This is a genomic window from Methylonatrum kenyense (assembly GCF_023195885.1).
Lineage (GTDB): Bacteria > Pseudomonadota > Gammaproteobacteria > Nitrococcales > Aquisalimonadaceae > Methylonatrum > Methylonatrum kenyense.
Genome location: NZ_JALPKO010000006.1, coordinates 1 through 217033, shown reverse-complemented (window position 1 = coordinate 217033; position 217033 = coordinate 1). Strand labels below are relative to the sequence as shown.

At 62.6% G+C, this 217033-nt stretch carries 187 protein-coding genes, 3 tRNA genes, 3 pseudogenes and 1 riboswitch; of the genes and pseudogenes, 61 read left to right on the top strand and 132 right to left on the bottom strand.

Annotation, left to right across the window (positions count from 1 at the left end):
• Window positions 1-841: 841 nt before the first annotated feature.
• Complete coding sequence (locus M0534_RS09290; RefSeq protein ID WP_248568145.1) at window positions 842-2080, bottom strand: porin; 1239 nt, start codon at window positions 2078-2080, stop codon at window positions 842-844.
• A 99-nt stretch (window positions 2081-2179) separates the two neighbouring features.
• Window positions 2180-3880, bottom strand: a complete 1701-nt coding sequence (locus tag M0534_RS09285; RefSeq protein ID WP_248568144.1) for an alkaline phosphatase family protein — start codon at window positions 3878-3880, stop codon at window positions 2180-2182.
• 578 nt (window positions 3881-4458) lie between these two features.
• On the opposite strand from M0534_RS09285, the gene M0534_RS09280 reads away from it, so the two are divergent.
• From M0534_RS09280 to M0534_RS09270, 3 genes are all read left to right on the top strand, one after another.
• Window positions 4459-5148, top strand: coding sequence for a response regulator (locus tag M0534_RS09280; RefSeq protein ID WP_248568143.1), 690 nt, complete (start codon window positions 4459-4461; stop codon window positions 5146-5148).
• Window positions 5149-5151: 3 nt separating this feature from the next.
• Window positions 5152-6087: a phosphate/phosphite/phosphonate ABC transporter substrate-binding protein gene (locus tag M0534_RS09275; protein ID WP_248568142.1), complete on the top strand. Its 936-nt coding sequence runs from the start codon at window positions 5152-5154 to the stop codon at window positions 6085-6087.
• A 71-nt stretch (window positions 6088-6158) separates the two neighbouring features.
• Window positions 6159-8897 (top strand): ATP-binding protein, encoded by a 2739-nt coding sequence (locus M0534_RS09270; protein WP_248568141.1) that lies wholly within the window; start codon window positions 6159-6161, stop codon window positions 8895-8897.
• Between the two features lie 146 nt (window positions 8898-9043).
• On the opposite strand, the gene M0534_RS09265 is transcribed toward M0534_RS09270, so the two are convergent.
• A complete protein-coding gene (locus M0534_RS09265; protein WP_248568140.1) occupies window positions 9044-10459 on the bottom strand; it encodes an aminotransferase-like domain-containing protein in 1416 nt (471 codons plus the stop codon).
• Window positions 10460-10745: 286 nt separating this feature from the next.
• Between M0534_RS09265 and M0534_RS09260 the strand changes: the two genes are divergently transcribed.
• On the top strand, window positions 10746-10943 hold the full coding sequence (locus tag M0534_RS09260) for a DUF2970 domain-containing protein (RefSeq protein WP_248568139.1): 198 nt from the start codon (window positions 10746-10748) through the stop codon (window positions 10941-10943).
• A gap of 36 nt (window positions 10944-10979) precedes the next feature.
• Here M0534_RS09260 and M0534_RS09255 read toward each other — a convergent pair whose 3' ends face one another.
• The 5 genes from M0534_RS09255 to M0534_RS09235 all read right to left on the bottom strand — a co-directional run bounded on the left by M0534_RS09255 (window position 10980) and on the right by M0534_RS09235 (window position 17863).
• On the bottom strand, window positions 10980-12422 hold the full coding sequence (locus M0534_RS09255; RefSeq protein WP_248568138.1) for an efflux transporter outer membrane subunit: 1443 nt from the start codon (window positions 12420-12422) through the stop codon (window positions 10980-10982).
• Window positions 12412-15549: an efflux RND transporter permease subunit gene (locus M0534_RS09250; protein ID WP_248568137.1), complete on the bottom strand. Its 3138-nt coding sequence runs from the start codon at window positions 15547-15549 to the stop codon at window positions 12412-12414. The genes M0534_RS09255 and M0534_RS09250 overlap by 11 nt, the downstream gene beginning before the upstream one ends.
• Before the next feature lies 1 nt (window position 15550).
• Window positions 15551-16708 carry an efflux RND transporter periplasmic adaptor subunit gene (locus M0534_RS09245; RefSeq protein WP_248568136.1) on the bottom strand — a complete coding sequence of 386 codons (1158 nt, stop codon included), beginning with the start codon at window positions 16706-16708 and terminating at the stop codon, window positions 15551-15553.
• A 48-nt stretch (window positions 16709-16756) separates the two neighbouring features.
• The gene (locus M0534_RS09240) at window positions 16757-17380 is read right to left on the bottom strand and encodes a TetR/AcrR family transcriptional regulator (protein ID WP_248568135.1); all 624 of its coding nucleotides are present in this window, start codon (window positions 17378-17380) and stop codon (window positions 16757-16759) included.
• A gap of 108 nt (window positions 17381-17488) precedes the next feature.
• On the bottom strand, window positions 17489-17863 hold the full coding sequence (locus M0534_RS09235) for a hypothetical protein (RefSeq protein WP_248568134.1): 375 nt from the start codon (window positions 17861-17863) through the stop codon (window positions 17489-17491).
• Between the two features lie 224 nt (window positions 17864-18087).
• On the opposite strand from M0534_RS09235, the gene M0534_RS09230 reads away from it, so the two are divergent.
• Complete coding sequence (locus tag M0534_RS09230; RefSeq protein WP_248568133.1) at window positions 18088-18549, top strand: universal stress protein; 462 nt, start codon at window positions 18088-18090, stop codon at window positions 18547-18549.
• Window positions 18550-18638: 89 nt separating this feature from the next.
• Window positions 18639-19766 (top strand): aminotransferase class V-fold PLP-dependent enzyme, encoded by a 1128-nt coding sequence (locus M0534_RS09225; RefSeq protein ID WP_248568132.1) that lies wholly within the window; start codon window positions 18639-18641, stop codon window positions 19764-19766.
• Between the two features lie 533 nt (window positions 19767-20299).
• On the opposite strand, the gene M0534_RS09220 is transcribed toward M0534_RS09225, so the two are convergent.
• The 14 genes from M0534_RS09220 to M0534_RS09155 all read right to left on the bottom strand — a co-directional run bounded on the left by M0534_RS09220 (window position 20300) and on the right by M0534_RS09155 (window position 31431).
• Complete coding sequence (locus M0534_RS09220; protein WP_345894715.1) at window positions 20300-21082, bottom strand: TatD family hydrolase; 783 nt, start codon at window positions 21080-21082, stop codon at window positions 20300-20302.
• A gap of 65 nt (window positions 21083-21147) precedes the next feature.
• Window positions 21148-21516, bottom strand: coding sequence for a PilZ domain-containing protein (locus M0534_RS09215; protein WP_248568131.1), 369 nt, complete (start codon window positions 21514-21516; stop codon window positions 21148-21150).
• Between the two features lie 7 nt (window positions 21517-21523).
• Window positions 21524-22543: a DNA polymerase III subunit delta' gene (gene holB, locus M0534_RS09210; protein ID WP_248568130.1), complete on the bottom strand. Its 1020-nt coding sequence runs from the start codon at window positions 22541-22543 to the stop codon at window positions 21524-21526.
• Entirely contained in the window at window positions 22510-23160 is a 651-nt protein-coding gene (gene tmk / locus M0534_RS09205) for a dTMP kinase (protein WP_248568129.1), read from the bottom strand. Before tmk ends, holB begins: the two co-directional genes overlap by 34 nt.
• On the bottom strand, window positions 23160-24176 hold the full coding sequence (mltG, locus tag M0534_RS09200) for an endolytic transglycosylase MltG (RefSeq protein ID WP_248568128.1): 1017 nt from the start codon (window positions 24174-24176) through the stop codon (window positions 23160-23162). The genes tmk and mltG overlap by 1 nt, the downstream gene beginning before the upstream one ends.
• 6 nt (window positions 24177-24182) lie before the next feature.
• Window positions 24183-25028 (bottom strand): aminodeoxychorismate lyase, encoded by an 846-nt coding sequence (gene pabC, locus M0534_RS09195; RefSeq protein WP_248568127.1) that lies wholly within the window; start codon window positions 25026-25028, stop codon window positions 24183-24185.
• A gap of 25 nt (window positions 25029-25053) precedes the next feature.
• Window positions 25054-26295, bottom strand: coding sequence for a beta-ketoacyl-ACP synthase II (fabF, locus tag M0534_RS09190; protein WP_248568126.1), 1242 nt, complete (start codon window positions 26293-26295; stop codon window positions 25054-25056).
• Window positions 26296-26399: 104 nt separating this feature from the next.
• Window positions 26400-26639 carry an acyl carrier protein gene (gene acpP / locus M0534_RS09185; RefSeq protein WP_248568125.1) on the bottom strand — a complete coding sequence of 80 codons (240 nt, stop codon included), beginning with the start codon at window positions 26637-26639 and terminating at the stop codon, window positions 26400-26402.
• 124 nt (window positions 26640-26763) lie between these two features.
• On the bottom strand, window positions 26764-27510 hold the full coding sequence (gene fabG, locus M0534_RS09180; protein ID WP_248568124.1) for a 3-oxoacyl-ACP reductase FabG: 747 nt from the start codon (window positions 27508-27510) through the stop codon (window positions 26764-26766).
• Window positions 27503-28444: an ACP S-malonyltransferase gene (gene fabD, locus M0534_RS09175; RefSeq protein ID WP_248568123.1), complete on the bottom strand. Its 942-nt coding sequence runs from the start codon at window positions 28442-28444 to the stop codon at window positions 27503-27505. The genes fabG and fabD overlap by 8 nt, the downstream gene beginning before the upstream one ends.
• Window positions 28445-28464: 20 nt before the next feature.
• Window positions 28465-29436, bottom strand: coding sequence for a beta-ketoacyl-ACP synthase III (locus M0534_RS09170; RefSeq protein WP_345894714.1), 972 nt, complete (start codon window positions 29434-29436; stop codon window positions 28465-28467).
• Window positions 29433-30482, bottom strand: coding sequence for a phosphate acyltransferase PlsX (gene plsX / locus M0534_RS09165; protein WP_248568122.1), 1050 nt, complete (start codon window positions 30480-30482; stop codon window positions 29433-29435). Before plsX ends, M0534_RS09170 begins: the two co-directional genes overlap by 4 nt.
• Window positions 30483-30671: 189 nt before the next feature.
• Window positions 30672-30860: a 50S ribosomal protein L32 gene (gene rpmF / locus M0534_RS09160; RefSeq protein WP_248568121.1), complete on the bottom strand. Its 189-nt coding sequence runs from the start codon at window positions 30858-30860 to the stop codon at window positions 30672-30674.
• A gap of 37 nt (window positions 30861-30897) precedes the next feature.
• The gene (locus M0534_RS09155; protein WP_248568120.1) at window positions 30898-31431 is read right to left on the bottom strand and encodes a YceD family protein; all 534 of its coding nucleotides are present in this window, start codon (window positions 31429-31431) and stop codon (window positions 30898-30900) included.
• A gap of 97 nt (window positions 31432-31528) precedes the next feature.
• Here M0534_RS09155 and M0534_RS09150 point away from each other — a divergent pair, with 97 nt between their 5' ends.
• On the top strand, window positions 31529-32125 hold the full coding sequence (locus M0534_RS09150) for a Maf family protein (RefSeq protein WP_248568119.1): 597 nt from the start codon (window positions 31529-31531) through the stop codon (window positions 32123-32125).
• Here the strand turns inward: M0534_RS09150 and M0534_RS09145 are convergent, their stop codons facing one another.
• Window positions 32126-33070, bottom strand: coding sequence for a S49 family peptidase (locus M0534_RS09145; RefSeq protein WP_248568118.1), 945 nt, complete (start codon window positions 33068-33070; stop codon window positions 32126-32128). It abuts the gene before it with no gap.
• Window positions 33067-34083 carry an RluA family pseudouridine synthase gene (locus M0534_RS09140; RefSeq protein WP_248568117.1) on the bottom strand — a complete coding sequence of 339 codons (1017 nt, stop codon included), beginning with the start codon at window positions 34081-34083 and terminating at the stop codon, window positions 33067-33069. The genes M0534_RS09145 and M0534_RS09140 overlap by 4 nt, the downstream gene beginning before the upstream one ends.
• 537 nt (window positions 34084-34620) lie before the next feature.
• Between M0534_RS09140 and rne the strand changes: the two genes are divergently transcribed.
• On the top strand, window positions 34621-37566 hold the full coding sequence (rne, locus tag M0534_RS09135; RefSeq protein WP_248568116.1) for a ribonuclease E: 2946 nt from the start codon (window positions 34621-34623) through the stop codon (window positions 37564-37566).
• A 93-nt stretch (window positions 37567-37659) separates the two neighbouring features.
• On the opposite strand, the gene M0534_RS09130 is transcribed toward rne, so the two are convergent.
• The 6 genes from M0534_RS09130 to M0534_RS09105 all read right to left on the bottom strand — a co-directional run bounded on the left by M0534_RS09130 (window position 37660) and on the right by M0534_RS09105 (window position 43473).
• Window positions 37660-38115: a low molecular weight protein-tyrosine-phosphatase gene (locus M0534_RS09130; protein ID WP_248568153.1), complete on the bottom strand. Its 456-nt coding sequence runs from the start codon at window positions 38113-38115 to the stop codon at window positions 37660-37662.
• 169 nt (window positions 38116-38284) lie between these two features.
• Window positions 38285-39046 (bottom strand): 3-deoxy-manno-octulosonate cytidylyltransferase, encoded by a 762-nt coding sequence (kdsB, locus tag M0534_RS09125; RefSeq protein WP_248568115.1) that lies wholly within the window; start codon window positions 39044-39046, stop codon window positions 38285-38287.
• Entirely contained in the window at window positions 39043-40032 is a 990-nt protein-coding gene (lpxK, locus tag M0534_RS09120; RefSeq protein WP_248568114.1) for a tetraacyldisaccharide 4'-kinase, read from the bottom strand. Before lpxK ends, kdsB begins: the two co-directional genes overlap by 4 nt.
• 54 nt (window positions 40033-40086) lie before the next feature.
• Entirely contained in the window at window positions 40087-40509 is a 423-nt protein-coding gene (locus M0534_RS09115) for an ExbD/TolR family protein (protein ID WP_248568113.1), read from the bottom strand.
• Complete coding sequence (locus M0534_RS09110; protein WP_248568112.1) at window positions 40506-41138, bottom strand: MotA/TolQ/ExbB proton channel family protein; 633 nt, start codon at window positions 41136-41138, stop codon at window positions 40506-40508. The genes M0534_RS09115 and M0534_RS09110 overlap by 4 nt, the downstream gene beginning before the upstream one ends.
• A gap of 133 nt (window positions 41139-41271) precedes the next feature.
• The gene (locus tag M0534_RS09105) at window positions 41272-43473 is read right to left on the bottom strand and encodes a DNA internalization-related competence protein ComEC/Rec2 (protein WP_248568111.1); all 2202 of its coding nucleotides are present in this window, start codon (window positions 43471-43473) and stop codon (window positions 41272-41274) included.
• A 250-nt stretch (window positions 43474-43723) separates the two neighbouring features.
• Here M0534_RS09105 and M0534_RS09100 point away from each other — a divergent pair, with 250 nt between their 5' ends.
• Window positions 43724-44272: a DUF2062 domain-containing protein gene (locus M0534_RS09100; protein WP_248568110.1), complete on the top strand. Its 549-nt coding sequence runs from the start codon at window positions 43724-43726 to the stop codon at window positions 44270-44272.
• 5 nt (window positions 44273-44277) lie between these two features.
• On the opposite strand, the gene lolD is transcribed toward M0534_RS09100, so the two are convergent.
• The 22 genes from lolD to pncC all read right to left on the bottom strand — a co-directional run bounded on the left by lolD (window position 44278) and on the right by pncC (window position 65660).
• The gene (gene lolD, locus M0534_RS09095; RefSeq protein WP_248568109.1) at window positions 44278-44970 is read right to left on the bottom strand and encodes a lipoprotein-releasing ABC transporter ATP-binding protein LolD; all 693 of its coding nucleotides are present in this window, start codon (window positions 44968-44970) and stop codon (window positions 44278-44280) included.
• Entirely contained in the window at window positions 44963-46210 is a 1248-nt protein-coding gene (locus tag M0534_RS09090; protein WP_248568108.1) for a lipoprotein-releasing ABC transporter permease subunit, read from the bottom strand. The genes lolD and M0534_RS09090 overlap by 8 nt, the downstream gene beginning before the upstream one ends.
• 48 nt (window positions 46211-46258) lie before the next feature.
• Entirely contained in the window at window positions 46259-46972 is a 714-nt protein-coding gene (gene sfsA, locus M0534_RS09085; protein WP_248568152.1) for a DNA/RNA nuclease SfsA, read from the bottom strand.
• A 58-nt stretch (window positions 46973-47030) separates the two neighbouring features.
• Window positions 47031-48494, bottom strand: a complete 1464-nt coding sequence (locus M0534_RS09080) for a sigma-54 interaction domain-containing protein (RefSeq protein WP_248568107.1) — start codon at window positions 48492-48494, stop codon at window positions 47031-47033.
• A 295-nt stretch (window positions 48495-48789) separates the two neighbouring features.
• On the bottom strand, window positions 48790-49728 hold the full coding sequence (gene tal / locus M0534_RS09075; protein ID WP_248568106.1) for a transaldolase: 939 nt from the start codon (window positions 49726-49728) through the stop codon (window positions 48790-48792).
• A gap of 64 nt (window positions 49729-49792) precedes the next feature.
• Window positions 49793-50329, bottom strand: a complete 537-nt coding sequence (locus M0534_RS09070) for a 6-carboxytetrahydropterin synthase (RefSeq protein ID WP_248568105.1) — start codon at window positions 50327-50329, stop codon at window positions 49793-49795.
• Entirely contained in the window at window positions 50326-50946 is a 621-nt protein-coding gene (gene queE, locus M0534_RS09065; RefSeq protein ID WP_248568104.1) for a 7-carboxy-7-deazaguanine synthase, read from the bottom strand. The genes M0534_RS09070 and queE overlap by 4 nt, the downstream gene beginning before the upstream one ends.
• A complete protein-coding gene (gene queC / locus M0534_RS09060) occupies window positions 50943-51647 on the bottom strand; it encodes a 7-cyano-7-deazaguanine synthase QueC (protein ID WP_248568103.1) in 705 nt (234 codons plus the stop codon). The genes queE and queC overlap by 4 nt, the downstream gene beginning before the upstream one ends.
• Before the next feature lie 158 nt (window positions 51648-51805).
• Window positions 51806-52465, bottom strand: a complete 660-nt coding sequence (locus M0534_RS09055; RefSeq protein WP_248568102.1) for an alpha/beta hydrolase — start codon at window positions 52463-52465, stop codon at window positions 51806-51808.
• On the bottom strand, window positions 52465-53460 hold the full coding sequence (locus M0534_RS09050) for a zinc-dependent alcohol dehydrogenase family protein (protein WP_248568101.1): 996 nt from the start codon (window positions 53458-53460) through the stop codon (window positions 52465-52467). The genes M0534_RS09055 and M0534_RS09050 overlap by 1 nt, the downstream gene beginning before the upstream one ends.
• Before the next feature lie 246 nt (window positions 53461-53706).
• Window positions 53707-53856, bottom strand: coding sequence for a DUF2845 domain-containing protein (locus tag M0534_RS13805; RefSeq protein WP_428348633.1), 150 nt, complete (start codon window positions 53854-53856; stop codon window positions 53707-53709).
• Entirely contained in the window at window positions 53810-56458 is a 2649-nt protein-coding gene (locus M0534_RS09045; protein WP_248568100.1) for a bifunctional diguanylate cyclase/phosphodiesterase, read from the bottom strand. The genes M0534_RS13805 and M0534_RS09045 overlap by 47 nt, the downstream gene beginning before the upstream one ends.
• A gap of 144 nt (window positions 56459-56602) precedes the next feature.
• Window positions 56603-56690: riboswitch (cyclic di-GMP riboswitch) on the bottom strand.
• Between the two features lie 292 nt (window positions 56691-56982).
• Window positions 56983-57059: transfer RNA gene (locus M0534_RS09040), tRNA-Arg, on the bottom strand.
• 54 nt (window positions 57060-57113) lie between these two features.
• A complete protein-coding gene (locus M0534_RS09035) occupies window positions 57114-57980 on the bottom strand; it encodes a hypothetical protein (RefSeq protein ID WP_248568099.1) in 867 nt (288 codons plus the stop codon).
• A 519-nt stretch (window positions 57981-58499) separates the two neighbouring features.
• A tRNA-Ser gene (locus tag M0534_RS09030) sits at window positions 58500-58590 on the bottom strand.
• 72 nt (window positions 58591-58662) lie between these two features.
• Window positions 58663-58854, bottom strand: coding sequence for a carbon storage regulator CsrA (csrA, locus tag M0534_RS09025; protein WP_248568098.1), 192 nt, complete (start codon window positions 58852-58854; stop codon window positions 58663-58665).
• A 160-nt stretch (window positions 58855-59014) separates the two neighbouring features.
• A complete protein-coding gene (locus M0534_RS09020; RefSeq protein ID WP_248568097.1) occupies window positions 59015-60265 on the bottom strand; it encodes an aspartate kinase in 1251 nt (416 codons plus the stop codon).
• A 77-nt stretch (window positions 60266-60342) separates the two neighbouring features.
• Window positions 60343-62940, bottom strand: a complete 2598-nt coding sequence (gene alaS / locus M0534_RS09015) for an alanine--tRNA ligase (RefSeq protein ID WP_248568096.1) — start codon at window positions 62938-62940, stop codon at window positions 60343-60345.
• Window positions 62941-62969: 29 nt separating this feature from the next.
• Window positions 62970-63452, bottom strand: coding sequence for a regulatory protein RecX (locus tag M0534_RS09010; RefSeq protein WP_248568151.1), 483 nt, complete (start codon window positions 63450-63452; stop codon window positions 62970-62972).
• 2 nt (window positions 63453-63454) lie between these two features.
• Window positions 63455-64495 carry a recombinase RecA gene (recA, locus tag M0534_RS09005; protein ID WP_248568095.1) on the bottom strand — a complete coding sequence of 347 codons (1041 nt, stop codon included), beginning with the start codon at window positions 64493-64495 and terminating at the stop codon, window positions 63455-63457.
• A gap of 159 nt (window positions 64496-64654) precedes the next feature.
• Window positions 64655-65176: an RNA 2',3'-cyclic phosphodiesterase gene (thpR, locus tag M0534_RS09000; protein ID WP_248568094.1), complete on the bottom strand. Its 522-nt coding sequence runs from the start codon at window positions 65174-65176 to the stop codon at window positions 64655-64657.
• Window positions 65166-65660: a nicotinamide-nucleotide amidase gene (gene pncC, locus M0534_RS08995; protein WP_248568093.1), complete on the bottom strand. Its 495-nt coding sequence runs from the start codon at window positions 65658-65660 to the stop codon at window positions 65166-65168. The genes thpR and pncC overlap by 11 nt, the downstream gene beginning before the upstream one ends.
• Window positions 65661-65752: 92 nt before the next feature.
• On the opposite strand from pncC, the gene mutS reads away from it, so the two are divergent.
• On the top strand, window positions 65753-68329 hold the full coding sequence (gene mutS, locus M0534_RS08990; RefSeq protein WP_248568092.1) for a DNA mismatch repair protein MutS: 2577 nt from the start codon (window positions 65753-65755) through the stop codon (window positions 68327-68329).
• Between the two features lie 111 nt (window positions 68330-68440).
• Window positions 68441-68764 carry a ferredoxin FdxA gene (fdxA, locus tag M0534_RS08985; protein WP_248567430.1) on the top strand — a complete coding sequence of 108 codons (324 nt, stop codon included), beginning with the start codon at window positions 68441-68443 and terminating at the stop codon, window positions 68762-68764.
• Between the two features lie 75 nt (window positions 68765-68839).
• Here fdxA and M0534_RS08980 read toward each other — a convergent pair whose 3' ends face one another.
• The 3 genes from M0534_RS08980 to M0534_RS08970 are packed head-to-tail and all read right to left on the bottom strand — an operon-like array spanning window position 68840 to window position 71319.
• Complete coding sequence (locus M0534_RS08980; protein ID WP_248568091.1) at window positions 68840-69595, bottom strand: DsbC family protein; 756 nt, start codon at window positions 69593-69595, stop codon at window positions 68840-68842.
• 37 nt (window positions 69596-69632) lie between these two features.
• Window positions 69633-70568: a site-specific tyrosine recombinase XerD gene (gene xerD / locus M0534_RS08975; protein WP_248568090.1), complete on the bottom strand. Its 936-nt coding sequence runs from the start codon at window positions 70566-70568 to the stop codon at window positions 69633-69635.
• Window positions 70537-71319, bottom strand: a complete 783-nt coding sequence (locus tag M0534_RS08970; RefSeq protein WP_248568089.1) for a slipin family protein — start codon at window positions 71317-71319, stop codon at window positions 70537-70539. The genes xerD and M0534_RS08970 overlap by 32 nt, the downstream gene beginning before the upstream one ends.
• 96 nt (window positions 71320-71415) lie before the next feature.
• Here M0534_RS08970 and rlmM point away from each other — a divergent pair, with 96 nt between their 5' ends.
• Together rlmM and M0534_RS08960 are read left to right on the top strand one after the other, a co-directional pair.
• The gene (rlmM, locus tag M0534_RS08965) at window positions 71416-72510 is read left to right on the top strand and encodes a 23S rRNA (cytidine(2498)-2'-O)-methyltransferase RlmM (RefSeq protein WP_248568088.1); all 1095 of its coding nucleotides are present in this window, start codon (window positions 71416-71418) and stop codon (window positions 72508-72510) included.
• Between the two features lie 137 nt (window positions 72511-72647).
• Window positions 72648-72971, top strand: coding sequence for a VOC family protein (locus M0534_RS08960; protein ID WP_248568087.1), 324 nt, complete (start codon window positions 72648-72650; stop codon window positions 72969-72971).
• 107 nt (window positions 72972-73078) lie between these two features.
• Here the strand turns inward: M0534_RS08960 and M0534_RS08955 are convergent, their stop codons facing one another.
• Window positions 73079-74560: an RsmB/NOP family class I SAM-dependent RNA methyltransferase gene (locus tag M0534_RS08955; RefSeq protein ID WP_248568086.1), complete on the bottom strand. Its 1482-nt coding sequence runs from the start codon at window positions 74558-74560 to the stop codon at window positions 73079-73081.
• A 184-nt stretch (window positions 74561-74744) separates the two neighbouring features.
• On the opposite strand from M0534_RS08955, the gene M0534_RS08950 reads away from it, so the two are divergent.
• From M0534_RS08950 to mfd, 5 genes are all read left to right on the top strand, one after another.
• A complete protein-coding gene (locus tag M0534_RS08950; RefSeq protein WP_248568085.1) occupies window positions 74745-74969 on the top strand; it encodes a hypothetical protein in 225 nt (74 codons plus the stop codon).
• Window positions 74970-74972: 3 nt separating this feature from the next.
• The gene (locus tag M0534_RS08945) at window positions 74973-75992 is read left to right on the top strand and encodes an agmatine deiminase family protein (RefSeq protein WP_248568084.1); all 1020 of its coding nucleotides are present in this window, start codon (window positions 74973-74975) and stop codon (window positions 75990-75992) included.
• A gap of 102 nt (window positions 75993-76094) precedes the next feature.
• Window positions 76095-76988 (top strand): carbon-nitrogen hydrolase, encoded by an 894-nt coding sequence (locus M0534_RS08940; RefSeq protein WP_248568083.1) that lies wholly within the window; start codon window positions 76095-76097, stop codon window positions 76986-76988.
• A gap of 25 nt (window positions 76989-77013) precedes the next feature.
• A complete protein-coding gene (locus tag M0534_RS08935) occupies window positions 77014-78150 on the top strand; it encodes a 3-deoxy-7-phosphoheptulonate synthase (RefSeq protein WP_248568082.1) in 1137 nt (378 codons plus the stop codon).
• On the top strand, window positions 78150-81638 hold the full coding sequence (gene mfd / locus M0534_RS08930; protein ID WP_248568081.1) for a transcription-repair coupling factor: 3489 nt from the start codon (window positions 78150-78152) through the stop codon (window positions 81636-81638). Before M0534_RS08935 ends, mfd begins: the two co-directional genes overlap by 1 nt.
• A gap of 54 nt (window positions 81639-81692) precedes the next feature.
• Here the strand turns inward: mfd and M0534_RS08925 are convergent, their stop codons facing one another.
• Together M0534_RS08925 and M0534_RS08920 are read right to left on the bottom strand one after the other, a co-directional pair.
• Window positions 81693-82430 carry an S-methyl-5'-thioinosine phosphorylase gene (locus M0534_RS08925; RefSeq protein WP_248568080.1) on the bottom strand — a complete coding sequence of 246 codons (738 nt, stop codon included), beginning with the start codon at window positions 82428-82430 and terminating at the stop codon, window positions 81693-81695.
• Window positions 82427-82993, bottom strand: coding sequence for a hypoxanthine-guanine phosphoribosyltransferase (locus tag M0534_RS08920; RefSeq protein ID WP_248568079.1), 567 nt, complete (start codon window positions 82991-82993; stop codon window positions 82427-82429). Before M0534_RS08920 ends, M0534_RS08925 begins: the two co-directional genes overlap by 4 nt.
• 127 nt (window positions 82994-83120) lie before the next feature.
• Here M0534_RS08920 and M0534_RS08915 point away from each other — a divergent pair, with 127 nt between their 5' ends.
• From M0534_RS08915 to M0534_RS08905, 3 genes are read left to right on the top strand one after another with little or no spacing between them, the layout of a single operon-like run.
• Complete coding sequence (locus M0534_RS08915; RefSeq protein ID WP_248568078.1) at window positions 83121-84413, top strand: DEAD/DEAH box helicase; 1293 nt, start codon at window positions 83121-83123, stop codon at window positions 84411-84413.
• Between the two features lie 6 nt (window positions 84414-84419).
• Entirely contained in the window at window positions 84420-85037 is a 618-nt protein-coding gene (locus M0534_RS08910) for an acyl carrier protein phosphodiesterase (protein ID WP_248568077.1), read from the top strand.
• A 19-nt stretch (window positions 85038-85056) separates the two neighbouring features.
• The gene (locus tag M0534_RS08905) at window positions 85057-85464 is read left to right on the top strand and encodes a hypothetical protein (RefSeq protein WP_248568076.1); all 408 of its coding nucleotides are present in this window, start codon (window positions 85057-85059) and stop codon (window positions 85462-85464) included.
• Between the two features lie 269 nt (window positions 85465-85733).
• Here M0534_RS08905 and M0534_RS08900 read toward each other — a convergent pair whose 3' ends face one another.
• Together M0534_RS08900 and mazG are read right to left on the bottom strand one after the other, a co-directional pair.
• Window positions 85734-86318 carry a hypothetical protein gene (locus M0534_RS08900; protein ID WP_248568075.1) on the bottom strand — a complete coding sequence of 195 codons (585 nt, stop codon included), beginning with the start codon at window positions 86316-86318 and terminating at the stop codon, window positions 85734-85736.
• Window positions 86315-87145 carry a nucleoside triphosphate pyrophosphohydrolase gene (gene mazG, locus M0534_RS08895; protein ID WP_248568074.1) on the bottom strand — a complete coding sequence of 277 codons (831 nt, stop codon included), beginning with the start codon at window positions 87143-87145 and terminating at the stop codon, window positions 86315-86317. Before mazG ends, M0534_RS08900 begins: the two co-directional genes overlap by 4 nt.
• A gap of 219 nt (window positions 87146-87364) precedes the next feature.
• Here mazG and M0534_RS08890 point away from each other — a divergent pair, with 219 nt between their 5' ends.
• The gene (locus M0534_RS08890) at window positions 87365-87991 is read left to right on the top strand and encodes a TetR/AcrR family transcriptional regulator (protein ID WP_248568073.1); all 627 of its coding nucleotides are present in this window, start codon (window positions 87365-87367) and stop codon (window positions 87989-87991) included.
• On the opposite strand, the gene M0534_RS08885 is transcribed toward M0534_RS08890, so the two are convergent.
• Window positions 87988-88458, bottom strand: a complete 471-nt coding sequence (locus tag M0534_RS08885) for a tetratricopeptide repeat protein (protein ID WP_248568072.1) — start codon at window positions 88456-88458, stop codon at window positions 87988-87990. The two genes, M0534_RS08890 and M0534_RS08885, sit on opposite strands and share 4 nt — an antisense overlap.
• Before the next feature lie 118 nt (window positions 88459-88576).
• Here M0534_RS08885 and ispG point away from each other — a divergent pair, with 118 nt between their 5' ends.
• The gene (gene ispG, locus M0534_RS08880) at window positions 88577-89836 is read left to right on the top strand and encodes a flavodoxin-dependent (E)-4-hydroxy-3-methylbut-2-enyl-diphosphate synthase (RefSeq protein WP_248568071.1); all 1260 of its coding nucleotides are present in this window, start codon (window positions 88577-88579) and stop codon (window positions 89834-89836) included.
• Between the two features lie 30 nt (window positions 89837-89866).
• On the opposite strand, the gene thiD is transcribed toward ispG, so the two are convergent.
• Window positions 89867-90685, bottom strand: coding sequence for a bifunctional hydroxymethylpyrimidine kinase/phosphomethylpyrimidine kinase (thiD, locus tag M0534_RS08875; protein ID WP_248568070.1), 819 nt, complete (start codon window positions 90683-90685; stop codon window positions 89867-89869).
• Window positions 90682-92250, bottom strand: a complete 1569-nt coding sequence (locus tag M0534_RS08870; RefSeq protein ID WP_248568069.1) for a class I adenylate-forming enzyme family protein — start codon at window positions 92248-92250, stop codon at window positions 90682-90684. The genes thiD and M0534_RS08870 overlap by 4 nt, the downstream gene beginning before the upstream one ends.
• Before the next feature lie 164 nt (window positions 92251-92414).
• Between M0534_RS08870 and M0534_RS08865 the strand changes: the two genes are divergently transcribed.
• Window positions 92415-93263, top strand: coding sequence for a TatD family hydrolase (locus M0534_RS08865; protein ID WP_248568068.1), 849 nt, complete (start codon window positions 92415-92417; stop codon window positions 93261-93263).
• A 117-nt stretch (window positions 93264-93380) separates the two neighbouring features.
• Here M0534_RS08865 and dusA read toward each other — a convergent pair whose 3' ends face one another.
• Window positions 93381-94355 carry a tRNA dihydrouridine(20/20a) synthase DusA gene (gene dusA / locus M0534_RS08860; RefSeq protein WP_248568067.1) on the bottom strand — a complete coding sequence of 325 codons (975 nt, stop codon included), beginning with the start codon at window positions 94353-94355 and terminating at the stop codon, window positions 93381-93383.
• A gap of 396 nt (window positions 94356-94751) precedes the next feature.
• Between dusA and M0534_RS08855 the strand changes: the two genes are divergently transcribed.
• From M0534_RS08855 to M0534_RS08820, 8 genes and pseudogenes are all read left to right on the top strand, one after another.
• The gene (locus M0534_RS08855; RefSeq protein ID WP_248568066.1) at window positions 94752-95213 is read left to right on the top strand and encodes a DUF3617 domain-containing protein; all 462 of its coding nucleotides are present in this window, start codon (window positions 94752-94754) and stop codon (window positions 95211-95213) included.
• Between the two features lie 131 nt (window positions 95214-95344).
• Complete coding sequence (locus M0534_RS08850) at window positions 95345-95599, top strand: glutaredoxin family protein (protein ID WP_248568065.1); 255 nt, start codon at window positions 95345-95347, stop codon at window positions 95597-95599.
• Window positions 95599-96159, top strand: coding sequence for a L,D-transpeptidase (locus M0534_RS08845; protein ID WP_248568064.1), 561 nt, complete (start codon window positions 95599-95601; stop codon window positions 96157-96159). Before M0534_RS08850 ends, M0534_RS08845 begins: the two co-directional genes overlap by 1 nt.
• Before the next feature lie 177 nt (window positions 96160-96336).
• Window positions 96337-96618 carry an Lpp/OprI family alanine-zipper lipoprotein gene (locus M0534_RS08840; protein WP_248568063.1) on the top strand — a complete coding sequence of 94 codons (282 nt, stop codon included), beginning with the start codon at window positions 96337-96339 and terminating at the stop codon, window positions 96616-96618.
• A gap of 160 nt (window positions 96619-96778) precedes the next feature.
• A pseudogene (locus M0534_RS13800) lies at window positions 96779-97600 on the top strand (ISL3 family transposase).
• Between the two features lie 316 nt (window positions 97601-97916).
• On the top strand, window positions 97917-99020 hold the full coding sequence (locus M0534_RS08830; protein ID WP_248568061.1) for an aminomethyl transferase family protein: 1104 nt from the start codon (window positions 97917-97919) through the stop codon (window positions 99018-99020).
• Window positions 99021-99240: 220 nt separating this feature from the next.
• Window positions 99241-101451, top strand: coding sequence for an oxidoreductase (locus tag M0534_RS08825; RefSeq protein ID WP_248568060.1), 2211 nt, complete (start codon window positions 99241-99243; stop codon window positions 101449-101451).
• 75 nt (window positions 101452-101526) lie between these two features.
• Window positions 101527-101853, top strand: a pseudogene (locus tag M0534_RS08820) (transposase); the annotation flags it as partial.
• Between the two features lie 41 nt (window positions 101854-101894).
• Here M0534_RS08820 and M0534_RS08815 read toward each other — a convergent pair.
• The 4 genes from M0534_RS08815 to M0534_RS08800 form a co-directional block, all read right to left on the bottom strand.
• Window positions 101895-102995, bottom strand: coding sequence for a L,D-transpeptidase family protein (locus M0534_RS08815; RefSeq protein ID WP_248568059.1), 1101 nt, complete (start codon window positions 102993-102995; stop codon window positions 101895-101897).
• 363 nt (window positions 102996-103358) lie between these two features.
• Window positions 103359-103955: a CoA pyrophosphatase gene (locus M0534_RS08810; protein ID WP_248568058.1), complete on the bottom strand. Its 597-nt coding sequence runs from the start codon at window positions 103953-103955 to the stop codon at window positions 103359-103361.
• A 433-nt stretch (window positions 103956-104388) separates the two neighbouring features.
• Window positions 104389-104476, bottom strand: a tRNA-Ser gene (locus M0534_RS08805).
• A 180-nt stretch (window positions 104477-104656) separates the two neighbouring features.
• Window positions 104657-105730, bottom strand: coding sequence for a quinone-dependent dihydroorotate dehydrogenase (locus M0534_RS08800; RefSeq protein ID WP_248568057.1), 1074 nt, complete (start codon window positions 105728-105730; stop codon window positions 104657-104659).
• A 671-nt stretch (window positions 105731-106401) separates the two neighbouring features.
• Here M0534_RS08800 and M0534_RS08795 point away from each other — a divergent pair.
• From M0534_RS08795 to M0534_RS08775, 5 genes are all read left to right on the top strand, one after another.
• The gene (locus M0534_RS08795) at window positions 106402-107199 is read left to right on the top strand and encodes a ParA family protein (RefSeq protein ID WP_248568056.1); all 798 of its coding nucleotides are present in this window, start codon (window positions 106402-106404) and stop codon (window positions 107197-107199) included.
• A gap of 3 nt (window positions 107200-107202) precedes the next feature.
• Entirely contained in the window at window positions 107203-107691 is a 489-nt protein-coding gene (locus tag M0534_RS08790; RefSeq protein ID WP_248568055.1) for a DUF6231 family protein, read from the top strand.
• A gap of 177 nt (window positions 107692-107868) precedes the next feature.
• Window positions 107869-109518, top strand: coding sequence for a nitrite/sulfite reductase (locus M0534_RS08785; protein ID WP_248568054.1), 1650 nt, complete (start codon window positions 107869-107871; stop codon window positions 109516-109518).
• On the top strand, window positions 109511-109999 hold the full coding sequence (locus M0534_RS08780; protein WP_248568053.1) for a DUF934 domain-containing protein: 489 nt from the start codon (window positions 109511-109513) through the stop codon (window positions 109997-109999). The genes M0534_RS08785 and M0534_RS08780 overlap by 8 nt, the downstream gene beginning before the upstream one ends.
• 199 nt (window positions 110000-110198) lie before the next feature.
• Entirely contained in the window at window positions 110199-111518 is a 1320-nt protein-coding gene (locus M0534_RS08775) for an NAD(P)/FAD-dependent oxidoreductase (protein ID WP_248568052.1), read from the top strand.
• Window positions 111519-111531: 13 nt separating this feature from the next.
• Here the strand turns inward: M0534_RS08775 and M0534_RS08770 are convergent, their stop codons facing one another.
• Together M0534_RS08770 and M0534_RS08765 are read right to left on the bottom strand one after the other, a co-directional pair.
• Window positions 111532-112401: an alpha/beta hydrolase gene (locus tag M0534_RS08770; protein ID WP_248568051.1), complete on the bottom strand. Its 870-nt coding sequence runs from the start codon at window positions 112399-112401 to the stop codon at window positions 111532-111534.
• Between the two features lie 30 nt (window positions 112402-112431).
• Complete coding sequence (locus M0534_RS08765) at window positions 112432-112695, bottom strand: hypothetical protein (RefSeq protein WP_428348613.1); 264 nt, start codon at window positions 112693-112695, stop codon at window positions 112432-112434.
• A gap of 178 nt (window positions 112696-112873) precedes the next feature.
• Here M0534_RS08765 and pepN point away from each other — a divergent pair, with 178 nt between their 5' ends.
• Window positions 112874-115504, top strand: coding sequence for an aminopeptidase N (gene pepN, locus M0534_RS08760; RefSeq protein WP_248568050.1), 2631 nt, complete (start codon window positions 112874-112876; stop codon window positions 115502-115504).
• 132 nt (window positions 115505-115636) lie between these two features.
• A complete protein-coding gene (locus M0534_RS08755; RefSeq protein ID WP_248568049.1) occupies window positions 115637-117739 on the top strand; it encodes a carboxy terminal-processing peptidase in 2103 nt (700 codons plus the stop codon).
• A 51-nt stretch (window positions 117740-117790) separates the two neighbouring features.
• Here M0534_RS08755 and recJ read toward each other — a convergent pair whose 3' ends face one another.
• Genes recJ through M0534_RS08735 form a run of 4 tightly spaced genes read right to left on the bottom strand, consistent with a single transcriptional unit; the run spans window position 117791 to window position 123144 of the window.
• Window positions 117791-119545, bottom strand: coding sequence for a single-stranded-DNA-specific exonuclease RecJ (gene recJ, locus M0534_RS08750; protein WP_428348654.1), 1755 nt, complete (start codon window positions 119543-119545; stop codon window positions 117791-117793).
• On the bottom strand, window positions 119545-120591 hold the full coding sequence (locus M0534_RS08745) for a hypothetical protein (protein ID WP_248568048.1): 1047 nt from the start codon (window positions 120589-120591) through the stop codon (window positions 119545-119547). Before M0534_RS08745 ends, recJ begins: the two co-directional genes overlap by 1 nt.
• Before the next feature lie 55 nt (window positions 120592-120646).
• Window positions 120647-121789: a threonine synthase gene (thrC, locus tag M0534_RS08740; RefSeq protein WP_248568047.1), complete on the bottom strand. Its 1143-nt coding sequence runs from the start codon at window positions 121787-121789 to the stop codon at window positions 120647-120649.
• Between the two features lie 44 nt (window positions 121790-121833).
• The gene (locus tag M0534_RS08735) at window positions 121834-123144 is read right to left on the bottom strand and encodes a homoserine dehydrogenase (protein ID WP_248568046.1); all 1311 of its coding nucleotides are present in this window, start codon (window positions 123142-123144) and stop codon (window positions 121834-121836) included.
• Between the two features lie 271 nt (window positions 123145-123415).
• On the opposite strand from M0534_RS08735, the gene M0534_RS08730 reads away from it, so the two are divergent.
• Complete coding sequence (locus M0534_RS08730) at window positions 123416-123793, top strand: Mth938-like domain-containing protein (protein WP_248568045.1); 378 nt, start codon at window positions 123416-123418, stop codon at window positions 123791-123793.
• 59 nt (window positions 123794-123852) lie between these two features.
• Here the strand turns inward: M0534_RS08730 and rpoS are convergent, their stop codons facing one another.
• The 6 genes from rpoS to surE all read right to left on the bottom strand — a co-directional run bounded on the left by rpoS (window position 123853) and on the right by surE (window position 128413).
• Window positions 123853-124839: an RNA polymerase sigma factor RpoS gene (gene rpoS, locus M0534_RS08725; protein WP_428348652.1), complete on the bottom strand. Its 987-nt coding sequence runs from the start codon at window positions 124837-124839 to the stop codon at window positions 123853-123855.
• Window positions 124840-125032: 193 nt separating this feature from the next.
• The gene (locus M0534_RS08720; RefSeq protein WP_248568043.1) at window positions 125033-125371 is read right to left on the bottom strand and encodes a carboxymuconolactone decarboxylase family protein; all 339 of its coding nucleotides are present in this window, start codon (window positions 125369-125371) and stop codon (window positions 125033-125035) included.
• 202 nt (window positions 125372-125573) lie between these two features.
• Window positions 125574-126338 (bottom strand): peptidoglycan DD-metalloendopeptidase family protein, encoded by a 765-nt coding sequence (locus M0534_RS08715; protein ID WP_248568042.1) that lies wholly within the window; start codon window positions 126336-126338, stop codon window positions 125574-125576.
• 82 nt (window positions 126339-126420) lie between these two features.
• The gene (locus M0534_RS08710) at window positions 126421-127002 is read right to left on the bottom strand and encodes a YqaA family protein (protein WP_428348608.1); all 582 of its coding nucleotides are present in this window, start codon (window positions 127000-127002) and stop codon (window positions 126421-126423) included.
• Window positions 126999-127658 carry a protein-L-isoaspartate(D-aspartate) O-methyltransferase gene (locus M0534_RS08705; RefSeq protein WP_248568041.1) on the bottom strand — a complete coding sequence of 220 codons (660 nt, stop codon included), beginning with the start codon at window positions 127656-127658 and terminating at the stop codon, window positions 126999-127001. The genes M0534_RS08710 and M0534_RS08705 overlap by 4 nt, the downstream gene beginning before the upstream one ends.
• Window positions 127658-128413 (bottom strand): 5'/3'-nucleotidase SurE, encoded by a 756-nt coding sequence (gene surE / locus M0534_RS08700; protein WP_248568040.1) that lies wholly within the window; start codon window positions 128411-128413, stop codon window positions 127658-127660. The genes M0534_RS08705 and surE overlap by 1 nt, the downstream gene beginning before the upstream one ends.
• Window positions 128414-128590: 177 nt before the next feature.
• Between surE and M0534_RS08695 the strand changes: the two genes are divergently transcribed.
• Window positions 128591-129124 carry a Smr/MutS family protein gene (locus M0534_RS08695; protein WP_248568039.1) on the top strand — a complete coding sequence of 178 codons (534 nt, stop codon included), beginning with the start codon at window positions 128591-128593 and terminating at the stop codon, window positions 129122-129124.
• An 81-nt stretch (window positions 129125-129205) separates the two neighbouring features.
• Here the strand turns inward: M0534_RS08695 and truD are convergent, their stop codons facing one another.
• The 10 genes from truD to dnaE form a co-directional block, all read right to left on the bottom strand.
• Window positions 129206-130231 (bottom strand): tRNA pseudouridine(13) synthase TruD, encoded by a 1026-nt coding sequence (gene truD, locus M0534_RS08690; protein ID WP_248568038.1) that lies wholly within the window; start codon window positions 130229-130231, stop codon window positions 129206-129208.
• Window positions 130221-130706: a 2-C-methyl-D-erythritol 2,4-cyclodiphosphate synthase gene (ispF, locus tag M0534_RS08685; protein ID WP_248568037.1), complete on the bottom strand. Its 486-nt coding sequence runs from the start codon at window positions 130704-130706 to the stop codon at window positions 130221-130223. Before ispF ends, truD begins: the two co-directional genes overlap by 11 nt.
• A complete protein-coding gene (gene ispD / locus M0534_RS08680) occupies window positions 130707-131399 on the bottom strand; it encodes a 2-C-methyl-D-erythritol 4-phosphate cytidylyltransferase (protein ID WP_345894716.1) in 693 nt (230 codons plus the stop codon).
• A 23-nt stretch (window positions 131400-131422) separates the two neighbouring features.
• Window positions 131423-131695, bottom strand: coding sequence for a cell division protein FtsB (gene ftsB / locus M0534_RS08675; RefSeq protein ID WP_248568035.1), 273 nt, complete (start codon window positions 131693-131695; stop codon window positions 131423-131425).
• Between the two features lie 83 nt (window positions 131696-131778).
• Window positions 131779-133071: a phosphopyruvate hydratase gene (gene eno / locus M0534_RS08670; protein WP_248568034.1), complete on the bottom strand. Its 1293-nt coding sequence runs from the start codon at window positions 133069-133071 to the stop codon at window positions 131779-131781.
• A gap of 60 nt (window positions 133072-133131) precedes the next feature.
• Window positions 133132-133974 carry a 3-deoxy-8-phosphooctulonate synthase gene (gene kdsA / locus M0534_RS08665; RefSeq protein WP_248568148.1) on the bottom strand — a complete coding sequence of 281 codons (843 nt, stop codon included), beginning with the start codon at window positions 133972-133974 and terminating at the stop codon, window positions 133132-133134.
• A gap of 5 nt (window positions 133975-133979) precedes the next feature.
• A complete protein-coding gene (pyrG, locus tag M0534_RS08660) occupies window positions 133980-135632 on the bottom strand; it encodes a CTP synthase (protein ID WP_248568033.1) in 1653 nt (550 codons plus the stop codon).
• 114 nt (window positions 135633-135746) lie between these two features.
• Entirely contained in the window at window positions 135747-137045 is a 1299-nt protein-coding gene (gene tilS, locus M0534_RS08655; protein WP_248568032.1) for a tRNA lysidine(34) synthetase TilS, read from the bottom strand.
• A gap of 31 nt (window positions 137046-137076) precedes the next feature.
• Window positions 137077-138033, bottom strand: coding sequence for an acetyl-CoA carboxylase carboxyl transferase subunit alpha (gene accA, locus M0534_RS08650; protein ID WP_248568031.1), 957 nt, complete (start codon window positions 138031-138033; stop codon window positions 137077-137079).
• A 200-nt stretch (window positions 138034-138233) separates the two neighbouring features.
• Window positions 138234-141743 carry a DNA polymerase III subunit alpha gene (gene dnaE / locus M0534_RS08645; RefSeq protein ID WP_248568030.1) on the bottom strand — a complete coding sequence of 1170 codons (3510 nt, stop codon included), beginning with the start codon at window positions 141741-141743 and terminating at the stop codon, window positions 138234-138236.
• Between the two features lie 188 nt (window positions 141744-141931).
• Here dnaE and lpxA (M0534_RS08640) point away from each other — a divergent pair, with 188 nt between their 5' ends.
• The 3 genes from lpxA (M0534_RS08640) (at window position 141932) to M0534_RS08630 (ending at window position 145090) form a co-directional block, all read left to right on the top strand.
• Complete coding sequence (gene lpxA / locus M0534_RS08640; RefSeq protein WP_248568029.1) at window positions 141932-142711, top strand: acyl-ACP--UDP-N-acetylglucosamine O-acyltransferase; 780 nt, start codon at window positions 141932-141934, stop codon at window positions 142709-142711.
• The gene (locus M0534_RS08635; protein ID WP_248568028.1) at window positions 142708-143691 is read left to right on the top strand and encodes a Gfo/Idh/MocA family protein; all 984 of its coding nucleotides are present in this window, start codon (window positions 142708-142710) and stop codon (window positions 143689-143691) included. Before lpxA (M0534_RS08640) ends, M0534_RS08635 begins: the two co-directional genes overlap by 4 nt.
• Before the next feature lie 304 nt (window positions 143692-143995).
• On the top strand, window positions 143996-145090 hold the full coding sequence (locus M0534_RS08630) for a DegT/DnrJ/EryC1/StrS family aminotransferase (RefSeq protein ID WP_248568027.1): 1095 nt from the start codon (window positions 143996-143998) through the stop codon (window positions 145088-145090).
• Window positions 145091-145117: 27 nt separating this feature from the next.
• On the opposite strand, the gene rnhB is transcribed toward M0534_RS08630, so the two are convergent.
• The 18 genes from rnhB to rpsB form a co-directional block, all read right to left on the bottom strand.
• Window positions 145118-145741, bottom strand: coding sequence for a ribonuclease HII (rnhB, locus tag M0534_RS08625; protein ID WP_248568026.1), 624 nt, complete (start codon window positions 145739-145741; stop codon window positions 145118-145120).
• Window positions 145742-145927: 186 nt separating this feature from the next.
• A complete protein-coding gene (locus M0534_RS08620; RefSeq protein WP_248568025.1) occupies window positions 145928-146776 on the bottom strand; it encodes a glycine betaine ABC transporter substrate-binding protein in 849 nt (282 codons plus the stop codon).
• A 22-nt stretch (window positions 146777-146798) separates the two neighbouring features.
• Entirely contained in the window at window positions 146799-147647 is an 849-nt protein-coding gene (locus M0534_RS08615) for an ABC transporter permease (protein WP_248568024.1), read from the bottom strand.
• Between the two features lie 5 nt (window positions 147648-147652).
• The gene (locus M0534_RS08610) at window positions 147653-148948 is read right to left on the bottom strand and encodes a quaternary amine ABC transporter ATP-binding protein (protein WP_248568023.1); all 1296 of its coding nucleotides are present in this window, start codon (window positions 148946-148948) and stop codon (window positions 147653-147655) included.
• A 165-nt stretch (window positions 148949-149113) separates the two neighbouring features.
• On the bottom strand, window positions 149114-150304 hold the full coding sequence (gene lpxB, locus M0534_RS08605) for a lipid-A-disaccharide synthase (RefSeq protein WP_248568022.1): 1191 nt from the start codon (window positions 150302-150304) through the stop codon (window positions 149114-149116).
• Between the two features lie 10 nt (window positions 150305-150314).
• The gene (gene lpxA / locus M0534_RS08600) at window positions 150315-151085 is read right to left on the bottom strand and encodes an acyl-ACP--UDP-N-acetylglucosamine O-acyltransferase (RefSeq protein WP_248568021.1); all 771 of its coding nucleotides are present in this window, start codon (window positions 151083-151085) and stop codon (window positions 150315-150317) included.
• Complete coding sequence (fabZ, locus tag M0534_RS08595) at window positions 151082-151519, bottom strand: 3-hydroxyacyl-ACP dehydratase FabZ (RefSeq protein WP_248568020.1); 438 nt, start codon at window positions 151517-151519, stop codon at window positions 151082-151084. Before fabZ ends, lpxA (M0534_RS08600) begins: the two co-directional genes overlap by 4 nt.
• A 24-nt stretch (window positions 151520-151543) precedes the next feature.
• Window positions 151544-152596, bottom strand: a complete 1053-nt coding sequence (lpxD, locus tag M0534_RS08590; RefSeq protein WP_248568019.1) for a UDP-3-O-(3-hydroxymyristoyl)glucosamine N-acyltransferase — start codon at window positions 152594-152596, stop codon at window positions 151544-151546.
• Window positions 152597-152661: 65 nt separating this feature from the next.
• Entirely contained in the window at window positions 152662-153129 is a 468-nt protein-coding gene (locus tag M0534_RS08585; RefSeq protein ID WP_248568018.1) for an OmpH/Skp family outer membrane protein, read from the bottom strand.
• Window positions 153130-153259: 130 nt separating this feature from the next.
• Complete coding sequence (bamA, locus tag M0534_RS08580; protein ID WP_248568017.1) at window positions 153260-155557, bottom strand: outer membrane protein assembly factor BamA; 2298 nt, start codon at window positions 155555-155557, stop codon at window positions 153260-153262.
• A gap of 95 nt (window positions 155558-155652) precedes the next feature.
• Window positions 155653-157011 (bottom strand): RIP metalloprotease RseP, encoded by a 1359-nt coding sequence (gene rseP, locus M0534_RS08575; RefSeq protein ID WP_248568016.1) that lies wholly within the window; start codon window positions 157009-157011, stop codon window positions 155653-155655.
• Window positions 157008-158201: a 1-deoxy-D-xylulose-5-phosphate reductoisomerase gene (gene ispC, locus M0534_RS08570; RefSeq protein WP_248568147.1), complete on the bottom strand. Its 1194-nt coding sequence runs from the start codon at window positions 158199-158201 to the stop codon at window positions 157008-157010. Before ispC ends, rseP begins: the two co-directional genes overlap by 4 nt.
• Window positions 158201-159022 carry a phosphatidate cytidylyltransferase gene (locus tag M0534_RS08565; RefSeq protein WP_248568015.1) on the bottom strand — a complete coding sequence of 274 codons (822 nt, stop codon included), beginning with the start codon at window positions 159020-159022 and terminating at the stop codon, window positions 158201-158203. Before M0534_RS08565 ends, ispC begins: the two co-directional genes overlap by 1 nt.
• Window positions 159015-159776, bottom strand: coding sequence for an undecaprenyl pyrophosphate synthase (gene uppS, locus M0534_RS08560; RefSeq protein WP_248568014.1), 762 nt, complete (start codon window positions 159774-159776; stop codon window positions 159015-159017). The genes M0534_RS08565 and uppS overlap by 8 nt, the downstream gene beginning before the upstream one ends.
• A 47-nt stretch (window positions 159777-159823) precedes the next feature.
• Entirely contained in the window at window positions 159824-160381 is a 558-nt protein-coding gene (gene frr, locus M0534_RS08555; RefSeq protein ID WP_248568013.1) for a ribosome recycling factor, read from the bottom strand.
• Between the two features lie 4 nt (window positions 160382-160385).
• A complete protein-coding gene (gene pyrH, locus M0534_RS08550) occupies window positions 160386-161105 on the bottom strand; it encodes a UMP kinase (protein WP_248568012.1) in 720 nt (239 codons plus the stop codon).
• Window positions 161106-161138: 33 nt separating this feature from the next.
• Window positions 161139-162017: a translation elongation factor Ts gene (gene tsf, locus M0534_RS08545; RefSeq protein ID WP_248568011.1), complete on the bottom strand. Its 879-nt coding sequence runs from the start codon at window positions 162015-162017 to the stop codon at window positions 161139-161141.
• A gap of 95 nt (window positions 162018-162112) precedes the next feature.
• On the bottom strand, window positions 162113-162877 hold the full coding sequence (gene rpsB / locus M0534_RS08540) for a 30S ribosomal protein S2 (protein WP_248568010.1): 765 nt from the start codon (window positions 162875-162877) through the stop codon (window positions 162113-162115).
• A gap of 344 nt (window positions 162878-163221) precedes the next feature.
• Here rpsB and map point away from each other — a divergent pair, with 344 nt between their 5' ends.
• From map to M0534_RS08500, 8 genes are all read left to right on the top strand, one after another.
• Window positions 163222-164004, top strand: coding sequence for a type I methionyl aminopeptidase (gene map / locus M0534_RS08535; protein WP_248568009.1), 783 nt, complete (start codon window positions 163222-163224; stop codon window positions 164002-164004).
• Window positions 164005-164011: 7 nt separating this feature from the next.
• Window positions 164012-166711 (top strand): [protein-PII] uridylyltransferase, encoded by a 2700-nt coding sequence (gene glnD, locus M0534_RS08530; RefSeq protein ID WP_248568008.1) that lies wholly within the window; start codon window positions 164012-164014, stop codon window positions 166709-166711.
• A 79-nt stretch (window positions 166712-166790) separates the two neighbouring features.
• Window positions 166791-167708, top strand: a complete 918-nt coding sequence (locus M0534_RS08525; protein WP_248568007.1) for a hypothetical protein — start codon at window positions 166791-166793, stop codon at window positions 167706-167708.
• Entirely contained in the window at window positions 167705-168436 is a 732-nt protein-coding gene (locus tag M0534_RS08520; RefSeq protein WP_248568006.1) for a hypothetical protein, read from the top strand. The genes M0534_RS08525 and M0534_RS08520 overlap by 4 nt, the downstream gene beginning before the upstream one ends.
• Window positions 168437-168447: 11 nt before the next feature.
• On the top strand, window positions 168448-169215 hold the full coding sequence (locus tag M0534_RS08515) for a hypothetical protein (protein WP_248568005.1): 768 nt from the start codon (window positions 168448-168450) through the stop codon (window positions 169213-169215).
• 357 nt (window positions 169216-169572) lie between these two features.
• Window positions 169573-174948, top strand: coding sequence for a VWA domain-containing protein (locus M0534_RS08510; RefSeq protein ID WP_248568004.1), 5376 nt, complete (start codon window positions 169573-169575; stop codon window positions 174946-174948).
• Between the two features lie 16 nt (window positions 174949-174964).
• The gene (locus M0534_RS08505) at window positions 174965-177376 is read left to right on the top strand and encodes a hypothetical protein (protein ID WP_248568003.1); all 2412 of its coding nucleotides are present in this window, start codon (window positions 174965-174967) and stop codon (window positions 177374-177376) included.
• A 10-nt stretch (window positions 177377-177386) separates the two neighbouring features.
• Window positions 177387-178835: a hypothetical protein gene (locus M0534_RS08500; RefSeq protein ID WP_248568002.1), complete on the top strand. Its 1449-nt coding sequence runs from the start codon at window positions 177387-177389 to the stop codon at window positions 178833-178835.
• Here M0534_RS08500 and M0534_RS08495 read toward each other — a convergent pair.
• Complete coding sequence (locus M0534_RS08495; protein ID WP_248568001.1) at window positions 178819-179796, bottom strand: hypothetical protein; 978 nt, start codon at window positions 179794-179796, stop codon at window positions 178819-178821. The genes M0534_RS08500 and M0534_RS08495 overlap by 17 nt on opposite strands.
• Before the next feature lie 92 nt (window positions 179797-179888).
• Window positions 179889-180707 (bottom strand): DUF4412 domain-containing protein, encoded by an 819-nt coding sequence (locus M0534_RS08490; RefSeq protein ID WP_248568000.1) that lies wholly within the window; start codon window positions 180705-180707, stop codon window positions 179889-179891.
• A 293-nt stretch (window positions 180708-181000) separates the two neighbouring features.
• On the opposite strand from M0534_RS08490, the gene M0534_RS08485 reads away from it, so the two are divergent.
• On the top strand, window positions 181001-181927 hold the full coding sequence (locus M0534_RS08485) for a hypothetical protein (protein WP_248567999.1): 927 nt from the start codon (window positions 181001-181003) through the stop codon (window positions 181925-181927).
• Window positions 181928-182055: 128 nt separating this feature from the next.
• On the opposite strand, the gene M0534_RS08480 is transcribed toward M0534_RS08485, so the two are convergent.
• Both M0534_RS08480 and M0534_RS08475 read right to left on the bottom strand, forming a co-directional pair.
• Window positions 182056-182850 (bottom strand): hypothetical protein, encoded by a 795-nt coding sequence (locus tag M0534_RS08480; RefSeq protein ID WP_248567998.1) that lies wholly within the window; start codon window positions 182848-182850, stop codon window positions 182056-182058.
• A gap of 18 nt (window positions 182851-182868) precedes the next feature.
• Window positions 182869-183420: a hypothetical protein gene (locus M0534_RS08475; protein ID WP_248568146.1), complete on the bottom strand. Its 552-nt coding sequence runs from the start codon at window positions 183418-183420 to the stop codon at window positions 182869-182871.
• 338 nt (window positions 183421-183758) lie between these two features.
• Here M0534_RS08475 and M0534_RS08470 point away from each other — a divergent pair, with 338 nt between their 5' ends.
• The 3 genes from M0534_RS08470 to M0534_RS08460 all read left to right on the top strand — a co-directional run bounded on the left by M0534_RS08470 (window position 183759) and on the right by M0534_RS08460 (window position 187265).
• The gene (locus tag M0534_RS08470) at window positions 183759-184169 is read left to right on the top strand and encodes a hypothetical protein (protein ID WP_248567997.1); all 411 of its coding nucleotides are present in this window, start codon (window positions 183759-183761) and stop codon (window positions 184167-184169) included.
• A 240-nt stretch (window positions 184170-184409) separates the two neighbouring features.
• On the top strand, window positions 184410-186218 hold the full coding sequence (locus tag M0534_RS08465; protein ID WP_248567996.1) for a putative bifunctional diguanylate cyclase/phosphodiesterase: 1809 nt from the start codon (window positions 184410-184412) through the stop codon (window positions 186216-186218).
• Between the two features lie 93 nt (window positions 186219-186311).
• Window positions 186312-187265, top strand: a complete 954-nt coding sequence (locus M0534_RS08460) for a CHAD domain-containing protein (RefSeq protein WP_248567995.1) — start codon at window positions 186312-186314, stop codon at window positions 187263-187265.
• Here the strand turns inward: M0534_RS08460 and M0534_RS08455 are convergent.
• The 4 genes from M0534_RS08455 to M0534_RS08440 form a co-directional block, all read right to left on the bottom strand.
• Window positions 187253-187555 carry a Dabb family protein gene (locus M0534_RS08455; protein WP_248567994.1) on the bottom strand — a complete coding sequence of 101 codons (303 nt, stop codon included), beginning with the start codon at window positions 187553-187555 and terminating at the stop codon, window positions 187253-187255. The genes M0534_RS08460 and M0534_RS08455 overlap by 13 nt on opposite strands.
• Before the next feature lie 48 nt (window positions 187556-187603).
• Window positions 187604-188998, bottom strand: a complete 1395-nt coding sequence (locus M0534_RS08450; RefSeq protein WP_248567993.1) for a sensor domain-containing diguanylate cyclase — start codon at window positions 188996-188998, stop codon at window positions 187604-187606.
• A gap of 794 nt (window positions 188999-189792) precedes the next feature.
• Window positions 189793-190212, bottom strand: a complete 420-nt coding sequence (locus tag M0534_RS08445) for a CBS domain-containing protein (RefSeq protein WP_248567992.1) — start codon at window positions 190210-190212, stop codon at window positions 189793-189795.
• Window positions 190213-190348: 136 nt separating this feature from the next.
• A complete protein-coding gene (locus tag M0534_RS08440) occupies window positions 190349-191275 on the bottom strand; it encodes a cation diffusion facilitator family transporter (RefSeq protein ID WP_248567991.1) in 927 nt (308 codons plus the stop codon).
• 497 nt (window positions 191276-191772) lie between these two features.
• On the opposite strand from M0534_RS08440, the gene M0534_RS08435 reads away from it, so the two are divergent.
• On the top strand, window positions 191773-192591 hold the full coding sequence (locus M0534_RS08435) for a DUF2189 domain-containing protein (RefSeq protein WP_248567990.1): 819 nt from the start codon (window positions 191773-191775) through the stop codon (window positions 192589-192591).
• A gap of 33 nt (window positions 192592-192624) precedes the next feature.
• Here M0534_RS08435 and M0534_RS08430 read toward each other — a convergent pair whose 3' ends face one another.
• Window positions 192625-192837 carry a hypothetical protein gene (locus M0534_RS08430; RefSeq protein ID WP_248567989.1) on the bottom strand — a complete coding sequence of 71 codons (213 nt, stop codon included), beginning with the start codon at window positions 192835-192837 and terminating at the stop codon, window positions 192625-192627.
• Between the two features lie 109 nt (window positions 192838-192946).
• Window positions 192947-194071 carry a site-2 protease family protein gene (locus tag M0534_RS08425; protein WP_248567988.1) on the bottom strand — a complete coding sequence of 375 codons (1125 nt, stop codon included), beginning with the start codon at window positions 194069-194071 and terminating at the stop codon, window positions 192947-192949.
• 300 nt (window positions 194072-194371) lie between these two features.
• Here M0534_RS08425 and M0534_RS08420 point away from each other — a divergent pair, with 300 nt between their 5' ends.
• A complete protein-coding gene (locus M0534_RS08420) occupies window positions 194372-194716 on the top strand; it encodes a putative quinol monooxygenase (RefSeq protein WP_248567987.1) in 345 nt (114 codons plus the stop codon).
• Window positions 194717-194725: 9 nt separating this feature from the next.
• Here M0534_RS08420 and M0534_RS08415 read toward each other — a convergent pair whose 3' ends face one another.
• From M0534_RS08415 to M0534_RS08395, 5 genes are all read right to left on the bottom strand, one after another.
• Window positions 194726-195514 carry a TorD/DmsD family molecular chaperone gene (locus M0534_RS08415; RefSeq protein ID WP_248567986.1) on the bottom strand — a complete coding sequence of 263 codons (789 nt, stop codon included), beginning with the start codon at window positions 195512-195514 and terminating at the stop codon, window positions 194726-194728.
• A 3-nt stretch (window positions 195515-195517) separates the two neighbouring features.
• On the bottom strand, window positions 195518-196351 hold the full coding sequence (locus M0534_RS08410) for an ethylbenzene dehydrogenase-related protein (protein WP_248567985.1): 834 nt from the start codon (window positions 196349-196351) through the stop codon (window positions 195518-195520).
• Between the two features lie 15 nt (window positions 196352-196366).
• A complete protein-coding gene (locus M0534_RS08405) occupies window positions 196367-197494 on the bottom strand; it encodes a 4Fe-4S dicluster domain-containing protein (protein ID WP_248567984.1) in 1128 nt (375 codons plus the stop codon).
• A gap of 13 nt (window positions 197495-197507) precedes the next feature.
• Complete coding sequence (locus tag M0534_RS08400; protein ID WP_248567983.1) at window positions 197508-201008, bottom strand: molybdopterin-dependent oxidoreductase; 3501 nt, start codon at window positions 201006-201008, stop codon at window positions 197508-197510.
• A gap of 219 nt (window positions 201009-201227) precedes the next feature.
• A complete protein-coding gene (locus M0534_RS08395; protein ID WP_248567982.1) occupies window positions 201228-202370 on the bottom strand; it encodes a phage tail sheath family protein in 1143 nt (380 codons plus the stop codon).
• 137 nt (window positions 202371-202507) lie between these two features.
• Here M0534_RS08395 and M0534_RS08390 point away from each other — a divergent pair, with 137 nt between their 5' ends.
• Window positions 202508-203818 (top strand): acyltransferase family protein, encoded by a 1311-nt coding sequence (locus tag M0534_RS08390; RefSeq protein ID WP_248567981.1) that lies wholly within the window; start codon window positions 202508-202510, stop codon window positions 203816-203818.
• A gap of 16 nt (window positions 203819-203834) precedes the next feature.
• Here M0534_RS08390 and M0534_RS08385 read toward each other — a convergent pair whose 3' ends face one another.
• The 4 genes and pseudogenes from M0534_RS08385 to M0534_RS08370 all read right to left on the bottom strand — a co-directional run bounded on the left by M0534_RS08385 (window position 203835) and on the right by M0534_RS08370 (window position 208631).
• On the bottom strand, window positions 203835-205076 hold the full coding sequence (locus M0534_RS08385) for a hypothetical protein (protein ID WP_248567980.1): 1242 nt from the start codon (window positions 205074-205076) through the stop codon (window positions 203835-203837).
• A 147-nt stretch (window positions 205077-205223) separates the two neighbouring features.
• On the bottom strand, window positions 205224-205883 hold the full coding sequence (locus M0534_RS08380; protein WP_248567979.1) for a hypothetical protein: 660 nt from the start codon (window positions 205881-205883) through the stop codon (window positions 205224-205226).
• 44 nt (window positions 205884-205927) lie between these two features.
• Window positions 205928-206717, bottom strand: a pseudogene (locus tag M0534_RS08375) (aminoglycoside adenylyltransferase family protein).
• 18 nt (window positions 206718-206735) lie between these two features.
• The gene (locus M0534_RS08370) at window positions 206736-208631 is read right to left on the bottom strand and encodes an SLC13 family permease (RefSeq protein ID WP_248567978.1); all 1896 of its coding nucleotides are present in this window, start codon (window positions 208629-208631) and stop codon (window positions 206736-206738) included.
• Window positions 208632-209165: 534 nt separating this feature from the next.
• Here M0534_RS08370 and M0534_RS08365 point away from each other — a divergent pair.
• Both M0534_RS08365 and M0534_RS08360 read left to right on the top strand, forming a co-directional pair.
• A complete protein-coding gene (locus M0534_RS08365; RefSeq protein ID WP_248567977.1) occupies window positions 209166-210659 on the top strand; it encodes a SulP family inorganic anion transporter in 1494 nt (497 codons plus the stop codon).
• A gap of 37 nt (window positions 210660-210696) precedes the next feature.
• Entirely contained in the window at window positions 210697-211551 is an 855-nt protein-coding gene (locus tag M0534_RS08360) for a universal stress protein (RefSeq protein WP_248567976.1), read from the top strand.
• Here M0534_RS08360 and M0534_RS08355 read toward each other — a convergent pair.
• From M0534_RS08355 to M0534_RS08335, 5 genes are all read right to left on the bottom strand, one after another.
• Entirely contained in the window at window positions 211538-212212 is a 675-nt protein-coding gene (locus tag M0534_RS08355; RefSeq protein WP_248567975.1) for a DUF6064 family protein, read from the bottom strand. The genes M0534_RS08360 and M0534_RS08355 overlap by 14 nt on opposite strands.
• A complete protein-coding gene (locus M0534_RS08350; protein ID WP_248567974.1) occupies window positions 212209-213144 on the bottom strand; it encodes an aldo/keto reductase in 936 nt (311 codons plus the stop codon). Before M0534_RS08350 ends, M0534_RS08355 begins: the two co-directional genes overlap by 4 nt.
• A 704-nt stretch (window positions 213145-213848) precedes the next feature.
• Complete coding sequence (locus M0534_RS08345; protein ID WP_248567973.1) at window positions 213849-215075, bottom strand: ammonium transporter; 1227 nt, start codon at window positions 215073-215075, stop codon at window positions 213849-213851.
• Window positions 215076-215189: 114 nt separating this feature from the next.
• The gene (gene glnT / locus M0534_RS08340; protein ID WP_248567972.1) at window positions 215190-216557 is read right to left on the bottom strand and encodes a type III glutamate--ammonia ligase; all 1368 of its coding nucleotides are present in this window, start codon (window positions 216555-216557) and stop codon (window positions 215190-215192) included.
• Window positions 216558-216767: 210 nt separating this feature from the next.
• The coding region (locus M0534_RS08335) for a glutamate synthase-related protein (protein ID WP_248567971.1) at window positions 216768-217033 on the bottom strand (266 nt) is incomplete at its 5' end.

Here is a 217033-nt window from a genome sequence, read left to right as displayed (position 1 = left end):
GCCGCTGATCACCGTGGTCGACGACACCAGGTCGTCCACTATGCGGACACCGAACGGGTCCGCGGTGACGGTTACCGGTGACAGCACCAGTTGGCCGGATCGCTCATCCTGCTGGGCTTGCGCTCCGGTTGGAATCACCATTGAGAACCCAGCCGAAACAATTATAAGAGTCGGGAGTTTCATGAGCATTACCCTCTTCGCCCGTAGCGACTCGTCCGAGCCGCGCCGCTTCAACCGCGACATGAGGAAAATGGGACCTGTCAGGCGTGAATCCGTACGCCTGCCTTTCAGGACCTCGAGATGCCTTGTCTTAAATTCGGTATGCGGGAACGATCAGAGGGCGGGTGGCCCACGAAGCGGAGGGCGCAGAGAAATTGAGTGCGATGTGACCGGGGGACCACCAAAATGACGACAATTGCAGGCTGTCCGGGTATCGAATAGCAGTGGTGAACCTCCAATGCCATTGCAGGCGCCAGCCTTGTAACCAACAATCTGGCAGACGGGGCAATCGAGTGCGTCGTTTTGAATTTCATGATCGTGAACAACGGCACCGACCGAGTAGATGCCTAAGACACAGCCGATTAAGAGCGTGACACTCAACGCTCGGAATACCGCTTTCAATCCAGAGCTGCCGTTTCCGATCATGCGAGGTGCGTTCAACCCTTGGCTCATGTCGATTGGCCCCAATGACAACTGTGAAACCGATTGCGACTCTCGAGATGCAGTCATCGAGGTTAAATCGGAACAGGCCGTAATAAAGAAGGACGAGGGAGCCACAGTTGCCTGTCCTATGTGGAATCAGAGATTCCAGAATCCGGAAAATGTGCTCCCCCGCTCTCGTTCAAAACGTGATTTGAGCCTGAAGCCGAAACTCGGTGTCCTCGTCGCGAGTGACTTTATCCTCGAACTGCCCAATGTCGGCTTGCACCTTGAGCCCGTGACCGTCGTAAAACCAATTGAGACCGACGCGCCACTCCTGGGCATCGACTCCAGGGGCGTCGAAGTTGTCTTCGTCGACCTCGCTATAGCGGGCCACAACCTGCCATTCGGGAGTAAGGAATAAACCGGCTTGCGCCATCCAGCCGAGAATTTCGGCTTTGCGGTCACCAGTCCCATTTGGGTCGGCTTCCATATAGTGTAATTCCCCATGAAGAGAGAATTGCTGGATTTGAACGCCAAAGTCCGGGTTGATTGCCCAGATATCGACGTGTCTCAGGTCGCCCCGGACGAATCCCGGTTGCGCTTGAAGGGAGAGGAGCGCGGTTTCCTCAAAGCCGCTGAGGCTGCCTCTGTCGTCGATCAGGTTCAGATCGGTCCGAGAGATTGACCCCGCCACCCCAACGCGAAACCGCATATCGTCGATCGGAGCGTCGGGATATGAGAGACGCCGTGGGTGCATCGACCCGAAAGGCTCAAAATCGAGACGGCCAACGAGCCGGTGCCTGTTGTCGAAGTTGTTTTGGTTTCGCTCCCCCTGATTAAAAACTCCAACCTCGTACGTCAGGCCCGCAGCCTCCGGAATGTTGCCGTGCGCCGTAATCCCAATTGGAAAGGCATGATCGAATGTCGTTGTAAGCGATCGGTCAACGAAACTGAGCCGTCCGGAAGATGTGTATCGCTCGTATCCGTAAGGCGTCTTAGCTTGACCAACGCGAACCTGGAACTGGTCCGTAAACCGGTAGTTCATGGCAGCCACTAGCATCGTGAAGCTATTGGCGATGTCCGGAACAATTATATAGGTCAAGTCCGGAGTGTAGACGTGGCCGCTAACAGCCGGACGCAACCGACGCAGTCGAAAGTTGCTTACATCATCGCCATCATCGGCGTCTATGTAGTCATAACGAAGCTGCGCCCGATTACCAAATGAGAAGCTGAATCGCTCATCGGGTGAGGTGATTGTGAAGCCCCCCGTCTCACTAGCGCTGACTGATGTGGCGAAGGCATTGCCAGGTAGGGTCAATGCCGCTCCGATCAACAGCGAAAAACCGAGGATAGAAACTCCCTTCGATGCCGCACCGGAATTAATGGCACCGTCCATTGCCAACCGGTTATCATTCGATTTCAAGCTAATTTTTTTCATCTTCCTGTCCCCCTGGAGTACCCCATCGGTCGGAGGATCTGACCGGGCCTGTCGCCCGGTCAGATGCGACTTGCAGGATGCCCGAACAAACGTTGATCCTTACTGCCCGTTACCACTGGGCACGAGAGACCGGTTGCCCACTGGGCGATCCCGGAGCACTTGGGAAATCGGGCCAACATCCGTCCCCGACGGAGTACCCGCACCGAGATACTGCGTAATCGTGCGTGCGATCTGGTCCACGAAGACCGTGTCGTCCACAAGTTTTCCGCGCGGAATGTCCGGACCGGCGAAGAACGCAGGAACGACATAGTCGTAGGCATATGGAGAACCGTGCATCGTCGCGAACATGTCGGGGTCGAAGTACAGGTACCCGAACTGGGACTGGATGAAGATCACGTCTCCCGAACGTTCAGGATGGAATGCGCGTTCCACACCTGGCCACGGATGCACGTTCGGAACCCAGCCTTTTTCGATATGGGACCTGGCTACTGCGAACGCGATGCCCTCCTCATCCTCACGCATGTAGTCGGCGATGATGAGTTGCGCTTCCTCGCGGTCGATATCGTGACGTTCGAGCACCTCCGGATCGAAATAAAGCATCGGGTTCCAGAAGGCAAAGATCAGATCGTCATCGATACCGTAATGATCGCGGGCGCGCTGATTCGCACCGTCCATGAAATCATCGGGACGCAGGCGAACAGCATCGACTTCCAACACGTCGGCATAGTATTCCGGCGCATCGGGACTGCCGTGATCCGAGGTCAATACGATTAACGTCCTGTCCAATCCCACGGTCTCATCGACGTGGTCGAAGAAGTCGCCAAGCATTTGATCAACGCGACGGAAGTGATCCTCGTATTCCAGACTCCGAATCCCGTAGGCATGACCTATGTAGTCAAGGTTGGACAGGCCAAGAGCAAGCACGTCGGTGGTATTACGCTGCCCCAAGTTCTCGTTGTTGATGATTTCCTTTGCGAAATCGAGGGTCAGCTCATCGCCCGCCGGGTTGAAGCGAAGCCCGGCGTAATATCGACCATCTTCGGGCGGCTCGTAGCTCTTCGGGATGCCTGGCTCCCATCCATAGATGCCGAAGCCGTGCTCATGCGCTGGATCTACACTATAGGTCTTTGCTGGATGCAGCAGGTCCCACTGTTTATCCCGATAGCGATCCGCGTGCCCGGCGGCGTTCCACTCTTGCACCCAACCAGGCGTCTCGTCCATGTAATAGCTGGACGTAAAAAATGTTCCTTCACTGGTGTCATACCAGAAGGCCGCGTCTGCATAATTACCTGCGTGCAGAATGGTGCCCCGATCTTTTATCGAAACACCCCATACTTTCGGTTCACCACCGAAGGCCATCTTTATCTCATCCGACGCGGTCGTTGCCGTAAGATTTTTCGGTGAACGCGGATCTTGATCCGAATCCAGCGATTCCACGCTGTCGTCCTCCACGCAATAAACGCGCTCACCGGTTACACGGTCCGCCCAATCGTTCCCTGGAAGGCCGTGCAAGGCTGCCGGCGCGCCAGTTCCAATAACGGCATGACCAACGGCGGTAAAGGTGGTTGCATGCTTGTACTCCGTGTTTGGGAAATACATCCCTTCGTCAATTAAGTACCTCAACCCTCCGTCAAGATGTTCGTATTGCTGCATGGGCCATTCGCCACGCACCTGATCAAGTACAATCTTGATTACAAGATCGACATTCTTATTGCCAACAGCATTCGCATTCGATAGGGCGAACGGAGCTGCCAACATTAAACCAGCAATAGCGCAAACCTTGTGCGTACGATTTTTCATTGTGAGGCCTCCTTACGTTTCTCTGTCTGACTCCGTGCCGTCGTGTATGGGCCCGTTACTGAACGCTAGCCAAGACCCTTTCTATGTCATTGATGTCAATGTTGCCTTCATTTATGAAGGACAGGGAAATTATCGACCGAAGCAGTTATTCCGTACATACGGACTAAGCGATATATCCTTAGGAGCAGAAAACACAGACTTTAGAGATATGCCTAAATACGAGGTCGGCTATATCGAAAGATATATCGGCGATGGGTTAAAAGTATTGGTGGGTATCCGTTTTTTTATCCGGGGCCACGCAGGGAATATTAATTACTGAAATCGAGCCGTTCATCGACCTGATAAACATACTCTCGATCAAAACCGTTTGATGTCAAAAGGAAAGTAAAAACAACCGCGCCGTGGCTTGACGGGTTTCCAATTGCGGTTACTCTTAAAGTGCGGAGCCAAAAGCCATCTGCACAATTACGTTATACTGTTTCATGTATAAAAATTTTTTCTCGTTTCATCGAGAAGTTTATTATTTGGGTCATTGTAATAATTAGATATCTATTAATTTTTCAAATCCGTTGCGTCCAATGCAAAAAAAGTTTCGCATACTGATTGCCGATGACCACCCGTTATATCGAGGTGCTCTCGCCTCTGTTCTCGCGGAGCTGGAATCCGAAGTAGATATACTCGAGGCAGCTGATTTTAACGACACGATGGAGTTCATCGTGCACCGTGAAACTTCTCTCGATCTTATTCTTTTGGATCTCTTCATGTCCGGGGGAGACTGGCCTACAGTCATCGAAGAGATTCGCGGGTTGAGGCCGCACACGCCTCTAGTCGTGATTTCCAGTTCCGACTCACCTCGCGATGCCGAGCGTGCCATGGCTGCAGGATGCTGCGGCTTTATCCCCAAGGCCCTCGGCAAGGACGAAATACTCAATTCGCTTCGCCTGATTTTATCTTGTGGGGTAAACGTTACGCCGCGCGTGGGGGAAGCTAAGGACAAATCCGATGGTTCCGGTGTTAGATTGGGCATCGATGGAGTTCGGGAGCGTGTTTCCCAGCTCACCCCGCGACAGAATGACGTTCTTCAGGAATTGCGCGATGGAAAATCCAACAAACTGATCGCGCGAAAACTGAATATGACAGAAGGCACGGTGAAGCTTCATGTGGCAGCAATCCTCAGGCAGACGGGGGTTGCGAATCGGACCCAGGCGGCGATTCTTGCCCACAAGCTTGAAGAAGAAAACCATCCGAACGAAAAACGGGAAGGTTGAGACATGCGTGCATTTTCAGCAGCCCCTACATTTAAAATCTGGTTTTTCTTAACGCATTGCGCGATTCTACTCCTGATATTACCTCCACACCTGATTGCGCAGGACGATTTACCTGGTGAGGAAATTCCGGTTTACAAATTCGGCGTAACTTCGTGGCAGCATGGGCAAACCGTCGACAAGATACGAGGCCTTTACAGGCCAATGCTGGAATGGCTCGGGAATGAGGTCGGTGCCGAATTTGTTATCGTCGGTTCGAGGGGGTATAGCCAGATAACGGAAATGCTTGCTAACGAGTCTATACACTTGGCCAGTATTTCGCCTACTCCGTTCATTCTTGCCCAAATACGCAACCCTGACGTCAGAATGCTTGTTACGGAACTCAGTCCATCGCTCGATGGAGATAACCACAGTCCTTTCTATGAGGGCTATCTGGTAAAGCATGCGGATCGAGATGACATTGACTCACTAGACGCCATGGAGGGATTACGCCTTGGTATGGTCAAGAAGCCGGAGTCGACAAGCGGATACATCTACCCGGCTATGTATTTCGGTGATCGTGGCATTGAATATTCGGAACACTTTGAACGGGTCTATTTTCTCGGAAGTCACCCGCGCGTTACTGACGCGATTGTCGCTGGGAGCATTGACGTGGGAGTCACCTGGGATTTCAATCTCAAACAGGCCATTAAAAAACATGGAGATAAGTTTGAAATATTCAGTGTGATAGGAACGATTCCGAATTTAGGGATCGCAACTAACAGTTCTCTCCCGCAAGAAATGGCTGATCGCATTCAGGTAGCCCTTCTAGAAATAGACCATGAATTACTAGAGGGGATACCATCCTCCGGGTTTGTGATCGGTGATGATGAATTTTACGATGAGGTGCGCCGTGCAATAGAGAACTCCATGCCCATCGGAAATATTTTTCGGAGCGAATAACGTTTTTAGGGTGCTGGTCTGTGGTTTGGCATTAAATCCTGTTATAACGTAAGAAAATAGGCGCGTGGACCATGTTAAACGGCAGATTGCTCAGCGGGTTCATGAATTCAGCAACGCTGAGCCAAAAACTGCTCCTGCCAATGGTTATTCTAACCATTCTTAGCGCCGCACTGACCGCGCTGATCGTGGTTCACCAGCATCGTTCGTTTCATGCGCTGGTCGAGGAAAGAACCCAGGATACCGTCAGCAGCGTAAAAGGGCGCTACAGGGAGCTTCGGCAGGAAGTAGTTGACATTGCGGGCATCTTGGCGGAAAACCCGACGGTAGAAAATGGGTTGCTTATCAACGAGCAATTCGATGTGCTTAACGCGATTAGTCGTTTTATCGGATACACGAAGAGTGACTTGATCAGCGTTTATGATCTGGATGGATATGCGTTTGCTCGCGGTGTGAGGCATAGCCACTTTGGCGATCAAGACGAATTAAGCGGCCTCGTCCGTGAGCTGATCGCGGGGGCCCGGCGCAGCCGTGAGGACGATTCGCAGGTCGGCATTATCCGATACCAGGATAGACCAACACTCATTTCGGCTAGGGTTGTACACGGCATCAGCGGGCCCGCAGGTGTGGTCATTGTCGGTCGTGAGCTTACGGAGGACGTACTCGCCGGCCTGCTCGTCGAGGAGCGGGACGTCTTGGCTCTCATGGCTGGCGACTCAACCGTGGCCTCGACTCTTTCCGATGCCACGTCGGATAACCCTGTCGCGGCACACACGGTCAAAACCGTGCTGGCCGAGACACAGTTAAACGGCAAGGATCCGTTGAATCTTAACCTGTTCATTGACGAACAGGCGGCATTCGCATGGTTCTGGAAAACTCCGCTCGGCATCATCATGGTTATGGCGACTGCTGCCCTCGCCTCCGTAATAAGCACCGCATTCTACGTATTCCATTCGGTCGTGCGTCCGGTACGACACCTAACTAACGTTGCCGAAAGGCAGGTTTCTGGTGATCTGTCAGCAAAGACCACGCTTCAAACAGGGGATGAGCTGGGTCGGCTGGGGCAAATACTCAATGTTCTTACCGCCAACTTGCAGCGCATTCTTCAGCAACAACGGGATATGATCGAAGATCGCGAGGTCGCGAATCAGGCACTGGCCAAGGGGCAGGCCCAGCTTCGGGAATTGATCGCGAGTGTACCCTACCCCGTTGCAATAACGCGGAAATCAGATAGTGAGGTGTTACTGTCCAATGTCAGTTTTTCCTCGACACTTGGATTACAGGGGTCAGCCAACCGCCGGGTCTACTTCGACGCCTACTTCAAGGAAAAGCGGGAGCTAAACGAATTACTTGACTTAGTTAACCAATCGGGACATGTCAGAAATTTCGAGGCAACCCTACGGTTGTGGAAAGAGGAAGAAATACGCGTTCTTTTCTCGATGCGCTCGTTCGAATTTCAGGGGCAGCAAGCGATACTTAATGCGTTTGTTGACATAACGGAAAGAAAGAAAATCGAAATGGAAATTCGAAATCTCAATTTGGAACTGGAACAGCGGGTAGAACGACGTACCGAGCAACTCCAACGGGAACTCAATGAGCGCAAACGGACCCAAGAGGAACTGGTACGGGCAAAGGATCAGGCGGAGAGGGCGAATGCCTCAAAATCCCGTTTCCTGACTGCCGCGAGCCACGATCTTAGACAACCCGTTCATGCCATGAGTCTCATGGCTGAGAACTTGGCTCATAAAGTTCCGCCTGGCCATTTATCGGAGGACGTTGAAAAAATCGTGTTATGCCTTGATTCGCTCAGGGAGATGTTCGCGAAAATATTTGATATCGCGAAACTGGATGCTGGTGGGATTGTACCAGAGGTCACGGATGTTCCCGTCTCAAGCGTGCTGGAGAGAGTCGCCAGCGAATACGCTGCGGTCGCCTCTGATCTGGGGCTTGAACTGCGGGTGGCAAAATCCACGGCCGTCATTCGCAGTGATCCGTACCTGCTGTATCGGATTCTAACCAATCTTGTCTCTAATGCGCTTGAAAACACCAGGGAAGGCGGCGTGCTTATCGGCTGTCGCAGGCGTAAAGATGGTGTATCCATGCAAGTGTGGGACACCGGGATCGGCATTCGCGAGGGAGAAATAAAGCTTCTTTTCAAAGAGTTCTACCGGGCCAAGGGTAACAGAAATAAGGAAGGTGCCACGAAACTTGGGCCCGGTATAGGGCTTGGTCTGTCGATCGTCGAACACGTTTCGAATCTTCTTTCTCATCCGGTCGAGGTGGTATCAGACCGTGGACGGTTGACGATGTTTGGGGTGCAGCTCCCCTATGGAAACCCCGCCGCCGTCGCCACCCGAGAACAAGCCGACTCCGCTGCGATTGACGTAGCCCTGGAGAATTCAACCATATTCGTTGTCGACGACAACCCTCTCGCCCTACAGGCCGTTACCCAGACAATGAAAGTTTGGGGATGCAGAGTCGTTGCGGCCGATTCATTCGAAGCGGCAGTCCGGATGCTCGAGGACGGGACTGTCAATCCCGATGTCTGCGTCTTCGACTATCTTTTGGAGCGGGGCGAGACGGGCACGCACCTGATTCGAGTCGCCAATGGTTTGATCGGACGCAAGCTCCCGGCCGTTATTCTCTCAGGCATCTACAGCCAGCAAATGGAAAACGAAGCCCTCGTTAATGGAATTAACGTTCTTCACAAGCCCGTGCAGGCGAGTCAGTTGTACGCCGCCATATCGGAGAGTCTCCGGAAGCCCGCAACAGCACGGCGTACGCCAGAAAAAATCGAGGCGGAACATGATTGATGCTCCGATCGCTTGACCGTGGGCCGGAACACGATGTTGGTGGACTTTCTCCCTCTGCAGTGGAAACGCCGGCGCTCCAGCCCTCTCCTGCCCCGTCATTAATGCGTTCGCAGTGGTTCCGAGGTAAGTGTGAGCGGAAATCCTATTCAACCGTCATGGTCCGCGATGATGGCGCCGAGGGCCTGCATCGCCTCCTCTTTGCGCTGCGACCAGCCGTGACCGTAGTTCAGGCGCAGCCTGTTCCGGAACCCGCGATGCGCCGAGAACATGGGGCCTGGGCTCACGCTGATTCCCGCCTCCATGGCCCGCCGATGCACCTCGACGCTGTTGGTCTCGGTCGGCAATTCCAGCCAAAGGAAATAGCCGCCGTCCGGGCAGGTCACGCGGCAGCCGGACGGGAAATAGCGGTTGATCGCGGTCAACATGGCGTGTTGCTGGCTCGCCAGCGCATGCCGCAACCGCCGGAGATGCCGCTCGTATCCGCCCCGCTCCAGATACGTCACCAGCGCCGCCTGGGCGGGGATTGTTGCCGATAGCGTGGTTATCAGCTTGCGTTGCCGCACCTGCCGGGTATAGCGCCCGGGGGCGGCCCAACCGACTCGAAATCCTGGCGCCAGGCATTTTGAGAAGGAAGAGCAATGCAGTACCAGGTCCTCGGTGTCGAAGGCCTTGGCGGGCGGAGGACGTTCGCCGCGCAGGAAGAGCTCGCCATAGACATCGTCCTCGATCAGCGGCACCTGGCATCGATTCAATAATTCCACCAGGGCCCGCTTATTCTCTTCGGGCATGAGGCTGCCCAGGGGATTCTGGAAGTTGGTCATGAACCAGCAGGCACGGATGGGATGCCGTTTCAGCGCCTGTTCAAGGGCGTCGACCTTGACCCCGTACCTGGGGTCGGTGGGAATCTCCACGACGCGCAGGGAATGCGCCTCAATAGCCTGTAGGGCGCCGTAAAAGGTCGGGGACTCGACGGCGACGATATCGCCCGGGCTGGTAACCGCCTGCAGGCACAAGTTCAAGCCCTCGAGCGCGCCCGAAGTAATGACGATGCCCTCTTGGTTGATGGTACAGCCGCTGTCCAGGTAACGACGGGAGATCAGGCGGCGCAGTTGCCGGTTACCTGGCGGAAGATCCTCCACGGTTCGCCATGGATCCAGCGTCCGTATTGCCCGGCTCATGGCATGGGACAGCTGCCGAAGGGGGAACAGGAGCGGCGACGGAAATGCGGACCCGAATGGAACCACATGCCGGTCCTTGGCCGCCTCCAGAATGCGGAAGACAAGTTCGCTCACATCCACCGGTGTGGACAAGCTGCCCGGTTGGTAGGTTTCGGGCACCGGAAACAGTTCCTTCGCCTGGCTGGCGACGAAGTAACCGGACCGGGCGCGAGCCTCCACGATACCTTTGTCCTCCAGGACACCGTAGGCTTGGAGCACGGTCCCCGGACTGATCGAGCGGCTCCGGGCAAGCTGGCGGATTGACGGCAGGCGTTCGCCCGGCCTTAACACCTCGCTTTCGATAAGGCGGACCAGATCGTCAACCAATTTTTCGTAGAGCTTCATCAAGCGGGCTTCACAGCTGTTTGGTCAGTTTGGCAAGGGCATCTGTTACATAGTCTTAATGCAAGAACTGTATCTGTTACAAGCAGCGCTCCCACCGTAGAGTCCTGATACCGGCGTGGTGAATCGCCGCGCGACCGTCCCCTTGCAAGGCTCACTAGATATGGTCGCCTTGCCCGTCTTCATCCATTGGCTCTGGAAAAAGGGGCGGTAGGTTTCGCCACGATAATCGGGGGCGGACACGCTTGCAGATGGTTCCGCCCCGCGGAGCAAGCACCGGAGATCAGCGATGCAAGAGAAGCGACGCCCTACGTTCTGGCAGTACCTGCTAAGCATTCTGGCGGCTGCTTTCGGCGTACAGAGTCAGGCCGCCCGGGAGCGGGACTTTACTTACGGCAACCCCCGAGTATTCATCTTCGGGGGCATTCTTTTCACCCTGACATTCATCGGCATTCTTGCGCTGGTGGTGTTTCTGGTCGTGCCGTAATGCACCGGGGCGCCACAGCGATCAGGTGTTGAGTCCTTATTCCGGGCCATTCCGTTGTTCCGCTTGCCATCCCCCGCCCAACGCCTTGAACAAGGTGGCGGTTGCGGCCAGGCGGTCGCGGATCGCCTGATTGAGGCCTAGCTCTGCCTCCAGCAAGGTACGTTCGGCATCCAGCACGTCCAGCAGGCCGATCAAGCCTTCATCGTACTGCAGCCGTGCCAGATCCCGGGCTTCTCTGACGGCGGTAACCTGGGCCTCGATTGCCTGTACCCGTTCCTCGGCGGCGTCGTAGAGGACCAGTCCATCACGGACCTCGCGGAACGCCTGGTTGACGGTATTGCTGTAGCGGGTCTCCGCCTGATCGCGCAGTGATTCGGCGGTTGCAATCCTTGCCTGGCCACGACCGAAATCCAGCACCGGCCCGGCGACTGAGGCGCCGATGCCCCAGGTTTCCGCCGAGGTGCTGAATAGGTCGCTGGTCGTGGTCGCCGCCGTACCCAGAAAGCCCATCAGGTTGAGGCGTGGTAGGCGGTCTGCCTCAGCGACTCCGATGTCCGCGGTGGCTGCCATCAGCTCCGCCTCGGCAGCCCGGACGTCCGGTCTTCGCCGGAGGATCTCCGACGGCAACTCGGCTGGTATCGACTCGGGCAGCCGCAGGTCCGCCAGCGCGCCCTGCTCCAGCGCGATATCCGCAAGCAATTCGGCGGGCGATAGGCCTACCAGGTCACCGAGCACACTTTCCTGCAGGCGTAGCTGCTCGCGCAGGCCGGGAATCTGAGCGCGCGTGGTCTCGAGCTGGGCACGTGCCTGACGCACGGCGAGGGCATCGGCCTCTCCACCCGCATAGCGGATTTCCTCGAGTTCGAGGGCCCGTTCCCGAGAGGCAACGGTGCGCTCGGCGATGGCGAGTTGATCCTGCGCGCTGCGCAGATTGACGTAGCCGATAACGACATCGGCAATCACCGCCAGGCGCACGGCCTCGTGACCGAACAGGGATTGCTGCAGAAAGGCTTCGGCGGCCTCCTGTTGCCTGGAGAGCCGCCCCCACAAATCGACCTCGTAGCCAAGAACGCCGGTTATCGAAAAAAGATTCCGCGGATCGCTGAGCCCGAAGCCGTCATCATCGATGCCCAGTTCCGCCGCAGAGGGACGGCTGCGCATGGCCTCGGCCTGGGCGTCCAGCGTGGGCAGCCGGTTGGCGTCGGCGAGCCCGAGTCGGGCGCGGGATTCCTGCACCCGCTGGACTTGAAGTCGAATATCAAGATTGTCGTCCAGGGCCCTGGCAACCAGTGCATTCAGTGCCGGGTCCTCGTAGCGAGTCCACCAGTCCTGCCATTCTTCCTGTTCCGCCTCGCTGAGCAGCGTGTGCTCGGGCCAGTCGGACGGCAGATCCGCTTCCGGCGCCTCGTAGTCCGGGCCCACGGCACAGCCGGCCAGCAGACCGGTGACCAGGGCCAGGTTTATCCAGTTACGCGGCATCGCCCTGCTCCTTCCTTGCCTTGCGCTCGTTGCGCCATGTGGCGAGATCCTCGAACAGCTTGTAGAACAGCGGCACGAAGAGCAGTGCCAGCGTACTGGCGGCGAGCATGCCGCCGACTGCGGCGGTACCGATTTCCTGCCGGCTGGCGGCGCCGGCACCGGTGGCAAAGACCAGCGGCAGCGTGCCAATGATGAAGGTCATTGCGGTCATGATAATGGCCCGGAAACGCTGTCGGGCCGCCGCCATCGCGGCATCGGTGGAGCTCATTCCGGTGGCACGGTTCTGGGCCGCGAATTCGACGATCAGGATCGCGTTCTTGGCCGCCAGACCGATCAGCACCAGCAAGGCCACCTGGAAGTAGATGTCGTTCGGAAAGCCGCGGATCAGCGCGAGCATGGCCGCGCCGAACACACCAAACGGCACCGCGGTCGCGACCGCCAGCGGCAGGGTCAGGCGCTCATACTGGGCGGCCAGGATCAGGAACACCATCAGCAGGCCCAGGGCGAAGGCCGCGCCGCCGGCGCCGGCCGCCACATCCAGCTGATAGGCCTCGCCGATCCAGCCGAAGACCGTGTCCTGCTCGGTGTCCAGTTCGGCGACCACCGCTTCAAGTGCGGCCTTGGCCTCTGCCGAGGTATACCCGGGTGCCGGGTCACCGAGAATCTGAGCCGACTGATACAGGTTGAAACGGTCCAGCAGGTCCGCCCCGCTCTGCCGGTCCAGGCTGACCAGGGAACTCAATGGCACCATGTCGCCGCTGTCCGAGCGCACGAAGACATGGCGGATGTCTTCGGGCTGGCCGCGGAATTCCGCCTCGGACTGCATGTTCACGCGCCAGAGCCGCCCCTGATACGTGAAATCATTGACATAGAAGGCACCAAAGGTGCTCTGCATGGTTTCGAAGATGCGGTCGATCGGTACATCCAGCGCCTTCGCCTTTTCCCGGTCGACTTCAGCGTTGTAGCGCGGGATGCTGGCGTCCAATGATGTCTGCACATTGGTCAGCTCGGGGCGTGCATTGGCCCGTTCGACGACGTCGTTGGCGAGCGTACTGACTTCCTGAATCGTGGCATCCCCGCGCACCTGCAGGTAGCCCTCGACGCCACCGGTGAGCGACATGCCCTGAATCGGCGGCAGCAGGAAGGAAAAGATGTTGGCGCCACTGATCTCCGCACCGGCCGCCATGATGCGTCCGGTCAGCGCCTGGGCATGTTGCTCGGGCGCAGGTCGCTCCGACCAGTCCGTGAAATTGACGAACCCGACCAAGGAGTTGGTGCGTAGACTTGCGGCGATAATGTCGAAGCCGGCAAAGGCGGTGAACTCCTCCACCTCGTCGATCTCCAGCAATGCCTCGGTCAACTGTTGCCGCACGTCCTCGGTGCGCGGCAACGAGGACGTCGGCGGCAACTGGCCGGCAACCAGCGCCAGGCCCTGATCTTCCTGCGGCACCAGCCCGGAAGGCATGCGTTCCAGCAACAGCACGGTGCCGACGCAAAAGCCGAGGAACAGGGTCAGGCCGACGATCCAGCGTCGGATCAGGAATCCGACCGTGGCCACGAAACCGCGGGTCAGGTACTCGAAGCCGGCATTGAACCAGGCGAAGGGTTTCGACACGGTGTGCTTCTGCTTGTCCAGCAAAAGCGCGCACATGGCCGGGGTCAGGGTCAGGGCCACCACGCCGGAGACTACCACCGAGACGGCAATGGTCACCGCGAACTGTCGGTAGAGCTCACCACTGAGGCCGCCAAGGAAGGCGACCGGCGCGAACACTGCCACCAGAACCAGGGTTGAGGCCACCACCGCGCCGGCCACCTGTTGCATGGTTTCAACTGCGGCATCGCGCGCCTTGAGCCCCTTCTCCTTTATCAGGCGCTCGACGTTCTCCATCACGATAATCGCGTTGTCGACCACGATGCCGATTGCCAGCACCAGGCCGAACAGCGTCAGCAGATTGATCGAGAAGCCGAGTGCCTGCATGCCGGCAAACGTGCCGATCAACGACACCGGGATGGCCACCACCGGAATCAGCGTGGCGCGCAGATGTTGCAGGAACAGGAAGGTCACCAGCACCACCAGCCCGATCGCCACCAGCAGGGTAATGACCACCTCGCGAATGGAGATCTCGACAAACTCGGTGGTGTCGTAGGCGATGGTGTATTCCAGGCCTTCGGGAAATCGCTCGCTGATGCCCTTCAGCGCCTGACGGACCTCGTTGGCGGTGTCCAGCGCGTTGGCGCCCGGTTGCAGATAGATGCCGATGGGTACTGTGGGTTCGCCGTTGTATGTGGCGGAGAAGTTGTAATCCTGCGCACCGAGTTCGGCGCGGGCGACGTCGCCCAGGCGCAATGTGCCGCCGTCCTCGTCGGACCGCAGGATGATCCGTTCAAACTCCCCGGTGTCATCCAGTTGTCCCCGCGTGGTGACGGCGAAGGTAAATGCCTGACCCTCGCTGGAGGGCTCGGCGCCGATGCGGCCGGCGGCGAACTGGGCATTCTGCTCGCGCAGTGCCGCGGCAATATCGCTGGGTGTCAGATCGTACTGCGCCATCTTGTCCGGTCGCAGCCAGATACGCATGGCGTAGTCCTGGGCACCGAACAGCGCCGCATCACCAACGCCCGGCAGGCGGACCAGCTCGTCGAGGACATTCAGCAGCGCATAGTTGCCGATGAACAGCGAGTCGTAGCGGCCGTCCGGCGAGCTCAACACCGGGACCAGCAGGATGTTGGTGGAGCGCGCCTCGACCCGAACCCCCTGGTCACGGACCGCCTGCGGCAGGCGTGGCAGCGCGGCCTGGACCCGGTTGTTGACGTTGATCGTCGCCTGGTCCGGATCGGTGCCCAGCTCGAAGGAAACAGTGACGCGCAGCGAGCCGGCGTCGGTACTGGTCGACTCCATGTAGATCATGTCGTCGACGCCGTTAATCTCCTGCTCAAGCGGCGCGGCGACGGACTCTGCAATCACCTCGGAGCTGGCGCCAGGATAATTCGCCTCGACCACGATTTCCGGGGGCACCACATCGGGATACTGCTCAATGGGCAGGGTCTGCAGCGCCGCCCCGCCGGCGAGCAGGATGATGAACGAGATGACGGAGGCGAAGATCGGCCGGTCAATGAAGAAACGCAGCATCTCAGTCCGCCTCCCGGACCTGCACCGGGGCGCCGTCCGACAGGGCAACCTGGCCGTCGACCACCAGGCGATCGCCGTCACTCAATCCGCTGAGTACAAGCTGGCGGCCATCGATCAGCGAGCCCAGTTCGATATCGACCTGGCGGGCCTTGTCGTCGCCATCAACCAGGAAAACGGTGGGTCCGTTCGGTCCCTCTCCGACTGCCTCGGCTGGGATCAGGTAGACGTCTTCGAGTCGCTGCAGGATCAGGCGCACACGCACGAACTGACCGGGAATCAGGCCGCCATCCGCATTCGGCACCACGGCGCGGGACTGAACGCTGCCGGTGCGCGCATCGATGGTGCTGTCGGTGAAGTCCACGGTGCCGCGTTCGTCGTACCAACTGCCATCCGGCAGTCGCACACGGGCGCTGTATTCATGCTCGCCGGTGCCACTCATTGCACGACGAGCAACCCGCTGCACCGCGGCATCGTTTTCCGGCAGCGAAAAACGGATGTGTACCGGATCGTGCTGGGTCACACGGGTGAGCAGTGCGTTGCGATCAATCAGGCTGCCTTCCGGCACTGTTTCCAGATCAGTGGCACCGGTGACTGGAGCGACGACCTCGGTATACCGCAGGTTACGCTGGGCATCCGCCACCGCTGCCTCGCGAATCGCCAGTCGTGCGCGGGCCAGATCACGGTTGATCTCGGCCTCGTCCCGCTGTCGCTGGCTGACCGCATCCTGCTCGAACAGGCGTGAAATGCGCTGCCACTCGCGGTTGGCCAGTTCCAGGTTGGCCGCCGCGTCGTCACGTTCGGCACGGGCACCACGGAGCGCAATCTCGAACGGCTCCGGATCGATGCGAAACAGCGGATCACCCTTCTCCACGCGCTGGCCCTCCTGGTACAGGCGCTCCTCAAGGATGCCCTCGACCCGCGCACGGACTTCCACTTCCCTCGAGCCCCGAACGCGGCCGGCATAGTCGCTTTCCACCTCGACGGACTCGGAGGACAGTTTCATGACCGCAACGGAGACGCTGCGTTGTTCTGCCTGTGGGTCGGCGGCGGTTTCGTCATTGCCATTCATGCATGCGCTGAGAGCAACGACGGCCGTCAGCACCAGGCCAATAATGGCCGAGTACTGCGCGGTGGTCCTTTGGCGTGCCGGGTGTGTCATGATTTGCCCTGCTCCGTTCGTTAATTCTTGCCGGCGGGAGTTGCCCCGTCAGGTGCTGTCCTTCGGGGCGGCGCGAAGGATGCCGTGCAGCATGATGTCGAACAGCTCCTGAAAGCCGTCCTCCAGCGAGCCCGCGTTCGGCTCCGCGGTCCGGGACAGGATGAAGCCGTACAGCATGCGGCTGACAAGGCGATTGACGGCCTCGGCATCGTTTACCCGCAGCCGCCCTTCCTGCATCAACTGCCGCCACAAAGCCAGCCAATGGTCCCGGTGCTCATCCACGTAGAGGAAATACAGCGGCGTCTCCTGGTCGCGAAACTCTGCTCGCTCCTGAATGAACAATTCGATGGTCTGCGGATGCTGGTCGAAGTAAGCCAGGTAGGCGCGGGTTGCGGCACGAAAGCGTTGCATCGGTTCGGTCAGATGATCCGATGCGGTCCGGACTTCGTGCCGTAACAGGTCAAGGCAATGGCGGAGCGCCGCGCGAAACAAAGCTTCCTTGTTGACGAAGTAGCGATAGACCGTGCCCTTGCCGACACCAGCCGTGTCGGCAATCAACTGGACATCCACGCCCCGGTAGCCATGTGCCGCGAAGCAGCTTGCGGCCGCCTCCAGGATTTCCGATTCGCGCACCGCCGCCGGCTTGTGCACCCGTTTTGCCATCACACCCATCCCAAACCTCCAAAACGGACTGACCAGTCCGTCCGTGAGCGGGGAAGGCTAGACGCTAGCGAAGCGAAGGTCAAGTCAGGCCGACAGGCACCGGAAGGAACTGGGAGATCAGCTTGCCTGAAACGCCTGGGGCGGTAATTCGCGGATTATTTCACTCCCTTCCTCCCGCCTTAGCAGGAGCTGCGCATCCACCAGTTCGTCCAGCAGTGCATCCGCTTCCGACTCCGAGATTTCGAAGTAAGCCGGCATGTGTTCGCGCACCTGCTCAACACCGCCGCGGGCACCAGCCTGATAAATCGTCGCCTTCAGGTAGATCATCATGAAGGCGAGGGATGCCTTGCTGGAAACTCCGGACTCGAACAACACCCAGCCGCTGATACTTTTCGGCACCAGGGCCAGTGTCTGGCCGTCAATCAACTCCGCAAGCGGCGACTGGCTGCTGGAACCCGTCTCCGGTGGCTCGTTTGTCGATTCATGCCACATCCGATGCGCTCTCCTATGCTTCAATGTGAGTGAAAACGGCCGCCGGGACAGCAGTTGCCGGTCCCGGAAGGTGTTTTCTCGTAATTCGTGGCACGCATTATTCCCGATTGCCACCAGGCTGAGAAGGAAACCTGCCAGTCCCGCTGGCCAGGGAACGCTGAATTATTCGCACGCCTGCGTTTGGGAATAAATCAGTGTTTCCTTGAGAAAAAGGAGGTTCCGCAATGACGGATATACGCACCCTGATCATTGGTTGCGACGGCTCTGAACATGCCCTTGTCGCTGCCCGCTACGCGTCCACGCTGGCTCGCTCGACCGGGGCCTCAGTGAAGCTGGTCCACGTATTTCCCCGGACAGCGCTGGACCTGATCGGCATGCACGGTCCCTCGGCGGCGATGGTTGGCATCGACCCGTTCGATCAGGAGACCTTCACCCGGCTCAGTGATGACGCGGCGGCACAGGCGTTCGATCTGGCGGCCGAACAACTCGATCCGGCGCTCGATGTCGAGCGTGTGCGTCTGGCGGGTGACCCGTCGACGGAGCTCGTGCGTTATGCAAAGGAAGCGGAGAGTCCGCTCGTCCTGCTCGGACACCGTGGCCTTGGTCGGATCAGTGGTGCGCTAATGGGCAGCGTGTCGCAACGCGTCATTCATCATGCCCCCTGCCCCGTCATGGTCATTCCCTGACTCGTCCGGGATTATTGATGCAGGTCGGCGCGCTTCTGTTGCCGACTTGCGTCCCATCCAGTTTCTAGACCTGGAAAGCTGGAGGCCAATTGCATCCGGAATTTCCCCAAGACCCTGACCTGGTCTATCTGAACCACGCCGGTGTGGGACCATGGCCAAAGCGCACGCGAGACGCAGTTATCCGGTTCTCAGACGAGAACATTCATCGCGGCGCGGCCGATTATCCCCGCTGGCTGGAGACCGAGAACGCCCTTCGCGAGCGCCTGGCGCGGTTGATCGGTGCGCATGCGCCTCACGATATTGCACTGGTGAAAAACACGTCAGAGGGGCTGTCGGTTATCGCCCATGGTCTGGATTGGCAGGCCGGCGATGAAGTGATCATCAACACCGAGGAGTTTCCGTCCAACCGCATCGTCTGGGAGTCCCTGCACCCCCGTGGTGTGCGGATACGTGACGTGGACACCCGGGGGGCGGACGATCCCGAGCAACGATTGATCGCGGCCATGGGGTCTCGCACCCGTCTTCTCAGCGTCAGCTCGGTCCAGTATGGCTCCGGGCGCCGGATGGACCTCGCGCGACTGGCAAGCGCCTGCAGAGAGCACCAGATTCTGTTATGCGTCGACGCAATCCAGAGCCTTGGCGCGCTGCAGTTCGATCTGGCCAGCGTTGCTGCCGATTTCGTGGTGGCCGATGGTCACAAGTGGATGTTGGCACCCGAGGGACTCGGCCTGCTTTACGTTCGCCCCGAACTGCGGGAGCGGCTGACCCTGCATCAGTTCGGTTGGCACATGGTCGAGCATGCCGGAGATTACGACCGTAAGGATTGGCAGCCTGCCCAGACAGCTCGGCGCTTCGAGTGTGGCAGCCCCAACATGCTGGCCACGCATGCCCTGGAGGCAAGTCTGTCGTTGTTGCAGGACGAGGTCGGCATGGCGGCAGTGGAGAGCAGGGTTCTTGCAAATACGGGCCATCTCTGTGATCGACTGCGGCAGGAGCCGGCGCTGGAGCTGTTGTCGGACCCGTCACCGGCGCGCCGCTCGGGTATCGTGGTTTTTCGCTCCCCGGGGCTGGATTCCGCAGTTCTGCATCGGCAGTTGATGCAGGCTGGTGTCATCTGCGCCAGGCGTGGTGGCGGCGTACGATTCGCGCCCCATTTCTATAACACGCCGGAGCAACTGGACCGCGCTTTAGATACCGCGCTCGCCGCCCTGCCCTGAAACCGCGACGCCGGAAAACGCTGCCCTGCGCGGCGGAGGCGGGAATCAATCAACGCTCCGCTAGGCAAAGGCTGATTTATTCGAACGCCTGCGTCGGAATCCGCATTTTTTCCGAGGCAAGGCGCGCTGCGCCCGAAGCGTAGGGTGCATTAAGCGCAGCGAATGCACGCAGTGTGATCCGTCACGGGCTCAAGGTTAAAGGTTCAAGGCACAAGGTTTTTTAAGACGGGTTCTGGCGAAGACGCTAGGCTTCGTAGGGTGCATTAAGCGTAGCGAATGCACGCGGCGTGATCCGTCACGATCGTGGCAAAAAGGCGCTCCCTTACCGCCGCCGCCAGTGCGCACCCCGGCTCTGGTTTGTCCGAACACCTTCCTTGTCCGAAAACCGTTTTCTCCCGCCAATAGATCACACTGCGTGGGTCCGCTTCGCTTGACTCACCCTACTCCTGGCATCGCCAGCACGGTAGTCTCAACAACGAACCACCGATCAGCGTCCTAGGGCTTACCGGGGACAACCTCATGAGACTCCACATCTAGAGACCGACGCCGAACAATTGACGGAAATTCTCGCTGGTCCGTTCGGCCAGCTCGGGCAAGGGCACGTCCCGCACCTCGGCCAGGCATTCGGCGACTTCGCGTACGAAGGCCGGCTGATTCTGACCGCCGCGGTGCGGTACCGGTGCAAGATACGGAGCATCCGTTTCCACCATGATCCGGTCCATTGGCAGCTTGCGGCTGACCTTGCGCAGACCGTGCGATTTCGGAAACGTGATGATGCCGCTCAGCGAGATGTAGAAGCCAAGATCCATAAAGGCCTTGGCCGAAGTCCAGTTCTCGGTGAAACAGTGGATCACGCCGCCGACGGCATCCGCGCCTTCTTCACGCAGTATGCGGATCGTGTCCTCGGCCGCCCCGCGGGTATGGATGATCAACGGCTTGCCGGCCAGTTTCGCGGCGCGAATCTGATCGCGGAAACGCTGGTGGTGCCATTCCCGGTCAGAGTCTTCGGTGCACAGGTAATCCAGTCCGGTCTCGCCGATTGCGACCACATGATCCGGGGCCGCCATTGCGGCCAGGGTCTCCGGTGACTCCATCCGCAGCTGACGGCCGCAGGGATGTACACCCACCGAGGTTGAAACCTGTGGATAGCGCGCGGCCATGTCCAGCAAGCCGTCGACCGAATCCAGATCCACCGACACCGTCAGGAAATGTCCGATACCGCGCTCGCGGGCCGCGTTCAGATAGATATCCGGGTGCGATTTCCCGGATTCCAGCATGTGCAGATGACAATGGGAATCGACCAGCATGGGCTGCATGGTGCCAGCTCCTGTGCGATGCATGAGCGGTGTATTACGGCCACGGCGGCTGCCGCAGCCCGGCGTTACATGGTGTGGGTCGGGCGATCACCTTCCAGCGCGCCGGCAAGGTAGCTCTCGATCCGGGTGCGGGCCTGATCACCGGTCTTATCGCTGAACTGAATGCCGATGCCCGCCGAGCGGTTGGCCTGTGCGCGGCGGGGGGTAATCCAGACCACGTTGCCAACCACCGGCAGCTTTTCCGCGTCATCCATCAACGTCAGCAGAATGAAAACCTCGTCACCAAGCTTGTATTCGCTGCCCGTGGGGACGAACAGCCCGCCGTTGCGGATAAATGGCATATAGGCGGCATAAAGGGCCTGTTTGTCCTTGATTGTCAGGGACAGAATTCCCTGACGACCACCAGTTGCCGCCACCTGTTCAGGCTGTGTCATAAGGCTTTCAGCTCTCTTGTGCCCTGCTGACGGACCGGCCCGCCGGTGCTGCAATGCCTCGCCAGCGCAACAACAGATCCTCGACCAGTAACCGCGGCTGCAACGCGCGGTCATTCAGTGCCCGCGTCTGGTACAGATAGTCAAGATACCCATAGGCCGCGTCGGGATCCAGTTTTAACTCGGCCAGGGCCGACGGCAACGTGTCGCCACCGGGCGCTGCCGACTGACGCTGGATCTGCTGCACGGTGACGATGAGCAGGTCCAGCAACAGTGGCAGATCCGGTGCCTGCCAGCTGTCCGCACAGGACTTAACCGAAGCCTTGCCCCGGCTGAGCGTGAGCAGCTGCTGCATCAGGGACCGGCGTAATTCCGCGGCGCCTTTCTCGTGCAGCGCCTGCGCTGCCAGTGGCGCCTGGCCGCAGGCCGGCAGCAGTGCCGCGGCCTCCGGCGCCCCGGCCGCCTGCAGCCATTGTGTTCCGACAGCGATCTCCGGTGCTGCGAAGCGCAGTTGCTGGCAGCGGCTGCGAACGGTCGGTGGCAGCCGTGCGGACTGATCGGCGAGCAACACCAGTACCGCCCCGGCCGGCGGCTCCTCCAGTGTCTTCAGCAGGCTGTTCGCGGCGCTGCGTGTCATATGATCCGCCTGGTGGACCAGCGCCAGACGGTAACCGCCATACTGGCTGCTCAGGCGAGTGAACTCCAGCAGCGACCGGATCGCGTCGATGCCCAGTTGCCGCTTGCCCTCCTCGACACCGATACGGAACAGGTCCGGATGTGCCTCACCGTGCAGCAAGAGACAGCCGCGACAGTGGCCGCAGGGGGCGCTATCGGCATCGCCGGATTCACACAGCAGCAAGGCGGCGAGCCAGCGGGCGAAGTCACGTTTACCAAGGCCGGCGATGCCGCAAAGCAGGATTGCATGCGGTACCCGTCCTGCCATCCAGGCACGACGGAGCCGCTCCGCCTGTTCGCGTTGCCATGGATAAGGCGCGGTCATTGGCGACTTTTCGCCTGCTGTCCGATCCATTGCTGCATGGTTTCCTGCAAGGCGTGTCGGACCTCCTCCAGCGGCTGCGCCGCATCGATGCAGCGGTACCGTGTCGGCTCGGCCTGTACCCGATCCAGATAGGCCTGTCGGATGCGCTGGAAGAAGACCGCATTCTCCGATTCGAAACGATCCGCAGGCTGGCCGCGGCCGGCGGCACGATCCAGTCCGGTGTCCGGCGGCAGATCCAGCAGTACGGTCAGGTCCGGGCGCATCGAACCCTGAACCCAGTGTTCGAGGATCGAGATCGCCTCCGATCCCAGTTGCCGCCCGGCACCCTGGTAGGCATAGCTCGCATCGGTAAAACGGTCGCAGAGTACCCAGTCGCCGCGTTGCAGGGCGGGTTCGATGACCTTGTCCAGATGCTCGGCCCGGGCCGCGAACATCAGCAGGGCTTCGGTTTTCGGGCTCATTGCCTGCTCGCTTGGCTGCAGCAGCAGGTGCCGAACCGATTCCCCGAGCGCTGTGCCACCCGGCTCGCGGGTCTTGACCACGGTATGTCCCGCCTGTTCCAGACAGGCCTGGATGACACCCATGGCGGTGCTTTTTCCCGCACCCTCAATGCCTTCCAGCGTGATGAAACGTCCCCGGCCCGGCATCAATCGCGACCCAGGATATAGCGGCGCACCGCCCGGCGGTGCTCATCGTAAGTGTCGGAAAAATAATGCGTCCCATCGCCACGGGAGACGAAGAACAGGGAACTCCCTTCGGCGGGGTTCATGGCCGCTTCCAGCGAGGCACGACCGGGCATTGCGATGGGGGTCGGCGGCAGGCCGTGCCGGGTGTAGGTGTTGTACGGGGTGTCGGTCTCCAGATCACTGCGCCGGATCCTGCCCTCGTAGGCGGATCCCATGCCATAGATGACGGTCGGGTCGGTCTGCAGGCGCATGCCCCGGCGCAGCCGCCGGACGAAAACACCGGCCACCTCGTCGCGCTCGGCGGCCTGGCCTGTCTCGCGTTCGATGATCGAGGCGAGGATCAGCCCCTCGTACGGACTCTCCAGCGGAACCGACTCGTCCCGCTCCGCCCACAGTTCTTCCAGGGTGTCCTGCATGGTCCGCAACGCGCGCCGCAGAAGCTGCTCGTCGGTGGTCCCACGGGGGAAATGATAGGTGTCGGGGAAGAACCAGCCCTCCGGGTGCTGGTCTTCAGCGCCAAGGCGGGCCATCACCTCCTCGTCGGACAGATCGTCCAGCGTGTTAAGCACGTGCGGATTCGCATTAATTGCGGCACGCAACTGATTGAATGTCCAGCCTTCGATAATCGTCAAACTGTATTGAATGACGCGACCGCGGACAATCTGCTCCAGCAGTTCAGCCGGTGTGACGCCGGCGGGAATCCGGTACTCACCGGCGCGCAGGCGGCCGGCGAGTTCCCGTTCGCGGGCAAGAAACTCGAAATACCACGGCCGATCGGCAAGCAGGCCGGCCTCGTCGAACGTGTCCCGTACCTCGCGGAACGAGCTGCCGCGCGGAATGTCGACCTCAAGGCCATCCGCTTCCTCATGCACCGGCCCGGCCAGCCACTGCTGGTAGTCCAGATACACGGCGCCGGCGGCAACCAGCCCCAGCACCAGGCCGCCGCCAAGGACGGTCAGAAGAAGTCGACGAATCATTCCGCTTTACTCCAGTGCGCTGGCGGTCGGAATCGGCGCCAGCCCTTGTTCGATGATGCGATTCTGCAACTGCCGGGACAACGGGCCCGTGCGGAATTCCTGCGCGTCCACCTGGCGGACCGGCCAGATCCCGATCACGCTGTTGCTGAGGAACAGCTCGTCGGCCTGCAGCCAGGTTTCCAGCGGCGCCGTCTCGACCTGTGATTCCACTCCCAGATCGACAGCCAGCTCCAGGATGCACTCGCGCATGATGCCTGCGACGCCACATTGTTCCAGGGATGGGGTCAGCAGCTTTCCGCGGCGCACGGCGAAGACATTGCTCATCGTGCCTTCGATCAGGTTGCCATCGGTGTCGCACATCAGCCCTTCGCTGATTTCTGGCGACGTCCATTCGGCGCGGGCGAGTACCTGTTCCAGCCGGTTGCCATGCTTGAGCCCGGCGAGAGCGGGTTGGCGGGCCAGCTGCATCTGACAGCAGCGAACGGCAACCCCTTCAGTCCAGAGATCAGCGGAATAGTCCGGATAGGGATGCAGACTCAGGATGCGCTGGCAGTTCGGTGCATCGGGGCGGCGGTAACCGCGTCCCCCTACCCCGGCGGTCAGCAACACCTTGAGCACGCCACGGGAGGTTCCGGCGCAGAGCTGTTCGGCCTCGGCGCGTAGCAGGGCCTGCTTCGGCTGGGGCAGTTTCAGGCGGGTCAGACCGTCCGTCAGGCGCCACCAGTGACGTTCCCACAGCAGTGGGCGGCCTTGCCGGACGGCGATGGTCTCGAACACGGCATCGCCGTACTGGGTCGCCCTGTCCGCAGCCGGTAGCGTCGCGCCGACTTCACCATTGATCAGGCTGCTCATGGACGCTCCGACGCTGGTGACCGCTTCAATCCAGCTTTCTGAATACCACGGTGCCGTTGGTACCGCCGAAACCGAAGGAATTGGAGAGCGCAACGCGAATCGGCATCTCCCTCGCCTGATCCGGCACGTAGTCGAGATCGCAGTCCGGGTCCGGGTCGGTGATATTGATGGTCGGCGGCGCGACCTGGTCGCGAATTGCAAGCAGCGAGAACACGGCCTCGACGCCGCCGGCCGCCCCCAGCAGGTGTCCGGTCATGGACTTGGTGGAACTGACCGGGACCTTGTAGGCGGCATCACCGAACAGATTCTTGACCGCCATGGTCTCGGCCTTGTCGCCCACCGGCGTGGATGTGCCGTGAGCGTTGATGTAGTCCACCTCGCTGCGATCGAGTCCGGCATCGTTCAGCGCATTGCGCATGCAACGCGCCGCACCATCACCGCCTTCCGAAGGCTGCGTCATGTGGTAGGCATCGCCGCTCATGCCGTAGCCGGCGACCTCGGCATAGATGGGGGCACCGCGCTTTTTCGCGTGCTCGTACTCTTCAAGCACCAGCACGCCGGCGCCGTCGCTCAGCACGAAGCCGTCACGGCCCTTGTCCCAGGGACGGCTGGCGCCCTCCGGATCATCATTGCGGCTGGAAAGCGCTCTTGCTGCGGCAAAGCCGCCGAGGCCCGTGGGCGTGGTCGAGAACTCGGCGCCGCCGGCGATCATCACATCCGCATCACCATAGGCAATCATGCGCCCGGCCTCGCCAATGTTGTGCGTGCCGGTGGTGCAGGCCGTGACGATGGAAATGTTCGGCCCCTTGATTCCGTGAATGATCGACAGATGGCCGGAAATCATGTTGATGATCGCGCCGGGAATGAAAAACGGGGACAGCTTGCGAGGACCGCCCTTCAGATAGGATTCGTGACCCTGCTCGATCCAGTTGATGCCGCCGATTCCCGAACCGACCGCGACGCCCACCCGTGCCGCATTGGCATCGGTGATTTCCAGGCCTGAATCGGCAATAGCCTGGCTGGCCGCCGCAATGCCGTAGTGGATGAACGGATCCATTTTCCGCGCATCCTTCGGATTGACGTAATCCTTCGCGTCGAAATCGCTGATGGTGCCGCCGAATCGGGTGGAAAAGGCGGAACAGTCGAAACGCGTAATTGGACCAATGCCGCTGCGGCCCGCGAGAATCGACTCCCAGGCCTGGGCAATGGTATTGCCGACCGGAGAAATAATCCCCATTCCCGTAACTACAACACGCCGTTTGCTCAAAAGCCTGTCTCCGCGCTTTTCCAAATCCATCAAACCTGAAAAGGGCATGCGACAGTGTCGATGCCCTTTTCAAATCGAGCAGCAAAAAGCCGCCATCAGATCATTTACTGATCCAGATGGTTGTTGACGTAGTCGATGGCCTGCTGGACCGTGGTGATTTTTTCCGCTTCCTCGTCGGGAATCTCGCACTCGAATTCTTCTTCCAGCGCCATAACCAGCTCGACGGTGTCCAGCGAATCGGCGCCCAGATCGTCGACAAACGAAGCTTCAGCGGTTACTTCCTCTTCCTTGACGCCAAGCTGTTCGACGACGATTTTTTTGACCCGTTCTTCAATGCTGCTCATGAGTTCCTGTCTCCTGCTGTGTAAACCGGCTGTTCGTTAATGCCGGCGTATTCTAAGAAAACGCGTGAAGCGTTACCACACGGCGCAAAAATCATGCTGGCGCCGCTGAATGATTGGGCCCGAGTCAGGGCATGAACATGCCGCCATTGACATGCATTGTCTCGCCAGTGATGTACTCCGCTACATCGGACGCCAGGAACGCAACCGCCGCTGCGATGTGTTCGGGGCGCCCCAATCTGCCCAAGGGAATCTGCCGCGTCAAATCCTCGCGCTGGCTGTCGGGGAGCCCGCGCGTCATGTCGGTATCGATGAACCCCGGTGCTACCGCATTGACGGTCACGCCACGGCTGCCAACCTCCCGCGCCAGAGACTTGCTCATGCCAAGCAGGCCGGCCTTGGCGGCAGCATAGTTGGTCTGTCCGGCATTACCGGTTGAACCGACCACGGAAGCAATGTTGATGATGCGGCCCCAGCGCGCCTTCATCATGCCGCGCAAGCAAGCGCGTGACAGCCGAAACACGGCGCTGAGGTTGGTGGCAATGATGTCCTCCCATTCCTCGTCCTTCATGCGCATCATCAGGTTGTCACGCGTGATGCCAGCATTGTTGACCAATACCAGTGGGGCACCATGGCGTTCGGTTATCTGCCCCAGCACGGCCTTGAGCTGGTCGGCATCGGTTACATCCAGCGCCATGCCCTCGCCTTCGGCGCCGGCGGCGGACAGGTAATCGGTGATGGCTGCGGCACCGCTTTCCGAGGTGGCCGTACCGACCACCCGGAAGCCCGCACCCGCGAGCGCAAGCGCGATCGCCTGTCCAATACCTCGACTGGCGCCGGTAACCAGTGCCAGGCGCTTCTCCTGATCAGTCATTAGCAGCTCCTTGCAGTGCCTTCTCCAAGCTAGCCGAGTCAACGATCGGCAGGCTGTTAAGGGAGCGGTCGATGCGCTTGCCCAGGCCCGAGAGGACTTTTCCGGGCCCGCATTCAATCAGCGTCCCGATCTGGTTTTTCGCCAGGTTCTGCACCGTCTCCACCCAGCGGACCGGACAATGCAGCTGCCGCGCGAGCCGGTCGCGAATGGCATCGGGGTCCTTGGCGGTCGCTGCGTCAACGTTGTGAAGTACCGGGGTGACCGGCATTGCAATCTGCACCGAGGCCAGGCGTTCGGCCAGGCGTTCGGATGCCGGGCGCATCAGTTCACAGTGGCTGGGCACGCTGACCGGCAGCGTCACGGCGCGCTTCGCGCCGGCTTCCCTGGCCGCCGCCACGGCGCGTTCCACGGCTGCCGCGCCGCCGGCGATCACCACCTGGCCGGGGGCGTTGAAATTGACGGCGTCAACCACCTCGCCGTTGGCTGCTGCGGCACAGACTTGGCGCACGGTGTCGTCATCGAGCCCGAGGATGGCGGCCATGGCGCCCTCGCCTGTCGGCACCGCGTCCTGCATGAAACGGCCACGTTCCGCCACCAGTTTCACCGCATCGGCGAAGGACAGGGCCTCCGCACAGACCAGCGCGGTGTATTCGCCCAGTGAATGGCCGGCCATCCACAGTGGCGTCGCTCCCCCCTGGTCCTGCCAGACCCGCCAGACGGCAACGCCCGCAGTCAACATTGCGGGCTGGGTCAGGTCGGTCCGGTTCAGTTCATCTTCCGGACCGTCCTGGACCAGTGTCCAGAGGTCCAGTTCCAGTGCATCGGATGCCTCGGCAAAGGTGCGCTGCACCAGCGGGTGGGCAGCCGCCAGATCGGCGAGCATGCCCAGCGATTGCGAGCCCTGGCCGGGAAAGACAAACGCGGTTTTGCTCATAGTCTCAGCCCCTTCCGTGTTCAGTAGCGAATCAGGGCCGAGCCCCAGGTGAAGCCGCCACCAAATGCTTCCAGCAACAATAGATCGCCGGGGCGGATGCGTCCGTCCCGGACGGCGGTATCGAGGGCCAGCGGGATTGACGCGGCCGAGGTGTTGCCATGCTTCTGAACGGTCTGAACCACCCGCTCCATCGGCAACCCCAGTTTGCGGGCCGTGGCCTGGATGATTCGAATATTTGCCTGATGTGGCACCAGCCAGTCGACGTCGGCCTTGGCCAGGCCGTTCGCCGCCAGCGTCTCGTCGACAATCCGCCCCAGCGTGCGCACCGCAACCTTGAAGACCTCGTTTCCGCGCATGGAGACCGTTCCCGACGCCGCGTTAAGCCGGTCATAACCCTGACCCACGCCCCAGTCCACCTTGAGCAGATCCTCGTACTGGCCGTCGGCATGCAGATGCGTGGACAGGACGCCGGGCTGTTCCGACTGCTCGAGTACCACGGCACCGGCACCGTCACCGAATAGCACGCAGGTTGAACGGTCATCCCAGTCGATGATGCGGCTGAAGGTTTCGGCGCCGATGACAAGCGCGCGCCGCGCGCCACCGGTCAGCAAAAAGCGATTGGCGACATCCAGTGCATAGACGAAGCCGGAGCAGGCCGCCGACAGGTCGAATGCGATGCTGCCCTCGCGCATGCCAAGCCCGCGCTGGACCAGGCAGGCAGTACTCGGGAACACCCGGTCCGGCGTGCAGGTGCCGAGCACCAGCAGATCGATCTCGTCGGCCGTGAGGTCTGCCATCTCCAAAGCCCGGCGAGCGGCGGCGAGCGCGAGGTCCGAGCACAGTTCATGGTCGGCCGCAATGCGCCGCTCGGCGATTCCGGTCCGGTCCCGAATCCAGGTGTCGCTGGTTTCGACACGCGCCTCCAGTTCGGCGTTGGTCATGACTCTCGCGGGCAGATAGCTGCCGGTGCCGGTGATGCGCGAGTACTTCACGGCGCTTGCCTTTCCGAAAACATGTCGTCGATGGACTGATCGATCAGGGTCGGGACGCCCTTCTCGACCTCCAGGATTGCGGTTTCGATGGCCGTGGCGAAGGCGATCCGGTCGGCGCCCCCATGGCTTTTCACGACGATGCCGCGCAGCCCCAGAAGACTTGCGCCATTGTAACGCCTCGGATCCGTTCTCCGGCGCAGGCGCTTCAGCACCGGCATGGCGACCAGGCCGGCCAGTCGTGTCAGCAGATTCCGCTGGAACTCCTCACGCAGATAATGCGTGATCAGCGAGGCCACACCCTCCGAGCTCTTCAGCGCTACATTGCCGACAAAACCATCGCAGACAACCAGATCAACCGTTCCCTGAAAGACGTCGTCGCCTTCCACATAGCCCTGATAGTTCAAGTCGCTGGCCGCCAGTATCCGCGCCGCCTGCTTGACCTGATCATTTCCCTTGATTTCTTCCTCGCCGATGTTCAGCAGGCCAACCCGTGGCCTCGCGGTGCCGTCCAGCGCTTCGGCGAGTACCGCGCCCATCACTGCAAACTGGAACAGGTGCTCGGCAGAGCAATCGACGTTGGCCCCGAGGTCAAGCATCCGGGTATAGCCGCCGCGGCAGGGAATGGTGGTGATGATCGCCGGCCGATCGATACCCGGCAGCGTTTTCAGCACGTACCGCGCGGTGGCCATCAGCGCGCCCGTGTTGCCGGCGCTGACGCAGGCATCGGCGATGCCTTGCTTGACGCAATCGATCGCCACCCGCATCGACGAGTCCTTCTTTAGCCGTAGTGCCTGGGACGGTGATTCGTCCATGGCAATGGCCTGTGACGCATGGCGCACGATCAACCGCTCCGACTCGGGCCGACCGGCGGTTTCCAGCGCCTCGCGAATCCGGCTTTCATCACCGACAAGGATCAGCCTCAGGTTATCCGGATGACGCTGTAGACAGCGCAATGCGGCAGGAACCACCACGTCAACGCCGTGATCGCCGCCCATGGCATCAAGCGCGATGGTGACTGAATTTTCCTGCGGCACAGGCAAGGCCATGCATGCTCCTGAAGGTGGCGCGTCCCTGTCGTGATCACGTTCGGTACGACACGCCGGACGAGACAAACCGACAAGCCCGACAGCCTTGGATCCTGCGGTTCGGCGAGACATATGCTCGCGCGAAATCGGCGCCAGGTGCCCCGGCATCGGTATCAGCTGCACCGATGCCGCTGCGCCGGGAAAAGGGTCTTATTCGTCGTCGTTTTCGGCCGAGGCGATAACCTGCCGGCCACGGTAGAAACCGTCCGGGCTGATGTGGTGGCGCCGGTGCGTCTCCCCGGTCTTCTGTTCGACCGACAGTGTCGGACCGGTCAGGGCATCGTGGGCGCGACGCATACCGCGCTTGGAACGGGTCTTGCGATTTTGTTGAACAGCCATTGTGTCTGTACTCCGGGTAAAGGTAACTCGCTGGCGTCTATTGCTGTTTCTTCAGCGCCGCCAGAACATCGAAGGGTCGTTCGGTATCGGCCGCGCCGGATTCAGTCGCCCCCTCGCTCTTGAATTCCATCGTTCCGGGAACGCATTCCGTCGCATTCTCCGAATGCATTGGCACCACTGGAAGCGCCAGCAACAATTCGTCTTCGACCAGGTCCGACAGCCGATAACGGTCGTCACCGACGAGCAACGGTTCCAGTTCGTGCGGCAAGCGCTCTGCCTCGCTTTCCGAGCGAACGACGCCGAGCGATACCGGCACCAGCAGTTCCAGCTCGGCCGGTCGCAGGCACCGCTGGCAACGCATCCTTACCCGCGCTTCCACCTGCCCGACGACCTGGCCGTGGCAGTCCTGATGACGGTCGAATTGCAGTGCCACCCGGACTTCGCCACTCTGGTCCAGCAGTGCCTCACCGAGACGTCGCATAATCGCGAGCGGCAGGCGGCCATTCAGTCTCCCGCCTGCCGCGGCAAGCCGGAACGGATCGATGAATGCGGGCAGGCCACGGCCGGTCATAAGCCGCGCATACTAGCCCTGCGTCCGATGGCTGTCAAAATGGCGTCAATGGGCGAATAGCACACTGTTTCTCAGCGAAAAAACGGACTCGTTCTGCATGCCTCGGGAACTCACTCCGCCAGCCCTGGTGCTGGCCTCCGGTTCGCCCCATCGAAAGCTGCTGCTGCAGCGCTTCGGCCTGTCCTTCGAACAGGACTCCCCGAACATCGACGAACGCCAGCATGCCGGCGAGACCGCCATCGACTACGTCCGTCGGCTTGCGCTCGGCAAGGCCGAAGCCGTCGCCTGCCGTTACCCCGGCAGTGTCATCATTGGCTCCGACCAGACGGCCTGCCGCGGTCAGCGGCTTATCGGCAAGCCTGGAGGGCATGCGCAGGCCGTCGAGCAGCTGCTGGATGCCTCCGGCGCCACACTGCAATTCCACACCGCCGTTTGCGTTCTCGATGCGCGGCGACAGCAGCACAGTCTGGACGTGGTGACAGTCGCGGCAGAGTTCCGCACCATCGACCGGGACACGGCGGAACGTTATCTGGCGGCCGAGCCGGCCTACGATTGTGCGGGGAGCTTTCGTTCCGAAGGGCTTGGTATCAGTCTGCTCAGCGCCATGCGCGGCGACGACCCCACCGCGTTGGTCGGCCTGCCCCTGATTCGCCTGGGCGCGCGGTTGCGCGCCCTCGGCTATCCGGTTCCCTGATCAGCGCGGAGCCTGCTCCCGCAGCAGAATATTGCTGAAGCCCTCGGCGAGGCTCATGCCGATACGACCGGCGAAGCGCTCGAAGAAACTGGGCCGCGGCGTGAAATCCCGCAGGTTTTCGGTATCCAGCTCGTTGCGCGCGACGTCATGCACGGAACCGATCTCATCCGCCAGACCCAGACGAACCCCCTCCTCGCCGGTCCAGATGAGGCCCGAGAACAGCTTGTCGTCATCGCTCAGCTTGTCACCGCGACCGTCCCGCACCGCGTCAATGAACTGTTCGTGGATGTCATCCAGCAAGCCCTGGATCCACGCCACATCCTCGTCCCGTTCCTCGGAGAACGGGTCCAGCAGTCCCTTGTTGTCGCCAGCTGTGTACAAGCGCCGCTGGACACCGAGCTTGTCCATCGCGTCGGTGAAGCCGAAGCCGTTCATCAGCACGCCGATGGATCCGATCATGGTCGCCCGGTCGACAAAGATCTTGTCGGCGGATACCGCCAGGTAGTAGGCACCGGAGGTAAACATGTCCTCGCCGACGGCATACACCGGCGTGTCCGGATACTCGTCCTTCAGGCGACGAATTTCGTTGTTGATCTGGCTGGCCTGGACCGGACTGCCGCCGGGACTGTTGATCTGCAGGATCACGCCGGCGGTGGAACCGTCTTCGAAGGCCCGTCGCAGGCCCTGAATGACTGTCTCGGCCCGGGTTGTGCCGTCCGACATGATGACGCCGTTGATTTTCACCACTGCGGCGTGCGGTCCGACGTCCTCCCGGTCACTGCCTAGCCCCAGGTCCAGCCCGCGGAAAGCGAACAACAGCAGGAACAGGTAGATCAGAAAGGCCAGGCGGAAGAAGATGCTCCAGCGTCTCGCCCGACGCCGTTCGCGAATTCCTTCCTGTGCCACCTCGCGGAGTGCTTCGCGCTCCCAACGCTCGTCGTTCATCGCTCTTCGGCCTCCATATCGTTTCGCACACCGCCAGTGGCCGGATCAGTGCGTAAATTGTCCAGAATCTGCTGCAGGTCCGTCGGCAACGGAGCGCGGAACCCCGTCCATGCATCGGCATCCGGATCGAAAAAGCGCAACTCCGCCGCATGCAGAAAGAGCCGTTTCTGGCCGAGCCCCCTGAATTCGCGGTTGCGCTCCGGGTCGCCATACTGGACATCGCCGATGACCGGATGGCCGATATGTGCGGCATGCACCCGCACCTGATGGGTGCGCCCGGTCTCGATCTGCACGTCGGCCAAGGTGCAGTTGGCATGGCGAAAGACTTCCAGGCGCCGGAAAACCGAGCGCGAGGCCTTGCCGCTGGCGGCGACCTGCACCTGCCCGCCGAGCTTCTTGCCCGAGCGGTCGAGCGCGGCTTCCACCGGAACAGGACCGCGCGGCAGCGTGCCGGCAAGCAGCGCCCAATAGCGTTTCTCGACAGCATTGCCGCGCAGCAATGTGTGCAGGCGCCGCAATTCGCTGCGCTTCTTCGCGATCAGCAGGCAGCCACTGGTGTCGCGATCAAGCCGGTGGACCAGTTCGAGAAACCTGCAATCGCTCCGCCGTTGCCTCAAGGCCTCGATCAGACCGAAGCGCAGCCCGCTGCCACCATGCACCGCCAGCCCCGCCGGTTTGTTCAACACCATCAGGTGCTTGTCCTCATGCAGGATCGCCGCCTCGAGTTCATCCAGCAGGCCTTCGGGTGCCTTTCCGGGGCCGGGCCGGCTGTCCGCGACCTGGACCGGCGGAATGCGGACCGTATCGCCGGCGTTCAAGCGAAAACTCGGCTGCACCCGCCCCTTGTTGACGCGGACTTCGCCCTTGCGCAGCAGCCGATAGAGCCGCGTCCGTGGCAGGCCTTTCAACTCCCTGGCCAGGAAATTGTCGATGCGTTGCCCCGCCTGGTCGGCCGGGACATTGACATGCCGCACGGTCGTGGGCGCAGATGCTTGCGTGTTTGGCTTTTCCACGCGCCAGATCATACCAGCCCGAGCAGGCCTTGACCGCTTTTCGGGCAGGCCGTTTCTGCAGGCCAGGACAGCTTTTGCGCCCACTGCCAACACACCGCTGGGGCAATTGATGCACCACAATATCGTCGCTATAATCCTCGGGCCGCAGGTGCGGGGTACCTCAATCGCTTTTTGTTACCGGAATGGCGGTCCGCCGAATGTTCCGGATCAGGGTAGCCAAATTGTGCCGGCGGAAATTCGCGCCCCCGGACTCACGGATCGCGTGGCGCGCTAGACACGGTTTACGGGTCAGTCGCATGTGCGATTGACACTCTTTTTTGGAAATGCCGGCCCCTGGGTCGGCTACATTGGACGCTCCCATGTCCCCACTCCGGATGCTGCTCCTGCAACTGCTGATTTGGCGCGACGCACACACTGTGTCAGCGCCCGATGCGGTGGCTGGAGCCGTTCTAATGCCTGGGTCGGCGGTTTTCCCTACAGGGTCGCCGCTGGACGGATGCCGGCGTGGCAGGGTCGAGCGTCGGAGACAGGAATTTTATGAAAAGAATGCTGATAAACGCCACCCAGCCGGAAGAGCTGCGGGTGGCAATGGTCGACGGCCAGAAGCTCTATGATCTAGACATCGAAACCCCGTCCAGGGAGCAGAAAAAGTCCAATATCTACAAGGGCAAGATCACTCGGGTTGAACCGAGCCTTGAAGCGGCCTTTGTACAGTACGGCTCCGAACGGCACGGGTTCCTGCCTTTCAAGGAAATCGCCCGCAGCTATTACGCTGAAGGCAGCGGCAGCAACGGCAAGGCCAGCATCAAGGACGTGATCCGCGAGGGCCAGGAAGTCGTGGTGCAGGTGGACAAGGAAGAACGTGGCACCAAGGGCGCCGCGCTCACCACCTTCATCAGCCTGGCCGGCCGCTACCTGGTGCTGATGCCCAACAATCCGCGCGCCGGTGGTGTTTCACGCCGGATTGAGGGCGAGGAACGCGACGAGATCCGCGAAGCCCTGCGTCAGCTCGAGACGCCGGAGGGTGCGGGCCTCATCGTTCGCACTGCCGGTGTAGGCCGGAACATTGAAGAATTGCAGTGGGATCTGAACTACCTGTTGCAACTCTGGGAGATGATCAACAAGGCCGCCGAAGAGCGCAGTGCTCCCTTCCTGATCTACCAGGAGAGCAACGTCATCATCCGAGCCCTGCGGGACTACCTGCGGGCCGATACCGGCGAAATCCTGATCGACGACCCGGGCGTGTTCCAGCAGGCGCAGGACTTCGTGCGGCAGGTGATGCCGTACAACCTGAACAAACTGAAGCTGTATCAGGACACGGTACCGCTATTCACCCGCTACCAGATCGAAAGCCAGATCGAATCCGCCTTCGAGCGGACGGTGCAGCTGCCATCGGGCGGCGCGATCGTCATTGATCACACCGAGGCTCTGATTTCCATCGATATCAACTCGGCGCGAGCCACCAAGGGCAGCGATATCGAGGAAACCGCACTCAATACCAATCTGGAAGCGGCCGAGGAGATCGCCCGGCAACTCCGCCTGCGCGACCTTGGTGGCCTGATCGTGATTGATTTCATTGACATGGGGCCGAATCGCAACCAGCGCGACGTCGAGAACCGCCTGCGCGAGGCAGTGAAAATGGACCGCGCGCGGGTTCAACTCAGCCGCATTTCCCGCTTCGGGCTGCTGGAGATGTCGCGTCAGCGGCTACGTGCCTCTCTGGGTGAGGCTAGTCAGGAAGTCTGCCCGCGCTGCAGTGGCCAGGGCACGATCCGCAGTGTGGAATCCCTTGCCCTGTCGATTCTTCGCCTTGTCGAGGAAGAGGCGATGAAGGACAAGACGGCCAAGGTCATGGCGCAGCTGCCGGTCGATGTCGCCACGTTCCTGCTGAACGAAAAACGCGATGCGGTGACGGAAATCGAACAACGCCACCGCGTGCAGATCCTGCTTGTTCCGAACAAGACCATGGAGACACCGCATTACTCGGTGCAGCGGGTGCGCGGTGACGACGACTCCGCGGATGACAGTAGCTACCTGCTGGCAACCGACGAAGCCGGTGATACCAGCACCCTCGCCCAGGTCAGCGAGCGGCCGCGTGCCGAGGCACCGGCAGTGAGTGCCCTTTCGGTGAGTACGGAACCGGCGCCGACCATTGCCGAGCCCTCGGAGAAACCGGCTCCGACCAAGGCCGCAGCCGCCGCCACCAGCCCGGCGACCAGCGCCACGACGACGGATGGTGGCGTGCGTGGATTCTTCCGCTGGATGAGTTCCCTGTTCTCGCCCGACACCGCTGAAAGTGAGCGCCTCGCCGACACCGCCGGTGACAAGGATGGCGAATCGGAACAGTCTGGCAGCGATGGTGGGCAACGGCGTCGGCGCGCCGGCCAGCAGTCGGGCGCGGGTAACGGCCGCCGTTCCGGCGGACGCAGTCGCCGGCGCGGTGGGCGTGGCGCCAGTGCCTCGGATGAGGAAAGTCGCGCCACCGACGCGCGCAAGGGCGGGCCTGCGAAGACGGACAAGAAAGCCGATCCCGCAGCAGAAAAGACCGATACCGAAGGAAACGCCAAGCAGACGCAGGCTGCTGCCGGTGAACAGAAAAATGCCGAAGGCGCGCAGGGTGGCGGACGCAGCCGTCGGGGTCGTCGCGGTGGGCGTCGCCGGCGACGCGGCGGACAGAATGCCGAGGGCCAGTCCACGGAGGCGCGGAATCCGGAGCAGGATGCCACCGCCGAATCCAGCCAGGATTCCGGGTCCGATACCGCAGCGAAATCCGAGCAGGCCGGGTCCGCAAAACCTTCCGCGAAGGGAGCGAAATCAAAGCCAGCCGGCGGATCCGCAGACGATCAGCAGGCACAGCCCGAGGAGGCAAAGAAAACTGCGGCCGCCGAGGAACAGCAGGACCCTCGAATGCGCAGCGGTCGGCCGCGCATCCCGGCAGCGGACAAGGCGGAGGCGTCCAGCAAGGCATCCCGCACCGACTCTGAGAGTCCGGAACCGGAGCAAGCTGCCCCGCAGACATCCGCGGACGACACGCAGGCGAGCCCCAAGCCGAGGCGCAGACGTAGCCGTAAGGCCGCGGAATCGTCGGAGTCTGTCACTGAATCGTCCGCCGCGCAGACGCCGCAGAAGCCGGTTTCCGACTCCGCGGGTGCTGCCGTCGAGACGGTGGAAACGGCATCGACCGAGCAGCAGGCGAAATCGGCGGCCGAGAGCGGCGAGACCGAAACCACAGGCGGCGCAGAGGAGATATCCACCGCTGGCGCGGACGCCGCACCCAGGGCCTGGCAGCCGTTGCAGGAGGCAACTGCGGAGGAGGCGCGTGAAGAGGGCCTGGATTCGGTGGAGCCGGAAAAACCCTCGAAAGCCGGGACGGCCGGCGTGGCGGCAGAATCCGGTAAGGACGGGGATACCGGACCGGCCGCGACCGATGAATCGGAACAGCAAGCGCCGGACGAAAGGCATCGTGAGGGTAAATCGGGCTGATCAGGGTAATCGTCGAGATGGTGTTCCCCGCGGTGGCGACGGGGGCACCGCTTTCGGTGAGGCACCCCCGTACCGCGCTGATGTTACTGGCCGCTACCTCAAGCCATGTTGCCGACGTATCGTATCCAGCAGCCCCTCGGCAGCCGCATCGATCAAGTCGAAGACGTGAACGAATCCCCGTTCACCGCCGTAATACGGATCCGGCACTTCCTCTTCCGGAAGATCCGGCGCGAACTTGAGAAACAGGTGCAGCTTGTGCCGCTCGGCGTCAGGGGACTCCGATTCGAGGATCGACAGGTTCTCCCGATCCATCGCAAGAATCCAGTCGAAATAACTGAAATCACTTGCCTTTACCCGGCGGCTGCGTATGTCGCTGAGGTCAATCCCGCGGTTTCGTGCTTCCGCCTGCGAACGTTGGTCCGGTCCCTTTCCGATATGGTAGCCGTGTGTGCCGGCTGAATCGGTTTCGATTCGATCCGCCAGGCCGGCATTCCGGACCCTGTGGCGAAATACGCCCTCGGCCGTCGGCGAGCGGCAGATATTGCCCATGCAGACGAACAACACACGCACAAAATCCTGATCCGACACTTAGATTACTCCCGATAGCCTCGTCAAAGGTGCCGAGTCTACCAGTAAACGGCGGTGCCCAATCCGCTGTCGGCATTGCGGGAACGGGCCGATCCGGGCAGATCGTGGATCCGGGTGGCGGACGCCACACCTAGGTATCGGCAGTTGTCAGAAGAACCTGAGCCCGATGCAGGTCCTCGGGTGTGTCGATGCCCGGCCCGCCATCCTGGGCGACGGTCCCGGTGATTATACGGATGCCATGATCCAGCGCACGCAACTGTTCCAGCGATTCGAGACGCTCCAGTTCGGACACGGCCAGGTCCGGGTAACGCCGCAGAAATCCGGCTCGGTAGCCGTAGATACCGAGGTGCCGATGCCAGCTCGGCGTCGCGGGCTTGTCAGTTCCGGCGAGCTCCCGCGGCCAGGGAATCGGTGCCCTGCTGAAGTACAGGGCGTAGCCGCGGCGGTCGGTGACTGCCTTGACCGTGTTGGCGGAGGAGTTCGTTACCGGTCCCTGCATGGGCAGCAGCAAGGTGCTCATCTCGGCATCGTTGTGCTCCACCAGGAGATCCGCCACGCGACGGATGTGACCCGGCGGCATCAGTGGTTCATCACCCTGGAGGTTCACCACAATGGTCGAATCCGGCAGCGCCAGCCGCTCGACCACTTCCGCGAGACGGTCCGTGCCTGAACGGTGGTGGGCCGCTGTCCGCATGACGTCGGCGCCAAAGCTCTCACAGGCCGCCCTGATCCTGTCGTCATCGGTCGCAACCAGCACGCGACTGGCGCCACTGGCACGGGCCTTCTCCCAGACATGCTGCACCATCGGCTTTCCGGCCAGCACGGCGAGCGGTTTGCCGGGAAAACGCGAGGACTGATAGCGGGCGGGTATCACAGTCAGGAATTCGGTCATCGGCTGCTCAGGCAATGCTCGAGGCAGGCCTCGAGGGTCTGCCGGGTTGACGTGGAAAGCTCGGTCCGGGCAGGCACCACCCAGTAATGGGCCTTGGCGAACGGCTCGCATTTTACCGCGTCCTTCTCTGTCATCAGTACCGGATGCCCGTCGGCAAACTCCAGATCGGCCGAGCGGAACGGGTGATGGTCGGGAAACGCATGCGGAATGACCTTTATGCCGCTGGTACGGAGGGCGTCGAAGAATCGCTGGGGATTGCCGATTCCACTCACCGCATGCACCTCCTGTCCGGCGAAATCAGTCAGCGCACGGCCTGTTCCGCCGTCCACGAGCTGGCGGGCGCTATCCAGCCGCAGGCTGAAATGGTGCGCGGTCCACGCGGATGGTCCGCCATTGGACAACAGCAGGTTCACGGAGCGCAGTCTGGCAGGCGGCTCCCGCAGCGGCCCGGCCGGCATTAGGAAACCGTTTCCCAGACCGCGCTTGCCGTCAATCACCACGATTTCGAGATCACGCTGCAGCGCATAGTGCTGCAGGCCGTCGTCGGAAATCAGGCAATCACAGCCGTGGTGTTCGATCAGCGCCAGGCCCGAGCCGACCCGGTCCGGTCCGGCCATGACCGGACAACTGCTGCGGCGGGCCAGCAGTACGGGCTCGTCACCAACCTGCGCTGGGTCGCTCTGTGCCGTAACCGCTTGCGGCCAGCTGCTGGCGCTGCCGCCGTAACCGCGGGTCACGATGCCCGGCCGTCGACCGCGTGCGCGGAGCGTTTCCGCCAGCCAGAGCACCAGGGGTGTCTTGCCGGTGCCACCGACAAAGATGTTGCCGACCACGATCACGGGCACCGGAAGGCGTTGGGAACGGAACAGCCCTGACTGGAAGCCAAGGCGACGCAGGCCGACGACAGCCCGGAACAGCAGTGCCAGCGGCCACAGCAGGTAAGCCGCAAGCCCCCGTCTCAGCCAGAAATCCGGGATGCCCGTCATGCCGCACAATTTCCCTGGGCTGCGGCCACGGTCGCGCTTCTCCGCTTCGACAGCCTACTCGGAGCCATCGCCTTGCAGGGTTGCAAACGACAGGCGGGAGATCGACGCCAGACCCGCTGCCTCCATCGCACGGACAACGTTCTGGTGTGGCGTGCGGGCATCGGCACGGACGATCAGATGCCGCTCGGGATCTTCTTCCCTGGCCTGCTCTAGGGCGCGAACAATCGTCTCGCGGCTGCCGTCGGCAAGAATGCGTCCATCCAGGGCGTATTCACCGTCGGCGCTGATGCTGAGATGCATGGTCGTGGCCTCGCGGGGACCCGTTTCAATGCCGGCCTCGGGCAGTTGGATCGACAGATCGGCGTCATGCTGGAAGGTGGTGCTGACCATGAAGAAGATCAACATCAGAAAAACCACATCGATCAGTGGAGTCAGGTTGATTTCCGGTTCCCGGTTCCGGCGTCCCCGCAGGTTCACCGCGCCCCACCCTGCCCCGCTGCCGGGCGCTGGGCCTGCATTGCCTCCACCAGTTTCAGCGCATCCTGTTCCATGGCAACGACGTACTTGTCGACCAGGCCACTGAAGTAGCGATAGGCGATCAGCGACGGGATTGCCACGGTCAATCCGGCCGCGGTCGTTATCAGGGCTTCGGAGATGCCACCCGCCAGTGCCGGCGCGTTGCCCACGCCCTGTGTGGTGATGGCGCTAAAGACCTTGATCATGCCGATCACGGTGCCCAGCAGCCCGAGCAATGGCGTTACCGCGGCAATCGTACCGAGACTGTTCAGGAAACGTTCCAGGCCGTGAGCTTCGTGGCGGCCGGCGTCCTCGATGGCCTCCATCATCACTTCGCGGCTCTGGTGCATGTGCACCAGGCCTGCGGCGAGTACCCGTCCCAGCGGCGAGTCCTCGCGCAGGCGCAGGACCTCGTCGGAGTTCACCTTCCGGTCGCGAACGAGACTCCAGCTACGGGCTACCAGGTGCCTGGGGATGATGCGATGACTTTGCAGCGTCCAGAACCGTTCGCCGATGATGGCCATGGCGAACACCGAACAGATCAGGATTGGTACCATCAACCAGCCGCCTGCGGCGATCAGTTCCCACACAGAGGTCTCCTCGTCCCCGAATTGCCTGAGGCAGATGATACGCATCTTCGGAAAGGGAAACGCTGATGAGGTCACAGATCTGCGCGGGCCGTGGCGCATGCTGCGCGGAGCCCGCGGTCTTGGCAGGATCGGCTCACTCCGGTTGCCCTGACCGCGACCGCCACCAGGCGCGGTCCGCGTCGCGACTGGCGCGGACGGTCCGCCCGGATCCCAGCTGCAGCGTGATGGCGCCGCGCTCGCCGGTTGTCAGCAAGCGGGAGCCGCGGGCCTGCCAGTGTTCCCGAACTTCGGCGTGCGGTAGTCCGAACCGATTGCGCTTGTCCACGGGAACGATGGCAGCGATCGGTGACAGGCCGGTTTCCCCACCTTGCGGCAAACCCTGTCGATGACCGTGGGCCGGAAGCACCAGCCAGTCGATCCGGGGTGCAGCCAGGGAATGAACATGGCTCGTGATGGGTTGCTCTGTGCCGTGCGCCAGCAGCAGACGCTCCCCGCTTGCCGTGACCCGGAGCAGGCAATCATTCCCCGCGCCAGGGTCAAGAAAACGGAAATCCACGCCATCCCAGTGCCAGGCATCAACCTCGCCACAGGCCCGGTCGAAACCATGGCCGACGCCGGATTCCACCGGCAGGGTCAGCCGCTCGCGACCACCTTCGCTGCCGGCGCGCTGATTGCTGACGACCAGACGGTCCAGGGCGGAAATGCCCTGCTGCCGAAGCGCACTCCGCAGAATGACCGCCTGATGTCGATGCCCCGCATCGAAAAGCAATGCATGGCGACGTGTGCGGACAATGCTCGCGTGCGCATGTCCGAGATCCAGCACGGTAACGCGGGCTTGGCCCGATGGCGGCGCCGGTGCCTGCCAGCTGACAGGCACGGCCAGGATCAGCAGCAAGGCGAGACGGCGGACCAGCCCCAACGGCAGCAGCAGCGCGAGCGCAGTTGGCAATGCCAGCAGCAGCAACCATGCGGGCGGTCCAGGTCGCCGTTCCGCGGGCGACCAGCCCTGCAACATTGTTAGCGTGGACACCAGCAGTTCCAGCAGCCACGCGCCCCATTGCAGCAGAAAGGTGCCGCCGGCGTCCCAGATCAGGCCGAGCGCGGCGCCAAGCATCAACAACGGCACCACCAGGCCGCCCACAAGCGGCACGGCCACAAGGTTGGCGAGCGGCGACAGCCAGGCAATGCGCCCGAACCAGAACAGGGTCAGAGGCAGCAAGGCGAACAGGAGCGCGACCTGCACGCGCAGGAACTGTTGCCATGCCGTTGGCGGCAGCGGTCGGTCGGCAAGCAGCAGATAGAGGCTGAGTACCGCGCCGAAGGACAGCCAGAGGCCGGGGCTGAGTGGCGCGAGGGGGTCCAACAGTAGGACCAGACAGAATGCCGTCAAGAGGATCGCCCAGCTCGCGCGCAAACGGCGTGCGGCAAGCAGCAGCATGGCCAGGCAGAGCATGATCAGCGCGCGCTGCGTGGGCAGGGCAAAGCCTGCCAGGGCCGCATACCCGCCCGCAGCCAGCAGGGCCGGGGGAACACCTGCGAGGTGGCACGGGACCCTGCCCGGCAACACTGGCAGGAAGCGCCAGAGCGCGGCGGCCACGGCCCAGACCGCGGCTGCCACCAGGCCGACGTGCAGGCCGGAGATCGCGATCAGATGGGCAGTGCCGGTGACGATCAGGGTCTCACGCAGGTCAGGCGACAGGTGCTGGCGGTCACCGACCAGCAGGGCAACCGCCAGGGCGCTGCCGTCCGTCCGACTGATGCGGTGTCGCAGCGTTTCGCCGAGTTGCTGGCGCCAGGCGTGCAGCCCACGAGGTGGTGCCAATTGGCGGTTGTCGGAGTTGGTCTGTACCGAGCCGATGGCCGCCAACCGTTGTGAACGCCAGTAGCGCTCCATATCGACGCCGCCCGGATTCCGTGGCGCGGCGGTGGAACGCGTGCGCAGGTCCAGTTGCCAACGGGACCCTGCCGGGACATCGACGGAGGGGCGATACCAGCGGACAAGAATCCGCGCACGCTCCGGCGTCACTGCGGTGCGGTCCGGTCGAAACTGAAACTCCAGCGATTCGCCGCGCAGTCGTGGGATACTGACAACACTGCCACTGACAGCCGAACCGCCCCATTGCGAGGCGGGAATCTGCCAGGCCGCGACCTGTGGTTGCAGCACCAGGATGCCGGCAAAAAGTCCGGCCAACACCGCCATCGAAAGCCGAATCACCCGGTGATGCCGGAATGGCAGCAATGGTAACAGGCCTGCACCAATCCATGGCGATGGCAGCACCGGCAACAGGTGCACCAGGAGCAGGCCGGTAGCGAAGGCAAGCAGCAAGGCAGGCATGACCGTCCCTGGCCGTAGCCTGGCAGAATCGGGCCAGGTATCCGGGGGCAACGTTCATGTTGTCCCTCGAATCAGTGTAGAAAAGTTGCGCGCTGGAGTGGCGCTGGCAGGGATCTGCTGAGACAATCCCGCCGCCCCGGGGGTACGCTGACGCACGGCTGCAGGCGCGGGAATGCGACAGCGTTTTGCCGCTGAACACCCATGAGCCTGTTCCGGTCACCACGAGGGTCCGCCGGAGAGCGACTGGACGATGCCGAAACACCTGATCCGACGTTACCTGCCCAGTTCGCGAAAGCTGCGTGAGCACCAGTCCGTGCGCATGTTCGGCAACCGCCTGCAGGACTCCCGGCTCTGGCATCTGAACCGGCATCCGGTCGCCGGAGGCTTCGGCATCGGTGTGTTTCTCGCCTTTCAGCCCATGCCTTTCCAGATGCTGGCCGCCGCCTTCCTGGCAATCCTGCTACGGCTCAACCTTCCGGTATCGGTGCTGGCGGTGTGGATTTCCAATCCACTGACCATGGCACCGTTGCTGTTTTTCAATTACCGGATCGGTAGCTGGATGTTGGGCCGCGGCGATCGGGAGCGCGGCTTCGAGCCGACGCTGCACTGGTTCTGGACCGAGTTCCATGCCATCTGGCAGCCCCTGCTGCTGGGTAGCATTATCTGCGGCGCGATTGCTGCAATGGCCGCCTATGGTTTCGTGCATCTGGTCTGGCGGCTACATCTGCGCCAGCGGCTCAGACTTCGGCGACTGCGGCAGCGACGGAATGCCGAAAAAGAACAGCGCACCGGGAAGTAACCCGGTTAACCGGGTTTCAGATGCCCGTCCATCATCGTCAGCGTGCGGTCCATGCGCGCGGCGATGTTCCGGTCATGCGTCACCATCACCAGGCTGGTGCCCTCCTCCCGGTTCAGTTCCTGAAGCAGGTCGAACACATCCTCGGCCGTCTGGCTGTCCAGATTACCGGTCGGCTCGTCCGCGAGCACGCAGTCCGGGCGCGTGACAAGGGCCCGGGCAATGGCCGTACGCTGGCGCTCTCCGCCGGAGAGTTCGCCGGGTTTGTGCGTCAGGCGTTCGCCCAGACCAACCCGCTGCAGGATACGCTCGGCCGCGTTTCGCGCTTCGTTGACGGGCTGGCGTCGGATCAGCAGTGGCATGGCCACGTTCTCCAATGCCGTGAATTCCGGCAGCAGGTGATGGAACTGGTAGATGAACCCCAGGTGGCGATTGCGCATGGCGCTCAACTGACGACTGCCGAGCTTGCTGAGAGATCGCCCCATCAAGCGGACATCGCCTTCGGTGGGCCTGTCCAGACCACCGAGCAGATGCATCAGGGTGCTCTTGCCGGAACCGGAGCGGCCGACAATCGCCAACTGCTCCTGACGCGCCACGTCCAGGTTGACGTCCTGCAATACGTCCACCGACAGGCGACCGTCGCTGAAGCGACGGCTGACGTTGCGGCAGCTGAGAATGATGTTGTCGTCGGCGTTACTCATAGCGCAGGGCCTCCGCCGGTTCGGTGCGCGAGGCGCGCCATGCCGGATACAACGTCGCCAGCAATGACAGCACCAGCGCGACGCCGGAGATGCGGAATACGTCCGGCCAGCGCAGCTCACTGGGCAAATCGCTGATGTAGTACACGTCCGCCGCCAGGAACTCCTGATCCAGCAGGCTCTCAATGGCCGGCACGATGTTCTCGACATTGAGCGCCAGGGCAATCCCGCCGGCGGTGCCCAGCAGGGTGCCGAAGAAGCCGATGATGGCGCCCTGGATGACGAAGATCCGCAGGATCGCGCCCTGCTCGGCGCCGAGGGTTCTCAGAATGGCGATATCCGCCTTTTTCTCGTTTACCACCATGACCAGGGTGGAGACGATGTTGAACGCAGCCACCGCGATGATCAGCGTCAGGATCACGAACATCACGGTTTTCTCGGTCTGCACCGCACGGAAGAAGTTGGCATGTTCCTGGGTCCAGTCCCGGACCCGGTAATCTCCGTCGAGGGTCAGGCTCAATTCCCGCGACAGCCGCGGTGCGGCCATCATGTCGTCGAACTGCAGGCGCAGCCCGCTGATCTGGTCGCCCATGCGGAAGATGGTCGCCGCGTCGTCGATGTGAATCATCGCCAGACCGCGGTCGTATTCGTACATGCCGATGTGGAACGTACCGGCCACCTCGAAGCGCTTGATGCGGGGGACAATACCGGCAACCGTGGCGCGTGCCTCGGGCGTGACCAGGGTCACCATGTCACCGACCTCGACCCGCATCATCCGCGCCAGGGCGCTGCCCAGAATCACCCGGAAGGCACCGGACTCGAGGTCGTCGGCCGAACCCGTCACGATATGGTCCATCACCCGTGCGACATCGCCCTCCCGTTGCGGATCAATGCCGCGAATCATCGTGCCACTGACCTCGCTGCCACGGGTGATCATCACTTCGCCGTCGATAAAAGGCGCCGAGGCTTCCACGCGCGGGTGAGCCTCCACCTCGTCGGCCAGCCGGGGCCAGTCCCGCAGGCGTCCGCCGGCCTCGGTGACCGAGCCGTGCGCGACCATGCCGAGGATGCGTTCCCGCAATTCCTTTTCGAAACCGTTCATGACCGACAGCACGGTGATCAAGGCGGTAACCCCGAGCGCGATGCCGAGCATCGAACTGAGAGATATGAAGGAAACAAACTGGTTGCGTCGCTTGGCGCGGGTGTAGCGCAAGCCGATGAACACTTCCAGGGGTTTGAACATGCAGTCGGATCTCCGGCGGTCATGTGGCGCGAGCCCAACCGCCTGCGGTCAGGGGCAGACCACCGGCAGCGGCCTGCACAAACGAATTTCCTGCGGGCTGACCCGGGCACCGAGTGCCCCCACCATGACACCGGCGGCGATCGCCTGCCGCAGGGCCGCGCCATAGACAGGATCGATACTGTCCGCGGGACGCACCTCCTGCACATCCCCACGCTGGACGCAGAATACCAGCATCGCGCCATAACCTTCTTCACGCAGCTGCATCAACGCCTCCAGATGCCGCGTGCCCCGTTCGCTGACCGCGTCCGGAAACAGCGCGACCCCGTCGTTTACCGCGGCGGTGACGTTCTTGACTTCCAGGAAGCAGTCGGCGCGATCGTCCCGGAACGCGAGCCGAAAGTCGATGCGGCTGCGGCCACCGGGTTGGCGAGCCTCAGGCTTGATCTGATGCAGCCCGGCAACGGCTGGCAACGCGCCGTTTTCCAGTGCTTCCGCCACCAGGGCGTTGGCGCGACCGGTATGGATGCCGGTGAGCACGCCATTGTCCGCCTCCACCAGTTCCCAGGTGTGGGCGTACTTGCGCCGCGGATTGTCCGAGGTACTCAACCATATCCGCGCGCCCGGCGTCGCGCAGCCGAGCATGGATCCGGTGTTGGGACAATGACAGGTCAGCGTCGTGCCGTTGTCCAGCCTGACGTCTGCCAGGAATCGCTTGTATCGACGAATCAGGTGGCCGGCGAGCAGCGGTGTCTCGAAAAACATCATTGCGTCCTGGGGCTAACCGGGGACAACCTCATGAGACTCCACACCGAGGCAGGCTCTATGCCACGCTTTCGTCTTTTTCGCGGGAGATATCGTATTTGCGGAGTTTTTCTACCAGGGTCGTGCGCCGCAGGTTCAGCAGCTTGGCGGCATGGGCGACGACGCCGTTGGCTGCGCTGAGCGCCTCGCGGATCAGGCGGACTTCCATGTCGCCAAGCATCTGCTTGAGGTCGATACCGCCGTTGTCCCAGTCCACCGACGGCAGCGTCGCAGCGCCGGGCATGACTGCCAGGGAATCGTCATCCAGCGAGGCATCGAGATCCGCCATGATCTCTTCCAGGCTGGCGGTCTGGAACTGCGGCGGCAAATCTCTAGCGCACACGGAACTGGATTCGGCAACGATAACCAGCCGCTCCATCAGGTTGCTCAGTTCCCGGACGTTGCCGGGCCAGTCGTACTGCCCCAATGCGGCCAGCGCGCGCTGGCTGAGCTTGACCCGCCCGCGGCCGTCGGCATCCAGCCGCTGCAACAGATTTTCCGCCAGTTCCGGAATGTCGCTGGGGCGTTCACGCAGCGGCGGCATGTCGATCGGAAAAACGTTCAGGCGATAGAACAGGTCCTCGCGGAACTGCCCGTCTTCGATCTGCTTTTCCAGGTCCCGATGGGTCGCCGCCACAATACGTGCATCGGTCCGAATCGGCTTGTTGCCGCCAACGCGCTCAAAGGTGCGTTCCTGCAGTGCCCGCAGCAACTTGGCCTGCATGTGAAGGCTCATGTCGCCGATTTCATCCAGGAAAAGCGTACCGCCCTGAGCCATCTCGAAGCGGCCCTGGCGGGCCGTGAAGGCACCGCTGAAGGCGTCTTTCTCATGGCCGAATAGTTCGCTTTCCAACAGGTCCGCCGGGGTGGCGCCGCAGTTGATCGGCACGAACGGCTTGTGCTTTCGATCGGAACGCATGTGGATATTGCGCGCCACCACCTCTTTACCGGTGCCGGATTCCCCGCGAATCAGCACCGTGGCCTCGGTGGCAGCCACCTGTTGCACCAGCCGGCGGACCACCGCCATCGGCCGGCTGCTGCCAATCAGCCGCGGGAAACCCGGAGGTTCCGCGGCCCGGCGCTCGGTGGTCGCGTTGTTCCTTGACAGCCCGGCGATGGGGGCTTGGCGCAGTGCGCGCTCGATGGCACCGACGCACTGTTGCTGCTCGAGCGGGAAATCCAGCTGACCGAGACAGCCGTCATCGGCATAGCGCGCTGCAATGCCTGCGTTCTGTCCTGTGACGATAAAGAACGGTGACTGTGGGGAACTGTCCAGCATCACGGATACGGCAGCATCCAGGTCACCAGGGCTGCCATCGGCCCAGAGGAGTGTCATATCCGGGGCGCGTTCGCTGTCCTGCAAATGCTGGCATAGCGCATCCAGGCAGCTGAACGCTTCGCAATCATGCTGCAGAAAACAGAACACCGCATGCATCGCCGCCGCACGCTGCTCGGATCCCGCGAACGCCACCACCTTTGCCATCCGATCGACCCCGTGTACCCGCTTTCTGTTCAACACTTTCGCCAAAAGTGGTATTGCTTTTCGGTACTATTCCTGATCGCCATGGGGCCGTCAAATATCTGACTTCACTCCAGTGAAGGAACGTATCCGTTGTCGAATAGAGTCGCCCAGAAACATTGTTCTGACGCTAGCGGCGGAGAATCCCCAAGATGGCCTCAACCAACTGAAAGGGAGGTTTGGTGTTCGGACTTGCGGTGGGAAAGGCTGGACCGGGTCACCTAGGGGCACGGGGCGATAATCAATCGGATGGAGCGCCTCAATGCCTCCGCAGTTCGCCAAGCAGGGCCTCCAGTTTGCGTTGGTCCTCGGTGAACTTGCGGATGCCCTCTGCGAGCTTCTCGGTGGCCATGGCATCCTCGTTCAGAGCCCAGCGAAATTCTGCCTCGTCCTGGGGGGGCGGCGCCGCGTTGCCGGCCCGCCCGGGCGTCAGACGCCGCTCCAGCGTGCCGCGGGCCGCCGTCAGCTCGCCGAGCAGCGCCGGGGAGATCGTCAGCCGGTCGCAGCCGGCCAGCGCCAGTACTTCCCCGCTGTTGCGGAAACTGGCGCCCATGACGATGGTCTGGTAGCCGTTTGCCTTGAAATAGTCGTAGATGCGCCGGACCGACTGCACGCCCGGATCCCGGTCGCCGCTGAAGTCGGCCTCCGGATCTCGCGCCTTGTGCCAGTCGAGGATGCGTCCGACGAAGGGCGAGACCAGGGTCACGCCGGCGTCGGCGCAGGCGCGGGCCTGGGTGAAACTGAACAGCAATGTCAGATTCGCGTGAATGCCCTCGCGCTCCAGTTGGCTGGCCGCGCGAATCCCCTCCCAGGTAGCGGCCACTTTGATCAGGATGCGCTCGGGACCCACGCCGTGGCGATCATAACGTTCGATCAGCGAGCGCGCGCGGGCAATCGTGGCATCGGTATCAAAGGAATGCCGGGCGCTGACCTCGGTGGAGACGTAGCCTGGCACCAGGCCGGTGATCTCGCTGCCGACCTCCACGGCCACGGCATCCAGGGCATCGTCGATGTCGCTGGCCTGGCGCGCGATCTCGGCCAGCCGGGCACGTCGATCTTCACGCTGGGCCACCTGCAGTAGCAGTGACGGATTGGTGGTGGCGTCCTGCGGCGAGAAGCGGCGGATTGCCTCCAGGTCACCGGTGTCCGCCACCACGGTGGTCATCTGCTTGAGCTGTGACAGCAGGTCGTCCGTCATTGACCGTCCCTCGTTGATCCGCGTGAGTATTTTCCGGTTACCGTACAAGACGCATGGGTAATCATCACCCCGCAATGCCGTGTTCGGCCCAGCAATTGGGGGTTTCCCAGACCCGGATCCGTTCCAGCTCGGCGATACCGTCGCTGCGGACACGGACACGCTCTGCCAGCCGCCGGAACCAGTGGCTGGCCAGCCCCTCGGCAGTAGGCGGCTCGGCCATCACATACAAACGTGTCTGCAACCGGGTGTCGTGACACAAGAGAAAACCGTCCCGTTCCACACGGTCGCGCATGCCCCGAAGCCAGGTCGCGATATCCTCGTCCTCGGGGCAGAACATGCGCAGCAATTCCTCGTCTTCCACATGGGCGATGAAGCCGTGATCGCAGGCGGCATCGATCAGTGCCAGCATTTCCTCTTTCAGAAAGCCAAAATCCAGCACCATGCCCGCCTGTTCGCCGGCCTGGTGCAGGCGGCTGGCACGACACCAGGCCTCGATCTCATAGCGGTGGCCGTGCAGGTGCCGGCATTTGGAGCCATGGGAGGCGATGCGGTGGCCGGCGTCGATGGCGATGCGGCGGCTGATGCGGTAGACAGTGCTCATGGGATATCCAGAATCTTGTGGGTTTGCAGCGACAGACGCCAGCGGGGATGGGCCAGGCACCAGTCCAGGCACAGCCGGGTCGCGCCTTCGTGACCATCCATCGGCTGCAGCAGGAAATGCTCGAATGCCAGTTCTTCCAGCTCGGCCGGGTCGATCCCCTGCTGCGGCCAGACCAGTTTCAATTCATCGCCGGAACGCTGCACCAACTCGGCACCGGCCTTCGGCGAAACGCAAAGCCAGTCGACCCCCGGCGGCGCCGGCAGGGTGCCATTGGTTTCCACGGCAATGGTAAACCCGGCTTCATGCAGCGCTTCAGTCAGTTCGGCGTCCAGTTGCAGCAGCGGTTCGCCGCCGGTGCAGACAATATACGGCTTACCCGCATCGCTGACCGCCCTGTCCCAGACCGCGCGCGCCTCGGCTGCCAGGGCCTCCGCGATGGCATACTTGGCGCCGCCAACGAATTCGGTATCGCAGAACCGGCAGATGGCGGACGCTCGGTGCTCTTCCCGTCCGCTCCAGAGGTTGCAACCGGCGAAGCGCAGGAACACCGCCGAGCGACCGGTCATCACGCCCTCGCCCTGCAGGGTGTGGAACAGCGAATGCACCGTGTAGGTCACGCCAGTTCGTCCTGCCAGCGTTGCCAGCCCGCAGCACGCAACTCGCAGGCCGGGCAATTGCCGCAGCCATAGCCCCAGGGGTGGCGTTGCCGGCGTTCGCCCAGATAACAGCTATGGGTGTCCTCCAGCAGCAGTCCAATCAGTGCATCGCCGCCCAGGGCATGGGCGAGTTGCCAGGTGTGGGCCTTGTCCCGCCACATCAACGGCGTGTGGATCACGAAGCGCTCGTTCATGCCCAGATTCAGTGCGACCTGCATGGCCTTCACGGTGTCGTCCCGGCAGTCCGGATAGCCGGAAAAATCCGTCTCGCAGACACCGGCAACCAGGTGACGGCAGCCACGCTGCGATGCCAGTGCCGCGGCAGCGGTAAGGAACAGCAGGTTGCGGCCGGGCACGAAGGTATCGGGCAGGCCGTCCGGGCGCTCGCCGATGGCCGCCGCATCGGTCAGGCTGTTGCCGCCCAGCTCGCCCAGCAGGCCGAGGTCCAGCAGCCGGTCCTGCCCCAGGCGGGGCGCCCATTGCGGAAAGCCATCAGCCATGGCCCCGCGCACGCGCTTGCGGGCCTCAAGTTCCACATGGTGGCGCTGGCCGTAGCTGAAGCCCACGGTGTCGACGCGCTCGAACCGCTGCAACGCCCAGGCCAGGCAGGTGGCGGAGTCCTGTCCCCCGGAGAAAAGCAGCAGCGCGGCCTCGGAACCCATCAGGCAAACCGTCCTCAAAGCAAAATCAGGGAAATACGGATTGATCTCCGTCACGCCGTGCCAGATGAACGCAGCCGGGCTCGCACGCAGGCGGGGATCACTCAGTGAGGCCCCAGTTTATCAGGCCTGCTCGGCGGTATTGCATCCGCCGTCGCGAATTACAGCCGCTCCCGGTACTGCTGGAGCTGCTCGGCGGCCCGTCTGATGCTGCCCTCGCCGATATCGTGGCCGCCCTGCTCTTCCACATACAGGCTGGGGTTGCCGCCGGCATCAGCGAACCAGCGGAACAGGTTCTCGGCGAAGGCCAGCGGCACCACGTCATCCTCGGCGCCGTGGAACAGGGCCTGCTCCGTGTCGCTGACAGCGGCCGTATCCAGCGCCGCATCGGGAATCGGTTGACCGCTGAAACTCAGCAACTGGCCGTAGGGTGGTTCGCCGTCCTGCAGCAGGCCGGTCAACAGCACTGCGCCCTGGGAGAATCCGGCGACGATGGTGTTCTGCGGGCTCAGCCCGAACTGCTCCTGGAAACGTTGAATCAGCCCCGCTACCAGTTCCTGGCCCTCGGCCAGTCGCTGCTCGATGTTTTCCGGACCGATATCCTCTATCTCGTACCACTGGTAACCGCGCATGGTCGCAAGACAGGGCATCGGTGCACGGGGCGCGTAGAAAACGGCATCCGGCAAAACCGTCGCCCAGGCATCAAACGCTGCATCGAACTGCTCGGGTGCCGCACCGGCATCGTGAAAGGCAATAACGCCCAGCCGAACCGCCGCCGAGGGCTTTCGCAGCAGCGGCCTTCCCTGTCGCGCCACCGCCATCAGCTTACATCCACATCAAGGACGAGCTTGCCGAGGGCCTCACCCGCCTCTAGCCGGCGATGCGCCTCGGCGGCCTGTTCCAGGGTAAAGCGGGTTGGATCGAGCAATGGCTTGTAATGCCCCTGCTCCACAAGTGCCGACAGATTGCGCAGGATTTCACCATGCACTGCGCGCCCCTGGTTGTAGAGTACCGGGATGATCATGAACACCACGTGCAGGGTCAGGCCCCGCAGGTGCATCAGGGTCAGATCCGCCTGGTACTGCGAGACGATGGTCACCACCTGGCCGTTGAGCCGCGCCGCCTTGAACGAGGTCGGCAGGTCGCTGCCGCCGGTGGCGTCGAACACCAGGTCGAAGCCCTCTCCGCGGGTCAACCGCTCGACATAGTCTTCCACCGCTTCCTCGCGATAGAACACCACCTCGTCGGCACCCAGCTCGCGCACCAGGTCCGCTTTCTGTTGGCTCGACACCGTGGTCGTCACCCGGGCGCCATGGGCCTTGGCAATCTGGATCGCGGCATGACCGACACCGCCGGCGCCGCCATGAATCAGGATGTTCATCCCCGGCGTGATGCCGCCACGAATGACCAGCCCCTCCCAGGCGGTGATGCCGACCAGCGGCATGGCTGCCGCCTGCCGCATATCCAGCGCTTCGGGTTTGGGCGCCAGGCAGCGGGCGTCAGCCGCCGCGTATTCCGCGTAGGCGCCGCAGGTACCGCGCACGCCCCCGGGTGAACCGTAAACCTGATCCCCGACGGAGAGGTCATCGACACCGTCACCCACGGCCTCGATGGTGCCGGCGAAATCACAACCCAGCACACCCGGCAGTTCAGGTGCCATCGGCGGACCATTGCGCCGAATCTTGGTATCGATCGGGTTGACGCTGGCAGCGGCGATCCGCACCAGCACCTCGCCGGCCGCCGGCTTGGGCATCGGACGCTCGGCCCGGCTAAGAACGGACGGATCACCGAACTCGCGAATCTCGATTGCGCGCATGCGTACTCCATTGTTCTCTGCAGATGCAACAGCAGTCGCGGACGTGAGCAGGTCCGAGGTTTCCGTGTACACAGAAACCGAAACCACGGGTGCCAGTATACGTGAGTGACACACCTCGCTCAGTAATCGGGGGGGGGGGGTGAATCGGGCGGCAAACAGGTTTCGGCGCGGCCGCGCCGAAAGGGCCGTTCTCCGTGGAGACGGGGGTATAACCCGGCAATCCGAGAACCGCTTCTGGCAACCGGATTAGTTCTGGATGGAGGTCACCCGGCCGTTTTCTAGATAGACGTAGTTCGCGCGCCCAGGGCCGTAGCGATATATCCACTGCTCCCGGATGCCACTGCTCGAGTTAGTACGATTGGTCCTGGTGGGTGTGCCCCATGCCTCGCGAACCATGAGGATGCCTTCCACGTGACACCGGGGCGGATTGGGTCACAGGCAGGACATCCGGCAACCCAGCAAGCTCGCCTAAAGGCACTGGGCGGGAAAACAGATAACCCTGCAGCAGGTCACACTGCCGTCGCACCATATCGTTGCATTCCTCATCGGTTTCGATTCCCTCGGCGACAACGGCCATGTCCATGTGATGCGCCATGGTGATAACCCCCTGGACGATTGCCGACGTACGACGATCATCTAAGGCCTTCGCGACGAAACTCTGATCGAGCTTCACCTTGTGAGTGGGCAAGTCCCTCAGGTAGCTCAGGCTGGAGAAACCGGTTCCGAAGTCATCGATAGCGGCTTTCACCCCCATACGTCGAAGTGCGTTCATCAGGTCGATAACGGGCTCGGCCCCGTCGATCAGGACGCTCTCGGTAACTTCCAGTTCCAGCAAGCGAGGGGACAAGCCGGTCTCCTCAAGTGTTCGCTGCACATCCCCGAGGAAGCCCTCGCGACCAAATTGAAGTGAGGAGATGTTCACGGCCACCGGCAGCGTACGCCCGTGCCGGGAATTTAACGCCATCATGTCCCGGCAGGCCCGGTGTAGCACCCAGCGTCCCAGGGGGACAATTTGACCAGTGCGTTCCGCCAAGGGAATGAATACGCCAGGCGAAACCACGCCACGCTTTGGGTGATGCCACCGGACCAGTGCTTCCACGCTACGGATTCGGCCACTCAAGGCATCGACCACAGGTTGGTAGTGCAACTCGAACTGCTCTTCCCGCAGTGCGGCGTGCAGGTCGTGACGCATCGCTACGCTCTCGCGGATACCCTCTGAGCGGCTGCTCCGGTACCACTGCCAGGTATTGCGTCCCTGGCGTTTGGCTTGCTCCAGGGCGAGATCCGCACATTGCATCAGTTCATAGTCGTCACTCATGGAATGACGCGTACAAGCAATACCAATACTCGCACTCAGGTGAATCGGAGATCCCGCCACTTCAGTCGGCTCGCCCAAGGTTGCGAGAATTCGTTTGGCCAACCGGACAACGCGCTCCTGGTCAACGTCACTGACCAGAAGGATGGCGAACTCATCACCCACCAGACGGGCCACCAAGTCATCGGGTCCTGCCAAAGGCGCGAGCCGTTGTGCGACGGCCGCAAGCACCTCGTTGCCTATGTCGTGGCCGAGCTCGTCATTGATGGCTTTGAAACCATCCAGGTTGAGGGATAGAACCGCGGCCGCCCCGGCACCTTGGCGAAACCGCTCCATTGCCTCTTCCACACGGTCGTAGAACGCCGAGAAATTGGGCAATCCTGTCAGCAGATCATGAGTCGCCTGATAGGCAATATGGGCTTCCTGTTCCTTCTGCCGGGTGACGTCCTGCTGAATACCGATGAAGTGGGTGCATATTCCGTCGTCATCGAAAACAGGACTGATGGTCAAGTGATTCCAGAATGTCGTGCCGTCCTTCCGGTTGTTGAGCAGAACGACGCTGGCATCATGAAATGCCCGAATAGCACGACGAATCCCTTGAATAACGTCCGGGTCGCTATCCGGTCCCTGCAGAAAGCGACAGTTCCGGCCAAGAATTTCTTGCTGGGCGTAGCCCGTGATCTGTGTAAACGCAGGATTGGCGTAAACGATGGGCATATCTGGTTCGCGCGCATCAACAAGTAGCATGCCACTGGGACTCGTATCGATCCCGCGTTTCAGTATGCGCAGCTCTTCGTTGCGACGCATGCGTTCGGTCACGTCACGGCAGATTCCGGATACCCCGACCACCTTGTCTTCGATGGTGACGGGAAATTTGGTGACCTCCAGGATATAGCTGTGGCCGTCGGCATGCGTGCACTGCGTTTCATAGGTCGGCGCCTCTCCTCGACACACGGCATCGAAGCAGCGCTGGGTCATCTCCCGGTAGCGCGGATCAACAATCTCGTTGAAATATCGGCCGATTATTTCGATTTCCCGGTAGCCGGTGATTCGTTCCAATGCGGCATTGCATCGCTGAAAGCGCCCCTGCAGGTCGAGGTCATAAACGCCTTCCGGATGATTCACGAACAATGAGTGATGCCACTCGGTGGCCTCCTGGTGACGCTGACTGTCACGGTCGCGGACCAGGGCCAGACCAATCAGGGCGGAGGCCTGTTTCAGTCGCTTTTTTGCCGCACTTGTCGGCAAGGCCGGGCTTGCGTAATAGGCGCCAAAGGTCCCAAGCAATTCACCGTCCGGTGCGACAATCGGGTTCGACCAGCAGGACCGAAAGCCCTCAGCCATCGCACCTTCTCTAAATGGCAGCCAGCGCGGATCTGTTGCGATGTCATCCGTCACCACCAGGTGACGGTCATGGGCCGCGGCACCGAAGGAGGCTGACCGAAACGGTCCGACGGGCACCTGTTGAAGAAGTTGCGTGTAGGTTTGCGAGAACCGAGCGCTCGGAATCAAGCTCAGCGCGTGGGCGTCGGCATCGTAACGCATGAAGGCGACAGTGGCCTGCGGGAGCAGAATTCCGATCCAGTTTGCGATGCTGTCCAGCATCTGCGGAAGAGGTGTCCGTTCCGCAATCAGCTCATGGACGGTCTGTTGTGCTTCCAGCAACGAGGTTTCATCAGCCAATGCGCTACTCCCTGGCGGTCGGATCCGTGACCCAAGCTGAGAACGGTTGGGCCGACCCGAGAAACAGCGCCGAGAGCCAAACCAGGGCCTGTGAACTCGATACGGGAGATGGACTGACGGCAGGCCTTGTACGCCGCAACGCCTGTCGGCAATCCCGCTGCCGTAGAATCGAAGGTCTTTAGGCCGGTGATTTTGCGTGCCCGCCTTTCGGTCGGGGTCGCCCTTAACAGGCGCCAGTATCGCAAAATGGGAGCGTGTTATCACGATGTAACGGGCACGTGGTCTGTCGCGGATCAGGACGGAAGGGTTCTCAGCCTGAGCACCGTATTCGCAGGACAGCACGTGGGCGTTCGGGAGGTCGCTGACAGGATCTGGCGCGTCAGCTTCATGCAATATGACCTGGGATTCTTCGACGAGGACGCGGATCGCGTCGAACCCGCCGAGAATCCCTTCGGGCCAAAAGTGTTACCGATGTGCTCGGTATGATCTGTAACCCATGTGTCCGGTACAGACCTTCTTTCGTATGGCGCGCCCGGAAGGATTCGAACCTCCGACCGCCTGGTTCGTAGCCAGGTACTCTATCCAGCTGAGCTACGGGCGCGTTGTTTGAGGGCCGAGAGTATCCATAAATTGCCGGGGACAGTCAAACGACTCCTTACCAGTAGAACGGGTGGTAGTGTCCGTGCCAACCATGATGGAACCGCGAGTGACCGAAGCTGCGGCCGATGCCGAATCCGGTGGTCACGCCGCGGCGGTGGCGGAAACCGCGACCGACGTTGACGCCAACATAGGTGTGGGTTCGCAGGCGCGGTTGCCTTGGTTGCACGTACACCACCTGTGGCGCGGCCGCCTGCTGGGCGGCGCGCCGTTCGGCACGATCCACCGCTGCACGCTGATCGTCACTCAGGGCGCCGTAGTCGCAACGTCCGTCGTCCCGCAGACAGGCATTGAAATTGCGTTCCGCCAGCCGTCGATCCACCTCGTTCCGTTGTGACTCGGTCAGCACGCTTCGCTGACACTCCGGCGCACGCGCCACACAGTCCTGAAAATTGCGCTGGCGCACGGTGATCTCGACTTCAGCCTGCTGCCGGTCACTGAGCCGATCGGAATCACAGGGTCCCCCGACCATGCAGGATTCGAGGTTGCGTTTATCGGATCTCTCCTCGGCCTCCAGGTATTGCGCGCTGGAAAGCTGTTCCCAACGGCAGGCGGAGTCGCCGGCAAGGCAGAGGCTGTAATTGATGGAATACCGCTCTTCGTCGACCTCGTAGCGCTGAGACTCCGTCAGGCGATCACGACGGCAGGCATCAGTGCCTCGGATACAGGCCTGCACGTTGCGCCGCTGGGCCGCTTTCTCGACGGTCTCCCGCTGTGCTTCCGAGAGCAGACCGGGGTCGCACAGCGCTTCATCGCCTTCGCGACAGGCCAGGAAATTGTCACGGTCACCAATCAGGCCTGCCGCCTGCGCCTGCAGGGGCAGCAGCAGGATCAACAACAAGGCGTAGGGATGAAATCGGCGCATGGCGGCGGATCCGTGGCGGCGTCTCTGGCTTTGAAAGCGATGTTGGATGAAGGTTCTGCGAGTATAGGTGGGGCGATCGCAGGTGGATGTGGTTGCGATCAGGTTTTCGGGCAGGGTCTGATCGTTGCTCGACAGGTGCCATCCAGCCAGTAGTCAGGTGCCAACTGGGTTCCGTACGCTTCGCGTGCCCCTGGCAGCCGGGAAATACCCGGCAGGTGGCTTCGGCAGGGGTTTGCGGCAACCGATTGGGGAGGGGTGGTCGTCGCCTCTCCGCGGCGACGGGGGTTGCCTTCGCTTCGCTACGGCAATCGAACGTGGTCCATTAGGTACGGTGCTCTTCGATCCGAGCGTCACGGCAACCGGTTGGGTCGGGATTGTCGCAGTCGCTGCGCTCCTGCGACTTCCCTGCGCTTCGCTTCGGTAATCGAACCCGACTTTTTTATTATCTCGGGTTCGAATCTTCTTTTCGCATACAAATGAAAAGGGGGTGTCCATTCGGACACCCCCTTTTCATTTGTATGGCGGAGAGGGAGGGATTCGAACCCTCGATGGGCTTTTGACCCATACTCCCTTAGCAGGGGAGCGCCTTCAGCCGCTCGGCCACCTCTCCGGTATCTGGTACTCGCCGAAGCGAAGGCCGCAAGGATAGTGGATCGGGCCTGCAGCGTAAACCCTGGGAGGCTTAGTCCTTTTGCTCCGGATTGCCGCCGCCCTCTTCGCGGATACGGTCGTAGATTTCTTCGCGGTGCACGGAAACGTCGCGTGGGGCGTTAACGCCAATGCGCACCTGGTTTCCTTTCACACCAAGCACGGTGACGGTGATTTCGTCGCCGATCATCAGTGTCTCTCCCACGCGCCTGGTCAAAATCAGCATCGTTGCCTACTCCTCAATCCCGAGGTGTCCTTTCTAAGACCGCTAAACCGGCTCAAGTTCAGCGCCCCCCCTTCCTGGTACCAACGCGCGGCCTCAGTGAGACCCCGGAGCGGGAACCACTTCCCGCCCCAACTTCAACTCTGTCTCGCAGGACCTGCTGTCAGCTGCCCTGCCCTTCAACCTGAACCTGAGCGGATTCGTCGTCCAGGCCGAACGCCGAATGCAGTGCACGGACGCCAAGCTCCAGATATTTCTCTTCGATGACCACCGAGATCTTGATCTCGGAGGTGGAAATCATCTGGATGTTGATACCCTCATCGGCCAGCGCCTTGAACATCGTGCTGGCAACGCCCGCATGGGATCGCATCCCTACCCCGACAAGCGACAGCTTGACGATTTTCGTGTCTCCGTAGACCTCACGTGCGCCCAGATCGTTGCACGTCTTTTCAAGAATCTGCAGCGCCTTCTCGTAATCATTGCGGTGGATCGTGAACGTGAAGTCGGTGGCGCCCGACTGGCTGATGTTCTGAACGATCATGTCCACTTCGATATTGGCGTCCGACACCGGCCCCAGGATCGCGCCGGCAATCCCCGGACGATCCGGCACACCCAGCACTGTAAGCTTGGCCTCGTCGCGGTGGAACGCAATGCCAGAGATCAGCGGTTCTTCCATGGTTTCATCCTCAAACGTAATCAGGGTGCCAGGGCCGTCCTCGAAACTGGACAGCACGCGCAGCGGCACGTGGTACTTGCCGGCGAATTCGACGGCCCGGATCTGCAGGATCTTGGAGCCGAGACTGGCCATTTCCAGCATTTCCTCGAAGGTGATGCGCTTCAGCCGACGGGCCTTCGCCACCACCCGCGGATCCGTGGTGTAGACGCCATCCACATCAGTGTAAATCTGGCATTCATCGGCCTTCAGCGCCGCCGCAAGGGCGACAGCCGTGGTGTCGGAACCGCCGCGTCCCAACGTCGTGATGGCACCGGTCGGATCGACACCCTGGAAACCGGCTACAACCGCGACTCGACCGGCCTTCATGTCCTCGGTCAGCACCTTGGCATCGATTTCCTGGATTCGCGCCTTGCTGTGCGCGCTATCAGTGAGAATGCGGACCTGCGCACCGGTATAGCACCGGGTCGGGCAACCGCGATTCTCCAGCGCCATGCCGAGCAGGGAAATGGTTACCTGCTCGCCGGTGGAAACCAGCAGATCGGACAGCCGGGCCGGCGGCGACGGGTGCAGTGAACGCGCCAGTTCCAGCAGCCGATTGGTCTCACCGCTCATCGCCGAGACAACGACGATGACGTCGTGGCCGGCCTCTCGCGCGGTGATAACCCTTTCGGCAACCCGCTCGATGCGCTCGGGACTGCCGACCGAGGTACCACCGTATTTCTGAACAATCAGTGCCATGTGATTCCATTCATCGTGTTGTGGGGCCGGACGGGCAGCCGACCTGTCTGTCGATACGAATATGCGTCCACAGCGGCTCAGTCGCCGCGTGCGGCAATCCAGTCCGGCACGCTGGCAATGGCCGCCGCCAGGGCTTCGGGGGCGCTGCCACCGGCCTGCGCCATATCAGCACGACCACCGCCCTTGCCGCCGACCTGGCTCGCTACCGCATTGATCATTTCGCCGGCCTTGATCCGGTCGGTAAGATCATCGGTAACACCGGCCACCAGGCGAACCTTTCCGCCTTCCACGGTGCCCAGGACGATGGCGGCGCGAGTCAGCCGGGCCTTCAACTGGTCCACCATGTCGCGCAGGCGGCGGGCGTCACCACCATCAATCACCGTGGCAACCACCTTGATATCACCGACTTCCACCGCGCTGTCCGCCAGATCGCCGCCGGCCTGCGCTGCCAGTTTCTGCTGCAGGCGGTCCAGTTCGCGCTCGGTGCCGCGGCCGCGCTCGAGCAGCTGCGACACCCTTTCTTCGAGCATTTCGGGACGGGCCTTGAGCAGGCCGGCCAGCCGTTCCAGCGAAGCCACCTGCTGATCCACCCAGTCCAGCGCCGCATCGCCGGTCAGCGCCTCGATCCGGCGCACCCCGGCTGCAACGCCGGTTTCGGAAACCAGTTTGCACAGCCCGATCTCGCCGGTCCTCGCCACATGGGTGCCACCGCAGAGTTCGGTGGAATCCCCCATGCGCACAACGCGCACGACATCGCCGTATTTTTCGCCGAACAGGGCCATGGCGCCGGCGGCGATGGCCTCATCGTAAGCCATTTCCCGCACTTCGGTGACGTGGTTGGCGCGGATTTCCGCGTTTACCAGCCGATCCAGCTCACGCAGCTGCGCCGCGGTGACCGGTTGCGTGTGCGAGAAATCGAAACGCAGGCGATCTGGTGCAACCAGCGAACCTTTCTGCGTCACATGGGTGCCAAGCACCTGGCGCAAGGCCGCATGCAGCAGGTGTGTCGCCGAGTGGTTCAGGACCGTGGCCTGTCTGCGGGCCTGATCGACCTGAGCGTGCACGGTGTCACCCAGGCGCAGACTGCCCTTTTCGAGCACACCGAAATGGCCATGGGCATCACCCTGCTTGCGGGTGTCCTCGACGCGGAATGCGACATCGTTGGCCAGCAGCTGTCCGCTGTCACCCACCTGGCCGCCGGATTCCGCATAGAACGGTGTCTGGTCCAGCACCACCAGGCCGGACTGCCCGGCCTGGAGTGCGTCCACTTCGTTGCCGTCGGCAAACAGCGCAACGACCTTGCCGCGATCCTGCAGGCGGTCGTAGCCGGTGAACCGGGAACGTGCATCGATGACGGCGCCGCCGGCGTGATCGGCCTTGAACTGGCTGGCCGAGCGGGCCCGCTCGCGCTGCGCCTCCATGCAGGTCTCGAAACCCGCCATGTCCAGTTGCAGGCCGCGTTCCCGCGCGATGTCGTTGGTCAGGTCCACCGGGAAGCCGTAGGTGTCATACAGGCGGAAAACCGTCTCGCCGGGGATGGTGTCACCCTTCAGCGCGCGCAGGTCGCCCTCCAGCAGCCGAAGGCCCTGATCCAGGGTTTCACTGAAGCGCTCCTCTTCCTGGCGCAGTGCGGTGGCGACGTGCTCCTGCATCTCGGCCAGCTCGGGATAGGCATCACCCATCTCCTTAACAAGCGGCTCGACAAGCTTGTGGAAGAACGGTTTTTCCTGACCAAGCTTGTAGCCGTGCCGGACCGCGCGGCGGATGATGCGCCGCAGGACATAGCCGCGCCCCTCGTTCGATGGCAGCACGCCATCGACGATCAGGAAGGCACAGGCACGGATATGATCGGCGATCACCTTCAGCGAATTGCTCTCCAGGTCCCGGCAGCCGGTGGCATCGGCGGCGGCCTGGATCAGCTTGCGGAACAGATCGATCTCGAAATTGCTGTGCACGCCCTGCAGCACCGCGGCCAGTCGCTCCAGGCCCATGCCGGTATCCACGCAGGGGCTCGGCAGCGGGTTCAGGGTGCCGTCGGCGCTGCGGTCGTACTGCATGAACACCAGGTTCCAGATCTCGATGTAGCGGTCGCCATCCTCTTCCGGCGTGCCCGGAGGACCGCCGGCGACCTCGGGACCATGGTCGTAGAAAATCTCGGAACACGGACCGCAGGGCCCGGTATCACCCATGGCCCAGAAATTGTCCTTGGCGCCGATACGACTGACCCGGTCAGCCGGCACGCCGATCTCGTCGACCCAGATCGCCGCCGCCTCGTCGTCCTCCTCGAACACCGTGACCCAGAGCTTCTCCGCGGGCAGTTCGATGACCTCGGTCAGAAAGGTCCAGGCATAGCGGATCGCATCGCGCTTGAAGTAGTCGCCGAAACTGAAATTGCCCAGCATCTCGAAGAACGTGTGATGCCGGGCCGTGTAGCCGACGTTCTCCAGATCGTTGTGCTTGCCGCCTGCGCGCACACAGCGCTGCGACGAACAGGCGCGGCTGTAGTCGCGCTTTTCCCGACCGAGAAACACATCCTTGAATGGCACCATGCCCGCATTGGTGAACAGCAGCGTCGGGTCGTTGCCGGGCACCAGCGGACTGCTGGGCACAATGCGATGCCCGTTATCACGGAAATACTCCAGGAAGGCCCGTCGAAGCTCAGCACTACTCGTCATGTTGATCCCATACCAAACGCCGGGTGCGATCAGTCATCGCCCCGGCCGTCGCCGAGCACGCGCCTGACCTGCTCGGCAGAAAAACCGCGGCCGGCAAGGAATCGCCCCTGCCGGCCCCATTCCGTCCGATTCGCCGGCGGCGCCGTGCCGAAGCGCCGCTCCCGCACCACCGCTGCCTGCTGCTGCCAGTCCACCTCGGCCGCGTCGAGCAGCGCACGGATCATGCCGTCCTTGATTCCGCGCTCGCGAAGATCGGCGGTGATGCGCAGCGGTCCATGGCCCTTGCCGATGCGTTCGCGAATAAAGGCCTCGGCAAACCGCTGATTATCGAGATAGCCACGCTGTTCCAGCAATTCAAGGGTGTCGGCTATCAGACTTTCGGGGTACTGACGCTGGCGCAGCTTGCGTTGCAGTTCCTTGCGGGAGTGTTCCCGTCTTGCCAGAAGCCTGACTGCCTTGTCCTCGATCTCGGCCGGATCCGGCGCCTCCGGACCGGATTCGTCCGCCCTCACGATCAAGCCGTTTCGGACGGCTCATCCGCCTGATCCTGCGCTGCCGGCCGCCTGGCTGGCATTAGAATCTCTCGCAGCTTTTCGTTCAAAGTCTCTGTAATATCCGGGTGTTCCTTGAGGAACTGCCTGACATTATCCTTGCCCTGACCGATACGATCACCGTTGTAGCTGTACCAGGCACCCGCCTTCTCCACGAGGCCGTTCTTCACGCCCAGGTCGATCAGTTCGCCTTCCCGCGAGATTCCCTCGCCATACAGGATCTCGAACTCGGCCTGCTTGAACGGCGGCGCCATCTTGTTCTTCACCACCTTGACCCGGGTTTCATTGCCGACCACCTCGTCACCCTTCTTGATCGCGCCGATCCGGCGAATGTCCAGCCGCACCGAAGAATAGAATTTCAGGGCGTTACCGCCGGTGGTGGTCTCCGGGCTGCCGAACATCACGCCGATCTTCATCCGGATCTGGTTGATGAACACGACCATGGTGTTGGAGCGCTTGATATTGCCGGTCAGCTTGCGCAGCGCCTGGGACATCAGGCGGGCCTGCAGACCAACATGGGAATCCCCCATCTCACCCTCGATTTCCGCCTTCGGCGTCAGTGCCGCCACCGAGTCGACGATCACCACGTCCACGGCGCCGGAGCGGACCAGCATGTCGGCGATTTCCAGTGCCTGCTCACCGGTGTCCGGCTGCGACACCAGCAATTCATCGACATTGACGCCAAGCTTCTCGGCATAGTCCGGATCGAGCGCATGTTCGGCGTCGACGAAGGCCGCCGTGCCGCCCTTTTTCTGCGCCTCGGCAATGACCTGCAGCGTCAGCGTGGTCTTGCCCGAGGATTCCGGACCATAAATCTCGATCACGCGCCCCCGGGGCAAGCCGCCAATACCGAGTGCCAGATCGAGGCCCAGAGAACCGGTGGAGACCGCGTCCACATCCCTGACCGCGCGTGCATCGCCCATCCGCATGACCGCACCCTTGCCGAACTGCTTTTCGATCTGGCTGAGGGCAGCGCCAAGCGCCTTCTTGCGATTGTCATCCATTCTCTTGCATCTCCTGCTGTGGTTTCGGTCGGCATCGGCAACACACCATCCATGGCGCTCGCCGTGCGATCCGTCAGTATCCCATACCGGGGTGCCGAGCCGCACCCTTAGGGAAACACTGATTTATTCCCGCGTCAGTGTTTCCCTGGGGACTGCCGCTCAGTCTGCCGCCGGCCAGTACCGGAGGTGTTCGTAAACCGATCCCTGCGCTCCCGGCCGCGACAGGAACAGCCCGAAACCCGCCAGTCGAAGGCGCTGCGATGGCAATTCCGGCAGCCCGGTCGGGGCGTCCAGCTTGCGCAGCAATGTCAGGTGCGGCCGGAACGGCCGCCGGTCCGGTACAAAGCCGGCGTTCTCGAGTGCCTGCCGCAGATCCTGCTGCAGCCGGATCAGTTCATCGTCCAATGGCTCGGCGAGCAGCACTCCGGCACGGGGACCGCTCCAGTATTCGAGCTCAGTGGTACGAACCAATGTGACCGGCGACCTGATCGCCGACCCGACCCGCTCCGCCTGCTGCCTTTGCGAGTGGTCACAGCGTCCGAGGAAAAACAGCGTCAGGTGGATATTGTCAGCCGGGGTCGGCCGCCCGGCGCCGATAGCCGCCGCAGCGCGATGCAGGCTCGCGCGTACCTCCCGCTCCGGCTGCATGGCGAAGAACAGCCGCACCGCCTCATCCGACATCGAGCCATCCCCGCAGTCCGCGAAGTGCGAAGATGGCGGCCTCCAGGCGAACGGCCTCGCGGTCGCCGGAAAACCGCACTGATTCGGCCCGGACCTCGCCAGCGGCCCGGGCCCAGGCAAACCAGACCAGCCCCACAGGCTTCCCGGCACTACCCCCGGCCGGTCCGGCCACGCCACTGACGGCAATGCTGAGATCAGCGCCGGTCCGCTGCAATGCGCCAGCGGCCATCGCCCGCACCACCGACTCACTGACCGCACCATGGTGCTGCAGCAGTGCCGGATCAACGCCAAGCATGCTTTGCTTGCACTGGTTCGAATAGCTGATGAAGCCGCCTTCCACCCAGGCGGAACTACCGGCGATGTCGGTGAGCGCCTTGCCGATCCAGCCGCCTGTGCAGGACTCGGCGGTGACAACCCGCAGGCCGCGCAGCTGCAACAGCTGTCCGAGCTGTTCACTGCTTCGTTGCAGGCGGTCCTCGCTCATGCCCAATCCCTGTACGTGCGAATCGATGCGGCTTTCCCTACGATGACGGACCGTCGACAAACGTCAACCGCGCAAACCAACCCGGAACCCAGATGGCAGCACGCGAACAGGACCAGCACACGCCGATGATGCAGCAGTATCTGCGCATCAAGGCCGAACATCCAGGCATCCTGCTGTTCTACCGGATGGGCGACTTCTACGAGCTGTTCTTCGACGATGCCCGTCGCGCCGCCGAACTGCTGGACATCACCCTGACCGCCCGCGGCACCACGGCCGGCGAACCGATCCCGATGGCCGGCGTGCCCTACCACTCGGCCGACAACTATCTCGCCCGGCTGATCCGGCAGGGCGAATCGGTGGCGATCTGCGAGCAGATCGGCGATCCGGCCACCAGCAAGGGACCGGTGGACCGCCAGGTCACGCGCATCGTCACGCCCGGCACCCTGACCGAAGACAGCCTGCTGCCGGAACGCGGCAGTAATCGCGTGCTGTCGGTGGTCCGCCAGCAGGAGCAGTTCGGGCTTGCCGTGCTTGAGGTCTCCAGCGGCGAGTTCCTGGCGCAACAGGTTGATGACGAGGAAACCCTGCAGGCCGAGTTCGAACGCCTGAATCCGGCGGAAGTACTTCTGCGCGAGGGCGACCCGGCGCCGGACTGGCTGTCGCAACATAGTGGCCGAACGATCCGGCCACCGTGGCATTACGAGGAAGAAAGCTGCCGGCGGCTGCTGAACCGGCAGTTCGGCACACGGGACCTGTCGGGCTTCGGCTGCGAGCATTTGCCCGTCATCGTGCAGGCGGCGGGCAGCCTGCTCCAGTACGTCGCCGACACCCAGCGCAGCGCCCTGCCCCACGTCTGCGGACTGCAGCTGGAACAGCGTGATGATGCGGTCATCATTGACGCCGCCAGTCGGCGCAACCTGGAAATCGAGCAGAACCTGGCCGGCGGTACGGCGCATACGCTGGCCTCGGTACTCGACAGCACGCGCACCGCGATGGGCAGCCGCCTGCTTCGGCGCTGGCTGCAACGCCCCCTGCAGGACCAGGACACCGTCCGCGCACGGCATGAAGCGATCGACACCCTGCTGCAGAGCGGCAGCGAAACCCTACTGCGGGAGACACTGGCGGGACTTGGCGATGCAGAGCGCATCCTGGCCCGGATTGCACTGCGCTCAGCCCGGCCGCGGGATCTGGAGGCGCTTGGGCTCTGCCTGGCGCGACTACCGACGCTGCAGGAACAAACCGCCGAGCTTCCCGCCCCGCTGATCGATGCGCTGCGCGCGGACCTGTCCGAGCATCCGGAAACCACGGATCTACTGGCCCGGGCGATTGTCGACAACCCGCCGGTGCTGATTCGTGATGGCGGCATGATCGCGGAAGGCTACGACGCCGAACTCGATCGCCTGCGCAAGCTGAGCCGCGATGCCGACGAGTTCCTGCTGGATCTGGAAAACCGGGAGCGAGAGCAGACCGGCATCGCCAACCTGAAGGTGCGCTACAACCGTGTCCACGGCTACTACATCGAGGTCAGCCGCGGCCAGACCGCGCGGGTACCGGAGTACTACCAGCGTCGGCAAACACTGAAGGGTGCCGAACGCTATATCACGCCGGAACTGAAGGATTTCGAGGACCAGGTACTCAGTGCGCGGGAACGGGCGCTGGCGCGGGAGAAGTCCCTGTACGCCGAGCTGCTGGAGACGCTGAACGAGGGGCTGGACCGGCTGCAGGCCAGCGCCCGGGCACTGGCCGCACTGGACGTGCTCTGCAGCCTGGCCGAACGCGCCCGCAGTCTGGATTACTGCCGGCCCCGCCTCAGCGACCGCCCCGGAGTGGTGATCCGGGACGGACGCCATCCGGTGGTCGAACAGGTGCTGGATGGCCCGTTCGTGCCCAACGACACCCGGCTGGATCGAAAGCAGCGGATGCTGGTGATTACCGGCCCCAACATGGGCGGCAAATCCACCTACATGCGGCAGGTCGCGTTGACGGTGCTGCTGGCCTGCGTTGGCAGCTTCGTGCCGGCCCGCGAGGCCGAAATCGGCCCGGTGGACCGGATCTTCACGCGCATCGGTGCCTCCGACGACCTGGCGGGGGGGCGTTCCACCTTCATGGTGGAGATGACCGAAACCGCGAATATTCTGAACAATGCCACCGCCAACAGCCTGGTGCTGCTGGATGAAATCGGTCGTGGCACCAGTACTTTCGACGGGCTGTCGCTGGCCTGGGCCAGTGGGGCCTGGCTGGCGGAACGGATCCAGGCCCTGACCCTGTTCGCCACCCATTACTTCGAGATGACCGCCCTCGCCGAGCAGTACCGGGGCGTCCGCAATGCGCACCTGGACGCCGTCGAGCATGGCGAGAAAATCGTGTTCCTGCACCAGCTCAAGGATGGTCCGGCAAATCAGAGTTACGGCCTGCAGGTGGCTGCCCTGGCGGGCGTGCCGAAACCCGTGATCCAGGCGGCACGAGCCAAGCTGACTGACCTGGAGCGCGCGGCCTGGCGCGCCGACGCGGAGACCGACGGCCAGTTGCCGCTATTCAGCGAACCGGAAGCCGATGATCCGGTCCGGGATCTGCTGGATGGCCTGGACCCGGATGCACTCAGCCCGCGCCAGGCGCTGGAATTGCTCTACCGGATCCGAGACCTGCAGGACAGCGGTGGTAACCACTGACCGGCCCGAATCCGCGATCTGGCGTTTGCCTTTGGAGCCGCGGGCCCGTTATCGGTACTATTGCGCCATCTCACCACCGGACCGACCGGATTTTTGATACTGGAGTAACCCATGACCTTTGTCGTCACTGAGAACTGCATCAAGTGCAAATACACCGATTGCGTGGAAGTCTGCCCGGTGGACTGCTTCCATGAAGGCCCGAACTACCTGGTCATCGACCCGGATGAATGCATCGATTGCACCCTGTGCGAGCCGGAATGCCCGGCCGAGGCCATCCTCTCGGAAGACGACCTGCCGGAGGACCAGATGCACTTCCTCGAGCTCAACGCCGAACTGTCACGGGAGTGGCCAGTGATTACCGAGCAGAAGGACCCGCCGGCCGACGCCGAGGAATGGGACGGCAAGCCGAACAAACTCGAGCTGCTTGAGCGGTAGGCGCCGTATTATTCTATTATTCCAATAAAAAGGCGGCCACAAGGCCGCCTTTTTGCGTAAGCCAGTGCAGGCGCTTCAATCTCCCGCCCGCGCCTTTTCTTCATCCAGGATCTGACGCAGTTCGTCCGCGGGCACCAAACCGCGGTGCAGGATACCGCGTTCGGTAATGATCGACGGCGTCGAATTCACGCCCAGGTCCTGCGCCAGGGCCAGTTGTTCCTCGACCGGGTTGTCGCAGTCGGTGTCGCCGGAAAAGTCACCCCGGTCTTTGGCCTCGTCCATGGCCGCCCTGCGGTCGTCGGCACACCAGACAGCCGTTGCCTTGCGGTGTGAATCAGAGCCCAAGCCGGCCCGCGGCATCTGCACGTAACGAACCTCGATGCCCTGGTCGTTGTAGGCATCCATGTTGGCGTGAAACTGGCGGCAGTAGGGGCAATCGATATCCGTGAACACCGTCACCACATGCTCGGTGTCGCCGTTTGCCGGATACACAATCATGTTGTCGACGCCGTGGGCGTCGAGCTGTTCCAGCCGGACCTGGCCGCGCAAGTCATCGGAGACGGAGCGGCGCGTCTCCAGGTCCATCATGTCACCCTGCACCAGATAACGTCCGTCGCCGGTGATGTAGAGGACCTGGCCCCCGATCACCACCTGGTACAGATCCGGCACCGGTGACCGGTCCACCCGGTCGGGACGCAGTTCCGGGTTGATGTCCTGCAGCCGCTCGCTGATGCGCTCGCTCACTTCCGCCAGTTCATCGTCGGCGAGCAACCCCGGGGCAGCAGTCACCAGTACGGCGAGACTGACGGCGGCAAACAATCGGTATGTCATCTGAACCCCATCGTTCTGCTATGCAATCGGCACCCGGTCAGCCCCGCGGGTGATGCTGCGCGTGCAGTTCCTGCAGGCGCTGACGGGCAATGTGAGTGTAGATCTGGGTGGTGGAAAGGTCCTGGTGGCCCAGCAACAACTGTACCACCCGCAGGTCCGCCCCGTGGTTCAGCAAATGGGTGGCGAAGGAATGCCGCAGCGTATGCGGCGACAGATGGCCGCGGATGCCTGCCGTCCGGGCGTGGGTGCGAATCCGGTACCAGAACGCCTGGCGACTGAGGCCGGCACCGCGCGCCGTAACGAACAAGGCGTCACTGCGCCGTTGGCCAAGCAGGACACCGCGCCCCTCGCGTAGCCAGCGATCAACCCAGTCCAGGGCCTGTTCACCCAGCGGAACCAGTCGCTCGCGGGAGCCCTTGCCGACAACGCGCAGTACGCCCTGCCGCGGATTGAACTGACCCAGGGTCAATGACACCAGTTCCGACACCCGCAAGCCGCTGGCATACAGAAGCTCCAGCATGGCGCGATCCCGCAGCCCCACCGGATCAGCCGTGTCCGGGGCGACCAGCAGCGCCTCGACTTCGGCCTCCGAGACGGCGCCAGGCAGCGGGCGGCCCAGGCGGGGAGATTCGACATCGGCCGTCGGATCGGAGTCGGCCAGACCCTCGCGCAAGCGCCAGCGGTAGTAACGCCGCAGCGTGGACAGCAACCGCGCGGTGGAGCGAGGCTTCAATCCGCCCGCCACCCGGGCCGCCAGGTAGGCCAGCACGTCCTCGCGACCGGCTCCCGACAGGCCCCCGCCGCGGCCGTCGAGCCAACGCGCGAAACTCACCAGGTCAGCCCGATAGGCTGCCAGGGTCTGCCGACTGAGCCCGCTCTCCGCCCAGATGGCGTCAAGAAAGCGGTCTATCGCCTCGCCAGGCTCCGCGACGATGCCCTGATCAGCCCTTGTCCGAGCCGCTGGCACCGGCATTGGCCCGGTTGATCATGTCCTTGAATGCGCCCATCAGGTCCATTGGCAGCGGGAACACGATGGTCGAGTTCTGCTCCCCGGCAATACCGGAAAGCGTCTGCAGGTACCGAAGCTGCAGCGCCTGCGGGTTCTGTGACAGCACATTGGCCGCGTCCTGCAGCTTCTGCGCCGCCTGCATTTCGCCTTCGGCATGGATGATCTTGGCCCGCCGGCTGCGCTCGGCCTCGGCCTGCTGTGCGATCGCGCGGATCATGCTTTCGTCGATATCCACATGCTTGATCTCGACGTTGGCCACCTTGATGCCCCAGGCATCGGTGTGTTCGTCGAGAATGGTCTGGATGTCCTCGTTCAGGCGATCGCGTTCCGCCAACATTTCATCCAGGTCATGCTGGCCAAGCACCGAACGCAGCGTGGTCTGGGCAAGCTGGCTGGTGGCGGCGAAGTAGTCCTCGACATTGATCACGGCCCGCTGCGGATCCACGACCCGGAAATAGAGCACCGCATTGACGCTGACAGAGACGTTGTCCTTGGAAATCACATCCTGACTGGGAACATCCATCACCACGGTACGAAGATCGGTACGCACCATCTGCTGGATGACCGGGATGACGATGATCAGGCCCGGGCCCTTGACGCTCCAGAAACGACCAAGCTGAAAGATGACGCCGCGCTCGTATTCGCGCAGCACGCGTATCGCCGACGCCAGAATCGCGATAATCAGTGCAGCAACGACCAGAAGAATCGTTTCCATGCCTACTCTCCCTGCGAATGGATGGATGCCACCGTTCCGACCCCGGCACCGGGGCCTTGTTCCGGCACGCACCACGCTACAGTAGGCTAAGTTGCCATGGCGAACGAGTCCCCCTCCCTGCTGTTCTACTGCCGTCCCGGCTTCGAAAAGGATTGCGCGGCCGAAATCATGGCCCGGAGCAGCGCCGAATCCCTTCCGGGTTACGTGCGTGCTCGCCACGGAGACGGTTGGCTGCAGTTCCACGGCGCGGATTCCGGCGTGGTCGAGGAACTCTCGGACGGACTGGACCTGAGGGACCTGGTCTTCCCGCGCCAATGGCTGCTTGCCAGCGCGGAGCCGATTCCGTTGCCGCGGCGTGATCGCGTCCAGCCGGTACTGGAAGCTTTGGAGAATGCCGGGCGGATCGGCCCCTACGCCGCACTGTGCCTGGACCATCCGGATACCAACTGCGGCAAGCAGGTTTCTGCTTTGACCCGACGCCTGCGCAAGCCGCTGGAAAAGGGTCTGGCCAGCGCCGGTATCAGCAGCAATGCGACTTCGGCACCACGGCGGCTGCACCTGTTTTTCAGCGACTTCGACCAGGTATTTCCGGCCGAGGGCCTGGTCGGACGCAGCTCACCGGAAGCCAACGGAATACTGCGCTTGCGCCAGTCGCGCGGTGCGCCGAGCCGATCCGGTCTCAAGCTGGACGAGGCAATTCGACTCATGCTGCCGAGCGACGTTCAGGACACCCTGCTGCGACCGGCGGCCATGGCCGTCGACCTCGGCGCGGCGCCCGGCGGCTGGAGCTGGCAACTGGTGCGTCGGCACATCCGAGTGACGGCCGTGGATAATGGGCCCATCCAGCCGGAGTTGCTGGATTCGGGCCTGGTGGAACATCGCCGCGAGGATGGTTTCCGCTATCGTCCGCCGAGCCCGGTGGACCTGCTGGTCTGCGATATGGTGGAGAGACCCGTCAGAGTGTCGGACCTGGTCGCGCACTGGCTGGCCCAGGGCTGGTGCCGCGCCGTCATTTTCAACCTCAAGCTACCGATGAAACAACGCCACCAGACAGTGCGGGACTGCCTGGCGCGGCTACCCACCGGGCCCGCATGGCACACGGTCTGCCGCCACCTCTACCACGACCGCGACGAAGTGACCGTGGCCGTTTTCCCGGCGGGCGCCACGCTCAGAGAGGCTACACTGGGATAACATGGCGGGCCCGGTCCAGGGTCGCGCGGTTGATTTGCAAAACAAAAAGACTTTTTGGGAAACACCGCCGGCCGGTCTCGATCTTCCGGCGTGACGTGGTGCCCCGGGGCTGGCCGCCCCGCTGGCGGAGATCGGGCATGAGACGGTTTCATCTGGCGCTTGCCGTCACTGACGTGGCAGCGACCATCCCCGACTACAGTCGGCGCCTCGGTGCCGCGCCCACCGTTGTGGTGCCTGGCCGCTATGCGCTCTGGCGAACGGCGACGCTGAATCTGTCCATTCGCCAGATCCACGGCGAGGGAGGCGTCGTCCGGCATCTGGGCTGGGAAGACCCGCAGGCCACCACCTTGTCGGTGGAGCACGATATAAACGGGCTGATCTGGGAACAGTTCTCGGCCGAGGACCAGGCCCGGGAGATACGCGCAAACTGGCCGGAAACCGATTACGATCCCGAGACTTGATTCGTTCCGCCAACGGCGCCGGCATGGCAGGCGGCTGCGGCGTCCTGCTTCTCAATCTCGCCTCCCTCGTCGCGATTGTGTCGCCCGCGGCCAGTCGTGAGCCGGCGTCAGCCGCCGGAACCCGGATCCTGCGCGCCCGTATCCCGCGCCCAGGCCTTCGGCACCAGGCTGATCAGACGTACCGTCGGACTGTCGCGGTCGAAGATTAACTGCCCGAGGCCAATCGTATAACCGGCGAAGCGGACGATGACATAGCCCGGCCCGGTGCAGTCCAGACGCTGATCCGGTGACACCAGGCAGTCGTCGCGGCGCAGAAACGCATCCCGCTGCGCCGCGCTCAGGTCAAGCCGATTGCGCGTGGCATGGCGGCCCCATCGCAGCACCGCCGAGGTCGTCGGTTTCAACGGCAGGCTCTTGCGCCGGATCAGTGGCAAACCCAACATCTCCGGTGCCGGCGCCCGGGGTGCCTGATGGCCGGCGGACAGGGCGTGCACATGGCGGTTCCCGCGCCGGATGAGCCGGACATCGGCGAACGCAGCTGACGGAATCCCGAAGCGCTCGGTCAGCGGCGCGAGCCAGTCATTGGTTTCGGCGGCCGGCAAAAAGGCCGTCTCGTCGGCGGGCATTCCCGCACCATCCAGGCGATCGAACACGGCAACGAAGAAGCCGCCGGTATCCTGTTGATGGGGCCAGACCCGGAGGCAATGCTGAATCTCCGGCAGAAATGACTGCCCCTGCCAGGCGGCAATCCCCGGCGCGGTCCGCAAGCCGGGCACCTCCACGTGACGCAGTTGCAACACCTCCGGATGCTGCCGCAGGATCGCGTCGACCACGGCCTCATTTTCCTCCGGCGCAAAGGTGCAGGTGGAATAGACGATTCGCCCGCCCGGACGGGTCAGGGCCACCGCGCGGTGCAACAGGCGCAACTGCACCGCGGCCGAACGCAGGCGCAACTCGTCGTCGACCGGCTCCGGTACGCGGACCTTGCGGAACGTTCCCTCACAACTGCAAGGCGCATCGACCAACACCCGGTCGAAGGTTCCGGCACGCCGGTCCATGCCCTGGCCATCACGCACGGTGACCGAGCAGCTCGTCAGCCCCAGGCGCTTGATCATCTGCCGCAAGGCGGCGATGCGACCGCGCTTGCTGTCATTGGCCACCACGGTCCCGGTGTCCTGCATGGCAATCGCGATCTGGGCGGTCTTGTTGCCCGGCGCCGCACACAGGTCCAGCACCCGTTCACCCGGTTGCGGGTCCAGCAGCACCACCGGCAGCATCGATACCTCTTCCTGGATCCGACTAAGCCCCGCCAGGAATGTCCAGTGCAGCCCCGGGCGACTGCCCGCCGGTAGGCGCAGCGCATGCGGATGCCAGGCAATCGGCCGGGATCGCAGGCCATCGCCTGCCAGAATAGTCTGCAAGGCGTCCCGGCTGATGCGCCGCGGGTCGGCCCACAGGGTCGCCGGCAGGGGCTTCAGCAGACTGTCCAGCAGCGCCTCCGGCGCATCGACGATTGCCGCATAGTGCTCGACCAGGGCAACGGCCAGGGCACGACGCTGGGCGGGAGTGGGCGGTCTGTTGCGTTGCATGGGGATCCTCATCAGGCGGCGGAGCATACCGCAGCACCACGGACGCGACACAGTGCGCAGACTGATCGGCAGGCGGCGGTGTTATTCTTGCTCCAATAGCGCAGCATCCGGACACGGGAGATCATCCATGCGTTACTGGCTAACAAACCTTCTGCTTGCAACGTGCCTTTCCGGTGTTTCGGCAATGGCCGCCGCCGATCGCCTGATCATCGATGACCTGGATCCGGACCGCCCGGATCGCAGCCTGCCCCGCAACGGCGAGACCATGCAGCAGGTGGAGGCCCGCTTCGGCGCGCCGAAGAACCGCATCCCGGCGGTTGGCGATCCCCCGATCAGCCGCTGGGACTACAGCGAATACATGGTCTATTTTGAACATGAGCGCGTCCTCCACAGTGTCCGCAAACGCTGATCGATGAGCGGTTCGAACCTCTGGCTGCCACCCGAATGGGCGGCGCAACGCTGCGTCATGCTGACCTGGCCCCATGACCGGGGTGACTGGGCCGACGGACTGGCGGCCGTCGAGCAGACCTTTGTCGCGATGGCATCGGCCATCGGCCGATTCCAACGTGTGCTTATCGCCTGCCGCGACCAAGGCCATCGCGAGCATGTGGCCAGGCAACTGCCGGCCGGCAACAGCTTCGACCTGGCAATTGCCCCGTCCAATGACATCTGGGTCAGGGACCACGGGCCAATCACGGTAATTCGTGATGGCACGGCAGTGCTGCTGGATTTCCGCTTCGACGGCTGGGGCGGCAAGTATCCGGCGGAGCTCGACGACGCCCTGACCCGGGAGCTTGCGGAACACGGCCACTTTCGCTGGGCTGAACACCAGCCGGTGCCGTTCGTGTTTGAGGGCGGCAGCATCGACTGTGACGGAAACGGGACGCTGCTGACCACCAGCCGATGCCTGCTTGATCCGTCACGCAATGGGCCCACCTCCCGCGCCCAGGTCGAGCAGCAGCTACTGGACCTGTTTGCCTGCGACCGGGTGCACTGGCTAGATCACGGCCATCTTGATGGTGACGACACGGATGGTCATGTGGATATGCTGGCGCGCTTCGCGCCCGGCGACACCATCCTCTACACCGCCTGTGACGATCCGCAGGACAGCCATGCCGCCGACCTCGGTGCAATGGAGGCGGAACTGGCGCAGCTGCGGACACGAGAGGACAAGCCGTATACCCTGCTGCCGCTGCCCTGGCCCGAACCATGTGTGGTCGATGACAGGCGGCTGCCGCTGAGCTACGCGAACTTTCTGGTGATCAATGGCGCGGTGCTGGTGCCCTGTTACGCGCAGGCCGGCGACACCCTGGCGATGCGTCTGATCGGCGAGGCCTTTCCGGACCGGGAAATCATCCCGATACCTGCCCTGCCGCTGGTCCGGCAGCACGGCAGCGTGCACTGCGCAAGCATGCAGATACCGCTGACCTGACCAGGCGACCGCCGCCTTCCATCGCAGACAGATGCCGCTGACGAAATCCTTGTCGCCTTTCGCTACACTGCGCGCCTGAGATTTTCAGCGGAGACCACCGCCATGCCCCGTCCCGACACATTGCGCGCCGCTCTGGTCCAACACGCCTGTGGTGACGATCTGGCCGCAAACCTGGCAGCCAGCCTGGACGGTATCCGTGAGGCGGCCGCCGCCGGCGCAGAGCTGGTGCTGCTGCAGGAGTTGCACCGCAGCCGCTACTTCTGCCAGCAGGAGGATCCCGCGGTTTTCGATCTGGCCGAACCGATTCCCGGGCCGACCTCGGAACAACTGGAGAGCATCGCCGCGGATCTGGATATCGTACTGGTGGGATCGCTGTTCGAGCGTCGCGCCGCCGGGTTGTATCACAACACTGCGGTCGTGTTCGACGGCAAACGCGGCATGGCGGGACGGTATCGCAAGATGCATATCCCGGACGACCCGGGCTACTACGAGAAATTCTACTTCACCCCGGGCGACCTGGGGTTCACGCCCATCGAGACGCGGCTGGGCCGGCTCGGGGTCCTGGTCTGCTGGGATCAATGGTTCCCGGAAGCGGCCCGGCTGATGGCCACCGCCGGTGCCGATCTGCTGCTGTATCCCACCGCGATCGGCTGGGACGATGCCGACGATGCGGCGGAGCAGGCCCGGCAACTGGACGCCTGGGTCACGATCCAGCGCAGCCATGCGGTGGCCAACGGCCTGCCGGTACTCAGTTGCAACCGCATTGGCTTCGAGCCCGACCCCGCCGATCCCGGCAACGGTTCCCGCTTCTGGGGCAACAGCTTTGTCGCCGGACCCCAGGGTGAAATCCTGGCCCGCGCCGCCGCAGACCAGCCCCAGGTGCTGCTCTGCGATATCGACCTGGCGCGCAGCGAACGAGTCCGGCGTATCTGGCCCTACCTGCGGGACCGACGTATCGACCATTACGGCGAACTGAATCGCCTGTTTCGAGACTAAACAGGCCGCAACGAGGAATGCGCCAATGATTCTGATCCTGAATCCCGACACCAACACCGATTCCAGGGAGTTCCAGAGCCTGATCGGTCACCTGGAAGCGCTCAAGGGCGTCCACCACCGCGTGCACCAGGTTTTCGGCGAAGAACGGACGCTGACCGAGATCTACCTGATCGGCAACACAAGCGCGCTGTCCGAACGGGACATGGCGGAGCTGCCCTGCGTGCAGCGCGTTATCCGCGTATCGGATGCCTATCGGGTCCTGGGTCGTCATCGCGACGATGCGCGCACCAGTGGCTTCCAGTACAACGGCGTCACCTTCAGCCAGGACAGCTTTCACGTCTTCGCCGGGCTTTGCGCGGTGGACAACCCCACCAATGTCGAACGCATGTTCGCCGCGCTGCAGGCGAACGGACAGCAGTGCGCCCGCATGGGCGCCTACAAGCCGCGCACCAATCCGTATTCGTTCCAGGGGCATGGCAAGGACTGTCTGCCCTGGGTGTTCGAGCTGGCAGGCAAGTACGGCATCCGCGTGGTGGCAATGGAGATCACTCATGACCGCCACATCGAGGAAGTCGAACTGGCGCTGGCCCAGACCGGCAACCCCACCGGCGTCATGCTGCAGATCGGTACCCGCAACACGCAGAATTTCGAACTGTTGAAGCACGTGGGCCGCCAGACCCGTTTCCCGGTCCTGCTAAAGCGGGGCTTCGGCATTACCCTGGAGGAATCGCTGAACGCCGCGGAATACCTGGCCAGCGAGGGCAACAGCCATGTCGTGTTCGGCCTGCGCGGGATGAAATCCAGCTTCGGCGACCCGCATCGCAATTTCGTTGATTTCGCCCATGTGCCGACGGTCAAGCGCATGACCCGCATGCCGGTCTGCATCGATCCCTCGCATTCAGTGGGCATCCGTGCCTGTGCGCCGGACGGCATTCCGGACCTGGTGCATGCGACGGCCCAGGGCGTGGTTGCCGGCGCCAACATGGTGCTGGTGGATTTCCATCCGGAGCCGGAACGGGCGCTGGTGGATGGTGCCCAGGCGCTGACCCTGGAGGAACTTCCCTGGTTTCTGGAGGATGTGGGCCATGCCCGCGAGGCCTACGAACAGCGACGCCGCGCCGCTGAGCGCCAGCGCCTGGCCCGGGAGGCAGCGAACAGCTGATGAGTCGCGAACACTGTGACCCGCTGACGCCGGTGTTTCCGCGCAAGCCGGGGCGCGCACTGTACTGGTCCGGATTGGAAGGCAGCCTGGGTGCACTGGCGCTCTGGCAGATGGCCGATGACCCGCAATCGGGCCTGGTCCTTGCCGTGACCGCGAGTTCCCAGGACGCGCAGCGCCTGGAGACGGAACTGCGCTTCTACAGCAACGATGCCAGCGACCGGATCCTGGTGTTTCCCGACTGGGAGACGCTGCCCTACGACATTTTCTCGCCGCATCAGGACATCGTCTCGCAACGGCTGGCAACCCTGGCCCGGCTGCCCGACTGCCGCGACGGCATCCTGATCGTGCCGATCGGCACCCTGCTGCAACGTCTGGCGCCGCGCAGTTTCCTCGACGGGCACGCCCTGAACCTGGCAATCGGGGACCGGCTGGACATGGCGCAGACCCGCGGTCGTCTCGAACAGGCCGGTTACCGCTGCGTGCCGGAAGTGGGAGAACACGGCGAGTTCGCCGTTCGCGGTGCCCTGCTCGACCTGTTTCCGATGGGCAGTGAACGCCCGTATCGGCTGGACCTGTTCGATGACGAGATCGAGACGATTCGCCTGTTCGATCCCGAAACCCAGATCAGTGACGCCCGGGTCGAGCGCATATCGCTGCTGCCCGGTCGGGAGTTCCCGGTGAACGAGGAAGCCATCGCCCGCTTCCGCGGCGCCTTCCGCTCCTGCTTCGAGGGCGACCCGACGCGCAGCCTGATCTACCGCGAAGTCAGCGAAGGCACGATGCCCAGTGGCATCGAATACTACCTGCCGCTGTTCTTCGAACAGACCGCAACCCTGTTTGATTACCTGCCCGACGACATACTGATTCACCTGGATCACGGTGTCTTCGATGCCGCTGATGAGCTTTGGCACGAAATCGGCGAACGGTACGAGCAACGCCGGCACGACCAGGAACGGCCGCTGCTGCCGCCGAATCGGGTGTTCCTCGATCCCCGCGAGATCCGGGCTCGGACGACCGCCAGCCGGGCCGTGATCTGCAACACCGAATCCGCCGAGGTTCTGCAGCGCGGACCCGATCCGGACCAGGTGCGCTTTGCCAGCGAACCGCTACCCGAACTCGGCATTATCGTGCGTGACGGCGAGCAACGGCAGGCAATCGGCAACTGGGTCGCCCGGCAGGAGCGCCGGGTGCTGTTCGTCGCCGAGACCGCTGGGCACCGCGAGGCCCTGCTGGAGAGTCTGGCGCGGCAGCAGATTCGCCCGCGGGAGTTCCGTGGCTGGCAGCAGTTTCTGGAGAGTGATCAGGACATCGGCATCACCATCTCGCCGATGGAGCGTGGCGGCATCCTGCCGCAGAGCCGGTTGGCGCTGGTTACCGAAGCGGCGCTGTCGGGCAACCGGGCCCAACAGCGGCGCCGGCGCCGCCGCCAGGAACGTGATCCCGCGCTGATCATACGTGATCTCAATGACTTGCGGATTGGTGCTCCGGTCGTGCACGAAGAACACGGCGTGGGCCGCTATCACGGCCTGCAGACGCTGGATGTGGGCGAATACCCGACCGAGTTCCTGACCCTGGAATACGCCGGCGGTGACAAGTTGTACGTGCCAGTGGCCGCATTGCAGCTGATCAGCCGCTACAGCGGTGCCGACGAGGATCATGCGCCGCTGCATCGACTGGGCAGCGGCCAGTGGGAAAAGGCAAAGCGCAAGGCCGCGGAGAAGGTTCGCGACGTCGCTGCCGAATTGCTCGATCTCTACGCCCGCCGCGCCGCCCGACGCGGCACATCGATCGAATCCGGTATCGAGGAATACGCCGCCTTCGCCGCGGCCTTTCCGTTCGAGGAAACGCCGGACCAACAGGACGCAATAGATGCGGTTATCCAGGACCTGGCCTCGTCACAACCGATGGACCGGGTGGTCTGTGGCGATGTCGGCTTCGGCAAGACCGAGGTCGCCATGCGTGCCGCATTCGTTGCTGTCCAGGGCGGCTATCAGGTGGCGATCCTGGTGCCCACCACCCTGCTCGCCCAGCAGCACTACCAGAACTTCCGGGACCGCTTCGCCGACTGGCCGGTGCGCATCGGTCTGCTGTCGCGCTTTGGCGGCAGCAAGGCCAAGGCGCAGACAATCAATGATTTCCAGAGCGGCGACCTGGACATCGTCATTGGCACCCACAAGCTGCTGCAGAGCGACCTCAAGGCGAACAACCTGGGGCTGGTGATTATCGACGAGGAACACCGCTTCGGCGTGCAGCACAAGGAACGCCTGAAACAGCTGCGCGCCGAGGTCGACCTGCTGACCCTGACCGCGACGCCGATTCCGCGGACTCTGAACATGGCGCTGTCCGGCATGCGCGACCTGTCCGTGATCACCACCCCGCCGGCACGCCGGCTGGCGGTCAAGACCTTCGTCTCCGAGTGGAACGACGCGCTGATCCAGGAGGCCTGCCTGCGCGAACTCAAGCGTGGCGGCCAGGTGTATCTGCTGCACAACGACGTGAAGAGCATCGACCGCGCCGCGGAACAGTTGCAGGAGCTGGTGCCGCAGGCGCGAATCGGCGTCGCCCATGGCCAGCTGCCGGAACGGGAACTCGAACAGGTAATGCTGGACTTCTACCACCAGCGGCACAATGTACTGGTCTGCAGCACGATCATCGAGTCCGGTATCGACGTACCGACCGCGAACACCATCATCATCAATCGCGCCGACCGCTTCGGCCTGGCCCAGCTGCACCAGATGCGCGGTCGCGTCGGCCGCTCTCACCACCGGGCCTACGCCTACCTGATCGCTCCGCCACGCAAGCTCATGACCGCCGATGCGGTCAAGCGCCTCGATGCGCTGGCGGCACATGAGGACCTGGGGGTCGGGTTCACGCTGGCCAGCCACGACCTGGAAATCCGCGGTGCCGGGGAACTGCTGGGCGCCGAACAGAGTGGCCAGATCAGCGAGGTTGGCTTCACCCTTTACAACGATCTGCTGGACCGGGCGGTAAAGGACCTGAAGCAGGGACGCGAACCGGAGCTGGATAAACCGTTGCATCAGGGTACCGAGATCGAACTGCGGATACCCGCCCTGCTGCCGGAGGGCTATCTGCCGGACGTGCACACCCGGCTGGTGCTCTACAAGCGGATTGCGAACGCGGCAGACCACGAGGCGTTGAAGGACCTGCAGGTGGAGATGATCGACCGTTTCGGCCTGCTGCCGGCGGCGGCCAAGAACCTGTTCCGGGTCACCGAACTGAAGCTGGAAGCGGAACCGCTGGGGCTGAAGCGCATTGAGCTGGGCGAGAACGGCGGCCAGATCGTCTTCGGTGCCGGCACCCAGGTAGACCCCGGCGCCCTGGTCCAGTTGGTCCAGGGATCACCGGCGAGTTTCCGCCTGGAAGGCCAGGAACGGCTGAAGGTCGAACGCGAATTACCGGATGCCGACCAGCGCTTCGCCCTGGCGCGCGAACTGATCGATGCGCTTCGCCTGAAGGAAGCGGCCTAGGGAGGCGCTGGCTTATTCCCCGTCTGCGTGCGAGTAAGTCAGTGCGTCACTGAATCACAGCGACGGAATCATCTCCGCAAGTAGGCGGCGGACCTGTTCCATGCCGCCCTTCAGGACCTGTTCGATCTGGTCCATGGAGATCTCCTCGCCACCGAGGCCGGCCGCCCAGTTGGCACAGACCGCGCAAGTCGCGTAACTGATGCCCAGTTCCCGCGCCAACGCCGCTTCCGGCATGCCGGTCATCCCCACCATGTCACAGCCATCCCGGCGCAGCCGGCGTATCTCCGCCGCGGTCTCCAGCCGGGGCCCCTGGGTCGCCCCGTAGGTGCCTGCGGGCATCACGGATAGCTCCGCGCGTTCGGCACCAGCCAGCAACCGGCGGCGCAGATCCCGGTCATAGGGATGGGTGAAATCCACATGCGTGACATGGGGCAGATCATCCTCGAACAGCGTGTGTTGCCGACCCCAGGTGTAGTCGATGATCTGATCCGGAATCGCAAGCCGGCCCGGCCCCATTTCTTCGGCGATGCCGCCAACCGCGGCGACCGCGATCAGGCGGTCGACCCCCAGGTGGCGCAGTGCCCAGAGATTGGCGCGGTAGTTGACCCGATGGGGTGGGATTGTATGTCCGTAGCCATGCCGGGCCAGGAACATGACCTGCCGCCCGCACAGCTGGCCGTGGGTGATCGGGCCCGATGGCTCCCCATACGGCGTGTGCACGACCTCGCGGTGCGTAATCTCCAGATTGCGCAGACTGGTCAGTCCGGTACCACCGATAATCGCGACGCTCACGCTTGCTCCTCGTCATCCGGCGCCAGGGCGAGAATGCCCGGCAGGTTGCGCAGATAATCCCTGTAATCCATGCCGGCGCCAAACACATACCGGTCCGGCACCTCGAGGCCCACGTATTCCACGTCCAGCCCGGCAACACGGCGCTGGTGACGTTTGCGCACCAGCACCGCAGTGGCCACATCGCGGGCCCCCTGCTGCCGACAGAAGGCAATAATCCCCTTCAGGGTGTGCCCTTCGTCGAGAATGTCATCAAGGATCAGTACCGAACGATCGCGCAAACTCTCGGTGGGCCGCGCCAGCCAGTGCAGCTCTGCACCACCCCGGGTTTCACCCCGGTAACGGCTGGCGTGCAGATAATCCACGGTCAGCGGGAATTTCAGCCGGGGCAGCAGGCGACCGGACATCACCAGACCACCGATCATCACGCTCAGCACCAGTGGCATGCGGTCCCGGTAGTCGGCCGATATCGCGTCCGCCATGCGATCCAGGGCCGCATCCACGGCCGCCGGGGAATGGACTTCCTCGGCCCGCGACAGGATTGAATCGAGATGCTCGGGTGACATGTTGTTTTGCCCTGGCAGTGCGGAGTGGCTGGCATGGAACCACAAAGCCCCGCGCCAGACAAAGGCCGCGCAGGCAGCCGCGCGCGGCTGCGGAAATGCCGCTGAAATTGTTGTACCCTCTCGCGCCATGGAAAAAGACCACATGACAACCACCGATTTCCGCTCCCTGGGCCTGACACCGTCCCTGTTGGACAGCCTCGACGAGGCCGGCTACACGCACTGCACGCCAATCCAGGCCGCGACCCTGCCGCTGGCACTCAAGGGCAAGGACGTGGCCGGCCAGGCACAGACCGGCACCGGCAAGTCCGCCGCCTTCCTGCTGGCGACCATGCATCATCTGATGGAAACGCCGGTTGCCGAGGACAAGATCGGCCCCTGGGCGCTGATTCTTGCGCCGACCCGCGAGCTTGCCCTGCAGATTCACAAGGACGCCGAGTTGCTCGGCCGCTTTACCGGCATGAACCGGGTCGCGGTCTACGGTGGCACCGGTTACGAATCCCAGCGCCGCCAGATCGAGGCCGGCGTGGACATCATGATTGGAACGCCGGGACGGATCATCGATTTCTACAAGCAGGGCGTGTTCGACCTGAAGAACATCGAGGTGGTGGTGCTGGACGAGGCCGACCGGATGTTCGATCTCGGCTTCATCAATGACATCCGCTACCTGTTGCGGCGCATGCCGCCGCCGGATCAGCGCATCAACATGCTGTACTCGGCCACGCTGTCGCATCGGGTGATGGAACTGGCCTATGAGCACATGAACGAACCCGAGGTGATCCGCATCGAGGCGGAGCAGGTGACCGCTGACAAGGTCAACCAGCGGCTGTTCCACGTCGCCAAGGAAGACAAGATCCCGCTGCTGATCGGGCTGTTCAAGGCGCACGAGATGAACCGCACCATCGTGTTCGTCAACACCAAGCGCGGCGCAGACCATGTCACCGGTTATCTGCTGGGCAACGGTTTCGAGGCGGAGGTAATCTCCGGAGATATCCCGCAGACCAAGCGGGAGAAGCTGCTGCAGCGCTTCCAGAGCGGCGATCTGCCGATCCTCGTGGCCACCGATGTGGCCGCACGGGGACTGCATATCCCCGATGTCAGCCACGTGGTCAATTTCGATCTGCCGCAGGAGGCCGAGGACTACGTGCACCGCATCGGCCGCACCGCCCGCGCCGGCGCCAGCGGTGACGCTATCAGCCTGGCCTGTGACGAATATGTCTATTCACTGCCCGATATCGAAGCCTATATCGAGCAGAAGATCCCGACCGAGGTCGCCGACCCGGAGTGGATGGTCAAGCCGGAACCGCCCAAGAAAATCGCCCGCCGCAGCAACGGACCGAAAGGCCGTGGCGGGAATGGTAGCCGCAACGGCGGAAAACGTGGTGGTGGCGGTCGCCGACGTCCGGCGGCCAAGGCCGACTGAGTCGCATTGAATTACCTGGGGCACCTGTATTTCTCGGACAGCGATGGCCTGCACCGGCTCGGCAATCTGGGTGGCGACTGGATCAAGGGCCGGATCGAGGGTCTTGCGCTGCCACGTCGCATGCTCGACGGCGTGCGCCGGCATCGCTGGATCGACGCCACCACTGATCACCACCCCCTGCTCCGGGATGCCCATCGACTGTTCTCGCCGCACCGCCGACGGGCCGTTCCGATCATACTCGATGTGGTCTTCGACCATTTGCTGATCCACGACTGGAATGCCTTCGCCAGGCAACCGCTGGATGCCTTTCTGGATGGTTGCTATGCCGACCTGGAGGCAACCCGCGAATACTGGCCCGCGGCCGGTCGTGGCGTGCTGGACTCGCTGGTCAGGCGTCAGTGGCTGGAGAACTATCAAGACCCGGCAGTCGTCGCTGCCAGCCTGGAGCGCATCGGTACCCGCCTGCGTCGGGATATCGGCCTGCACGGTACGGAATCGGAAATCCGTGCCGCCCTGCCGGCGCTGCGCCCGCTACACCGCCGCGTGATGCGGGATCTCCATCAATCGCTGGCCGATGCTGCACAAGACCCCGTCGCGCCCTACACTGAGCAGCAGGATCGCTGAGCCGGCAGGAGGTGCGACCATGCACCGTGTAGGGGGCTTTCGTTTAACCGCGGTGTTGCTGCTTGCGCTGCTGCTGGCGGCCTGCGGTGAATCCGACACCTATCGCGACCTCAGCCCGGCCGAGAGCTACGAGGAATTCTTCACCCAGCTTGGCCGCGGCAACACCAACAGCGCGCTGGAAAAACTTGCCCCGGAGGGCGCGTTGGGCGATACCTTTCGCGGCGGCGCCTATTACATGATGGCGCGCAATGTCTCCGATCAGATCGAAGACCACGGCAGGCTGCGGGAAGTCCAGATCGACCGGGAAGACGCCTGGAGCGAGGAGGAGGTCATGATCGACGGCCGCCTGATCTTCGATGACGGCAAGGAAATGCCGGTGGCCATTCGTTTTACCCGCGAGAATGACCGCTGGGTGGGACAGCTCTAGGGAAACACTGATCTATTCGCACGCCTGCGCCCGAGACCTGTTTTGGTCATCTGGCAAGGCGCGGTGCCGGGTCGGTAGCCATAGAGCTACCGGGCCGGTGACGCAACGCAGCCAGGGGCCTGCCAGGACTGCCGCCTCCCGAAAATCACCGAAACTGTGCAGGAACAGGACGATGGCTTGCGGCTCATCGGCGGTCCAGCGGGACAGCGGCAGCAACAGCAGCCATGGGAACCAGGCCGGACAAGGACACGCTCACCGCCCTGCATGCGCTAGAAATTCAGGCGCAGGCCACCGACTGCGCCATACATCAGTTCCTGCGTTCCCATGTAATGCAGCGTGGCATCGGCGACTGCTTCCACCTGCTCGGTGAGCGCATAACCGAGGCCAAGACCAAAGCCGATCCGCGCCTGACTGGAGCCGCTCCCCGGATCACGATCCAGATAGCGATACACCGCGCCAAGTCGAACCCGGTGGAAGGCGTTTTCCGTCACATAGGTATTCAATGCGAGCCAGCCGCCAACGGTGGTGACATTCCGTTCCCTGCGTTCGCCACCACGGGTCCTGGTCACCGGATCAATGCTCCGCGACAACTCGAGCTCCAGGGCCAGGCTTGAGCGCGGCGAATCCACCGGCGTGTAGTTGAATTTCCGACCCAGCACCAGGCTGCCCAGCGTGCCGCTGTTCCAGCCTTCGAATGATTGCACCCCGGCACCCGCAAACACGTAGTAGCCGCGGGCACCGGCATCGGTGTCTGCACCAGTGTCGACCAACTCCGGGTCATCCTCGAATTCGTCGAGTGCCGGCAAGGTGGTCGCCAACAGCAGGCCGACACCGGCGACCAGGGCACGCATCATTGTTCTTGCCGTTCGTGTTGTTTTGCCCGATTCCATGCCCGCTCCCGTTCCTCGAAATCCACTGTGTCCAGGCGTTCGCCTCGTCCGGCCAGATGCCGTTCCATGTGTCGAAAACGTCGTTCAAATTTCCGGTTGGCCCGTCGCAGGGCCGCCTCCGGATCCAGCTCCAGGTGCCGGGCAAGATTCGCAGTCGCGAACAACAGGTCGCCGAGCTCGTCCTCCAGCCGCTCATGTCCACCGTGCTGGCGGTGTTCGGCGCGCAGCTCGTCCAGTTCCTCGGCTACCTTGTCAAACACGCCGTCGGCATCCGGCCAGTCAAACGCGACCCGGGCAGCCCGCCGGGTGAGCTTGACGGCACGCAACAGGCCGGGCATCGCCAGGCTGACGCCGGCCAGTGCCGAATCATCGTCCTGCGAGGCGCCGCTGGCGGCGCGTTCCTCTGCCTTGATGGCCTCCCAGCGCCGGGTTTGATCCTCGGCGCTCCGCACCTGCTCGTCGCCGAACACATGCGGATGCCGCCGGAGCATCTTGTCGGCGATACCCGCTGCCACCTCCGCGAAATCGAAATGACCGGCCTCTTCCGCCATGCGCGCATGAAACACCACCTGCAACAACAGGTCACCCAGCTCATCGCGCAACGCAACAAGATCATCGCGCTCTATCGCGTCGGCCACCTCGTAGGCTTCTTCCAGCGTGTATGGCGCGATGCTGCGAAACGTCTGTTGCACATCCCAGGGGCAACCAAATTGCGGATCGCGCAGCCGTCGCATGATGTGCAACAACTCACGCATCGCCAGCAGATCGTCCTGCGCCATCACATCGTCCATCGCCCAATTGCTCCCGAATCATTGCACCGCTGCCCCCGGATTGGAAACCGCAGAGGCGCTTCCCAAGGTGCAACATTTTGCCAGCGAAGCAAGTTGACAGGCCGACATGGCTTGCCTACCGTCGAGTTGCAACGTCGCGCCACCGGAACGAAGTGCTATCGGCGTGAAGCCGGCGACAATCAAGGTCAATCAGGCGGCAGACCTGAGGGAGATCCGGTATTGAGCAGACAGGCGCGAAAGCCCTTGACCGCCCGCGGTGAACGCACCCGCTGCAAGTTGCTCCATGCAGCCGAACGCGAATTCGGCGAATTCGGATTCCACAACGCATCCGTTAGCAGCATTACCCGGCGCGCCGGCGTCGCTCAGGGTACCTTCTATATCTATTACAGTTCCAAGGAAGCGATACTACGCGAGCTGGTCGACAGCATCGGGCAGAAGCTCCGGCGAACCCTGAAAGAGGCCACGGATGGTCTCGCCACCCGGATGGAAATGGAGCGCCAGGGGCTGCTGACATTCCTGGAATTCGCGATTCGCGAGAAGAACCTCTACCGCGTGGTACTTGAATCCCAGTTCATCGATGAATCGATTTATCGCGACTATTACGAACGCCTGGCCGAGGCCTACACGGCCCAATTGCAGCGCTCCCAGGAACTGGGTGAAACGCGTGCCGGTTCTGCCACGGCCCAGGCCTGGGCCCTGATGGGTATCGCCAACTTTCTGGGCCTGCGCTATTCCGTCTGGGAAGGCCGGCTGCCGCCTGCCGAGGTCGTCGATACGGTCATGGCCTTCATCGAAGGCGGCCTGACGCCCGAGGATGCCGCCGCTGCCGCGGCAAAGCGCTGTTAATCGCAATCGATCGCCAGATCCACGCTGCGAACCAGGCCAACCAGCAACTGGGCGATGAAACGATCCGCCTGATAGACGTTGTCAACGCCCTCCCGCTCCAGCGATTCCCTCGCCGCCTCGAGCTCCCGGGCCGCGAGACGCAATTGCGCCACGGCCCGGTTATGCCGGGCACGATGCAGGTCCGAATCAAGTTCCAGGGCAGTATCGAAAGCCTCAATGGCAAACTCCAGTTCGCCGCGGGCAGCCGTCAGGTTACCCAGACGAAACCAGGCCTGGGTACGGGACGGATCGCGCTCCACCACCTGCCGGTAAAGCGCCTCGGCTTCCTCCGGTTCGTCACCGTGGTAGGCATGCATGGCATGCGCTTCCAGCCGCAGAACCTGATTGTCCGGCCCGTCGCCCGCGCCGGGTAGTGCGGCGCAGCCGGCGAGACCGAACAGCAGTCCAACAAGTAACAGTGACCGCATGGAAAGCCTTACCCCCATTCAATGAGCACCAGACCGAGTCTGCGTTGGTGTGGCTCTGATGCGCTCTGTATCATAACCGGCATCAGCAAACCCCAATGCAGTTTCGGAATCCAGCACTATGCAGACAGGTCCAGCGCAAAGGCGCGCCAGCGTCGCGGTCAACGTGGGCGGCGTCATGGTTGGTGGCGAGCACCCGGTAGTCGTGCAGTCGATGACCAACACCGACACCGCCGACGAGGTCGGCACGGCAATCCAGGTTGCCGAGTTGGCGCGCGCCGGCTCCGAAATCGTTCGCATCACCGTGGATCGCGAGGACGCGGCGGCCGCGGTTCCGGGGATTCGCAAGCGGCTCGACGAGATGGGCCTGCGCGTGCCACTGGTCGGCGACTTTCACTTCAATGGCCACAAACTGCTGTCACGCTTTCCCGATTGCGCCGCGGCGCTGGACAAGTTCCGTATCAACCCGGGCAATGTTGGACGGGGTGCTCGCCGCGACGGACAGTTCGCCGAGATGATCCGGATCGCGGTCGAACACGACAAGCCCGTTCGCATCGGCGTCAACTGGGGCAGCCTGGACCAGGACCTGATGGCGCGCATGATGGACGAGAACGCCTCGCGCCAGCGGCCGCTGGACGCCCGCGATGTGATGATGGAGGCATTGATCACATCGGCACTGGACAGCGCGGTCCGGGCCGAGGAACTGGGCCTGGGCCACGACCGGATCCTGATCTCCTGCAAGATGAGCGGCGTGCAGGACCTGATCCGGATCTATCGGGACCTCGCCGCGCGCTGCGACTACCCGCTGCACCTGGGACTGACCGAGGCCGGCATGGGCTCGAAAGGCATCGTCGCCTCCTCCGCCGCCATCGGTGTGCTGCTGCAGCAGGGAATCGGCGACACTATCCGTATCAGCCTGACGCCTGAACCCGGCGCCCCCCGGACCCAGGAAGTGGTGGTCGCGCAGGAGCTGCTGCAGACCATGGGTCTACGCGCCTTCACGCCGCTGGTTGCAGCCTGCCCGGGCTGCGGCCGGACCACCAGCACGCTATTCCAGGAGCTCGCCGGCGAGATCCAGCAGTTCGTGCGCGAGCGCATGCCCAGCTGGCGGCAGTCCTATCAGGGCGTCGAGGACATGAGCCTTGCGGTGATGGGCTGCGTGGTCAATGGCCCCGGCGAAAGCAAACACGCGAACATCGGCATCAGCCTGCCCGGCACCGGCGAACGGCCGGTAGCACCGGTTTACGAGGACGGCGAGAAAACCGTGACCTTGAAGGGCGAAAACCTGGCTGCCGATTTCAAGGCCGTGATTGAACGCTATGTGGAACGGCGCTATCCGCCACTCCACGCCGGCACCGAACAGCGCCAGACGGGCGGGTGAGCCACGCCCTGGGTGCGCCGAGCGCCGGGGTCAGCAGCGTTCCGGATCCACTGTCCAGCCATGGTTGACCGGACCGGCACCCCGGCCAAGTGGCCGGGTGCTGCGAATCGCCTCGAGCAGATAGTTCCGGCCACGCTCCACGGCGGTCCTCAAGTCGTTTCCCTGGGCCAGGGCCGCGGCAATGGCCGAAGCCAGGGTGCAGCCGGAACCGTGGGTATGCCGTGTCGGCAAGCGCTGGTGCTCGAACACCTCGACCCCCTGCGCGGAAGCCAGCACGTCCTGCAAGGCGTCACCCGGCAGGTGGCCGCCCTTGAGCAATACGGCGGTACCCGCGCGTTCAGCCAGTCTCCGAGCGGCCTCGGGCATATCCGGGCCGGATTCTACCGGCCTGCCTAGCAAGGCTGCCGCCTCCGGCAGATTGGGCGTCAGCAGCGTTGCCTGCGGGATCAGATGCTGCCAGAGGGCGTCAAGTGCATCGGTATCCAGCAGCCGGGCCCCGCTCTGCGCGACCATGACCGGATCGACCACCAGGGGGCAGCGGTTTGTCCATGGCGCCAGTTCACCGGCCACTGCCTCGACCGTGACGGCATCATGCAGCATGCCGGTTTTCAGGCTGTCCGCACCGATGTCATCCAGCACCGTTCGGATCTGAAGCCGGAGGAAGTCCACCGGAACCGGATGAACCCCGTGAACACCGAGGGTATTCTGCGCGGTCAGGGCGGTGATCGCGGTGGCCGCGTAGGCGCCCATGCAGGTGATCGCCTTGGTATCCGCCTGGATTCCGGCGCCGCCACCGGAATCCGAGCCGGCGATAACCAGGACGCGTCCCGACGAAGTTCCCTGATTCATCGCAGTTTTTCCTCGAGGCTTCGTCGATCCAGCTTGCCGGCCCCGGTCAACGGCAGTTGCTGCAGGAAATGCACCCGTTTGGGCACCTTGAAGGCCGCCAGTTGCTCGCGGCAATGGCCGAGGATGGTCACTTCCGCCTCTGCCGGATCAACGCCGTCACCGATCACCACGGCCGCGATCGGCACCTCGCCCCAGCGCGAATCCGGTGCCGCGACAACCGCGGCCTGGCGCACCACTGGCAGAACCTCCATGACCTGCTCGATTTCCTCCGGCGAGACATTCTCGCCGCCACTGATGAACATGTTGTCGGCGCGACCGATGATCCGGACCAGGCCATCCGCTTCCTCGAGTGCCAGATCGCCGCTGAAGACCCAGCCATCGGCAAGCAGGGCCGCCCGGGTCCGCTCCGGATCACCCAGATAACCGGCAAAACTGTGCATGCTGCGCAGGCAAAGCACGCCCGCCTCTCCGCGCGGGACATCGCTCATCGTCTCGGGATCGACAATCCGGTAATCGCCATGCGGCATCGCCGTGCCGATGCTGTGCTGTGCATGACGCAGGTTCGTAGCGGTGGCGTCGGGCGGCGCATGAATGAAGTTGGATGGTCCTGCCTCGGTCAGGCCGTAGGCCTGGCGCACCGCGATACCGCGTTCGACGAAAGGTGCCATGACTTCCCTGGCGCAGGGCGCGCCCGCGGTGGTGATCGCTTCAAGCGTGGCCAGCGATGTGTCGGCGAACGAGGGCGCGGCGGCAATCAGGCTGAGCATGGCCTCGACGGCGCCGAAATGCCGAATACGCTGCTGGTCGACCAGATCCAGCAGGCGCTCCGGATCGAATTGCCCCATCAACACCGAGAAGCCACCACCATGCAGGATCGGTGTCAGCGAGTTCCAGCCGCCGACGTGAAACAACGGAAACGTGACCAGTTCGCGCGCGTCCATGGTGCCACCACCGGCGACAATCAGTTCCAGCGCATTCCAGATCATCTGCCGGTAGGGAACGATGCACACTTTCGGCGTTGAAGTCGTGCCACCGGTATGGATGTACAGAAACACATCGGTCATCGCCAACGGGCAATTCGCCTCGCTGCCGCGCCCGGTCTGCAGCATTTCCGCATCATAGCTCTCGCCGTGATCCACGATCTCGAGGCGGTACTCGAGCGACTCGGGCTGTTCGAGCGCCGCGGCGAGATTGTCGAAGGTGTCCTCGCTGACCAGCAGACGGGGGCGAATTCGATGCAGTAACGCATTCAGCTCGCGTGGTCGCAGCCGGTAGCTGAGTGGCGCCAGTATGATGCCGACCTTGCCGCAGGCCAGGTAGAAATCCACCGCCTCCACCCGGTTGTGCAACATCAGCGCAATGCGGTCGCCCTTGCGCAATCCCCGGACCCGGGTCAGCCAGTGAGCAAGCGCGTTGGCCCGTGCGTTCAGTTCCGCGTAGCTGAACGTGGTGCCACGCAAGTCGTCGTAGAGGGCCGCCCGGTCGGGCGCGACCCTGGCCCAGCGACCGACCCAGTTGCCGATCCAGTCCATCGGCTGTGTTTCCATGGGCTGCACGCGGGTCATTGCCTGCCCTCCTCTGCTGGCATTTGGGGATTTCCGGTGCCCGGACTGTGTCCGGCGCGACCAGCCGCCCCCTTCTTCCGTTTTGCGTTTATTGTGCGGCAAGCAGGCGGCTTGTCATACTCGCCGGCTGGAGCGACACGTTTCGACTACGGGGATCCAAGCACGTGGAATTGATCGACATCGGCGTCAATCTCGGAAACCGGGCCTTTGCGGACGACCTGGAAACCGTTCTCGAACGCGCCGCGGCGGCCAGCGTCCTGGCAATGGTCGCAACCGGAACCACGGTCAAAGAGTCGCGCAAGGCCGCCGAAATCGCGGCGCGTTTCCCGCGTCAGGTCGTCAGTACCGCCGGCGTCCATCCGCACCACGCGGATTCGCTGACCACCGAGGGACTGCAGGAGTTGCGGCAACTGGCGGCCCTGCCGGAAGTCGTCGCCATCGGAGAAACCGGGCTCGACTTCAATCGGGATTTCTCACCGCGCCCTGACCAGGAGAAGGCCTTCGCCGCACAACTGGAACTGGCCGTTGAGCTCGAAATGCCGGTATTCATCCACCAACGGGATGCGCATGCCCGGCTGTTGCCGATCCTGCGGGAGTACCGCGATGACCTGGTGGACGCCGTGGTCCACTGCTTCACCGACACCCGCGAGGCCCTGCACGATTATCTGGATCTGGACCTCTACATCGGCGTCACCGGATGGATCTGCGATGAACGCCGCGGCGAGACGCTTCGCGGCATTGTCCGGGACATTCCGGCCAACCGCCTGCTGATCGAGAGCGACGCGCCCTATCTGTTGCCGCGCACCCTGAAGCCGAAGCCGAAAAACGGGCGCAATGAACCCGCCTATCTCGGCTACGTGCTGGAGGGCGTCGCCGAACACCGTGGCGAGGACCTGGAACAGCTTGGGGCCACGACCTCGGCCAACGCACGTCGCTTTTTCCGCCTTGGGCGCGGCCTGCGGATCAGTGACAAGGAGGGAGTCGACCTTGGGCCGGAGCTTCGTAGCCAGTAGCGCTGTTCGGCGGCAGCCAGCCTCGTTAGCCGTCGCTAACGCACCGGCGGCACAACGCCGCAAGGACTGAACCCGGCCGGGGGTCCTGGGCGGGCGCGCAAATAAATCAACGTTTCCTCAAAGCTGGAGCGCAGCAGCGGCATCCTCGAGCACGCCAAGGCCTGCCCCCCGGCGGTGGGCATTTTCGCTGATGTGGCGCCTGAACCGGCGAGCACCCGGCACGCCCTGGAACAGGCCCAGCACGTGCCGGCTCATGGCGCTCAGTGCCGTGCCGTCCCGCAACTCGGCATCGACGAACTCCAGGTAGGCCTGATAGACGGTCATCCGATCCGGCGCCGACTCGAGGTCGCCGAACAGCCGTCGATCCGCCTCGGCCAGGATCCATGGCGTGTGATAGGCGGCCCGGCCAAGCATCACGCCATCGACGTAACGCAGGTGTTCCTCCGCCTCGTCAATCGAGGCGATCCCCCCATTGATCACGATCTCGAGCTCCGGCAGCTCCTGCTTCAACCGGTAGACACTGTCATAGCACAACGGCGGCACATCCCGGTTCTGCTTCGGACTCAGCCCCTGAAGCCAGGCCTTGCGCGCATGAACGATGAAATGCCGGCAACCGCTCTCCGCCACCCGATCGACGAAGTTGCGCAGGTCCGCATAATCGTCCATGTCGTCAATGCCGATCCGGGTTTTCACGGTAACCGGTAGATCCACGGCACTGCGCATGGCACGAACCATCAGCGCGACCCGTTCCGGTTCTGCCATCAGGCAGGCACCGAAGCGACCCGATTTCACCCGGTCGCTGGGACAGCCGATGTTCAGGTTCACTTCATCGTAGCCGTAGCGCTGCGCCCAGCGGGCACACGCGGCAAGTTCGTCCCCGGCGTTGCCGCCAAACTGCACGGCCAGTGGATGCTCGGCCTGATGAAACGGCAGGAACTGGGCATGCTTGCCATGCGCAATCGCCGCCGCCGGCACCATCTCGGTATACAGCAGGCAGTGCCGCGAAATGAGCCGCAACAGGTAGCGCGCGAAGCGATCGGTGCACTCCATCATCGGGGCAACACTCAGACGATGGGCGGGAAACGGCTGCATATCCGGACTCGACGCTCGCACAACGGGAGCCGAAGTGTAAGGAATCAACGGCCGGTGCGCACCCGCCAGCCAACAGGGAAATGCCGATTTATTGCCGCCGCTCATCCATCCGCACAGGCTGGCACCAAGTGGCATGGGACTCGCTGCAGGTCTGACACGTCCGGGACAACGCCACCGCACGGCTTGGCACCGAGTGCCGCGGGAGGAGAAGGTTGGCTCCGGACCTGTTGGACCGAAGGTACGTCAGTCCGGAGGCAAGCTTGTCCTTCCACGGCATGGGGACTGGTTTCGGGTACGGTCCGATACCGTCGAAAACAATTACAGGTGAACCCGCGACGCCTTGAGGGAGTCGCAGTTTCAGTAGCTGACCTTTGACCCGCCGCAAGGAGGAGCACCATGCAGACGATCACCCGATTGGCCGCCGTGGCCGCGCTCGCGATGCCGCTTGGTCTGATGGCTGAAACACCGAACGTCGAGCCCGGTGAATGGGAATTCACCACGACCATCAACATGGAAGGTGGTCAGGCGATGCCGGAACAGAGCCATACCGATCGCGAATGCCTGACCGAGTCGGATATCGAGTCCGTCGAGGACACGCTGCTCAGCAGTGTTGGCGAATGCCAGGTCATGAGCACCGACATCACCAGCGAGGGCATGGATTTTCAGATGACCTGCGACCTGGAAGGTCAGGTCGCTGAAGTCGGTGGCGAATACACCTTTGACGGCGACAGTATGACCGGCAAGATGCGGCTGGACATGATGGCGCCGGCTGCAGCCGAAGTTCAGCCGGGGGAAGATCCGAACGGGGGCATGCAGATCTTCACCGACATCTCCGGGGAGCGAATCGGCGACTGCTGATACCAGCGCTGGAACCTCACATGAAGAACCGGACCGGCCTACGCGGCCGGTCCATTTCTGGCAAAATCTCCAAATCGGTGGTAAAAGGCTGACAGGACGAATAATTCGTCCTTGCCATGGTTTCGGGGGTCATGCGCCAGAACGACTTTCAACTGGTACTTTTCGGCACTGAACACTGCCACCTCTGCGAGCAGGCACAGGACGTACTTGCCGGATGCGGGCTGGCCGATGACTACAGCCTGATTGATATCAGCACTGACGATCGACTGATGGAACTGTACGGTCTCCGGATTCCAGTGCTGGCCGCCGATGCAAGGGAGCTCGACTGGCCTTTCGACCATCACGCCGTCCAGGATTTCCTGGCCTCCGCCGGAGAACAATACTGATGTGGTCTCAACCGATTGCCCTGCGACTGGTCCTTCTGTTCATCCTCCTTCTGATCCCTGTGCTGTCCGTGTCCGCCACCGAACGCTGGGTGCTGGTGGACACCGCCAAGAAAACGGTGGCCGTCTATGACGGCGAAAACACAGTACGTACATTCGAAGGCGCGGCGATCGGGCGTGGCGGAACATCGACCGTGCGCAGCCGCGGCGACAACACCACGCCATTGGGAGAGTTCCGAATTCACTGGATTAACGAGGAGAGCCAGTTCCACATTTTCCTGGGACTCGATTTTCCGGATTTCGAACACACCAGAAAGGCCTATGCCAACGGTAAACTCGGAATCGACCAGTTCCTGCAGGTCACCGATTCGCTCCGCTCCAACCGCGTCCCGCCCCAGACAACGGATCTCGGCGGCCATATCGGGATTCACGGGGTCGGTAAAGCGGATGCGGACGTACACGCCGTGTCGGACTGGACCAGAGGCTGTGTGGCCCTCACGGATTCCCAGATCGAGGATCTGCTTGAGATGGTCGAAATTGGGACCCGGGTCGTTGTTCAATAGGCCGGAATGTCGCTTTTTGGTAACAGGTTCCCGGTCATCCCGTTGAATCTTTGCTTTATTTTCGATAAATGAACGGAACACCTTTGCAAGGTGCGTTATTGGTCCTAGAATGATTTCGAGTTGCTGGTCATGGGGGACTGGCACGACAACAACGTTGATACGCAAGGAGACAGTGAAATGACCGATAGCTTGAGCAAGCTGCTGAAGGTTTCCGCTCTGGGCGCCGCCCTCGCCTTTGTCGTGGGTTGCGCAACCACCGCTGATGACGAGCTGACGCTGGAAGACGTGAACGCCAAGGCTGATGAAGCCCTTTCCACTGCCAACCAGGCTCGTACCGATGCGGCCGAGGCAAATCGCACTGCCACCTCCGCGCAGAATCGTGCCAACCGGAACAGCGAGCGGATCGACGAACTGAACCAGAAGATCGACCGGATGTTCGAAGAATCCATGATGAAGTAAGACGCTTCATCGGGAATGCAAAAAGCCCCGCCTGGTGCGGGGCTTTTTTTTGGGTTCATCGCAGATCAGCGTGAAAGCTGAGCCAAGGGGGCGGTGGCTCAGTGGGCTAAATTCGGTTGGGCACCACTCCGACCGATGACCACCACAAAGGACTACCGCCGTGACGGAGGCTAATCCTCTGGGGCTGTTCTGGGAAGGTTCTGAACGAGCACAGCATCAGCTCCTTGACGAGCAGACACTGCGGATTCGTCTCCGTCCGATGGCGGATCATCCACCCATCTGCGGCCATGCGGCCAAGCCACATTCCTCGTCCGCGATGTCGCCATCCGCCGGGGTCGCGAACGCGATCTGTTGTCGTACGGGGTTTACCTTGAGGCGCCGGTCCACCGTGTCCGGTGCCCGCGCTCTGGGCCGCGCCGGGCGCGCATTGCCTGGCTGACCGGCCGCCGTGCCCCACGCAGGCGATGGTCGACTGGGGTGAAGCCCTGGTGCGACTGAAGCCGGTGCGTCATGTGGCCGAGCCGTTGGGCCTGCACTGGCACACGGTCCAAGCACGCGCGCCGAGTCATCAAGCGCAGTCGCTGGCTGCTCCTGCGCAACCGCGACAACCTCACCGGCGAGCAAGCCCCAAAGACTCGACGAGTTGCTCGCCGCGAATGCTCCGCTGATAACCATCGATGTGCTGAAAACCCAACTCAAGGAGCCCTGGTACCCACCGTCCGAGGAGGAAGCCAAACGCCGTTGGGGCAGCTGGTACCAACTCGCCATGTGCAGCGGCTTGCTACCGGTCATGCGTTTCGCCAAGCGCCTGCGACCCTACCTCCGGGGTAACGTCGCCAGCGCCCGCTATCGCCTCAGCACCTGCGTCCTCGAGGGTATGAACAACCGGATCAAGGTCATCAGGCGCATGACTTACTGCTACCGAGATGCCGACTACTTCTTCCTCAAGATCAAGGCCGCCTTTCCCTGTAAAGCGCGGTGAACCTTTTTTCCGGAAAAACTGATCAGTCTGTCGTGAGGACGCGAACAAATCAACGCCCGTTTTTGGATCCATTTTAAAGTGTCTGAATCTCTTTTTGTTTCGTTCTCGTTTCTCATTTCGCGAAAATGACACACACTGGCGCAGAACTGATTCATCTTGAATCGTTTCTGCATTCTCCTCTCGGCAAAAAATGGAGTAGTCACCCGTCCGCGTCACAGCCTGACTGGGCTTGTGCATTTTTCCTTGCCCATTGGCACGGAACTTGACTCAAGGAGAAGAAACACAGAGTCACGCCACCAGATAAGGAGTATTTGAGATGCGTAACAATGTCCTGGATTCGCGACACCGTGCGCTTGGTTCGGATCTCGGCGGCGGATCCTATAACGATATGGCCGTGCCCTGGTCCTACGCCAGCGATCCATTCGACGAGGTGGCGGCCACCCGCACCCGCGCCGGCCTGTTTGATCTGTCGGCGGTACTCACCGCGCGGGTGGGTGGGCCGGAGGCCGCTGTGGTGGTTGATCATCTGCTCAGCTGCGATTGTCAGGCACTTGCTGTGGGTTCCGCTCGGGTTGCCAGCGAACTCAATGACGCGGGGCATATCGTCGACGACGTCATCGTGTTGCGTGCCGCGGATGACGTCTTCCTGCTTTGCCATGGCGGAGGCGCAACCCCCGATAACCTGCGTGCGAGCGCGGAGGGACGCGATGCTAATGTCCGTTGGGAGGACGACCTCAATATTCTCGCTGTTCAGGGACCCCGAGCCGCCGCGGTGCTCCAACCGCACTGCGCGCAGGATCTTTTCAAGCTGAGCTGGTTCGAGCATGTCGAGACGACGCTGTTCGGCTGCCAGGTACGAGTCCTTTGCGGCGGTTTCACCGGAGAGCATGGCATTGAGATCTACTGCCGTGCCGACGACGCGGGCAAATTGTGGGATGCAGTCGTCGATGCTGGCAGGGACCACGGTCTGATGCCTGGTTCCTGGACGGCGCTCAACACCATGCGAACCGAGGCAGGACTGCTGTTCTACCCGCTGGATATGCCCGAGGGAGACGTCACACCCTGGGAAGTAGGTCTGGGGTGGACCATCGCAACCGAGGGTGATTATCGAGGCCGTGCGGCGGTTCTGGCCGCCAGGGGCAAGGAACGGTTTCGCCTGGGCGGCATCTGGGTGCGCCATGAGGTGGCGGTGGAGGCCGGTGCGACCATCCTGGTGGGCGATCAGGACGCAGGTTTGGTCACAAGCCCCATCTACAGTCGGTTCCTCATGCAGTCGGTCGCTCTTGCCCATCTCAAGCCTGCAGCCCAGGCGCTCGGCACGACGATTCAGGTAAAAAACCCGGATGGTACCGTTTATGACGGAAACGTCGTCCGTTGCCCGTTTTACGATCCTATGCGACTTCGAATTACCAAGAAATAGCGACTGTTTTCCTGTAATCAGGGCCCACCATAAACGACGATCTGGGCATGTAATGTGGACGGTAACTATGCGTCATACCTTCACCGGTGTTTCTGGATCTGTAGGTCTTGTTTCTACAGAAAACATGCACCTTATGTTTCGCATTGTTGGTTTAACTGTTTAAGGATATGGGTGCCGCAATATTCGGTTGTCGGGGCCCGATAACGAGGAGGAGATCATCATGGCTCGCGATCCGCGATACGACATACTTTTTACTCCGATAAAGATCGGTCCAAAAACCATTCGCAACCGGTTTTACCAAGTGCCGCACTGCATCGGCGCTGGCACCAATAGTCCCGGTTTCCAGATGGCGCACCGTGGGGTGAAAGCCGAAGGCGGCTGGGGTGCCGTCAACACCGAACAGTGCTCCATTCACCCCGAGTGTGATGATACCTTGCGGATTACCGCCCGAATCTGGGATGACGGCGATGTGCGCAACTTGCGTCCGATGGTGGATCACGTCCACAGCGCCGGATCCCTTGCCGGATGCGAGCTGTTCTACGGGGGCGTGCACGCCCCGGGGCTGGAGACACGAACCATAGCGCGTGGCCCGAGCCAGTATAATTCGGATTTCACCACCGTTCCGGGATGCCCAGGTTTCACGTACAACCATGCGGCGGACAAGGACGAACTGCTCCGGCTGCAGCAGCAATATGTGGATGCGGCACTGCGGGCGCGGGACGCCGGCTTCGACATCGTCAATGTGTATGGCGCCCACGCCTACGGGCCCATGCAGTGGCTTAGCCCCTACTACAACCGGCGCACGGATGAGTATGGTGGCAGTTTCGAGAACCGGGCCCGTTTCTGGATCGAGGTGCTGGAGAAGATCCGCAAGGCGCTGAACGATGACTGTGCCCTGGTGACACGCTGCGCGGTTGACACCCTTTACGGTCCCGCCGGCGTCGAGATCGGCGAGGACGGCCTGAAGTTCATTGAGCTGGCATCGCCCTATCTGGACATGTGGGACGTCAACCTCGGTGACATCGCCGAGTGGGGCGAGGATGCAGGCCCATCGCGCTTCTACACGATCGGTCACGAGAACGACTGGCTGCGCTACGTCAAGCAGGCCACCAATAAACCTGTGGTCGGTGTTGGACGGTACTACGATGCCGAGAAGATGCTGGAAGTCATCAACTCGGGCATTGTGGATGTGATCGGCGCGGCACGCCCGTCCATTGCCGATCCGTGGCTTCCCCGCAAGATCGAAGAGGGTCGCATTGACGACATTCGCACCTGCATCGGCTGTAATGTCTGCATCTCGCGCTGGGAGATGGGCGGCGTGCCGTTCATCTGCACCCAGAACGCCACTGCCGGCGAGGAATACCGCCGTGGCTGGCATCCGGAGAAGTTCGAACCGGCGAAATCGGACCATGACGTCCTGGTAGTCGGTGCAGGTCCGGCGGGTTCAGAGTGCGCCCGCGTGCTGATGGAGCGCGGCTACACGGTTCACTTGGTGGACGCCAGGGACAAGATCGGCGGCTATGTCAATGATGTGGCAACACTGCCCGGCCTTGGAGAGTGGGGATTCCATCGCGATTATCGCGAGACCCAGCTCGAAAAGCTTGTGAAGAAGAACAAGATGTGCCAAGTGGCCTTGGGGCAGAAACCAATGACGGCCGACGACATACTGGCTTACGGTGCATCCCGGGTGGTCATTGCCACCGGCTCCAAATGGAGCACCACTGGGGTGAACCACCGCACCCACGAGCCAATTCCGGGAGCGGATGCCAGTCTCGCCCATTGCCTGACTCCCGAGCAGGTTTTCGAGGGCAAGAAGCCGGTCGGAAAGCGAGTAATGATCCTCAACTATGATCCCTACTACATGGCCCCGAGCCTGGCCGAGAAGTTTGCCAGGGACGGTCATGAGGTCACGGTTGCCACCGTCTGCGAGTTGGGTGCCTATATGCACTACACGCTGGAAGGGCCGAACGTGCACCGGCTCATTCACGAACTCGGCATCACTGTACTCGGCGACATGGCCTGCTCGAGGGTGGAAGAGGGCAGGGTCGAGCTCTTCAATATCTGGGGAGATGGCTACAAACGCGAGTACAAGGGTGCCGGTAAGTTGCCCCGGAAGGAGAACGACACCCACAAGTGGTACGAATGCGACACGGTGATTCTGGTCACGGGTCGGCAGTCGGAGGATGGACTCTATCGAGAGCTCAAGGCACGCAAGGACGAATGGGGAAAAAACGACATCACGGACGTGTTCGTCATCGGTGATGCCGAAGCCCCCCGCCTGATTGCCGATGCCACCTTCGACGGTCACCGCCTGGCTCGGGAGATCGAGGACGAGGATCCGCAGCACCAGAAGCCCTTCAAGCGCGAGCAGCGGGCCTGGGGCACGCCCTACAATCCGGACGAAAACCCCGAGCTCGAATGGCGGCTGTAGGGTTTCCGGCAAAGCCCTGAAGGGGAAGACGTGTGGTCCGGCCTTTGGCCGGGCCAACCCTTTTTTGGTTCATGTCGGCTGCGTCGTCATCTCCAGGCGCCGGACCTGAGCCGGTCCCGACGCCTGATCATGGATGCGTTTTCCCTCCACAAGGGCCGCCGCTACGCCACGGTGGCCATCTCTGCCGACACCAACAGGTCTTGTGGGTTGGCGAGGGGCGCTCGCGCGCCGCGGTGCGCCCGTTCTTTGAATGGCCGGGCAAGCAAGCCTGTAAACGCATCGAGGCCATGGACGGCCATGGACCGTGAGGTGCAGCACCACTACCCGAACGCCGCCGTGGTCTACGACCTCTTCAATGTCGTGGCGAAATTCGGCCGCGAGGCTGTCGACCGCGTGCGCGTCTCTTGTCGAAGAACAGCCGGATTGCCGTCAGCCTCCGAAAATCACCAAAGTGACGGTGACTCCTGACCGCGTGCGACGTCCCGCGTGTCCCGTCCCGGCTCCTCGAGAATCGCCACCGGAAGACCATTGCTCGTCTGTATCGCAGCCCGCAACTGATCCCGATCCACCCGTCCGGCTGGATGCTGATCAAGCACCTTCACCACTTCCTGGACAGCCTTGTTGTAGGACCTTGCCTCATCGAGGTCGTCCTCCTCCATCGGCGGGAACGCCTGCACGAACAACTGACCCGAGGCCCAACCAACCTTGTACGGCTCGTTCATGATCCGGACTTCGGTGCCACGCGGCAGGCGATTGAAGATGTACTCGATGTCTTCCGGAAACATCCGGATACAGCCATGGGTCACGCGCATGCCCACGCCTGCGGGCCGGTTGGTCCCGTGAATGAAGTAGCTCGGGATATCCAGCCCGATCGCATGCCGGCCAAGCGGGTTGTCCGGCCCCGGGTCCACCCGTCGCGGCAGACTCCGGCCCTCGTTGGCGTGGCGCTCACGCACCGATGCCGGCGGATACCAGGCAGGATCCTTCACGTGCCCGGTAACCCGCGTAGTGCCGATTGGCGTACTCCAGTCCAGGCGGCCGACACTGATCGCATAGGTTTCCACCACCGGTCGCTCACCCGGTTTCGGCTCCGGATAGTAGTACATCCGCATTTCCGGCAGATTGATGACCAGTCCCTTGCGGGGTCCAGGCGGCAGGATATAGCGGCTGGGGATCACGACTTCGGTGCCCTCGCCCGGGATCCAGATATCCACACCCGGGTTCGCCATACGCATGGCTTCGAAACCGATCCCGTAACGACGACCGATATCCAGCAGGGTGTCCTCGTCGCGCGCCTCGACAATCTGGATCTCACCCACCACATCGACGTCATTCGGCGGCAACGGAAACGCGTTTCGCTGCCTGCGCTCCTTCAGCGCCGCGTCCTCGTCCGCCTGCTCCTGCGCGGACTCGGAAATATCAACCTGGGTGCCATCGACCTCTTCATCCATGGCCTGAACCGAGGCCGCAGCCAGAAACGGCATGCTCATCGCAAAGGCGAGGAGCATGCCGGTCATTGAAAACGAATCACTTGCTCGATTCATGAGTTCACATCCAAAGACTCGATGACCATGAGGATATAATGGCCCGATTCGACGATTAGCGAAACTCCATATCCGGTTCTCAGCATTTCCTTAAGGAAACACGGATCTATTCCCGCGTCTGCGCCCGCGACCGGTTTTGGTCATCTGGCAAGGCGCGGTGCCGGTTCGGTAGCCCTAGCTACCGGGCCGGGGACGCAACGCCGCCAGGGGCCAAAACCGGCCGGGCCCTTCGGGTTGGGCCGCATTTTCCCCGAATGCTGTGTTGCGCTGCTTGACCGCAGAGTAACTGCGGCGCTGCGCAGCGCGCCTTGCTCGGAAAAAATGTGGACTCCAACGCAGGCGTGCGAATAAATCCGTGTTTCCTTAACGCTCGGCCCGCAGGGTACTCTCCATCAGACAACGCAGGATACACGCTGTCGCGCCCCATATCCGGTGGCCTTCAAAGTCGATGGCGAATCCTGAATACGTTCTTTCGCCGCGTCGCAACAGGTGCGGCTGGTACGCGCAGGGATCCAGTGCGACCGCTAGCGGCAGTTCGACGACGTCTGCGACCTCTCTTGGATCCGGAGTCAGGAGCGGCGGCTCCGCCACGAGGCCCAGGACGGTATGCACGATGAAACCGGTGCCGGTCTGGAACGGGCCGAAATGGCCGAGTGTTTCAACCCGGTTCGCCGCCAACCCGACCTCTTCCATGGCCTCGCGCAACGCAGTGTCGACCACGGATTTGTCACCGGCCTCGACGCGCCCACCCGGTAAGCTGATCTGGCCGGCGTGATGCGGCAGCTCATCACTGCGTCGCGTCAAAAGTACAGTGGATCCCGCCTCACGCTGCATCACCGCGAGCAGCACCGCAGCTTCCCGTGCCCCGGACCAGTCCAGCGCAAACGGCGACCGTGGCGACACTTCGCCTGCCAGCATCAGCCGCTGACGCAACTGCACCTCTGGACTCAGCTCATCCAATGCCCGATTCATCCTGACTTGCAACGCTGGGAAAACATGCGCCGAACGTCGAAGCGTTGTCCACTACCCCCGCCCGGGGCTCTGCGCCCGCGGAACGGCTAATGCAGTGAAAAGCTCGCGCCCCCTGGGTGGACAACACCGACGGAAATCCGATCACTTTCCGGAGAGACAACCTTGGCGGGTCGGCAAGAAGGCGAACCGGGGATGGTTGCAGCACAGGGGGAGGGATTTCTTGCCGCTCCGCGGCTGCGGGCTCCCTCCGCTGCGCTTCGGGAGTCGAACCGACTTGTCTGTCCGGGGGGTTCGATTCCCTGATTGTTGATGGCGGAGAGGGAAGGATTTCTTGCCGCTCCGCGGCTGCGGGCTCCCTCCGCTGCGCTTCGGGAGTCGAACCGATTTGTCTGTCCGGGGGGTTCGATTCCCTGATTGTTGATGGCGGAGAGGGAGGGATTCGAACCCCCGGGCCCTTGCGGGCCAACGGTTTTCAAGACCGCCGCATTCGACCGCTCTGCCACCTCTCCGTATTCTTTGCCTGCCTCATTGTGCGCCGCCGCTGGCCATTGAGGCCCGGCTCGGCGCAGAGAGGGAGGCATTGCTGCGGTGCACTGTCGTGCTGCCCGCGTATCGTCCGACCCGCTGGACGCCGACTTAGTCCGTCGCGCGGGTATTGTCGGCGGGCTTGCACGTCCGGCGCAAGGGTCCTATTCGGCAACGACCTCGTCGGCCAGCTCTTCCGGCACGGATCGAACGGGCTCGTCCATGTGCCGCATGGCAGTCACACATTCACGGATCAATCGGGGACCGCGGTACACGAAGCCGGTATACAGTTGCACCAGACTTGCACCAGCGCGCAGTTTCATCACCGCATCGCTACCCCGGTTGATTCCGCCGATCCCGATAATGGGTAATGCGCCGTGCAGGTGTTCCGACAGCAGGCTGATGGTTGCCGTGCTTCTGGCCAGCAGCGGGCGGCCACTAAGCCCCCCTGCCTCATTGCCGTGACGATGTCCGATCACCGCGTCGCGATCCACGGTGGTATTGGTTGCGGCAACGGCATCCATTCGGTGCCGCAGCAGTGCGTCGGCGAGCCCTCGCAACTGCTCATCATCCATGTCCGGAGAAATCTTCACGACAATCGGCACATACCGGTTCCAGGTGAGGCTGAGTTGCAACTGCTCGCATTTGAGTGTCGCCAGCAAATCGTCAAAACGGCTGCCGTGTTGCAGGTCCCTCAGTCCTTTCGTGTTTGGTGAGGACACATTAACCGCGATGTAACTGGCGTACGGATAGACCTTCTGCAGGCAGTGCACGTAATCGTCGATGGCCCGGTCCGCCGGCGTGTCCGCGTTCTTGCCGATGTTGATGCCCAGAATCCCCCGGAAGCGTGCGCTCTGCACGCGCTGCACCAGGTGATCCACGCCCTTGTTGTTGAACCCCATCCGGTTGATCAAGGCTCCGTCGCGCGGCAACCGGAACATGCGTGGTCGCGGGTTACCGTTCTGGGGCCGCGGCGTCACCGTGCCGACCTCCAGGAAACCGAAGCCCAGGTCCGACAGCGCCCGCAGATGGTCGCCGTTCTTGTCGAGCCCCGCCGCGAGACCCACGGGATTCGGGAAACGCAGCCCCAGCAGCTGCCGTTCCATTTTCGGCCGGGGTCCACTCAGCAACCTGGGCAGACGCAACGGCGCAGTCGCCGACAACAATCCGAGACTGATGTCGTGCGCGGTTTCCGGATCCAGCCGGAACAACAGACTTCTCACGAGGCGGTATGACATGGGCCTATGCTAGGGAAACGGCGACCAATTCGCACGTCTGCGTTGGAGTCCGCATTTTTTCCGAGGCAAGGCGCGCTGCGCTGCGCCGCAGTCATTCTGCGGTCAAGCAGCGCAACGCAGCAATCGGGGAAAATGCGGCCCAACCGGAGGCAAGCATGCACCGTCCCACGCCGCCGCGCTCGAGTGCCGTTCTTTCGGCTGGCAAGGAGCAGGTCGCCTCGGGTCGTGGTGCTACCCGGGGTGGCCTCCGACACCGCCAGGCGGAAGAACGGCCCGAGCCCTGCGGGTGACCGCCGGATTCCCCGCCCTGCGGCGTTGCGGCGCTGGACGAGGGAATCACCCTCGCGCGGCGCACCGCGCCTTGCAGGTCAGCGAATCCGACGGTCACGCGGCGGCGTGCGACGGCGCATGCTTGCCTAAGCCCCGGCCGGTTTTGGTCCCTGGCGGTGTTGCGCCACCGGCCCGGTAGCGACGGCTACCGAACCGGCACCGCGCCTTGCCAGATGACCAAAACCGGTCTCGGGCGCAGGCGCGGGAACTGGTCGCCGTTTCCCTATGGAAACGGCGGCCAATTCGCACGTGAATTCGACCCTGAATCGGACATTCCGTAGACTTCGAAAACAATTGTGCGGTGCACCGTGCAGATCACACCTCGGCGGGAGGAAACAGGCATGCGGCGAGTCATCTTCAACCAGAAGGGTGGTGTTGGGAAATCGACGATTACCTGCAACCTGGCAGCGCTTAGTGCAATCAACGGCCAGCGGACCCTGGTGGTGGACCTGGATCCGCAGGCGAATTCGTCCCGTTACCTGCTCGGCGACGGACTGGACGAGGTTGACTCGGGGCTTTCCGACTTTTTCCAGGACATGCTGAGCTTGCGCCTTAACAGCAAGCCTGTGAACGACTTCATTCATGCCTCGCCGGTGCCGAACCTGGACGTGATGCCGGCGAGCCGGGAACTGGACGAGTTACAGGGAAAGCTGGAGTCACGCTACAAGATCTACAAGCTCAGGGAAGCCCTCGAGCAGCTCAGCGACGACTATGATGCCATCTACCTCGATACGCCACCGGCATTGAATTTCTACACCCGCTCGGCGCTGATCGCAGCCCAACGGTGCCTGATTCCCTTCGACTGCGACGAGTTTTCCCGCCGCGCCCTGCTTGAACTGCTCGACAACGTTGCCGAGGTCCGCATGGACCACAATCAGGAGCTCACGGTGGAAGGCATCATCGTCAACATGTACCAGGGCCGGGCAAAGGTCATGCAGAACGCCGTGGCGGAGTTGGCGGCAACCGGTCAGCCGATCCTGGAGCCTCCCCTGTCGGCGTCGGTGAAGGTCCGGGAATCCCACGAACGCAGTCAGCCGCTGGTGCTTTTCGCGCCGCGGCACAAGGTTTCCCAGGAATACGCGGCGCTGCACAAGGCACTGCACCCCGGTAACGTGGCCCGGCGCCGACGCTCGGCCTGAGTCGTGTCCGAGAAGCCGGTCACCCGTGCGCTGGAACGCCTGCTTGGTCCGCTCAAGCCGGTAACCGTCTGTCAGATCGGGCATTTGCCGGAACTCGACATGGAAACCAGCACGACGCTTTCGGGCAGCCTCGAGAAGCTGGTTCGGCTGGAGGCCGCCGAGGCCCTGGAGAAACTGAAGCGGATGCCGATCCAGGATCTTGTGGTGGTCGGCGAGACGCTGGAGTCGATGGACAGGCGGGACGGCGATCAATTGCTCGCCGGTCTCCGGGACCTGTATGCACGGCGTATCCTGTTGCGCCTGGCCCCCAATCCGGGCGAGTGGAACCACCAGCGCGTCATGGCCTTCGGCTTTCAGCGCCTTTTCACTCTCCCGGAGCCGCCGCGCACCGCTTTCTACGGCTTCGACCTGGGCAATTACAAGGTGACCCCAGACTGGTTGAATCCCAAACACTGGGCGAACCCGGAGATGTTCGACCGCTATCGCTGGTAGTAGCCGCACTCTGATAACGCGGCTTTCCTTGGATATAGCGAAACGGTCCTTTCCCCATAGGCGGCGCCCTGCTAGCCTGCAGCGCCTTAAAGTTGTGCATTGTTGGAGAAACGCGGACCAAGTGCGTGCGACGCGCGGGTCGGCGTTTCCCGGGATCACGCATTCAGGACAGGATTCATGTATCAGTACGATCATTACGACCAGCAGCTGGTCGACGAGCGGGTTGCCCAATTTCGGGACCAGACCCGCCGTTATCTGGCGGGCGAGCTCAGCGAGGACGAATTCCTTGTCTTGCGCCTGCAAAACGGGGTTTATATTCAACGCCACGCGCCGATGCTGCGTGTATCGATTCCCTACGGCCTGCTGTCATCGGCCCAACTGCGGACCCTCGCGCATATCGCGCGGACCTACGACAAGGGTTACGGCCACTTCAGCACCCGACAGAACATCCAGTACAACTGGCCGCCACTGGAGTCGATACCGGATATCCTGGCCGACCTGGCGAAGGTCGAAATGCACGGAATCCAGACCAGTGGCAACTGCATTCGCAACGTAACATCAGACCAGTTCGCCGGCGTGGCCGAGGACGAGGTTGAGGATCCCCGCCCCTACTGCGAACTGATTCGCCAGTGGGCGACGCTGCATCCCGAGTTCGCCTACCTGCCGCGCAAGTTCAAGATTGCGGTGACCGGCAGTGCGCGGGACCGGGCGGCGACCCAGGTGCATGACATCGGTCTGCAGTTGCAACGAAACGCGGCCGGTGAGCTTGGTGTTCGGGTGCTGGTCGGCGGCGGCCTGGGCCGGACCCCGATCATCGGTGAGGTGATCCGTGAATTCCTGCCGGAGCGTGACATCCTGTCGTACCTGGACGCCATCCTGCGGGTCTACAACCTGCGTGGTCGGCGCGACAACATGTACAAGGCCCGGATCAAGATCCTGGTCAAGGCCATGGGTGCCGAGGCCTTCGCCGAAGCCGTGGAAAAGGAGTGGCAGCACACCCGAAACGATCCGGCGCTGCAGCTTGCCGATGAGGATATCGCCCGGTTCAAGGCCCACTTCCCACGCCCCGAGTACCGGACCGACGTGGATACCGCCGCCGTGGATCCGCTGCTTGACGGTAACGAGGCATTCAAGCGCTGGTACACGCGAAATACCGTTTCGCACCGGCAGCCCGGCTACCGTGCCGTCGTGGTGTCGTTGAAATCACCTGCCCAGGCACCCGGTGATGCCACTGACGCGCAGATGGACGCCGTGGCCAAACTGGCGGATCGCTTCAGCTTCGGCGAGGCGCGCGTCACCCACCAGCAGAACCTGGTGCTGGCCGACGTCGCCGTTGATGAACTCGAAGCGCTCTGGCGGGATCTGGATGCACGGGATCTCGCGACACCGAACGTGGGCACGCTGGGCGACATGATCTGCTGCCCCGGGCTTGATTTCTGCAGCCTGGCCAACGCCGGGTCAATCGATGTGGCATCCGACATCAACCGGCGCTTCGATGATCTGGACTATCTCTATGACCTGGGCGAACTGCGGGTCAACCTGTCCGGCTGCATGAACGGCTGCGGCCATCATTCCGTGGGCCATATCGGCATCCTCGGTGTCGACAAGAAGGGCGAGGAGTTCTATCAGATCACCCTGGGTGGATCGTCGGCCAACGACGCCTCTCTGGGCGACCGGCTGGGCCCCGCGGTGAGCAAGGACAAGGTCGCCGACACCATGGAAACGATCATCCACACCTATACCGAATTGCGGGAAGGCGAGGAAAGCTTTCTCGAAACCTACCGGCGGGTCGGCGTCAAGCCCTTCAAGGAGCGCGCTTATGCCTAATCTTATTCGCAACCGTGCGCTGGTGAACGACGACCCATGGCTGCATCTGGACGACGACGACGCGGTACCGACCAGTGGCGACGTTACCGTGAGTTGGCAACGCTGGCAGACTGAAAAGGGAGAAATCGGCGCCCTAAATGGACGCCTTGGGGTCAGGCTGGATGGTGACTTCCCGATCGAAGAGCTGGATACCCTGCTCGGCCTGCCTTTGATTGTCGTTCACTTCCCGGCTTTCAAGGACGGCCGCTGCTACAGCCACGCGCGGCTCCTGCGTACCCGTCACGATTATGATGGCGAGATCCGTGCCACTGGCGACGTCCTGCGTGATCAGATTGCCTATATGGAACGCTGCGGGATCAATGCCTTTGAGATCCGCAAGGATCGAGCCGCCGAAGAGGCGCTGAAAGCCTTCGACGAATTCTCGGTGGATTACCAGGGGCGCAGTAACCGCGCCTTCCCGCTGCAGGCACGCCGGGACTAGGACCCAAACGAAACCCATCCGTCGGAATGCGCCGTACCGCCTCGCGATACGGCGCCCTTCGCCGTGGCCCCATCAATTTGTGTCCGCCGAGACCAGGGGCTCTGCCCCGGTGGTGGACCTTCACCGCCGGCAAACGGTGTAATATGCGCGTCATTGCAGCGATCTGCAGACTCGGAACGACAAGTACAAGGGGATGGGCATGCGCAATTCCACAGCGGGACATCGGATTGTCATCGTCGGCGGCGGCGCCGGTGGGCTGGAACTGGCAACGCGGCTCGGCCGCAGCCTGGGCAAACGTGGCCGCGCCCAGGTCACGCTGGTGGACGCGAGCCTGACCCATATCTGGAAACCGCTGCTGCACGAGGTGGCAGCCGGCACCCTGGACTCCGGAGAGGACGCACTGGACTATCTGTCGCAGGCCCAGCGCCACCATTTCCGCTATCAATACGGCCGCATGATCGGCCTGGATCGGGAGCGCAAGGCCGTACGGCTGGCGCCGTTCAAGGACACCGAGGGCCGCGAGGTCGTACCGGAACGCGACTTGGAATATGACACTCTGGTAATCGCGGTGGGCAGCGTGAGCAATCACTTCGGTACGCCTGGTGCGGCCGAACACTGCCTCTACCTGGATGATTCCGCCCAGGCCGAGCGCTTCCAGCAGTTGCTGGTGAAATCCTTCCTCCGCGCCCAGGTGCAGGAAACCGCAATCAACGAGTCGCAGTTGTCTGTGGCGATTGTCGGTGGTGGCGCAACCGGTGTGGAACTGGCGGCCGAACTGCGAAACGCTGCGCGCAAGGCCGTCGGATACGGCCTCGACCGCATCGATCCGGAAACGGACCTCCGTCTGACTGTCATTGAGGCCGCTGACCGGGTGCTGCCCGCGCTGTCACCCGGACTGTCGATCAAGACGCGTAAACAACTCGACGACCTTGGGGTGCAGGTATTGACCGGCAGCAAGGTCACGGAGGTGACCGACGAGGGCATGCTGCTGGAATCCGGTGATTTCATTCCTGCCGACATGCGGGTCTGGTCCGCCGGCGTGAAGGGCCCCGACTGGCTGGCCGATCTGGACGGCCTGGAAACAACCCGCAGCAATCAGATGGTGATCAACGAGCAGTTGCAGACCACCGTCGACGACAACATCTACGCCATTGGTGACTGTGCTTCGCTGATCCCGGAGGGTCAGGACACGCCGCTACCGCCCCGGGCGCAAACCGCAAGCCAGCAAGCCAGCTATCTCAACAAGGCTTTGGCAAAGCGGCTGCGCGGCGAAGAGCCGGACGCCTTCGTCTACAAGGACTACGGATCACTGATCTCCCTGAGCGAGGACCATGCTGTCGGTCGCCTGATGGGAGGCCTGTTCGGAAGCCTGATGCTGGAAGGCATACTGGCGCGAGGCGCCTACAACATGCTCTATCGTAAGCATCTGGCAGCGGTACACGGCATGTTCCGGATGCTGGTACTGATTACCTTGCGCGGTCTGTTCAAACGCACGCGCCCACGCCTCAAATTGCACTAGGCCATCACTGACCTCAAGTCACTGGCTGCAGGTTTCGCTGCAGCCAGTCGTTCAGGGCATCGGCTGCGCGAACCCAGTCCCGCTCCAGCATCATTGCATGCGCCAGACCCGCCAGCGTGACGAAATCCGCGTCGTAGTAGCGCGCCGTTTGCTCCAGCGTTCGCGCCTCGAACAGGGCATCTTCCGCTGCCGCCAGGACCAGCATCGGCGGCAGGCTCGCCATACGGTGCCGATTCGGCAAATTGGCAAAGCCCATCTCGGCCAGTGCGCGGCGTGATTCCGGCTGCATCCTGGCGGCGTATCGCGCGCGGAGATCCGCCGGCAAATCCGGTGAAAATACCGCTCGACTCGCCGTCTCAAGGTCCATCCAGCGATCAAGACCTGCCTGCATCAGTCCCATCTGGCCAAGCAGCCATGGATCCCGTAGCAGCAATCGGGCAATAGAATGCCCCAGGCCGATGTGCGGAACCGTGGCCAGCAGCACCGCTGCCGGAACCGAGGCCGTCTCCAGATACTTTTGCACCACCATGCCGCCCATGGAATGACCAATCAGTACCGGCGGTTTCGAGAATCCCTGCACCACGGTCGCCACATCCTGCACGTAATCGTTCAGGCCGGTGTCATGCAGCGCGGTCTGTCCGCCGCTCGCGCCGTGCCCACGCAGGCTGACTGCCCGGCAGTGAAAACCCTGCCCCGCGAAATGATCGAGGAAGTGCTCTTCCCAGCACCAGGCACCGGCATACGCACCGTGCACGAAAAGCAGGCCCGGCAAACCGTTCCCCGCATCGGGGGCGCGCTCGACGATCTCGAGTTCCGGCGACGGTGTCGCCACTCGCGACCAGTTCAGACCAAGCATCCAGTCAACCTCCTTGATGAATTCCACGGGCCATGGCGCCACCTGCACACGCTTGAGTCAGTCCGACTCAGCATGCCGACGGCAGCCATACAGGTACCAAGCCAATGCGGCCAGTATCAGCAGGAAACGCGCGGCAAAGGCAAGGTAATAGGCGCTGGTGAGAAGACCCAGGGCACCGGCACTGAGCGCGAGATCCGTCGCCAGATCATCCGCAATGACCGCATTCATCACGCGAAACAGATAGGAGATGAAGTATCCCGCGGCGAAAGGCAGAAAGACACACGACAGACGCCAGCGCAGACCGGGCACGGGTGCGGGCATGTGGAATCCTTTCGCAGGCGACGCGCATGGTAGCATTTTCATTTAAGGAGACGCTGACGGACTGGCAGGCCGGAGCTCGACTTGCCGGAAATTTTCCACTCGGCAGGCCACTCAGGAACTGGCGTGCCTCCACGCAGTCGATTGAATCACCAACTATCTCAACCCGGAGTCCCAGCGCATGGCTGATGCCCACGCACGTCCGCAGACCGTTCTGCTTGCCGATTACCGAGAACCCGATCACCTGGTCGACACGGTCGAGCTCCGGTTCGAACTCCAGGAGCGTGAAACCATCGTCTTCAGCCGACTTCGGATTCGCAGCCGTGATGGCCGGGCCGGCCTGCCGCTGCGACTGGACGGCCAGGAGCTGGAATTGCTTGAACTGCGGCTCGATGGCGAACCGCTGGCCGAGGATCGCTGGCGAACGGATGAACTTGGACTCAGCATCGATGCCGTGCCGGCGGATTTCGAACTGGCCGTCACCACCCGGATTCATCCGGAAGACAACACGGCGCTCGAGGGGCTATACCGTTCCGGTGACCTGTTCTGTACCCAGTGTGAAGCCGAGGGCTTTCGCCGCATTACCTATTACCCGGACCGTCCGGACGTGATGGCCGTTTTCACCACCACCGTGGTCGCCGATCCCGGCCGCTTCCCGATCCTGCTGTCCAACGGTGACCTGGTCGAGGACGGCAGACTGGAGGACGGTCGGCATTTCGCCCGCTGGCATGACCCCTACCCCAAGCCCAGCTATCTGTTCGCCCTGGTCGCCGGCGACCTGCATCTGCATGAGGATCATCACGTCACGCCATCCGGTCGCGACGTGACGCTGCGGCTTTACGTCGAGCACAGGAATGCCGGACGCACCGACCACGCCATGCAGGCGCTCAAGGATGCGATGCGCTGGGACGAGCAGACCTACGGGCTGGAATACGACCTGGACACCTACATGGTCGTCGCGGTGGACGACTTCAACATGGGGGCGATGGAAAACAAGGGCCTGAACGTCTTCAATACCGTCTGCGTGCTGGCGGATCCCGAAACCTCCACCGACCAGGACTTCACCACCGTCGAGGCGGTGATTGCGCATGAGTACTTCCATAACTGGACCGGCAACCGGGTGACCTGCCGCGACTGGTTCCAGCTCAGCCTCAAGGAAGGGCTGACCGTCTATCGCGAACACCAGTTCTGCGCAGACATGCACTCGGCCGACGTGCAGCGGATCAACGAGGTGAGGCTATTGCGTACTGCGCAGTTTCCGGAGGATGCCGGTCCGATGGCGCATCCGGTCCGCCCCGAACGTTATGCCGAAATCAGCAATTTCTACACGCCTACCGTTTACAACAAGGGGGCCGAGGTCATCCGCATGTACAGGAGCCTGCTTGGTGAGGCGGGCTACCAGCGGGGGATCGAGCTTTATTTCCGGCGCCATGATGGCCAGGCCGTGACCTGTGACGATTTCCGGGCAGCGATGGCGGATGCCAATGACGCGGATCTGGAGCAGTTCGGACTCTGGTACAGCCAGGCCGGTACCCCGCTGCTGACGGTGCGCGACCGGTACGATCCGGAAACCGGCCGCTACAGCCTGCAGGTGCGGCAGGAATGCCCCGACACGCCCGGACAAGCCGACAAGCAGGCGATGCACATGCCGCTGACACTGGCCCTGCTGGACCAGACTGGCGGCGAGCTCCCGCTGAAGCTGACCGGAGAGCAGAGCGCGATCGCCACCGAGCGCGTGCTGGAACTACGCGATCGCGAGCATGTGTTCGAGTTCTTGGATATTCCTGAACGGCCGGTTCCTAGCCTGCTTCGGGGGTTTTCCGCGCCGGTGCGACTGGATTACCCCTGGAACGACGAGCAGCTCGCCTTCCTGATGGCGCACGACAACGACGGCTTCTGTCGCTGGGACGCCGGCCAGCAACTGGCGATGAACGTCATGTTGCGGGCATGGGATAGCGGACAACCGGTGAGCCTTCCCGAATCCCTCTCGACTGCGGTCGGGAGTCTGCTCGACAACGCCGAGGCGGATCCCTCGCTGGCAGCCGAGACCTTGATGTTGCCATCGGAAACCGTGCTGGCCGAGCAGCGCGAGGTGGTGGACGTCGAGGCAATCCACCGGGTGCGTGAAGAGCTCAAGCAGCGCATTCATGCCGCGCACGAGGATTGCTTGTTGGCGGTCTACCGGGCGATGGATGAGCGGGAGTTCTCGATCTCCGGCCGGTCGATGGGACGACGTGCGCTGCGCAACCTTTGCCTGGACTACCTGATGACCGGCGAACAGGGCCTGCCCCTGGCCGTCGAGCAATACCGGACAGCGGCGACCATGACCGAACAGCTTGGCGCCCTCGCCCTCCTCTGCCATCAGCATGGCGCGGAGCGGGACAACGCCTTGCAGCATTTCGCCGAGCGCTGGGCCGATGAACCGCTGGTGATGAACAAGTGGTTCCGCGTGCAGGCCATGTCGGAACGCGAGGACGCGCCCGAACTGGTCGAGGCGCTGCTCCGGCATCCGGCGTTCACGCTCCGCAATCCGAACCGCGTACGCTCGCTGATCGGCGCCTTCGCCCAGGGCAATCCGCTGCGCTTCCATGGCGCCGACGGCAAGGGCTATCGCCTGTTGGCCGATAACATCATCGCACTCAACGACATTAATCCGCAGGTCGCTGCACGGGTGTTGCTGCCTCTCACCCGCTGGCGCCGGCAGGACGAGAAGCGTCAGGCGATGATGCGCGAGCAACTGGAACGGATAGGAAAGGTGCCGACGCTGTCCAAGGACGTGCAGGACGTGGTAGACAGAAGTTTACGTACCTAAGCTTGGTAGGAATACACACCCGACCGCCGGCGCCAAACCCTGCCGAGGGCCTTAACGCGGGCGTGGGACCGGTTGTACGGTTCCCTGTGAAGTCCGACGCAAGCGAACGATCACGGTGATCAGGAGTTGAGAATGCCTTACTGGATCAAGAACATCTGGACCGGCGCCTTGGCGGCCATGCTGATGCTGGCACTTGTTGCCGGATCCGCCAAGGCGGCGCCGGAACCGCTGGAGCCGAGTGCAGAGCATCCCGACAAGGCTCGCCTGATTGCCAACCTGCTGACACACCAACACTTCCGCAAGCAGCCCATCGACGATCTGCTTTCCGCGACCGTTCTTGACTCCTATCTCGATCGGCTGGACGCAGAGCGCTACTACTTCCTGGCCGATGACATCGAGGAATTCTCGGTCTATCGCAATCAACTCGATGACCTGCTGATGCAGGGTGATCTCGATGCCGCCTTCCAGATCTACGAGCGTTATCGGCACCGCAACCGGCAGCGCTCCGAGTTCGCCCTCTCGCTACTGGACCAGGGTCTGGACTTCGACACCGAGGAAGAGATCGAACTGAACCGGCGCGAAGCGGATTGGGCCGCCGACCAGGAAGAGCTGGACCAGTTGTGGCGCAAGCGGGTCAAACACGACGCTCTGACCCTGCTGCTTGCCGGTGAAGGCGAGGAAGAAACCGAAGAGCTGCTGCGCAATCGCTACAAGGGCATGAAGGAGAATGTCGAGCGCACCGGCTCCGAGGACGTGTTCGAAATGTTCATGGGTGCCTGGTCCCGGGCATTCGACCCCCATACCGCCTATCTGTCGCCGCGCAATTCGCGTGAATTCGACATCCAGATGCGGCTGTCGCTGGAGGGTATCGGCGCCGTGCTGCGCACCCACCGGGACTTTGTCGAGATCATGGAGCTGGTCCCCGGTGGTCCGGCCGCCCGCAGTGGGCAGTTGAGCCCGGGCGACCGCATTATCGGTGTCGGTCAGGAGGACGAGGACCTGCAGGACGTGGTCGGCTGGCGGCTGTCGGACGTGGTCGACCTGATCCGCGGTCCGCGGGACTCCGAAGTCCGGCTGCGAATCCTGCCGGGCTCCGCTGGCTCCGACTCGGCGCCACGTACCGTGACGCTGGTGCGCAGCGAAATCGAGCTGGAGGAACAAGCCGCGAAGAGTGAAATCCGGGAAGTGGAGCGGGATGGCTCCACCCAGCGGGTCGGCATCATCACGATCCCCGCCTTCTACTCGGATTTCGCCGCCGCCCAGGCCGGCGACGAGGATTACCGCAGCACCACGCGCGATGTCCGCCGCCTGATCGAGGAGATGGAAGAAGAAGGCATTGACGGCATCGTGATCGACCTGCGGGGCAACTCCGGCGGCTCACTGCAGGAAGCTGCGGACATGACCGGACTGTTCATTCCCGAGGGCCCCATCGTGCAGATCAAGCGCAGCGATGGCGACAAGGAGGTGATGCGCGACCGGGATACCGGCCTGGCCTACGATGGCCCGCTGTCGGTGATGGTCGACCGCTTCAGCGCCTCGGCCTCCGAGATTTTCGCTGGCGCAATCCAGGACTACGGTCGCGGTGTGGTGCTGGGCGAACAGACCTTCGGCAAGGGCACCGTCCAGACCCTGGTCGACCTGAATCGCTTCACCCGCGGGCAATCCGATGACGACGAAGCCGGTCGCCTGAAGCTGACCATCGCCAAGTTCTACCGCGTCACCGGCAGCAGCACGCAGAAACGGGGTATCGTGCCCGATATCACGTTCCCGTCGTTGGCGGGTGCCGAGGATGTCGGCGAGAGCGCGGCCGATAATCCCCTGCCCTGGGACCAGATCGACGGCACGCGTTTCACCCGCTTCGGCGAGCTGGAAGACACCATCGCCCTGCTGAAGAACCGCCATGAGGAACGCTCCACCGACGACGAGGCCTATCAGGCCTACGTGGCGGAGATGGAAAAGCTCTCGGCGATCAACGAACGGGAGACCGTATCCGTCCACCGGGCAACGCGCGAGGCGGACCGCGATCAGCGCAACCAGGAACGTCTGGACAAGGCCAACCGGCGGCGTGCAGCTCACGGACTGGAGCCGATCGAGTCACTGGACGAGCTGGACCTGGCTGATGACGAGCCGGACACCCTGCTTGATGCAACGGTGGAGATCATGGCGGATCTGTTCGTGATCAACGGCAGCCCCGAGACGGCACAGCGCTGGGAGAATGAATTCAGCCAGCGCTGAAACGTACTCACCCCTGGAAAAAGGCGGCCTCAAGGTCGCCTTTTTTTTAATTTATTCCATGCCCGTCACCGGCTGCATGTGCTCGACGATCAACTGCAGCCGGCGACGGCCCTGCCAGCGGTTGATGTCCGGCCGGTAGACCAGTTGCACGTGCCGCCCGCACTGGTCCCAGCCACGATCCAGGGCACGGAAGGCAATGGCCTCCACCGGTGCCGCGTGCCCAACCGGTGGCGATGGTCGCAGATCCAGTCGCAGATGCCTGCCGCCAACCACTCGGCGCTGCAGGATCTCGAAACGGCCGTCGAAGCTGGGCTCCGGAAACCCCTTCCCCCACGGACCCAGGGCGTGCAACGATTCAACGGTGCCCAGGCTCAGTTGATCGGCAGCCAGTGAGCCGTCGGTCAGCAGATCCTGGTTCAGCATCTCCGGTTCGAGGCTTTCTTCGGCATGCTCCAGGAACGCCTGCCGGAAACGTTCCAGATCCGACATCGCGAGGCTCAGTCCCGCGGCCGCCGCGTGCCCGCCGAATTTCGCGATCAATCCGGGGTTGCCGGCATTGATCCGCTCCAGCAGGTCGCGAATATGCAAACCGGGGATCGACCGTGCCGAGCCTTTCAAGCCGTCCTCTGCCAGGGCGAAGGCGATGACCGGCCGATGGAACCGTTCCCGTAGACGGGATGCCAGGATGCCGATGACACCCTGATGCCAAGCTGGATCGAACAGGCAAAACCCGGCCGGCGGAGACGCCTCAAACTGTACGCGTTCCAGCTTTTCCAGCGCCGCCAAGGCGTCGCTCTCCATGTCCTGTTCGATGGACCGCCGCTGGCGGTTCAGCTCATCCAGTTCCGCCGCCTTGCCCGCGGCCTGCCGGGAATCATCACTGAGCAGACACTCGATACCTATCGCCATGTCCTCCAGCCGCCCGGCCGCATTCAACCGTGGCCCGACCGCGAACCCCAGATCGGCCGCCGTCACCCGGGATGGATCCCGACCCGCGACTTCCAGCAAGGCCAGAACACCGGGACGCGCCCGGCCGGCACGAATCCGACGCAGCCCCTGCTCCACCAGTACCCGGTTGTTGCGATCCAGTGGCACAACGTCGGCTACGGTCCCCAGTGCCACCAGGTCAAGCCAGTCCGCCATTGATGGTTGCGGCCTCTGCGGACCAAACCAGCCCGCCTCACGCAAGGCGCTTCGCAGTCCGGCAAGGACATAGAAAATCACGCCGACGCCGGCCAGATTTTTGCTGGGGAAGCCGTCTCCGACCAGGTTCGGGTTGACCATCGCATCGGCGTCCGGCAAGCGTGGCGGCGGCAGATGATGGTCGGTGACAATCACGCGCAGGCCCAGCGCCCTGGCACGGGCGACGCCGTCGATGCTGGAAACACCGTTGTCCACCGTCAGCAGGAGCTCGGCACCCTGTTCGTGCGCATGGTCGGCAATGGCCGGACTCAAGCCGTAGCCGCCGGAAAACCGGTTGGGCACGATGTAGCTTGCCGAGCGGTGGCCCATCGCCCGCAAGGCCAACAGCGTCAGTGCGCAACTGGTCGCGCCATCGGCGTCGAAATCACCGACCACAACAATACGTTGATCCCGCTCGACTGCCGTAGCGAGCAATGCCACGGCGCGGTCCAGGCCACCGAGTTCCGTCGCCGGATGCAGGCGTTGCAGACCAAGGTCGAGATCCGCTGCATCCCGCACGCCGCGCCCCGCCAGGATCCGTGCGGCCAGCGGCGAGATCGCCTGGTCCGCAAGCAGCGCCTGGCGATGCTCCTCGGCAACCGGACGTCGACGGATCCGGCGCATCATGTTCGTAGCAGCCATTGCGACAAGTCCTGCGGCCTTCGCCAGAAGGCCTTCAGCGACCGCGGGCCGAGCCGGAACTGACGACCATCGACCTCGAGCAGGAGCTGCCGGATGCCCCCCCGCCGCAACTGCTGCAACAACGGGGGACCCCACAACCGGCACCAATGGTCCAGGGCGCCATGCCAACGCTCAAAGCTGTCTGCATCCTCAACCGCGGGAAGTGCCGGCGTCTGCAACAGGTATCGCTGGCCACCGTTGCCGGCCGGATCATCCGTGTGCCAGGCAGACGCTGGCTCGCAGACCAGGTCCGTACTGACTGCAAGGCCCCGCGCCAGCGGATCGTCACTGTAGACGCGGTCAAACCGGGGTTCAGCGGCTACCGTGGCATTCATCTCGCCACCGCCCCAGAACCAGAGTCCGGAAATCGGCGGCAGACCTGACGCGACCCGCTCCTGGTTGAACGGCGCATCGTGCAACAGCATCTGCACGGCATTTAGCAACTGGATCCAGTACCCGGCATCTTTTCCTCTGGGAAGGCAGTCACGCATCGATTGACCGTAAATGGCTCCCGCGGGCTGCACGCTCAGCTTCGGCAAGTGCTCGGCCAGCAGATACCAGCGGCCGGAGGGATGGCAGCGCAGTTCCAGCCCCTCGTCGGCAAAATACCGATGGAAAAGCGCGCTGAACCAGGATAGCTCGGACTCGGTCAGGTGCACCGGCCCCGGATCGAGAATCCGGAGTTGATCCCGATCGGGCGTGAGTTGGACCGGATCGGCGCAGAACACGGTGCGTTGTCTGATGCCCATGCCGTCTCCCAGGGCGCGGTAGGGAGCAACCGGCGCACCGGCTTCCACCGGTTCACGCAGCAAGGCGAACAGGCGGTCTGCCACTGCCTGCTGCCCAAGCCTGGCCGGACGGCCGGCGCGCGCCAGGAGCAGCGCAGTTTCGGCGTGTCCCGCTGCGGCTGAATACAGGCTGGTGGCGGCCTCCGCCGGCACCGGACCGAGCAGGCCCGGAGCGATCACATGCAGCCTTGCCACAGCCATCAACTCATCCTTCGCCGCCACATCCCATCAGGGTCCGCTTCGCGGCATGCCGCCGTCAGAGGCGATCTAGGATCGCCGCTTTCACCGCATCCAGGGTCGCGGGAATGGTCCGGATGGCATCACCGGACTGCTGGATCGCGATGTCCGGATCCTTCAGGCCGTGACCGGTCAGCGTGCAGACAATGGTGCTGCCTTCGGGGATGCGTCCGGAGCGAATGTCCCGCATGGCGCCGGCAAGCGACGCCGCCGAGGCCGGCTCACAGAATACGCCCTCGCTGGCGGCAAGCAGGCGCTGGGCCTCGAGGATCTCGGCGTCGCTGCACTCGTCGAACCAGCCATCCGACTCCTCGATCACGGCGAGCGCTGGCTCATGGGATTGCGGATGGCCGATGCGAATTGCGGTGGCAACCGTCTCCGGATCATCGACCATGTGACCCCGAATGAACGGTGCCGAGCCGCTTGCCTGGTAACCAACCATGCGCGGGCGTCCCGCCACCTGACTGCCGGCGAACCGACAGTGCCCCTGACAGAACTGGCAGGCCCGGGTGAGATGCTGTTGCTCGCCGGGCTTGGCCGATGACTCGCAGTAGCCGATCCAGTGCCCGGTGATATTGCCGGCATTGCCGACCGGCAGGCAATGGAAATCGGGCGCGCGCTCGAGTTCCTCGATGATTTCGAAGGCGGCGGTCTTCTGCCCCTGAAGCCGGTAGGGATTGATCGAGTTGACGATGGTCACCGGTGCGTGATCGGCGATGTCCTTGACGATCCGCATGCCGGCATCGAAATTCCCGCTGATCTGCAGCACCTCGGCACCATGCATGATCGCCTGGGCCAGTTTGCCCATCGCAATCTTGCCGTCCGGAATCAGCACGAACGCCCGGATCCCGGCCCGCGCGGCATAGGCGGCGGCGGATGCGGAGGTGTTTCCGGTCGAAGCACAGATGATCGCCTGGCTGCCCTCGCTCACCGCCTGGGTCACGGCCATGGTCATGCCGCGATCCTTGAACGATCCGGTGGGGTTGAGGCCCTCGAATTTGACGTAGATATCAACATCCCTACCCAGTGTGCGGGGAATGTTGTTCAATCGGACCAGCGGCGTATTGCCCTCGCCAAGGCTTATGACGCGAGCGTCATCGCGCAACGGCAAGCGGTCACGGTACTTCTCGATCAGGCCGGTGTAGCGGCTTCTGAATGGCATGGCTTCGACTCGTTTCGGGCCGGGCGGACTGGCGCCGCGGCAAGTTACTGTAACTGTTCCAGGCGAATTCGAACGATCCGACCCTGCACCGCCGGCAAGGCTTCCATCGATGCCTGAGCACGGTCCATCCGCTGCTCCTGCACGCGATGGGTCAGCAGGATCACCGGAACGTTCTCGGCACCAGGGGCCGGCTCCTTCTGCAGGATGGCCTCGATGCTGATTCCGTTTTCGCTGAGAATCCTGGTGATATCCGCCAGCACGCCGGGTTCGTCCAGCACCTCGAGGCGCAGGTAATAGGCCGTGCTGACAGAATCCACCGGCAGTACCGGCAGATCCGACAAGGCACTGGACTGGAACGCCAGGTACGGGACCCGGTTTTCCGGCTCGAGATTGAATGCACGCACCACATCGACCAGGTCCGCGACCACCGCCGAGGCGGTCGGATCCGCACCGGCACCGGCACCGTAGTAGAGCGTTGGACCGACAGCATCGCCCATGACCATCACGGCATTCATCACGCCATCCACATTGGCGAGCAACTGACGCTCTGGCAGCAGAGTCGGATGGACACGCAACTCGATGCCGGCATCGGTCTGTCGACACAGACCCAGGTGCTTGATCCGATAACCCAGTTCCTGTGCATAGGCCACGTCCTCACGACTGACATGAGTAATCCCTTCAACATGAACCCGGTCGAACTGCAACGGCACACCGAAAGCAATCGAGGCCAGGATCGTCAGCTTGTGCGCGGCATCGACACCTTCGACATCGAAGCTCGGATCCGCCTCGGCGTAACCCAGGCGCTGGGCCTCGGCCAGCACATCGGCGAATTCCCGTCCCTCGTAGAACATCTCGCTGAGAATGTAATTGGAGGTACCGTTGATAATCCCGGCCAGCCATTCGATGCGGTTGCCGGTCAGGCCCTCACGAATCGACTTGATAATCGGGATACCGCCAGCTACGGCTGCCTCGAAGGCGACGGTGACGCCGCATTTGGTGGCATGCTCGAACAACTTGTTGCCGTGTTTCGCGATCAGGGCCTTGTTCGCAGTCACCACATGCTTGCCGTTGGACATGGCCCGCATCACCAGATCGAAGGCCGGATCTTCGCCACCAATAAGCTCGATGATGATCCCGGTTTCGGGATCATCCACCACCGCATAGGGATCATCGGTCACCCGAAGACCTTCGGTGGAACAGGCTCGCGGGCGATCCGGATGCCGGGTGGCCGCGCAAACGACCTCGATGCCGCGGCCGGCACGCCGGGCGATTTCGTCGTTGTTTTTCTGCAGCAGGTTGATGGTGCCGGCACCGACCGTCCCCAAACCCAGCAATCCGACCTTGACCGAACTCACGCAACACCCTCCGTGCACCCGCTTGGCGGGCACAAAAATAAGTTACCGTCGCAGATACGAAAACCGGGAACTGTAGCATGGGATCCCTGCCATGCGTTCCCGGAATGCCCGACCGACCGGGCCAGCCGCCGATTGTCGCAGAAATCCCCCGGAACTGTCTGCATCCGGCAGAACTCTGTCAGAATGGAGCCACACCGATGCCACGGCGCCAATCTGGTTTGCACTTCGATTGGGGCCGGGGCACGAGCTATGAAATTGTCGAGAGGAAGGCATGCAACTGACGCTGGAGCGGACCGGTGATGCAAACCGGATACGCGCTTACGACATCGGCACTGTAACAGTCAACGAAACCGTCTACCGCGGGGTCACCGTCGTGACCCCCGACCGGATCATCGAGGACTGGTCGGCAACGGACGTCGGCCACCTTGGGGTCGAACAAATGCGGCAACTTATTGCGCTGGACGCCGAAATCCTGCTGCTCGGCACCGGCCGACGGCAGCAGTTTCCGCCATCACGGCTGCTAGGCCAGGCGATGCATGCGGGTATCGGCATCGAGGTGATGACCACAGAGGCTGCCTGTCGCACCTACAATGTCCTGCTGGCCGAGGGCCGCCAGGTCGCCGCCGCGCTGTTTCCGATCGAGGAATAGACCGAAACCCGGCTTCGCTCGCACAGGATTCTCAGGCGGTCCAAGCCCCGCGGCGCTGTCTAGCCAAACACCGCATCCTGCGAGAAACCCTGGCGCTCCATGATCTCGCGCAGTTTGCGCAGGGCATCGATCTGGATCTGGCGAACCCGTTCCCGGGTCACGCCGATCTCGTTGCCCACCTCCTCGAGCGTGGCCCGCTCGCGGCCGTGCAGGCCAAACCGACGTTCCACCACGGCGCGCTGCTTGTCGGTCAATTCCTCAAGCCAGTGCTCGAGATGCGCCAGCACGTCTCCGTCCTGCAGCAGGTCCGATGGATCCGGATTGTTGTCGTCGGGAATCGCATCCAGCAGCACGCGGTCCGCGTCCTTGCCGATCGGCGTGTCGACCGAAGTCGTACCCTCGTTCAAGCCAATCATCCGCTGCACGTCCTCCAGCGGACGGTCAAGCAACTCCGCAATCTCATCGGCCGTGGGCTCATGGTCAAGCTGCTGAGCAAGTTGTCGAGATGCACGCAGGTACTGGTTGATTTCCTTGATAATATGAATCGGCAACCGGATGGTGCGCGTCTGATTCATGATGGCGCGCTCTATGGTCTGCCGAATCCACCAGGTGGCGTATGTCGAGAAACGGAAACCGCGTTCCGGGTCGAACTTTTCCACCGCCCGGATCAGACCCAGGTTGCCCTCTTCGATCAGGTCGAGGAAGGCCAGCCCACGATTCATGTAGCGGCGGGAAATCTTGACCACCAGGCGCAGATTGCTCTCGATCATTCTGCGCCGCGACTCTTCACAGCCACGCTGCGCACGGCGGGAGAAATAGACCTCCTCCTCCGCGGTAAGCAGCGGTGAAAAGCCTATTTCGTTGAGATAGATTTGGGTGGCATCAAGACTGGCGCCGCCGTATTCACCCGGCGAAAAACTGGGATTGTCGAGTTCGCCGGATGCGGACGCGGCGATCTGCTCATCCTCGCGTGCATCCAGAAAACGCTCGTCGACTTGATGCGGGAACTGGACCTCCTCAACTCCGGATGAACGTCTTTCGGCCATGGCATCCCCCAGCGCGGCACGCTCCTTGGCCTGCATCGCAGATGAGCGCGCCAGCGTCATCAGGCGTGCAGGGAGGTTGTTGGAAAACCCTTACGAAGCACTATATGCCTGCCCCAAAAACGCTGCAAGCCCCTGATTAAAATGGTGTACGGAGCATCTACAAGACCTGTTCACAAGCTCATGCCCGAACCCGTCAACCGTCCTCGTCCGACTCCTCGTCACCATCCAGCACGTCATCAATCCAGGTCAGCGCCGCGACCGCTCGCGGAAAACCGAGCGTCGTCACCGCCAGCAGCGCCACATGCCGAATGTCCTCGGGGTCAAGCCCGGCCTCCAGTGCCTGCCGGGCATGCGAGTGCGTCGCACCCTCGCTGCCAAGCGCCACTGCCAGGGCGAGTTTGACCAGGCGGCGTTCCCGCTCATCCAGCGGACCGGCATCCGCACAGCTTTCGCCAAGCGCCGCATAGGCCTCCCAGACTTCCGGATAATCTTCAGCCAGATCGCCTGCGCTGGCAGGAAGCTCGTCTCGCATCGCTTAATCTCCTTAAAGGAACCGGACACAACCCCGCGTGGGGAAACACTGATCTATTCGCACGCCTGCGTTGGAGTCCGCATTTTGCCGAGGCAAGGCGCGGTGCCGATTCGGGAACCAGAGCTACCGGGCCGGTGGCGCGCCTTGCCAGATGACCAAAACCGGTCTTGGGCGCAGACGCCGGAAGAGATCAGTGTGTCCCCTACGGCTCCGCCGGAAGGTAACCCAGCGGATCCACGGGCTTGCCTTCGCGGCGCAACTCGAAATGCAACATGCTCTCGGCGCCATTGCGGCCCATGCGCGCAATCTCCTGCCCGACCGAGACTTCAGCGCCCTCGTCGACCAGCAATTCCTGGTTGTAGCCGTAAGCGGTCAGGTAATCACCGTCGTGCTTGATGATCACCAGGTTGCCGTAGCCGACCAGCCCGCTTCCACTGTAGACCACCCGGCCAGGCGCCGCGGCGCGAACGGCCTGTCCGGCAGAGCCGCCTATATTGATGCCCTGCTTGCCATCGGCATCGGCGGAAAAGGTCTTGCTTACGCTGCCGTCGGTCGGCCATTTCCAGTCGATCTCGGTGCTTGCCCGGCGTGGTGGGGAAGTCGTCTGCTCTCGGCTGCCAGCCGCGCCGTTGCTTCGGCTGGGCGTGGACGGCGAGGATCCGGTGGCCTGGCTGCCACCGGCGGACCGGGTCGGTCGCCCGGCCTGGGCGGTGCGGCGGGTATCGCCTGCCAGCCGTAGCTCCTGACCGGGATAGATCGTGTAGGGCGAGCGGATGTTGTTCCAGCGGGCAAGGTCCCGGTAGTCGACGTTGTGCCTGAATGCGATGCCGTAGAGCGTGTCGCCGCGACTGACCGTGTAGCTGTCACCCCGGGCGCCGCCACGGTCGGAGACCGGCGCATAGGTGTCCCGGGCGCAGGCCGCCAGCAGACAACAGCAAAGCAGCAGCAGGACCAACCGCAACGACATGAACAGCCCTTGTATCGATGGACAGCGCCAGCGTCCGCCAAACACGCAGCCAGGTTCGGGATCGCCGCGAGTTCGGCTGATCTCAGTGTACGTAGAACAGGTACAACAGAACCAGCAGTATCACACCTAGCCAACCGAGAATGTCGACATAACGGCGGATCCAGGGTTCGATTCTGGGACCACCCCAGGCGACAACGCCGGCCACCAGGAAAAAGCGTGCCCCCCGGCCGATCAGGGAAGCAAGCACGAAGGGCAGCAGGGCCAGTGCCATGCCACCTGCGGCAACCGTGAAAACCTTGTAGGGAATCGGCGAAAACCCGGCCAGCAGGACGACCCAGAAGCCCCAGGTCAGGAACCACTCCCGCGCGGTCTGCAACGCCTCCTCCTGGCCGGCTGCAATAATGATGGGCTCGGCCAGGCCCATCGCGAAATAACCGATCAGGTAGCCGAGCACCCCGCCCAGCACCGAGGCCACGGTGGTGATCAGGGCGAAATGCATGGCACGCCGCGGCTGGGCCAGCGCCATGGGCATGAGCATGACATCGGGCGGGATCGGAAAAAACGACGACTCGGCGAAGCTCAGTACCGCCAGATAGCGCGGCGCGTGCCGGTGCGCCGCCCAGCGCAACATCCGCAGATACAGGCCGCTGAACAGTCGGGTCACTGGGTACCGCCGAGCATCGGCACGAAAACCACCCGATCCAGGACCTCCCGCTCCAGTCGGTCGCCACGGCGCGTGACTCGGATCAGTTCCTGCACGTCCCGTGAGCCGACCGGGGCGATCAGGCGACCACCATCAGCGAGCTGCTGGAACAATTCATCAGGAACACCCGCTGGGGCCGCGGTCAGGAGAATTGCCTGAAAAGGGCCATGCGCTGCCCAGCCCCGAAATCCATCGCCGTAACGCACGTGTACATTTTTCAAACCGAACCGGCGCATGCGCTCCCTGGCCAGGGCAGCGAGCGCACGAATGCGCTCCAGCGTGTAGACCTGATCGACCAGGCAGCCGAGAATCGCAGCCTGATAGCCGGAACCGGTGCCAATTTCGAGCACCGATTCGGGACATCCACCCTCGATCAACGCCTCGGTCATCCGGGCCACAACCCAGGGCTGCGAAATCGTCTGGCCGTAACCGATGGGCAGGGCCGTGTCATCGTAGGCCCGGCTGGCAAGCGCCTCGTCCACGAACAGGTGCCGTGGCACGACCCGCATCACATCGAGCACCTGCTCGTTGCTGATGCCTTTCTCGCGCAAACGCTTGAGCAGGCGCTCCCGCGTGCGCTTCGATGTCATGCCGATGCCGTGCATCAGTACCGACATCAGTCCTGCCCCAGGCCCGAGATCCAACCGGCCACCTTGTCCAGCGCCTCATAGCGCGTCAGGTCAACCTGGATCGGCGTGATCGAGACGAAACCCCGCCGCACCGCGTGAAAATCGGTGCCCTGCCCGGCATCCTGCTCACTCCCCGGCGGGCCGATCCAGTAGATCGGCCGACCCCGGGGATCCTCCGAACGGATTGCGCTCTCGGCGCGATGGCGTTGGCCGAGCCGGGTCGCCTCAAATCCACGGAGCTGGTCCCAGGGCAGATCCGGCACATTGACATTGAGAATGGTATCCGTGGGCAGTGGATCATGTAGCAAGCGTTGCACCAACATCACCGCCACTCGTGCCGCGGTCCCGTAGTGATCCGGGGCATGCGAGCAGAGTGAGACGGCGATGGCCGGAAGCCCCAGGAAACGACCCTCGGTGGCGGCCGCGACAGTACCGCTGTAGAGCACGTCATCGCCCATGTTGGCCCCGGCATTGATGCCCGAAACCACCATATCCGGCTCGTCCTGCAACAGCCCGGTTACCGCCAGGTGCACGCAATCGGTCGGCGTGCCCTCGACCCGGTACTGGCGCGGCTCCACCTCGCGGGCCCGAATCGGCAAATCCAGCGTTAGCGAATTACTCGCGCCACTACGGTCCCGATCCGGCGCGACGACGGTGATATCGCCAAGCGCCTCGAGTTCCTTTGCCAGGCGCTGGATCCCGGGCGCCATGTAGCCGTCGTCATTACTTACCAGAATGTGCATCGATACCGCTCGACCCCCTGTTCCTGTCGCCAGCCAGGCCCGACCAAGCGGCTAGTATACTGGTCGAATCGCGCGCTGCATCAGCACAACGGGTCACAAAACGGAATGCCGAAGGGACGATCATTGTCCCAGGCCAGACAGGGCTGCGCCGAAGCCGGGCCATGAGGGATGCTGTCGATGAACGATGACGATGACGAGGACCGACGCCTGTTTCAGGAGGCGATGGCTGACGTTCGGCGTTTGCGGGATCAGCGGCAGGTGACCGGCGACTGGCCTCGCCCGAAACCCGTACCGCAACAGCGCGCCGCCGATGAGGCCGCGGTGGTGCGGGAACTGCTGGTGCACGACATCGATCCGGTGACGATGGAAACCGGCGAGGAACTCTACTTCGCCCGGCCCGGTGTGCAACGACGGGTCATGCGCAAGTTGCGGCGCGGCCAGTACACGGTTCAGGACGAACTGGATCTACACGGCATGACGGTGCCGGTGGCACGTGAGGCTGTCCAGCAGTTCATCGCAGAGAGTCGTGCCCAGGATCGTCGTTGCGTCCGCATCATTCATGGCAAGGGGCATCGTTCCAGCAATCGTGGACCGGTCCTCAAGGGAAAGCTCGACCGGTGGCTCAGGCAATGGGACGAGATCATCGCCTTCACCTCCGCCCGCCCGGTCGACGGCGGCACCGGCGCGGTGTATGTGTTGCTTCGGGCCTGACGGCCCTCGCGTTTTACGTTTAACGTTTAACGTTTTAGGTTTAATGTTTAAGGTTTTACGTAAAACATAAAACGTAAAACGTTAAACAATATCTATTATTTCCCGAATAACAGCGGTCGCGAATGCGCCCGGCGGCAGCGAAAAACTCAACGCCAGCGCGCCGTCCTCCTCGAACCAGCCGAGTTCCGCAACGGGTAGCCGGAGCGCCCGGCGTTCCGCACGCAGCCGGTAATCCAGCAGGACCTGCAACATCGGAGCATGGCCTTGCAGCACCCGCTCCTCGAGCTCCCTTGCCGCGGCTTCCGGCTGCATGCCCGGAATCCCCGGCAGGGGACCCGTGGGATGCAGGTCCAGCGCCATGATTCGGGGATCACAGGCAGTCGTATCGTCCGCCGGAAAGATGCTGCGACTCCCGGAGAACGTCATCAGGTCACCGGGCAGAGCCTGGTCCCAGCAGTTCCGCCGCACCCGCTGGGCCAGCACCTGATTGAACAGCAGGGCCCGCGCCGCGGACAGATACAGGCCGCGCAGGGGACGATCGCTGACCCGCTGCCCCCGGAACAGGCGCTCGGCGCCCGCCAGATTGCCGCCATCGATGCCGAAACGCTGGGCCCCGAAATAATTCGGCACGCCCCGGCGGGCGATCCGCACCAGCCGTCGATGCAGTACCTCACGGGGCCCCTGCAGTTCGGTAAGCCGTATGCGGAAGCGATTGGCGCGCAGGGCCCCGAGACGCAGCTTGCGGCCATGTCGCGTTGACTGGAGTAATTCCAGGCCCGGCGGAAGCTCCGGCAGGTCGGGCCAGCGGCCTGGCAGGTGCACGCCAAACCACTGCTCCGTGACCGCGTGCCGGTCCTTGCGTCCGGCAAAGGTCACGCTGCGTCGTTTCACACCCAGCGCCCGAGACAGCCAGCTCGCGACGTCGCCGGTATTCCAGCCGCTCTTGCGGATCTGCAGCAGCAGGTGTTCGCCGTCACCGGACGGGGTAAACGACAGTTGCTCACTGACCTGGAAATCCTCGGGTCGTTGGCGAAGCTTGCCGCACAGCCCGGGTTTGCCAAAGGCATGCGGCAAACCATGCCACGCAGTTGCCAGGTCAGCCGCCATCCGGACTCTGCAGCAAGACCACAGCCGAGGCGAGTATGCCCTCTTCACGTCCGGTGAAACCGAGCCATTCACTGGTGGTCGCCTTGACGCTGATGCAGCCGGATTCCACCTGCAGGTCGGCGGCGATGCACTCACGCATCTGCGGGATCCACGGCGCAAGCTTGGGTTGTTGCGCAACCACGGTAATATCGGCGTTGACCAGTTGCAGGCCGTGACCGGTCACTATGGTCTGCACGCGGCGTAGCAAGTCGCGGCTGTCGGCATCCTTCCAGTCGGCGCTGCTGTCCGGAAAATGCTGGCCGATATCGCCCAGCGCCGCCGCGCCGAGCAGCGCGTCACACAGCGCATGCAGGATCACGTCACCGTCCGAATGCGCGGCAAGACCCTGGCTGTGTGGTATCTCGACGCCGCCAAGCAGCAGGCGCCGGCCGGCCGCAAAGGCATGCACATCGATTCCCTGGCCTATACGAAACATTCAGTCTGACCCCTTGTCGGTGGCGGTCCGGGCCCGCAGGATGGCTTCGGCCAGGGGCAGGTCATCCGGTCGGGTGATCTTGAGGTTGGAGACACTGCCCTCCACCAGCCGCGGTCGAAGGCCCAATGCCTCCACGGCCTGGGCCTCGTCGGTCACATGCAAACCCTCGGCGATGACCCTGCCCAGCGCGCGATGCAGCAGGCCCAGCGGGAACAATTGCGGGGTCTGGGCCTGCCAGAGATCCTGCCGGTCTGCGGTACGTTCGACACACCCGGCCGGATCCTGCCGCTTCAGTGTATCCCGAACCGGTACCGCGAGCAGGGCACCGCTCTCGCTGGCGAGCCCCTGGTTTAGCAGGCGTTGGAGTGCCGCAGCGGCGAGGCATGGGCGTACCCCGTCATGCACCAGCACACGGGCCCCGGGAGGGGCGAGCTTCAGCAGGAAATCGAGGGTGTTGAAAACCGACTGGAAGCGTTCGGCGCCACCATCAACCACATGCAGCGGCTTGTCGGTGGCCGGCCGGAATTCCGGCCAATAACGGTCCTTCGGGTCGATGGCCAGCACACAACCCTTGACCTGGGGCGCATCCAGCAGCACCGCAAGCGCCCAGTGCAACACCGAACGCCCCGCCAGGGGCAGATATTGCTTGGGTATCGCGGCCCCCATGCGCCGACCAACTCCCGCTGCCGGCACAATCGCCCAGACGCCCGACTGACTCACCGTTCGATGACCTGATAGAAGGTCTCGTCGTCCCGAATCATGCCAAGCTCGCTGCGCGCCCGTTCTTCCATGGCCTCGAGCCCGTCCTTCAGATCCCGCACATCGGCATCGAGCGCCTCGTTTCGCTCCCTCAATGCCTGGTTCTCGGCTTCCTGCTCAGCCAGGGTCGTGCTGAGCTGCCAGACCTGAGGCAGACCGCCATCCGGCGACCAGAGCTGGAACTGCAGCACCAGGAACATGACACCGAGAACCACGAACAATGCACGCATTGCGTTTCCTCGCCGGCCAACCCCGCCGTGGGTCGCTCGGAACAACCTGTCCCGGACGAAGCCGGGACCAAACCGGCCCCGCGTTATTTGGCGAAGGATGCCAGATTCGGGAACGCCTGCCGACCCGCGTAGCGAGCCCGACTACCGAGCTGTTCCTCGATCCGCAGCAACTGGTTGTACTTGGCAACCCGATCCGAGCGGCAAAGCGACCCGGTCTTGATCTGTGTCGCAGTGCTGGCAACCGCCAGATCGGCAATGGTGGTGTCCTCGGTTTCGCCGGAGCGATGCGAGATCACCGCCGTGTAGTTGTTCTGGTGGGCCATGGCGATGGCATCCAGCGTCTCTGTCAGGGTGCCGATCTGGTTGAACTTGATCAGGATCGAGTTGGCCACCCGGCGGTCGATGCCCTGCTGCAGGATCCGGGTATTGGTGACGAACAGATCGTCGCCAACCAGCTGGACCCGTTCGCCAACAGCGCGGGTCAGGGTTTCCCAGCCGCCCCAGTCATTCTCGTCCATGCCGTCCTCGATGGTGATGATCGGGTAGCGATCAACCCAGTCGGCCAGGTAGGCACTGAATTCATCAGGGCTGAACGAGGCGTTCTCCGAAGCCAGCACATACCGGCCATCCTTGTGAAACTCGGAACTGGCCGCGTCAAGCCCGAGCCAGACCTGCTCACCGGCCGTGTACCCGGCCCGCTCAATGGATTGGAGAATCACCTCCAGCGCCGCTTCATTCGACGGCAGGTCCGGCGCGAAGCCCCCCTCATCGCCAACCGCGGTGCTCAGGCCCCGTGCCGAGAGCACTGCCTTCAACGCATGGAAGATCTCGGTACCACAGCGCAAGGCCTCGCCGAAACGATCAAAGCCGATCGGCAGGATCATGAATTCCTGCATGTCGACACTGTTATCGGCATGCGCGCCACCGTTGATGATGTTCATCATCGGTACCGGCAGTTCCCAGGGGCCGTCCGGGTTGAGCGCCTGGTACAGTGGCTGACCACGGTCATCGGCCTGGGCACGCGCCGCGGCGAGCGACACGGCCAGCAGCGCATTGGCACCGAGCCGGCCCTTATTGTCGCTGCCGTCAAGCTCGATCATTCGCTGATCCAGGGCCCGCTGATCCGCGGCATCCATTCCCAGCAGCGCATCACGCAAGGGGCCGTTGACGTTGGCGACGGCTTTCTCCACGCCCTTGCCCAGGTAACGCGGACCGCCATCCCGCAGTTCCACGGCTTCCCGGCTCCCGGTGGAGGCACCGGACGGCACAATGGCCCGCCCGGACGCCCCGCTGTCAAGTCGCACGTCGGCTTCAACGGTGGGGTTGCCCCGGGAATCCAGAACCTCCCGCCCCACGATTGTCTTGATTTTCGCCATCTTGGCTCTTTCCCCCTGAAATGACTTGAATTTTTTAGAGTGGTTTCTGACGCCGCGCAATCATTGCTGCAGCAATGCCTGTTCTTCGAAGCCATCCGCTTTCACCTGCCGGTCCAGCGCCACCAGGGTCTTCAACAGCGTCTCCATTCGCCGCAGCGGCCAGGCATTGGGGCCGTCGGATAACGCCTTTGCCGGCTCCGGGTGGGTCTCCATGAACAACCCGGCGACACCAGCCGCAACCGCCGCCCGCGCCAGCACCGGCACGAATTCCCGCTGACCGCCGGAACTGCTGCCCTGACCGCCCGGAAGTTGCACCGAATGGGTGGCATCGAATACCACCGGGCAGGCGGTCTGGCGCATTACCGCCAGCGCGCGCATGTCCGAGACCAGGTTGTTGTAGCCGAAGGACACGCCCCGCTCGCAGACCATGATCTGCTCGTTGCCCACCGCCCGGGCCTTGTCCACAACATGCACCATATCCCAGGGCGCCAGGAACTGGCCCTTCTTGATATTGACCGGCAACCCCTGGCGAGCCACGTTCTGGATGAAATTGGTCTGCCGGCAAAGGAATGCCGGCGTCTGCAGCACGTCTACCACTGCAGCCACCTCGGCCAGCGGCGTGTCTTCGTGTACGTCGGTAATCACCGGGACACCGATTTGCCGCTTGACGGTCTCGAGGACCCGCAAGCCCTCTTCGATGCCGGGCCCGCGGAAGCTACCATGCGACGAGCGGTTGGCCTTGTCGAAAGAGGACTTGAAGATCAACGGCACGCCCAGCGGCCGGCAGATCTCCTGCAAGCGGCCGGCGGTATCCAGTGCCAGCTGTTCGGTTTCCACCACGCAGGGGCCGGCGATCAGGAACAGTGGCTGTTGCAGACCAACCGGAAAGCCACAGAGCCGCATATCGCTCACGAGGACACCGTTTCTGGCTCGCTCTCGCGTTGCGACGCATACTGCCGGGCCGCGCGTACGAAACTGCTGAACAGTGGATGGCCGTCGCGCGGCGTCGAGGTGAACTCCGGATGGAACTGGCAACCCAGGAACCAGGGATGATCGGAGAGCTCCACCATCTCCACCAGCTTGCCGTCTGCGGAGCGGCCCGAGATGACCAATCCGGCCGCGGTCAACTGATCGGCGTAATGGTTGTTAAACTCGAAGCGATGCCGATGCCGCTCGACGATACTGTCCTGCTGGTAGATGCGCCGCGCAAGGCTGCCGTCGACGAGCTGACAGGGTTGACCGCCCAGCCGCATGGTGCCACCCAGGTCATCGTCCGGACCACGCCGCTCCAGATGGCCGTCCTCTGTCATCCATTCGGTAATCAGCCCGATCACCGGATGCAGCGCATCGCGGTCGAATTCGGTGCTGTGCGCACCTTCCAGCCCGGCAACATGGCGGGCGAACTCAATCACCGCGACCTGCATGCCGAGGCAGATTCCGAGGTAGGGAATACCGGACTCGCGCGCGTGCTGCGCCGCCATGATCTTGCCTTCCACACCGCGGTTGCCAAAGCCCCCAGGCACCAGAATGGCATCCACACCCTCGAGGCGGCTCAGGCCGTCGCGCTCCAGTTCCTCGGAGTCGACGTAACGGATATTGACCTTGGTCAGGGTGTGAATACCGGCGTGGATCAGGGCCTCGCTTAGCGACTTGTAGGCATCCGCCAGGTTGATGTACTTGCCGACCATGGCGATGGTCACCGCGCCATCGAGCCGGCCCCTTGCATCGACCACGCGCTGCCAGTCGGAGAGATCCGCCGCCGGCAGCTCGAGCCCGAGCTTTTCCGCCACGATACGGTCCAGTCCCTGGGCATGCAGCACCAGCGGCACCTTGTAGATGTCGTCCACATCCAGCGCCGAAATCACTGCCTCCTGCTCGACATTGGTGAACAGCGCAATCTTGCGTCGCTCGTCATCCGGAATCGGCTGGGTGGCACGGCACAGAAGGATGTCCGGCTGGATGCCGATGGAGCGCAGTTCCTTGACCGAATGCTGGGTCGGCTTGGTCTTCATCTCGCCACTGGCGCCGATGAACGGCACCAGGGTCAGGTGGATGAACAGGCTGTTGCGGCGATGCTCGACGCCCATCTGCCGAATCGCTTCCAGAAACGGCAGCGACTCGATATCCCCCACGGTGCCGCCGATTTCCACCAGCGCCACATCACTGCCTTCTGCTCCCTCGCGGATACAACGCTTGATCTCGTCGGTGATATGCGGAATCACCTGCACCGTGCCGCCAAGGTAATCGCCGCGGCGCTCCTTGCGGATCACGTTCTCGTAAATGCGTCCGGTGGTGAAATTGTTGCGCCGGGTGGTGATCGTGCGGGCAAAGCGTTCGTAATGCCCCAGATCCAGGTCGGTTTCCGCCCCGTCTTCGGTGACATACACCTCACCGTGCTGGAACGGACTCATCGTTCCGGGATCCACGTTGATGTAGGGGTCAAGCTTGATCAGGGTGACTTCGAGGCCGCGGGCCTGGAGGATGCTGGCCAGCGAGGCAGAGGCAATTCCCTTGCCCAACGACGACACAACGCCGCCGGTAATGAAAATGTATCGGGTCATCAGATCCCCGTTGGAGCACGTTAAGGGGGCAGTGCCGGGCGGCCTGCAGGACGGCTCCATACGGTAGCAGAAGGGTGTCTCCCGCACAACGCGGGGCGTACCGGAGACGAGCAATCAGAGACCAGGATCGGGCTCCCAGAGTGGCATCAGGCCGGATGGGGAATCGGTTACTGCGGGACTTTCACAAACGCAGATTCCGGGCACCGCCAGCACCACTTCAGGGGTACGGAGGACCGGCCAGGCATGCCGCTGCCAGGGAGGCACACCCGCCTCCTGCAGCAGCCGCCCGAGGCGTTTCGCCGGCCTCCCCAGCGGCACCAATCGGGTATGCAAGGCACCGAAACGAAGTTGAACATCGCCAGTGTCCAGCACATCGGCGGCGAGGAATCCACCCGCTTGCCACCGCAACCGCCCGCAGGAAAGCTGCCGTTCCTCCGCGCCCGCCAGCTTGACCACATCCGGAACGGCGGGCGGCGGCCCGCCCCGGTCCAGGTACAGCTGATGCCGATGGCGCCGGATCCGGCCACCGGGCCAGACCAGTTCGGGAGCACGGTCGGTGGCGGCGGAACACAGGGCTTGCAGGCCGGAAACCAGCCGCCGCCGGCCCGGAAGCGGCAAGCCCTGATCACGGATCCAGTGGCGCAGCAGATTACGGGCACGGTGTTCCGGCAGTGACTGAATGCGCTCAAGCGGCATCGATGCCGCGCCTTTCAGACCATCCAGCCGAGCCAACTCCGCCAACAGCTGGTCGGTCTCGGCTGCGTCATCGGCCAGCTGAACCAGGCCCCGTTCGACCGCCGTCCAACGCTCGCGTAGCGGAGGCATGATCCGGTGCCTGAGGAAATTACGATCCCGCATCAGATCCTGGTTGGCCGGGTCATCCAGCCAGTGCGGGCAATGAATCCCGGCGTAGTGCTGCAGTTCGCCACGCCGCCAGTCCAGCAGCGGGCGCGCCAAACGGCCCTCGCCAAGGCCGCGTTGTCGCCGGATGCCACCCAGCCCGCTCACCCCGCTGCCGCGCAGCACCCGCAGCAACACCGTTTCCGCCTGATCATCGGCATGATGCGCGGTTAGCAGCACCGTTTCACGGTCCAGGTCCGCCGCCAGCGCCGCGTAACGGGCTTCACGGGCGCGCGCTTCCAGGTTGGAGCCTGGATCCAGATTGAGGGTGTGGCTGATGAGCGGGATATCCCAGGCATTGCAGACCGCACGGCAGTGCGCGGCCCATCGGCTTGCGTCCGGGTGGAGACCATGATTGACGTGCGCCGCCTGCAGCGTCGCGGACAACCGCGGACGCAATGCCCGCATCAGGTGCAGCAGGACCAGCGAATCGCAGCCCCCGCTGAAGGCGACAAGATAGCGTCGGGCATCCGGCAGGCGATGCAGCAGTGACTCCGGGCGCAGCGCTGACATGGCGTTCACTGGCACGCCGGCAAGCGGCGCCCTACTCTTTCCAGTTGCCGACCGAAACGAGTCGCTCGTAACGCCGTTCCAGCATGCGGTCGGTTCCCTCGGCCTCGATCACGGCCAGCTGGCGACGCAATCGCGACTTGAGCGTTTCGCCCATGGCATCCACGTCCCGGTGCGCGCCTCCTAGCGGCTCTTCCAGAACCTCGTCGACGAGTCCGAGTTCCTTGAGCCTTGGTGCGGTAATGCCCATGGCCTCCGCGGCATCCTGGGCACGCTCCGCGCTTTTCCAGAGAATCGAGGCGCAGCCCTCGGGCGAAATCACGGCGTAGGTGCTGTAGCTGAGCATGTTCAGGCGATCCCCGACGCCGATGGCCAGCGCACCGCCGGAGCCACCCTCGCCGATCACGGTGCAGATCACCGGCACCTTCAGGCTTGCCATGACCTGGAGATTTCGCGCGATGGCCTCGCTCTGGCCTCGCTCCTCGGCGCCGACCCCCGGGTAAGCCCCAGGGGTGTCGATAAAGGTCAGAATCGGCAGGCCGAACCGTTCCGCGGTCTGCATCAGCCGCAGGGCCTTCCGGTAACCCTCCGGTCGCGGCATGCCGAAATTCCGTCGGATCTTCTCTCGGGTATCGCGCCCCTTCTGGTGACCGATGAGCATCACCGGCCGACCGTCGAGCCGGCCAATACCGCCGACGATCGCCGGGTCGTCGGCAAAGGCACGATCGCCATGCAGTTCGTGAAACTCGGTGACCAGCCGCTGCAGATAGTCGAGCGTGTAGGGTCGCTGCGGATGCCGCGCAAGCTGGGCGATCTGCCATGCCGTAAGGCGCCCGAAAATCTCGGCGGTAAGGCTGTCGCTCTTGTCGCGCAGGCGCTGGATTTCCTCGTGAATATTTAGATCGTTGTCATCGCCGACGAACCGAAGCTCGTCAATCTTTGCCTCCAGCTCGGCGATGGGACGTTCGAAATCGAGGAAATTCAGATTCATAGCGAGCGCCATTAAAACAATTTTCACGGTCCGTCACAGACCGCGGCCGGACGACAGGCCGTTACCGTAGCCACCCGCCCATGATCTGGCAAGCAGTCCAAGGAAACACGGATTCATTCGCGGGTCTGTGCCCTAGACCGGTTCTGGTCATCTGGCAATGCCCGAGTTCAGCGCAGGCGCACTACCAGGCCCGTGTTTACCTAGTACTCGACCCGCACCGCGTCGTCACCACCGAGTGCCGTCAGCCGCTGCAGCAATTCATCGGACGGCCGCACCCGCCAGTCATCACCAAGCCGCAGCACCGCCGAAGCCGTCTCGCCCTGGTATTCCAGCCAGACAGGACAGGCGCCATCACGAAACGGCGTCAGCGCCGAGCGCAGTGACTCTACCGCCCCATTGGCAAACGCGGGCGCGGACACGCGCATCACCAGACGGCGGGCGTAGGCCTCCCGTACCTCGCCGATATCCAGCACCCGGTCGGCATTGATGCGCCAGCCGTCGGAGAAATCGTCATAGCCCAGGTTGCCCTCCACCACCAGCAGGCGATCCTTGCTGATCAGGTGACCGAACTTGCGGTAGGCCTCGGTGAACAGGGTGACCTCGATGCGGCCGGTACGGTCATCCAGCACCAGCATGGCGATGCGATTGCCGGACTGCGTGTTGCGAACCCGCATGGACATGACCAGACCGGCGGCCACCACCCGGCGTTCATTGCCACGGCCGCCACTCTCGGCCGGCGAGGCACCGGCCACGAGTCCACTGATACGGCCGCTGACCACGCGTTCCAGCTCGGCCTCATAGCGACTGATCGGATGCCCGGTCAGATACAGGCCAAGGGTTTCCTTTTCCGCCTGCAGCCGCTCGTCGTCCTCCCACTCCGGCAACGGCTCGACGGTCGGCCCCTGCTGGGCGGCATCGCCGGCCGGTTCGGCCAGACCGAACATGTCGTTCTGACCCAGCGCCGCATCCCGGGATTGCTGCTCGGCGGCCTTCAGCGCCGGCGCGATGGTGGCCATCAGGGTGGCGCGATTCGGACCGATGGAATCCATGCAACCGGCGCGCACCAGCGCCTCCAGCACCCGCCGGTTGAGACGCCGTCCATCGAGCCGCCGGCACAGGTCATACAGGCTGCCGAACGCACCCCGGGACTCGCGTTCCTCCACCATGGCCTCGATCACACCCTGGCCGACGCCCTTGACCGCCCCCATACCGTAGATGACGGTCGATTCATCGGCGGCACGGAAGCGGAAACCGGAGCGATTCACATCCGGCGGCGCCACGGTCAGGCCCATGTCCCGGCATTCCTCAATCAGGGTGACCACCTTGTCTGTGTTGTCCATGTCCGAGGACAGCACGGCGGCCATGAACGGTGCCGGATAATGGGTTTTCAGCCAGGCAGTCTGGTAGGACAGCAGCGCATATGCCGCGGAGTGGGACTTGTTGAAGCCGTAGCCGGCGAACTTCTCCATCAGGTCGAAGATGCCCGCCGCGTGCTCCTCGCCGAGCCCGTTTTCGGTGGCACCCTTGAGGAAAATCGCCCGCTGCTTGGCCATTTCCTCCGGTTTCTTCTTGCCCATCGCGCGCCGCAGCAGGTCAGCGCCGCCAAGGGAATAGCCGGCCAACACCTGGGCGATACGCTGCACCTGCTCCTGATACAGGATCACGCCATAGGTCGGTTTCAGCACCGGTTCCAGGTCGGCGTGATGCAGCTCCGGGGTCGGATAGGCGAGCCGTGCCCGGCCCTGTTTGCGGTCGATGAAATCGTCGACCATGCCGGATTGCAGCGGCCCGGGGCGAAACAACGCGACCAGCGCGATGATGTCCTCGAAACTGTCGGGCTGCAGGCGCCGGATCAGGTCCTTCATGCCACGGGATTCCAGCTGGAATACGGCCGTTGTGCCGCAACGCTTGAGCAGTTCGAAGGTTGGCCTGTCGTCCAGCGGAATGGTGGCGATATCCAGCGCCGTCTCGCCCTGCCCGGAGCGGATCGCGTTCACCGCCTTCACGGTCCAGTCGATGATGGTCAGGGTGCGCAGGCCGAGGAAGTCGAACTTTACCAGCCCGACCTCTTCGACATCGTCCTTGTCGTACTGCGTGGTCAGCGAGGCGCCACCCGGCTCGCAGTACAGTGGCGAGAAATCGGTGAGTTCGGTGGGCGAGATCACCACCCCGCCGGCATGCTTGCCGACGTTGCGCGACAGCCCCTCGAGCTTCATCGCCAGATCGAGCAGCGTGTTGATTTCCTCGTCGTCGTCGTATTGCGCCTTGAGGTCCGGCTCCTGTTCCAGGGCCTTCTCCAGGGTCATGCCGATCTCGAAGGGAATCAGCTTGGCGATCCGGTCGACCATGCCGTAGGGATGACCCAGTACACGGCCGACGTCCCGGACCACGGCCCGGGCCGCCATGGTGCCGTGGGTCGCAATCTGCGACACCTTCTCGCGGCCGTATTTTTCCGCCACATAGTCGATCACCCGATCCCGCCCTTCCATGCAGAAGTCGATATCGAAATCCGGCATCGAGACCCGTTCCGGGTTGAGAAACCGCTCGAACAGTAGGTCGTAACGCAATGGGTCAAGGTCAGTAATGTCGAGCGAAAACGCCACCAGGGAACCGGCGCCGGAGCCACGCCCCGGGCCGACCGGGATGTCGTTCTGCTTGGCCCAGCGAATGAAGTCGGCGACGATCAGGAAGTAACCCGGGAACCCCATCTGCACGATGACGTCCAGTTCTCTCTCCAGCCGCTCGACGTAGCGTTCACGATCCACCGGCGGCGCGTCCTTCAGCGCCTGCAACTGCTGCAGACGCCGTTCCAGACCGGCCAGGGCCTCCTGCCGCAGATAATCCGCCTCGCTAAGCCCCGCCGGGATCGGAAAATCGGGCAGCACGTTCTCGCCCAGGCTGATTTCCAGATTGCAGCGTCGGGCAATCTGCACCGTGTTCTCGATCGCCTCCGGCAGATCGCTGAACAACGCCACCATCTCCTCCGGCGAACGCAGATACTGCTCCTCGCTGAACTGGCGCGGTCGGCGCGGATCGGCCAGGGTTCGGCCGTCATGGATACAGACGCGGGCCTCATGGGCCTCGAAGTCCTCGGCGGAGAGGAAGCGCACGGCATTGGTCGCGACCACCGGGGCGTCGGTCTCGGCAGCCAGCATGACGGCGGCATGGACATGTTCTTCGTCGCCGGGACGTCCGGTGCGCTGCAATTCCAGATAGTAGTCGCCGGGAAACAACTCGCACCACCAGGTCAGGCGTTCCCGAGCGGTTGCCGGATCGTCCGCCAGCAGGGCTTGGCCGACATCACCTTCGCGCCCGCCGGACAGAACGATCAGACCCTCGCGATCCTGTTCCAGCCAGTCCCGGGCCAGCAACGGTACGTCGCCATGCTGGCCCTCCAGATAACTGCGGGAAATCAGCCGCGTCAGGCTGGTATAGCCGGCAGTGGTCCTGACCAGCAGCGTGATCCGGCTGCGACCCTGCTGGCTGGCCTGGTCCTCGATCCAGAGATCGGCCCCGATCAGTGGCTTGACCCCGGCGGCAAGCGCCGTCTTGTAGAATTTGACCATGCCAAACAGATTGCACTGATCGGTCATTGCCACCGCCGGCATGCCATGCTTGGCAACGGCCTGCATCAACGGCCGAATGCGGACGATTCCGTCGACCAGTGAGAACTCGGTATGCAGATTCAGGTGGACAAAGGTCTGGTTCATGCTCGACTTCGATCTGGGCTTGCTTCATCCTTCGGCACGTTCGGGGCCGCATTTTGCATGGCTGAAATGGTCCCGGTTGAGGCCAACGCGTCGAAACAACGGCGCCACCGTGATCCACGGTATCGCGCCTCAGAGTCCGTGTCCGGCAAGTGGCCGGGCAGTGATCCGCAGCAGACCGGTACCGCCCATTGCCGACCATTCACGAGACCGCAACCGTACACCCTGGAGCGATTCTAGGCGACTCCGTCATCATCGCCGCTGGCGCCGTGATCGGCGCTGATGTGGAACTCGGTGATGGCTGCAGCGTCGGTGCCCACGCAGTGCTGGAAGGGCCGATGCAAATCGGCTCGAACAACCGGATCGGGCCACACTGCGTGCTTGGCACGCCGCCCCAGGACCGGGCGTACGAGGGTGAGCCCACGCGGCTGGAGATCGGTAACGACAATGTATTGCGCGAGTTCGTGACCATCCACCGGGCAACCACCAAGGAAAATCACGTAACCCGGCTGGGCAACGACAATTACCTGATGGCGTACAGCCATGTAGGCCATGACTGCGTGCTTGGCAATCACATCACGATGGCGAACGCCGCCACCCTGGCCGGTCACGTCAGCGTCGGTGATCATGTCAACATTGCCGGCCTGTGCGCGGTGCACCAGTTCGCCCGCATCGGCGCCTACGCCATGCTCGGCGGCGGCACCATGGCGCCGATGGATATTCCGCCCTACGCCATGGCATCCGGCAATCACGCCCGGCTGTATGGCGTCAATCGGCGCGGGCTCCAGCGTCATGGCTTCGAGGCGGACATCATTCGGCAGATCCGCACGGCATACCGGCTGCTGTTTCGAGACGGCCTGCGGCTGAACGAGGCGCTCGCCGCCATCGAAGCGAATGCGGGTCTTCAGAGCCAGCCGATCCGCGATCTGCTTGATTTCATACGAACCAGTAAACGAGGCATTACCCGATGAGCAAGTTGCGCGCAGCGGTGATCGGCGCCGGCTACCTGGGTCGTTTTCACGCCCAGAAGTATGCGGCCCTGCCCGAGTCCGATCTGGTCGCGGTGGTCGACAGGGATGGCGAACGGGCTGCCAGCGTCGCTACCGAACTTGGCTGCGAGGCGCTGACCGACCACCGGAACCTGGTCGGTCGCGTGGATGTGGTTAGCGTGGTGGTACCCACCCGACTGCACCATGCCGTGGCCCTGGACATGCTGCGCGCCGGGATCCATGTGCTGGTGGAGAAACCCATCACTGCCACGCTGGACGAGGCGCGGCAACTGGTGGACACGGCCGCCGAACGGGACTTGCGCCTGCAGGTCGGCCATCTGGAGCGCTTCAACCCCGCCGTGCAGGCACTCTCCGACCGGATCGAGACGCCGCTGTTCATCGAGTCGCACCGCCTGGCGCCGTTCAACCCGCGTGGTGCCGACGTCAGTGTGGTGCTGGATCTGATGATTCACGACATCGACATCATTCTGACCCTCGTCGGCCAGCCAGTGCAGAGAATCGATGCCAACGGCGTGCCGGTGATCTCGAACGACATCGACATTGCCAACGCACGGCTGCAATTCGAGAACGGCTGTGTCGCCAATGTCACCGCGAGCCGGGTGAGCCAGAAGAGTGAACGCAAGATGCGCCTGTTCCAGCAAAGCGGCTACATAGCGCTGGATTTCCAGGCTCGCTCGCTGGACATCCGGAGGACCGGCGACGGGGAACAGCATCCCGGCATCCCCAATATCGAATCCGAACAGGTCAGCTTCGAGGCAGGAGATGCCCTGCTGACCGAAATCGAAGCCTTTCTCGACAGCGTGCAGCAGGGTTCAAGGCCCATCGTTAGCGGCGAGGATGGGCTGCAGGCCCTGCAGACGGCCATGGAGATCGGCCGCCTGCTGCGCAGCAATCCGATGCTGGACAGGATCATGGCCAGCGCTGACACGCGAATGAGATAAGGAAACGCTGATTTATTCCCGCGCCTGCGCCCGAGACCGGTTTTGGTCATCTGGCAAGGCGCGGTGCCGGTTCGGTAGCTTGAGCTACCGGGCCGGTGGCGCAACGCCGCCAGGGGCCAAAACCGGCCGGGCCCTTCGGGTTGGGCCGCATTTTTCCCGATTGCTGTGTTGCGCTGCGTGACCGCAGAATGACTGCGGCGCTGCGCAGCGCGCCTTGCCTCGGAAAAAATGCGGACTCCAACGCAGACGCGGGAGTAAATCAGCGTTTCCTTAATGAATTAACGTCTTCCCGAGGACCAATCAGATGATTCCAATGGTGGATCTCACCGCACAATACCCGCTCATCCGCGAGGAAATCGAACGCGAATTGTCGAAGGTGCTGGACGGCGCCCAGTTCATTCTTGGGCCGAATGTCCAGGCCTTCGAGCAGGAAACGGCCGATTATCTGGGCGTGAAGCACGCCGTGGCCTGCGCCTCCGGCACCGACGCCTTGCACCTGGCGCTGCGTGCCGCCGGCATAGGTGCCGGTGACGAGGTCATCACCAGTCCCTTCACGTTTATTGCAACCGCCGAGGCGATCCGATACGTCGGCGCGACACCGGTTTTCGTGGATATCGAGCCGGACACCATGAATCTCGATCCGGATCTGGTGCGGCAGGCGATCACCGAACGCACACGCGCGATCCTGCCGGTCCACCTGTTCGGCCACCCTGCCGAGATCACGCCATTGCAGCAACTGGCCTACGACAACGGCCTGCTGCTGATTGAGGACTGCGCACAGTCCTTCGGCGCGACGGTCGATGGCGTGCAGACCGGGGCCTTCGGGATCGCCGGTTGCCACAGCTTCTTCCCCAGCAAGAACCTTGGCTGCTACGGCGATGGGGGGCTGGTATCAACCAACTCGGATGCCATTGCCGAGGAATTGAAGGTCTACCGGAATCACGGCAGCCGCGAGCGCTATTACCACCACGTGATCGGTTACAACAGCCGCCTGGACGAAATGCAGGCGGTGATCCTGCGCGCCAAACTCCGGCACATCGACAGTTTCAATGCCGGTCGTCGTCGTGCCGCGCACGCCTATTCGGAGGCTCTCGGCGAACTGCCGGGCGTCGTGGTGCCGTCGGAGCGACCCGGCATGCAGCACGTCTATCATCAATACACGCTGCTTTCCGACCGCCGCGACACCATCCTGGCGGCCCTGCGCGAAAAGCAGATCGGTTGTGCGGTCTACTATCCGGTTCCCCTGCACCAGCAGGAGGTGTTCAAGGAAGACTGCAAGGGCCAGATGCTGTCGGTCACGGAGGACATCGCCCGCCGCTGCATGTCGCTGCCGATATTCCCGGAACTCAACGACGCGCAGATCGACGAAGTGACGTCAACGGTTAAAAGTGTTTTTTAACCCTCTCTTGCGTTTAACGTTTTACGTTTAAGGTTTTACGTTCCGCTGTCCCTGAACTAGATCGCGGACGGGGCGAAAGGATCGGCGGTGTTCGGCCAGTGGACCAAGTCGCTGGAGGGCATCGAGATGCTGGGCCGTGGGATAGCCGCGATGGCGGTCGAAGCCGTAGTCGGGATGAAACGTGTGCAGGGTGTCCATCTGCGCGTCCCGGTGAACCTTTGCCAGTATTGACGCCGCGCCGATGGCCGGTTCGCTGGCGTCACCGCCGACGATCGCACGCGCAGGACAGGACAGGCCGTCCGGGCAACGATTACCATCCACAAGGACCGATTCCGCAGCCGGTGACAAGGTGCCCACGGCACGGCGCATGGCAAGCATCGAGGCATGCAGGATATTCAGTTGGTCGACCTCCGCGGCGCTCGCCTCGGCAATGCTCCAGGCAATGGCCCGATCACGAATTTCGGCCGCCAGCACGTCCCGCCGCCGGGCGCTGAGCTTTTTCGAATCGGTCAGCCCGTTGATCGGCTTTCGCGGATCCAGAATCACGGCTGCCGCTACCACGGCGCCAACCAGCGGCCCGCGTCCGACCTCGTCAACCCCGGCGCATAGCGCTGGTCCATCCGAAGCCGGCCACAGTTCGATCTGGCTCATCCGCGCTGCTCCATCAGTCGCGCCACGGCCAACACGGCCTGCCGGTTGGCATCCTGTTTCATTATCGCGTCCGGGGCGCGGAACCGCGATGCCTTCGAAACGTGCATTCGGCTACACACGGGGAAACGCGGGCATCAAACCCGCGCCGAGCAGTTCCCCGGACACTTCCCCAGCAACCTGCCCCGATCAGGGTAGCCACTTCTCCACCAGGTCCCGGTTCTCCTCGACCCACTGCCTGGCGTTGTCATACGGATCGCCACCCTCGGCGTTCATGACCATCAACTCGGCCATCTGCTCGGCCTCCCAATAGAAGTTGTCGAGGATCTGGTAGGCCGTGGGGTGGTCCTCCTCCAGCCCTTGGCGCACGATGGTATGGATCTGCTCGTCACCACCGTAGACCCCGTTGGGATCGTCCAGATACTTGAGGTCCCAGCGCCCCTCCTTCCAATGCGGGGTCCACCCGGTGACGATCACCCACTCCTCGTTGCGGATGGCGTCACGCAGGGCTGCGGTCATGGTGGCGTCGGACCCGTCCATCAGCCGCAAGTCCGTCAGTCCGTACTCCTCAATGGCCTGCTCGGTGGTGCTCATGATGCCGGCACCCGGATCGATGCCAATGATCCGGCCATTGAAGCGGTCCGCGTGTTCGTTCAGCTCCTCGATGGAGTCGATCCCCACGTAGTCCGGCACCACCAGACCGATCCGGGTGCCGTCCAGGTTGGGTCCGAGATCCACGATGCGATCCTCGGTCTGCTCCAGGTAGCTGGCGTGGGTGGTGGGCAGCCAGGCCGCCACCATGGCGTCCTGGTCTCCACTCGCCACCGCCTGCCACATGGCCGCGGCACTCACCGACGTGGTCCGCACGTCGTATCCCGCCTCCTCGAGGACCACGCGCACCACTTTTGTGCTCGCCACTTCACTATCCCACTCCACGTAGGCCAGGTTGATACGACCCTCGGCGGCCGCGGATAGCGAGGTGACCAGCAGAGCACCTGCCGCGGCAGCGGTGAACAAACTGCTTACAGGGGTTTTCATAGCGAGACACTCCTCCTGCTGCTTAGGTTTGGCGACGTTGACCGATTTTCTGCGTGATGCGGTCGAGAATCATGGCCAGGATGACGATGGCGATACCCGCCTCGAACCCGTTTCCCGACTGCAGACGCTGAATGGCGCGCCAGACCTCGCCGCCCAGCCCGCCGGCTCCGATCATGGCGGCGATGACCACCATCGACAGTGCAAGCATGATGGTCTGATTGATGCCCGCCATGATAGTGGGCACGGCCAGCGGCAACTGCACCTTGAATAGCTTTTGCGAACGCGTCGCGCCGAAGGCATCCGCGGCCTCTACAAGTTCAGCGGGTACCTGCCGTATACCCAGTGTAGTCAGGCGAATCGCCGGTGGCATGGAAAAGATGACCGTGGCAAACATGGCCGATACCGGCCCCAGGCCAAAAAAGGGCACCGCTGGGATCAGGTAGACGAAGGCGGGCATGGTCTGCATGAAGTCGAGCATCGGCGTCATGACCCGGTGCGCGCGGCCGGACAACCCGCCCAGGATGCCGATGGGCAGTCCGATGGCCACCGCCACGGTGGTGGCGAACAACACCAACGTGAGTGTCTCCATCGTGGCCCCCCAGAGCTGGAGGTTCCACAGCAGGGCCAGCCCGGCGGCGCTGCCGATGGCCACGCGCCGTCCCGCCAGCAGCCAGGCCAGCGCGGCCAGCGCCAGGATGACCACCCAGGGTGGGGGGTAGGTCAACAGCCCAACCGCCAGGTCCACACCCTCGCCCACGAAGCGACTGATGGCACGGGTCACCAGGGCGAAGCGGTCGGTCAACCAGTCCAGGCCGGTATCGATCCACTCGGCCAACGGGATTTTGCCGATGATTGGAAACTCCTGACTCACGATACCTACCCCTTTTGCCGCTTCCCGCCGGTGTCCGTGGCCTCCGCACCATCGGCCGCACCCGCTCCGTCTGTGCTCTCCTCCCCGCCGTGGCCCGGGTGTTCTGGCAGCACGTCGCCCTGCTGCGTCTCGGCCAATGCGGAAAGCACGTTGCTCTTGACCACGGTACCCAGCAGCTTTTCCTTTTCATCCACGACTGCCAGGGGTATACGACTCCCTGCCAACCGGGCAATCAATTCCGCCAGGGGGGCATCCTCGCGCACCTTGTGGAAGTCGGTATCGAGGATATACGCAAGATTCTTGTCACCCCGCTTGATCGCCGCGTCGCAGTCATCGGCCCAGACCACGCCCTTGACCCGGAAGTCCCGCGAGGTGACGAATACGCTGTAGAAGCTCTCCTCGCGCATCTTATGCAACGCCGTGCGCGGGCCATCGGTCTCAAAGGCCACTGCCCTGATCTTACCCATGACGCTCCCGGCGGTGAGCACCTGGGATTTGTCCACATCCTCGACGAAACGCTGGACGTAGCGCGAGGCCGGGTGGCTGAGGATCTCCTCGGGGGTACCGATCTGAACCACCGCCCCGGATTTCATCAAGACGATCCGGTCACCGAGCTTCAGCGCCTCGTCCAGGTCGTGGGTGACGAACAGGATGGTCTTGTGCATCCGCGACTGCAGATCGAGCAGTTCATCCTGCATATCCCGCCGGATGAGGGGGTCCAGTGCACTGAAGGCCTCGTCCATGAGCAAGATGTCCGGATCCACCGCCAACGCACGGGCCAGCCCCACGCGTTGCTGCATTCCGCCGGACAGTTGTCTGGGATACGCCTCCTCCCAGCCCTTCAGGCCAACGAGCTCGAGCGCCTTGCGGGCCTCCGCCACCCGTACTTCCTCAGCCACACCGCGGATCTCCAGCCCGAAGCCCACATTGTCGAGGATCGTGCGGTTGGGCAGCAGGGCGAAATTCTGGAACACCATGCCGAACTTACGCCGCCGCAGCTCAAACAGCTTCTCGGCGCTGAACTGGAGGATGTCTTCGCCATCCACCTCGACGATACCGGCGGTGGACTCGATGAGCCGATTGACACAACGGATCAGAGTGGATTTGCCGCTACCGGACAGGCCCATGATCACCAGGATCTCGCCCTCGTCCACGTCGAAGGAGACATCGTCCAGCCCCACCGTCATCCCGGTGCGCTCGTGGATCTCCTCCCCGGAAAGGCCCTTGCGGAGCATCTTGAGGCCCTGGTCAGGGTATTCGCCGAATATCTTGGTGAGATTGCGTACCTTGATCCTACGCAAGCGTGCAGACCCTGTAGCTGTGGGATCGCGTCCGCAGCAACGGACACCGTTTAAATGGTAGGTGATGGATCTGAAGCTTGGCAAACAAGGGCAGCGCAGAATCCCTGAAGAAACTCTGGTCAGGAAAGCGGAACTCAGCCGCCGTCACCCACATTTCAATCTGGCTCATCCGCGCTGCTCCAGCAGCCGCGCCACGGCAAGTGCAGCCTGTCGGTTGGCATCCTGTTTCATCATCGCGTGCAGGGCGCGGAAACGCGTGATGAGTTCCTCCCGCTGGCTGCGATCATCGAGCAGGGCAAGCATGGCCGGGCCCAGGTTGGCGACGGTGGCCTGCTCCTGCGCGAATTCGTCCACCAGGCGTTCACCAGCTATCAGGTTGGGCATGGCGATGAACGGCACCTTGATCAGCCGCCTGGCGAGCCAGCCGGTCACCGGCGTTACCTTGTAGGCTACGACCATCGGCCGTTGGTGCAACAGGGTTTCCAGCGTCGCGGTCCCCGAGGCCACAAGCACGGCATTCGCCGCGGTCATGCAGTCCCGCGCCCTGCCATCGTAGAGCGTGACCGGCAGGTCGGCGGCGTGTTCTTGCAGCAGACCTTCCAGATAAACGCGGATTCGCGGCGTAGCACAGGGCACGATGAACCGGATATCGTCGCGGCGGGCGCCAAGCCATTCCACGGTGTCGAGAAACACCGGACCGAGTAGCGATACCTCACTCATCCGGCTACCCGGCAGCAGGGCCGTTATCAATGCCGGTGACGGCGGCAGATCCATTGCGTTCCGCGCGGCCTCGCGATCCGGTTGCAGCGGGATCTCGTCGGCCAGCGGATGCCCGACAAATGTCACCGGCACATCATGCCTGCGGAAGAATTCAGCCTCGAACGGAAAGATGCTGAGCATCAAGTCCACCGAGCGACGGATGGTCCGGACGCGGCCCTGCCGCCAGGCCCAGACCGTCGGGCTGACATAGTGGACCGTCGGAATCCCCGCCGCACGCAGACTGCGCTCCAGGCCCAGGTTGAAGTCAGGGGCGTCGATACCGATGAACAGGTCCGGGGGGTCGGCGAGGAAATGCCGCCGCAGCCAGCGGCGGATCCCGAGCAGGCGCGGCAGGTGGCGCAACACCTCCAGCAGGCCCATCACTGATAGCGACTCCAGCGGGTAGTGGCTGTGCATGCCTTCGGCCAGCATCCGATCGCCACCGATACCCTCGAACCGGGCATTCGGAAACAACTGGCGGAGCTCGCGCATGAGACCCGCGCCGAGCAGGTCACCCGACAACTCCCCGGCGACGATACCGATGTGCAGCGACCGGGAATCGGCGAGTGCCTTACCGGATGCGGGGTCAGGAGGCATGCGGCCTGCCCTAGCGAACGAGGCCGCGCTTTGCCGACGCGATGAACTCCAGCAGTTCGCCGACGGCAGCGCAGTCCCTGGCCAATGGCTGAATCTCGTCGATCGCCTGCTCGAGACGCAATCCGGATTTATAAAGCGTCCGGTACGCACGGCGCAGGATCTGGATATCCGGCGGTTCGAAACCGCGGCGGCGCAGCCCCTCGGCGTTGACCCCGTGGGGCACGGCAGGATTTCCGGAAACGGTAATGAACGGCGGTACATCCTGCTTGATCGTACTGCCCATGGCGGTGAAGGCATGGGCGCCGATATTGCAGAACTGGTGCACCAGGCTGAAGCCGCCAAGGATGGCATCATCACCCACCAGCACGTGCCCCGCCAGCGATGAGCCGTTGGCAAACACCGTGCGGTCGCCGATCACGCAATCGTGCGCGACGTGGACATAGGCCATGATCCAGTTATCGTTGCCGATGCTGGTCAGCCCACGGTCCTGCACGGTGCCGCGATTGATGGTCACGAATTCGCGGATGGTATTGCGATCCCCGATCTCCAGACCGGTTTTTTCACCCTTGAACTTCTTGTCCTGGGGCTCGTCGCCGATCGAGGCGTACTGGAAGATACGATTCTGGCGGCCTATCCGCGTCGGTCCCCGCAACGTCACGTGCGGGCCAATGGTCGTACCCGAGGCGATCTCGACGTCCGGACCGATGATCGTGAACGGACCAACGGAGACATCGTCGGCAAGACTCGCAGCCGGATCGATAATAGCGGTTGGATGGATCAAGCCGCCACATCCCGCATCGTGCACATGATTTCAGCCTCGGCAACCAACTGCCCATCGACCGAGGCGCGGGCATCGAATACCCAGATTCCCCGCCGGCGGCGGGCGATCCGGCTTTCCAGACGAACCTGGTCACCCGGTTCGACGGGACGCTTGAACCGTGCGTTATCCACTCCCACCAGGTAAAAGATGGTGCTGCCGGGAGCCTCACCTTCGGTGGCGAAGGCCAGTAGTCCGCAGGCCTGGGCCATGGCTTCGAGAATCAGCACCCCGGGCATCACCGGCCGGATCGGAAAATGGCCCTGGAAGAATGGCTCGTTGATCGTGACGTTCTTGATCGCGGCCAGGGACTCGCCGGGGTTGGATTCCACCACCCGATCAACCAGCAGGAACGGATACCGATGCGGGAGATGGTTGAGGATCTGTTGAATATCCATGAATTCGCTTCTTGTTGTTCCGACTCAGGATTCGGATGAATCCCTCTGCTCGTCACCCCGTGCCGCCAGCTGCTGTTCCAGTTGCCTGAGTCGCTTGGCCATGGCATCCAGTTGATGGAAGCGCGCCGCATTCCGCCGCCATTGACGGTTGGGTTCCACACCGGTACCCGAGGAATAAAGGCCCGGCTCGTTAAGGCTCTTGGTGACCTGCGTCATCCCGGTAATCTGGACACCGTCGGCAATACTGATATGTCCTGCCATACCAACAGCGCCACCAATGGCGCAGTGGCGCCCGATACGTGTGCTGCCGGCGATGCCGGAGCAGGCAACCACAATGGTGTGTTCCCCGATTTCAACGTTGTGCCCGATCTGGACCAGATTATCCAGCTTGACCCCATTGCCGATCAGCGTGTCACCAATCGCGCCTCGGTCAATCGTGGTATTGCAGCCCACATCGACATCATTGCCGAGGCGCACCACGCCGACCTGCGGTACCTTGCTCCAGCGGCCCTCGTCGTTGGCATAGCCAAAGCCGTCCGCGCCGATCACCGCTCCCGGATGCAGCAGGCAACGCTGACCGATGATGCAGCCGTCCCAAACCGTAACCCGGGCAACCAGCCGACTGCCACGCCCGACCTGCACGCCTTTACCCAGAATCGACCCGGGCCCGACGATGACATCATCCGCCAGCCGGCAACCGGCATCCACCGAGGCATGGGGGCCGATACTGACGTTTCTGCCCAGACGGGCTTCGGGATGAACCCAGGCTGTTGGATGCACCTGGCCATCACCGTCCGGCGGCGGATGCACGATGGACGCGGCGCGTGCGAACGCATAGTGCGGATTCTTTGAAAGCAGCACCGGCACCGGACTTGAATCCGCCATGTCGGGATGCAAAACGACGATCCCGGCACGTGTCTGTTCCAGGTGCTTGCGGTGCTTCGGATCAGCGAGAAAACTCAGGGACCGGGGATCCGCGTCCCCCAATGAAGCGACATGATCCACGATGACCGAGCCATCGCCACGGAATGTCAGCCCCAGGGCATTCGCCAATCCTTCGAGTGTGGTCTGCGCCACGCGTTCTCCTCGCTATGTCCGTATCGCAACTTCTGAAGTCGTTGACGCGCACGACCGATGCCCCGTCAGGATCCGGACTCATCCAGGTCCTGTCGCAGCCTTTCCAGAACGTCTTCCGTGAGGTCCACCTTGTCACTGGCGAAAATGACGCCTTCACTGACAATCAGATCAAACCCCCGCTCTTCGGCCAGGTCATTGATGGTATCGACGATGCGCCGTTGCAGGCGTCCCAGTTCCTCGTTGCGGCGCAGGTTGAAGTCTTCGCGGAACTCCTCCTGCGCCTGTCGCAGTTCCCGCTTGCGGGCAACGACATCGCGCTGTAGCCGGCGTTGTTCCTCTTCATCCATCAGCGCCCCATCCCTGGAGAGTTGTTCCTCCAGGCGCCGGATCTCCGATTGCTCCTCTGCAATCTCCCGGTCACGCGGCGAGAACTCGCGCTCCAGGCTGGCGCGGGCCTCCTCGGCCTGGGGCGCCTCGGCAGAGACACGGGCGGCGTTGACGAAGCCGATGCGACTCTCCGCAGCGGCGCTCACTGAAGACAGCAGACCAACAACTACCAAAGCGAGGACCGAGAATCGAGTCGTCGCCTTCAAGCAACGCGCGATTGTGAGGCACGTCTCACGATGTCGCCGGTCAGGGTCCATAAGCGTCCGCGAAACGGGCCTAGAAGAAGGAGCCAAGCGTGAACTGGAAGCGATCGATATCGTCTCCGCTCTTGTTATTTAACGGGTTGGCCCAACTCATTGTCAACGCGCCCAGCGGCGAATTCCAGGTGAACCCGACACCGGCCGAGTAGCGCACCTCATTGAAATCAATCGAGCTGTCCGCACGCAGGTCGTAGACCTGGCCACCATCGACGAAGGTCGAGAACCGCACCGATGGTGTGTCCATGAACGGCAGCATGAAGAAATACTCGATGCTCGCGTTGAGGCGGAAATTGCCGCCGGCCGGGCGGTCGTTCTCCGGGTAGCGTGGACCCAGGGAGCTGATCCGGTAACCACGCACCGAACCGATACCGCCGGTGAAGTAATTCTCGAAGAATGGCAGCTCACTGGTATTGCCGTAGCCCTCGCCGTAACTCACCCGGCCAAGCAGGGACAGCGAGCTGGTTTCGGTGATCGGCAGGAAGCGGCGATTGCGGTAGTTCAGCTTGTAGTACTGCAGGTCGCTGCCCGGGGTGGTGGCCTCGGCGCCCAGGGTCTGGCTGCCACCCCGGCTCGGGAAGATCATCCGATCCGTGGTGATCCGGTTCCAGCTCAGGCCTACCGTGTAGTTGAAATAGTTGTTGCCGAAATCATCCTCGAAGTCGCGCAGGCGTTGCGGCGTGTCGTCATCGTCACGAATCCGGAGCGCGATGTCCTCGATGCCGAAGTCCACCCGGACCTCGTCTTCCTCGTTCAGCGGCACACCGAAGCCGACCTGCAGCGCACCGGTGCGCAGATTGAAATCGGACAGTCGCTGGCGCGCAAAATCTGTTTCCCGGTAAAGGCCCGAGAACGACCGGGACACGCCGTCCACCGTGTGGTAGCGCTCGGTGTAGGTCAACTGGTACAGCCGCGCAAACCGGCTGTTGTTGGCTGCGATTACTGCACGGTCCCCGGTACCCAGCACGTTGTCCTGAGCCACCGAGAAGTTCAGCAGGACACCCTGCCCGCTGCCGTAGCCGATACCTGCCTGCAGGCTGCCGGACAGGCCTTCCTCGACATTGAAGTTCACATCCACCTGGTCGGTTTCACCGGGCACCTGGGGCGTCTCAACGTCGACACGGTCGAAAAAGCCCAAACGGTTCAAGCGGGTGCGCGAGAGTTCGACGCGTTCACTGCTGTACCAGCCGCCCTCCATTTGCCGGATTTCCCGCCGGATCACCTCGTCGTCGGTGCGGAAATTCCCGGAAATGTTGACCCGGCGCACATACGCCCGCTGGCCCGGGTCAACGAAATAGGTCAGATTGACGCGCCGGTTCTCACGGTCGACCTCGGGCACGGCATTGACGTTGGCGAAGGCATAGCCCTCGACGCCCAGACGATCACGCACCGCATTGGACCCGGCCGTGATGTCGGCATCGGAAAACACCTGGCCTTCCTGGATATCGATCAACTCACGCAACTCGTCTTCGGACACGATGTAATCACCGGCGAGGCGAACCTCGCCAATCTCGTACTGGGGACCTTCCGAGATGTTGACCGTGATGTAAATGCCGCTGCGGTCGGGGGTCAGCGCAACCTGGGTCGAGCTGATGGAGAAATCCGCATAGCCGCGGTTCAGATAATGACTGCGCAGGGTTTCGAGATCGCCGCCAAGGCTTTCCCGCGAATAGCGATCACGCCGGGAAAACGGCACATACCAGGGCTTGGGCCCCAGATCGAACAAGCGGTTGAGTTCCCGGTCACTGAATGACTCGTTACCGACGAAATTGATTTCCTGGATCCGCGCGATGTCGCCCTCGTCGATATCGATGCGGATGCCGACCCGGTTGCGTGCCAGCGGCGAGACCGTGCTGGAAATGTTGACGTTGTAATGGCCGCGACCGAAATACTGCCGCTCCAGTTCGCGCTCCAGATTCTCCAGCAACGAGCGGTTGAAGGTTTCGCCTTCCGAAAGGCCGATGTCCCGCAGCGCCTCGTTAAGCGGGTCGCTGGGGATATTGTCATTACCGAAAATTTCCACCCGGGCAATGGCCGGCCGCTCGACCACGTTGACCACCAGCACGTCACCATCGCGCTCCAGCGACACGTCCTGGAAAAAACCGGTCTGGTACAGGGAGCGAATCGCGTCCGCCGCCGTCTGCTGATCGATACGGTCGTCGACGTCGACCGGCAGATAGTTGAACACCGTGCCGGGTGAGATGCGACGCAGACCTTCAACACGAATATCGGATGCCACGAACGGCTCGGAGACCTCGGCATGGGCCATGGTGCTGGCCGCCAGACCAAGGACGGTAGCTAGAATGAATTTGCGCATAGGGGCAGTCGTCAGCCTGTCATGTTGTCCCCGCGTTCAGACGACGTCCCTGATTACTCGTCGTGCAACTGCGGATGCTGTGATTCTCGTTGGACTCAGCCGGTGAGTCGCGCCAAATCGTTGTAAAAGGCCAGACTCATGATCATCAGCAGCAGGACGATACCGACCTGCTGGCCGATCAACAGGGCCCTTTCCGAGGGCGGCCTTCCCCTGACCGCCTCCACCAGGAAGTACATCAAGTGACCACCATCGAGGATCGGGATCGGTAACAGATTGATGATCCCCAGACTGATACTCACGATGGCCAGGAATTTCAGGAATGGCACCACGCCCGATGACGCAGTGTCTCCGGCGTACTGGGCAATGTTGATCGGACCACTCAGGTTACGAAGCGAGGCCTCGCCGGTCACCATCCGCCACAGCACCTGCACGGTCAGCACACTGGCCTGCCAGGTATCCCGGCCCGCTTCACCGACCGATGCGATGGGCCCATAGCGTACGGTCTGTTGCATGTCCTCGTACAGCCCCTCGGGCACATCCGGCCGGATACCCAGCACACCGCGCTGGCTGTCGGCGCCGTGAAGCCGCACCTCCCGCTCGATACGGGCACCGTCCCGTTCGGCGCTGAGCATCACCGTCTCTCCGGCATGCTCGCGCAGGACGGCGACCAGGGCTGTCCATTCCGCAACCGATGCACCGTCCACGGCCAGGATCAGGTCACCGCCGCGCAGCCCGGCCTCTTCCGCCGCCCCGCCATCGATCAATTGCCCGACCCGACTTTCAAGCCGCGGCTGCCAGGGTTCAAAGCCGATCAGCCGCAGCATGTCGGGGTCCTCTCCGAGCAATGCGCGACGGTCCAGTTGCAGGCTTAGCTGGCGCTCACGACCATCCTCGCCAACGACCGTCACATCCACCTCGCCGCTGCCGCGGACGCCGCGATCAAGCAGCGCCATCAGGACCTGCTGCCAGCTGTAGGTATCGCGACCGGCGACGGCCACGAATTCGTCGCCACTCTCAAGCCCTGCTCGATCCGCGGCCGTATCCGGAATCACCTCGCCCACCATCGGACGAATCTCGGTTGTGCCAACCACCGCAATCAACCAGTAGACGGCGAGTGCAAACAGGAAGTTGAAGGCCGGCCCGGCAATCACGATCGCCGTGCGGACCCGCAGCGACTGCCGGTTGAAGGCGCGGTGGCGCTCGCCTTCCGGCACCGGACCCTCGCGCTCGTCGAGCATCTTCACATAACCGCCCAATGGGATGGCGGAGATGCAGTATTCGGTTCGATCCGGTCCGGCGATGCGGGTGTAAAGCGGCTTGCCGAAGCCGATCGAGTAGCGCAGCACCTTGACCCCGAGCCGGCGCGCGACCCAGTAATGACCGAACTCGTGGAACGCCACCAGAATGGCGATGGCCACCAGGAAGGCCAACAGGCTAACGCCGAAACCACTCATGTCTCGACCTCCAGTTGCGGGAGCAAGGCATCGGCCAGTTGCCGCGCTCCGGCATCCGCCGCGAGGGCGTCCTCAAGCGAATTCAGCGCCTGAACCGGGCTTTGATCCAGGCAGCGCTCCACCAGCACGGCGATATCGTTGAAGCGAATGCGGCCATTGAGGAAAGCGGCAACGGCCACTTCATTGGCGGCATTCAACGTGGCACAGGCAGTGCCGCCACTGGCAAGCGCCTGATAGGCCAGCCGGAGGCAGGGAAACCGCTGCATGTCCGGTGCCTCGAAATCGAGCCGCGCGATGGCCATCAGATCCAACGGCGCCACTCCCGCATCGAGACGCTCCGGAAAGCCCAGTGCATGGGCGATCGGCGTACGCATATCCGGGTTCCCCAGTTGCGCCAACACCGAGCCGTCGTCGAAATCCACCAGGGAATGGACAACGCTCTGGGGATGCACGACCACGTCCACCCGCGTTCCGGGTACATCGAACAGCCAGCAGGCCTCAATCAACTCCAGGCCCTTGTTCATCATCGTCGCCGAATCGACCGAAATCTTGCGCCCCATGTCCCAGTTCGGGTGGGCACAGGCCTGATCCGGGGTAACGCTCGCCATGGCTTCAGGATCCAGCGTGCGGAACGGACCACCGGATGCGGTAAGAAGAATGCGCCGGACCCCGGGCGGAATCAATTCTCCGGGGCGGAACGTCGACGGTAGACACTGGAAGATCGCATTGTGTTCACTGTCCAGCGGTAGCAATTCGGCGCCATGGTCACGCACGGCCTGCATGAATACCGGGCCGGCCATGACCAGGGCCTCCTTGTTGGCAAGCAGCACGCGCTTGCCGGCCCGCACTGCAGCCAGCGTCGGCTCCAGGCCAGCGGCACCGACAATGCCGGCAACCACGGTGTCGCACTCTTCGCTGGCGGCCAGATCGGACAGTGCCCGCCGACCGGAGAGGACGACGGTGTCGCAACCCGCCGCACGCAACGCCTCGCGGACCGCTTCCGCGGCCGATGAATCCTCGATCACGGCGAATGCCGGCCGCTGCGCCAGGCACTGGGCCAACAGCAGATCCCGGTTCCGGTGCGCCGTGATGGCATGCAAGCGGAAACGTTCGGGGTGGCGGGCGATCACATCCAGCGTGCTTACACCAATGGAACCGGTGGCACCGAGGATCGTGATCCGACGCTGCATTACAGCCATAACCAGAACAACCCGGCGGCAAAGATCGTCGCACTCGCGGTGATGCTGTCGATGCGATCAAGGACCCCACCGTGGCCCGGCAGCAGCGCACCGCTGTCCTTCAGACCGGCCCGCCGCTTGACCATGCTTTCGAACAGGTCACCGACCACTGAATAAACGATGGCCACCAGCACCAGCAGCAGGAAGAATCCGAGTGGCACCGCGTCCAGCGAAACCAGGTGCCACAGGGGCACCGCAGACAGCAGGGCCAGCAGGACGCCCCCGGTAAAACCTTCCCAGGTTTTGCCCGGACTGATCGCCGGCGCCAGCCGGTGCCGACCGAAACGGCGGCCAGCGAAATAGGCACCCACGTCGGCCATCCAGGTCATCAGGAACAACAGTAACACCAGCCAGGGACCAGCAGCCTGGCCGTGCAACCAGACCAGGGCGGTCCACGAAGGCAGCAATAACAACAGGCCGACCACCAGGCCGACACCGGGACCCATTGGTCGGACCTGTCCCGCGTGGCGGCTGTAGTGCCAGAGCAGCAGCGGTGCCAGAAGCCACCATGCCGCGCCGGCCAACAGGACCGCCGGCGTCACCACACCGGCCTGGACAGAGCCGGCCACCAGCGCCATCAGCCCTGCCAGCAGCCCCATGACGGCCCATACCACGGAAGCGCGGTGCAGCCCGATCATCGGCAACCATTCGCGCACGCCCAGCATGACTACGAGGCCAATGACCGCGGCAAACCATGCGGTCGGCAAAAGAAAAACTGCCGCCAGGAACGGCGGCAGCAGCACCAGCGCGGTGACAATGCGATGACTAAGCACGTCCGGCAGTGCCGTCCAGCATGGCTGGAACGCCGCCAAATCGGCGTTCGCGGCCGGCAAACCAGGTCAATGCGCGGTCGAGGTGCGCCTCGGTGAAATCCGGCCACAACACATCGGTGAAATAGAGTTCCGCGTAGGCCAACTGCCAGAGCAGGAAATTGCTGAGCCGGCACTCGCCGCCGGTGCGGATCAACAGATCGGGGCCTGGCAGGCCGGCGAGAGCCACTCCATCGTTGAGCATTCCCTCGTCGATATCCTCGGCATCGAGGCTTCCGTCCGCCACCCGCGATGCGAGGCGTTGACAGGCCCGGGTAATGTCCCAGCGTCCGCCGTAGCTGACCGCCACCACGAGCTGCAACCCGGTGTTATCCGCGGTCAACGCCTCGACGCGCTCGATCTGGTGACACAGGGTTCCGCCAAGCCTGTCCCGGTCACCGATCACGCGAATCCGGACGTTGTTCTCGTGCAGCTTCGAGGCTTCCTTGCGCAGCGTGCGCAACATCAGGTCCAGCAGGGTCGACACCTCCTGCTTCGGCCGGCGCCAGTTTTCACTGCTGAAGGCGAACAGGGTCAGCGCATGGACACCGCGACGGCCGCAGCTCTCGATCAGGGTCCGCGCCGCCTTCACGCCAGCACGATGGCCGGCAGTCCTGGGCATCCGCCGCTGCTCGGCCCAGCGACCGTTACCATCCATGACCACGGCGATATGTCGCGGCAGACGTGCGGCCTCACCTGTCGGCTGATGATCCTTCATGCGCGTGTGCGCCCCCCGACCAAATACTCAGGACAGCGATCAGGCAATCATACCGCCATCAAGTCCTGTTCCTTGGTATCCAGAGCCGCGTCCACCTGCGCCGTGTACTTGTCCGTCAGCTTCTGAATGTCTTCCTCGCCGCGTCGCTGGTCGTCCTCGGAGATTTCCTTTTCCTTGACCAGCGCCTTGAGATCATTGTTCGCATCCCGACGAACGTTGCGGATCGCCACTTTGGCGAGTTCGCCCTCATGCCGGACCACCTTGACCAGGTCCCGCCGCCGCTCCTCGGTCAGCATCGGCATCGGCACGCGGATCACGGTGCCGGCCGAGGACGGATTAAGGCCAAGGTCGGAACTCATGATCGCCTTTTCCACCGCAGCCACCATGTTCTTTTCGTAGGGCGTCACGGTCAGCATGCGGGGGTCGCTGGCAGTAACGGTAGCCACCTGATTGATTGGCACCGGCGCGCCGTAGTACTCCACCATGACATGATCAAGCAGACTCGGATGCGCCCGTCCCGTACGCAGTTTCAGCAACTCGGCGTCAAGCGCCTGAACGGATTTCTTCATCCGTGCATCCGCATCGTTCCGAATATCCTCAATCACTGTCTCATCCCCTTTCAACCAGTGTGCCGGTCGACGCACCGCAGACCAGGTCCAGCAGGGCGCCGGGCCGGGTCATGTCGAAAACGCGAATCGGCAAATTGTTGTCGCGACACATCACGATAGCGGTAGCATCCATCACGGCAAGGCGCTGTTCCAGCACCTGGTCGTAGGTCAGATGGCTGTACCGCTTCGCATTCGGATCCTTGACCGGGTCCGCAGAATAAACACCGTCCACCTTGGTCGCCTTGATGACCACATCGGCATTGATTTCCACCGCCCGCAGGCTGGCGGCCGAGTCGGTTGTGAAAAACGGATTGCCGGTGCCGGCAGCGAACACCACCACCCGCCCCTTTTCCAGATGCCGCATGGCGCGGCGCCTGATGTAATCCTCGCACACCTGATTGATCTTGATCGCGGACATGACCCGCGTAAAAACGCCCTCGTATTCGAGGGCGTCCTGGAGCGCAAGGGCATTCATGACCGTGGCCAGCATACCCATGTGGTCCGCGGTGACCCGGTCCATGCCGGCGGCCGCAAGCCCGGCACCGCGGAAGATGTTGCCGCCACCGATCACCAGCGCCACCTCCACGCCGAGCGCGCGCACCTCACGTATTTCCGAAGCGAGGCGGCGGATGACGCGCGGCGATATGCCGTACTCGCCATCACCCATCAACCCCTCACCGCTAAGCTTGAGAAGAATCCGCTTGTACGCAGGCTCGCTCATGGGTATGCCGCCGACCTCCAGTTGTCAGGTCCCTCAGGAACCGCGCACCTGCGCCATCACTTCCTCGGCGAAGTTGCCCTCTTCCTTCTCGATGCCTTCGCCGACCTCGAGACGTGCGAAGCCGTGCACGGTGGCGCCGGCCTTGTTCAGCAACTCGCCGACGGTCTGATCCGGATCCTTGACGAACGGCTGGCCCAGCAGGGTGGTTTCCTTGAGAAACTTCTTCATCCGGCCATCCAGCATCTTCTCGACGATCTCGGCCGGCTTGCCGCTCTCCTCGGCCTGGGCCTTGAGAATCGCACGCTCCTTTTCCAGCACCTCGGCCGGCATGCCGCCCTCGTCGACGCAGACCGGCTGGCTGGCGGCCACGTGCATCGCCACATCGCGCCCCAGCTGCTCGTCACCACCCTGGACATCGACCATGACACCGATCCGGGTACCGTGCAGGTAATGGTGCAACTGGCCTTCGGTCTGGAAGGTATTGAAGCGGCGAACCTGAATGTTTTCACCGATCTTCGCGACCAGCTCCTGGCGCAGCGTGTTCAGGGTCTTGTCGCCATCGGCGGGCAGTTCCAGCAGCGCTTCGACGTCGGCCGGCTGCTGCTCGAGAATGAGCGCGGCGGCACGGTCGGCAAAGGCCCCGAAGTCATCGCCACCGGAGACAAAATCGGTTTCGCAGTTCACTTCAAGAAGCACACCGCGCCTGCCGCCGTCGGCGGTGGCAGCAACGATCTTGCCTTCCGCGGCCACCCGGTCGGCCTTCTTGTCCGCCTTCGCGAGGCCCTTCTTGCGCATGTGCTCGACGGCCTGTTCGATATCACCGTCGGTTTCCACCAGCGCCTTCTTGCATTCCATCATGCCGGAGCCTGTCCGCTCCCGCAGTTCCTTAACCATTGCGGCAGTGATCGCCATGGGTCTGTCCTCTCTGAATTCAGCTTTTCCGGATACGCGACCGCGGCCTGCTACCTGGGGAAGCGGCCGCGGTCGCGACAGGCGAAACGTTGGCCTCAGCTCTCCGCCGGGGTATCGGCCGCCGCCTCTTCCTTCACCTCGACAAAATCGTCGTTTTCGTTGGCGCCGGGCCGCACGGACGAGGCACGAGCATCCAGGATGGCGTCGGCCGCGCCACGCAGATACAGGCGGATCGCGCGAATCGCGTCGTCATTGCCCGGAATCACGTAGTCGACATCACGCACGAAGTTGTTGGTATCGACCACACCGACCACCGGAATGCCCAGCTTGCGGGCCTCCTGGATGGCGATCTTCTCGAAGCCGACGTCTATGACGAACAGCGCGTCCGGCAGCCGCTCCATGTCCTTGATGCCCGACAGCGACCGATTCAGCTTTTCCAGCTCGCGATCAAGCATCAGCGCTTCCTTCTTCGCCAGCTTGTCGAAGGTGCCGTCTTCCTTCTGCGCCTCCAGATCCTTGAGCCGGCGAATGGACTGCTTGACGGTGCGGAAATTGGTCAGCATGCCGCCGAGCCAGCGGTGGTCGACATACGGCATGCCGCAGCGCTGCGCTTCCTCGCGCACGGACTCGCGGGCGGCCCGCTTGGTGCCGACGAACATCACGCGGCCGCCATTGGCAACCATCTTGCCCATGAAATTCAGCGCTTCCTGGTAAAGCGGCAGGGTCTTTTCCAGGTTGATGATGTGAATCTTGTTGCGTTCACCGAAGATGTAGGGCGCCATCTTCGGGTTCCAGTAACGCGTCTGGTGACCGAAATGGACACCGGCTTCCAGCATTTCCCGCATGGAAACATTGGCCATGATGCTATCTCCTGAAAGGGTTTGGGCCTCCATGAACCCGCGTGCAAAAACCCGCCGCGGCGGGCAACCCATTGCATGTGTCGGTCCATGTGCGGATTAAAGCCGCCCGAATCGTCCACTCCCTGAGGAATTGCGGACCAGCTCCGGGCTGGCTGTACGGTTTTGCTGCTGCGGCGCACGATCAACTGATGCCGGTTTGCCTGAGCAGCGCGCGCTTTATACCATACCGCCCCTGACGCGACAATTTGCTGGCGGGTCGAAAAGCGCTGATGGCAGCGCTTTTTTTGATCGGGTCGCCAGCGATCGTCACCCTGATAAATTCAGCTCTGGAGGTCCGTCCCGGCATGGCCGTAACGATCAAGACAGCCGACGAAATCGAGAAGATGCGGGTCGCGGGGAGGCTCGCAGCGGAAGTGCTGAGCATGATCGAGGAACACGTCCGCCCCGGGGTAACCACTGAAGAGCTGGATAACATCTGTCACCGGCATATCGTCGAGGTCCAGGACGCCATCCCCGCGCCACTGAATTACCGCGGTTTCCCGAAGTCGATCTGCACCTCGATCAATCATGTCATCTGCCACGGCATTCCCGGGCCGAAGAAACTGCGCAAGGGCGACATCCTCAACATCGACGTCACCGTGATCAAGGATGGTTATCACGGTGACACCAGCCGCATGTTTCATGTCGGCGAACCGACCATCAAGGGCAAGCGCGTCTCCGACATGGCCCATGCCTGCCTCTGGGAGGGCATCCGGCTTGTGCGCCCCGGCGCCACCCTGGGTGATATCGGTCACGCAATCCAGGCGCTGGCGGAAGGTGCCGGTTTTTCGGTGGTCCGCGAATACTGCGGCCACGGTATCGGTGCCGTGTTCCATGAAGACCCGCAGGTGCTGCACTACGGCGAACCCGGCACCGGAATCACATTACAGGAAGGCATGACCTTCACCATCGAGCCGATGATCAATGCCGGCAAGCGCGAAACCCGGCTGCTACCGGACGAGTGGACCGTGGTGACGCGCGACCACAGCCTGTCCGCGCAGTGGGAACACACGATACTGGTCACCGCTGGCGGCCATGAGGTTCTGACGCTACGCCACGACGAGACGCCAGGCGTCGTCCCGGAGTAAACCCCCGATGCCTCACCCAGCGCAGCAGCAACCCCTCATCGACACCTTCCTGTTCGATTCCGAGGAGCTGGACAGCCGACTGGCCCGGGGCGAATCACCAATGCGCGTGTTCCGCGACGCCCGTGAACACGCCGATGCCATGCTTATGGGCCGGTTTCGCGACGGTACTCCCGCCAGCGAACTGGTACCGCAACGCGCTTGCATCATGGATGAGCTGCTACGCCGGGCCTGGCAACGCATCATGGGGGATGATCGCGATGTAGCGCTGGTCGCTGTCGGTGGCTACGGCCGTGGCGAGCTGCACCCCGGCTCGGATATCGACATCATGCTGCTGCTGGCGAGCAACTGTGAAGGTGATCGTGCCAGCCATGCCGAACAGTTCCTGACCTTTCTCTGGGACATCGGCCTTGAGGTGGGTCACAGCGTGCGCTCGGTCAGCGACTGCGAACGCGAATCCCAGGCCGACATCACTGTCGCCACCAACCTGATGGAATCCCGCCTGCTTGCCGGCCGACGCGCACTGTACGAACAGATGTGCGACGCCACCGGGCCGGCAAGGCTCTGGCCCAGCCGCGACTTCTTTGAAGCCAAACTGGCAGAGCAGGTTGCGCGCCACGAGAAATACCACGACACCGCCTACAACCTGGAGCCGAACATCAAGGAAAGCCCCGGAGGGCTGCGTGACATTCACATGGTGGGCTGGGTGGCGAAACGCCATTTCGGCGCCACCACCCTGCATGACCTGGTGCTGCACGACTTTCTTACAGAAAACGAGTACCAGGAACTGATCAGCGGCCAGAATTTTCTCTGGGACATCCGCTTTGCCCTGCACGAAACCGCCGGGCGCCGCGAGGATCGCCTGCTGTTCGATCACCAAACCACGTTGGCCAAGCAGTTCGGCTACAAGGATCAGCCTCACACCCTCGCCGTCGAGCAGCTCATGCAGCGCTACTACCGGACGGTGATGGAACTGAACCGGCTCAATGAAATGCTGCTGCAGCTGTTCCAGGAGGCGATCCTGTATGCGCACGACCATGAGCCGCCGAAACTGATCAACAAGCGCTTCCAGACCCGCAAGGGTTTCATCGAGGTGACCCACGCGAACGTGTTTCGCCGCTACCCCTTTGCCTTGATGGAAGTCTTCCTGCTGATGCAGCAGGAGCCGGGGCTGAAGGGCGTGCGGGCCTCCACCATCCGCCTGATCCGGAATCACAGGCACCTGGTGAACGAACGCTTCCGCAACGACCTGCGATGTCGCAGCCTGTTCATGGAAATCCTGCGCCAGCCGCGCGGCATCACCCACGAAATGCGGCGCATGCACCGCTACGGCATCCTCGGCCGCTACATCCCCGCGTTCGGCGAGATTACCGGCCGCATGCAGTACGACCTGTTTCACGTCTACACCGTCGACTCGCACACGCTTTTCGTGCTGCGCAACGTACGCCGCTTCGCGCTTCCGGAGTTCGCCGACGAACTGCCGTTCTGCAGCACGATCATGCAGCGCCTGCCGAAACCCGAACTGCTCTACCTGGCGGCCCTGTTCCATGACATTGCCAAGGGCCGTGGTGGCGACCACTCCGAACTCGGCGCGGAGGATGCCTGGCAGTTCTGTATCGAGCATGGCATGAGCCAGTACGATTCGCGGCTGGTCTCCTGGCTGGTGCAGCAGCACCTGCTGATGTCACTGACCGCACAGAGAAAAGACATCTCCGATCCGGACGTGATTGCCGAATTCGCCGATCAGGTCGGCGACCGGACCCGGCTGGATTACCTGTACCTGTTGACCGTCTCCGACATTCGCTCCACCAATCCGGCGCTCTGGAATTCCTGGAAGGACTCGCTCCTGCTCGAACTCTACATGCTGACCAACCGTGCACTGCGCCGCGGCCTCGAGCATCCGATTGACGCCGCCGAACTGGTCCGCGAGACGCAGCTCCAGGCGCGCCGCCGACTGAAAGCCATGGGCGTCCATCACATGACCGTGAAATCGCTCTGGCGGCATTTCACCGACGACTACTTCCTGCGGTATTCCGCCGAGGAAATAGCCTGGCATGCGGCCGCCATCACCCGCACCCGACGGGAAGACCTGCCACTGGTGCTGATGGAGCCGCAGAGCGCGCGAGGTGGCACAGAGATCTTCATCTACACCAGTGACCGCGACTACCTGTTCGCCCTTTCCGCACACACACTGGACACGCTCAACCTGAACATCCAGGACGCACGCATCATCACCACCGAAGACGGCCATACGCTGGACAGTTACCTGGTTCTGGAAGACAACGGCGAGCCGGTCAGCGATCCGTATCGCAAGAAGGAGATCGTGCAACGGCTGCAGGCGGCACTGAAACGCAACGGCATCGAGAACCCGATCTGCCTGCCGATCCCGCGTCAGCATCGGCACTTCAATCTGCGCACCGAGATCAGCTTCGTACAGGACGAGGCCAACGGCCGCACGGTGATGGAACTGCTCACCGCGGACCGACCCGGGCTGCTGGCCCGGGTCGGCTATGTGCTGTCGCACCTGGGCATCCGGCTGCAGAGCGCCAAGATCGTTACCCTCGGCTCGCGCGCCGAGGACGTGTTCTTCATCACCGACCAGCACAACCAGCCGCTGCGCGACGACGCCCTGTTCCGCAGGATTCGCGATGAACTGCTTGACCTGCTGGGCGAGCGCCCCGATACCGTCGAGCAGGCCAACGGCCTGTGAGTCCCTCCTTCGTTTCCGGGGGCATCCGAACTGAGCGGACAATGACCTGTCACACAGTTGGTCGTCGTATGGTTGCAGCATGTCCGCGCTGCCAGCGCCGATCTCCCGGTTCTGGCAGCGACAGGTCTCGCAAATGGATGGAAACTGGCTGAAACACGGTCCTTACCGAATGACAGTGCTGGTCCTGTGGAGCCACGCCGTCCTCCTCGCCATCCTGATCACGCTGCATCTCCAGGGCTGGATCAACCTGCTGCTTCCCAGCAGCATGCTGGTGCTGACCGGCATCGGCTTGATCGCAGCCAATCTGATCTACCATCTGCTCTACACCACACCGCGTTGCAGCCTCATGCTGGACCGCGAGCGCCGGGCCCTGGCGGCCCTGCGGCAACACCTGGATAACGACCGGCAGGGCGGCACGGCCCATGACCGCGTGGTCGCACTGTTCCGGGAACGCGTGCCGGAACTGGACGAAGGCACCGTGCTGGCCCGTTTCCTGCGCCGGCTGGCCCTGTCCAAGGCAAGCAACCCCCGCTACCCGCTGGACCTTGGTTCATTTTCGGCATTGCTGGAAAGCCAGCTCAAGCGACGCACCAGTGAAGTCAGCCTGGCCGCTTCCTACCAACCCCGATACGGCCTGTTCTTCACCTTCCTTGGTGTCTCCATCGGCCTGGGTACCGTGGATTTCTCGACCATTGTCGGCGAGTCTGGCGGTGCCGATGTGGCTGCCGGCCTGATCGTCGCCGGCCAGGTGCTCTCGGGCATCGGCATGGCGGTGCTCACCTCGTTGGCCGGCATGGCCGGCAACATCATCCTGTCCCGCCACCAGGACGCGTTCGACCGCGCGGTTGGCGGCATGGTGGACGAAGTTGAAGTATTGATGCTGACCCGGGTACTGCCTCTGGTGAACGATGATGCGGAAATGGCGCTGATTCGCCAGGACATGCCGGTAACCAGCGCAGCCATCGACGAACCCCGCCTGACGGCCTCGCCGGCATGACACGCAATCCGCGACATCAGCGGCAGCAACAGCACGACGAGGCGAGCAATATCGCCACCGCGGACCTGCCCTGGGCCGTGATGGGCGCACTGGCCCTGGTGCTGGTGGTCCTGCTGCTGCTGGTCAACCCGGTGACACCGCCGGTGGACCCGGACGACAGCGCCCTTTATATCACGGCGGAATGGGACCCCACCCTGCCAAGGCGTCACCAGGAGGATCCGCTGCCGGAACGCCAGGCGGTCCTGGAACGCGACGGCGCGATCATCCAGCCGGGCCACTCCTACGCGGATGTGGATCTCTGGGCTGTCTACATGGATCCGGAGGGTGGATGCCAGGTGGTTGGCTACCCCAATCATATCCGGCAGTCGGCGCTGCTTCGCCTGGATCAGGACGACCGTGGCTGGGAGGGCGACGACAGCCAGGAAAACCTGAATCTGGAGACCGTGGGTGCACGCACCGTGACATTGCCGCAGGGGCGTTACATGGTCAGCGTGCACCTGTACAGCACCAATGAGGAACGTCTGCCGGTGACGACCTCGCTACGCGTCACCATCAACCGGGACAGACCCAATCAACGCAGCTTCAGCTGGGAAATCCCGCTGGAAGAGCCACGCCAGGAACTCGGCGTCAGCTTCCAGATCGACGATGAAGGCAATCTGGTTGATGGGTCGATGACCGAACCCAGGGAACTGCGCCTCGCCACCGGGGCGCGCTACAACTGCGACTGACGATGGATCCGATGCTAGACAGCTTGCTTGGATTGATGCAGGACCACGGCACATTGGCCACCGCGCTGCCGCTGGCGCTGCTGGTAATCAGCCTGCTGCTGCTGGGACTGATTGCGAGCCTGCTGGTCAGTTCCACCAGCAAGCCCCGGCGCCTGGTGCTGCCGGCGACCGGCGTCAGTATTGTGCTGTTCCTGATCGCGGTGACCGTCGCACTGGTACTGCCGGAAGCGCTGGACCGGCACCACCACGCAATCTACAAGGCCCAGTATGACGGCACGCCCGATGACGAGTGCATCGTGTTCGAGCCCGAGAGCGTTCCCCGGCTAGACGATGACGGCGAACCAATCCGTGACGTGGACGACAATATCGTCACCGAGGAGCGCAAGGTCGACTATGTCTTGCTGGGCAGACCGATCGGCCCCGAACAGGGTTTGATGAACGTCCACTTCTGGCTGGACAGTCGTGTGCATTATCCGGAGGGCAGCCATCTCTGCAGCCTGCCCGCCACCGAGGAAAACCTGGATTTCCTGGAACAGGCGCAGGAAGCCTGGGATGCGCTTCAGGAGCAGCAGGACGCCACCAACGGCGACGCCTCCCACAACGATCCAAGGGAAGTGGTTGTCACCCTGCCCGAGGGGGAGCTTGCCGGCGAAACGCGCGCCTCGGAGATCGAGGCCGAGGACGGCTATCAGCCGCGGAACCCGGATCGTCAACGGCAACGCAGCCAGGGCAGCATTTCCATCAAGGTGCCTGAGAGACCGTTACCACCGAAAGAGTAGCTGCGGTCGCGACAGATCGCCCCACCCCACCGCTTCCGGACTTGCGCCCGCCAAGCCGGCTCACATAGGCTGCCTGAAAAACAATACGAACGGGAACGGATAAATCGCCAACTGGAATAAAGGCGCCCGGAGCGGCCGGGACAATCAGGTCAGGGAAAGGACCGGATCCATCCCGGATCAGTTCGCTCAGCGATCCCAGAGGCGTCGTAAAAAGCGGTTCCCATCACTAGCCGTGGAGTTTCGCGTCCGAACCTCCGCTCGGGCAGGGCTTGCGTCATGGGCAGATCTGCAGCATTCGGTTTTTGCATCGTTCTGGGCCTGCTTCTGCCGGCCACGACACCCGCAACCTATCCGCAAATGTTATTTGCGGAGGATCCCAATGACACCGTCGAAACCGCGCAGCCGTTCCGCGGCGGCGCGCGATTGATTGGCAAACTGGAGACGGATGGCCGGGACAAATTCCGCTGGCAGGTGGACGACGCCGAAGCCGACCAACTCTGGCGACTGGAACTGCAGGCGGGTACCGAGGACGCGATCCGCGGGCTGCTGGGGACCATGCCGGAGGTCGACGCTGCCGAGGACAGCGGCGTGGCCGAATTCGGCATGGCCACGGACAATGAACCGACTCCTGATGCGGAGACGGCACCGTTGCTGGAGCTGGAGGCGACGGCACGCCGCGCAGTGCAAACCCATGACGGCCTGATGGTGCCGCACGGCGAATACCTGATCCGCCTGCTGACTGAAGCCGGGGGCGGTGACTATCAGTTCACCTTGACCCCGGTGGAAACCATCGAACTGCACGGTACCGCGGATGCCGATACTGCCGGCGAGGATCTGCCGGTGCGGGTTGACCGTGACTGGTACTTCCAGATCAACGCCGAGGCATTCGAGCTTCCGCTCCGAACCGAGGAGACCGAGGACTGGCTCTGGCAAATCAGACTGCTTGGCGAGCTGGGCGCCGATCTGACGGCAACGCTGCTGAACGCGGATGGCGAGGCGCTGACCGATCCGATTCACGGAAACCCGCTCAACCATCGCTGGCTTTCCGAGCCGTTGCCGGAGCGTAGTCGACTGCGCATCAGGCGGGACGATGGTGCAGCCATTGGCCGCGTCGCCGTGCGGCTTGAGCAGGATGGCGAACGGCCGGAGCCACAACCCGATGCAGTCGCCACCACCCTGGCCGACGCCATCGAACTGGCACCGGATGACACAACCCGCCTGACCCTCGCACCGGAGACCCCCAGTTACCTGCGATTCACCCTGGACGAGACGCAGGCGAACGAACACGGCTGGCAGATCGATGCCGCCGGGGACACCGCGGACGTAACGCTCTGCCTCGGCGAATTCTTCACCCGCGACGAGGCCTGCCGCCAGGCTTCCGCCCAGCCAAGTTTCGACGCGCTACGCCTGACGCCGAATGTCTACTACCTCCGGCTGGAGCCGGACGACCAGGACGCCGAGGTCGACATCACACTGCGGGCAGTACCGCCGGGCGACGACGATCAGGTCCCGGAACCCAGCGACATCCGCGACTGGGCAGCGCCGCTGGCACCCGGCGAGTCCCTGCACGGCACCTTCACCGGCGAGCGGCAGGCCTGGTTCCGTTTACAGGTGCTGGAAGCCGACCAGCTCTGGCGAATTGAGGCGACCGGCGACGGCCTCGACGGTCTACGTATCGTGCGACGTGATACGCAGGGCACATGGCGCCAAAGCCGGGACCCCTGGGTCAGTGACACGCTGGACGGGTTCGGCTTCGACCGTCTGCAACTCCTGCCTGGCGAGTACTACCTGCGGCTGGATGGCAAGGACACGGATTACCGCATTCAGGCGCAACGGCTGGGTGCGCCGGATCCGACCCGGGAAACGGAACCGAACGATGATCCGGCAAACGCCAACAGCCTGCACATGGGCAAACCCGTCCGCGGTGAACTCAGGGACAGTCGCGATACCGACTATTTCCGTTTCACCCTGCACGGCTGGAACCGCGTTCGTCTGGAAATCCTGCCTCCGGAGCAGGGGAGCATTGCCGCTGCACTCTACACCGACAGCGAAACCCGGTTGCTCAACCACTCCAGGCTTGATGCCGATGCCGATCCGCTAAGGGCAACCGCCAAGCTTCCCCCGGGGGAGTATTACCTGGAGATCAGCGGCCGTGACGGATCATCCGCCTATCAGCTTGCCGTGGATACGATGGCGCCATGGGACATCGACGCCGGCCACCCCTTCGGCGAGGACATCAGTTTCGCCGCACCCTTACCCGACGATGGGCTGCTGGATCTGCCACACAGCGAACTGGGTGGCGATTATCAGTGGTTCCTGCTGCCCACCGGAGAATCCGATCGCGAGATCCGGCTCACCGCTTTCGGCCCTAACCGCCTTGCCCGCGCGGAATTCGAGATCCTGGATGACGCAGGCGTGGCCCTGGACCAGGAAGACATCGACCCCGCCGCCGACGACGCCTATGCCAGGGGCGTCAGTGTGCCGGCCGGTGGCCCCTGGTACCTCCGGGTAAATTCCGGGCGTCGCGGCACTATCCAGCTTCAGGTCGACGATCCGCTGCTCGCACAACGCGCAGAAGAAAGGCAACGCCATCGCGACGACATCACGATGGCCCTGGATGCACGGGTCGAGACCCTCGCCGCCTGGTCCGGTCAACCGCAGCAGGTCGAGACCGAACTACAGCTTGAAAACCATGGCGACGAGCTGCTCGAGGTGCCGCTGTCCGCCCATGCCAACCACAGCGGCTGGCAGGTTCGCGGCCTGCCCGAGACGTACACCCTGGAACCAGGCGGCGAAACGACGCTGGAACTGGACTGGATCCTGCCTGCTGGCCTGCCCGACGATTCCCCGGTGCGCCTCTTCATCCGTGCCGGCGGCACTGACGCCCAGCTTGCAATTGCCGTGGACAGTGAATCGCAAGCCGTGGCAACTGCCGATGATCTCACCGACGCCGCGCGCGCCGCGCGAGGCATGGTGGACCTGGCCTGGGAGGGTCTCGGGGCGCGATTCGTGGACGCCGAAAGCGGCGACATCCTGGAGACCGACTGGGGTGACTATCGGCTGTACCACCTGATCGACGGCATGAGCTCCGCCGGCAGCTCGATACGCTGGGGCCACCTTCGCAACCGGGTTGACCCCGGGGACCCCCTGCCGCCCCTGCGCCTGGCCGGTGACGGTGGCGAGATCCGGACACTGGTGCTCGATCCCCGCTCCAAGCACTCGCCGTTGCAGCGCTGGCGCGAGGTGGAAATCAGCATCGGGCCGTCCTTCGATTCACTCACCCCGTTGAAAACCATCGAGCTGGACAATCTGGACGGCGACCAGTATTTCCCGCTCGACGAGCCCGTGGAAGCCCGCTACATCGGCGTTCGGCCGTTGAGCTACTGGGGGCCCGTCTCCCGCAGTGACAGCACCGGCATTGGCGCCTTGCAGGTGCTGGGAAAACCGACTGGCGCGCTAGCCGATTCGCGCCCCAATCTGCTCGACCCGGCGCTGGGCGGTCACTGGATCTACAGCCGTCCCGACGTGACCAGCCTGCGCGAGCTGGTTGGTGGTAGCGCCCGCCTGTTCCGCCCAAGCGACGGCACGCGGCAACGCGGCGAAGTGATTCGCGGACGTCGTATCGACCTTGTGTTCGGCTTCCTGCAGCAGCGCGCCGCGAGACTCGACAGCCTGAGCTGGAAGGACGACGCGAACCGGGACGGACTGCCGGTGGAGCGGGTACGGGTCTTCAGCAGCCTGGAGAGCCCGGTCGGACCCTGGACGGATCATGGTCGCTGGACCCTCGAACGGGATGCGGACGGGCTTGCCCACCTGCAGCTGGAGGAGCCGGTCTGGGCCCGTTACCTGCGGCTCGAAGTCACCGAACCGGAGCCGCTGGAGGACGGCGGACGCGGTCAGCGGTGGCGGATACCCGCCGAACTCGGCGCCTATGAAGCGGCATCCCCGGACAGTGGCGAATCGGTCCTTGCCCACTGGCAGCGAGACGGCCGCGAGGGTCCGTTCGAGGCGGTGCATCAAGGGCCGGACTGGCCTGTCGAGGTTGACGATGCCGACAGCACGCCGGACGCGCCGTGGCATTTCGCCGGCAAGCTCAGCGGTCGCGTCGACTCGCCCGGAGACACGCGCAGTTACCGGCTCACGCTAGAGCCCGGGGACAACACGCTGGCCCTGCGTCTGCGCGAAGACATGGCGGGCCGACTGATTACCACCCTGCAGGATGCGGAAGGCAACGACATCGCCCTTGACTGGACTGCCGACGGCCACGGCTGGCGCGAAGCGACCGCGGTGGATCTGGATCCCGGCGAGTACCGGCTTGATGTCACCGAACCGGTGCGGGCGATTGCGTTTCTCTGGGACGCAAGCGGCAGTCTGCGGGCCCACGAGCGCACCATCTACCAATCGGTAAGCCGATTCGCCGAGCGGCTGCGCCCCGGCGAGGAGATCGCCAATCTGATGCCGCTGGGCGGCCCGATGCTGATGGCGGACTGGGCGGAATCGCCGCAGCGTCTGCGCCGGACGCTGGAAGCCTATGAGCGCCAGTTCACCAGCTCCAACTCGGAGCCGGCCCTGCTGCAGGCGAGCCGGGAACTGGAAATGCTGCAACACGACGACAGTGCACGTGGTGAGGTCGACCGGGTGATTTTCCTGATCACCGATGCCGAGCTGCGCGGTCGGACCATGGACGTCTGGCCCGTTCTGGAACGCGTCAGACCGAGAATCTTCGCCCTGGAAATCAGTCACGGCATGCCCCGGGACATCGCCGAGACCCGCTGGTACCAGAACCTGATGCGAAGCTGGTCGGCAGTTGGCGGCGGACACTACAGCTACAACGTTGACCGCGGTGGCCTGATTCGCGCCTTCGAACAGGGAATGCGGGCCGTACGCCAACCGACCCGTTATTTCCTCGATGCGGAAATGCGCTACCAGGAACCACCCGAACCCGGAACCCTGGAGATTGTCAGCGGCGAGACGCCGGCCCTGGCTGCCGGCGCCGTGCACCTGATCTTCGACGCCTCCGGATCGATGTTGCGTCAGATGGAGGGTGGTCGCCGCATCGAAGTCGCTCGCCGGATTGTCAACGAGGTCCTCGACGAACGGATCCCCGAGCAGGTACCGGTGGCCTTGCGGGCCTACGGTCACACCGAACCGCATAGCTGCGAGACCGAACTGCTGGTGCCACCGACTGCCGGCAACCACAATACCGTCCGCGACACCGTCAATGCGATCCAGGCCATCAATCTGGCCCGAACGCCGCTGGCAGCGTCACTTGACGCGGTGCCGGAGGACCTGGCGGACGTGGACGCTGAGCGCAAGCTGGTGGTGATGCTGACTGATGGCGAGGAAACCTGCGACGGAGACGTCGAAGCCTCGGTGGCAGCCCTGGTGGACGCCGGCATGGACCTGCGGTTGAACATCGTTGGCTTTCATATTGAAGAAATCGGCATGCAGGCGGAGTTCGAGCGGTTTGCCCGCGACGGCGGCGGCGCCTACTTCGAGAGCAGCGATGGCGAGCAACTCAGTCGGGCACTGCAACAGGCATTGACTGCCACCTACCGGATTGTTGATTCCGAGCAGGACGTGGTCGCCGAGGGTCGGGTCGACGACGGCCAGGCGCTGGCCCTGGATGCCGGCGACTATGAACTGCTGGTCGACGGCGCCGACGGCGAACGGCGCTTCAGCCTGACCCTGGCCCCGGGCAGTGAAAAGACCTTCCGCCTGGACCAACAGTAGGATTCGGAGCCACCCCATGCGCTATCTGTTTGCCCATATCCACCGCTGTTTCGGGCTTTTGGTCCTGTTCGGCGTTTGCGGGAGCGCCCTGGCCGCGAATAGCTGTCCGGGCTCACCGATCGGCCCGGACGACGGCACGGCCAGCCTGGAGCAGCAGGTTCACGCCGTAAGCCAGGCCGCTCACGACGCCGCACAGGCCCTGCCGCGAGAGGATTTCGATCCGGCCGCGTTGCAGACCTCGCTTGGCAGCGCACCGGAAACACTGTTCGCCTGGGTGCGGGACGAAACCCGCTGGCTGGCCTATGACGGCGAACTGCGTGGCGCACAGGGCGTGGTCATGGACCGCATGGGATCAAGTCTGGATCGTGCACTGCTGCTGGCCGATCTGTTGCGGCGTGCCGGTCATACCGCCCGCATCGTCGGCAGCGAAATCGAGACAGAGCAGGCAACCGCCCTGGCCGCCCGCTGGTTGGACGTGCCGATTCCCCTGGAACCACAGACCAGCGCCGAACTGACGCAACAGGATGCGGGAATCCAGGCGACCGCCGAACGCTTCGATCTCGATCCCGCGGAATTCTCCATGGACATACGGCGGGAACTGGAACGATTCGAGGCCAGCGGCAGCGAACTGGCCAAAGCCGTCTCGGTCCAGCAAGGCGCGCTGGAGCAGTTCCTCGACGGGGATGTGGCGGCCGGAAGCGCGCCCGTCACGCATCACTGGTGGGTCCAGATCGACCAGGGCGGACACTGGCAGGACCTGGACCCGGCACTCCCCGATCTCGCCGCCGGTGAACGCTGGCTTGATGAGGCGCACCAAACGGCGTTCTACCCCGAAGACATCCCCGAGGACCAGCGCCACTGGCTGGAGCTTGCCATCATCGCCGAGCAATTGGTCGGCGACCGCTTGCGGCAACATACGGCATTGACGCATCGCTTCCCGGTCAGCGAACTGATCGGCAAACAGATCCGCATCGAAACGTACCCGTTCAACGTACCTGGCATGGCCGCGGTACTCGGCGTGGACGGCGATTTCGATCAGGCCGGACTGCCCTCCGCGGTATTGCAGGAAACGGAATGGATGCCCCTGCTCCGCATTGGCGGCGATCTGGTCAGCGACAAAAGCATTCTCAGCGACGGCACGGTGCAGGAGCAGCGGGGGCTGGCGCCGCACGGCGAGGCCTTTGACGAAGCGACCGGCGCCCTGGGCGAACTTAGCCTCCGCGGTCGTGAGCGCGAGGACGAGGCACCACCGGCGGAACTCAGTGCCGTCCTGCTGCAATTGGCAGTTCACACGCCCAACCGCGATGTGGACCACTTCGAACGGCCGATGATGGATGTCATCGGTGCGGCGGCGCGGCATGGCGACAGCCATCTACCCCGCTTCAACCAGGCGCGCCGGGACGCACGGGCAACCGCCATGCTGGGCAGCATGGAACTGGCGCCGCAGGTTGCCTGGATGCCGGCCGAGCAACTCTCCGCGCTGCGCTATGGCGAACTGTTGGATAACCGCCTGCCCGCCGTTGGCGCCGCCTATGCCGCGGTTCGTGACGGCCTCGATTTCCTTGACCAGGCCCTGGACGAACGGCAACCGCGCCGCTCCGAGCTGGACCAGCTTGCGCGCCTGCGGCAGGTGTTGAGCCCTGAACGCGAGAATATTGCCCTGGACCGTGTCAATCTGCTGGGCTTCGCACGCCTGCTGAGCCTGGACGGTGATGGCGAGCCGGCGGTACGGGAAGGCCTGGACATCATCGATAACCGGGTCGCTGTGCCGGCCGCCAGCGATGACGCCGCGATGGTCCGGATTGCCCAGGGCGTCACCGATACCTTGCTGGAGGCACGGCTCATCGCCGGCGACACACCGACTGCCGCCAACACGGCAGTCGCATTCGCGCGGGATCTCGATCGGCAATCCCCATGGACCGCGCAATCGGCCGATGCCGTATTCGAGGGGACCGGACAGAAGGAGGATCTGCGGGCAACGCTTGCGCTTGCAGGCGAGGACCAACTGATCATCGCGCCTGCCGAAACCGACGGCGAGCCCGTGTGGTGGCAATTGAACCCGCAAACCGGAGATCTTCTGGGCTTCGGTCCGGATGCACGTGGACAGTACGTCGAGGGCATTCTGCTGCTGATCGAGCAGATGGAAACCGCAGTCGATGTCGTCGGCATGGTCCAGACCGTCTGGGCCTGCATGTTCCAGTTCGACTACGCCGAGGGCATGAGTTGCTGCGTCAAGAGTGCCGCGGTCAATTCCGCCGTGAGCAGCTACATGAGCAACGGCCTGAGTAGTTATGCGGAGCTGTCGGGTTTCGTCATCACCGGTGGCAACAAGCTGTTCGACATGCTCAACAGCATGGCGGTCGGCAAGCTGGCCGGAAAGGCCACCGACAGCTTCCTGGACGCGGTAACGCCGGCCAGCCAGTGTTGAGGAACCACCGATGACCCAGCCCAGAACGATCATCCCCTGGCTTGCCTTGGCCTGCCTGCTACTGCCCATGGCGCCGGCTGCCCAGCCTATTTCCGAACCGCTCGGTCCGGACCAGCTTGCGGAGCTGGAACGTCACCAGTCCCTCGCCCTGTCCGACTGCAACCGGGCGATCAGCCTGCACGTGACTGGCGCACGGCTGCAGGACGGCCTGGACGGAGAGTCGCCGGCCGATGGCGACCGTTGGCTGGTGCTGGACCTGCGGTTCGATAACTGGATGCCGGCCGATCTGCTCTTCGGTCTGAATTACCCGGAACCGATCCTGATTGCCTCGCTGGAACGCCAGCTTTATCTGCTTGCCAATGGTGCGCGCATCAATCGGGCCACGCTTCCGGCCGACTCCGGGATGACGGATGAATTCGTCCTTCCGCACGTCGGGGCCAGTGCCAGCGGGCAAGTCGCCTACCGCGTGCCGACCGATGGCCTGCAAGCCCTCTCACTGCACTATTACCACGATGAATACGCGCCGCTTCGCGTCAGCCTTGTAGACGGCGAGGCAACCGCCTCAGACGCGCTGGACAGCGCCGAGAACGACCTGATGCGAATCGGCATCCATGACGTGTCCCTGCATGAGCAATGGAGAGGCGAGGCAGCTCCTGAAGGCATGCAATGGGTTGCGGTGGATCTGCGCGGCACCAGTCTCTGGACCATCGAGGCCGATGCCCGGGCGCTGGATGTCTCCGCAGACCTTGACGCCCGTGCAGAGGTACCGAAGGTGATGGAATACATGGAGGCAAGCGGCCTGCTGCAACTGGTGGTCGACCAGCAGCATGGCTATTTGCGTCGCAACGACCTGGGGACGCTACCTGCCGATCCGCCTTGGCTGCCCGACGCGACGGCCGGCGGCCTGGCGGTCTTTCCGGTGCCCGAACAGGCGGATCAGGTGGAGCTGGTAGCCCACTTTCCACAGTTCCGCGCCACCGATATCCCGCAGCGAAACCGCGAACCAATACGCTTTACGCTCGACCTGGCCCTCGAGTCGGACCGATCGACCGAGGGTATGGCGAGTACCGAGGTGCTGCTGGAGATCGCCGATGAACCGACACCGTTCCAGCTTCACGATCTACGCGAGGCGGAGACCTTCGCCACACACTCGGCCGAGCCGGACACGCAACTCCTGCTGCTGACGGGATCCCTGCGAAACGAGAGTGACACCGGCGGCATGATGCCAATCAGTAACCGACTGACCCTGGTGGACGCCGACGAGCAGACAATCGAACCGTTGGCGGTTTATCAGCCAGGGCCTCTCGCCCTGGAAGAACCGTTCTGGCTGCCGGCCGGCGGCGAAGCGCGCCGCTTCACCGCCGTATACCGGATCGATGCAGCCACCGAGACGCTGACCCTTGATTACACGGGCGTCAGCCATAGCGAAGTCGTCGAACTGCCTACGCCTGCGCGGTAGCTGCCCCCTTGCCGCGACCAACCCAAGAGGCAGCCTTGCTGCCGAGTTCCTTGAAGCGGTCCGACATGCCTTCGAGTTTCTGTTCCCATTCCGAATCCGGCTGCTGGCCCTCGGTGACCGAGAAGAAGACCTGCATCATGCAGGTCACTGCAAACGGCTCGATCACGGCGACCTTGACGCTCCAGGCCAGCAACAGCGCAATGATGACGCTGGTCGCGCCCCAGCCACCCGGCACCATATAGGCAAGCGCCGCCGCCGGCGTGAGCATGACCAGGAAGACCAGAATCGACAGGCCGTAGACAAACAGGGCAAGCCAAACGGCGTTCTTGAGCATGGACTTGTAGTTCTGGCCATACAGCACCAGCGCAGTACGCGCCGACTGCCAGGGATTGTCGGAACGGGTACGGATCGCGTGCGCCAGGATCACCTCGTCGATGAACCCCACCGCCATGCGCAGAATGGCGTGAATCACCCCGACCAGTTGCGTTGCACCGGGAATCGGCAGCAGCCGAACCACCGATCGCACCATGCCGACAATCACCCGCAGCACGCCCTTGACGACCTGATCCAGGACGAACAGTACCGAGGCCTCCTTGAACCTCTCCTGCACCACGCCGCGCGCATGATCGATCTGCGAGCGCCCGGCGGGTAGAGAGCCGCCATCCATCTTCTCCACCATAACCGCGATGTGCCCGGCCTTGACGATGTAGAGCAGGTACTCACGAAACCAGTAGACCAGCGCGCCGATGATGCCGAAGCCGATCAGTCCGCCAAAGAACGTGGAGCCGGCGCGAAAGCCTTCATCGCCCAAGGCGCCAATGCCCCAGCCCAGGCCGGCACCGGTGCCGGTGGCCAGCACATAGGCCAGGGTGATACCGAAATAGACGGCCAGCCGAAGCAGCAGAAATGGCATGGTCGCGAGCAGAAGACGAATCGCCTGCCCCATTCGAAAATCCCACATGATCGGAGTCCCTCGATAAATCGCTTCCTTGCGCGCGCAATCAAACCGACGCGCGTCAACCAGGGGCGGGCGCCGGGGCCCGCCCCACCGGATCAATCAAACAGACTACGGACCCCGTCACGCACGGTATCGCTGATCCCGCGCCTGGTCTCGTCCTCGGCATCCTCACCCGCTTGCCGCCCGACGTCGCGCGCGGAATCGCCGAACCAGCTGCCCTGCGATCCGTCGTCACCTGATTCCTCACCACGTCCGGGGGGCGGCGCGTCGCCCTGGCCCTGCATGCCGGCCATCGGATCGACCTCACGGTGGTTTGGCGGCAGGGCAAAGGTATGATCGGGAAGATTCGTCTGCTCTGCGCTCTGCAGCTCGATTCCATCGGCACGCAGCAGGCCGTAACCCTCCATGCCGTCCGGCATATCGATAACGTCGTCGCCATCATGCTGGCTCATCTGGCGCGACATGGCCTGCATGCCGGCGAACAGGTTGGCGACCCGGTGGTCATCGCTGACCACCACTTCACCATCCGCGGTGCAATCCCCGCTCCAGGCATCACAGCGCTGCACTTCATAGACTTCGCCGCTGAAACCACCAACGGACTCCGTCCGCCCGGTCGCATTCATGCGGTATTCGGCCTCTTCTACCGGGGCGCTCTCCCCGGCCATGGACAGCATCTCGTCCATGGACATGACCACCCATTCGCCATCCTGCTGGGACACGACATAGGTGCTGCCACCGCTGATCAGCATATGATCGCCCTCCGGTGTCAGCATCCGCAGGTTCTGGTCATCCCGGTACTCAAGCGTCATCTCGCCATCCGGCGTCATGTAGGTCCCAACGTAATCCGCGGCCATGGCGCCGGATGCACCGAAAACGCCGGCTCCAGCGAACGCCCCCAGCACGGTTGCGTGCATCAAAATCCTGCCCTTACCCATATTTACCCCCAGTGAATGTCGTGATCGCGTGTTATTCGGCGTCGCAAAAAAAACGTCTGCAATGGTGCCGACCACGATGCAGAAAACAACCCGTCGGATGCTGTGAAACAGATCACAGTCATCCTGCCCCATGCGGGCTACCAAGTGAAAGGCCGTTTTGCAAAAATGGCAAATTACCGGCAAAAAACCGGTAAACCTTTAGTCGAAAGTCATATTTCTAGATCTAATACAGTTTAATAAAGGTTAACACCGGATTGAAAAGGGGACTCGAAATGCAAAAGGATCGTGCGACAATCATGCTGGTGCGGACATGCTTGGGGACCGCATGCCTCGGCCTGCTGACCGCCTGTAGCGATGGCGATGGCGCAGGAGCCGGCACCGATGTGGATCGGGATGCCATCACCGAGGGGCTCTCCAGCGGTGACTACGAAATCAGCGTCGACGGCAGCATCACGCAAACCGGTGCCTATGAGGGAGATCGTGGCCCCTACGACTTCGCGCCCGCCAGCGATGGCACGAATGCGGAAGGACCCTACCTGATCCGGATTCGAACCGAGACGGAACGCGACGGCGATCAGCGCATGTCCTACCTGATGATCGTGTTGCCCGCCGGTGCTGAAACCGGCCGGCATCAACTCACGGCGAACCGTGATGCCGGCAGCGATGACGCCTATGCAATGCTGCGTTCCTACGGCCAGGAATGGACATTCGCCCAGGACGTATCGGGGCATGTCGACGTCGCGGAACTCGGCGATGTCGTCACCGCGGCCTACGAGGTGGAGCTGCATGATGGCGATGGCAATTCCGTCGCACTCAATGGCCGCATGGTCGATGTCCCGTTCCAGCCTCAGGCAGAGACCGACACACGCTTGACGCTGAATGGCGATGAACACCATTTCGACGGCGGTTCGATCAGCACCGCCTACGACACGCTTAGAATCGGTCCGATACGGAGCGCGATAACCATCGATCTGCCCGACGACGGCATCGAGCCGGGGACTTACGAACTAACGCCACGTTCCAGCGACGACGGCCTGAGGCTCAGTCTGCGTGCCGCCGAGGGCGGCATCGAAGACGTTAATGGCAGCATCACCTTCGAACAACAGGGCGACACGATGCGCGGATCCCTGCAGTTCACTGCCAGCGGTCCGGATGACGAGGCGGAAGCCGAAGGTACTTTCGAGGGGTTGGAGCCATGAGAAAGTGCTGATCAGATGCTCATGCGCCAGCGTGGTTTTCTGAGCCACTCCGGCGTGGTGCAAGGGCATCACTCCAGGTCCGGGCAGGTAGCAACGACGGAACCACGCAGCAAATAGTACCCGGTCGATTAGCCAGACCCCCGCTCGGCATCAGGTGAGTCGGCAAGTGCCGCTGGCTCAGAATAGCCCTGTTCCTTGAGCGCATTGACCAGGATCACGATCTCCCGAACGCTGACGCTCGCACCCAGGCGGCCGATGCGCTGATAGTAGCCAGCAGCTTCCGGAAACCGCTCGGCCCTGCCGTACTGACGCAAATGGCCGCAAAGGTCTTTCAGATGCGTGTGCAGCCGCATCAGGTCCGACACAAGACCCGGTGCCATGTACTCGGAATACTTCATGTTGAGCACGTCCCATAGATCGTCGGCTCGCTCGTTCAGATAAGCATATGTGTCGTCGGCGAAAAGCGCCGATTCTGCAAGCCTCGCCATGATCGCCTCCGCCGGCAGAGCCGCAATGCCTGACAACAGATCGGCGCGTTGTTCGCGAACGGCCTGGTGCTGATTCGCGTCCGGGCGATCCAGGGCGATTGACGGGTTGAAGCCGAACGCCCGCACGGCAATACCGTCGCGCAGGCGGTTGACGTTGCGTGCAATCAGATAATCCACGTGTTCCTGCACGACCCGCCACCGCCGCGTCTTGGAACGCACCAACAGGGTATCGATGATAAACAGCGTGAATGCAGCACCCATCAACTCTGTCAACAGACCCAGGGTGATATCCGGATGGACCTCCTGGATGATCCAGAGAATCACCATGGTGAAAAATATCACGCAGTACACTGCCAGCGGGATTTCGGTCTGCAGCAGGGCGCGCAGGCTGCGCCGCTTGCGCGCAGTGATCTTTGGGGGGTCAGCTGGAGTCATACCATCCATTGCCTTGCCTTATTCGGTCCAACTGCGATCCGCCGAGGAGATGTGTACCCGGGCCTCGCCGTGCTCTACCAGGTCTTTCAGCAGCACCACGATGCCTGAGACGCAGTAAAACAGGCCGAAAATCAGGGCGACGGTCTGGAAATGCCGCAGCGTCGCGAACCCACCCGGCATGGATTCCGGAACCCACAGGATCGGCGCCATGAAGCCAAGCAGGGCAACGAAGGAAAACACCATGAAACGGATGAAGTTCAGCGGCACCTTGCGGATGGTCAATCCGTAGACGATGGTCGCGACAATCAGCACCGAAGCGGTTGCCTGGACCGCAATCATCGCCCGTTCGCCGATGAAGGCAAATCGGCTCTCCTCGTAATGCGACAATCCGACTTCGTGGAAGAACAGGACGAGTAACAGATTGCCGCCCAGGTAGAGCAGGGCAAAAGTGAACGGCAACCACAGATAGCGCACATTGCGCATCTGCGAGAAACCCTCGGCCGCGTGCCAGAGGTAAAGCCAGAGTGGGATTGCGATTCCGTATATGGCTGCGGCTACGGCCGTTTCCATCATGCCGGGGCTCCTTACAACTCAGATAAGGTGCAACGCTACGCTAGGAAAGGCGTGGGCGATGTCGACGGTCTCACAACACCAAGCGTCGCCGTCACCGAAGGCCCGGCAACGCGGCTCGGCCAACGGGTCACGCCGTACAGCCCCTACACATTTCTTGTCCTTGCACCCCCAGAAACCGTGCCCCGCCTGGGCCACGGAAACAGGCATCTTTGCACACGGGAAACCGTCGAAAGCATGCGGTTGACCCGGTTTAACCGCTCTATAGCCTAAACTTACGGGATACGTGCCTGCCCACGGCACCCATAGCACCTGCTCCAACGCAACGGTCACTTGCCATGTACCGCGTCTTCCTGAAGGCCCTGTTTACAATGCACCGTGACGATCCGGAGCTGAACCCGCTGACCCGGGACGTGATCGAGGCCGCCGGCATGCTGAACGTGTCGGAATTCGACTTCCTCGAAATCGCGCACATGGAATGGTTCGGCCGCATGCCAGACCGCAAGCAGGTGAACAGGCTGTTCGCCAACCACATGCTCGGCGGCAAGCCACCATTCTGGGTACATAGCCTTGCCCGGGAGATCATCAGCCTGTTCGAGTCGGGCAAGCTTGACCGCAGCCGGTTCGGCGTCAATTCCCCGCCTCCACCGAATTTGCGGGATATCGGCATCGGCATCCTGCAGACCGCACTGATGCTTTTTGTCGGTTACCTGGTGTTCGTCTATATGATCGAGTACACGGGCCCCTAACCGGCATACGGCGATTGACATTCCGATATGCACTAGTTTATTACTTATCTCAACATTCCCGACATACGCTTTCCTGATAGCGGGTAGGCCTTTTGCTTATCTCGTTGCCCCACCAGAAAAACTCCTGGATCAGGTCACCATGCCCATGTGCTAAATTCCTTCCGGAAACGATAAAATAATTGGCAGCGGCTTGCTGCTGATTTCCTTTCCCAGACCAGAAAGCATGGGAGAATCAGTAGCATGAGCAGTTTCCAACAGATCGATGAAGAAGAGCGCCTAAAAGATCTTTTTTCCCTGGAAATACTTGACACGGAGTCCGAGGAGCGGTTCGATCACCTGGCACAGCTGACTGCTAGAATACTCCGCGCCTCCAATGTAGGGATCAACCTCGTTGACCGAAACCGCCAGTGGAGCAAATCCCACGTTGGCATTCCGGCTTCCGGCAAGCGTGAGGATTCCCTTTGCAGCCACGCACTCAATAACGGATATCTGGAAGTCCCGGACACCTTCGCAGATTCGTTTTTCAAGAACCATCCCGCCGTTGTTCATCCGCCTTTTGTCCGCTTTTACGCTGGTGTCGTCCTTCATGGTCCTACTGGGCACCCGGTTGGCACACTGTGTATTTTTGACACCGAGAAGCGTCGCTTGACAGAAAGTGAACGCGAACTTCTCATCGCACTGGGCTCACTCGTGGAACGGGAAATGAATTTCGATCACGAACGAGTTCGCGCCAGAGAAGCCCTCATTGATATCACTCGTAGAGATGCCGAAACCGGATTACCCAACGAAAAACTGTTTATCGAGAACATGAAAGACCTGATTCTGGTTTTCGATAGTGAAGAGCGTCCGTTCGCGCTCATTCACCTTAGGGTCGACAATCTGGATGCCATTACACGCCTTCACGGCCGGGCAATGCGCGACAGAATCATTGCCTTCTTGTCCAATCGGTTAACGGCAGCCGACAACCAGACTCTTCTTGCAGCCCGGATCGGCCCGAGCCGTTTTTGTGCCGTGATTCCACTGATGTCGATCCGTTCCGCGTTTGACGCAGCTCTGCCACTGGTCAACAGCTTACGGGAGCCCATAGAGATCGAGGGTCACCTTGTGCGTGCTGATCTCGATGCGGGTCTTGCAGTTTACCCCGAGGACAGCCGTACAGCGGAAGAACTGATGGAATGTGCACGGCGCGCCCTGAAAAGTCCCTACGGAATCCAACATATCTATGCCTTCACTCCGGAATCCGAAGCGCATGCGGCGAGGCAGCTAGCGCTGGAGGAGCGACTTGAATCAGCCGTGATCAAGAACAAAACCTACCTTAACTATCAACCTGTCTTTCGTTCCAGCAACAGGGATCTTGTCGGGTTCGAGGCGCTGATGCGCTGGAATGACGAAAAGTTCGGTCAAATAAGTCCTGCGGAGTTCATCCCAATCGCAGAGAAAAAAGACCGCCTATCCAGACTTGTAACACAATGGGTACTAAAAACAGCATGCAAAGAGGCCAGACGTTGGGAGTCGAATTACAGGTCAGCGACGTTTCGAATCGGCATAAACATACCTGCGCGGGAATTTTACCAATCGGATTTTATATATCTTGTAAAATCAACGCTGGCCGATCATCGTGTCGTGGCCGACAGGATAACCCTTGAGTTAACTGAAGAGAGCCTTATCACTGACATCGATCATGCGATCGACAGCATGCAACGGTTATCGGAAATCGGAATCAAGCTAGCGCTGGATGATTTTGGTACCGGTTATTCATCTCTCAGTTATTTGCGTCGGCTACCGGTTGATTTGCTCAAATTGGACAAAAACTTGATCGACGATATCCCGGAGGACAAGGAGGCGCGATCCGTGGTATCCGGGATATTCGGAATCGCCGCCGGTCTTGGTCTGCGCACTGTTGCCGAAGGTGTGGAAACTGAAGAGCAGCTTCAATTGTTACAGGGACTCGGTTGCGATCTCATCCAGGGATATTACCTGGGAAAACCGATGGATGCGGACGGCGCTCTCAATCTGATCGAGTCACACCATGCACAAAATTCCCGTTAGGACGAAAAGGGGGTCCGGGCCACATCCTCTCGCAGGACGATCGGCTGACAAATAATATACTGAGCAATAAGTTATCGATCGGCGCGTCATCAAATGGCCTATCAAATCAAACAAGGTGAAAAGCTCGGTCAGAGTTTGTGGCGACTGGTGAAGGAGCGGCTCGACGGCGCTGCGGAGGCATTAGGCGGGGTCTCGGCGACGGAGCTCACCGGGATCCATGAAGCCCGCAAGCGATTCAAGGAAATCCGCGCGGTACTCCGTCTTGGTCGTGGCGTCCTCGGTGAGCAGTTCGGAGTGGAGAATCGATGGTACCGGGACCGTGGCCGGGAGCTTTCCCGGGACCGTGACGCGCAGGCTCTCACCGAGATATGGGAGGCCGTACTCCCCGATCTGGAGCCAGCGCTGGTTGGAAATGCGGTAATTGGGAAACTATCCGACAGGCTTTGCCGTCGGCGGGATGCTATCGCCAGCGGCGACGGTGGCGCCGCCAGCCGCGCAACGGCCGTGCTAGAGCAGTTGCCGATGGCCTACTCGCGCGTGCCGCATTGGCCCCGACCAGCTGGTGGCTTTGCGCTGATCAAACCGGGTCTAGCCAGGACCTATGAACAGGGCAGGGAAGCAAGGCGCACAGCCACGGAAAGCAATACCGATGCGGCCGTGCATGAATGGCGCAAGCGGGTAAAGGACCTCTGGTATCAGTCCCTGTTGCTTCGTCGAATCTGGCCGCGGGAACTGCGAGTCCGCGCCGAATCCCTGAAGCAGTTGTCCGACCTCCTCGGCAAGGACCACGATCTGGCAGTGCTGCGAGGAATCCTGGCCACCGAACGCGACCTTGTGCCGGACCCCGAGATCCTGGGCGCCCTGACCAAGGCCCTGGCCAGGAGACAGGCTGCGTTTCGTGGCGAAGCCGCCACCGCGGGTGCCCTGCTCTACGCCGAAACGCGGAAAGCCTACACGCGACGCATCCGGCGATACTGGAAGGTTTGGCGCACAACTCCTTTCCGCCAGCCGAAGACTGCGCCTGATTCGACTGATCAGCTTTCGTAATCGACGACGCGGCGCTCCGTTCGCGCAGCCGCGACAAGCGGTTTGACGGCAGCGTGCGCCGGGTGATCGTGGTAGGCATCCAGCGCGTCCCTGCTCTCGAACTCGGAATAGAGCACGACATCCGCCGAGTCCGTCGTCTCGCTGAAATCGATTCCAACCTCGATTGCCGTCAGTCCGGGGATCTCGCCCTGCAGGGATTCGAGTCGCGTCTTGATCAACTCGGCGCTCTCCCGCTTTCCCCGCCCGTCGGCATTGTCCTTCAGGCGCCACATCACGATGTGCTTGATCATTCCACCTCCGGGTTGACCACTGATTTCCCGCCTTGCGCCGGGTGCTTTTTACACCGATTCAACGCGGTTACGTCCGTTTTCCTTGGCCCGGTACATGGCCTCATCCACACGCCGAAACAGGTCATCACGGTGTTCCGCATGCTTATACGCCGTCACTCCGAAACTTGCCGTGACATCGCCCACCTCGGAGATCCGCAACGCCGCGACGGCCAGACGGAGCTTTTCGGCAAGGGCCACGGCATCCGCCAGCGGCGTCTGCGGCAGCAAAACAAGAAACTCCTCGCCGCCCCAGCGGCCGACCAGATCCGTCTGCCGCACCGTCGACCGCACAACCTCGCTGACCGTACGCAGCACACGGTCGCCCGCTGCATGACCGAAACGATCATTGATCGCCTTGAAATGATCCAGGTCGTACATGATCAATGACAGTGCATTGCCATGGCGACGGCTGCGCTGAAGCTCCAGATCAAGCACGCGGGAAAATTCGTTCCGGTTGGCGAGCCTTGTAAGGGCATCGGTCGTGGCCAGCCGATGTATCCGTGCCTCGGTCCGCTTGCGCGCGGTGATATCCCGACAGATGCAGAAGATCAGCTTACGATCCTTGAAATAAAGCCCGTTGTTACCGAGTTCGATATCGATAACTGTGCCGTCGCGGCGCCGCTGCCGGGTCTCGAAATGGGCCCCGACCTCATCCACCGCGGCAAGCATCGCCTTGAGCTCTTCGCGCGTGTAATTCTCATCCCAGTCCCAGACGTGCAACCGCTGCATCTCGTCCTGGGTGTAACCAAGCATTTCGGCGTAGCGACGGTTGGCCTGATAGACCGCACCTGACTCATCAAGGATGACGATGCCGTCCCATGATTGATCGAGCAGGTTGTTCCAGCGCACTATTTCGTCGCGGAGCTCTTCCTCAACCTTTCGGGCCGCGTCGCGACGCCTCTGCGCCTCCAGCACGGCACCGAGCATGTTCGCAAGGTGCCGGGCCGTGTTGAACTCATCGGGCAGAAAACGGCGCTCCGCGTTCTCCGTCTCCAAGCAAAGCACACCGTCACGCTGCGCGCCGCAACAGATCGGCACGACCAGGCGGGGCCCGACAGCGCCTGGCCAGCCTGCAGCTGGCAAGTCAACCAGAACACCCTGCCGGGCGAGTGCTCTGGAGTAGGCGGGAAAATCGTCGAGAAGTATTACGCTCGGCAGCGGCCGCAGACGCTCGTCAGCGTCCCACTGCGCCGCGCAGTCGAGCATCGAGCCACCCTCCGGACACGGAAACCAGATACTGGCACGCTGCACCAGCAGGCTCTGCACGGCGATCCGTGCCACCTCCCGCATGGCGTCGCGGGCACCAACACCGTCACCGAATTCACACCAGAGACGACTGATCTGCAGCAATGCGCGCTGCTGTCGCTGAAAGCGCGCTTCTAGCGAATCACGTCCTGTCCCCATGGCAATCGTTTTTTCTTTGAATCTTGTTAACGTGGTCGACGACGATCAGCTTGCAGGTCTGGTCTCCCCATCAACCGCCCTGATCACGCTAACGCGAACCACCTGATCCTGACAGACTGTTATGGCCTGAGCGGCAGGCGGGGGTTCCATGGGGAAGCACTCGCGAGCACATCAGTGCTTCCCCATGGAAACACTGATCTATTCCCGCGTCTGCGCCCGCGACCGGTTTTGGTCATCTGGCAAGGCGCGGTGCCGGTTCGGTAGCCGTCGCTACCGGGCCGGTGACGCAGCGCCGCCAGGGGCCAAAACCGGCTGGGCCCTTCGGGTTGGGCCGCATTTTTCCCGACTGCCGTGTTGCGCTGCTTGACCGCAGAATGACTGCGGCGCTGCGCAGCGCGCCTTGCCTCGGAAAAAATGCGGACTCCAACGCAAGCGCGCGACTAGATCAGTGTTTCCCTAGGTTTCTCGCCGGCGCCGGGCCTGCTCGATACGCTGTATTGCACTGTCAATCTTGCCGAATTCTTCTGCCGTAACCCGAGCGATTTCCTGCAACACCTCGGCGCTCGCCAGTTGCATCGATTACTCTTCCCAATCCGGATCCAGCCCGCGACGGTAGTTCAGATTGATTCGCCGGAGGGGATCCGACAATTCATCGCGCTCCTCTTCCAACTCCCGTTTGCGCGTTTCCAGTTCCGACATCAGCAAACCTTCCCGCATTGAACGGCACCACAGAGCATAGCGGCAGGCGGCGGCCGCCGCCCTTCGGTCAGCAGCACCCGACGGCCGATAGACGCTTACCCGGCTTCCGGCCCGTCCCCCCGGATGACCTCGATCAAGGCATTCAGGGCATCGCTGGCCGTGAAAATACCGAGGAAGCCACCCTCCGTGTCATTGACGATGACGCTGCCGATCTTGCGCTCGGACATCGCAAACGCCACCTGGTCCAGCGGTGTGGCCGCCGTCACGGTCATCGGATCCGGTGCCATGAGATCCGAGGCACGCACCTGACTCTGGTCCTGAAACGGCAGCCCCAGAACGATGCGCACATCCCGGTCACTGATCACGCCGACCACGGTGCCGTCACGGACCACCGGGAGGTGCCGGATACCATGCCGGTCCATCAGGATCCTCAGATCCTCGATCGCCATGTCCTCGCTCGCGGTTATCGGGTCGGGCGTGGTGAATTCCTCCACCGGAACCGTCATCCCTGCCATACCTCTATCTCCCTTGGGTTGATGTAGTGTGCGTTCCGTCCCGCCCCGCGCCGAACGCCTCATGCGGGTGCGATTATGACGAGTCTAGCCACAGCATGTCGCGACAATGCCGTGATCGGCAAACATTCTGCCCAGGTTACCTGGAGGCAATACCGGATTTCGGGGCCGCCCAACGCTCGTCGGCCGTAAACAGCACATCGGTGATGAGCCGGGGCTGGATGCCGCGCAAGGCGGTATCCAGCTGATGCCGAATCTGATCAAGACGGCCCAGGCTTTCCACCGGGAAATCCTCCGGCAGGACGACATGGGCGGTGACGAAGACCGTCCGACCGGGCCGAACGATGCGAATATACCGTTGGCGGACCGGAAGCGGCGCCAGCACATCGTCCACGGCCTGCCTGAGCGGGCGCGTGACATGCTCTGGCGGCGCCCGATCCAGGAGTTCCATTATCCCCCGCCAGGCCATCTTCAGTGGCACCCCAAGGCAAAGGATGACGACGGCGGCCACCAGCACCGGATCGATATACGGCGTGATTCCGGAGAATTCAGTGCGCTGTGCCAGCGGAATCAGGGCGAATGCCAGCAGCACTGACGCGGAGATCACGCTGTTGACCAGCCAGTTCTCCAGATCGGCACGTATCAGGGGAGTTGGCTCCCGGCGCCAGATCAAGTACAGCAGCAGACACGTTACCGAGCAGGCGATGGTGGCGAACGCCGCATAGGCGATGGCCAGCCCGGCGAGAATCTCCCGGCCCCCGGTCACCAGCGCAGCCAGTGAATCAGCCAGTGCCACCGCAGAAACGCCGAGGATCAACAGACCTTTGCCGGCGTTGATCAGGGGCTCGAAATAGGAATAACCACGTGGGAACGCCTCGTCGCCCGGTTGCTGCGCCAGGTGCGCTACCCGAACCGAAACCAGGGCAACCAGGAAATAGGTCAGGTTGAACATCCCGTCGAGCAGGATCGCCCGCGAGTTAGAGACAAGGGCGACGGTAACGCCAACGCTCCCCACCAGAAGCGCCGCTGCTGCCGACAGCAATAGCGCCCTTCGCTCGGTTCTCATCCGCTCTTCCTCATGGCGATATCACTGGTCTCAAGCCGGCCGGATGCTGCGAGGTCCGTGCACCCAGAAATTCGCTGGCCAGCTCCGGCGACCGGGGGCACCTTGTCCGCTTTCGACTCGCGGAGCAAGTGTTGGTGGCTGGGGCTAATCTGATTCTGCGGAACCACTTTGACCAGTCGCCGGGAATCGCTGCCATAAACCAACACATACTGATTCTCCAGGGGCATCCGGATTCCAGCGGGCGGCGCCTGCCTCACACCCTCGCCGGCCGCTATCGAAAAGTGGCCGGGGACCAGGGCCATCGCGGCCGCGTCGGTTTTCGCCGGTTCGGGAGACGCTGATTGGCCATGTCGACGCGGTACCGGACACGAACAGCGGGACGCGGTTTCAGCGACGTGAAGGGTTGGGAAAAATGGCGGCATGAGGCGTCTCGGCCTACTCTTTTTCCTGAGTGGCGATGCGAAGGCAATCACACCAGTGATCCGAGGAGGTTCACCATGTCCAGTGAAACGATGGCCCGCCCCGTGCCGGAATCCGATGTTTCTTATTCCGTCGCCGGCATCGGCATGGAGCAGCCCTGGCAGTGGCTTGCGAATGCGGCCAGGGATTTTCGCCATGCACCGCTGGTCAGCCTGGCTTACGGCAGCTTCTGGGTCGGCGTCAGCATCCTGCTGACGGCCGGGCTCGTCGTCTTGGACATGGCCTACTGGTTGCTGCCGCTTGCCGCCGGGTTCATGTTTCTCGGCCCGCTGGTTGCAACCGGCCTGTACGAGATCAGCAGGGACATGGAAGCAGGACGGCAACCGGGTCTGCGCTCCGCCTTCCAGGCATGGCGCCGCAACCCGGTTCAGATTGCGTTGATGGGCCTGGTGCTGATGATCTTCATGCTGGCCTGGACACGCCTGGCCCTGTTGATGTTCGCCCTGTTCTTTGGCGTCACCACGCCGAGCCCGGAGATCCTCGCGAGCGAGATCTTCTTCAGCCTGCCCGGGCTGGGGCTGTTGATCACCGGCTGCGCCATTGGTGCCTTGCTGGCCTTCGGCGCATTTGCGATCAGCGCAGTCTCGATCCCCATGCTGCTGGACCGGAATGTCAGCGTGCTGGAGGCCATCGTCGCGAGCCTGTCTGCAGTCCACCGCAACCTTATGCCGTTGATCGTTTGGGGTTTATTGCTGACTGCGTTCACCATCGCCGGTATCGCGACGCTCTACATCGGCCTGGCAGTCGTTCTACCGTTGCTGGGTTATGCCAGCTGGTACGCGTATCGCGATCTAATCCAGTACGACGATACGCCGCCGGCTGGCGGTAGCAGCTGACCGGTGCGGGCTGAACGTGCGGGACGGGCGGCGTTAGCCCCTCTCCCGCACGTCCAGCCAATCTTCCAGCAGATCGGGCGGCAACGTGGTCAGACGACGTTGCTTTTCGATCTCGGTGACAACCTTGGTCACGGCATCGGCGGCATCTTCCGCCTGCACCTCCCAGGTCTGATCCGCAAGCGGGCCCAGTGAGGCGCGCGCATCATCGATCTTCGCGGCACGGATACGGCATTCCCAGATTGCCATTGTCGTGTTCCTCCTGTCATGGGTTTAGCTACCAAGCAGCGCAAGTCCGGAACTCTCGGGGCAGGTTTCCCGCGACATGCCTGCGGCCATCGGCAGCCATGGGCGTCGATTAGCGCTTGAGTTCCATGTGGATATCAATGGTGCGCAGCAACTGCTGACGGTCGATCCAGCCAATCGCCCGTCCCGAACGCTCCATCACCGGTATCTGATTCAATTTACGCTCGGTCATGAGCCGCAGGATATCCTCGGCGCCGGTGTCCGGACTCACATGGCTCAGCGACTCCGACCGCGTCATGATGTCGGCCACCCGGGTCAGCTTCCACCGCTCCCGCGGTACCTTGCGGCTGTCGCTCAGGCTCACCAGACCCTGGACCTGCGCCGGTTCGCCGACAAGGAAGGATCGGCGTCCGCCCGGCAGGACATCGTCGTGGATCCACTTGTCTATCGAGACATCCGGACTGACGAAGGGCACATCCGGGTTCGCCAGATCCCGCGCGCTGACATCCGCCAGTCGCTCCCGCATGTCATACATCCGCCCGTGCCCCTCGGCCATGGTCAGCAGGAACCAGCCGATCAGCATGATCCAGATGCCGCCGATCAGATTGCCGACGACGAGCAAATTCCAGAAGGCGAAACCGAACAGCAGGTAGGCCACCATCCGCCCACCCCGGACGGCGGCCTCGACAGCCTTGCGGGCATCGCCGGTGAATTTCCAGACCAGGGCGCGGAACACCCGCCCGCCGTCCAGCGGAAACCCGGGAATCAGGTTGAACACGGCGACAATCAGGTTGATCAGGCCAAGCCAGCCCAACGCCACCGGTATCGGTTCGAACCAGCCGGAGGTCAGCCAGCTCAGACCACCGAACATCAAGGCCAGGGCCAGACTGACCGCCGGACCGGCGATTGCTATCCAGAACTCGTCGTCTGCCTGTTCGGCATCCCGCCCCATCTGGGCCATGCCGCCCAGGATGAACAGGGTAATGGATTCCACCGGGATGCCGCGCCGCAATGCCACCACACTGTGGCCCAGCTCATGTGCAAGGATCGAGGAGAAGAACAGCAGCGCGGTCACCGCCGCCGATCCAGTCACCATCGAGAACGTCCAGTCTGGATACTGATGATGGAAACCGGCACTCAGGCTGGCCAGCAAAAGGATCAGGATGAAAATCCAGCTGACATGGATCTGGATACGTATCCCGATGATGTGGCCCAGGACCAGGACCGTCTTGAACATGATTCGGCTCCTTGCGTGATGCAACTGCCTGTAGTCGCGATTGTCAGGATCCCCCGTGCAACGCCGCTCTTCGCCACCTGTCCCAGCGGTTAGCGATGCGCCGCCCTGCCGGCCTACGGGTTTGCGCAACGCTTGCCCGGCCAGTATGGTTTTTCAGGTAAGACTGTAGCTTGGCGCGGACCAGGAACAAACGGATGACGGCAACGCTCGGCCCGAAGGTCACTGCCTCCAGGCAGGCCTTTGACCGATGCAGTCTGCGCGCAAGCGCACGGGACCTACCGCAACGGCTAAAGGCAAGCAATGAGCATCGCGATCCTGTACCGCTGGCGGGTCAAGCCCGGCCATGAGGCGCAATTCCGGCAGGCATGGGTCGAGGGTACGGCGCTGATCCACCGGCGCTGCGGTTCCTACGGGGCTCGCCTGCACGAGGACGAGAACGGCCTGTTCTGGTCCTACGCCCTGTGGCCGGACGAGGAATGCCGCAAACTCTGTTTCCGGGAAAGCGGCGTCCTCGACCACCCCGCATTCCCGCGCATGCAGGCGGCCGTGGCTGAATATTTCGAGGAAATCCGGCTTAAACCCTGCGATGACCTGTTGCAACCGCCTCCCGCTGCAGGAGCGAAGGGCGAGGGAAACGCTGATTAATGCCCACGCCTAGCGTTGCACCGATCTCCGGAAACGAATCGGTTGGGCTGGCGACGCTTCCGCGTCATCATCCCGAGGACAATGCATGGGTTCGGCGCCGGCCTGTGTGCTCCAGTCCGGAATGCCGTAGCTCTCTACGTCCACATCGAGCCTGGTGGCTTCTTCCCGCAACATGACATCCAACCAGTTGGCAAGCGCACGATAGGCTTCAATGCTGTCCAATTGCTCCAGCCGTCGGCTGACCACGCCTGACCAGCGCCCGAGGTGATCTCGCAGAAAACTGCGAGCGGCATCGCCGGTCACTACAGCGGCTTCATTCCACTGGTTGTGGGTCGCATAGGCAAGCCTGACCAGCAGTGAGCTGTAGAACTCAAGCTCAGCGGCCAGGTGGTCTGGACGCTCCGGCTGCTCCTCGCGAATATCGACACCGAAAGCCTGATAAAAACCGCTGACATCGGCGATACCAGCCGCCGGCCCAGCGAGATTCCCGCCACTGCCATAGGTTGCGCTGTACAGCGAACAGCGGGTCGGCCCAAGGAAAAGCCGCGCGTACTCGGCCCGCAGCACTTCAGCCCCGGCATGCCGCCAACGGCTGACGAAATCGCTGATCGCCTTGCGTTCTGAATCATCCGCCAGTAGTGCGCCCTGGGCCTCAAGCCCGATCAGCGTCTTCTCCAGCGCCTCCTCCTCATCAGGCTCCGGATAGGCGAGAAAGCGAGCGGCAGCGCGGGCCCGGTAGGCACGGCTTAGAAGTTCGCCCAGTTCGAGATCCGTATTCCTCATTTTTTCGGCGGACATCTGCTATTCCTCAATCTGCACGTCAACCCAGCCGGACCAGCTCTTGCGCCCCCCAACCTCGTCGTTATTGCCATCCCAGACCGCGAACGCGGCGCGCCGCGTTCCGGGCGAGAGATCCGGATCACCCTCCAGGATCGGTCGCATCGGCCGGCTCACCGCCACACGCCAACGACCGTCCTTCCAGACTCCCCAACCATCGGCGATCTGCATTGGCCGCACGGTCAGGGTTCCCCACCCCTCCGCCATCTGGTCCAGCACCGGGCTGTCGAAAGGCCTGGCCACCGGGTTATCCAGGCCCAGGGCGCCGGTGTAGGCCCGCGCGTCGGTCAGGCTCAATACCTCGTCGGGGTAGACGTCCACCAGCGCGTAGGGATAGAGATCCCTGATTTCAGGCTCGCCCTCGGCGATATCGCGCTGCAGCGCGGCACGCCACTGCACAATGTTCACGGCGGCACCGTCATGTCCCATCATCGGGCTGGCTCCGGCATCAAGCGGGAACTGCACCGCCATCTGGTCACCGAAATCGTCCAGCCGGATCGTGTCCCGCGGCTCCGGCGTTTCCCACTCGACAAGCAGGCCGATCCAGTGCCCGTTATGCGCCGCGCGTACCGAAACCTCGGTGACGGAAGGCTCCCCGTGCAGCGGTTTTGCCACCATCTGTGCCTGCATCGAGACCATTACCGGATCCGCCTCGTCCCAGAACGCAGCCTCCGGGTCCTTAAGTGCGCCATCGGCGTCGACGATTATGGCGCGGATCCCGTCCGCTGCCATCGCCGTGCCGAACACCATCGGCACCAGCAGAGCCGCCGCGCCTGTGGTCAGTGTTCGCCTCCACATGAGCACACCTCCTCATCAGGTCACGTTGGTCCGATAGGCATTGAACCGCCCGTCGAAGGCATCACGCAGGAAGGTCGGCTCGACCATCGGCACGCGGACCAGCTCCGCACCCTTGTCGTCGTAACCGACGGCCTTGCCGGCTTCCAGTTTGAAACGGTGAATGATTTCCGGAGTGGCACCGAACAGAAGCATGGCACCTAGCAGCTTGGGATCCTCACTCGCCCGCTTGTAGGTATCGATTGCTTCCTCGACGCCCCAGCCGAACATCTGCCGCAGATACTTCGGCGGAACATGGACCGGCGGGATGTAGTAGGTATTGGGTTCCAGGCCGAATTGCGGATAGAGGGGCTTCGCGATCTTGGCGTAATGGACGATGTAATCCATCGGGTTGTCTTCGCGAGCCTCGTCCGGCGTCGCCATGAACCCCTGCAGCCGGATCTTGCCGATACAGGTGATCGTGCATTGGGTCTGGCGATTGTTCTCGATGGCCGGATAGCAGCCGATGCACTTCTCCGAAACGCGGGTCATCGGATTGAAGAACACTTTCTTGTAGGGGCAACCAGTCACGCATTCCCGATAACCCCGGCAGCGGTTCTGATCGAGGAGCACAATCCCGTCCTCCTCGCGCTTGTAGATCACCTGCCGTGGACAGGCCGAAAGGCAGGCCGGGTAGGTGCAGTGGTTACAGATGCGCGGCAGGTAGTACATCCACTGCATATGCGGCATCTGCATCCAGGCCCCCTGGTCCATCTCGCCGGTGCAGTCGTCCTCGCCGATGTTCGGAAATGCGTAATCCTCGTCCTTCGGCGTGTAGCCAAGCACGACCTTGTCGGCCGGCGCCGCTTCGAACAGTGTCTTGCCTTCATACACCGGGCCATCCATGTCCTGGACGCCGTGCTTGTCCAGGATGTTGACGTCCCAACCCAGTGGATAATAGCCGTAGGGCTTGGTTTCGACGTTGTTCCAGAGCATGTATTCCTGGCCACGACCTGAGGTCCAAGCCGTCTTGCAGGCCACGGTGCAGGTCTGGCAGGCGATGCATTTATTGGTGTCGAAAATCATGGCGAACTGCCGTTTCGGGCGGACGCCCTCGAACGGGTAGTCCATCTCCCTTCCCAGTTGCCAGTTGTAAACGCTCGGCATGACGGGGACCTCCTCAGGATTCTTCGTTGGACGTTCGGGCGTAGGCACCATCGAGATAACGTTTCACGGCGTCGCTTTCCGCCGACGGCCGGAGTCCGAGGGCTACCGGGCGCCACAGACCCTCACCGCCAATTCCTCCGGCCTCGGCCTTGGTTATTTTGGCCATGGACTCCCGCGGAGCGCCGGTGACACAGTGCACATCCGCGGCGAAACCCTGGCCCTGCACGTGACTGAATAGCGTGCGCCACACCAGGCTATTGGTCTGGTGAGTGGGCTTGAGCCAGGAACGCGTGAGACTTTGGTGACCGCCGTAGCGGAACATGGCCTGATAGTTGGTATCGGGATTCTTGGCGATACCGTCCTCGCGAGTCTCATGCCCCTTGACGGAACCGGGCGTGGACATGTAGCCGTTGAACCACATGCGAGTAATGCCGGGTGGCGTGCCCGGGTAGTAGCGGGCCCTTGCCATCAGCCGTGCCACCTTGTAGGCATCCTCCCGGCCTGATTCCTGCCAGCCACGGAAGGGCAGTTCCTCCGGGTCGCCATCAATCCAGACATAGTCGCCGTCCGCAATCCCCATCTCCTTGGCGTCGGACGGATTGATGTCGACATACATCTCGCTTGTCCCGGGGATGCGCTTGTCGCGCCGGTAGATGTCTCCGAAGGGCCCGAAAAGCATCATCATGTAATCGGTATCGATCGGGGTCGTGTGCGCACCGTGCCGATACTTGGGCGTGTGAAAGACGTAGCGGTATCCCTTGTCCAACAACGGATGTTTCGACTGAAGCAGGGCCGGCCCGTCCATCGTGGCGTTGCGCATCTGCCGGCTCTGGTGACTGCGATCATCGGCTTCGATGCCCCAATCGGCCGGCCGCTTGGGTCGGATCGCCGGGTGATCCTTGGCAAGGATTGCGCACGGCTCGTGAAAGGTCGCCTCGGACGGCTCGCGGTAGACCACCAGATTCTCGCCAGCCTCGATGAACTCGGGCTCCGGCCGATAGAATTCCAGGCGACCGGTCTTCGTGTACCAGGGTTTGGATTCCGTGACCTGTTCGTAACTGAACACGCGCGGATACGTACGGTTATTGACCAACACCGGGATGCCGTCGCGGGCAAGCGCGTGCAAGTGATGGAACTGGTAGCCACGCAGGTTGGCCGAGTGGTCGAGGATGCGCTGCAGATAGACGTCGACGCGGTTTTCGTCGACGAATTGCCACATGTCCACGAAGCGCTGGTCACCGGTGATTTCGCTCAATGCCCGGGCAACCAGCAGATAGGTGTCCAGGTCATGCACCGTGTCGAAACTTCTGCGCAACGGCGTCGACGGGAAGACCTGCAGGAACGGATTGGTGTTGGACGCCGTCATGTCCGGGTACTTGAACTCCATCCAGGAGTCCACGCCGTAGACGATGTCGCTGTATTCACAGGACCCCGTCCACCACCAGTCGTTGTAGACCACCAGCTCGCACTTCGGCAACGTGTTGTTTACGACATCGTAATGGCCTTTCTGGTTGCCAAGACTGGAATTCGAGTTGGTCTGCCAGATGGCCTTGGTGGGCGTGGGTACATGGCCGCCCGTGGTGATCACCTTGTCACCGGCCGTCATGATCCGTTCCCCGTTGGCCCAGTAGTGCAGCGATTCGTAGCGGATGGTGCTCCGCCGGGTAACCGATCCCTCCGGATCAAGCTGGACGTTGAAAGGATCTTCGGTGGTCCACAAACCGGCACCCGAGAACAGACTGACCCGATAATTGCCGGCGTAGCTGCCAATGTTGCCACCATGCCGTCCGACATTCCCGGTCAGCGCGACCAGCAGGAAGATCGCGCGGTCCTTGTTGTCATTGTTCCAGAACTGGTTCGGGCCCATGCCACAGGGAACCAGGGTCTTGCCGGCATGCCTGGCGATATCGCGTGCAAGGCTCTCCACCGCCTCCGCAGGTGCCCAGGTAATGGCCTCCACCTGCTCCGGCGTGAGGTTTTCGTTGATGTACTCCCGGGTCAGCTCGAACACCGGGCGCACCTCGACGGTTTCGCCGTCCACCGTCCTGATGCGGAAGGTTCCTTCCAGCGCCGGGTCGATCCCCAAGGCATCGAAGTGATCACCAAGCTGGTCGGTACCCACAGCCACGGGCTCTTGCCTGGCGCTGTCCCAGACGACAAAGTCCGAAAACTCCCCTTTCAGCGCATGCGGGATATAGCGGCCGTTTTGCTGGTGGACCGGTGGTGCCGTTTCCTCTGCACCCAGCACATGCGTCCAGTTGTCGGGTTGACGCTCCTGGTGATCGGGGAAGACGTCCGCGGCCTTCAGTGTCTCCAGCGTATCCATTCGTACCAGGGCCGGCAGATCGGTATAGCGACGGACGAAATCCCTGTCGTAGATGTCCTCCCGCATGATCACCCCGGCCATGCCAAGTGCCAGCGCGGGATCCGTTCCGGGACGGATGACCAGAACTTCGTCGCACTTGTTGGCCGTGGCGGAGTACTCAACCGTGACCGCCACCGTCTTGGCGCCCTTGATGCGGGCCTCGGTGAGCCAGTGACTGTCGGGCATCTTGGTGCAGATCCAGTTCATGCCCCAGACGACAATCAACTCGGCATTCTCGGCATCATGAAACTCGAAATCGTTGGTCTGGTCGCCGCAAACCATGGTATGGCCGGGCGGCAGATCCGTATGGAATGAATAGGAATCCCAGGCGCCAGCACCCTTGGCTTCCTCCGGATCCACGCCGCGGACGTGGTGATCGAGCAGAGCGAGGCTATTGCCCATGCGGAAAGTGCCCAGCAGACGCGCGGCACCAAGCTTGGCCATGCCACCACGGAACTTCATTACCCGCGTACCGGCACCCTCCGCGGCGTCGATCATCGCCGCCTCGTACCCCTGTTCCGTCAGGAAACGTCTCCCCTGTTCGCCGGAATATGTTTCGGCGATGTTTTTCAGTGTTCTGGCGTGATAATCCGCCGCCTCGGCGTGACTGACCTTGACCCAGGAGTCGGTCCCGCGCTCAAGAAACCGTGTCGGCGGCATCCCCGTGGTGTCATCTCGCGGGTAGCCCTCATCGACCCAGTCCTTGAAGCCCTTGCGCATGAACGCACCGGTGACGCGACGGTCTCCGTACAACCGTCTGGTGAGCACGAGTCCCTTCTGACAACACCGCGGATCCCAGCGCGCCGAGGCCCTGTTGCCGTCGAGGTCCGTTGCCTTGTGGTAGCCGAAGGTGGGCTCGATCCGTGTCAGAACCTTGTTCTTGAAAAAGGCCCTTAACAGGCAGTTGTGTGTGTCGTTGGGGGCACAGGTAAAGACGAAGGAACCGTCGCTGCGGTAGATGTCGCGATACAGCTGCTCCCAGTTGCGATCCGGATAGTGCTCAAGCGGGTTGTCCACGCGCGTGGGGGCCAGATAACGGAATTGTGCAAGCAGCCCGCCAGGCGTCACCGCAGCCCCAAATCCTGCGGCTGCCGCGGCCTGCAGGAACCGGCGGCGAGATGCCGATGTCGGTTGTGATCGATCGCTCATGGCCTTGCTCCCCTCCCGCAAGAATCCTGAGAATCACGCTAGCAAGGGCTTTCAAGGCAACAAATGACCTGGATCAAATTTCAGATAAAAAACAAGTAATACTTTTACCGCTTTTTGTCTAGCTACCCTGCAAGGACCACAAATGCGAGGCATGCGGCACGCGTGCCAACCACGTCGGAAGAACATGAAATTGCAACCGTGACGGCTTCCAGCGTCGGTTCAGGTTGTCATTGCGATCCGCAACAAAATGAATTCCGCTGGTCGAAGCGCGGCTATCCCGATCTCCAGATTCAGCCGCCCCGCTTCGACATCAGCGGCATTGTTGTTGCGCTCATCGCAGCGCACGAAGAAGGCATCCTCCGGACTCTGGCCCTGCAACATGCCGTCCTGCCAGACCTGCAGCAGAAAATCTCCGACAAGCTCACGCACGGTCGATCGGGTGTTTGCGGAATTCTCATCCAGCCCGGCCGCGGCCAGCCCCTGTTCCACTGACAGCAGAATCATGTCCGCCAGGCGGCGGGTCGGGATGAAGCGCCACTCCGCCATGTCCGGCGGGGCAAGGGTCCGTGCACCCCAGATCCTGATGCCGTTATTGATCGCGCGAATGGCATTGATCCCGGCCGGATTCAGCACCCCTTGGTCCCGATCGCTGAAGGACCGGGCAAGCCCGGAGATGCCACGCACAACAATGTTGGCCGGAGCCGTATGGACACCACGATCAGCATCGTTACCCGCAATCGCGCCGCAGACATGACCGCAGGCCGGCACGGAATGCTCGTCCCCCGTTTTCGAGTCCCGCATCAGGAGCCAGGGTACGTAGAGGGCGGCACGGCCGGATTCCACCGGATCCGGGCGCAGGCCGTCGTCGGCAACCGACTTGGCCAGAGTGGATACCGGCACCGACTCCGACGGCCCATCGAGAATGGCAAAGCGCCCTGTCCTGGCCTCGCAGGCCCCGATCAGCACCCGCTGACTCTCGGCATCGGAAAAACCCGGCGCAGCGAGTTGCAAAGCAGCCGGAAGCGGGTCGGTGTCCGGAAGATCCAAGGTTCGAAGTACCTTCCTGCCGGGCGGCACCAGTGCCACCCATAACGCCGAGCCGCCGTTGACGAAAAAACCGTGCACGGCGCCAACCAGGGGCGGGGCGCCGCCATCGACTTCCGGATCGCCCGCTGCCAGGAAGTGCTCGCGAAAATCAGGCAAGCTCTCGACCGCAATCGCTTCCCCCTCCGGCACGTCATTGGCGAGCCACCGCGCCGGCAGCGACCCGATCAGCAACGCGGCTCCGGTATCGACCCGGCGCAGCCGTTGGGGCGGCACCGACAGCTCGTCCACATAGACACCTGGTACCCGATACGACATCGCTCCTCCTGTTAGCCTCCCACCCCATACTAGCCAATCGAGGACACCCACAGACTGGAGATGAACCGGTCTGCAGGTGTCCCATACTGCGACTTCACGGGCTGGAACAGGCCGGAACCAAACGAACCGGAGGCAACGTGGTGAAAAGGCAGGGGGCGACCGCGGCGGAGTTGCAACGTGATCCCTACCTTGATGCCCTGCGTGCCGGCGCCTTGCTGGTCGTTGTCCTCGGCCATTGGGTCGCCACGCTGCCGCGCGTCGAAAACGGCACCCTGGTGGATACCGAGCATATCCTCGACGTCTGGGCCCCGGCCGGTTTCTTTACCTGGCTTGTCCAGGTGGTACCGCTGTTCATATTCGTATCCGCCGCAGTCAGCTCCGAGGGCGTCCGGCAGCGACTGCGTTCGGGGCAGGCGCACGCCCACTGGTGGGCAGGCCGGGCGCTGGGCCTTGCCCGGCCGACCGTCACCTACATGGCGGTTCTGGTGACGATTGTCGGCATCGCGGCATTCACCGGTGGAGAAATCCTCGGGCCGCTGAACAACTCCTTGACGGTTCACCTGTGGTTCCTGCTGACCCTGCTCGGCGTGCAGGCGCTGCTGCCCCTGAGCATTCGGGCAGACGAGCGTTGGGGCCTGAAGGCCGTTGTCGGACTGATTCTGATGGTCGCCGCCGTCGACCTGATCCGCGCCCTGCCTGCAGCTCCGCGCGAATTGGCGGGCCTCGGCGGGCTGGTCACCGACAAACATGACCTGTTCGCGTGGATCAACGGAGTTGCCGTCTGGCTGGTGCCGCAGCAGCTCGGCATTGCCTGGTGGAACGGACGCTTCAAGGGGCGAGCCGCCGGTTTCACGCTGCTGTTGCTGGGAGTCGTCTGGCTGGGGCTGTCTGTGGCTTCCGGTTATCCGGTGTCGATGGTCAACGGCAACCTCGGCGGCGACACCAACCTGCTGCCGCCGACCCTGGCGTTCCTTGGCGTGATGTGGCTCCAGATCGGGGCAGCTCTCGTTTTCGAGGATCCGATTCGGGGTTTCCTGAAACGCCGCCGACTTGGGCGCTGGATGGCGGTGTTCGGCGCCCTCGGCTTGCAGCTTTACCTCTGGCACAAGTTTGCGGAACTGCCCGCGACATGGCTCGGCGTGCGTCTCGGGCTTCCGATTGACACGGGCATGCCTGGCGAAGAGGGTTTCTGGGTTGGCCGCCTGGGATGGATAGCCCTGTGCACCCTCATCGTTGCGCCGCTCATGCTTGCCGTGCTGGCCATCGAACGACGTCGCGTCCGGGACATCCCGCAGGCGACCAGCCCCACCGCAATCATCGCGGGCGGTGCCGCGCTGTTGATCGGCCTCGCCGCCAGTCTCGGCCTCGGGGCTTATCCGGGGGCCCTGATCGGTCTGCTGGGTGTCGCCGCAGCATCCTATATGCTGCGCGCGCACCCAAAGGCATGAACAGTCCCGACCTCGATCAGGAGGCTGGCTGCTGCCGGAGCCGGTAGAGCACCTTTTCCGGTCGACCCTCATCATCCGTGTAAACCACAAATGCCTTGTAGTCATCGAAGAAGGTGCCGGTGAAGTAGATCCACTCTTCGGGCCGGTGATTGACAATGTTGTCCAGTTGGACGTCCTCCTCCTCGAAGAAGTCTTCGCCGGTGAGGGTCATCAGCAAGTCCCGGAAATCCTCTGCGGAATCCTCGTCGAGCACGAAGTCAGAGGCGAGCAAGCCATCGAAAAAGCTGCTCAAATCGGCGTCGCTGGAAGGCCGCTGAAACGGCACCAGCTGTTCCCCATCCTGATAGAAGAAATATTCGCGGGTGCTGCGCCAGCCGCTGTCATCGGATTGCGAGGCGAAGGTGTCGTAGTCGTAGCGATAGACGGTATTCCGGACGAGGTCGCTATTGTCCGGCGTCAACACAGGCTCGATCTCCAGACGGAGATCGTCGAGAAACGCCTCCCTTACCGCGGCCAGCTGCTCTTCATCGACGGCGGGAGCGGAAGCATCCGCCAGGTCATCACTGCCCCAGTCGGCAACCCGCATCGCGTCGTCCCGACTCAACTCTCCCTCCAGGGTCAGGGAGCCCCCCTCGTCCAGCAGCTGCTGGTCCATGCCGATAATCAGGCCGTCGAATGTCATCGACCATTCCAGCGTATCGTCATCGACCTGCTCGAAGGTGACACTTCCCGAATCGGCCAGCACCTCGCCGATGCCGGCCCGGCGCTCACCCAACATTCCCATCGCCATGAAGGTGTCGCCGTCGATGGATTCGACATCGGGACCGACCAGGGCAGCCTCGCCATGGAGCATCAATGTGTCCGTATGGGGTGAGACCACAAGGCACAGGAACTGCAGCGCGTCGCTCTCGCTCCGGAGCATGATCATCGTGCCGACCACAGGGCCGCTGCTGCCGTCGTTGAACCAGCCCTGGCCATAGGCGCGCCACTCCTCGCCGTCGTGCTCCCAACTGCCGCTGACGGGCGGCGCCATTGCCGGATCATCACTGTCGAGCATGGCGATGAGCTCGTCATCGGACATGTCTTCCGGTGGCGGCGCGCAAAGCGTGGGATCCACCATTTCGATGAGCATGCCCGCCGGTATGCGATCCTCAAGTGGATCGCCGCTGGCCGGCGCGGCGGCCACCAGAATCCCAAAACCGACGATGCCAGTAATCCACCGTCCGCTGCGTGCAGTTGAAAGCGCTGAATACCGCATCCTGTGCCCTCCTGGCTTTTTACTATTGACGCCTTACGAATTTATCTCCGCGCCATCCTAGCAGAGGCGTTTTCGGCTGTACCCGTGTTCAATCCTCTCACCGGTCGCCCGCTGTTCAGTACCTCCGCCACCGTTCACCGTGACGCTTCAGGACGGGTCGGCATCGACGAATTTTCCCGTACACGGAAAACCCGGAAGTAACAGAAACGGGTGCGGTTTCCACACGACGTCTTCGATACCAATCACCTCATCTTCGGACGAGAACCGCGGCATGTGATCGATCGCATCGAAAAACTCGGGGGAGAAGACCAGGCAGTAGCGGGCATCCGCAGGCAACTGATGGGCTTGCATCAGGCCATCGATGTCTGCGTCCGAGAACCCGGCCAGTTCGAACATGGCACCCTCCTCCACCACCCCGACACCCGACCGCGCCTGCCCGTGATCGGCCTCGCGCAAGCATCGCGCCCGATCATTCGCATGGCCTGAATAGAGCAGGGTGCTGACGGAGACGACGTGTTCACAGAGCTCCGGCCGGGCGGCACGCTCGGCCACGGTCGCGAAACAGCGCGAGCGCAGTTGTATTGCGCGCGTCCCCGAGGCGTTAAACGGGGCAACCGAAATGCTGTCTGGCGAGATCAGGTAACAGGGCTTTTCCGACGCGATCTGCCGGGCCAGATTCGCGTACTGGTATTCGGTGTCGTGAGGCTGTGACGGAAAAAGCACCCTCTGGTCGGGATCACCAACGAATCCGCAACCGGAGAGCAGGGTCGCGCAGATGAGAAAAACGACAACAGAAGGGCATTTCATCCGACACAGTCCATTGTGGACCCGTCCCTGGCCAATCAATGCTGCTACCGGGCTTCCGCCAAACAGCCTTCTATCGCCTGTTTCAGCGTAGCAACCAGATCGTCAATTGCCGCTTCTCTGCCCACCCAGGATTCCTCGGGCGTCCCGAGGTACGCTTTTCTGGCTCTCTGAAGCATTGAAGCCTGGCAATCATCCTCCAGTCGGGCCGCAGCCCACGCCGCCGCCACGTCCTTCGGCACAATCTCATCCTCAACCGCCGTCATCCACATTCGTGAAAGCGTCAGCAGGACATTGCGCTCATCGCCCTGGATATCGGCAAGCAATGTCGGCAGCGAGTCCCTGATCGCCCTGCGAACGTCGGTCATTGGCACGGGTTCGAGAATGTCCGACGCCACCGGTCCGACAAGCGGGACGCTTTTACCACGCACCTGGCTAAGAACAATGGCTGTATCCGGATCCTCCACCGGCCCGGAAACACGCCCGTCCTCAAACGCTTCCCTGAGCCACTCGCCGTAAACCAACTGGGCTCTCGGAGGGTAGCGCCAGGGGACAACGTCGGCGCGCGCAATCACCGTCAATTCCAGCAGGCCGCCTGCCCTCAGGATTCCCGAACCGGCCGGATACAGGCATTAGGGCTCGCACGAGAGTCTCGCGAGCCGGTGCGGCCAAAGCGCTGTCAACGACAATCAGGACATCGACGTCACTGCCCGGTCGCAGTCCACCTGCGACGGCGGATCCGAACAGGTAGGCTGCGGCAACCGATAAACCAAGAGCGCGATGCACGACCTGGACGGCTCGTGTTGCTTCGACGGGAATGTCCTGGTTGATCGTCATGCACTCAGGGTAGTCCGGTCACAGGGGCCAGACGATCAGGAGCACCGGCACCGACACCGCAATCACCAGGAACTCCAGCGGCAGCCCCATCTTCCAGTAGTCGCTGAAACGGAAGCCACCGGGGCCCAGGATCAGGGTGTTGTTCTGATGCCCTATCGGGGTCAGGAAAGCGCAGGAGGCGCCGATGGCCACCGCCATCAGAAAGGAATCCGGACTGACCCCCAACACGCTGGCCGTACCAATGGCGATCGGACACATCACCGCGGCGGTAGCGGCATTGTTCATCAGGTCCGAGAGGAACATCGTCACCACCAGGATCAACACCAGCCCGACAATGGCATGGCCCTGCGCCACGTTCTCGATCAGGAAACGGGCGACGAGGTCGGCGGTGCCCGTAGTCTGCATGGCGCTTGCCACCGGTATTAGCGCCGCCAGCAATACGATGACCGGCCAGTCGATGGCTTCATACACCTTGCGCGGCGGCACCGTGCGCAGTGCCATCGAGGCCAGCACGCCAATCGCAAAGGAGACGGCCGCCGGCAACAGACCGAATGCGGCACCGCCGATGGCGAACAACATGATCAGGCTGGATTCCCAGATCTTGCGCTTGTCGGGAATGCGGAACTCACGCTGGGCGAGCGGCACGCAACCGTTGTCGGCCGCGAACTCGGAAATCGACTCCGGCGGCCCCTGCATCAGCAGCAGGTCGCCGGACCGCAGGGCCATCGACCGCAGCCGCTTCATCGACCGCCGTCCTTCGCGGGACAGGGCCAGCAGATTGATGCCGTAACGGGTCCGCAACAGAATGTCACTGGCCGAACGGCCGGACAGCGGTGAGTTGGGCAGCACGGCGAGTTCCTGCAGGACCACCTCCCCCGATTCCGCCGGCGCCTCTGTCTCGGACGCATCCTCGCCGGCATCGCCATCGTCGTTTGCCGACCCGGCCTTCTTGTCCGCGCCAGCGTCCTTCGCATCCGGGGCCTCGTCGGACTCGGCGTCCTCCGCGTCATCGTTCTCCTCCGGATCCACCGACTCTTCGAGCTTCAGGTCCAGCGTCGACAGCACATCGGTCAGGGCATCGGCCTCCGCCTCGACCATCAGGATGTCCCCCGCGTGCACCCGCCGGCCCGGGTTGGCCGCAATCAGGCGCACCTCGCGCTGCACGATGCCGATAATCTGCGCATCGATGTCGGTCAGCTCGGCCTCGATCTCACGGAGACTCTTGCCTTCGGCCTTGCTGCCCTCCCCGACCCGAACTTCGGTGATGTAGGAACCGGACTCGAACCCCTCGACCCCGGCCTGCTTGCGCGCGGGAACCAGACGCCAGCCCAGCATTGTCACGAACACCACGCCCACCACCGCCACGGCCACACCGACAGGCGTGAAATCGAACATCGAAAAGCTGCCCAGGCCGGCTTCGGCGCGGAAACCGGACACGATGAGGTTGGGCGGCGTGCCGATCATCGTGGTCATGCCGCCGAGAATCGTGCCGAAAGCCAGCGGCATCAGGATCTGCCCCGGGGTCAGGTCGAGTCGCTGCGACAGGTGGATCGCCACCGGCATCAACAACGCCATGGCACCAACGTTGTTCATGAAGCCCGAGAGAAAGGCGCCTAAGCCCATCAACATGGCCAGGCTGAGCGTCCGACCCGCCTTGGCGGGCATCACCGTGCGCGTCAGGGCATCAACCGCCCCCGAGTTCTGCAGCCCCTGGCTCAGCACCAACACGCAGGCCACCGTGATCACGGCCGGATGGCCGAACCCGGCAAAGGCCTCGGCGGGCGCCACAAGCCCTGCCACCACGCAGGCCAGCAGCGCACCCGCTGCCACCATGTCGTGCCGCCAGCGGCCCCACAGGAACATGCCGACGGTACCGCCTAGGATGGAGAGAATGACCCACTGCTCAGTTGCCATAAGCGTGCTTATTGTTTTGTTGGGACGTGTTGGGACGCGTCCGACAATCCGGAAGCGAACGATGACACGACACGCCGAACCCCGCGACTGCTGGCATCGGCAATGATACGCGGCCTGCCGTTCAGCAGGAGGACGGAAGCGTCTGGCGCTTCGGCCCTGGATGGCCGCCACAGCGAAATCATGTGGAAAAATCCGAGGTTGTCGCCGATTTCTTTCATTTCCTCCAAGGCAGTGTCCCACCCTTCACTTGCTGCCCCGTTTGGTATACCGTCCCGCGCTCTTCGATAGCGAGCGAGACCGTCAAGAACGTCTAGCACCATGGGACGCACCAGTCCGCCCTAGCTGATTACCCACTCCCTTCGCATCGCCAAGGCGCGGGGCCCGCAGCGCACGCGAGGCCATCCGCTGCCAACCCCACGCCCCTGAAACGGTGCGTGGTGACATCGCTGACACCGGACTCACAGGCCCGAACGCCAGGGCCGCCGCGCGCTTGCCATCCAGCGGCACCGCAAGGCCATTCACACGGAAGCACCCATGAACTGGAACAGACTGAAGCAGGAATGGTTCGGCAACATCCGCGGCGATGTGCTGGCCGGCATTATCGTGGCCTTGGCCCTGATCCCCGAGGCCATCGCGTTCTCCATCATCGCCGGGGTGGACCCGCAGGTGGGCCTGTATGCCTCCTTCTGCATCGCCGTGGTCATCGCCTTCACCGGTGCCCGCCCCGGGATGATCTCGGCCGCCACCGCCGCCATGGCACTGCTGATGACCACCCTGGTGGCCAACCACGGGCTGGAATACCTGTTGGCCGCGACCCTGCTCACCGGGGTATTGCAGGTGATCGCTGGGTATCTACAGATCGGCCGGGTAATGCGCTTCATCTCCAATTCGGTGATGACCGGCTTCGTCAACGCGCTGGCGATATTGATCTTCATGGCGCAGCTCCCGGAGCTGGTGGACGTGCCTTGGGCGGTCTACCCCATGGTGGCCGGCGGTCTGGCCATCATCTATCTGCTGCCCTATCTCACGCGGACCATTCCCTCGCCGCTGATCACCATCGTGGTGCTTACCCTGGTGGCCTGGGTACTGGGCATGGACGTGCCCACCGTCGGTGACATGGGCCAGTTGCCCGACACCCTGCCGGTCTTCCTGTGGCCGGACGTACCCCTCAATCTGGAGACCCTCTGGATCATCCTGCCCTATTCCCTGGCACTGACCGTGGTCGGCCTGCTGGAATCCATGCTCACCCAGAGCATCGTGGACGACCTGACCGACACCGAGACCGACCGCGACCGGGAATGCAAGGGCCAGGGCATCGCCAACCTGGTGGCCGGCAGCTTCGGCGGCATGGCCGGCTGCGCGATGATCGGCCAGTCCATCATCAACGTGAAATCGGGCGGCCGCGGGCGGCTCTCTGCGCTGGTGGCCGGGCTGGTGCTGATCGTGCTGGTGGTCTTTCTCTCGCCGCTTCTCAAGATGATTCCGATGGCCGCCCTGGTGGCGGTGATGATCATGGTCTCCATTGGCACCTTCAGCTGGGGATCCATCCGCGACCTGCGCAAGAACCCCATGAGTACCAACATCGTCATGATCGCCACCGTGGCGGTCACGGTGCTCACCCACAACCTGGCCATCGGCGTGCTCACCGGAGTCCTGCTGGCGGGGCTGTTCTTCGCCAACAAGGTCAGCCGCTTCATGCATGTCAGCTCGGACGTGGACGAACGGCCGGACGACCAGACCCTGCACCGGACCTATCGGGTGGTCGGTCAGGTGTTCTTCGCCTCCACCGAAAAGTTCGGCAAGGCCTTCGATTTCAACGAGGACCTGGATAAGGTGACCATCGATCATACCCGCGCCCACTTCTGGGACATCAGCTCGGTCGCAGCGCTGGACCGAGTGGTCATCAACTTCCGCCGCGAAGGCACCGACGTCGAGCTCGTGGGCATGAACGAGGCCACCGCCACCATCGTCGACCGCCATGCCGTACACGACAAACCGGACGCCATCGACCGGCTGATGGGCCACTGAACCGCGAACCGCACAACGGCCAGGGAGCAACAACGCCATGACTGAAAAGGTATTCGCCTGCGTGGACGGCTCGCGTTCATCCGAGTCCGTCTGTGACCACGCCGCCTGGGCCTGCCAGCGCCTGAATGCCCCAATGACCCTGCTGCACGTCATCCGCAACCCGCATGGCGAGCGCGACCCGGACTACAGCGGCAGCCTTAGCTTGGGCAACCGCGAGGAACTGCTCCGGGAGCTGGTGGAGTTGGAGGAACGGCGGGGCAAGCTGGTCCGGGAACAGGGCAAGGCCGTGCTGGCCGACGCGATCGCGCGGGTGCAGACCGCCGGTGTGGAAAACCCCGGCAAGCTGCTGCGTAACGGGGATATCACCGAGGCTCTGGCCGCGCTGGAAGCCGACATGCGGCTCCTGGTGCTGGGCAAACAGGGCAAGGATGGCGCCATGGTCAGCCGGCACATCGGCAGCCACCTGGAAAGCATCATCCGCACGCTGCACGCGCCCATGCTGGTGGTGCCGCTTCAGTTCCGCGCCCCCGACCGATTCCTGATCGCCTACGACGGCAGCGACACCGCCGACAAGGTGGTGGAGCGTCTGGGTCGCAGCAGCCTGCTGGATCGCACGGAAGCGCACATCCTGATGGTGGGCGCAGAAACCGATGCCAACCGGGAAAAGCTGGCGGGCCCTCGCGCCCGGCTGGAGAGGCAGGGCTTCCAGGTGACCACCGCGGTGAAATCCGGCGACGTGAACGAGGTCGTCTGTGACTACCGCGAGGCCCACGACATACATCTGCTGGCCATGGGGGCCTACGGCCACTCGCGGCTGCGTCAGTTCTTCGTGGGCAGCACCACCAGCCACATGATCATGCGCTCACCGATTCCGCTTCTCATCCTGCGCTGAGACGTTCAACGCTTTTCCACACCAGCCCGAACAGGCCGACTGCCAATATGGTGAAAACCAAAATCGCGCCCGGTGCCTCCAGCACCGACAGCGTCAGCGCCGAAATCAGCAACCAGATCGCCGGAATGGTGGCGATCAGCCCTAACACCCAACCCCGAAGGATGATCATTGCCAGCCCGAGCGTCACCACGGCAGTCGGGTCGGGATGGATACCGAAGACTTCGGCCTGAAACCAGGAACCCGCAGTCAGCGTCACCATGAACGGCAGGCCGATCAGCCCGGCCAGCGCAATCACGGCGCCAAGGACGGTCGACGGCCGTCGACGCGACGCCTTGTCGAAGCCAAGGCCAGCCGCTGCAGTCACTAACAGCAGGATCGCCTGGCCGTAAAACACATAACCAAGATAGCCACCCGCCCAGTTCAACTCGGCGTAACGCTGGACAAAAAACGCGAAACCCACAAAGGCCCAGACCGGCGCAATCAACAAACAGGCCAGCCGGCCGCGATCCTTGAGTGCCAGAACAACAGCCAGCGCACCCAGCGCCATGGTCAGCACTTGCAGCGGCCAGAAGGCCTCTCCCATGCGCTCCAGCAGTCGGAAATAGATATCAGCCGTAAAAGGAATGAAATCCTGCAGGGCGTAGCCGGACCAGGGATTCATAGCGACTCGATGTAACGCACCATCTTCTCCCGGGTGCTGGCAGAAGGCATGGGCTTGAGACCGGCGCGCATGTTTTCCCGCAGATGCGCAACCTGGGTGGTCGCCGGAATCGCGCAGGTCACGGCCGGGTGACTGACGATAAACTTCAACAGGAACTCGGCCCAGGTCGAACACCCGCATTCCGCCCCGGCCCAGTCGGGCAACAGCGCGTCGCGATCCTTCAGGTCCCTGATCAGACTACCCCCGTCATAGGGCCGGTTGGCGATCACCGCAATGCCCTTTTCCTCTGCCAGTGGCAGCAGCCGGTCCTCCACCTCGCGGTGCGTGATATTGTAAGTCAACTGCACGAAGTCGATGTCCTCTGAGGCCATGATCTCTTCGAACGCTTCGTGGCGACGGCCGTGTGACGTGGTAATGCCGATGTGGCCGACCCTGCCCTCGGCCTTCATCTCCCGTAGCACCGCCAGATGCTCGCGCCAGTCGGTCAGATTGTGGACTTGTACAAGATCGAACCGATCGACCTGCCAGCGTGACTTCAGATCGGTAACCTGCTCCTCGGCTGAACCACCGGCCGGGCTCCAGACCTTTTCGGCTGAGAACAAACTGTCGGGAGTGCCATGCTGCTGCAGGGCATGGCCCATCACATCCGGCGCTGATCCATACATCGGCGAGGAGTCAATCATGCCGCCGCCACGTTCGAAGAATGCCCGGACAATATCCGCGCGGTCATCGAGCAACTGCGGATCAGTACCAACATTGAACGTACGCCACGTGCCCAGGCCGATGACCGGCAGCGTTTGATCGCCTGAGAAGGTTTTCCTGAGCCGCTCGTCATTGTTCGCGGCAAGCAGCCGGATGGAGGGCATTACCGAAGCCGCCAGACCCCCGCCGAGCAACTTGAGACACTGTCTGCGAGTGAAGCCATTGTTCATGCTGAGCGCTCCTTCGGACTTTGCGAACGGCACCCTATCCACAACCGCAATCGACGCGAGTAGGCACCCTCACCCTGACGACTACCACAGGCCCGCCGAGGTTTCCTGCGCCAACGACAACCGAATGGGTCATCAGCGCAATAAAGGGGCCTCCGGTGGCAAGCCGCCCGCCCAACCGCGTTTGTATCAACCGGGATGACGGCCTCACGGTTCCGGCCGTTGACATGCGAACCAACGCAACCGTCGGGGATCTGGTGAATCCGCCGGTCAGCACCGAGAACATTGATTAACAGTCAATGACTCACTGTCGGAAAAAGGTTGACACATTCCGGAACCGCAAAGCGGAAAAATGAAAACCACACGCAACGGCTTGAACCAGCCTGCCAGGAGGTTACCGGGTGGTTGCTCCGGACTTCGCGTGGAAGGGCCTGAGCGGTGTGGTGGCCAGGCGCGTTTCATTCGCCACGGCGCAGCTCCCGCCGATGACAGCGGTCAAGGAAAACGGAACCGTCTTGGGATTCCGCGGCGATATGAAGAGGAGAAGCCCATGTCATCTCAACACTTCATCCATTCGCCCGAACCTTTTTGGCCCTTGGAAGGGTTGCGCTGCTTGGCCGCGGGATGATCGCGGCCAAGCAGCGCGGATTGCCTCAAACTAACGTGGTACCCACGCGAACGTGGGAACCGATGGGAACGTTATCCGTTCACTTCGCGGCCGGAGCTGCTGCGGCTCTGTCATCCGCAATCGCCGACCCCGAGTTCGATCCGAGGAAATCGGCCTGGTCACTGAACATCTCCGACTCATCCATCAGCCCCCGTGTTGCCTTCAGAATAAGCCCGGTGATTGCGCCGAAGAACAAGGACAGGATGAACACCCCTACGACACTAATGACATTTACCATACCGGCCGCAAAAATGGCTCCCGCGAGCCCGCCAATGATACCGGGTACGCCGTGCAGGTTCTGAACACCCATAACGTCCAGCACGCCGGTCTTCTTCGCCAGCCAATCATGCAGCTTAAGGAAGGACCACACAGACGCGGCGCCGGCGACCAGGCCAATACCAAAGGCTGTCCAAGGGTCAACTGACACCAGCGGCGACCCGATGGCAACCATGCCTGCCAGCAAGGCGTACGTGTAGACCAGCGGATCGACCTTCTTCTGGATCCATACACAGGTAAAGTAGGCTGAAATGACGGAACCCAAACCGGCCATGTACGCCGTGAACATGCCCCAGTTGACCATGTCCGCAGGGAGCAGCGCCGTCACGAAAGATGGCCAGAGGACAAACAGGAGCATCGATGCCAGCCACACGAAGGATACGCTGTGGGTGGTTGTCTCCATGGGTTCGTTGAACGCCCGCTTTTCCCGGAGGGCAAGAATGACACCCCAACCCCAGTAGGCCGCCACCATGTGGACAAGCATGGATCCACCGGGGTCCACGACACCCTCGAGATACCCGAACATGAACCAATCAATGGCAACCCACGCGGGCGCAAATAGTATGCCCGCGAGGAAGTACTGCCACATCTTGATTGTCCCCAGGAAAACGCCTATCGCAAGCACAACCGTGATTGAACAGAAGACACTCAGAATCACCAGATCCTGGCTCCACGACGCGCCAAAGCCGAACTGCTGAATCGCGGTATGTGTTATAAAACTGCCTGCCGTCACAAGCATGGTGGCGAGACAGACTCCCCATTCAAACTTTTTGATGAACAGCATGAGGAACGCAACAAGCATCAACATGAACCAGACATCCATGCTCTTGTGATACTTGTGGATCTCGTCCTGAAGATGGGTTGTATCTGCTGTCAGACCTTCCATGCCCGTCGGCGTCGCGTACTCGGCCATCACGGAAGGTGCAAACAATCCCGCAAGACATGCCAGAAGTACCAACAGCATTAATCGATTGATTATTGATTGTTTCATTTTTCCCCCACATTCGCGTGAAGATGCGCCGCCTGGGCACTCGCCGATCCCTGCCCTCGCCCCCAGGCGGACATCATTTTCTGCCTCGATTCGTCTACCAGCTGAATACAGGTGTTACGGGAACAAAAGCTGGTTTTTCAGCTCCCAAGGCGAGATTTCCTGGTGGTAGCTATCCCACTCCCGCTTCTTTACACGGCAGTAGTAATCCAGGAAATACTCCCCGTTGGCCTGACCAAATGCTTGGCGGAGGGTCTCGTCTTGCTGCAGGTTATCGATTGCTTCGGACAAATTCCCGGGGAGGAAATCGATGCCGCGCTGCCTGATTTCCTCCTCGGGGATGTCGTACAGGTTGTCGTGGTTTGGTTCGCCCGGATCGAGTTCACGCTCAATACCGTCGAGCCCACACCTGAGTATTGCAGCCATCGTCAGATAGGGACTTCCCGAGGCATCCGGTGTACGGTCCTCGACTCTCCCGGGTCCTCCGACTCGAAGCATTTGCGTGCGGTTGTTACCACCATAAGTGACATTGACCGGCACCCAAGTCCGCCGCTCCAGCGTGCCTCGGCGCAGCCGCTTGTATGAATTTACTGTGGGCGCGCTTATGCCAATGTATGCTTGGGCATGGTGGAGCAATCCACCGATGAAGTTGTACCCCAGTTTTGACAACCCCATCCCGCGCGGATCCTCCAAATCCTCGAACAGATTCCGTTCATTTTTCTCATCCCAGAGGCTGAAGGTCATGTGCAGACCATTTCCCGTCTGATCGACGAACGGTTTGGGCATGAATGTTGCCATCATTCCGTGCTTACGCGCGATCGTATCCACCATGTATTTGTAGGTAACGAATTTATCCGCCGTATTCAGGGCTTGGTCATACATGATGTTGGCCTCGAACTGGCCGTTGCCGTCCTCATGGTCCAGCGCATAGTTCGACCAGCCAAGTTCGTTCAGGGCATGAGAAAGCTCCCGGACATAGGGATACTGCCGTGTTATCCCCTTAACGTCATAACAAGGCCTTTGCATCGTGTCATATGGATCGGCAAAACGAGGATTGGTAACGTCCGGATCCGCTTCCAGGAGCATAAACTCCGGCTCTACTCCAACGTTGAACACGTAGCCCTTTTGGCGCGCGTACTCCACCATATTACGGAGAATCAACCGCGGATCATACGGCCATGGCTCCCCGCGCACGTAGACATCGCAGACAAGTAGTCCTAATTCCGGTTGCCAGGGGAGTTGGACGAAAGTCGTCGGATCGGGAAATGCCTCAATATCTGGATCATGCGGGCCTTGGCCGATCTCGCCAGCGGCAAACCCGGCCGCACCTGCACCAGACTCCCATATCATCTCCAGCGCCCAGGCCGGCACAATCTTAGCGCAAGGCTTGCCGTACATCTCCGTATACTGGAAATAGATAAATTCAATATTTCTGTCTTTTACGATTCTGAGTACATCTTCTTTACACTTTGGCTGGCCGTTCATTCGATCTCCCCCATAAAACCTGATGTTCTCGCTTTTTACATGGTCGAGTCTTTTATACTCTCGGCATGGTGTCCCTACTTTTTCATGTCATTCCCCCTTTCAAATGGTTGGTTCGGCTGATAGCGGCGGGGTCAGGCACCACGCCAACTGCACCGCCGCCTGTTGCCAGGCGACGGTGCCACATCGTCCCTCCATGCATGGCGGGGCGGTTCAGCGCCCGTTGACCCCCGGAATCCAGCTGGTACCGGCCAGCGGCACCCCGGCCATGGCCGCCGCCTCGACGTTCATGGCCACCAGGTCCTCGCGTTCCAGGTGGTGAACGTTGGACTTGCCGCAGGCCCGGGCCAGCGTCGTCAGCTCCATGTTCAGGGTCTGGAGATAATTCCTGACGTGCTTTGCACCCATGTCCGGCTGCACACGCTGCTCCAGCACCGCGTCCTGGGTGGTGACACCCACCGGACACTTGCCGGTCTGGC

Bases quoted from the DNA above. Each gene is read 5' to 3' on its own strand.
- thiD (WP_248568070.1), bottom strand. From the start codon at position 90,685: ATGAATCAGGGAACTTCGTCGGGACGCGTCCTGGTTATCGCCGGCTCG.
- M0534_RS08380 (WP_248567979.1), bottom strand. From the start codon at position 205,883: ATGAAATGCCCTTCTGTTGTCGTTTTTCTCATCTGCGCGACCCTGCTC.
- glnT (WP_248567972.1), bottom strand. From the start codon at position 216,557: ATGAACGGCCAGCCAAAGTGTAAAGAAGATGTACTCAGAATCGTAAAA.
- mutS (WP_248568092.1), top strand. From the start codon at position 65,753: ATGGCAGCACGCGAACAGGACCAGCACACGCCGATGATGCAGCAGTAT.
- fdxA (WP_248567430.1), top strand. From the start codon at position 68,441: ATGACCTTTGTCGTCACTGAGAACTGCATCAAGTGCAAATACACCGAT.
- M0534_RS08945 (WP_248568084.1), top strand. From the start codon at position 74,973: ATGAGCGGTTCGAACCTCTGGCTGCCACCCGAATGGGCGGCGCAACGC.
- tsf (WP_248568011.1), bottom strand. From the start codon at position 162,017: ATGGCGATCACTGCCGCAATGGTTAAGGAACTGCGGGAGCGGACAGGC.
- M0534_RS08440 (WP_248567991.1), bottom strand. From the start codon at position 191,275: ATGAGAACCGAGCGAAGGGCGCTATTGCTGTCGGCAGCAGCGGCGCTT.
- M0534_RS08345 (WP_248567973.1), bottom strand. From the start codon at position 215,075: ATGAAACAATCAATAATCAATCGATTAATGCTGTTGGTACTTCTGGCA.
- rne (WP_248568116.1), top strand. From the start codon at position 34,621: ATGAAAAGAATGCTGATAAACGCCACCCAGCCGGAAGAGCTGCGGGTG.
- M0534_RS08420 (WP_248567987.1), top strand. From the start codon at position 194,372: ATGAGCATCGCGATCCTGTACCGCTGGCGGGTCAAGCCCGGCCATGAG.
- kdsB (WP_248568115.1), bottom strand. From the start codon at position 39,046: ATGACCGAATTCCTGACTGTGATACCCGCCCGCTATCAGTCCTCGCGT.
- dusA (WP_248568067.1), bottom strand. From the start codon at position 94,355: ATGCAGCCGTTTCCCGCCCATCGTCTGAGTGTTGCCCCGATGATGGAG.
- M0534_RS08935 (WP_248568082.1), top strand. From the start codon at position 77,014: ATGATTCTGATCCTGAATCCCGACACCAACACCGATTCCAGGGAGTTC.
- M0534_RS08415 (WP_248567986.1), bottom strand. From the start codon at position 195,514: ATGTCCGCCGAAAAAATGAGGAATACGGATCTCGAACTGGGCGAACTT.
- acpP (WP_248568125.1), bottom strand. From the start codon at position 26,639: ATGAGCAGCATTGAAGAACGGGTCAAAAAAATCGTCGTCGAACAGCTT.
- M0534_RS08905 (WP_248568076.1), top strand. From the start codon at position 85,057: ATGCACCGTGTAGGGGGCTTTCGTTTAACCGCGGTGTTGCTGCTTGCG.
- M0534_RS09055 (WP_248568102.1), bottom strand. From the start codon at position 52,465: ATGGCGGTGGCGCGACAGGGAAGGCCGCTGCTGCGAAAGCCCTCGGCG.
- M0534_RS09275 (WP_248568142.1), top strand. From the start codon at position 5,152: ATGCGTGCATTTTCAGCAGCCCCTACATTTAAAATCTGGTTTTTCTTA.
- M0534_RS08370 (WP_248567978.1), bottom strand. From the start codon at position 208,631: ATGGCAACTGAGCAGTGGGTCATTCTCTCCATCCTAGGCGGTACCGTC.
- map (WP_248568009.1), top strand. From the start codon at position 163,222: ATGGCCGTAACGATCAAGACAGCCGACGAAATCGAGAAGATGCGGGTC.
- M0534_RS08730 (WP_248568045.1), top strand. From the start codon at position 123,416: ATGCAACTGACGCTGGAGCGGACCGGTGATGCAAACCGGATACGCGCT.
- M0534_RS09145 (WP_248568118.1), bottom strand. From the start codon at position 33,070: ATGAACGACGAGCGTTGGGAGCGCGAAGCACTCCGCGAGGTGGCACAG.
- pyrH (WP_248568012.1), bottom strand. From the start codon at position 161,105: ATGAGCGAGCCTGCGTACAAGCGGATTCTTCTCAAGCTTAGCGGTGAG.
- tal (WP_248568106.1), bottom strand. From the start codon at position 49,728: ATGACGGACGACCTGCTGTCACAGCTCAAGCAGATGACCACCGTGGTG.
- sfsA (WP_248568152.1), bottom strand. From the start codon at position 46,972: ATGTTTTTCGAGACACCGCTGCTCGCCGGCCACCTGATTCGTCGATAC.
- M0534_RS08355 (WP_248567975.1), bottom strand. From the start codon at position 212,212: ATGAATCCCTGGTCCGGCTACGCCCTGCAGGATTTCATTCCTTTTACG.
- M0534_RS08885 (WP_248568072.1), bottom strand. From the start codon at position 88,458: ATGCGGTCACTGTTACTTGTTGGACTGCTGTTCGGTCTCGCCGGCTGC.
- pabC (WP_248568127.1), bottom strand. From the start codon at position 25,028: ATGAGCAGCCTGATCAATGGTGAAGTCGGCGCGACGCTACCGGCTGCG.
- M0534_RS08900 (WP_248568075.1), bottom strand. From the start codon at position 86,318: ATGATGCGTGCCCTGGTCGCCGGTGTCGGCCTGCTGTTGGCGACCACC.
- M0534_RS08825 (WP_248568060.1), top strand. From the start codon at position 99,241: ATGGCTCGCGATCCGCGATACGACATACTTTTTACTCCGATAAAGATC.
- M0534_RS08410 (WP_248567985.1), bottom strand. From the start codon at position 196,351: ATGTGGAGGCGAACACTGACCACAGGCGCGGCGGCTCTGCTGGTGCCG.
- M0534_RS08385 (WP_248567980.1), bottom strand. From the start codon at position 205,076: ATGCGGTATTCAGCGCTTTCAACTGCACGCAGCGGACGGTGGATTACT.
- M0534_RS08475 (WP_248568146.1), bottom strand. From the start codon at position 183,420: ATGGAAACGGCCGTAGCCGCAGCCATATACGGAATCGCAATCCCACTC.
- M0534_RS09255 (WP_248568138.1), bottom strand. From the start codon at position 12,422: ATGCCGCGTAACTGGATAAACCTGGCCCTGGTCACCGGTCTGCTGGCC.
- M0534_RS09240 (WP_248568135.1), bottom strand. From the start codon at position 17,380: ATGGGTGTGATGGCAAAACGGGTGCACAAGCCGGCGGCGGTGCGCGAA.
- thpR (WP_248568094.1), bottom strand. From the start codon at position 65,176: ATGTCGGATGAGGCGGTGCGGCTGTTCTTCGCCATGCAGCCGGAGCGG.
- fabG (WP_248568124.1), bottom strand. From the start codon at position 27,510: ATGACTGATCAGGAGAAGCGCCTGGCACTGGTTACCGGCGCCAGTCGA.
- M0534_RS08780 (WP_248568053.1), top strand. From the start codon at position 109,511: ATGCCTAATCTTATTCGCAACCGTGCGCTGGTGAACGACGACCCATGG.
- kdsA (WP_248568148.1), bottom strand. From the start codon at position 133,974: ATGCGGCTCTGTGGCTTTCCGGTTGGTCTGCAACAGCCACTGTTCCTG.
- M0534_RS08635 (WP_248568028.1), top strand. From the start codon at position 142,708: ATGAGCAAGTTGCGCGCAGCGGTGATCGGCGCCGGCTACCTGGGTCGT.
- M0534_RS08360 (WP_248567976.1), top strand. From the start codon at position 210,697: ATGACTGAAAAGGTATTCGCCTGCGTGGACGGCTCGCGTTCATCCGAG.
- M0534_RS08715 (WP_248568042.1), bottom strand. From the start codon at position 126,338: ATGTCGTTGCGGTTGGTCCTGCTGCTGCTTTGCTGTTGTCTGCTGGCG.
- M0534_RS09070 (WP_248568105.1), bottom strand. From the start codon at position 50,329: ATGAGCACTGTCTACCGCATCAGCCGCCGCATCGCCATCGACGCCGGC.
- recA (WP_248568095.1), bottom strand. From the start codon at position 64,495: ATGGATGACAATCGCAAGAAGGCGCTTGGCGCTGCCCTCAGCCAGATC.
- M0534_RS09285 (WP_248568144.1), bottom strand. From the start codon at position 3,880: ATGAAAAATCGTACGCACAAGGTTTGCGCTATTGCTGGTTTAATGTTG.
- bamA (WP_248568017.1), bottom strand. From the start codon at position 155,557: ATGCGCAAATTCATTCTAGCTACCGTCCTTGGTCTGGCGGCCAGCACC.
- M0534_RS08980 (WP_248568091.1), bottom strand. From the start codon at position 69,595: ATGACATACCGATTGTTTGCCGCCGTCAGTCTCGCCGTACTGGTGACT.
- M0534_RS08350 (WP_248567974.1), bottom strand. From the start codon at position 213,144: ATGAACAATGGCTTCACTCGCAGACAGTGTCTCAAGTTGCTCGGCGGG.
- alaS (WP_248568096.1), bottom strand. From the start codon at position 62,940: ATGACGAGTAGTGCTGAGCTTCGACGGGCCTTCCTGGAGTATTTCCGT.
- M0534_RS08755 (WP_248568049.1), top strand. From the start codon at position 115,637: ATGCCTTACTGGATCAAGAACATCTGGACCGGCGCCTTGGCGGCCATG.
- M0534_RS08505 (WP_248568003.1), top strand. From the start codon at position 174,965: ATGCGCTATCTGTTTGCCCATATCCACCGCTGTTTCGGGCTTTTGGTC.
- M0534_RS08495 (WP_248568001.1), bottom strand. From the start codon at position 179,796: ATGTGGGATTTTCGAATGGGGCAGGCGATTCGTCTTCTGCTCGCGACC.
- M0534_RS08775 (WP_248568052.1), top strand. From the start codon at position 110,199: ATGCGCAATTCCACAGCGGGACATCGGATTGTCATCGTCGGCGGCGGC.
- M0534_RS09260 (WP_248568139.1), top strand. From the start codon at position 10,746: ATGCAAGAGAAGCGACGCCCTACGTTCTGGCAGTACCTGCTAAGCATT.
- M0534_RS08510 (WP_248568004.1), top strand. From the start codon at position 169,573: ATGTTATTTGCGGAGGATCCCAATGACACCGTCGAAACCGCGCAGCCG.
- M0534_RS09280 (WP_248568143.1), top strand. From the start codon at position 4,459: ATGCAAAAAAAGTTTCGCATACTGATTGCCGATGACCACCCGTTATAT.
- M0534_RS08920 (WP_248568079.1), bottom strand. From the start codon at position 82,993: ATGTCACCCGAGCATCTCGATTCAATCCTGTCGCGGGCCGAGGAAGTC.
- M0534_RS08955 (WP_248568086.1), bottom strand. From the start codon at position 74,560: ATGCAACGCAACAGACCGCCCACTCCCGCCCAGCGTCGTGCCCTGGCC.
- surE (WP_248568040.1), bottom strand. From the start codon at position 128,413: ATGCACATTCTGGTAAGTAATGACGACGGCTACATGGCGCCCGGGATC.
- M0534_RS13805 (WP_428348633.1), bottom strand. From the start codon at position 53,856: ATGGTTCGCGAGGCATGGGGCACACCCACCAGGACCAATCGTACTAAC.
- mazG (WP_248568074.1), bottom strand. From the start codon at position 87,145: ATGGACGATGTGATGGCGCAGGACGATCTGCTGGCGATGCGTGAGTTG.
- M0534_RS09230 (WP_248568133.1), top strand. From the start codon at position 18,088: ATGACGGATATACGCACCCTGATCATTGGTTGCGACGGCTCTGAACAT.
- M0534_RS09245 (WP_248568136.1), bottom strand. From the start codon at position 16,708: ATGACACACCCGGCACGCCAAAGGACCACCGCGCAGTACTCGGCCATT.
- M0534_RS08515 (WP_248568005.1), top strand. From the start codon at position 168,448: ATGCTAGACAGCTTGCTTGGATTGATGCAGGACCACGGCACATTGGCC.
- M0534_RS08445 (WP_248567992.1), bottom strand. From the start codon at position 190,212: ATGGCAGGGATGACGGTTCCGGTGGAGGAATTCACCACGCCCGACCCG.
- M0534_RS09235 (WP_248568134.1), bottom strand. From the start codon at position 17,863: ATGTGGCATGAATCGACAAACGAGCCACCGGAGACGGGTTCCAGCAGC.
- M0534_RS09250 (WP_248568137.1), bottom strand. From the start codon at position 15,549: ATGCTGCGTTTCTTCATTGACCGGCCGATCTTCGCCTCCGTCATCTCG.
- rpoS (WP_428348652.1), bottom strand. From the start codon at position 124,839: ATGGCCGAAAGACGTTCATCCGGAGTTGAGGAGGTCCAGTTCCCGCAT.
- lpxK (WP_248568114.1), bottom strand. From the start codon at position 40,032: ATGACGGGCATCCCGGATTTCTGGCTGAGACGGGGGCTTGCGGCTTAC.
- M0534_RS09155 (WP_248568120.1), bottom strand. From the start codon at position 31,431: ATGACCGGCCGTGGCCTGCCCGCATTCATCGATCCGTTCCGGCTTGCC.
- lolD (WP_248568109.1), bottom strand. From the start codon at position 44,970: ATGAGTAACGCCGACGACAACATCATTCTCAGCTGCCGCAACGTCAGC.
- M0534_RS08830 (WP_248568061.1), top strand. From the start codon at position 97,917: ATGCGTAACAATGTCCTGGATTCGCGACACCGTGCGCTTGGTTCGGAT.
- M0534_RS08950 (WP_248568085.1), top strand. From the start codon at position 74,745: ATGGCCGCCGCCGATCGCCTGATCATCGATGACCTGGATCCGGACCGC.
- M0534_RS08915 (WP_248568078.1), top strand. From the start codon at position 83,121: ATGGAAAAAGACCACATGACAACCACCGATTTCCGCTCCCTGGGCCTG.
- M0534_RS08465 (WP_248567996.1), top strand. From the start codon at position 184,410: ATGAGCAGTTTCCAACAGATCGATGAAGAAGAGCGCCTAAAAGATCTT.
- dnaE (WP_248568030.1), bottom strand. From the start codon at position 141,743: ATGAACCAGACCTTTGTCCACCTGAATCTGCATACCGAGTTCTCACTG.
- M0534_RS08480 (WP_248567998.1), bottom strand. From the start codon at position 182,850: ATGACTCCAGCTGACCCCCCAAAGATCACTGCGCGCAAGCGGCGCAGC.
- rpsB (WP_248568010.1), bottom strand. From the start codon at position 162,877: ATGGCCAATGTTTCCATGCGGGAAATGCTGGAAGCCGGTGTCCATTTC.
- M0534_RS08855 (WP_248568066.1), top strand. From the start codon at position 94,752: ATGCAGACGATCACCCGATTGGCCGCCGTGGCCGCGCTCGCGATGCCG.
- ftsB (WP_248568035.1), bottom strand. From the start codon at position 131,695: ATGCGTGCATTGTTCGTGGTTCTCGGTGTCATGTTCCTGGTGCTGCAG.
- M0534_RS08395 (WP_248567982.1), bottom strand. From the start codon at position 202,370: ATGTCGTATCGGGTACCAGGTGTCTATGTGGACGAGCTGTCGGTGCCG.
- fabD (WP_248568123.1), bottom strand. From the start codon at position 28,444: ATGAGCAAAACCGCGTTTGTCTTTCCCGGCCAGGGCTCGCAATCGCTG.
- rnhB (WP_248568026.1), bottom strand. From the start codon at position 145,741: ATGAGCCAGATCGAACTGTGGCCGGCTTCGGATGGACCAGCGCTATGC.
- accA (WP_248568031.1), bottom strand. From the start codon at position 138,033: ATGAATCTGAATTTCCTCGATTTCGAACGTCCCATCGCCGAGCTGGAG.
- plsX (WP_248568122.1), bottom strand. From the start codon at position 30,482: ATGGCCTTGCCTGTGCCGCAGGAAAATTCAGTCACCATCGCGCTTGAT.
- M0534_RS09080 (WP_248568107.1), bottom strand. From the start codon at position 48,494: ATGGCAAAGGTGGTGGCGTTCGCGGGATCCGAGCAGCGTGCGGCGGCG.
- ispF (WP_248568037.1), bottom strand. From the start codon at position 130,706: ATGTTTCGTATAGGCCAGGGAATCGATGTGCATGCCTTTGCGGCCGGC.
- M0534_RS08795 (WP_248568056.1), top strand. From the start codon at position 106,402: ATGCGGCGAGTCATCTTCAACCAGAAGGGTGGTGTTGGGAAATCGACG.
- M0534_RS08850 (WP_248568065.1), top strand. From the start codon at position 95,345: ATGCGCCAGAACGACTTTCAACTGGTACTTTTCGGCACTGAACACTGC.
- holB (WP_248568130.1), bottom strand. From the start codon at position 22,543: ATGGATCGGACAGCAGGCGAAAAGTCGCCAATGACCGCGCCTTATCCA.
- M0534_RS08500 (WP_248568002.1), top strand. From the start codon at position 177,387: ATGACCCAGCCCAGAACGATCATCCCCTGGCTTGCCTTGGCCTGCCTG.
- M0534_RS08785 (WP_248568054.1), top strand. From the start codon at position 107,869: ATGTATCAGTACGATCATTACGACCAGCAGCTGGTCGACGAGCGGGTT.
- M0534_RS09100 (WP_248568110.1), top strand. From the start codon at position 43,724: ATGCCGAAACACCTGATCCGACGTTACCTGCCCAGTTCGCGAAAGCTG.
- rpmF (WP_248568121.1), bottom strand. From the start codon at position 30,860: ATGGCTGTTCAACAAAATCGCAAGACCCGTTCCAAGCGCGGTATGCGT.
- M0534_RS08705 (WP_248568041.1), bottom strand. From the start codon at position 127,658: ATGTCGGTACTGATGCACGGCATCGGCATGACATCGAAGCGCACGCGG.
- M0534_RS08520 (WP_248568006.1), top strand. From the start codon at position 167,705: ATGACACGCAATCCGCGACATCAGCGGCAGCAACAGCACGACGAGGCG.
- eno (WP_248568034.1), bottom strand. From the start codon at position 133,071: ATGGCGAAAATCAAGACAATCGTGGGGCGGGAGGTTCTGGATTCCCGG.
- M0534_RS08620 (WP_248568025.1), bottom strand. From the start codon at position 146,776: ATGAAAACCCCTGTAAGCAGTTTGTTCACCGCTGCCGCGGCAGGTGCT.
- M0534_RS08365 (WP_248567977.1), top strand. From the start codon at position 209,166: ATGAACTGGAACAGACTGAAGCAGGAATGGTTCGGCAACATCCGCGGC.
- M0534_RS08845 (WP_248568064.1), top strand. From the start codon at position 95,599: ATGTGGTCTCAACCGATTGCCCTGCGACTGGTCCTTCTGTTCATCCTC.
- M0534_RS08940 (WP_248568083.1), top strand. From the start codon at position 76,095: ATGCCCCGTCCCGACACATTGCGCGCCGCTCTGGTCCAACACGCCTGT.
- mfd (WP_248568081.1), top strand. From the start codon at position 78,150: ATGAGTCGCGAACACTGTGACCCGCTGACGCCGGTGTTTCCGCGCAAG.
- M0534_RS08970 (WP_248568089.1), bottom strand. From the start codon at position 71,319: ATGGAAACGATTCTTCTGGTCGTTGCTGCACTGATTATCGCGATTCTG.
- M0534_RS08460 (WP_248567995.1), top strand. From the start codon at position 186,312: ATGGCCTATCAAATCAAACAAGGTGAAAAGCTCGGTCAGAGTTTGTGG.
- tmk (WP_248568129.1), bottom strand. From the start codon at position 23,160: ATGCCGGGCCGGGGACGTTTCATCACGCTGGAAGGCATTGAGGGTGCG.
- pncC (WP_248568093.1), bottom strand. From the start codon at position 65,660: ATGAGCGAGGACCGCCTGCAACGAAGCAGTGAACAGCTCGGACAGCTG.
- M0534_RS08430 (WP_248567989.1), bottom strand. From the start codon at position 192,837: ATGGCAATCTGGGAATGCCGTATCCGTGCCGCGAAGATCGATGATGCG.
- M0534_RS08490 (WP_248568000.1), bottom strand. From the start codon at position 180,707: ATGCACGCAACCGTGCTGGGGGCGTTCGCTGGAGCCGGCGTTTTCGGT.
- M0534_RS09020 (WP_248568097.1), bottom strand. From the start codon at position 60,265: ATGGCACTGATTGTTCAGAAATACGGTGGTACCTCGGTCGGCAGTCCC.
- fabZ (WP_248568020.1), bottom strand. From the start codon at position 151,519: ATGGATATTCAACAGATCCTCAACCATCTCCCGCATCGGTATCCGTTC.
- M0534_RS08870 (WP_248568069.1), bottom strand. From the start codon at position 92,250: ATGACCCGCGTGCAGCCCATGGAAACACAGCCGATGGACTGGATCGGC.
- M0534_RS08630 (WP_248568027.1), top strand. From the start codon at position 143,996: ATGATTCCAATGGTGGATCTCACCGCACAATACCCGCTCATCCGCGAG.
- M0534_RS08455 (WP_248567994.1), bottom strand. From the start codon at position 187,555: ATGATCAAGCACATCGTGATGTGGCGCCTGAAGGACAATGCCGACGGG.
- uppS (WP_248568014.1), bottom strand. From the start codon at position 159,776: ATGAAGGATCATCAGCCGACAGGTGAGGCCGCACGTCTGCCGCGACAT.
- queC (WP_248568103.1), bottom strand. From the start codon at position 51,647: ATGGGTTCCGAGGCCGCGCTGCTGCTTTTCTCCGGGGGACAGGACTCC.
- ispC (WP_248568147.1), bottom strand. From the start codon at position 158,201: ATGCAGCGTCGGATCACGATCCTCGGTGCCACCGGTTCCATTGGTGTA.
- M0534_RS09035 (WP_248568099.1), bottom strand. From the start codon at position 57,980: ATGCGCCGATTTCATCCCTACGCCTTGTTGTTGATCCTGCTGCTGCCC.
- recJ (WP_428348654.1), bottom strand. From the start codon at position 119,545: ATGCGCCGGATCCGTCGACGTCCGGTTGCCGAGGAGCATCGCCAGGCG.
- lpxB (WP_248568022.1), bottom strand. From the start codon at position 150,304: ATGCCTCCTGACCCCGCATCCGGTAAGGCACTCGCCGATTCCCGGTCG.
- M0534_RS08450 (WP_248567993.1), bottom strand. From the start codon at position 188,998: ATGGGGACAGGACGTGATTCGCTAGAAGCGCGCTTTCAGCGACAGCAG.
- xerD (WP_248568090.1), bottom strand. From the start codon at position 70,568: ATGCCGGTGCCAGCGGCTCGGACAAGGGCTGATCAGGGCATCGTCGCG.
- rlmM (WP_248568088.1), top strand. From the start codon at position 71,416: ATGGCGAACGAGTCCCCCTCCCTGCTGTTCTACTGCCGTCCCGGCTTC.
- M0534_RS09270 (WP_248568141.1), top strand. From the start codon at position 6,159: ATGTTAAACGGCAGATTGCTCAGCGGGTTCATGAATTCAGCAACGCTG.
- M0534_RS09150 (WP_248568119.1), top strand. From the start codon at position 31,529: ATGCCTCGGGAACTCACTCCGCCAGCCCTGGTGCTGGCCTCCGGTTCG.
- truD (WP_248568038.1), bottom strand. From the start codon at position 130,231: ATGGCGGCTGACCTGGCAACTGCGTGGCATGGTTTGCCGCATGCCTTT.
- M0534_RS09105 (WP_248568111.1), bottom strand. From the start codon at position 43,473: ATGCCTGCCTTGCTGCTTGCCTTCGCTACCGGCCTGCTCCTGGTGCAC.
- tilS (WP_248568032.1), bottom strand. From the start codon at position 137,045: ATGTCAGCGCTGCGCCCGGAGTCACTGCTGCATCGCCTGCCGGATGCC.
- M0534_RS08435 (WP_248567990.1), top strand. From the start codon at position 191,773: ATGTCCAGTGAAACGATGGCCCGCCCCGTGCCGGAATCCGATGTTTCT.
- M0534_RS09130 (WP_248568153.1), bottom strand. From the start codon at position 38,115: ATGGGCAATATCTGCCGCTCGCCGACGGCCGAGGGCGTATTTCGCCAC.
- M0534_RS08695 (WP_248568039.1), top strand. From the start codon at position 128,591: ATGAACGATGACGATGACGAGGACCGACGCCTGTTTCAGGAGGCGATG.
- M0534_RS08960 (WP_248568087.1), top strand. From the start codon at position 72,648: ATGAGACGGTTTCATCTGGCGCTTGCCGTCACTGACGTGGCAGCGACC.
- M0534_RS08485 (WP_248567999.1), top strand. From the start codon at position 181,001: ATGCAAAAGGATCGTGCGACAATCATGCTGGTGCGGACATGCTTGGGG.
- glnD (WP_248568008.1), top strand. From the start codon at position 164,012: ATGCCTCACCCAGCGCAGCAGCAACCCCTCATCGACACCTTCCTGTTC.
- M0534_RS08425 (WP_248567988.1), bottom strand. From the start codon at position 194,071: ATGTTCAAGACGGTCCTGGTCCTGGGCCACATCATCGGGATACGTATC.
- M0534_RS09215 (WP_248568131.1), bottom strand. From the start codon at position 21,516: ATGACACAGCCTGAACAGGTGGCGGCAACTGGTGGTCGTCAGGGAATT.
- mltG (WP_248568128.1), bottom strand. From the start codon at position 24,176: ATGATTCGTCGACTTCTTCTGACCGTCCTTGGCGGCGGCCTGGTGCTG.
- M0534_RS09220 (WP_345894715.1), bottom strand. From the start codon at position 21,082: ATGCAGCCCATGCTGGTCGATTCCCATTGTCATCTGCACATGCTGGAA.
- M0534_RS08800 (WP_248568057.1), bottom strand. From the start codon at position 105,730: ATGTCATACCGCCTCGTGAGAAGTCTGTTGTTCCGGCTGGATCCGGAA.
- rseP (WP_248568016.1), bottom strand. From the start codon at position 157,011: ATGAGTGGTTTCGGCGTTAGCCTGTTGGCCTTCCTGGTGGCCATCGCC.
- csrA (WP_248568098.1), bottom strand. From the start codon at position 58,854: ATGCTGATTTTGACCAGGCGCGTGGGAGAGACACTGATGATCGGCGAC.
- M0534_RS08470 (WP_248567997.1), top strand. From the start codon at position 183,759: ATGTACCGCGTCTTCCTGAAGGCCCTGTTTACAATGCACCGTGACGAT.
- M0534_RS08720 (WP_248568043.1), bottom strand. From the start codon at position 125,371: ATGCGAGACGAGCTTCCTGCCAGCGCAGGCGATCTGGCTGAAGATTAT.
- M0534_RS09050 (WP_248568101.1), bottom strand. From the start codon at position 53,460: ATGCGCGCAATCGAGATTCGCGAGTTCGGTGATCCGTCCGTTCTTAGC.
- pyrG (WP_248568033.1), bottom strand. From the start codon at position 135,632: ATGACCCGATACATTTTCATTACCGGCGGCGTTGTGTCGTCGTTGGGC.
- M0534_RS08815 (WP_248568059.1), bottom strand. From the start codon at position 102,995: ATGAATCGAGCAAGTGATTCGTTTTCAATGACCGGCATGCTCCTCGCC.
- M0534_RS08745 (WP_248568048.1), bottom strand. From the start codon at position 120,591: ATGGCTGTGGCAAGGCTGCATGTGATCGCTCCGGGCCTGCTCGGTCCG.
- M0534_RS08400 (WP_248567983.1), bottom strand. From the start codon at position 201,008: ATGAGCGATCGATCACAACCGACATCGGCATCTCGCCGCCGGTTCCTG.
- thrC (WP_248568047.1), bottom strand. From the start codon at position 121,789: ATGCCATTCAGAAGCCGCTACACCGGCCTGATCGAGAAGTACCGTGAC.
- M0534_RS08765 (WP_428348613.1), bottom strand. From the start codon at position 112,695: ATGCCCGCACCCGTGCCCGGTCTGCGCTGGCGTCTGTCGTGTGTCTTT.
- pepN (WP_248568050.1), top strand. From the start codon at position 112,874: ATGGCTGATGCCCACGCACGTCCGCAGACCGTTCTGCTTGCCGATTAC.
- M0534_RS08405 (WP_248567984.1), bottom strand. From the start codon at position 197,494: ATGCCGAGCGTTTACAACTGGCAACTGGGAAGGGAGATGGACTACCCG.
- M0534_RS09290 (WP_248568145.1), bottom strand. From the start codon at position 2,080: ATGAAAAAAATTAGCTTGAAATCGAATGATAACCGGTTGGCAATGGAC.
- M0534_RS09090 (WP_248568108.1), bottom strand. From the start codon at position 46,210: ATGTTCAAACCCCTGGAAGTGTTCATCGGCTTGCGCTACACCCGCGCC.
- M0534_RS08840 (WP_248568063.1), top strand. From the start codon at position 96,337: ATGACCGATAGCTTGAGCAAGCTGCTGAAGGTTTCCGCTCTGGGCGCC.
- M0534_RS08525 (WP_248568007.1), top strand. From the start codon at position 166,791: ATGTCCGCGCTGCCAGCGCCGATCTCCCGGTTCTGGCAGCGACAGGTC.
- ispG (WP_248568071.1), top strand. From the start codon at position 88,577: ATGCAGACAGGTCCAGCGCAAAGGCGCGCCAGCGTCGCGGTCAACGTG.
- M0534_RS09265 (WP_248568140.1), bottom strand. From the start codon at position 10,459: ATGAAGCTCTACGAAAAATTGGTTGACGATCTGGTCCGCCTTATCGAA.